This window comes from Pseudomonas sp. JV449 (assembly GCF_032424295.1).
GTDB lineage: Bacteria > Pseudomonadota > Gammaproteobacteria > Pseudomonadales > Pseudomonadaceae > Aquipseudomonas > Aquipseudomonas marginalis.
In genome coordinates this window covers 287641-518326 of record NZ_VYKD01000003.1, presented here as the reverse complement: position 1 = coordinate 518326, position 230686 = coordinate 287641, and the positions used below count along the sequence as shown (strand labels likewise).

Below are 230686 nucleotides of genomic sequence, written 5' to 3'. Positions count from 1 at the left end.
ACAACGACGGCCAGCAATGGATCCTCGGTGAACCGCGCTCGTTCTTCGTCACGGCGGACTACACCTTCTAACTGACCAAAACACCGTTAGATCCCTGCAGGCCTTGAGAGACTTGATGACTTCACTCACCCTCACCCGCATCAACTGGGCCCCGGCGAACCACAGCCAACACCCGTTCCAACTGCGTGACGCCGGCCTTCAAGTCGCTGCGGGGGAGTTCGTCGGGCTGATCGGCCCCAACGGCAGCGGCAAGACCAGCCTGTTGCGCTGCGCCTATCGGTTCACCCAGCCGGAACGCGGCGACGTATTGCTCGCCCATCGGAACCTGTGGAAGCAAGGCGCCAAGTGGTGTGCGCAACGTATCGCCGTGGTGTTGCAGGAGTTCCCGGATGCCTTTGGCCTGAGAGTCGATGAAGTGGTCGCCATGGGCCGCACGCCCCACAAGGGCCTGTTCGACAGCGACACCCTGGAGGATCGGCAGCTGGTGCAACAGGCGCTGGTATCGGTGGGCATGCAGGGCTTTGAAGCGCATGTCTTCGCCACCCTCTCGGGCGGTGAAAAACAGCGCGTCATCCTCGCCCGCGCCCTGGCCCAGCAACCGCAATTGCTGATCCTCGACGAGCCGACCAACCACCTCGATCCACGCTACCAGCTTGAGCTGTTGAGGCTGGTCAAGCGCCTGGGTATCGGCACCCTGGCCAGCATCCACGACCTCAACCTGGCCGCCGCTTTTTGTGATCGGCTCTACGTGATCGACCACGGGCGCATCGTCGCCAGCGGCACGCCTCACCAGGTGCTGACCACTGAACTGCTGCGCGATGTGTTCGGCGTCGAGGCGCTGATCGACACTCATCCCCTGGCCGACTATCCCCGCATCACCTGGATAACCCAACCATGATCCTGCGCGCCTTCGCCCTTGTGGCCCTGCTGTTCGGTGCTTCACCAGCCTTCGCTGAAGCCACCCATTACCCGGTCACCGTCAAAAGCTGCAACCGCGACGTGACCTTCCAGGAGGCGCCGAAGCATGCGGTGAGCCATGACATCAATATGACCCAGATGATGCTTGCCCTGGGCCTCAAACCGCGGATGGCCGGCTATAGCGGCATCACCGGCTGGAAGTCGGTCACCCCGGACATGGCCCGGACCCTCGATGGCCTGCCGGAGCTGGCGAGCAAGTACCCGTCGGTGGAAACCCTGCTCAATGCCAATGTGGATTTCTTCTTTGCCGGCTGGGACTACGGCATGCGCGTGGGCGGCGACCTGACGCCGAACACCCTGCAGCCGCTGGGGATCAACGTCTACGAGCTGACCGAGTCGTGCGCCTTCGTGATGAAGCGCCCGGCCGCGACCCTGGACGACACCTATAACGACCTGCGCAACCTGGGCAGGATCTTCGACGTGCAGGACCGCGCCAATGCCTTGATCGCACAGATGCAGGCACAGGTCGCCGAGGTGCAGACAGACCTGCCCGCCGACAAGCCGCGCGTGTTCCTCTACGACAGCGGTGAAGACCGCGCCATGACCTCCGGCCGCCTCGGTATGCCCCAGGCGCTGATCGACGCAGCCGGCGGGCGCAACATCCTCGATGACGTCGACGCCAGTTGGACCCGCGTCAACTGGGAGACCGTGGTCGAGCGCAATCCACAGGTGATCGTGATCGTCGACTACAGCGAAGTCACCGCCGATCAAAAACAGCAGTTCCTGCTCAACAACCCGGCGCTGCAAGGGGTGGACGCGATCAGGAACCAGCGCTTTATCGTGATCCCGTATGTACAAGCCACGCCGGGCATCGATAACGTGCTGGCGGTGGAAACCCTGGCCAAGGGGTTCCACGGCGAATGATCACCCGTCGTTACACCCTGCTGCTTGCCGCCCTGGGCGCATTGCTGCTGGTGTCCTGCGTGATATCCCTGGGCTTCGGCCCGGCGCGGGTACCAGCGGACGTGGTGTGGCGCATCCTGCTGTACAAGGTCTTCGGCATCGGCGAAGTGAGTTGGTCGGCCGGGCAGGTACCTATCGTCTGGCTGATCCGCGTGCCGCGCATGCTGCTGGGGGCGTTGGTGGGGGCCGGGCTGGCGTTGATCGGTGCGGTGTTGCAGGCGGTCACGCGTAATCCGCTGGCCGATCCGCACCTGCTGGGTGTCACTTCCGGCGCGACCCTGGGCGCGGTGATCGTGGTGCTGCATGTAGGTGAAATCATCGGCTTGCTGACCTTGCCCATCGCCGCCTTTATCGGCGCCCTGTCGAGCATGATCGTGGTGCTCGCGGTAGCCAGTCGCAATGGCCGGCTGGAGAGTGATCGCCTGTTGCTGTGCGGCGTGGCAGTGTCGTTCGTGATGATGGCGGCGGCCAATCTGCTGCTGTTCATGGGCGACCATCGCGCCGCCTCGGCGGTGATGTTCTGGATGCTCGGCGGCCTCGGCCTGGCACGCTGGGAACTGCTGGCGATTCCGGGCGCCAGCGTAGTGCTCGGGCTGCTGGTGCTGGTGGGCATGGCCCGCCCGTTGAACGCGCTGATGGCCGGCGAACAGACCGCCGTGACCCTTGGCCTGAACGCCCGCAATGTACGGCTGAAGGTGTTCCTGGTCGCCTCGTTGATGACCGGCGTGCTGGTGTCCATCAGCGGCTCCATCGGCTTTGTCGGGCTGATGGTGCCGCACATCGCCCGGCGCCTGGTGGGCGCCGAGCATCGTCGGTTGCTGCCAGTGTGTGCATTGCTGGGCAGCCTGTTCCTGGTCTGGGTCGATGTGGCGGCGCGCACCTTGATCGCCCCCGAAGACCTGCCGATTGGCGTGGCCACGGCGGCGATCGGCGGCCTGTTCTTCATCGGCCTGATGCGCAAGCGCTGACGCTTACAGCTCGTCGCGGTCGCGCAGGCTCAGCGGTTCGTCGACCTCGGGCACGGCGATTTCCAGGCCATTGGAGCGCTCCACTTGCTGTTCGGACAGTAGCCCCTCGTTCATCCAGAAGCCGTCCTTGTCCAGCACAAACAGCTTCCCGGTCCTGGCCACGCCCTTCAGGAACACGGTGGGATACACGTCGGGGCCGCCCACCAGGACCAGGCTTTCCTGCGCCGAATAACTGGGCAGGTACTTCAACAGCGCACCGGCCTGGCTCGACAGATAAAGACCCGGCGACGGCCGCGACAGCCCGCGCAACACCCTGATGAAATAACTCAGGAAGGTCGGCGCCACGAAATGACGCGTCAGGGCGATATCCTTCGGCGCCCGGCTGTCGGTGGCCGGCATGCTGTTGTAGAGCAGATGGACACCCGCAACCGCATATGGCTGCGGAAAATCCGGCAGGGGCGCTGGCGGCACCACCGGTTGTACAGGGCCCAGCGGCCCGCTGTAGAACAGGCGCAGAATCAGCGATTGGTCGGCCCCGGCCGCTACCGGCAAGGTAGCCAGGAACGACGTGCCCGCTGCGTTGGCGAGTATCGCCGAAAGATACTGTTTGCCCCGATATGGCGAAAGCTGGCGCCGGAGATAGCGCGCGGCATCATCCCCAGCGGAAAAAACCGGACCGCAGGCCGCACGCCAAGGCGGCACAAACACCTCATCGACACCGGGCTGCCAGAACGTATCGACACGATTGCGCGTGGTCCAGACCTCGCCTCGGACCAGCGTATCCAGGACCCCTTTGTCGAGCAGGCGATGGACGTAACTGAGCAGGGTCATCCGGCCCGCGCGCAACTGCTGCCGTGTTTCAAGCAGCGAGCCCCACGAATCCAGCTGCGCATCCGTGCCCAGGTATTGATACCTGAGCAGGGCACCGTCCGCGCATGACAGGTAAAACGTGAGTTGCTTGCCCCTGATGCCGTGAATCGAGAAGCGGATGCCGATGTCCATGTCCGTGGGCGAAAAAAATGCCTGGTGCAACGGATCCGTGGCCGGCGTGACGCTGTCGCTGCTGGCACACAGGTAGAAGCCTTCCAGCCCATAACCCTGGGGGAAAAGACCGTCGGGAAAGACTTGCGCAAAGTCACGATAGCTCTGGCGCACCAGCGGCATGCTGACCATGTAGTGCCCGTTTTTCTGCGATTTGAACACGTAGCCGAACTGCAGGTGTTCGCCATGCCGACGATGCTGATGGGCATACCGCACCGCGTCCTGCTCCTGGGTGAACAGCGGACTGAACGCCGGGTCTGCCAGTGCGTTCCGGATCGCCAATGGCGCGGGACGGTCGCTATTGACGATGAAGGCGCCAGTGATCCGGCGTGGCGTGCCCCACGTCGGGCTGCCCTCTACCACTCGCAAGATACCCGCATTGGCCAGGCGCGTGACAAATTCGCCAGGCGCCAGCACGGCATTGCGAATCTGACGCTCGAGCAGGTTTTCCAGGCGATCGAGTCGTGTCTCGTCGAGGGGCAAAAGCTGTTTTCTCAGCGCTTCTTCCAGCGCGGAGCGGCTGCGTGTGTAGCTCACCACACAGCCATCGGAACCCAGCAGGTACTCGCGGTTCAGGCGGGCGTCCTGGCCTGCGAGGGCCGATGAAATCACGCGGGTGGACAGCATGTTGCGATAGAGGCCGGCCTGCGCCAGTTCAAGTACGAAGGGCAACTCCCGCGCCGGGCTGGAACGGTAACGTGCAACCACCGTATGGGCCGCCGGGAAGCCACCGGTACTGACCACCTCATCCGGGAAAATCCACTTGGGGTCGAAGTCTTCCTGGGGCACCTTGAGCGGCTCGGTGGCGACAAACAGGCCATCGGGACGCTGCAGAATCAACCCGCCCAGCAGACCATTGCCCTGCAGCAGCGAACGGGCGTGCCGGGCCGCATCGTCCTGGGAATGAAAGGCCGGGCCCAGGCGACGGCGGATGAAGTTGGCGTAGGGTCGCCAGGCCACGCCACCCTGGCCCACCGCTCCCCGGCGGTCCCAGCACTGGCTGGTGTAGAGCACCCGCAGGTCCGCAGGCCGGGCGACCTGTGACACATAGCGCTGGACGTCCAGCGTCCCGTTGTGCAGGTTCATCCCGGCGATGATCACGCCCGTGCCGTCGGTGGCCTCCTTGAGCAGGGAGGATGCCGGAGGTTGGCAGCGCAACAAGGCGCCATCGTGTGTCGACACATACACCGGCAGTATCGCAGTGGCTGCCGGACGCGGCAGATGCCGGGCATCCTGTTCGGCGCGCAGCAGCACCTCGGGGGTGATGAAGAACCGCGCCAGCCAGGCCTCGGGGGTGGGCAATCCCGCCGGCACCCATTGCTGCGAAAACAGCAGGCCGGCCAGCTCGAACCCCTTGGCGAATTCGCCACCGGCCAGATAACCGACGCCCCTGGAGGAGTCACTCAACCAACGCCCGCCGGAGGTGATCGCCAGCAGTTCACTGACCACAAACTCATCACGCTGCGGATGCTTAAGGATGTACGCCGTACAGCGTTGTGCATCCAGGTTCCTGCCGTACCAGCGCACATGGGCATTGAGTGCCGCGGCATCGAGACTGTCGAAGATCGCGCCGAACGCCGGTGCCTGCAGATCGACTTCGGCGTAGTTGAAGTTGGGCGTCCAGTCGCTGTAGACCCTGCCACGCGGCCCCCACAGCGCGCTGCGCACCAGCACGCTCAGGGTGCCGGCATCGGCCAGCCGGGCGACGATGTCCACCGGTTTGAGCTGGCCGCTCTCCAGCCGTTCGAAATAGCCATGCTGGCCGGGCTCGCGCTGGGTATTGCTCAGTACCAGCAGCTCATTGGCAGAACCACTGGGGCGATAGCTGATCAGGTTATTCGGCGAACCGCTCAGATAGGCCGGCAGCCGCGATTCGATCACCGAACGGATCTCCACATCGGAGAACAGCGTGGCGTTGACTTCCAGGTCGGCCAGCGTCCAGCCAAGACGCCGTTGACGCTCCAGGTCAGCCACGGATAACGCGGTATGCGAACTGTAGCGCGCATAGAGCTGATGGCCCGCAGGCGGCACCAGATAAGCGCTGCCGTTGGCAGGGCGCAGCAGGTCGGAGGCAAAGCCGTCGCCGGAAATGGCCACCGGCTCAGTGAACACAAATCGCCCATCGTCCCGCTTGAGGACATACCCGGCATAGGCATTGCTGCGGCGAACGCCGATGCGTTCATGGGCATGCCGCGCAGCGTCGTCCGCGGTCAGGAACATCCCGCTCAAGGGCCGCTCGCCGGAGCCAAGCGGCAAGTGCTCGCTGTCATACAACGGCCCGAGGGTGTTCCACAGGCCACCTTGCTGGACCACCGACAACTCCCCCGCGCGCATCACGCGGCGCACGAAATCCCGCGGCGACAATGTGCCGTCGAGCAAGGCCGCTTCATTGCCGTTGTCGGTCACGGTTTGTCCGTCGACGACAAACAGCTCGTTGGCAGACGAGGCACTCGGCACCTGCCAGTGCAGCAAAGCGTTATCAGCGGTGCGCAGATACAGCTTGAGACCGAGCGCGGCGATCTGCATACCGGCGCTGGCGATCGACTGTCTCATGGCATCCACCAGCACCGCCGGCGTAGCGAAACGCTTATAGAGCCATGCGTCCATGGGTGGCAGCCTCTGCGGCGCCTGTGCTGATTGGGCGTGATAGAGACCCACCAGGCGATAATTCGGCACCAGCCTTGGCTCACCGCGGTCCCCCACGGGAAACAGACTGTCCAGGGTCGTCCCCAACGGCGCCGGCAGCGTAGCGATGTAATTCGAGGTGGTACGGTGTTTCAGCACCACGCCCACCGCCGCCTGCCCCAGCAAGTCGACGCTGCTCAGGGCGACCAGCACCGCACTGTGCCCCATCGACAGCAGCGGGGTAAAAAACGGCAGGTCCTGCACCGAGGTGGCAGGACTGCCCAGGGTCCAGCCGTGCAGCACACGCCCCCGCACCCCACCCCAGACCTTGCTGCCCACCACGACCCTCAAGTCCCCGGCCTGCGCCAGGTTCCACACCGCCCCCTCGAACCCGGTGAGAGGCTGCGCCGGCTCGATCCCCGTCAACTGCCGCAACAGGGATTGTTCGGCCTGGGAACCGCTGCTCGTGTACTTGAGCAATGTGCCGTCAGGACCGGACAGATAATGCACCGGGGTGAAATCACGGTGGGACAGGGCAAACACCTGATCGGCATTCGAGAAGAAGCTGCCGGTCAGCTCGACCTGGTCCGGGTTGAAGCCCGGGTTGTAGCGCTCCACCTCGCCAGGCTCGGCCGGGTAGGAACGGTAGAAGCCCTGGCATTCATAAGAGGGCGGAGCAATGAACTGGGCGCGATCATCCGTGGCCAGGAGGGTGAGGAAGTCGAACCGCGCGCCGGTGCTGACTTGCGGCTCGGTGGCAAAGAAATGCCCGCCAGGCTTTTTCAGGATGACCCCACCGAACTCACGCTCGCGTCGCGTCCCGATACGCCGGTGAGCCCAGAGCGCCGCATCATCCGCGGACACAAACGCCGGGCTCAAGGCCGGCAGAGTGGCCACGGCGGTCGCGCCGCTTGGCAGGGACGGCGCAGCGGCAAACGCTCGCCAGTGCCGGCCAATCACGCTAGGCGGCCCCCATAGCGCATTGCCCAGGACCACCCGCAGGCGACTGACCCCAGCCAACTTGCGCACGCCTTCGGCAGGCGTATAGGTACCGTCCGCCAGGTCTCTGGCAATCAGGCTGCCGCCCGGCGCCGGCGCGAACAATCGCGTGAATGCGGCCTGGTCCGCCCCTTCCGGCTCCAGCACAAGCAGGCAGTCTGCCGCGCCAGAGAGGTAGCCCGGCACGCGCAGTTGATGAATCCTGTGGGCCTCGACATCAGTAAAGCCCTGGAAGTAGACACTGGCATCGTCACGGGTCCACTTCGTCTTGAAGTCGGCATCGAGGTTCCCCCATGACAACGCCATGTGCGAGCCGAACCAGGCGTGCAGTTGATAACCACCGGGCAACGCCAACTGTTTGCTGTAAGCGTCCCACGGATAGAACCCCTGGAACCCATAAGGGTTGGTGCCCGCCTGCAGCAATTGCGTCAGTACAAAGTGCTGGTCGGGGTGCTTCAGAATCAGCGCCACATAGGCGCGGTCACGGCGCTCGCCCACCTGCGCATGGGCAAACTGTGCGGCCTTGTCGGCCGACGAAAACGCCTGGCCGAGGCTGGCCTGCTTGAACGGGAAGCGTGCATAGGGCGTCCAGTTGTTCTCGACCACGCCTTCCACGTCCCACAGCGGGCTGGTCTGTTCGACGCTCAACTCACCGGCTTCGGCCACCTGCTTCACAAACTGGCGCGGGGTCAGGGTTCCCGCCGCGAGGGCCAGGTGAAGGCCGGGCTCATCGGTGGTGAACAATCGCGTTTCCGCCGGTGAGCCGCTGAACCGGTAGCGCAGCAAGGCATTGTCCTTGGTGCGCAGGTACAGCGAGATGCCCAGCACGGAGGGCGCCGTATGCATGTAGCGGCGGGCCGTGGCGATGTAGGCCGCCAGCTCCCGAGGGCTGAAGAACTGCTGGTACAGCCACGGTTCCACCGTCGGAAACTGCGCCGGTACCGGCCGCGACAGATAGAAGAAGCCCTGCAGGTGAAAGCCTTCCGGCAAGGGTGGCCCGCCCGCCAGCAAAGGCAGGTGGTTGTCGGTGGGCAACTGCTCGGCACTGCTGAGTACGAAGGGTTGGGTGGCGGCGAATTCATCGCGCAGCTCATGCTTGAGCAGCAGGGCCATCTGGCTGACATTCGGCATGCGCCGCATGCGCGCCTGCACGGCGTTGAGCGCCTGGGTGGCCTCGGGATACACCGCCCCACAGGCGATGGTGGGCTGGCCGCTGTTCAGTGGCAGATAGGGCCGCCAGCGCTGATCGATGACACCGGGCACCCCGCCCCAGTCATCGCTGGCGACCAGCAACGACAAGCGGCCTACCGACGCCACTTTCTTGATAAAGCCTTCGAGCGTGCCATCGTGACCATCGGCGGGCACGGCCGTGCTGACGTCGTCGATCCAGTCGACAAACTTGCGTTCGGCCTCGGAAAAACCCGGCTGGTACTTGAGCAATACACCCTGGGGGCCCGACAAGTAGGCGGTGCCGAACGCACGCCCTTCGTAGTGGTTGAAGACCACATCGCGGGTGGAAAAAAAGCTGTTGAAGATACGCACCTGGCGATCCCGATAATCGGGATTGAGGGCCTTGAGCTGGGCAAACTGGTCAGGGTGAGAATGCACCCCGCCCACCAGTTTGTAGCCCGCAGGATCGAGGAACTCGTTCTGCGCCCCGCGCTCCAGCAACAGCGAAAAGTCGAACGTCGCCGCCTTGCCGGGAATCGGCTCGGTGGCAAACACTTTGCTATCGGCCAGGCGCTGGAGAATGACACTGCCGTACTCGCGATCGCGCTTGTCGCCAATGCGCTCGTGCACATAGCGTGCAGCATCGTCGGCACTGATAAACCCAGGGCTGAAGGTGTATCGAAGGCCCCTCGCTGCCGCGCGCTCCTCTCTGGATAAATGCTCTTGCATGACACTCCCTTGATCATGTTCGTCGTCGGTGCCCATGGGCACCGGGCTCGCACAACGCTTGCCATGCAGAAGCGTCCTCGCTTGAACCGCCAGCAGGGCGCTGCATAGTTATCGAGGCCCCCAGGCACTCTTTAGGCGCATCCCCTGCACCGCCAACGCCTGCACGCTCCGCATTGGTGCGCCAGCGCCAGGCGCCGGGCTCCAGCCCCCGCAAAACCGGGCGTTTGGCCATCGGGCACAGCCCTTGCTAGTACCCCTTCAGCGTTCACATCGGCCTATCAAAAAAAACTAAACGTTTACGGAGACCGCACCATGAAGCGTCGCAGCTTGATCAAGGCTTTCACCCTGTCCGCCTCCATTGTCGCCATGGGCCTGACCTGGACCGTGCAGGCCGCCGAGACCATTAAGGTCGGCATCCTGCACTCGCTCTCCGGGACCATGGCCATCTCCGAAACGTCCCTCAAAGACATGGCGCTGATGACCATCGACGAGATCAACGCCAAGGGCGGGGTGAACGGCAAGATGCTTGAGCCGGTGGTGGTGGACCCGGCGTCGAACTGGCCGCTGTTCGCGGAAAAGGGCCGGCAGCTGCTGACCCAGGACAAGGTCGCCGTGGTGTTTGGCTGCTGGACCTCGGTGTCGCGCAAGTCGGTATTGCCGGTGTTCGAAGAGCTCAACGGCCTGCTGTTCTACCCGGTGCAATACGAGGGTGAAGAGATGTCGCCGAACGTGTTCTACACCGGTGCGGCGCCGAACCAGCAGGCGATTCCGGCGGTGGAATACCTGATGAGCGAAGAAGGCGGCAGCGCCAAGCGTTTCTTCCTGCTCGGCACCGACTATGTGTACCCGCGCACCACCAACAAGATCCTGCGCTCGTTCCTGCATTCCAAAGGCGTGGCGGACAAGGACATCGAAGAGGTCTACACCCCGTTCGGCCATGCCGATTACCAGACCATCGTCGCCAACATCAAGAAGTTCTCCGCCGGTGGCAAGACGGCGGTGATTTCCACCGTGAACGGCGACTCCAACGTGCCGTTCTACAAGGAGCTGGCCAACCAGGGTTTGAAGGCGACCGACGTACCGGTGGTGGCCTTCTCCGTGGGTGAAGAAGAACTGCGCGGCATCGACACCAAGCCGCTGGTGGGCAACCTCGCGGCCTGGAACTACTTCCAGTCAGTGGAGAACCCGGTGAACAAGAAGTTTGTCGCCGACTGGAAAGCCTACGCGAAGAAACACAACCTGCCGGGCGCGGACAAAGCGGTGACCAACGACCCGATGGAAGCCACCTACGTGGGCATCCACATGTGGGCGCAGGCAGCCGAGAAAGCCAAGTCCACCGACGTCGACAAAGTGCGCGAAGCCCTGGCTGGCCAGACCTTTGCCGCGCCGTCGGGCTTTACCCTGACCATGGACAAGACCAACCACCACTTGCACAAGCCGGTGATGATCGGCGAGATCCAGTCTGACGGGCAGTTCTCGGTGGTATGGCAGACCCAGGAGCCGATCCGGGCGCAGCCGTGGAGCCCGTACATTCCTGGCAATGACAAAAAGCCGGACTACGCGGTGAAGAGCAACTAAAGCCCGACCACAGGTCAACTGTGGGAGGGGGCTTGCCCCCGATAGCGGTGTGTCAGGCAATGCACTTGTCACTGACCCACTGCTATCGGGGGCAAGCCCCCTCCCACACTGTTCGCGCATGACTAGGACATTTGTTTATGCCCGCTGCCCTCAATCGCTATTTCCTGGCATGGCTGCTGTTACTGCCTTTGGCGGTACATGCCGGCGACGCCGAAGACTTCCTGGCCGCCAACCCGACGCAACAAGCCAAGCTCCTCCAGGACTGGGCCGCCCAGCCCGACCCGGCGCGCATCGAGTTGGTGGACGCCCTGCAACAAGGTCAGCTCACGCTCAACGGCGAGACCAAGACCGTGCGCCTGAACAACCGCCTGCGCGGCTTGATCGACAACGTGCAGGCCAGCCAGCAACTGCTCGCCGCCGACCCCAAGGTGCGCCTGGCCGCGGCACGCACCCTGCAAAAAAGCGCGCAACCTGCGCAACTCAAGTTTCTTGACCAGCAGGTCGCCGCCGAGACCAATGAGGACGTGCACACCGCCCTCAGCCTGGCCCTGGCCAACCTGCAACTGGTCGACACCGACCCGGCCGTGCGCCTCGCCGCCGTGCGTTTGCTCGGCAGTACCGGCGACCCGCTGGCCCGCACGCGCCTCGAAGCGCTGCTGGCGCCCGGGGTGGAAACCGACGCCGCCGTGCACACCGCCGCCGAGACCAGCCTGGCACAGGTCAAACGAAAACTGATGATGGGTGAGATCCTCGGCCAGGCCTTCAGCGGCATGTCCCTGGGCTCGATCCTGCTGCTGGCGGCCCTGGGCCTGGCGATCACCTTCGGCCTGCTCGGTGTGATCAACATGGCCCACGGCGAGATGCTGATGCTCGGCGCCTACTCCACCTATGTGGTGCAGCTGCTGATGCAGCGCTACGTGCCGGCGGCCATCGAGTTCTACCCGCTGATCGCGCTGCCGGTGGCGTTCTTCGTCACCGCCGCCATCGGCATGGCCCTGGAACGTACGGTGATTCGTCACCTGTACGGGCGCCCGCTGGAAACCCTGCTCGCCACCTGGGGCATCAGCCTGATGCTGATCCAACTGGTGCGCCTGGTGTTTGGTGCGCAGAACGTCGAGGTGGCCAACCCGCAGTGGCTGTCGGGTGGCATTCAAGTGCTGCCCAACCTGGTGCTGCCGTACAACCGCATCGTGATCATCGCCTTCGCACTGTTTGTGGTGGTGCTGACGTGGCTGCTGCTGAACAAGACCCGCCTGGGCCTCAACGTGCGCGCCGTCACCCAGAACCGCAACATGGCCGCCTGCTGCGGCGTGCCCACCGGGCGTGTGGACATGCTCGCCTTTGGCCTGGGCTCCGGCATCGCCGGGCTTGGCGGGGTGGCGCTGAGCCAGATCGGCAACGTCGGTCCGGACCTGGGCCAGAGCTATATCATCGACTCGTTCCTGGTGGTGGTGCTCGGCGGTGTCGGCCAGTTGGCCGGTAGCGTCATGGCGGCGTTTGGCTTGGGTATCGCCAACAAGATCCTGGAACCACAGATCGGTGCCGTGCTCGGCAAGATCCTGATCCTCGCGCTGATCATTCTGTTTATCCAGAAACGCCCGCAGGGACTCTTCGCACTGAAAGGACGGGTGATCGACTGATGAACCAGCCATTGATGCTTACGGCCACGCAAAAGGCCGGCCCCCAGGTGACGATTGCAGTCGGCGCGGTGGTGCTGTTGCTGCTGCTGGCCCTGCCGTTGTGTTCGCTGCTGTCGCCGGAAAACCCGCTGCATGTATCGGCCTACACCCTGACACTGGTGGGCAAGATCCTCTGCTACGCCATTGTCGCCCTGGCCCTGGACCTGGTGTGGGGCTACGCGGGGATGTTGTCCCTGGGTCACGGCCTGTTCTTTGCCCTCGGCGGCTATGCCATGGGCATGTACCTGATGCGCCAGGCTTCCGGCGATGAGCTGCCGGCGTTCATGACGTTTTTGTCGTGGACCGAATTGCCCTGGTATTGGGTCGGCACCGAGCACTTCCTCTGGGCCCTGTGCCTGGTGGTGTTGGCGCCGGGCGTGCTGGCGCTGGTGTTCGGTTTTTTCGCCTTTCGCTCGCGGATCAAGGGCGTGTATTTCTCGATCATGACCCAGGCGCTGACCTTTGCCGGGATGCTGTTGTTCTTTCGCAACGAGACCGGGTTCGGCGGCAATAACGGCTTCACCAACTTCCGCAGCATCCTCGGTTTCGGCATCACCGAACCGGGCACGCGGGCGGTGCTGTTCGTGGCCACGGTGGTGCTGCTGGTGGCGAGCCTGTACATCGGCTGGCGCCTGGCCCGGAGCAAGTTCGGCCGGGTGCTGACCGCCCTGCGCGATGCCGAGAACCGCCTGATGTTCTGCGGCTACGACCCGCGCGGCTTCAAGCTGTTCGTGTGGGTGCTGAGCGCGGTGCTGTGCGGCCTGGCAGGCGCCTTGTACGTGCCGCAGGTGGGCATCATCAACCCGAGTGAAATGTCGCCGACCAACTCCATCGAAGCCGCCGTGTGGGTGGCCCTGGGCGGGCGTGGCACGCTGATCGGGCCGTTGCTTGGCGCCGGCGTGGTCAACGGCATGAAGAGCTGGTTCACCGTGGCCTTCCCGGAGTACTGGCTGTTCTTCCTCGGGGCGCTGTTCATCATCGTCACCCTGTACCTGCCCAAGGGCGTTATCGGGCTGTTGAAGAAATGAGGAACGTCATGCTCGAACCTATTTTCGATGCGGGCAGCGGCCGCGATGCCATCGGCATCGGCCAGGCCGCAGGCACCGGCCTGAACACCCGCCACGGCACCATCCTGACCCTGGAAGATATCAGCGTCAGCTTCGATGGGTTCAAGGCGCTCAACGACTTGAACCTGTACATCGGCGTCGGTGAATTGCGCTGCATCATCGGCCCCAACGGCGCGGGCAAGACCACCCTGATGGACGTGATCACCGGCAAGACCCGGCCCAGCCACGGCAAGGCCTGGTTTGGCGAAACCCTCGACTTGACCAGCATGAGCGAAGTGCAGATCGCCCAGGCCGGCATCGGCCGCAAGTTCCAGAAACCCACGGTGTTCGAAGCCCTGAGCGTGTTCGAAAACCTGGAGCTGGCGCAGAAGACCGACAAGTCGGTGTGGGCCAGCCTGCGTGCGCGCCTGAGCGGCGAGCAAAAGGATGGAATCGACGAAGTGCTCGACACCATCCGCCTCACCGCCTCCGTGCATCGGCCCGCCGGGCTGCTCTCCCACGGGCAAAAACAGTTCCTGGAAATCGGCATGCTGCTGATGCAAGACCCGCAACTGTTGCTGCTGGACGAACCGGTGGCGGGCATGACCGACGCCGAGACCGAATTCACCGCCGAACTGTTCAAGCGCCTGGCGGGCAAGCATTCGTTGATGGTGGTGGAACACGACATGGGGTTTGTCGGCTCGATTGCCGACCACGTGACCGTGTTGCACCAGGGCAGCGTGCTGGCCGAAGGGTCGCTGGAACAGGTGCAGGAAAATGAGCGGGTGATCGAGGTGTACCTCGGTCGCTAAGGAGAACTGAACATGCTGCAAGTCGACAAGCTGCACCAGTACTACGGCGGTAGCCACATCCTGCGCGGGCTGTCCTTCGACGTGAAGATCGGCGAGGTCACCTGCCTGCTCGGGCGTAACGGCGTGGGCAAGACCACCCTGCTCAAATGCCTGATGGGTTTGCTGCCGGCCAAGGAAGGCGCGGTGAACTGGGAGGGCAAGGCCATCACCGGCTTCAAGCCGCACCAGCGGGTGCACGCAGGGATCGCCTATGTGCCCCAGGGCCGGGAGATTTTCGGGCGGCTGACGGTGGAAGAAAACCTGCTGATGGGCCTGTCGCGTTTTCCCGGTTCCGAAGCCAAGGAAGTGCCGGCGTTTATCTATGAACTGTTCCCGGTTTTGCTGCAAATGAAGCACCGGCGCGGCGGCGATTTGTCCGGCGGCCAGCAGCAACAGTTGGCCATCGGCCGCGCCCTGGCCAGCCGCCCGCGCCTGTTGATCCTCGATGAGCCCACCGAAGGCATCCAGCCCTCGGTGATCAAGGAGATCGGCGCCGTGATCAAGAAGCTCGCGGCGCGCGGCGATATGGCGATCCTGTTGGTTGAGCAGTTCTACGACTTTGCCGCCGAGCTGGCCGACCAATACCTGGTGATGTCGCGCGGTGAAATCGTGCAGCAGGGCCGTGGTGAAAATATGGAGAGTGAGGGTGTGCGCGGTTTGGTTACCATCTAACCTGTAGCGTCCTGACGATAAGCACAAGAAACCATGAACCTGCCCGTTTCCCCTGCCCTGTTCACCCCCAGCTGGCACGCCGAGCTGGACCTCGGCTACGCGCGTTTCGGCGACACCACGCGCCCGGTGATGCGCCGTCACCTTGGCCCGCTGCGGGTGCAAAAGCACCTGTACGCCGAAGGCCCCGAGGTGTGCCAGCACATCATCGTGCACCCGCCTGGCGGGATTGCTGGCGGTGACCGCCTGGACATCCGCGCCCATGTCGCCGAGGGTGCGTGGGCGCAATTGACCAGCCCCGGCGCGGCGAAGTGGTATCGCGCCAGCGGCCCGGCGTATCAGCAACTTGATCTCACCGTGGAGGCCGGCGCGACCCTGGAATGGCTGCCCCAGGAAACCATTGTGTTCAGCGCCGCCCAGGCCGAACTCAGCACCCGCATCGACCTGCACGGCGATGCCCGGCTGTTCTACTGGGACGTGATCGCCCTGGGGCGTCCGGCCAGTGGCGAGCGATTCGACCTGGGCCACTTTCAATCGCACCTGGATATCCGCCGCGACGGCCAGTTGCTCTGGCACGAGCGCCAGCGCATTGTGGGCGCCGATGGCCTGCTCGACTCGCCCATCGGCCTGGACGGCCAACCGGTGTTCGCCACCCTGCTGGTGACCGGCGATATCGAGCCCGAATTACTCGAACACTGCCGCGCCCTGCCCCACGCCGTGCGCGGCGACCTGACCCAACTGCCCGGCTTGCTGGTCGCCCGCTGCCTGGCCAGCGAAGCGCTGCTGGCGCGGGAATGGTTGATTGATTTATGGAAATTGTTACGCCCCGCCATGTTTGGGCGAGAGGCGGTTGCACCACGAATCTGGAGCACATGAAGATCAACAGGTGGGAGGGGGCTTGCTCCCGATGGCGGTGGGTCAGTGACAGCTGTATTGCCTGATACTGCCCTATCGGGGGCAAGCCCCCTCCCACACTTGATCTCTGTTGTATTTAAGAATGCATTCTTTGAAGGACCTTGAACCATGGACCTGACCCCACGGGAAAAAGACAAACTGCTGATCTTCACCGCAGGCCTAGTGGCCGAACGGCGCCTGGCGCGCGGTGTGAAGCTCAACTACCCGGAAACCATAGCCTATATCTCCGCCGCCTTGATGGAAGGCGCCCGCGATGGCCGCACCGTGGCCGACCTGATGCACTACGGCACCACCCTGCTCAGCCGTGAACAGGTGATGGAAGGCATCCCGGAAATGATCCCGGATATCCAGGTGGAAGCCACCTTCCCCGACGGCACCAAGCTGGTGACCGTCCACCAACCCATCGCGTGAGGCACGGCCATGATTCGTGATGCAACCGAGCAAGACCTGCCGGCGATCCGCGACATCTACAACGACGCGGTACTCAACACCACGGCGATCTGGAACGAACAACTGGTGGATCTCGGCAACCGCCAGGCCTGGCTCAGTGCACGCCAGGCCCAGGGCTATCCGATTCTGGTGGCGACCGAAAATGAGCAAGTGATCGGCTATGCCTCGTTCGGCGATTGGCGCGCGTTCGAAGGCTACCGCTACAGCGTCGAACACTCGGTGTATGTACGCAACGACCAGCGCGGCAAGGGCCTTGGCCCACGGCTGATGCAGGCCCTGATCGAACGCGCCAGAACCTGTGGCAAGCATGTGATGGTGGCGGCCATCGAAAGCGGCAACCTGGCCTCGATCCGCCTGCATGAACGCCTGGGGTTCGTCACCACCGGGCAAATGCCCCAAGTGGGCATCAAGTTCGGCCGCTGGCTGGACCTGACCTTTATGCAACTGACATTGAATCCGGGCGCGCAACCGCCCAAGGAGTGAGTTCGATGAACGCCGCGCAACTGCGTCGAGTCAATGCTGAAAGTTTTGCCCACTACCGTCGGGGCCTGATCGAGCTGTTGCTGGATGCGGTCAAGCACGGTGCGTCGGTGGGTTTCATGGCCGACTTCGATGAAGCCCAGGCCCGTGCCTATCTGGACGGGGTACAGGCGAGCATTGAAGACGCCAGCCTGTTGCTGTGGGTGGTGGTGCGCGATGAGCAGGTGATCGCCAGCGTGCAGTTGGCGCTGTGCCAGAAAGCCAACGGCCTGAACCGCGCCGAAGTGCAAAAGCTGCTGGTGCACAGCAACGCGCGGCGCCACGGCCTGGGCCAACAATTGATGAACACCCTGGAACTCGCCGCGCGCCAGCACAAGCGCGGCCTGCTGTACCTGGACACCGAAGCCGGCTCGCCTGCCGAAGCCTTCTACCAGTCGCTGCGCTACACCAAGATCGGTGAACTGCCCGACTACTGCCAAAGCCCGGACGGGCGCTATAGCCCGACCGCCATCTACTTCAAGACCCTGGGGCAACCTGCATGATTCCTGGCGAATATCAGATCCAGCCTGGCGAGATCGAACTCAACGTCGGCCGACGCACCGTCACCCTCAGTGTGGCCAACAGCGGCGACCGGCCGATCCAGGTGGGTTCGCACTACCATTTTTTCGAGACCAATGATGCGCTGACATTTGACCGTGCCTTGAGCCGTGGCATGCGCCTGAATATTCCGGCGGGCACGGCGGTGCGGTTCGAGCCGGGGCAGAGCCGTGAGGTCGAGCTGGTGGATTTGAGCGGCGGGCGGCGGGTGTTCGGGTTTGCCGGGCGGATCATGGGCGACCTTTAGGGCCTCATCGGGGGCAAGCCCCCTCCCACAGGGGAACGCATTCCAAAGGTGGGAGGGGGCTTGCCCCCGATAGCGATTTCACATTCAACACAAATATTTCAGGGCACACACATGAAAATCAGCCGCCAAGCCTACGCCGACATGTACGGCCCCACCGTCGGTGACAAGGTCCGCCTGGCCGACACCGAGCTGTTCGTCGAAGTCGAGCAGGACTTCACCGTCTACGGCGAAGAAGTGAAATTCGGCGGCGGCAAAGTGATCCGCGACGGCCAGGGCCAGAGCCAATTGCTCGCCCATGAAGTCGTCGACACCCTGATCACCAACGCGCTGATCATCGACCACTGGGGCATCGTCAAGGCCGACGTCGGCTTGAAGAACGGCCGCATCCACGCGATCGGCAAGGCAGGTAACCCGGATATCCAGCCCGGCGTGACCATGGCCATCGGCGCCAGCACCGAAGTGATCGCCGGCGAAGGCATGATCCTCACCGCCGGCGGCATCGACTCCCATGTGCATTTCATCTGTCCGCAGCAGATCGAAGAGGCGCTGACCAGCGGTGTCACCACCATGATCGGCGGCGGTACCGGGCCGGCCACCGGCACCAACGCCACCACCTGCACCTCCGGGCCCTGGCACCTGGCGCGCATGCTGCAGGCCAGCGACTCGTTCCCGATGAACATCGGGTTTACCGGCAAGGGCAACGCCAGCTTGCCCGAGCCGTTGATCGAACAGGTCAAGGCCGGCGCCATCGGCTTGAAGCTGCACGAAGACTGGGGCACCACGCCCGCCAGCATCGACAACTGCCTGAGCGTCGCCGACCAGTACGACGTACAGGTGGCGATCCACAGCGACACCCTCAACGAATCCGGCTTTGTCGAAACCACCCTGGCCGCGCTCAAGGGCCGCACCATCCACACCTACCACACCGAAGGTGCCGGCGGCGGCCACGCGCCGGACATCATCAAGGCCTGCGGCTTTCCCAACGTGCTGCCCAGCTCCACCAACCCGACGCGGCCGTTCACGCGCAACACCATCGACGAGCACCTGGACATGCTGATGGTCTGCCATCACCTGGACCCGAGCATTGCCGAAGACGTGGCCTTCGCCGAAAGCCGCATCCGCCGCGAGACCATCGCCGCCGAAGACATCCTGCACGACCTCGGCGCGTTCTCGATGATCAGCTCCGACAGCCAGGCCATGGGCCGCGTCGGTGAAGTGATCACGCGCACCTGGCAGACCGCCGACAAGATGAAGAAACAGCGCGGCGCCCTGCCCGGTGACGGCCCGGGCAACGACAACTTCCGCGCCAAGCGCTACATCGCCAAGTACACCATCAACCCGGCGATTACCCATGGCATCAGCCATATCGTCGGCTCCATCGAAGTGGGCAAGTGGGCTGACCTGGTGCTGTGGCGCCCGGCGTTCTTCGGCATCAAGCCGACCCTGATCCTCAAGGGCGGTGCGATTGCTTCCAGCCTGATGGGCGATGCCAATGCGTCGATCCCCACCCCGCAGCCGGTGCACTACCGCCCGATGTTCGCCAGTTTCGGCAGCTCATTGCATGCCACCAGCCTGACGTTTATCAGCCAGGCGGCGCTGGACGCAGGCTTGCCGCAAGCCCTGGGCCTGAAGAAACAGATTGGGGTGGTGAAGGGCTGTCGCGACGTGCAGAAAACCGACCTGATCCACAACGATTACCTGCCGGACATCGAGGTGGACCCCCAGACCTATCAGGTCAAGGCCGACGGGGTGCTGCTGTGGTGTGAACCGGCGGATGTGTTGCCGATGGCGCAGCGGTATTTCCTGTTCTGACTTGAAACCTGTGGTGAGGGAGCTTGTGCCCTCACCACAAATCCCCTTAGAACTGCTCGCGCGGATTGAACGCGGCTTTTTTGGCCAGCTCCTGCCACAACGCTTTCACGTCGTCATCGCCTGCCGGTGGCATCACCGCCTTGAGCTGCACGTACAGGAAGCCACGCTGCCCGGCCTTGTTCAGCAAACCATGGCCCTTGGCGCGCATGCGCTGGCCGTTCTGGCTGCCGGCCGGCACCTTGAGGTTGATCTTGCCGGTCAGGGTCGGCACGGCCACTTCCGCGCCCAACGCCAACTCCCACGGCGCCAGCGGCAGGTTGATGATCAGGTTTTCGCCATCCACTTCGAACTTGGGGTGCGGCGCAAACTTGACGATCAGGTACAGGTCACCGTTGGCCCCGCCGCCAACACCCGGTGCGCCCTGGCCTTTGAGGCGAATACGCTCACCGTCGGCGACACCGGCGGGGATCTTCACGTTCAGGCTCTTGGTGGTGTTGCTGACATGCCGGCCCGAGGCGTCGTATTGCGGCACCTGGAAGCTGATCTGCTTGGACTCGGTGGACAGTGTCTCTTCGAGGAACACCGACAGCTGCATCTCCACGTCCTGGCCTTTACGCCCGGTTGGACGACGCTGGCCGCCACCGAAGGCATCGCCACGCCCGCCAAAGATCGAGCTGAAGAAGTCGGAAAAATCCTCGGTGCCCTGGCCACCGCCAAACCCGCCACGGCTCTGCCAGCCTGGCGGGCCCTGGAACGGCTGGCCATGCTGGCCGTATTTGCGCAACTCGTCATATTCGGCACGCTTGTCGGCGCTTTTAAGCGCTTCATAGGCTTCGGACGCGTCCTTGAACTTGGCTTCGGCGTCTTTTTCCTTGCTTACGTCCGGGTGATATTTGCGCGCGAGCTTGCGATAGGCAGCCTTGATTTCCTTGTCATCGGCGCTCGGCTCGACACCCAGAATCTTGTAGTAGTCTTTGAAATCCATCGGCGGTTCACCATCCTTAATCGAGATCGCACAGCCCGGGGCACAACGTGCGCTGGTTTGCACCTGTTGAGTCTTGTGGCCTGGGGGTGCGTCAAAGTGTTATCGGCGCTTGCCGTATGCACCAGATGTGGGGGCGAATGCCGAACTTTCAAGCACGATTTAACGGATGGTCGGCCTACGCATCCGCCCTCGACTGGCATACACTGCGCGGCCGTTTTTCAACCGGAACCCGATAGACATGAAAAACCCATCCCCAGCCCGTGCCTGCGGTATCGACTTCGGCACGTCCAACTCCACCGTCGGCTGGATCCGCCCCGGCATGGAAACGCTTATCGCGCTGGAGGACGACAAGATCACCCTGCCGTCGGTGGTGTTCTTCAACTTCGAGGAGCGCCGCCCGGTCTACGGTCGCCTGGCCCTGCACGAATACCTGGAGAACTACGAAGGCCGGCTGATGCGCTCGCTCAAGAGCCTGCTGGGTTCCAAGTTGATCAAGCACGACACCAGCGTCTTGGGCACGGCGATGCCGTTCACCGACCTGCTGGCGCTGTTTATCGGCCAACTCAAGAGCCGCGCCGAAGCCACCGCCGGCCGCGAGTTCGAAGAGGTGGTGCTGGGGCGCCCGGTGTTTTTCGTCGATGACGACCCGATGGCCGACCAGGAGGCCGAAAACACCCTGGTCGACGTGGCGCGCAAGATCGGTTTCAAGGACATCTCGTTCCAGTACGAACCGATTGCCGCCGCGTTCGACTACGAATCCACCATCGAGAAGGAAGAGCTGGTACTGATCGTCGACATCGGCGGGGGTACGTCCGACTTCTCGCTGGTGCGCCTGTCCCCGGACCGCCGCCACAACGACAACCGCCAGGACGACATCCTCGCCACCGGCGGCGTGCACATCGGTGGGACCGACTTCGACAAGCAACTGTCCCTGGCCGGCATCATGCCGCTGTTCGGCTACGGCAGCCGCATGAAAAGCGGCGCCTACATGCCCACCAGCCACCACATGAACCTGGCGACCTGGCACACCATCAACTCGGTGTACTCGCAGAAATCCCAGCTGGCCCTGGGCAGCATGCGCTATGACATCGAAGACACCGGCGGCATCGACCGCCTGTTCAAGCTGATCGAACAGCGCGCCGGGCACTGGCTGGCCATGGAAGTGGAAGAGACCAAGATCCAGCTCACCCACGAAGACAACCGCCACGTGCTGCTGGACCGCGTTGAGCCGGGGTTGAGCGTGGACCTGAGCCGCGCACTGTTCGAGTCGGCCATCGATGGCTTGCTGGAGCGCGTGCGCAACAGCGTGACGCAGTTGCTCACCGATGCTTCGGTGGCGGTGGCCCAGGTGGACACGGTGTTCTTTACCGGCGGTTCCAGCGGCATCCCGGCGCTGCGCCACAGCATCTCGGCCATGCTGCCGAATGCGCGGCATGTGGAGGGGAATATCTTCGGCAGTATCGGCAGTGGTTTGGCAATTGAGGCGAGTAAGCGCTACGGCTGCTGAGTTTCACCTGAAATACCGTGGTGACTTCATCGGGGGCAAGCCCCCGATAGGCATAAGTATCTACACATCTTGAGCCGAGCCCCCTGCGTAGCAGCTGTCGAGCCTAGGCGAGGCTGCGTCGGCGGTGTGTCAGACGCGCCGCAAACGCAGCCTCGCCTAGGCTCGACAGCTGCTACGCGTTATCCTACTGAAGTTGTGTAGATACTTATGCCCCGATAGGGCCCGCCCAGGCAAAACACGCCTTAAACCATCCCGCCGAGCTTCAGCTCACTCTTCAGATACGCATAGTAAATCGGCCCCGCCACCACCCCCGGCAAACCAAACGCCGCTTCAAACACCAGCATCGCCAGGAGCAATTCCCACGATTTTGCACTGATCTGCCCGCCGACGATGCGCGCGTTGAGGAAGTACTCGACCTTGTGGATCACGATCAGATACCCCAGCGCCGCCACCGCCACCCAGATCGACAGCGACAGCGCGACGATGGTGATCAGGGTGTTGGACATCAGGTTGCCGATCACCGGCAACAGGCCGAGCAGGAAGGTCAGCACGATCAGGGTCTTGGTCAGCGGCAGGTGAATGCCGCACAACGGCAGCACCACAGCCAGGAAGATTGCGGTAAAGACGGTGTTGAGCGCGGCGATCTTGATTTGCGCGAAGACGATGTTGCGAAAGGCCTGGACCAGCAGGTGCAGGCGGTCGAACAGTGCGGCGGCCAGGGGCTTGCGTTTGGTCAGGTCAGGCACCCGCTGCAGGGCGATGATCGCGCCGAGCACCATGCCGATCAGCAGGGTGACGAACATGTGGGCGGCGTCTTTGCCGACCAGTTGCAGTTCGCTCAGGTGCTTGCTGAGCCAATCGCCGATGGCCACGCGAAATTCGGCCGCGCTGGCGGGCAGGTAGGCATCGAGGAACGGCGGCAACTGGCCGCGCGCGCGGTCGACCACGCCCATGAATTTATCCAGGGAGGCGCCGGGGTTTTCCGCTTCGTGAAGCAGGAAGCTGATGGCGCCGGCGAAGATCAGGGCGAGCACGCTGACGATCAGGGTGCCGAGCAAGGCCACCGCCAACCAGCGCGCGCGGCGCCCTTCGATCAACCGTTGCAGTTGGGGGGTGAGCATGTTGACCAGTTCATAGACCAACAGGCCGGCCAGCAGGCTGGGCAGCAACTTCAGCGGCAATACCAGCAGCAACCCGCCGAAAATGATGATGTAGCTGGCCAGCAATAACACGTGACGCTGAGAAAACGTTGGCATACAGCCTCAAAACGAACGGCGTTAAAGGATGTGTAGGAGCGAGGGGGACGCCTAGTTCTTGCTCGCGAAGGTCGCCAACGATAACGCGTTTATTCTGAATAAACGCGGGGTAATTGCGTTCTTCGCGAGCAAGCTCGCTCCTACAGGGGGGCTGTGTACGAGTGTCGCAGCCTTCTATGGCCCGGGGCTATTATTTCTTCAGACAAGTGCTCATAAAGGTCTTGCGCGCATCGCCGGTCAGCGCCTTGGTTTTGGCGTCGGCATTGCAGTCCTTCATCTTCTGCTGCTGCGGCGTGAGCGTCTTCGCATCATTGGCCGCCGGGGCCGACAGGCAGGTTTTCATGAAAGCCTTGCGCTCGTCGCCTTTGAGCGTCTTGGTGGTGGCTTCGGCATTGCAGGTGGTCATCTTGTTTTGCTGGGCGGTGGCGGCAAAGCCCTGGGAACACAGCAGCAGGCCCATCATCAACAACGGAATACGCAGCATCTTCATGGAGTTTTCTCCCTGTTACCGTGCCGGGAGGCACGGCCTACCCAGCAGTGTAGCCAAACCTTGTTACATCTTCATCGGCTGCGAATATTCGTCCGCCGGTACTGCTCCGGGGTGCAGCCGGCCTGGCGCTGGAACATCGCGATAAACGCCGAGGCGCTGCTGTAGCCGAGGTCAAACGCCACATTTTGCACACTGCGCTCGCTGTCGAGGGCTTCGATGGCGGCAAGGTAGCGCAAGCGTTGGCGCCATTCGCCGAAGCTCATGCCCAGCTCGCGCACAAATTGTCGCGCCAGGGTGCGCTCGCTGACATGCACCTGCTCGGCCCAGTGCGCCAGGGGGCGGTTGTCAGCGGGGTCGGCCTGCATGCCTTCCAACACGCCGAGCAGCCCGGGGTGGCGGGCGTAGGGCAAAAAACCCTCGTGGATCGGCGCCTGCCTGAGCTGATCGACCAGCACCTGGGCCAGGCGAATATCGGCGTCGGAGTGCGGGATGTTGACGTCACGCTGGGCGAAGTCGCTGAGGATGGCCTTGAGGATGTCGCTGATCGCCAGGGTGCAGGGCTGCTGGGGCAATTGCTCGCAGAGCGGCGGCGAAAGGCCCACCGAACGGTAGACAATCGCCTCGGCGTTGTAGGAACTGTGTTCGGTATTGGGTGGGATCCACACCGCGTATTGCGGTGGCGACATAAAGCGGTTGCCGGCCACTTCCATGCGCATTACGCCACTGGCGGAGTAGTCCAGCGAACCCCAGACATGCTGGTGCGGGGTGCACTCAGTGTCGGGGGCAAAGTCGGAGTAACGGAAGTACACGGGGCTTGGCAGGCTGCCAAAATCCGCAAGGCGTACGGTGTGTCGGGCCATATTGTCTGGATACAGAGGTCGTTTGTCTGGATCGCAGTATAGGCTTCGATCCAGACAAGGGATAATCCTGGCTCATCAACACATCTGGTTTCTTTCGATGCAATACGCGTATCCCCTGCTGGCCATTTTTATCTGGGCCGGCAATACCGTGGTCAACAAACTGGCCGTGGGTTCGATCTTCCCCGCTGAAATCGGCTTTTACCGCTGGTTACTGGCTGCATTGCTGTTTACACCGTTCATGCTCAAGCCGGTCATCGCCCACTGGCCGCTGATTCGCCCGAACCTGGGCAAAATCTGCATCCTCGGCGTGCTGGGCATGGCGGTGTACCAGAGCCTGGCGTACTACGCTGCCTCGCTGACCAGCGCCACCAACATGGGCATCATCCTGTCGTTGATGCCGTTGATGGCGTTGACGGCGGCCATCATCAGCCTGGGCCAGCGCCTGACCTTTGGCGCACTGACGGGTGCGGTGCTGTCGTTCGCCGGGGTGGTGGTGGTGGTGTCGGCCGGCAGCCTCGGCGCGCTGCTGCAGCACGGCGTGAACCTGGGCGATGCGATGATGCTGGTCGCGACCCTGGCGTACGCGGTCTACAGCACCCTGTTGAAAAAATGGCAACTGCGCCTGCCGCCGCTGGTGCTCCTGTATTTGCAGGTGCTGGTGGCGGTGGTGGTGCTGTTTCCGCTGTTTCTGTTCTCGGCAAAAGCCGGCCTGGGCTGGACGAATATTCCGCTGGTGCTCTATGCGTGCTTGCTGGCTTCGATGCTCGCGCCACTGGCGTGGATGCATTCGGTGAAGACCCTGGGACCCAGCCGCACCACGTTGTTTTTCAACCTGCTGCCGTTGATTACCGCATTGATTGCGGCCGTGGTGCTCAGGGAAGAATTGGCGTTGTATCACCTGGTGGGCGGTTTGCTGACGTTGGGCGGGGTGATTTTGTCGGAGCGCTGGACCACACCGGTCCGCCGCCAGGCTTAAACCCCGGCCGCCTTCAGGCGCTGGGCATGCTCGACGAACAGGCGGATAGGCTCGGCGCCCTTGCCGACCAGGCCCATGGATTGGTTGACGATATCGAAGTGGTCCAGGGCGTAGTCATCGCCGATCACCCGCCCCAGGTGCGAGCTGCAGCGCCCGACCATACCGTCGCACTGGCCCTTCTCGCGCACGAAGCTGCGGGCAAACAATCGGCAACTGCGATTCGTCCCGTCCAGCAGGTTGCGTCCGCGATCGGTCTTGCCCGGTTGCAAGGTGCCGGACCATGAGTAGTAGCGCACGCCATTGACCACCTCCGCCCCGTGCCCGCCCCAGGTGTGCGGCAACCCTTGGGGATACTTGCGGTTGAACAGCGCCACACCTGCGCTGGTCAGGGAATGGTGGGACGCCTGCAAGTCCGCCTTGAAGCGCGGGCCGCGATAACCGGTTTCCAGCAGGCTCATCAGCGTTGCAACCAGATGAAACAGTGCGCTCATCAGCCGCCCCTTCACGCTGTCGGCCGGATAATGGGCGTGGATATGGTCCGCCAGTTCCGAACCGTGGTTGGGCCCGGCCACCGACGTCACCGACGCCACCCACTCCGGGCGCGTGGCCGCCGCATAACGGGCGGTCAGCGCGCCCTGGCTATGGCCGATCAGGTTGACCTTGTCGGCGCCGGTCTCAAGGCGAATCCGCTCGATCTGCGCCAGCAGCTGCTCGCCACGCACTTCGCTGGAGTCCAGCGGCGCCACCTGGATGGGAAACACCTGCGCCCCACCCGCCCGCAATGCCGGGACAATGCCGTACCAGTAAGGGAAAAACCCCAGGCGCACGAACCCGAGCATGCCGGGCACCAGCACCAAGGGATAACGCGTGGCTAACGACTGCGACATGAAGCGAACGTCCTTGATCAAGAAAGGATGATGGCAGGCTAGCCCAATTCCGGCGACGCGCTGATGACACGCCTGGCAAATCCAATAAAACTTTTTGCCGCGCCCGTGACTCACAACTGGGAGCGATCACGCCGACAGAGCGTGGCGTAAAACCGGATTAGCCCCAGGAGATTGAGATGACTGAAGCAAACTTGACTGACGTTGCGACCCTGCGCAGCCGCGCCCGCCAGAACGTCGAAAACGGTGCCGTGACCGAGGGCTATGACGCCGACCGCGAAGAGATCATCCGCCTGCTCAACGGCTCCCTGGCCACTGAACTGGTGTGTGTGCTGCGCTACAAGCGCCACTACTTCATGGCCAGCGGCGTCAAAGCTGCCGTCGCAGCGCAGGAATTCCTCGAACACGCCACCCAGGAAGCCGAGCACGCCGACAAACTCGCCGAACGCATCGTGCAACTGGGCGGCGAGCCGGAGTTCAACCCGGACCTGCTGTCGAAGAACTCCCATGCCCAATACGTGGCCGGTAACAGCTTGAAGGAAATGGTCTACGAAGACCTGGTGGCCGAGCGGATCGCGGTGGACAGCTATCGTGAAATCATCCAGTACATCGGCGATAAGGATCCAACCACGCGCCGTCTGTTTGAAGAGATCCTGGCTCAGGAAGAAGAGCATGCGGACGATATGGCCGACATCCTCGAAAGTCTGTAAATAGCGGCGCAAAAAGAGGGGGGAGCCGGTTAACCGGCTCCCCCCATTTTTTTTGCCTGACCGTCATCCAATCAGAAGCCACGATAACGCCATTCCGACGAAGGAAGACATAGTGAGCAGGTAGGGAACTACTATCCAAAGTTTGAGACGTCTTGGGATACGCTTCACATCCTCAACGAGTACAAGGTGCCGCCATTGAAAAAAAATCGGAATTAGGATGACAAGGGCGATCACGAAGAAACGTTTCAACTTGCCACCAAACGGGCCGACGCCGAACCTGTATTTGAACGTCACAATGAATGAGCTGAATTTTAGATAGTCTTCGGCCTCTTCAAGCTTTGTATAGATAACATAAAAATTTAATGGAAAACTCAGCAGCATCAACACACCCGACCATATGCCGATGGACTCCGACATCATTTTCCAACTCCTGAAATTTCATAAAGGCGGGTTCCTATTTGCTCACCAGCGTGGCTTCCCAAACTACCCACGGCGACGCTCCCAATGGCCGCCCCCACAATGGCACAGCCCAGCGCACTCGCTCCGGCGGTAGGTATAGCAAAGACAGCGGCACATACGGCGACCCCAACCCCCAAGCCTGCGTATCCCCCGTAAGCGGCGCCACCGACTCCTAACACCAGCTTCCCTCCCTCCACAAACTTAGCCCGATTACATTCATCCTCACGTCCGGCTGAACACGCCTCCGTTATTTCCAACGCAGTCACTCCAACATCCAGTGCTATACCGATATAGGTGCCCTTCTTCAATATCTGCGAAGCCTTGGCGATGCGTTTGACTGTCTGTTCGTACTCGCGAATTTCACCGTGATGCCAATAGCTTTTAGTAGAAATACCCAACATCTTTTTTATCGACCCTTCATTTTTCAGGCCCGTACCAAAACGAGCCATACCCGAGAGCTGCTCCTCCAGCTTTGCAAACAACATCCTGCGTTTAGCCAGAAACTCATCCCTCGCGGCCGTTGTGCCCTTGCTCAAGTACTGCTTATGTAAAACGTCGATTTCTTGAAGTGTCCTCTCGATAGCCACAAGATGCTTACTCCAGGCACTGCTGGCACTCCCGACACCGATCGAAGCGTTGGTCATGATGAGCTGGAGTAGATCGTAGTTTTTGATCAAAAAATGATCGACTGCGGAATGCGCCAGCAACGCATGTTTTATGTTCTGCGCAGCGCGCATCAGTTGCGCTTCTTCAGCGGTGCAAGACGCCGTACGCGCATCAGGAATGATCACCAACTGCCCCGGCAAGACCACCACATTGCGGATGTGTTGGTTGACGATGTCGAACTTTGTTTGCGTATAAGGGCTAAGAGAAAGACTGAGCTTGAGCAGTGGATACGGCTGTGGTCGCTCATTGATAAATGCGTAGGCTCCCTGCATGGATTACACCTCCAAGTGACTGTGGCGGTCGACTATAGGAAGGCAACCCAGGAGGTGTAAGGGGAAACAGGGGCGGTTTTAACGCTTCAGAAATGAGCTACACAAGACAAGGATCATACTTACGGCGCCCCGATAAAAAAGGCGACCAAAGGGTCTAATGCCAGTCAGTTAAAGCTTTTTGTAGGAGCGAGCTTGCTCGCGAAAAACTCACAGGCGCCGCGTTCATTCAGGAAGCGCGCGTTATCGTTGACGTTTTTCGCGAGCAAGCTCGCTCCTACAGGAGGCGATGTACGCTTAACTGACTGGCATTAACCAAAGGGTCGCCCTTTCTGACAATTTCGACGATCAGCCTTTAACCGTCTTCGGCGCCTTTCCTTCCTTCATCTGCTGCAACAACGGCGCACACTGGTTCGGCGCATCGGCGCTCGGTGCCACCAGCGCCAACAGACCCGCTGCCGGGCCGGCGATCACACCCAGTGCCACCATGCCCGCGCCCCGCAGGGCCAGGGGAATGGCTTTTACACCCGCATTGGGCTTGATGAACGGGCCATTGACGTACAACGGCGAACGCAGGGAAAACAGGCGGAAGCCCTTCGATTCCGGTGTGACGGTCAAGTCCAACTGCTCGGTGGCCATGTTGGCGGTGCCATCGATATAGATGATCGCGTTCTCGGTATCGAACACAAACAAGCGCGTGGTTGCCAGGCCGGTCTTGATCCCGAAATCCGCCGCCGCGCAGTTGATCTTCACTTCCTTGTCGCCGAACAGGCGCCCCACCACATAGTTGCCGACGTTGAGCCCGGCAATTTCCATCAGGCCACGGCTGATGGCGCCGTCGTTGATCAGCATCTTCAGGTCACCGTTGGAGCTGCCCAGCAGCGCCGCAACGGAGTTACCGCGCCCGGAAAGATCGGCATCGCCGTTGAGTTCACCGAAGCTGGTTTTCATCGGTTCGAAGGTCGGGAACAACTGCTTGAGCTTGAAGTTGCGTGCAGTCAGTTTGGCGCGGCCTTCCATCGGTGTGGTGCGGCCATTCAAGCGGATCTGCGCATCCAGCTTGCCGCCGGCGACGCCGAATCGCAGCGGTTCCAGGCTCAGTTCGCCGTCGTTGAGCACCAGGTGGGTGTACAGGTCGTTGAAGGGCAATTCGGCACTGTGCACGATGCGTTTGCCGGTGAATTCCACATCGGCATCCATGTCGCGCCAGCGCTCGGTGCGGAACTCTTCCACCGGCAGCACTTTGGTCGCCGGCTGTTTGCTCTCACCGCCACGCGCTTTTTGCTTGGCGTTGGAGTCGGCACCGATCAGGGGGGCGAGGTCGCTCATCAGCAATTGGTTGGACACCAACGCACCGCTGAGCTTGGGACGTGGCTGGCTGGCGACATAGGCGAGGTTGCCGTGAATATCGCTGTTGCCGATCTTGCCGTTGAAGTTTTCGTAGCTGAATGACGCGCCGCTGGCCTCGTGCAACTTGGCGATCAAGTGGCCGTCAGTGGAGTAGGCCGGCGAATCCGGCAAGGTGACGCCGGTCAGCGGGTAGAGGTTACCCAGGCTGCTGCCGGACAGTTTCAGGCGAAGGTCCAGGGCGCCGAGGTTCAACGGGTCGGTCAAGGTGCCCGCCAATGCGATGCTGGTATCGGCAATCTTGACCTGGGCTTGCAGCGGAAACGGCTTGGCCGCGTCCTGCAAGGCCAGCAGGCCGCCGATCTTGCCGCTGCCGTCGAGCCTCTGGCCGTGGTACTGGCCCTTGACCTTGAGGGCGAACGCATAGTCCTGGGGCGCGGAGCCTTTTTCCAGGGCCTTCCTGGCATCGGCGTCTCCGACGATTTCGCCGAACGGGATCGGCTTGCCCAGGGGGTCGATGATCACGTCCAACTGAGTCTTGAGGGTCTGGTCGTCGAGGGTCACGTGGCCCTTGTCGAACCCAATGGCGCCGATGTCCACCACCCAGTTGGAAGGTTCGGCGTCGGGGTCCTTGGGGTCGAACGTGAACGTCCAGTTGGCGCGGCCATCGGCCAGGCGCTGCAACTCGGCACTCGGTTCGGTGAGGTCGATACGGGGGATCACCACGCGCTGCACCAGCAACGCCAGCGGCGAAATACGCAGCTCGACCTTTTTCAGCGTGACCATCTGCGGTTTTTTTGACCAGTCGGGATTGCCCAGGGTCAGGTCCTCGGCAATCACATGGGGCCACGGCACCCAGGCGCGCCAGCCGCCTTCGTCCGGCTCACGTGCCCACACCACCGCCAGGTTGCCGTTGATGGCAAACGGGCGATGCAGTTCTTCGGAGACTTTGGCATTGAGGGGCGGTTTGATGCGGTTCCAGTCAAAGAACACCAGGACCAGTACCACCACAGCGATTAACACAACGAAGCTGGCGCAGCTCCACATGACGATTTTACGAGTGCGCGTCATTGCACAGGACTCCTGAATACGACCGGCTGAACCAACACCTGTAGGACAGCTTATAAAACTACGACTGGCAAACCGCTCGTGGGTTTAACCCAATCTCCGATTTACCCTTGAAAACCTGCTTTCCTGACCGTTTCGACAGATTCGATCATCCACGGCGCACCATTGTTACCCGCGTTCGTGTCGAAAATACCCACCTCGGTGCAAAACCGCGTGCTTGAGAGGCCCGATCTAGAGCCTCCCTGACGAACAATCAATTCTGTTGATTATTACCATTGTGTTTATGAACTTTTATATCGACTTATCGAGAGTAGCATTAGCCCTGTACCCACTTTATCGCCCTCCCAAGGAGCAACCCATCATGAAACGCCAAGTACTCGCTACCGTCCTGTTATCCATCCTGGCTTCCAGCGCCTTTGCCCTGCCAGCCGCCGAACAGGTTACCCCACAAGCCAAGGCTGACGCCGTTCACTTCAACCAGACCCTGGCCCGCAGCGGTTCGCAAGAAGACGAGAACCGTGACTACGCCAAAGGTGCTGTCGCTGAAAACGGTTCGGAACACGCCAACAAGCGTGCCTACACTGAAGGTGTTGCCGAAGGTGGCCGTGATCGCCTGGAACAGAAAGGCCTGGTTGAAGGTGGTGCGGAACAAGCCAACGAACGTGCCTACACCGAAGGTGTTGCCGAAGGTGGTGCTGATCGCCTGCAAGAACTGCATCAAGCTCAGAGCTGACCCTGTGGTGGCCCAGAAAAAAGCCCGATCTGCCGACCGGGCTTTTGACTTTTTGTAGCGCCTGTCACGCAACACTCCCCACCTATTCCCCGCCAAGTTCGACGTCAATGAAGCTGTTTTGCTAGAGTGCGTCGCTGTACTTGCCGACAAAGCCCGCCCGCCCATGCTGCCCCGTGCCGAACAGAAGCAACAGACCCGCCTCGCCCTGATGGACGCTGCCCGCCATCTGATGGAGTGTGGCCGTGGGTTTGGCAGCCTGAGCCTGCGTGAAGTGGCCAAGACCGCAGGCATTGTCCCCACCGGCTTCTATCGCCACTTTGCCGATATGGACCAGCTTGGACTTGTATTGGTGAGTGAGGTGGGCCAGACCTTTCGCGCCACCATTCGCCTGGTGCGCCACAACGAATTCGTGATGGGCGGCATTATCGATGCCTCAGTGCGGATTTTTCTCGATGTGGTCTCGGCCAACCGCTCGCAATTCCTGTTCCTGGCCCGCGAGCAATACGGCGGTTGCCTGGCGGTGCGCCAAGCCATCGGTGCCCTGCGTGAAGACATCACCCGCGACCTGGCGGCCGACCTGACCCTGATGCCCAAGTTGCAGCACCTGGACGCCGATGGCCTGCATGTAATGGCCGACCTGATCGTCAAGAGCGTGTTCGCCACCCTTCCCGACATCATTGACCCACCGGCCCAGGCCTTGCCTGCCCACCTCACGCCCCAGGCGAAAATCACCCAGCAGCTGCGCTTTATCTTTATCGGCCTCAAGCATTGGCAAGGCCTGGGCAGTACGGAGTAAGCCGGCTAGCCCGCCGAGTGAAAGCGCTTGGCGGTACTGTAGTTCTTGTTCCAGTAGCGATTGTTCAGCGAGTCGATTCGCACCGTCTTGCCGGCGCGCGGCGAATGAATGAATTTGCCCTCGCCTATATAAAGGCCGACATGGCTGACCTGACTGCGCCCATTACCTTTGAAGAACACCGCATCCCCAGGTTTGAGCGCGTTACGCTTGATCGTCATGGCGTTTGAACGGTGCATCGCCGCCGTGGTGCGGGGTATACGGATATTGGCTTCGGTCCTGAACAGGTAGACCAGCAAGCTGCTGCAGTCGAAGCCCTGCTCCACCGTGTTCCCGCCCCATTTATACGAGGTACCCAGCAATTGATGGGCGCGGTCGATCACATTGTCGATGGCTGGGCGTTTTTGCAGCGACTGCAGGGGCGTCGCGATCTCGAGAGGGGCTACCCCGCGCGGCTTGATATTGGCCGAGGACGAGGGAGTGACCAGGTAAAGACTGAAAATGAATAAACACACAATTGATTTGAACATACTGGAACTCGCCGTGGATGTTTAGCACGGCGCAAATCCTAACGGTCTGGCGCGTAAGCAGATGAACGCCGAATCCTTACATCCAGTAGGACAAATCCGAAAATTCCACATACGAAAAAAACGGAAGGAACTTGATGTGATAAACACCACTCGCCAACAAAAAACGCCCCATTTAAGTGCTCGATATCCGACAGAGCACCAACATTAAGCACTCGCAGTACTCAGCCCCGCCCTATTCAGTGGCATCTCCTCGCGCACCGACAGAGAATTCCTACATCAATACCTGATTGGCAAGCCCCTTGCTCTAGCACTTCCATCGCTCATAGCTGGAAGCTTCCTGATGCTGGTGATCCACCGCCGAATCGCCCCCCAAGCCCTCTGGGCCGCTGAGCTGCTGCTGAATTTCGAAGCACGCAGCAAGAGCCGCCTGCGCTGTTTCAGTGCCGACGGTGAAGACGTCGGCCTGTTTCTGGAGCGCGGCCAGCCGCCGTTGCACGATGGCGAATTCCTGCAAGCCGAAGACGGACGTGTCGTACGCGTGTGCGCCCGCCCTGAACACCTGTTGCATGTCACCTGCAGCAACGCCTTTGAACTGACCCGCGCCGCCTACCACCTCGGCAACCGCCATGTGGCCTTGCAAGTGGGGGATGGCTGGTTGCGCCTGCTCGACGACTACGTGCTCAAGGCCATGCTTGAGCAACTGGGCGCCCACACCGAAACCATCGAGGCGCCGTTCCAACCGGAACACGGCGCCTATGGCGGCGGCCACCACCACTCCCGGCATGGCGATGAAGATTTCAACTACCCGCCCAAGCTGCATCAGTTCGGCGTACGTCTATGAACCCAGCCTGGGCGCTGTTGCGTCTGGCCAGTCCGCAATTGCCGATTGGCGGCTACAGCTATTCCCAAGGCCTGGAAATGGCCGTGGAGAACGGCCACGTCAACGATGCCGCCAGCGCTCGGCGCTGGATCAGCGACCAATTGCTGCTCAACCTCGCGCGCTTCGAAGCCCCGCTGTTGCTCGCCCATTGCCGCGCCGCTGCAGAGCAGGACTGGCCAGCGTTGGCGCAGCTGTGCGAAGCGCATCAAGCCAGCCGCGAAACCCGGGAGCTGTATCAGGAAAGTCGGCAGATGGGTTATTCCCTGCAGCAGTTGCTCAATGGCCTGCCGGAACTGGACAGCGACGCCCGCAGCTTCCTGGAGCAACGCCGCGAACCGCACTTGGCCCTGGGCTGGGCACTGGCCGCGCGCGCCTGGGCGATCAGCGCCGACGACGCCCTCGCCGCCTGGCTCTGGAGCTGGCTGGAAAACCAATTGGCCGTGCTGATGAAAACCCTGCCCCTGGGCCAGCAAGCCGCGCAGCGCCTGACCAGCGAGCTGCTGCCCCTACTGCAACAGGCCCAGCACGACGCCGTCCGCATCGACCCCCACCATTTCGGCAGCGCCGCCTTCGGCCTGTCCCTGGCGAGCATGGCCCACGAGCGCCAGTACAGCCGCCTGTTCCGTTCCTAAGGTTTTTTTGGAGAATCAGACATGAACACACACCCCCTGCGTGTCGGTATCGGTGGCCCGGTCGGCTCCGGCAAGACCGCCCTGACCCTGGCCCTGTGCCTCGCGCTGCGCGATCGCTACAACCTGGCGGTGGTCACCAACGACATCTACACCCGCGAAGACGCCGACTTCCTGGTGCGCAACCAGGCCCTGGCGCCGGAGCGCATCATCGGCGTGGAAACCGGCGGCTGCCCGCACACGGCGATTCGCGAGGACGCCTCGATCAATCTGGAAGCGGTGGACCAACTCAACCGCCGCTTTCCCGGCCTGGACCTGATCCTGGTGGAGTCCGGCGGCGATAATCTGTCGGCCACCTTCAGCCCGGAGCTGTCGGACCTGACCATCTATGTGATCGATGTGTCCGCCGGCGACAAGCTGCCGCGCAAGGGCGGGCCTGGTATTTGCAAATCCGACCTGCTGGTGATCAACAAGATCGACCTGGCGCCGCTGGTGGGCGCGTCGCTGGAGCTGATGAACAGCGACACCCAGCGCATGCGCAACGGCAAACCCTTTGTGTTCAGCAACCAGAAAACCGGGGTAGGCCTGGAAGAAATCGTCGCCTTCATCGAACGCCAAGGCCTGCTGACCGCCGCCTGATCAACCCATAAGGAACCTGTTTATGAACCTCAATAAATTCCTCGCAGCCGCCGCCCTGCTGCTCGCGCCCGCCCTGGCCTTCGCTCACCCTGGCCACGGCGACAACGGCCTGGTGGCCGGTATCAGCCACCCGCTGGGCGGCCTCGACCACCTGCTGGCCATGGTCGCGGTCGGCCTGTGGGCCGCGCAACAAAAGGGTGCCGCGCGCTGGGCCCTGCCGTGCACCTTTGTCGGCACCATGCTGATGGGCGGCGTGCTGGGTTTCGAAGGGCTGCAATTGCCCGCACTGGAAAGCGGGATCGCCGCCTCGGTGCTGGCCCTGGGCCTGGCGGTGGCACTGGCGGTGCGTCCGCCGTTGTTCATGGCCATGGGTGCGACGGCGTTGTTTGCGTTGTTCCATGGTGTGGCCCATGGCTTGGAGCTGCCGGACATGTCGAGCCCTTGGGCGTATGCCGCCGGCTTTGTCGGCGCGACCGCTGCACTGCACGCGGCCGGGTATGCGCTGGTGCGCTGGTTGCCGGCCGCAGCGGCACCGTTGGTGCGGATTGCCGGAGCGGCTTCGGCGGCGACTGGGGTGTGGCTGCTCGCCAGCTAAACGTCGCAAGCTGCAAGTAAAAGCCGAACCGCTCTTACTTGCAGCTTGCAGCTTGCAGCTCACAACTTAAAGCTGCCCCTCTGCTACCATGCGCGCCTACACCCCTGCCGTGACGACGCCAGCCGATGCCCATCGCTCCAAGCTCCGCCCCCCAGCCTTCGTTGAATGCCGTGCTCACGCACTTCCACACCCTGATCGTGCCGCTCTGGCAGGGCCCGGGCTGGAATGCCGAATTGGCGCTGCCCTATGAGGCGCTGGACGCCGATCACCGCCCACTGCCCCCGCAACGCTACCGCGCCATGGCCTGCGCGCGGCAGTTGTACCTGTTCGCCAGCCTGATCGGCGAGCCAGGGGCGGCCTTCGCTGAAGAGCGCGCGGCGGTGCTGTTCCGCTCCCTGCAACGGCATTTCCACGATGCCGAACACGGCGGCTGGTTCTACAGCGTCGACCCCGCCGGCCAGCCGCTGGACAAGCGAAAAGACCTCTACACCCACGCCTTCATCATCTTTGCCTGCGCCCATTACTGGGCCAAGGTGCGTGAACCGCTGGTGGAATCGGTGCTGAACGCCGCCCTCGAAGTCGTGGCCCAGCGCTTCGCCACCGAAGACGGCCTGTACGAGGCGGTGCTGGAACGCAACTGGTCGTCCCTCCAGTCCGGCCCGCTGCAAAACCCGTTGATGCACCTGGCCGAAGGTTTCCTCGCCACACTTGCGGTGCGCGAGGATGCCCCTGTGCAAGCGGCCCTGCTGGCCTTGGCGACGGCCATGCAGCAGCGGTTCATCGACCGCCGGCACGGCGTGATGATGGAAAAGCCGCTGGGCGCTGTGGATAACTGGTTTGAGCCGGGGCACCAGTTCGAGTGGTTCTTTTTGCTCGAATCGTCGCCCGTGCTGCGCGGCACCCCGCTGCATGCGTCACTGACGCGGGCGTTTGCCTACGCTGAGCACAAGGGTGTGGACGGCGCGACCGGAGCGGTTAGCGGCATGTTGGCGCTCGACGGCAGCGTGCGCGACGGCACCCAGCGTATCTGGGCCCAGGCCGAGTACCTGCGGGCACTGACCTTGCGCCCTGGCAGTGAGGCGGTGCTGCAGCGCCAACTGCTGGCGCTGCAACAGCATTTCCTGCATGAGAAAGGCTGGCATGAATGCCTGGATGCCAACGGCGCGGTGAGCCGACGGGATATGCCATCGACCACACCGTATCATTTGGCAACCTGCTACCAGGGGCTGATCCAGCATCTCGGGTGACCTGCTGGGCCTCATCGGGAGCAACGTGGTCTAGAGCCTTACTTGGCCCCCCGCTCAATCGCAAACCCAGCCCAGGTCTGGCTCACCGGCATCAGTTCCAGGCGGTTGATGTTGACGTGCGCCGGCGTGTTCAGCACCCAGAAGATGGTGTCGGCAATGTCCTGCGGCTGGATCGGCTCGGCACCGGCGTAGGTGGCGTCGTAGCGCGCCTGGTCACCGCCGAAGCGCACCAGGGAGAACTCGCTTTCGCACAGGCCCGGCTCGATGTTGGTCACACGCACGCCGGTGCCCTGCAGGTCACAGCGCAGGTTCAAGGAGAACTGCTTCACGAACGCCTTGGAACCGCCATACACATGGCTGCCCGGGTACGGGTAGCTGCCGGCGATGGAGCCCAGGTTGATGATCCCGGCGCCACGACCATGGGCGATCAGGCGCGGCAGCAGCAGGCTGGTGGTGGTCAGCAGGCCTTTGATGTTGGTATCGACCATGGTTTCCCAGTCGTCGAGGTCGCACTTGGGCGCCGGGTCAGTGCCCACGGCCAGGCCGGCGTTGTTGATCAGCCCGCGCAGGGTGGCGAACGATGGCGGCAGGTTGGCGATCGCGTCTTCCATGCCTTTGCGATCCCGTACATCCACCACCAGGCCGTGCACTTCGGTCTGCTTGGAAAGCTCCTCGACCAGCGCATTCAAACGCTCGGCACGACGACCGGTAAGCACCAGTTTCCAGCCGGCCTCGGCAAACCGACGGGCGCAGGCTTCGCCAAAACCTGAGGTGGCGCCAGTAATAAACAGCGTGTTGGACATGGTGTTCTCCTTGCGGGCATCGGGAAAAAAATCAGCCAGCAGAATGCCCTTACGCCGCAGTTGCGGCAACCGCCATGCACAGAACTTCATGCACGACTGGTCATTTTTTAATCATTCAGACCAAAGCCTTATGAACCGTGGCTTGCAGCCATATGCGCGCAGGTTATCCACAGCTGCGCCCACAGTCTCTGGGGGCAAGTGCAAAACGCTTCAGGCCGCTGTGTACAAGGCTTCCAGGCGATTTTAGAAAGTTTTTTGCTTGACCTGGACGAAGGCGTATGTAGGCCCAGGGGCAGCGGGACAAATCGAGCGATGGCTCCAGGCCAGTCATTCCGGCCTCTGCGGCCGTCTTTCCAGAGTTTAGTCACAGACTTATCCACAGGCGGGCGGGACATATTTCAGTCATATACCTGTGTCTTTAAACAGGTTGACAAACCCCTCGATCGGCCGCGAAAAAGCCACTGATCAAAAAACAACCACACAGCTGAAAGCCACGGTTTTAAAGGGGTTCAGCCAGCTACTCCCACGTTACCCACAGCCGGTTCCACAGTGAATGGGGACAAGTCAAAAGTGTGACAAAACAGGGATTTGCGGCGGCTATATGTCGCGCTTTGGAGGGGGGCTGGATTTGTTTTCCACAATTTGGGATCGGCCTTGCAGGCGACACAAAACAAATGTGAGAGGGGGCTTGCCCCCGATGGCGGTGTGTCAGTTTCAGGTGTGCTGACTGATACAACGCCATCGGGGCAAGCCCCCTCCCACAGGGGTACTGCGTCGTTATTTAGATCAGTGGCCACCGAGGTAAGCGTTGCGCACTTCCTCGTTCACCAGCAGCTCCTTGCCGGTGCCTGTGAGGCGAATCTCACCGTTGACCATCACGTACGCCCGATCCGACAAACGCAGTGCATGGTTGGCGTTCTGCTCCACCAGGAAGATGGTCATCCCGGTGGAGGCCAGCTCGCGCAGGGTGGAAAAGATCTGCTTCACCACAATCGGCGCCAGGCCCAGGCTCGGTTCGTCCAGCAGCAACAGCTTGGGTCGGCTCATCAGCGCGCGGGCGATGGCGAGCATTTGCTGCTCGCCACCGGACATGGTCATGGCGCGCTGGTTACGTCGCTCCTTGAGCCGTGGGAACAGCTCGAACATGCGTTGCATATCTTCCTGGGCGAACTTGTCGCCAATGGGGATGGTGCCCATCAGCAGGTTTTCCTCGACGGTCATGTCGGGGAACACCCGCCGCCCTTCCGGCGACTGTGCAATGCCGTTGGAGGCAATGTAGTGGGACGACTTGTGGGTAATGTCGACGCCGTTGTAGAGGATCTGCCCCGACTCGGCCCGTGGCTGGCCGAAGATCGACATCAGCAGCGTGGATTTACCCGCGCCGTTGGAGCCGATCAAGCTGACGGTTTCGCCTTCGTTGATGTGCAGCGAGACTTTTTTCAGGGCCTGGATCGGGCCGTAGAACACGTCCAGGTCCTTCATTTCGAGGATAGGTGCACTCATACCAGCTCCTCTTCGTCAGCGCCCAGGTAGGCGGCAATCACTTTCGGGTCGTTGCGGATCGCTTCCGGCCCGCCTTCGGCAATCACGTTGCCGTGGTCCAGCACCACAATGTGGTCGGAAATACTCATCACCATGCCCATGTCGTGTTCGATCAGCACCACCGTCAGGTCGTGTTCGTCGCGCAACAGGCGAATCATCGCGCTGAGGGCTTCGGTTTCCTGGGGGTTGAGGCCCGCTGCCGGTTCGTCCAGGCAGATGATCTGCGGCCGGGTGCACATGGCGCGGGCGATTTCCAGGCGGCGCTGTTGGCCGTAGGAAAGCTCACCGGCCAGGCGGTTGGCGCAGTCCACCAGGTCCACCACTTCGAGCCAGTAGAACGCATGGTCGAGGGCATCGCTTTCGGCCTTGCGGTAGCCCTTGGTGTTGAGGATGCCCGCCAGCATGTTGCGGTTGACCCACATGTGCTGGGCCACCAGCAGGTTTTCCAGCACCGACATTTCCTTGAACAGGCGAATGTTCTGGAAGGTCCGGGCCAGGCCGGCGCGGTTGACCAGGTGGGTGCCACCGAACATCTTGTAGTACACCCGGCTCAAGAAGCTTTTTGGCGACACAAAGTCGACCGCCTTGAAGCGCTCGCCGAGCAGCTGGATCACATTGGTCTGCTTGCCGCGGATGTTCAGTTCGATCTTGCCGCCGCTGGCTTTGTAGAAGCCGGTGAGGCAGTTGAACACGGTGGTCTTGCCGGCTCCATTGGGGCCGATCAGGGCGAAGATCGAGTTGCGTTCGACCTTGAGGCTCACATCGCTCAAGGCCTTGATGCCACCGAAGTGCATCATCAGGTGTTCCACGGAGAGGACGACTTCCTTGCTCATGGCGCTACCCCCTTGCGCGGTGTCACACCGGTGCGGCTGATCCGGATCAGGCCGCGCGGTCGCCAGATCATCATCACCACCATCAGCACGCCAAACAGCAGCACGCGGTATTCGCTGAAGCTGCGCAGCAGTTCAGGCGCGACGGTCAACACGAACGCGGCAATCACCACGCCGACCGTCGAGCCCATGCCGCCCAGTACCACGATGGCCAGGATCAGCGCCGACTCGAAGAAGGTGAACGACGACGGGTTGACGAAGCCTTGGTAGCTGGCGAAGAACACCCCGGCCAAACCGGCAGTGGACGCGCCAATGGTGAAGGCCGAGAGCTTGACCAGCACGTGGTTCAGGCCCATGGAGCGGCAGGCGATCTCATCTTCGCGCAAGGCTTCCCAGGCGCGGCCGACCGGCATGCGGGTCAGGCGGTGCTTGATGTACAGCACGGCCAGCACCACCAGGAACAGCACGATGTAGATGAACATGAACTTGATATTGGGGTTGTAGTCGATGCCGAAGAACTCGTGGAACGGAACCCCGCCCTCCTTGGCCTTGCGCCCGAACTCCAGGCCCAGGAAGGTCGGCGAAGGCACCGGCATACCGTTGGGGCCGCCGGTGAACGAGAGCCAGTTGTTGAGCACCAGGCGAATGATTTCACCGAAGCCCAGGGTCACGATGGCCAGGTAGTCACCGTGCATTCGCAGCACCGGAAAGCCGAGTATGCACCCCGCTAAAGCCGCTGCGATGGCTGCCAGCGGCAACACGCTCCAGAAGCCCAGGCCGAGGTATTGATAACCCAGCGCCAGGCCGTAGGCGCCGATGGCGTAGAACGCCACGTAACCCAGGTCGAGCAGCCCGGCCAGGCCGACCACGATGTTCAGGCCCAGGCCCAGCAACACGTAGATCAGCCCGAGGATCACCACGGTCAGCAGGTACTTGTTGGCGAAGATCGGGAACACGATGGCGATCACGATCAGCGCCGGGATGATCCAGCGCAGCCGCGACTTGTAGTCCGGTGGCAGTACATGCACGCCGGAGCCGCTGCTTTCGAAGCCCTGCAGAATCTTCAGGCCCTTGGGGGTTTGCAGGAACAGGCTGAGGGCAAAGCGCCCGGCCATCACGATGGCGACCAGGGTAGCCACACGGGCCGGTTCCAGGTTGAAGCTGTAGCCGTCGAGGACCACGCCGACGATCGGACCGAACACGATCAACGAAATCAGCCCGGCAAGGACCGTATCGACCACACTTTTCTTGATATCGATGGGTTTGGCAGCAGACATGTTTATACCTTAGCCACGAGTGGGCGACCAAGCAGGCCCTGGGGACGGAAAATCAGAATCACCACCAGCAGGGAGAAACTGAACACGTCTTTGTAGTCGGAGTTGATCAACCCCGAGAACAACGACTCGGAAATACCCAGGATGATCCCGCCCAGCATCGCCCCAGGCAGGGAACCGATGCCGCCGAGTACCGCTGCGGTAAACGCCTTGATGCCGATGATGAAGCCGGCGTAGAAGTCGAACGTGCCGTAGTTGAGGGTGATCAGCACGCCGGCCAGGGCCGCCATGGCGGCACCGATGACAAACACGTAGGAGATCACGCGGTCGGTGTTGATCCCCAGGATCGAGGCCATCTTGCGGTCTTGCTGGGTGGCGCGGCACATGCGGCCGAGCTTGGTGTACTTGATGATGTAGGTGAGCAACGCCATGCCGGCAAACGCCGCCACGAGGATGAAGACCTTGGTGTACGTGAGTTGGACGAACCCACTGCCGATGTCGACGCGCCAGGCGCCGGCCAGCAGGGTTGGAATGCCTTGTTGTTTCGCACCCTGGGCGATCTGCGCGTAGTTCTGCAGGATCAGGGAGATGCCGATGGCGCTGATCAGCGGAGCCAGGCGGGTGGAGTTGCGCAGCGGTTTGTAGGCGACCCGTTCGATGACCCAACCGTACACGCCGGTGACGACCACGGTGAAGATCAGGGTGCCGAGAATGAGCAGCGGGAAGGATTCGATGCCGAAGTAAGCCAGCAGTGCCAGACTGATCGCCGCGAGGTAAGCGGAAATCATATAAACCTCGCCGTGGGCGAAGTTGATCATGCCAATGATGCCATAGACCATTGTGTAGCCGATGGCGATCAGGCCATAGACCGACCCGAGGGTCAGGCCGTTGACCAGTTGCTGCAGGAAAATACCATCCATAACGCAATCTCACGCGGTGAGCACCTGCACACCAGTCGGTGTGCGGCGCTTCTGGAGGAAAAGACAGATCTCAATAACAACGCTGTCCCAATGTGGGAGGGGGCTTGCCCCCGATGCGGTGGGTCAGCTGAACAACTGTTGACTGACCCACCGCTTCGGGGACAAGCCCCCTCCCACATGGATTACTTCTGCTTTTCCAGCTGGTGGTATTTGCCGTCTTTATCCCACTGGTAAACCACGTAGTCGGAGACTTTCAGGTCGCCCTTCGCGTCCCAGGTCTTCTCGCCCATCACGGTTTTGACCGGGTGCGCTTTCAGCCATTTGGCCGCGTCTTCGCCCTTGTTGGACTTGGCGCCGTTGAAGCCGGCGGCCAGGGCCTGCAGCGAGGCGTAGGCGTACAGGGTGTAGCCCTCAGGCTCGTAGCCGGCCTTGCGGAACTCTTCCACCACGGCCTTGCTGTCCGGCAGCAGGCGCGGGTCGGCGCCAAAGGTCATGTACACGCCATCGACGTATTGTGCGCCGCCAGCGGTGGCCACCAGTTCATCGGTCACTACGCCGTCATCGGACATGAACTTGACGTCCTTCAGGCCCGCTTCACGAATCTGGCGAACCAATGGACCGGCTTCCGGGTGCAGGCCACCGAAGTACACGACGTCGGCGCCCAGGGAGCGGATTTTGGTGACCAGCGCACTGAAGTCCTTCTCGCCACGGGTCAGGCCTTCTTCCAGCACCGGCTTGACGCCGCGCTTGGTCAACTGGGCAGCGGTGGCGTCGGCCAGGCCTTTGCCGTAGGTGTCCTTGTCGTTGATGACGGCGACTTTCTTGCCCTTGAGCACGTCGACGATGTAGTCGCCGGCGACGATGCCTTGCTGGTCGTCACGCCCGCACATACGGAACATGGCGCCCAGGCCGCGCTCGGTCACTTGTGGGTTGGTAGAGCCTGGGGTGATCGCGATGATGCCCGCTTCGTCGTAGACCTCGGAGGCCGGAATGGTGTTCGACGAGCAGAAGTGCCCGACTACGCCAATCACTTTGTCCTGGTCAGCCAGGCGGTTGGCCACGGCAACGGCCTGTTTCGGCTCACAGGCATCGTCGCCTGCCACCAGCACGACTTTCTCGCCATTGATGCCACCGGCCTTGTTGATCACCTCGGCTGCCGCCTGGGCACCCTTCATGTACTGCTCACCGAACGAGGCGTTGGCGCCGGTCATCGGCCCCGCAACGCCAATCTTCACATCAGCTTGAACAAACGTAGAAACACCCAGCGCCGCTGCAACGGCGAGGGCCAGAAAACCTTTCTTGTAAAACGTCTGGGACATGAGTGGTGCTCCGATATTTTTGATTTTTGGCACGACAACTTGCGTTCAAACTTTTCACTGAAAGCCCAGAGCAAGCCTCGTGCCATTACGTTTTTATTCTTCAAAAAGACACGGTGTCATTGTTATTGCAGGCGTTTCGGCTCCGCTCGCCAGGACGTGCAACCCTCTAGCATCGATAGGTGCAACCCATGGGCCGAAAAAGTACAACCCTGACGGGTCGCACCTGCAACCAAAGCAATAAACGACAGTTCCTACAGCTGTAACAGCCTGCGTAACGGAACTGCACATTTACAGTGCGCAACTGCTACGACCTGCACCAATACAGATTAGTAGCCGGCTAAGAAAATGCAGGCTTCTGAGCGGTATTTCGCTGATCAGATCACGATCCTCAGGCATTGCCCGGCGTGATACAGCGAGAATCCGGCTTCATACAGGCAACTGCGCAGCCCAACCCCGGCCAGCGGTTGCATGGGTGCAAACGGAATCGGCAAGGCTTGGGGATTCTGGTGACATAGATAGTCGGCGAACGCCTTGCCGACCACGCTGCCGGTGGTCACGCCGCGCCCGTTATAGCCGGTTACCGCCACCAGGCCGGGAGCTGGCTCGAACAGGCGCATCAGGTGATCGGGGGTGAAGGCGATGCAGCCGGTCCAGGTGAATTCCCATTGCACCGATTTGAGGTACGGGAAGTAATGTTGCTGCACCCGATCAGCCCACGCCTTGAGGAACCAGGCCGGTTTCTGGTTACCGTTGCCCAGGCTGCCGAGCAACAGGCGGCCATCGGCATCGCGGCGGATGCTGCTCAGTACCTGGCGCGTGTCCCATGACCCTTGGCCGCCGGGCAGAATCTGCTCGGCGGCGGCGTCGGTCAGCGGCGCGGAGGCGACCTGGTAGTAGTAGCCGGGGAAAAAATTGCGTCGCAGCTCGGTCCACTCACCTTCGGTGTAGGCGTTGGAGGCGATGACCACTTGTGCAGCCTGCACCGAACCGCTGGCGGTCTGAACGGACCAACTCGCACCTTGGCGCTCCAACCGGGCGACCGGAGAATGGTCGAACAACTGCCCGCCAAGCCCCACGGCGGCATTCGCCAGGCCACTGGTGTAGGCCATCGGGTTCAAGGTGCCAGCACGCCGATCCAGCAAGGCGGCGGCGATTTTTTTCGTGCCGGTGGCGTGCTCGCAGGCCTGGCCGGTGAGCAATTCCACCGGCGCGCCACGGCGCTTCCATTGCTCCTCACGACTGCGCAAATCCGCCTCGCCACGGGCGTTATGCGCCATGTGCAAGGTGCCCTCGCGGCGCAATTGGCAATCGATGTTGTATTTGTCGATCAGGCTGAACACCAGCGACGGTGCCGCGCCGAGCATGCGGTTGAGCTGGCTGCCCACCGCTTCGCCGAAACCGGCTTCGATCTCGTCCGGAGGGATCCACAGGCCGGCATTCACCAACCCGACGTTGCGCCCCGAACCACCGTGGCCGGTGCGATGAGCCTCCAGCACGGCGACGCTTTTACCCTGCTCCAGCAAGTGAATGGCGGCCGACAAACCGGTGATGCCGGCGCCGATCACGCACACATCCACCTTGACCTCGCCCTTGAGCGCGGCACGATCCGGCCGGCCAGGGGTGAGGTGTTCCCACAAACATGCTTCGCGTAGTGCCATTGCCAGACTCCGGTGAGACCCAACAAGCGTTTTTCTTGTTCAGCACCATCACTGTAGGAGCGAGCTTGCTCGCGAAAAACGCGAGAGCGGCGCGGGCATTCAGGATGCCCGCGTGATCGTTGACGATCTTCGCGAGCAAGCTCGCTCCTACAGAATCAGTCGAAGGTGATGCCCTGGGCCAGCGGCAACTCCAGCGAATAGTTCACGGTGTTGGTCTGGCGGCGCATGTACCCGCGCCATGCATCCGAACCTGACTCGCGACCGCCACCGGTCTCTTTCTCACCGCCAAACGCGCCGCCAATCTCCGCGCCGCTCGGGCCGATGTTGACGTTGGCGATCCCGCAGTCGCTGCCCACTGCCGACATGAATTGCTCGGCCTCGCGCACGTCAGTGGTGAAGATGCACGACGACAGGCCTTGGGGCACGGCGTTGTTGAGGCGCAGGGCTTCGGCGAAGTCCTTGTAGCCGACGACATACAAAATCGGCGCGAAGGTTTCGGTGCACACCACATCGCTCTGCTCAGGCATTTCGACAATGGCCGGCGACACGTAGTAGGCGTTGGGGAACTTGTCTTCCAACTGGCGCTTGCCGCCGAACACCTTGCCGCCTTCACTCAAGGCCTGCTCCAGGGCGTCCTGCATAGCGTCGAAGCCATGCTTGTCGATCAGCGGGCCAATCAGGTTGCCCTCCAGCGGGTGGCCGATGCGCACTTTGGAATAGGCGGCCTTGAGGCGGGTGACGATTTCTTCCTTGACCGACTCGTGGGTGATCAGGCGGCGCAGGGTGGTGCAGCGCTGGCCGGCGGTGCCGACGGCGCTGAACAGGATGGCGCGCACGGCCATGTCCAGGTCGGCGCTCGGGCCGAGGATCATGGCGTTGTTGCCGCCCAGCTCGAGGATGCTGCGGGCAAACCGCGCGGCAACTTTCGGCGCCACTTCGCGGCCCATGCGGGTGCTGCCGGTGGCGCTGATCAGGGCCACGCGTGGGTCATCCACCAGCGCAGCGCCGGCATCGCGGCCGCCGATGATGACCTGGCTCAGGTATTGCGGCGCGTCCTTGAAATTCTTCAGCACACGCTCGAACAGCGCCTGGCACGCCAGGGCGGTGAGCGGGGTCTTTTCCGACGGTTTCCAGATCACTGCGTTACCGCACACCAGCGCCAGTGTGGTGTTCCACGCCCACACGGCTACCGGGAAGTTGAAGGCGCTGATCACCCCGACCACGCCCAGCGGGTGCCAGGTTTCACGCATATGGTGGCCTGGGCGCTCGGAGGCGATGGTCAAGCCGTACAACTGGCGGGACAGGCCCACGGCGAAGTCGCAGATGTCGATCATTTCCTGCACTTCACCCAGGCCTTCCTGGGTGATCTTGCCGGCCTCCCAGGACACCAGCTCGCCCAGATCGGCCTTGTATTCGCGCAGTACATCGCCGAACTGGCGCACCAACTCGCCGCGACGGGGGGCCGGCACGTTGCGCCAGGCCTCGAATGCATGCTCGGCGCGACTGACCTGTTGCTCCACCTCGGCGGCACCTTCCCAGTGCACACTGCCGATACGGCTGCCATCAATGGGCGAATGCACGGGTTGTTTACCCGCCTGGTACAGCGCCGGGTTTACCCCGAGACGATCAAGCAATGCGGCAACCATGGGTCACTCCTTTAATCTTCGAACAAAAAATCGCACCGCGGCACGCACGGCGATCCAGGCCTTATTTGTAGCTGGCCCAAGACTTGCCAACAAACGACGATTAGGCGAGATATCATTCCGTTTATTCATGCAAAGAATAAAAAGAGGCATGCCGTGCTGAACAAAAGACATTTGCCCTCGATCACCGCCCTGCAGTGTTTCGAGGCCGCCACCCGCCACCTGAGCTTCACCCGCGCCGCCGAGGAGCTGAACCTCACGCAAAGCGCAGTGAGCAAACAGGTCGCGCAGTTGGAAGAATTGCTCCAGCACCTGCTGTTTCGCCGCGTGCGTCGCCGCTTGCAGATGACTCCGGCAGGCGACCTGTACCTGGTGGAAGTGCGCAAGATCCTCACGCAGGTGGAGATGTCCACCCACTACCTGCGCTCCTATGGCGGCGAGACCGAAGTGTTGCGCGTGTCCACCCCCTACACCTTCGGCGCGCGCTGGCTGGTGCCGCGCCTCAAGGGCTGGCGCCTGCGCCACCCGCAGATCCACTTGGACCTGTGCAACGAACAGGAGCCGGACGAACTGCTGCAAGGCAAGGCCGACATGGCCTTCTACTTCGGCCAGGGCTCGCGCCCCGGCACCGAGAGCCTGAAACTGTTCAGCGAAGAGCTGGTACCGGTGTGCGCCCCGGAAAGCCTGCCGGCGCAGCCCTTCACCGATCCCACGCAACTGAGCGACCTGGTGCTGCTGCAAAACGCCTCGCGCCCCCAGGGCTGGCATGACTGGTTTGCCGATCAGGGGTATCACACCGAGCACAGCTACCACGGGCCGCGTTTCGACACCTTTTATATGTGCATTCGTGCGGCGCAGGTCGGTTGCGGCGTGGCGTTGTTGCCGCGCTTTCTGGTGGAAGAAGAACTGGCCGACGGCAAGCTGGTGATCCCCTGGCAGCATGCAATGCCCAGCCAGGACGCTTATTACCTGGCCTTCCCGGAACACGCGGCGGAGGTGCCCAAGGTGCGGGAGTTTGTGAAGTGGATGATGGAGCAGGTTGTTTAATGCCTGGAATATCGCCATCGGCGGCAAGTGGCCTTGGCAAAAAAAATCACTGGCAAACCTACCCGCGTCTATGCGCCACTAGCCCCCTTCCTTAATTGTGCGTAAAGGTCGGCGCCCATCGCCCGACCTGTCTGGAGATTCCCGTTATGAGCGAGAGTGTGTTTGCCGATCGCATCGTGCAGAACTTGCTCGACACCGACTTCTACAAGCTGACCATGATGCAGGCGGTGCTGCACAACTACCCCAACGTGGAAGTTGAATGGGAGTTTCGTTGCCGCAACAGCGAAGACCTGCGCCCGTACCTGGCGGAGATCCGCTACCAGATCGAGCGCCTCGCCGAGCTGAGCTTGAGCCCCGACCAATTGGGGTTCCTGGAACGCATCAGCTTTATGAAGCCGGATTTTTTGCGTTTTCTCGGGCTGTTTCGCTTCAACCTGCGCTATGTGCAGACCGGCATCGAGAACGGCGAGTTGTTTATCCGCCTGCGCGGGCCGTGGCTGCATGTGATTCTGTTTGAAGTGCCGATGCTGGCGATCGTCAGCGAAGTGCGTAACCGCTACCGCTACCAGACGGTGATCCTCGAACAGGCCCGCGAGCAGCTGTACCGCAAGTTCGACTGGCTGACGGCCAACGCCAGCAGCGACGAGCTGGCCGAATTGCAAGTGGCCGACTTCGGCACGCGCCGACGCTTCTCATACCGCGTGCAGGAAGAGGTGGTCAGCGTGCTCAAGCATGACTTCCCCGGGCGTTTTGTCGGCACCAGCAACGTACACCTGGCCCGCGAGTTCGATATGAAGCCGTTGGGCACCATGGCCCATGAATGGATCATGGCCCACCAGCAACTCGGCCCGCGCCTGATCGACAGCCAGATCGCCGCCCTCGACTGTTGGGTCCGCGAATACCGGGGCCTGCTGGGTATCGCCCTGACCGATTGCATCACCACCGACGCCTTCCTTGGCGACTTCGACTTGTACTTCGCCAAGCTGTTCGATGGCCTGCGCCATGACTCCGGCGACCCGGTGCAGTGGGCCGAAAAAGCCATTGCCCACTACCACAAGCTGGGCATCGAGCCGATGAGCAAGACCCTGGTGTTCTCCGACAGCCTGTCGTTGCCCAAGGCCCTGGAGATATTCCGCGCGTTGCGTGGTCGCATTAATGTGAGCTTCGGCATCGGCACCAACCTGACCTGCGATATTCCAGGGGTGGAACCGATGAGCATCGTGCTTAAAATGACCGCCTGCAATGGCCAGCCCGTCGCGAAGATCTCCGATGAAGCGGGCAAGACCCACTGCACCGACCCGAATTTTGTCGCCTATTTGCGTCATGTTTTCAAAGTACCTGCCATCTCTAGCAAGGAGTGAATCATGCAAGCCGTACAGCGTGAGATTGCTGAACAGCTCAAGGTCCAAGCGCCGTTCAAGGACCAGACCGCCCTCGAGGCCGAAGTTGCCCGGCGCGTAGCGTTTATCCAGGACTGCCTGCGCAATTCCGGGCTCAAGACACTGGTGCTGGGCATCAGCGGCGGCGTCGACTCCCTGACTGCCGGCCTCTTGGCCCAACGCGCGATGCAGGAACTGCGCTCCCGCACCGGTGACGAGGCCTACCGCTTTATCGCCGTGCGCCTGCCCTACGAAACCCAGTTCGATGAAATCGATGCCCAGGCCTCGGTGGACTTTATCGACCCGGACGAGCGCCACACCGTGAACATCGGCCCGGCGGTGAAAGCCCTGGCCAATGAAGTGGCGGCGTTTGAAGGCAAGGCGGCGGTGTCCCGCGACTTCGTGCTCGGCAATACCAAGGCGCGCATGCGCATGGTGGCGCAGTACACCATCGCCGGCGCGGCCAGCGGCCTGGTGATCGGTACCGACCATGCGGCGGAAGCGGTGATGGGCTTTTTCACCAAGTTCGGCGATGGCGCCTGCGACCTGGCGCCGTTGAGCGGCCTGGTGAAAAACCAGGTACGCGCGATTGCACGGTTCTTTGGTGCGCCGGAGTCGTTGGTGGAGAAGGTGCCGACGGCCGACCTTGAAGACCTGTCGCCAGGTAAGCCGGATGAAGCGTCACATGGCGTGACCTATGCCGAGATCGATGCGTTCCTGCACGGTGAGCCGGTGCGTGAGGAAGCGTTCCGGATTATTTGCGAGACGTACCGCAAGACCGAGCACAAGCGGGTGATGCCGTTTGCGCCTTGAGGTGAGCCAGATAGTGGTGTGTTGATTGGCAGGCAGTCATCGGGGGCAAGCCCCCGATGAACGATAACGCGGTCTTACTTCAGGACCACAGTGCCTTTCATCATCGAGATGTGGCCCGGGAACGAGCAGAAGAACGCGTAATCCGTACCGGCCGCCAGTTTCGAGACATCGAAGGTCACCGAATCTTTCTCGCCGGCACCAATGATCTTGGTGTGGGCGATGATGCGATCGTCACCCTCTTTCAGGTAGTTCTTGTCGATGCCAGCAGCCATGCCATCAGTGGCAACCGGCTGCATGTTGGCGGCGCTGGTCAGCACCCAGTTATGACCCATGACGTTTTTCGGCAGGCTGCCGGAGTGAGTCAGCTCGACAGTGAACGTCTTGCAGCTCTTGTCGATCGTGATTTCCTTGGTGTTGAAGGACATCTGGTCAGTGGAGTCGACGGTGACCTTGCACTCTGCAGCAAGCAACTGGCCGCTGGCCAGAGTCAGCAGGGAAACAGCAACGAGTTTGGCAAACATGTGAATCTCCAAGGCAGGGTTTAAACAACGCGTAATGCGACAAGGGTGCCTGAGGCAGGCAAAAATTCTTATGACCTGAATCAACAGATTGTATACAACTTTAGGCTATCAGACTTATCGACACAATCAACCAGCCAAAGTGCCGCAGGCTGTCTATGATCGGCCCATCACCCACTGGAGCCCGAGCCATGCACCTCAACCAACTGTTCAATGGCCTCCTGGCCGCGTACGCCTGCGGTAAGTGAAGGCCAAGCGCCCCTTGAAGCTGCTACCATGTCGTCCCAAGGCAGCTGCGCGCCGCCACCCTCACCTTCGACCCTAGAGGATCGCCCATGGCCAAACCTAATTACTCCTTCGCCAAACGTCAGAGAGACTTGGCCAAGGAACAGAAGAAAGAGGAAAAACTGCAACGCAAGAAAGCCGCTGTCGATGAAGAAGCGGGCGCACTGAACCCGGACGCGGAAGGTGAAGTGGCAGCAGACGAGACTGAAACCCCGAAAGACCCGGCTGAATAATTATTTACTGTAGGAGCGAGCTTGCTCGCGAAGAACGTCAACGATAACGCGGGAAGCCAAGATCAACGCGGCGCCCTCAGGTTCTTCGCGAGCAAGCTCGCTCCTACATCAGCGGCATCACCGTCACCCGCACCTCCGGGTCATGGGTCCCTCCCCCCAGAATCACCCCACGCAACGGCGACACATCGGAGAAATCCCGGCCCCAGGCCAGGGTGATGTGCTCCAGCGCCGGCTGCACATTGTTCGTCGGATCGAAATCCACCCAGCCCGATACCGGGCAATACACCGAGACCCACGCGTGGGAGGCATCGGCGCCGATCAGCCGTGGCTGGCCGGGCGGTGGCTGGGTGAGCAGGTAGCCGCTGATATAACGCGCCGCCAGGCCGCGCGAGCGCAGGCAGGCGAGCATCAGGTGGGCGAAGTCCTGGCACACGCCGCGTCGGCGCTCCAGCACCTCCACCAGCGGCGTGGCGACCTGGGTAGCTTCGGCATCGAAGGTGAATTCGCTGAAGATCTTTTCCATCAAGGCCTGCACCCCCAATAGCAAGGGCGCACCAGGAGGGAAGCAGCTCTCGGAGAACTCGACGAAGGTCTTCTTCAGGTGTACGTAGGGCGATTCGAAGCGATAACGGCAGGCTTCGATCAACTCGGGCGACAGTGGCTGGCTGCTGTAGGTCAGGCTGTCGCGGGTCTGGTCCCAGGCGGGCGAGTGCTGGAAATCCAGCACCGGCCGCGCCAGCACTTCCACAGTCAGCCCAGCGTTCACCAGTAATTCATCATGGGGCCGCTCGAACGCCAGGCGGGTGATCGGGTTGCCGAACACGTCCAGCTCATCCCGGCGTGACGACGGCTGCGGGCTGATATCCAATTGCTGGTCGCTGCAACGCTGCCAGGCGCACGGCCTCGGCCATAAATGCGCGAGCTGCTGGGCCAGGGACACCGGGCTGTCGTAGTGGTAATGGGTATCGTGGAAAATCTGGTAGCGCGCACTCATCACACCGACACCGTTTGCTGACTGACATCATCCACATGGGCAAAGTGGCGCAAAGCCAGACGATCCGACACTTGCCCACTCTCATCGGCGACCGCCTGCAGCAGGTCGGCCAGGCCTTCCAGTGCGGCACGCACGCTGGATTCGCCAAACAACGGGTTCTCCAGGCACGCCAGGTCGAAACGCGCCAGGCGCTCCACCAACGGCGCCAACCCGGTCTCCCGTGGCACACCGAAATCATCATTAAGACGGCGCAGGGTACGGCTCACCAGTTTCAGCTGGAACAGCACCGCGTGGGGGTTCTGTTCATCCAGCAACAACAAATCCAGGACCGGAATCAGCTGCGGCACCGCCAGGTAGCGCGAGCGGTAGGTGATGCTGCTGTTGCCGAGTTCCAGCAACCACTCCAGGCCCGCTTGATCGAACACCGCCACGCCGCGCAGGAATGCCGCCAGGCTGCTGCTGAGAAATTGCAGGCGCTCGATGCGCCGGCCCATCATCAGGAAGCGCCAGCCTTCGTCGCGGGTCATGTCGTCGAGGGCAAACCCGGACAGCGCCGCCAGGGACATTACCAGGCGGTTGAGAAAGTCCAGCAACTCACCAAAATCCGGGCTTTCGCTCTCCAGCTCCAGGGCTTCGCGCTGCAACTCCACCAGGGCCTGCCAGTTCTCACGGGACAACTTGCCGCGCACCTGGGACGCCGCCCACTGCAAGCGTTGCAGGTTGGCGCGCAGGCTCGACGGCCAATCATCGCCGAGCAAGGCCGCCTGCAAACGCTCGGGCAGCTCGCCCTCCTCCGGCAGCAGGCGCAGGTTTTCACCCAACTCGACCGCCGCCTGCAAGGCCAAGGGGTCGTCGCCGTCGACATAGCGCGCCAGCACGATGCGCAGCCAGCGTGCGCTGTCGTCGCAGCGCTCGCAGTAACGGCCGAACCAGAACAGGTTTTCCACCACGCGGGACGGCAGATAAGGGTCGCGGCGCACCAGGTCGTGTGCACCAATCGCGCGCTGGGCGCGCCAATGCTCGCCACTGCTGGCGCGTTCGCCCAGCACCCAGGTGTCCTTGCTGGCGCCGCCGCGTTGCATCGACACCACTTCGGCATCGGCGTCCGCCGCCACACGGGTCAGGCCGCCGGGCAGTACGCGGTAGCCCTCCGCGCTGGCCACGGCATACACGCGCATGCCGATGGCGCGGTGTTGCAGGTGATCCTCCACGGTGTGCCACACCGGTGCCTGGGACAGTTGTGCCAGCTCCTGGGCGACGTAGGCGTAAGGCCGCGCGCGCATGCGTTCGGCCAAGGCCTGGCGTTGCTCGTCATTCAAGTCGCGACCGAATACCGGGGCAAAACTTTGCGACGGAAACGCCGGTTTGATCAGCAGTTCCGGCAGTTTCTCCAAGGCCTCGGCGAGCACCGGCGCCTCACCGCACCACCAGGTGGCGATGGAGGGCAAGAGCAATTCTTCGCCGAACAGGAACTGGTTGATCCTGGGCAGAAAGCCGAGCAAACCGGGGGACTCCAGCACGCCGCTGCCCAGGGCATTGGCCACCAGTACATTGCCCTGGCGCGCGGCGTCGAGCAGGCCGGGTACGCCGAGGGCGGAGTCGGTGCGCAGCTCCAGCGGGTCGCAGAAGTCATCGTCGAGGCGACGCATGATCGCGTGCACCCGGCGCAGGCCACTGAGGGTTTTCAGGAACACCGTGCTGTCGCGCACCGTGAGGTCGCCGCCTTCCACCAGCGGGTAGCCGAGCTGACGCGCGAGGTACAGGTGTTCAAAATAGCTTTCGTTGAAACGCCCAGGGGTGAGCAACACGATCAGCGGTGGCTGGTCATCGCTCGGCGCCTGGCGGGCCAGGGTTTCCTGGAGCGTGCGGAAGAAACCGGTGAGGTGCTGCACCTGCAGATCACGGTACAGGTCCGGAAAGGCGCGGGACACGATGGTGCGGTTTTCCAACGCATAACCGGCGCCCGAAGGCGCTTGCGTACGGTCGGCGGTGACCCACCAGCGGCCATCCGGGGTACGCGCCAGGTCCACGGCATACAGGTGCAGAAACGCACCGTCAGGCGGTTGGATGCCCTGGCACGGCCAGAGGAAATTGTTATGCCCGAACACCAGTTCGGCCGGCAGCAGGCCTTCCTTGATCAAGCGTTGCGGCCCGTAGAGGTCCGCCAGTACGGCGTTGAGCAGACGCGCACGCTGGGCGATACCGGCTGACAGCTGCTGCCATTCATCGGCCGCCAGCACATGGGGCAGCAGGTCCAGTTCCCAAGGGCGATCGGCGCCCTTGGGGTCGGCGTAGACGTTATAGGTGACGCCGTTTTCCTGGATCTGCCTTGTCAGCAGCGCCTGGCGCTGGGCCAGTTGCGCGGGTGTGCTGCGTTGCAGGTGATCGAGCAAGCGCTGCCAATGGGCGCGTACTGCGCCACTGTCGTCCAGCAGTTCGTGATAAGTACCCGCGGTCAGCGGGTATTGGTCGAGCAAGTCGGGCATGGAACGCTCGGCAGAGGCAAAGGGGCTCAGTTTAATTCAAATTCACTGCAATCTAATGTGGGAGGGCGCTTGCTCCCTCCCACATTGTGATCGCTTTTAGTCATTTTTATTGGGGTGACGCCGCAGATCCAGGGTCATCGGCAATTCGTCATTGATCACAACACTCGGCACGGTGAGCTTTCCTGGTGTATGGCCGAGACGGAAAAACCGCGCCATGCGCCGGCTCTCCGCCTCATTGGCGTTTACCGGCAGGCTGTCGTAGTTACGCCCGCCCGGATGCGCAACATGGTACTGGCAGCCGCCCAGGGAGCGCTGCATCCAGGTGTCCAGCAGGTCGAACACCAGCGGCGCATGCACCGGGATGGTCGGTTGCAGGCAATTGGCCGGTTGCCAGGCGCGGTAACGCACGCCGGCGACGAACTCGCCAATGCGCCCGGTCGGTTGCATCGGCACCGGGATGCCATTGCAGGTCAGCAGGTAGCGTTGCGGCGGCAGCCCACTCACCTTCACCTGCAAGCGCTCCAGGGACGAATCCACATAGCGCACCGTGCCGCCCACCGCGCCCTCTTCGCCCAGTACATGCCAAGGCTCCAGGGCCTGGCGCAGTTCCAGTTCGATCCCGCTGACGGCGTAATCGCCCACCTTGGGGAAGCGGAACTCCAGGTGCGCGGCGAACCATTCGGCGCGTAACGGGTAACCGGCGGCGTTCAACTCGACGATCACGTCGGCAAAATCCTGCTCGATAAAGTGCGGCAACAGGAAGCGGTCATGCAATTCGGTGCCCCAACGCGCCAGTTTCGGCGGCGCATAGGGTTCACGCCAGAAGCGCGCCACCAAGGCCCGCAGCAGCAATTGCTGGGTCAGGCTCATGCGTGCGTGGGGCGGCATTTCAAAGGCCCGCAACTCGAGAAGGCCCAGGCGGCCCGTGGCACCGTCGGGCGAGTAGAGTTTGTCGATACAGAATTCGGCGCGGTGGGTATTGCCCGTTACGTCGATCAACAGGTTGCGCAGCAGGCGATCCACCAACCAGGGCGGGCATTCTTCACCCGGCTGCGGCATTTGCGCAAAGGCGATTTCCAGCTCATACAGCGCGTCGTTGCGGGCTTCGTCGACCCGCGGTGCCTGGGAGGTCGGGCCGATAAACAGGCCGGAAAACAGGTACGACAGCGAGGGGTGGTTATGCCAATAGCTGATCAGGCTGCGCAGCAGATCGGGCCGGCGCAGGAACGGCGAATCCTTGGGCGTCGCGCCCCCCAGCACAAAGTGGTTACCGCCGCCGGTGCCGGTATGGCGGCCGTCGATCATGAACTTCTCGGTGGTCAGCCGGGTCTGCCGCGCCTCCTCGTAGAGGAATTCGGTGCGTTCCACCAACTCGTCCCAGGTCGCGGACGGCTGCACGTTGACCTCGATCACACCCGGATCCGGCGTGACGCGGAAGTTGCTCAGGCGCATATCGAACGGTGGTTCGTAGCCTTCCAGCAGCACCGGGCAATGCAATTCCTCGGCGGTGGCTTCGATGGCGGCCACCAGTTCCAGGTAATCCTCGACGCGTTCCAGGGGCGGCATAAACAAGTACAGGCGCCCTTCCCGCGCTTCGGCACACAGGGCGGTGCGGGTCAGCCAGTCGGCGGACTCGTCGACCTCGGGCACTCGCTCGTCGCTCGGCGCGGGTTCGCCATGGCTTTGCAGTTGCGCACTGGTCGGCAGTTCCGGCTGATCCTGGTTAGGGTCGGTGGGGTGCACGAACGGATACTCCGCCGCCGTCACCCACGGCTGCGAGGCCAACGGCAGGCGATAGCCCAGCGGCGAATCCCCCGGCACCAGACGGCAATGGTTATCGCGCAGGTACCAGCGCCCGCTCTGCCAGCGGTCATTGGCCGCCGTACGCGCCAGCGGCAGTACCTGGCCGATGACTTTATCCAGACCCTGGCTGAACACCTTGCGCAAGCGTTCGCGCTCCAGTTCGTCGCTCAAGCGCGGGTCCTGGGCCGTGACGTTTTGCGGCAACGCACCTTCGCGCCACAGGTAGTAGAAGTTGTCTTCGAAGGCCGGGAATACAAAGCGCGCCGGCAACTTCAGGCGCTCGGCGACGCTGGCCAGGAAGCGCCCGGCCATTACGCCATCGGCGCCGTAGTCCTGTTGTTCATCGGCGATCAGCGCGCTGTTGTGCCAGATGGGCACGCCGTCACGGCGCCAGTAGCAGTTAAGCGACCAGCGCGGCAATTGCTCGCCGGGGTACCACTTGCCCTGGCCGAAGTGCACCAGGCCCTTGGGCGCGTAATGCTTGCGCATGCGCTGGAACAGTTCGGCGGACAAGCGCCGCTTATCCGGCCCGAGGGCTGCGGTGTTCCACTCGGCGCCGTCGGGGTCGTCGATGGAGACGAAGGTCGGCTCGCCGCCCATGGTCAGGCGTACATCATCCTTGAGCAGGTCGCCATCGATCTGCCGGCCCAGGGCCTGGATCGCCAGCCATTGCTCTTCGGTGTAGGGCTTGGTGACCCGTGGCGCTTCCCAGATGCGCTCCACCGACATCTCGTGGGTAAATTCGCACTCGCAGGGTTCCACCAGCCCACTGATCGGCGCGGCGGACGATGGATCGGGACTACAGGCCAACGGGATGTGCCCTTCACCGGCGAACAACCCGGAGGTGGCATCCAGGCCGATCCAGCCGGCACCGGGCAAATACACTTCGCACCAGGCGTGCAGGTCGGTGAAGTCGACTTCGGTGCCGGAGGGGCCGTCGAGGGCTTTGACGTCGGCGGTCAGCTGGATCAGATAACCGGACACAAACCGCGCCGCCAACCCGAGGTTGCGCAGCAATTGCACCAGCAGCCAGGCCGAATCACGGCAGGAGCCGGAAGCGTTTTCCAGGGTGAATTCCGGGGTTTGCACCCCCGGTTCCATGCGGATCAGGTAGCCGATGTCGGCGGCCAGGCGCTGGTTGAGGCCCACCAGGAAGTCCACGGCCGGCAACGGCGTGCGGTCGATACCCGCCAGGTAGGCGGCAAACCTCGGCGTCAGCGGCAGGGTTTCCAAGTACGGCGCCAGCTCGCGCTGTTCATCGGCGGCGTAGCTGAAGGGGATTTTTTCGGCGTAGGGCTCAAGGAAAAAATCGAACGGGTTGAACACCGCCATCTCGGCGACCAGGTCAACCTCGATGCGCAATTCATCGGTCTTTTCCGGGAACACCAGACGCGCCAGGTAATTGCCCTGGGGGTCCTGCTGCCAATTGATGAAGTGCTGCTCGGGCAGCACTTTGAGTGCATAGGACAAAATCCGCGTGCGGCTATGGGCCGCCGGGCGCAGACGCACGATCTGTGGGCCAAGTTCGACCGCGCGGTCGTAGCGGTAATGCGTAACATGGTGCAACGCGACATGAATCGACACGGCGGCCTCCTGCGAGCCAGGGCATGGACACAAAGCGCGCAAGACTTATGCCAGAGCGGCGGTCATTGCGCTTTATCGTAAGACCCGGTGCAGTACAGCACCAAAACGGCGCCGACGGTGGTGTCGTGGTGCAGGCGCCGCACATATTTGTGGCGTTAATGTGAGGATGGGTGGCGAATCTACCCAATCAACGGGTTTTGCGCTTTGCGATTACGGCTTGGCGCAGGTGGCGTATCTCGGACAGTTTTTTGCGCATTTCGCGGTGGCGTTTGCTATTGAGCAGCAGTAAACCCAACAGCGGGAAATAGCGCGCGAGAAAACCGTTTATCGAAGGCGGCTCCTTCACATGCGACTACTCGATCTGACGGTTGATTTGACCGCCTGCCGAATGCGACGGATTCCCACGAGTTTCGTGCGCATCTCTCGTTGAACCTTGCTGTTAAGTGTCAATAATCCGAGCAATGGGAATAACAGCGCCAACCCATAAAGGACTTTGTGGGGCTGGAATTGAACCATCGGAACTACAAACAGTAGACAGGCGACATAGATACCGACCATTACCCACACCCAGGAGGGTCGGCCCCGCAAAATCATAAAGTTGCTATGGACCGTCAACAGAATGAGCAGCGCCCCGGCAGACATGATCTTGAGCCCCACTTGAGCCATCGGCGCATCACGAAAATAGGTGATGAACGCCAGCGCCACAGCCAACGCCAAAGAAAAACACGCAGCAAATACGCCGCCCATAAACGTCAGAAAGTACTGTCTGAAAAAGTCGCGTAGCGTCATCAATTCGCTCATTCGCTTACCTCCTCGTACAGTCCAATCGCGATGGTGTTGACGTTTCCGGAGTAGGCGCTCCCGCCAAACCCAACGCTTGCGCCCAGGACGTCTTTGATCTGGGTAGTGGTGCTGTGCTTGAGCTGCGTAGGGGTGAAACGCTTGGTGAGTTCGCCCGACGCCTGCCTCAATTTGATCATCTTCGCGGTCAAGCTGGGATGGTTGATGCTCAGCAGCTCTTTCGTCAGCTTGGCTCTTTCCTGGCGATTCAAACCGCGAAGCACATCACGCAGGCTCTTGCCCGTCGATGCTTTGGCGGCCCTGACCAGCTTGACCGTCGTCAGGGCCGAAGCGCCCACGCCTACCAGTGATACGGCGTCCAGCACGATGGACGCATTCTGGTACCAGCCTTCACTGTCGAGCGAATCCTTGACCTCAGGTTTGGCGACTTCCAGCGCTGTTCGGGCAATGCCGTTGAAACACTGAAGCGTACTTGCGCCGGCAGCCGCATACCCCACTACAACGATGACGGAACTGGCGCCAGCGCTGAAAGGCACCAGAATTGTTCCACTGGCGATCGCAGCCCAACTGATGACCGCCCCCAAGCAGGAGATTCCGGTATTCACGGCTTCGCCAATCAGTCGCGATTCTCGAGGATTGCTCACGACATGTTGAGCAAACTGTGTTGGCGCAATGTACTTCTGCGCTTCACGCAAAATGATGCGCTTGGGCTTGATGCTGCAGATGGGCTTGAATTCGCGCAGGGTAATGACATTGAAGTCAGCGTCGATATACACCACCCCCGCGCCGACGATGCTGGGGTCGGCGTCGATGGCCACGAACAGCCGTGGCAGGTTGATCTGGCTTTCGATGCGCTGGCGCGCCATGAACTGGGAGCGGTTGGAGTCCATGCCGATGCCGGCCAGGGGGTTGCCCATGGGGTGTTCTTCCTTGAAGGGGTGGAGACTGGACTGACGCTATCGGGGGCAAGCCCCCGATGGCAATTTAATGGGCGCCACCTTAACAAACAGACTCCCCACCGCCTAGAAAGCAAAACGCCAGCACAAGGCTGGCGTTTGCATTTTCAAGCGACGATCAACGCGGCACGACCGGCTTGCGGGCCGGCTTGCCGCCCTTGCCCTTGGCCGCATCGCTGCGTTCCTTGGCCGCCTGCTTGTTACGCGCCTGGGCCGCCGCCTTGGCTTGCTCACGCTTGTCCCACGGGTTGCTGCCGTCACTGCCACGGGGCGGCAAGCCGGTGTGCTGGGTGAGGATCCTGGTGGTGGTTTCCTTGGCGACCTTGTGGCTGCCGGCCGGCGTCGAGTTCTTGCGACGGGCGCTCTGGTAGCTGTCGGTGCTCGGCTGGTGCAGCGGGATCAGTTGGTCCTTGCCCGGCCCGATCAGGTCGGCACGGCCCATGCGGGTCAACGCTTCACGCAGCATCGGCCAGCCCTTCGGGTCGTGATAGCGCAGGAACGCCTTGTGCAGGCGGCGCTGCTCCTCGCTCTTGACGATGGTCACCGCGTCGCTCTTGTAGGTGACCTTGCGCAGCGGGTTCTTGCCCGAGTGGTACATCGCGGTGGCGGTGGCCATCGGCGACGGGTAGAACGCCTGCACCTGGTCGGCGCGGAAGCCGTTGCCCTTGAGCCACAGGGCCAGGTTCATCATGTCTTCATCGGTGGTGCCCGGGTGAGCCGCGATGAAGTAAGGGATCAGGTACTGCTCCTTGCCCGCTTCCTTGGTGTACTTCTCGAACATGCGCTTGAACTTGTCATAGCTGCCAATGCCCGGCTTCATCATCTGGTTGAGCGGACCTTCCTCGGTGTGTTCCGGGGCGATCTTGAGGTAGCCACCGACGTGGTGGGTGACCAGCTCCTTGACGTATTCCGGCGACTCGACCGCGAGGTCGTAGCGCAGGCCGGAAGCGATCAGGATCTTCTTCACACCCGGCAATGCACGGGCGCTTCGATACAGCTGGATCAACGACGAGTGGTCGGTGTTCAGGTTCGGGCAGATACCGGGGAACACGCACGACGGCTTGCGGCACGCGGATTCGATTTCCGGGCTCTTGCAGGCAATGCGGTACATGTTCGCAGTCGGGCCGCCGAGGTCGGAGATCACACCGGTGAAGCCCGGCACCTTGTCGCGGATCTCTTCGATTTCGCGAATGATCGACTCTTCGGAACGGTTCTGGATGATCCGCCCTTCGTGCTCGGTGATCGAGCAGAAAGTGCAGCCGCCGAAGCAGCCACGCATGATGTTCACCGAGAAACGGATCATGTCGTAGGCCGGGATCTTCTCCTTGCCGTACGCCGGGTGCGGGACACGGGCGTACGGCATGCCGAACACGTAGTCCATTTCTTCGGTGGTCATCGGAATGGGCGGCGGGTTGAACCACACGTCCACTTCGCCGTGCTTCTGCACCAGGGCGCGGGCGTTGCCTGGGTTGGTTTCCAGGTGCAGCACGCGGTTGGCGTGGGCATAGAGCACGGCGTCGCCACGGACTTTTTCCACCGAGGGCAGGCGGATCACGGTCTTGTCGCGGGTCATGCGCGGGCTGGCCAGGATCTGCACGACCTTGGCTTCTTCCGGATCATCGACCGGCCCCTTTTCCTGCTCGATGGCGCAGGCCTGGGTGTCCTGGGTGTTGACGTACGGGTTGATGATCTTGTCGACCTTGCCCGGGCGATCGATACGCGTGGAATCCACTTCGTACCAGCCGGCTGGGGTATCGCGACGGATGAACGCGGTGCCGCGCACATCGGTAATGTCTTCGATCTTGTGGCCCCACGACAGGCGCTGGGCGACTTCGACGATAGCCCGCTCGGCGTTGCCGTACAGCAGGATATCGGCGGTGGCGTCGATCAGGATCGAGTTGCGCACGCGGTCCTGCCAGTAGTCGTAGTGGGCGATGCGGCGCAGGGATGCTTCGATGCCGCCGAGTACGATCGGCACGTTCTTGTAGGCTTCCTTGCAACGCTGGCTGTACACCAGGCTGGCGCGGTCCGGGCGTTTGCCGGCCATGCCGCCTGGGGTGTAGGCGTCGTCGGAACGGATTTTCTTGTCGGCGGTGTAGCGGTTGATCATCGAGTCCATGTTGCCGGCCGCGACGCCGAAGAACAGGTTCGGCTCGCCCAGTTTCATGAAGTCGTCTTTGGACTGCCAGTTCGGCTGCGCAATGATCCCGACGCGGAAGCCCTGGGACTCCAGCAGCCGGCCGATGATGGCCATGCCGAACGACGGGTGGTCCACGTAGGCATCACCGGTGACGATGATGATGTCGCACGAATCCCAGCCAAGCTGATCCATCTCCTCCCTGCTCATCGGCAGGAATGGCGCAGGGCCGAAACATTCGGCCCAGTACTTGGGATAGTCAAATAACGGCTTGGCTGTTTGCATGACGGTGACCGGTGTTGAGATGAAAAATCGCGGGCGCGGAATATAGCACAAATTTTGACCAATTCCGACGGTAATGGTCGGAATTGAGCAGACGGGTTATTCGTCGTCGTCGAAGTTGTAGCTGCCCGGCGCCAGGTTCTCGAAGCGCGTGTATTTACCGATGAACGCCAGGCGGATAAAGCCGATCGGGCCGTTACGCTGCTTGCCGATAATGATCTCGGCAATGCCTTTGTGCTCGGTCTCGGGGTGATACACCTCGTCGCGGTACACGAACATGATCACGTCGGCATCCTGCTCGATCGCTCCGGATTCCCGCAAGTCGGAGTTCACCGGGCGCTTGTTGGGGCGTTGTTCCAGGGAACGGTTGAGCTGGGACAGTGCCACCACCGGGCAGTTGAATTCCTTGGCCAGGGCCTTGAGTGACCGGGAGATTTCGGAAATTTCGTTGGTCCGGTTATCGCCGCTGGAACCCGGGATCTGCATCAACTGCAGGTAGTCGATCATGATCAGGGCGATGTCGCCGTGCTCACGCACCAGGCGGCGGGTACGTGCACGCATCTCGGACGGGCTGATACCGGCGGTGTCATCGATAAACAGCTTGCGGTCGTTGAGCAGGTTGACCGCCGAGGTCAGGCGCGGCCAGTCGTCGTCTTCCAGGCGACCGGCACGCACCTTGGTCTGGTCGATACGGCCGAGGGACGACAGCATACGCATGATCAGCGATTCGCCTGGCATCTCGAGAGAGTACACCAGTACGGTCTTGTCGCTGCGCAACACGGCGTTTTCCACCAGGTTCATCGCAAAGGTGGTCTTACCCATGGATGGACGACCGGCGACGATGATCAGGTCGGACGGCTGCAGGCCGCTGGTCTTCTCGTCGAGGTCGGTGTAGCCGGTGGAAATACCGGTGATGGCGTTGTCGGTGTTGAACAAGGTGTCGATGCGGTCGATGGCCTTGGTCAACAGGTCATTGACGCTGACCGGGCCGCCGGTTTTCGGGCGCGCTTCGGCGATCTGGAAGATCTGGCGCTCGGCTTCGTCAAGGATTTCGGCGGCGGTGCGACCTTCGGGGTTGAAGGCGCTGTCGGCGATTTCGGTGCTGATGCCGATCAACTGGCGCAGGGTGGCGCGCTCGCGAACGATCTGGGCATAGGCCTTGATGTTGGCGACGGACGGCGTGTTTTTTGCCAGTTCACCCAGGTAGCCCAGGCCACCGACCTGGGAGGTCTGGCCTTCCTTGTCCAACTGCTCGGCCAGGGTCACCACGTCGATTGGGGAGTTCTGGTCGGCCAGCTTGGCGATGGCACGGAAGATCAGGCGGTGGTCATGACGATAGAAATCGCCGTCCGAGACTTGATCCAGCACGCGTTCCCAGGCGTTGTTGTCCAGCATCAGGCCACCGAGCACGGCCTGTTCGGCCTCGATGGAATGCGGCGGCACCTTCAGGGCAGCGGTTTGCAGATCGTATTGCTCAGGAGCTGAAATATCGTTCATGGCCACTTGGAATTAGGGGATTGTAGAAAAACAAAAGGCACGACCTGTAAACAGGATCGTGCCCGATGTTAACTGCCCGACACACGAGGTGCCAGTCAGTTAGGTGCGACTTAAGCTGCTACCACGACAACGCGTACGGTGGCTTCAACTTCGGCGTGCAGGTGCACGGCTACGTCGAATTCGCCTACGTTGCGGATGGTGCCGTTCGGCAGACGAACTTCGCTCTTCTGCACTTCAACGCCAGAGGCGGTCAGTGCATCAGCGATGTCGTGGGTGCCGATCGAACCGAACAGCTTGCCTTCGTCACCGGCGGTGGCAGTGATAGTCACTTCCAGCTCAGCCAGTTGGGCAGCGCGAGTTTCAGCCGAAGCTTTCTTGTCTGCTGCTGCTTTTTCCAGCTCAGCGCGACGCTCTTCAAACGCAGCCAGATTGGCAGCGGTTGCAGCGGTGGCTTTGCCGTATGGCAGCAGGTAGTTACGACCGTAGCCGGCCTTAACGTTCACTTTGTCGCCCAGGTTGCCCAGGTTGGCGACTTTTTCCAGAAGGATCAGTTGCATGTGAAAATCCTCTAACTTTTAACCTTCACCGTTCGCGTTATCGGCGTCTTTCGGCGCAGAACGTCCGCGAAAATCAATCAGGCTGTCGACAATGGCCAAGACCACGAGTAACGGACCGATCAAGTGCATGAGCGGCAGGACGGTGACGTAGATCCCCACCAGCCAGAAACTGGCCAGTCTTTTCTGCGCGACAAGCCCGTGAATCAGGGACAAGCCAGCGAAGAACAGCGGCACACCGCACAACGGCAACAGGATCAAGGTGTGCCACCCGATAAACGGGGCAACGCACATGACGGCCAGCAGTGACAGCGCAACGCGCTTGGGGATCCGGATTGCGCGAAACTCGCTTCCGAAACCGCCGGGGTTATACAACAACGCCTGCCAATAGCGCCCAAGAATCAGGCACAACACACTAAAGACCTGCACCGAAACCGCTGTCGAAATGATCAACATCGGAACTGCCAGTGAAGCGAGTGCTGCTTTCTGGTCTGCCGAGAACTTCTCGTAAGACTCACCCATCACCAGCGGCAAGACGTGTTGAAACGTCTGCGCCAACGACTCGATGAAGGAACCGAAGACGGTCCCCAGGCTCACCGCACACAACAACCCCACGGCCGTGCTGACCAGCAGCACGCGATTCCAGGAATGCCCGGCGCGCAAAACCAACGCCAGACTGCAACTCCCCAACAGCACCAGAAGCGCTGTCGGGTCTTGCAGGAAATGCCAGCTCACCAACACTGACAACAACCCCAGACCCAGGACGCTCAAGGCGTCCGAACCGCGCCGCAGGAGCACAAGGCAACCCGCGGCGGCACCCAACCAGAACAACAACGGCAACACTGCACATCCAGCCACTACCAGAGTGGCCTGCACACGACCGCGCATGATGAACTCAGCTAAGGCGCGCATGCATTCAATCCCTTACTACTTGTCGACTGCCCGGTCTCAGCGGCCGTGGCTGTCGGTGTAGGCCAGCAGGGCCAGGAAGCGGGCGCGCTTGATAGCGGTAGCCAGCTGACGCTGATAACGTGCTTTGGTACCGGTGATACGGCTTGGAACGATTTTGCCGGTCTCGGATACGTAGGCTTTCAGAGTGTTGAGATCTTTGTAGTCGATCTCCTTCACTTCTTCAGCGGTGAAGCGGCAAAACTTACGACGACGGAAGAAACGTGCCATTTGATAGGCTCCTTAATAAGGTCCGTGGATTACTCGTCAGCGTTATCGCTGCTGTCGCTGTCATCACTATCAGCGCTATCAGCGCCTTCGTGCTCAGGACGGTCGCGACGCTCACGGCGCTCACTGCGGTTTTCTTCAGCCTTGAGCATCTCGGATTGGCCGGTAACGGCTTCTTCGCGACGGATGACCAGGTTACGGATCACTGCATCGTTGTAGCGGAAGTTGTCTTCCAGCTCGGCCAGGGCCTTGCCGGTGCACTCAACGTTCAGCATCACGTAGTGAGCCTTGTGAACATTGTTGATTGCGTAGGCCAGTTGACGACGACCCCAATCTTCCAGACGGTGGATTTTGCCGCCGTCTTCTTCGATCAGCTTGGTGTAACGCTCAACCATGCCGCCGACTTGCTCGCTTTGATCCGGGTGGACCAAAAAGATGATTTCGTAATGACGCATGAATGCTCCTTACGGGTTGTAGCCTGCCGCTCAAAAACGGTCAGACAAGGAGTGAATGACACTTATGGATCTTGCCGCAGGGAGGCACATCGGTGCCTGCCAGGAAGGCAAGGGGCGCAATAGTAGAGGAGCAGGGGGGAAGCTGCAAGCTACAAGCTACAAGTGGTCAACCACCGTGCTTTTAACTTGCAGCTTGAAGCTTACGACTTGCGCGAAGCGACTGGTTTCTTAGCCCCACGCTGACGCTGGGCCTCAAACAGGCACACGCCGGTCGCAACCGACACGTTCAGGCTGCTGACGCTACCGGCCATCGGCAGGTGCACCAGGTAATCGCAATGTTCACGGGTCAGGCGACGCATGCCCTTGCCTTCGGCCCCCATGATCAGGATGGTCGGGCCGGTGAGGTCCTGGTCATAAATGCTGACCTCGGCCTCTCCCGCCGTGCCCACGACCCACAGGCCGCGCTGCTGGAGTTTCTCCAGGGTGCGCGCCAGGTTGGTCACGGCCACCAGCGGAATCACTTCCGCCGCGCCACAGGCGACTTTACGCACCACCGGCGTCAAGGTAGCCGACTTGTCCTTAGGCACAATCACCGCCAGCGCACCCGCAGCATCGGCCGAGCGCAGGCACGCGCCGAGGTTGTGCGGGTCGGTCACGCCGTCCAGCACCAGCAGCAGCGGTGCACCTTCGGTACGGTCGAGCAGCTCATCGAGCATCGCTTCGCCCCAGACCTGGCTCGGACTGACGTCCGCCACCACACCCTGGTGGACGCCTTCGACCCACACGTCCATTTCACGACGCTCGGCCTGGCCGATGGCGACTTTGTTTTGGGTGGCCAACTCGACCAACGCCTGTACGCGCGGCTCGCTGCGACCTTCGGCCAGCCAGACTTGCTTGACGCGCTTAGGGTGGTGACGCAGCAGTGCTTCTACGGCGTGGACGCCGTAGATTTTTTCCAGACTCATGACTTGGCCTTAGGTTTGCGCGACCCGCCGCTTTTCGCGGGGGCCGAACCCGCTTTTGGCGGGCCTTTACGGTGTTTACTTGGCTTGCTCGACGGCTTTTCCGCCCCCTGGGACTTTCCCCCAGACGCCGCTTTACCACCGCTTTTGGCTTCGTTGAGCAACTGCTGCTTCAACTCACGGCTCTTGCGCAGTTCGGCGTTTTTCGCCGCCGCGTCGCTTGGGCGGTAGGCCTCGGGTGCTTTGTCCTTGGCTGCTGGACGGCGCCCGGCCTTGGCCGGAGCAGGCTCTGCAACTGCCGCTTTGGCGGGAGCGCCTTTGCCTTTGCTTGCAGGCGCGGTCGTCTCGCTGCCACGCTTTTTACGGCCCGGCGCTTCGGCGGGCTTGTCAGGCATGCCAAAGTCGATCTTGCGCTCGTCGAGATCGACGCGCATGACCTGCACTTCCACGGTATCGCCCAAACGGAAACTGCGACCGGTACGCTCACCCGCCAGGCGGTGGTGCACAGGGTCGAAGTGGTAGTAGTCACCCGGCAAGGCGGTGACGTGCACCAGGCCTTCGACGTAGATGTCGGTCAGCTCGACGAACAGGCCAAAGCCGGTCACGGCGGTGATCACACCTGGGAACGACTCGCCCACGCGGTCCTTCATGAACTCGCACTTGAGCCAGTTCACCACATCGCGGGTGGCTTCGTCGGCGCGGCGCTCGCTCATGGAGCACTGCTCGCCCAACTGTTCCAGGGCCGCTTCGTCGTACGGATAGATCCGCGCCTTCGGAATGGTCATGGCACCGGCGCGCTTGACGTGCGGGGTGTTCTGCTTGGAATGGATCACGCTGCGGATTGCGCGGTGCGTGAGCAAGTCCGGATAACGGCGAATCGGCGAGGTGAAGTGGGTATACGCCTCGTAATTCAGGCCGAAGTGGCCCTGGTTATCGGCGCTGTACACGGCCTGGCTCAGGGAGCGCAGCATCACGGTCTGGATCACGTGGTAATCCGGACGGTCCTTGATGCTGGCCAGCAGTGCCTGGTAGTCCTTCGGCGTCGGGCCGTCCTTGCCTTTGTGCAGGGACAGGCCCAGCTCGCCGAGGAACGCGCGCAGTTTTTCCAGGCGCTCCGGTGGCGGGCCATCGTGTACACGGTAGAGCGCAGGGATTTCGTGCTTTTTCAGGAATTCAGCGGTGGCCACGTTGGCCGCCAGCATGCATTCCTCGATCAGCTTGTGCGCATCGTTACGGGTGGTCGGGGTGATCGCGGCGATCTTGCGCTCGGAACCGAAGACAATCCGGGTTTCCTGGGTTTCAAAATCGATCGCGCCACGCACATGACGGGCACCCAGCAACACTTTGTACAACGCGTACAGCTGCTTGAGGTGCGGCACCACATGCCCGTACTCGCCACGCAACGCCTTGGCTTCGCTGGTTTTCGGCTGTTCCAGGATGGTGCTGACCTTGTTGTAGGTCAGGCGCGCCTGGGAGTGGATCACCGCTTCATAGAACTGGTAATCAGTCATTTCGCCGGTTTTCGAGATAGTCATCTCGCAAACCATGGCCAAACGGTCGACTTTCGGGTTCAGGGAGCACAGGCCGTTGGACAGTTGCTCAGGCAGCATCGGGATCACGCGCTCAGGGAAATACACGGAGTTGCCGCGTACCTGGGCCTCGTTATCCAGGGCCGAACCGATCTTCACATAGCTGGAAACGTCGGCAATCGCGACGAACAACTTCCAGCCGCCGGAGAACAGGCGCAGCTTGCCGGGCTTGGCTTCGCAGTAGACCGCATCGTCGAAGTCGCGGGCATCTTCACCGTCAATGGTGACGAACGGCAGATGGCGCAGGTCGATGCGTTTTTCCTTGTCCTTTTCTTCGACTTCCGGCTTGAGCTTGGCGGCTTCCTTGAGCACAGCCTCAGGCCAGACGTGAGGAATATCGTAGGTACGCAGCGCGACGTCGATTTCCATGCCCGGCGCCATGTAGTTGCCGACCACTTCTACAATATCGCCCTGGGGCTGGAAGCGCGCAGTCGGCCAGTGGGTGATTTTCACCTCGACGAACTGGCCGACCTTGGCAGCGCCATTGCGGCCCGGGGTGATCAGCACTTCCTGCTGGACCTTCGGGTTATCCGGCACAACAAAGCCGATACCGCCTTCTTCGAAGTAGCGGCCGACGATGGACTCGTGGGCACGGGACACCACTTCGACGATCACGCCTTCACGGCGACCACGACGGTCCAGTCCGGAAACCCGCGCCAGGGCACGGTCGCCATCGAACACCAGGCGCATTTGCGCCGGGCTCATGAACAGGTCATCACTGCCGTCATCCGGGATCAGGAAGCCGAAACCGTCACGGTGGCCGGCAATGCGGCCGAGGATCAGGTCGAGCTTATCCACGGGTGCATAGGTGCCACGGCGGGTGTAGATCAGTTGAGCATCGCGCTCCATGGCACGCAGGCGGCGGCGCAGGGCTTCGAGCTGGTCTTCGGTGGTCAGACCGAACTCTTCGACCAACTGCTCACGGCTAGCAGGCGAACCCCGATCGGCGAGGTGCGCCAGGATCAGTTCGCGGCTAGGAATAGGGTTTTCATATTTTTCCGCTTCACGAGCGGCCTCGGGATCGAGGGACTGCCAATCGGCCATTAGAGATTTTTCACCTTGTCTATATGCGGGTTAGTTTGGCATACGCGTATTGAAACGGGAAATTTCAGGCATCAACAAGCGTTTAAAAGCCTTTTACAGCCCTCGCCGCGCACCTTGCACGACCATTGGCGAAATTTTCCAGGTTTTTTTCATAGCAGGGGTTTACAGCTAAAAAACCGCTCCGTATAGTGCGCGCCATCGACGACGGCAACGTTGTTGATGTTGCCCAGGTGGTGAAATTGGTAGACACGCCAGCTTCAGGTGCTGGTGATCGCAAGGTCGTGGAAGTTCGAGTCTTCTCCTGGGCACCAAATTCAGATCAAACCCGCGAAAGCGGGTTTTTTCGTTTCAGGCTTCTGATTTTTAACGAGAAAATCGATTTATATTTTTCGAATCAGGGGTTTACAGATTAAAAAGCCCGCCGTATAGTTCGCCCCATCAACAGCGGCAACGTTGCTTGATAATGCCCAGGTGGTGAAATTGGTAGACACGCCAGCTTCAGGTGCTGGTGATCGCAAGGTCGTGGAAGTTCGAGTCTTCTCCTGGGCACCAAATTCAGATCAAACCCGCGAAAGCGGGTTTTTTCGTTTCCGGGGTTTGAAAACCTCCACCAGCAATTTCCCTCCTTCGGCGCACTTGAGAAGTTTTATCGTTTATCCTTGCAACGATTTGTTGCACTCAAGTGAGGAAAACCCCGGATGATGATCCGCGATACCCGTCTCAAGACATCCCTTCTGCGTGGCCTGACCATCACTCTGCTCGGCCTGACCCTACTCTCCCCCGCCGCCTATTCCGCCGACAAGGTCTCCCTGACCCTGTACAACGGCCAACACAAAGAAGTCGGCGATGAACTCGCCAAGGCCTTCGAAGCCAGGACCGGTATTCACGTCAACGTACGCAAGGGCAGCAGCAACCAACTGGCCAGCCAAGTCGTGGAGGAAGGCGACCGCTCCCCTGCCGACGTGATCTACACCGAGGAATCGCCGCCACTGAACAAACTTGGCGAGCAAAGCCTGCTGGCCAAGATCGATGCAGGCACGCTCGACGTCCTGCCCAAGGATTACGTGGGCCGTAACGGCGACTGGATGGGCGTGACCGCACGCACCCGCGTCGTAGCCTTCAACCCCAAACTGATTGCCGAGAAAGACCTGCCCAAGTCGGTATTGGATTTCGCCGGCCCCGAGTGGCAAGGCAAGGTCGGTTTCGTACCTACCAGCGGCGCCTTCCAGGAACAGGCCGTGGCGATCATCAAGCTGCACGGCCGTGAAGCCGCCGAAGAATGGCTGACCGGCCTGCGTGCCTTCGGCAAGGTGTACAGCAACAACATGGTCGCCCTGAAGGCCGTGGAAAACGGCGAAGTAGCCACCGTTCTGGTGAACAACTACTACTGGTTTGCCCTGAAGAAAGAAAAAACCAACCTCGACTCCCAACTGCACTACTTCACCGATGGTGATGCCGGCGGCCTGATCACCGTGTCTTCGGCGGCCGCGCTGAAGTCCAGCAAGCATCCCAAAGAAGCCCAGCAACTGCTGGCGTTCATGGCCAGCGAAGAAGGCCAGCGCGTGATTACCACTACCTCGGCCGAGTACCCGCTGCGCAAAGGCATGGAATCCAACCGCGGCCTCAAGCCTTTCAGCGAACTGCAGCCGCCGAAAGTCACGCCTGCCGACCTCGGCAACGCAGAAGAAGCCCTGGACCTGGAACGTGAGGTTGGCTTGAACTGATGAACCCATCGCTACCCACCCCCGCCCTGCGCGGGGGGTTCAGCCCACGCCGCAAGCGCCCTTCGATCTGGCTACTGCTCCCCGTCCTGCTACTGGTTGGCCTGAGCCTGCTGCCACTGGTGTACGTCGGTCTGAAGGCCTGGCAGGCGGGCTGGGCGCAGGCGGTACATCTGCTCTGGCGGCCCTATGTGTTCGGGCTGCTGCGCAACACCCTGGCGCTGATGGTCGGCGTGACGCTGGCGTGCGGCGTGATCGGCCTGTCCCTGGCCTGGCTGCTGGAACGCAGCAATCTGCCGGGACGCCGCCTCTGGGGCGTAGTCCTGTGCCTGCCGTTCGCGGTGCCGGCGTTTGTCAGCAGCTTCACCTGGGTATCCCTGAGCGCCCACTTCGAAGGGCTCGGCGGCGCGATTCTGGTGATGACCCTGTCCAAATACCCGCTGGTGTTTTTGCCAGTGGCCGCAACCTTGCGCAACCTGGACCCTTCCCTTGAAGAATCGGCCCGCACCCTGGGGCAGAATCGCTGGGGCGTATTCCTGCGCATCACCCTGCCCTTGCTGTGGCCGTCGCTGCTGGCTGGGGCACTGCTGATTGCCCTGCATATGCTGGTCGAGTTCGGCGCGCTGTCGATCATCGGCCTGCAAACCTTCACCACCGCGATCTACCAGCAATTCGAACTGGAGTTCAGCAATGCCAATGCCGCGATGCTTTCGGCGGTATTGCTGGTGATGTGCCTGACCCTGCTGTGGCTGGAACTGCGCGTGCGCGGCAAGGGCCGGCACGTGCGCATCGGCCAGGGCGCGGCGCGGCATGGGGAGCAGGTGCGACTGGGCAAGTGGGCGCCACTGGGCCAGGTGTATTGCCTTACGCTGGCGATCATCGGCAGCGGCATCCCCTTGGGCATGCTCGGCTATTGGCTGGCGGTAGGTTCATCGGCGGCATTTCCAATGGCCGAGATTGGTGAGGCATTGCTGTCCTCCCTGATGCTGTCGCTGGGTGGCGCGGCGCTGTGCCTGGCGCTGGCGGTACCGCTGGGGCTGCTGGTGGTGCGCTACAAGGGCCGACTGGCAATCTGGGCCGAGCGCCTGCCGTACCTGCTGCACGCCCTGCCCGGCCTGGTGATTGCGTTGACACTGGTGTATTTCGCCCTGCATTACGTGCCGGCGCTGTACCAGACGTCGGCGTTGCTGCTGATCGCCTATGGGTTGTTGTTTCTTCCATTGGCCCAGGCGCCGATCCGTACGGCCTTGAACAAGGCGGCGCCGCAGCTGGAAGAGGCTGCGCGCACGCTGGGGGCATCGTCGTTCAGTGCGTTTTGCCGAGTGACGCTGCCGATTATTTTTCCGGCATTGGGTGCGGCATTTGCGCTGGTGTTCCTGGACGCCATGAAGGAATTGACGGCGACGCTGCTGCTCAGCCCCACCGGGCTGAATACCTTGGCGACTGCCGTGTGGGCGCACACCTCGAATGTGGAGTTTGCGGCGGCGGCGCCTTATGCAGCGTTGTTGATAGTGGTGTCGGGGTTGCCGGTCTATCTGCTGACAACTCGGATGTACTTGAGCCGCTGAGATCGCTATCGGGGGCAAGCCCCCGATGAGGCCAGAACGGACGACGCTAAGCCCGGAACTGCCCCAGACTCGCCTTCAACTGCGCCGCCAACCCATCCAGCACCTTGCCACTGGCGGTAGTCTCCACCACCGCCTGCGCCGCACGCTCGGCCTGGGCATGGATCACCTCGACACGGCCTCGTACCGCATGGGCGCCCTGGGCCTGGTGCTCGGCGGCGCGGGTAGCCAGGCCAATCGCTGCATGCACCTGCTCCACCGAGGCCTGCACCGTCTGCTGCAAGCGCACGCTGTCGCGCAGCACCAGCAAACCTTCGTTGGCCTGGCGCCCGGCCTTGCCGATGGTTTCCACCGCCTCCCGCGCGCCCTGCTGCAACGCGACGATATGGGCCTGGATATCGCCGGTAGAGCTTTGGGTCTTGCTGGCCAACGCACGCACTTCGTCCGCCACCACCGCAAAGCCCCGCCCGGTCTCGCCCGCACGCGCGGCTTCAATGGCCGCGTTGAGCGCCAACAGGTTGGTCTGCTCGGCGATACCATGGATGACCGTCAGCACCACTTCGATCTGCTCGCTTTGCTGGGCCAGGCGCTCGATAACCTGGGACCCGGCCTGGACCTGCCCCGCCAACGCCTCGATCAAACTGCCGACTTCGGCCGACGTGCGCGAGTTCTCGTCCGTCGCCTGACGAATATCCACCACCTGCTGCAACGCCGCCTGCATGGCGTGGCTTTCGGCCTGGGCCTCGTCGGCCATTTGCGACAGTGCGCGCAAACTCTCCGCCACCTCATCACGCTGCAAGCCAGCGGCCGCATCGGCGCCGGCATTGCGCAAGGTCATGGCGCCGATTTCCACGCCGGTACGCTGGGCCACATCGCCCGCCTCGCGCACGATGGGTTGCAACTTATCCACAAAGCGATTGACCGCCGAGGCCATGTCGCCGATTTCGTCCTTGCTGTTGATCTGCACGCGCTTGGTGAGGTCGCCCTCGCCTGCTGCCAGGTCATCCATGGCCGCGATAAGCAGTTTCAGGCGATTGACCACACGGCGGCCGAGAACCACGGCGATCAGCAGCAATACGCCGAAACCGACCACCGCCAGCCCCATGCCGATGCGCCAACGCAAGGTGCCGGCAGCCTCCTGCACGGCGTCGGTGGTGTTGACGGTCATCTGGGTCGCAGTGGCTTGTGCCGACTGCAGGCGAGCGCCCATGGCCGCCGCGCTATCCGCCGCGGCACCTTTGAGGCTGTCGCCGACCAACTGATCACCGCTGGCTATCAGTGCGGCAAAACGCTTGTCCAGCGCTTGCAGATCGGCCTCGACCGACGCGGTCGACACCCCCATGAGCACCTTGCCAATCTCCACGCCGTTAGGGCTGATGGACGCCTCGACGTAGAACACCGAAGGATCGTTCTTCGCGGCGTTCAGGACTTTGTCCAGGGCGCGATCGCCCTGGCCTTTTTCCAGCAACGCCTTGTTGATCGGATTTTCGCGATTCAGATAACGAGTCAGGTGCTCACCCGCCGCGTCGTCATAAACCACGAACAGCACGTTGGGATTGCGCTGGGCGCGTCGGGCAAACTCGGACAGCGTTGGCACATCGCTGTCCCACATGGCGCGGGGCGCCACCGAGGCCAGCAGTTGCGCCATATCGTTGGCGGAGTCTTGCAGGTCTTTTTCCAGGGTCGCACGCAACTGTTTCTGCTCTGCCTGCAGGCGCTCGGAAAGCCCGGCGGTCAGGCGCTGACGGGTACTGGTGGACAAGCTGTCCAGGCTCGACGTGACTTCCTTGCCGGCCTGGGCCAGTTCACCGGACAGCTTCTGGCTGTCGACGCCCAGGCGACTGCCCAAATCGGCCTCCAGCGCCGTGACCGTGCTCCGGGTGAGAGCGACCGCCACCAGCACTTGCACCAAAAGAGCGATACCTAGGGTAACGAACACCGGCCGCAACAGACGGCTTTGTAACAATGAGAGAACGGCAGACATCGGGAATCCCTCCACCACGGGTGCCACTAATTTGATAGCACCGCGAAAGAGAGAAACACAGCAAGGGTCGTGCCGCTTGGCATGCAGATACGACAAAGGGCTCCCGAAGGAGCCCTTTGCTTTTTACATCAATAGCTTATTAAGCGAACGGGTGACGCAGAACGATGGTCTCGTTGCGATCCGGGCCCGTCGAAATAATGTCAATCGGCGCACCGATCAGCTCTTCAACGCGCTTGATGTAGGCACGGGCATTGGCTGGCAACTCTTCCAGGGTCTTGGCACCCACGGTCGATTCGCTCCAGCCCGGCACTTCTTCGTACACAGGCTGCAGGCCCACGTAGCTGTCGGCGTCAACCGGGGCAACGTCCTTGCCTTCGGCATCTTTGTAGCCGACGCAGATGTTGATGGTTTCCAGACCGTCGAGTACATCCAGCTTGGTGAAGCAGATGCCCGAGATGCTGTTCACATCGATCGCGCGACGCAGGATAACGGCGTCGAACCAGCCACAGCGACGAGCACGGCCGGTGGTCGCGCCGAATTCGTGACCTTGCTTGGCCAGGTGCGCACCGACTTCGTCGAACAGTTCAGTCGGGAACGGGCCCGAACCCACACGGGTGGTGTAGGCCTTGGTGATGCCGAGGATGTAGTCCAGGAACATAGGACCAACGCCCGAACCGGTAGCGACGCCGCCAGCAGTGGTGTTGGAGCTGGTCACGTACGGGTAGGTACCGTGGTCGATGTCCAGCAACGAACCCTGGGCGCCTTCGAACATGATGTCCTTGCCGGCGCGACGCAGGTCGTGCAGCTCGGCGGTCACATCCAGCATCAGCGGCTTGAGCAGCTCAGCGTATTCCTTGCACTCGGCCAGGGTCTTGTCGAATTCGATGGCGGGCTCTTTGTAGTAACCCACCAGCATGAAGTTGTGGTAATCCACCAGTTCACGCAGCTTGTCTTCAAAGCGCGGCATGTTGAGCAGGTCGCCCACACGCAGGCCACGACGCGCGACCTTGTCTTCGTAGGCCGGGCCGATGCCGCGACCGGTGGTGCCGATCTTCAGCTCGCCACGGGCCTTTTCACGGGCCTGGTCCAGCGCAACGTGGAAGGACAGGATCAGCGGGCAGGACGGGCTGATACGCAGGCGCTCGCGCACCGGTACGCCTTTCTCTTCCAGCTTGGTGATCTCGCGCAGCAGGGCATCCGGTGCAACCACGACGCCGTTACCGATCAGGCACTGCACGCCTTCGCGCAGGACACCCGACGGGATCAGGTGCAAGACGGTTTTTTCGCCGTCGATGACCAGGGTGTGGCCAGCGTTGTGACCGCCTTGGTAGCGCACTACGGCGGCAGCATGTTCGGTCAGCAGATCAACGATCTTGCCTTTGCCCTCATCACCCCATTGGGTGCCCAGGACTACGACATTCTTACCCATAACACTTGTCCTCATTCGCGCAAACTTGGTGCCGGCGATGGCCGGCAGGAAAACTCAAGAAGCCAGTGGCGATACTTGCCAAAGCCCGTTCTGCAGAATCAATTGCCGGTCGCAGTCCGCTTCACGGGCGGCGGCCAATGGCTGCCCAGGCAATGCCTGGACAACACGCTGACCCTCACTGCGCAACTGGCAAACCTGCTGCCAGAGTGCTGCGTCCGTACTGTCGGGCATCCAGATGCCGCCAGACGGCAGCTCGACCTCAGCACGCCCCAGGGTCACCAGGGTTTTCAAATCGGTGGAAAAGCCGGTGGCCGGACGCGCACGACCGAAGTCGGCGCCGATGTCGTCGTAACGTCCACCTTGGGCGATGGCCTGACCAACACCCGGTACAAACACCGCGAACACCACACCGGTGTGGTAGTGGTAACCGCGCAACTCGCCCAGATCAAAATACAGCGGCAACTGCGGGAACCGCGCCGACAACCGCTCAGCAATCGCCAGCACGTCATCCAGTGCAGCCAATACCGGCGCCGGCGCCTTGGCCAGGCGTTCACGTGCAGCCACCAGCACTTCACGGCCACCACACAGGTTGACCAGTGCACGCAGCATCTCGGCCAGATCCGCAGGCACGCCAGCGGTCAAGGCGATGACTTCATCGATCGCCTTGCGCTGCAGGGCATCGAACAGCTGTTGCTCGGCCTCACCGGACAAACCGGCCGCACGGGCCAGGCCACGGTAGATCCCCACGTGACCGAGGTCCATGTGGACATCTGGTACATCAGCCAGTTGCAGCATGGCCAGCATCAGGCTGATCACTTCAACGTCGCTGCTCGGGCTGGCATCACCGTACAACTCCGCGCCCAACTGGATCGGGCTGCGGGAAGACGACAAGGCACGCGGTTGAGCATGCAGCACGCTGCCGGCGTAGCACAGGCGGCTCGGGCCTTCGCGGCGCAGGGTGTGTGCATCGATGCGCGCCACTTGCGGCGTGATGTCGGCACGGAACCCCATTTGCCGGCCCGATTGCGGGTCGATGACCTTGAAGGTGCGCAGATCCAGGTCCTGGCCCGCGCCGGTCAGCAGGGATTCCAGGTACTCGATATGGGGGGTCACGACAAACTCGTAACCCCAGCTCTGGAACAGATCCAACACCTGGCGACGCGCTACTTCAATGCGCGCAGCTTCTGGTGGCAGTACTTCTTCGATGCCATCTGGCAGCAGCCAGCGGTCTACCGTTGCCATTACGCCATTCCCCTATGATCCGGGCGGCCAGCCCTCGGCCGAGCCTTGAGTGAAGCAGAAAATACCCGCCCCCTGCATAAACCACGCGCAAGAGCGACGTGACGAACGACCTGTTAACGGCCTCGTCGGGCACTTTCCTCGAAAAACCTGTCACGCCTGCCGAATCAAACATGCAGACGCAAAAAAGCCGGGAATTTCCCGGCTGCCGCATCATACACCCGTTTTCTGAAAGGATCACCCCGCCAGGCGTTTTAGCCGCCCGACGGAGTGCGCCCTACAAAATCACGGGCTGGTTACTTGGACTTTTCCAGGTAGCGGAAGAAGTCGCTGCTTGGGTCCAGCACCATGACGTCGGTTTTGTTCGCGAAGCTTTCACGGTAGGCACGCAGGCTACGGTAGAACGCGTAGAACTCCTGGTCCTGTCCGTAAGCCTTGGCGTAGATCGCCGCGGCTTGAGCATCACCATCACCACGGGCCTCTTCAGACTCGCGATAGGCTTCTGCCAGCAGTACACGGCGCTGACGGTCGGCATCCGCACGGATACCTTCAGCCAGCTCGTTACCCTTGGCACGGTGCTCACGGGCCTCACGCTCACGCTCGGTGCTCATGCGCTCGAACACGCTGCGGTTCACTTCCTTCGGCAAATCGATGGCCTTGACCCGAACATCGACAACTTCGATGCCCAGCTCTTTTTCCGCCATCGTGTTCAACGAACGGGTGATATCCGCCATCAGCGCATCACGTTCACCGGACACCACCTCGTGCAGGGTGCGCTTACCAAACTGGTCACGCAGGCCCGATTCCAGACGACGCGACAAACGCTCGTCGGCAATCTGCTTGAGGCCGGAGGTCGCAGTGTAGAAGCGCTCGGCGTCCTTGACGCGCCACTTGGCGTAGGCGTCAACCATCACGGCTTTCTTTTCCAGGGTCAGGAAGCGCTGTGTCGGTGCATCCAGGGTCATCAGGCGGGCGTCGAACTTGCGCACCTGGTTGACGTAAGGGACTTTCACATGCAGGCCCGGCTGGACATCCGCCTGGACCACGCGACCGAATTGCAGCAGCACCGCTCGCTCGGTCTGAGCCACGATGTAGAAGCAGTTCCAGGCAGCGATGACCACGACGACGCCCACAATCAGGGCGGTCAGCGATTTATTGCTCATCAACGACTCTCCCTGGTACGTGTTTGCTGTTGCAGCAAGTCAGCGGCCGCACGGGCGCTCGCTTCATTGGCAGCGGCATTGGAACCGGTGGACGGTGCACTGGAGCTGCTGCGACCACCTTCGATCATCTTGTCCAGCGGCAGGTACAGCAGGTTGTTCTGCCCACCCTTGCTGCCGGTCACGAGGACCTTGCTGGTATTGCTGAAGACTTCCTGCATGGTGTCCAGGTACAGACGCTCACGCGTCACTTCAGGCGCCTTGCGATACTCGGCGACCAGCTTGGTAAAGCGATCCGCTTCACCCTTGGCACGGGAGACCACTTCGTCACGGTAACCATTGGCATCCTCAAGGATACGCTGGGCCTGGCCACGGGCTTCCGGCACGACGCCGTTGGCGTAGGTTTCAGCCTGGTTGCGCGAACGCTGTTCGTCTTCACGGGCGCGGATCACGTCGTCGAACGCTTCCTGCACTTCACGCGGTGCCGCTGCGCTCTGTACGTTCACCTGGGTGACGGTGATACCGGTGCGATAGGTATCGAGGAACCGTTGCAGGCGCTCCTTGATTTCGCTGGCCATCAGTTCACGGCCTTCGGTCAGCACCTGGTCCATGGCGGTGGAACCCACCACGTGGCGCAGGGCGCTTTCGGTTGCGTGTTGCAGGCTGATTTCCGGCTGATCGACATTCAGCACGAAGTCCTGCAGGTTGCTGATCTTGTACTGCACGGTCAGCGGCACTTCGACGATATTCTCGTCTTCGGTCAGCATCTGGCCCTGCTTGGTGTAGGCACGCTCACGCGTGACGTTCTCCATGTACTTCTTGTCGATCGGCGGGAAATAGATATTCAGGCCAGGACCGACAGTCTCGTAGTACTTGCCGAAGCGCAGCACCACGGCTTGCTCCTGCTCGTCCACGACGTATACGGCGCTGTACAGCCATACGGCCGCCAGCACGACAAGACCCAGGACCAGCAGGCCGTAGCCGCCGCCCTTGCTGGTGCGACCACCTTCATCACCACCCCGTTTTTTTCCACCACCGAACAACCCATTCAGGCTTTCCTGCAGCTTTCGGAAGGCCTCGTCGAGATCTGGTGGCCCCTTGCGGTCGCCATTATTGCGGCGCTTACCACCCCAAGGATCCTGATTATTCGAGTTGCCACCCGGCTCATTCCAAGCCATAGCGCTCTCCATCTGATAAAGCAAAGACGCACCCACGGCGCGCCGACCAATGCTACAGAATGCCTGCTACTGCGGCACAACCGCTTTCTGAGGCTTTTATTGCAAAGTGTGTTGTTCGATGAACTCTGTCGGTACTACGCCTTCACGGCTGACCAGCCGATTGAGCTCCGAGCGCGGCAATCGAACGGCCAGCAAGCTGACACCTTCTTCGTCGTGTTCTTCTTTCTGTACCGCGCCCAGCTCGAAAAACTGTGCACGCAGTCGAGCAAAACGCTGAGGCAAGCGCAAGGTGCCGACGAACAAATCGCTGCCGAGCAATTCGGCAATGGCTTGTTCAAGCAGCTCCAAACCACTGCCATCGCGCGCCGACAGCCAGACCCGCTGGGGCTTGCCGTTCTCGTCGCGCTGGATTTGTGGCTCAACGCCTTCAAGCAAATCGAGTTTGTTATAGACCTCGAGGATCGGCAAGTCCTGGGCACCAATCTCACCCAGCACGACCATCACCTGTTCAATCTGCAACATGCGATCCGGTTCGGCCGCATCGATCACGTGCAACAACAGGTCGGAATTGCTCGACTCTTCGAGCGTAGACCGAAATGCCTCGACCAGCTTGTGGGGCAGGTGCCGAATGAAACCCACGGTGTCGGCCAGGACAATCGGCCCCAGGTCGTCAATATCCAGACGGCGCAAGGTCGGGTCGAGGGTAGCGAACAGTTGGTCAGCCGCGTACACGTCCGATTTGGTCACGTTGTTGAACAGCGTGGACTTGCCGGCGTTGGTGTAGCCCACCAGCGATACGGTAGGAATATCGGCACGTGAACGGCCACGTCGCGATTGCTCGCGCTGGCTGCGCACCTTCTCCAGTCGGCCCTTGATCTGACGCAGGCGAACCCGCAGCAGGCGTCGGTCGGTTTCCAGCTGGGTTTCACCCGGGCCCCGCATGCCGATACCGCCACCCTGACGCTCAAGGTGAGTCCAACCGCGAACCAGCCGGGTGCTCATGTGGTCAAGCTGGGCCAGTTCTACCTGGAGCTTGCCCTCATGGGTACGGGCGCGCTGGGCGAAAATATCGAGAATCAGGCCGGTGCGGTCGATCACGCGACACTCGAATACACGTTCGAGGTTACGTTCCTGACTGGGCGTGAGGGTGTGATTGAAGATCACCAGATCGGCTTCTTCGGCATGGACCAGGTCGCGCAATTCCTCGACCTTGCCGCTGCCAATCAGGAATTTGGCGGTTGGCCGATGACGCGGCACGTTAAAAAACGCAACGGTCTCGGCGCCGGCCGAATTTGCCAACTCCTGAAACTCCTGCGGATCTTCGCGCGCCTCAGGGTCCTGTCCATCCAAGTGAACGAGGATGACTCGCTCACCACCACCGTGGCGCTCAAAGAACAAAGGAGACTCCTATCAGGCGTTACCTGGCTCAGCGTCAGCTGCATCATCACCGGCGGCGCTAGGCAGACGGATTGGACGAACTGGAACCACTGTCGAGATAGCGTGCTTGTAGACCATCTGGCTGACGGTGTTTTTCAGCAGGATCACGAACTGGTCGAACGACTCGATCGTGCCTTGCAGCTTGATACCGTTGACCAGATAGATGGAAACCCCCACTTTCTCTTTACGTAAAGTATTCAAGTAAGGGTCTTGTAGCGAATGCCCTTTTGACATGTGCCGCACTCCTTTAAGGATCAATAATAAAAAATCGGAAAATAGATAGCTTATGGCCGTCACACCCCCAAGGATAGACGGCAATTGCAAGGACTCAGCTCAATATGGAGACCGTTCCCAAGTATTTCAAGGCGCGTGACAGATTGTCGCTGTCCAGGCTGTCCAACCAGTGCAAATCGCTCCAGCTGCGCAGCCAGGTGAACTGGCGCTTCGCTAATTGGCGCGTGGCAATGATGCCGCGCTCCTGCATTTCGGCTGACGTCAGCTTGCCATCCAGATGATCCCAGACTTGGCGGTAGCCTACAGCACGTATCGAAGGTAACCCTGGATGCAGGTCACCTCTTGACCGCAGTGCTACGACCTCGTCCACAAACCCCTGTTCCAACATAATTGTGAATCTTTGTGCAATTCGTTCATGCAGCACCTGGCGATTTGCCGGAGCGATGGCCAGATTCGCCACAGTATAGGGCAATTGTGACTGTCCAGATGCGCCTGCATCAGCACTTTGCGCAGTTTGTTTCAGCCGCAGTTCAGTCATGGTCTGCCCGCTGACCCGCCAGACTTCCAGAGCGCGGCTGAGGCGCTGGGGATCATTGGGGTGAATACGCGCGGCAGATACCGGATCAACCACTGCCAACTGGTCGTGCAGGGCTTGCCAGCCAAGGCGTGCAGCCTCTTCTTCGAGTTCAGCGCGCACCTGGGCATCGGCGGGCGGCATGTCGGCCAGCCCTTCCTGCAAAGCCTTGTAGTAGAGCATCGTGCCACCCACCAGCAAGGGGATGTTGCCCCGCGCGGTGATTTGCGCCATGGCGGCCAGGGCGTCAGTGCGGAAATCCGCTGCGGAATAGCTCTCGGCCGGGTCGATGATGTCGATCAACCGGTGCGGATGCTGCGCCAGCAGCGCTTTGGAAGGCTTGGCGGTGCCGATGTCCATGTCCCGGTAAACCAGGGCTGAGTCGACACTGATGAGCTCGCACGGCAGCACCTTGGTGAGCTCGATGGCCAGGTCGGTCTTGCCGGCGGCCGTGGGGCCCATCAGGAAGATTGCGGGGGGCAAGGCACTCATCAACGGCCGCGCAAGAACAGTTTGTCCAGATCGTCCAGGCCCATCTGGGTCCAGGTCGGACGGCCATGGTTACACTGGCCGCTGCGTTCGGTGTTTTCCATGTCGCGCAGCAGGCCGTTCATTTCCGGCAAGGCCAGGCGGCGATTGGCGCGGATGGCGCCGTGGCAGGCCATGGTGCCGAGCAGTTCGTTGATGTGTGCCTGGATACGGTCACTGGTGCCGTACTCCATCAGGTCAGCCAATACATCGGCCACCAGCCGGTTGGCTTCGGCCTGCTTGAGCAGCGCGGGAATCTGGCGAATCGCCAGGGTCTCAGGGCCCAGGCGCTGCAACTCGAAGCCCAGTTTCTGGAACACACCATGATGTTCTTCAGCGCAATCGGCCTCACGCTGGCTGACGGCCAGGGATTCCGGCACCAGCAACGGCTGGCCACTCAGGCCTTCGCTGGCCATGGCGATCTTCAGGCGCTCGTACATGATCCGCTCGTGAGCGGCATGCATGTCCACCAGCACCAGGCCATGGGCATTTTCCGCGAGGATGTAGATGCCCTTGAGCTGCGCCAACGCGTAGCCCAGGGGTGGGATATCACCGCCACCTTCCGGCAAGGCCACGGCGCCCGGCTCGGCACCTGGCAGCGGCGCAAAGAACTCACGATAGGCAGCCTGCGCTTCGGCGACCGGCACGGCCGATTGCGGACGCGGTGTGTATTGGTACTGATAACCCGCTCCCGAGCCAGAGCCCGGCGCCGTATAGCTCGGCTGGGGTTGCGGCGATTGCAGCAGGTTTGCCGCCAGGCTCATTTCGCCCTGAGGGCCAAACTCGCCCGCTTCGGGGCCGCTCGGCCGCACCACCGCCGTCACGATGGGCGCAGACAACTGGTCATCCGGGCGCACATCGCCCAGGGCACGGTGCAAGGTGCCATAGAGGAAGTCATGCACCATGCGCCCGTCACGGAAGCGCACTTCGTGCTTGGTCGGGTGCACATTGACGTCGACCACCGAAGGGTCGACCTCGAAAAACAGCACAAAGGTCGGATGCCGGCCGTTGAACAACACATCGCGATAAGCCTGGCGCACCGCGTGGGCCACCAGTTTGTCGCGTACCGCCCGGCCATTCACAAAGAAATACTGCAAGTCCGCCTGGCTACGGGAAAACGTCGGCAAACCGACCCAACCCCACAGCCGCAGGCCATTGCGTTCGACTTCAATCGGCAGCGCCTGCTCCAGGAACCCCGCACCGCACACTGCCGCGACACGGCGAGCACGCGCGGCGTCGTCGTTGGCTTCGTGCAGGCTGAGGATGGTCTTGCCGTTGTGGCGCAGGTGAAACGCCACATCGAAACGCGCCAGGGCCAGGCGCTTGATGACTTCTTGCAGGTGATCGAATTCGGTTTTTTCGGCCTTGAGGAATTTGCGCCGCGCCGGGGTGTTGAAGAACAAGTCGCGCACTTCCACAGAGGTGCCCACCGGGTGGGCAGCCGGCTGGACCCGAGGCGCCATGTCGCGGCCTTCGGTCTCCACCTGCCACGCTTGCTCGGCATCACGGGTGCGCGACGTCAGGGTCAGACGGGCCACGGAACTGATGGAAGCCAATGCCTCACCGCGAAAGCCCAGGCTCATCACCCGCTCCAGGTCTTCCAGGTCGCGGATCTTGCTGGTGGCGTGACGGGCCAGGGCCAGCGGCAGGTCATCGGAGGAGATCCCGCTGCCATCGTCGCGGACACGCAGCAGCTTGACGCCGCCCTGCTCCACATCGACATCGATGCGTCGGGCGCCGGAGTCGATGCTGTTCTCCAGCAATTCCTTGATCACCGATGCCGGCCGCTCAACGACCTCGCCCGCCGCAATCTGGTTGGCGAGGCGCGGGCTGAGCAATTCAATGCGCGACCCGCTGTTCAAGACTGATTCGCTCATTACTGTGCCGCCAATTCAGTGCCGGGGATGGTCAATACCTGGCCGATTTTCAACTCATCGCTCTTCAGGTTGTTGGCGCTGCGCAGGGACGCGGCCGAGACCTGGAAACGCACGGCCAGCATGGCCACGGTGTCGCCGGGCTGCACGCGATGGTCGCGCGGGCCCTGGGCGATTTTGCCGGAGTCGCGCAGCCAGGCAATGTAGGTGCCCGGCGGCGGGTTCTGCTGGAAGAACTGGCGCACGCCAGCACTGATGGAGCGCGCCAAGGCCTGCTGGTGGCTGGCACTGGCCAGCTTCGAGGCTTCGTTGGCGTTGGAGATAAACCCGGTTTCCACCAGGATCGATGGGATGTCCGGCGATTTCAACACCATGAACCCGGCCTGCTCCACGCGCTGCTTATGCAACGAGGTCACCCGGCCGATGTTGCTCAACACCTTCTGGCCGACGTTCAAGCTGGAGGTCAGCGAGGCCGTCATCGACAGGTCAAGCAGTACCCCGGCGAGCATCTTGTCCTTGTCATCGAGGGACACGTTGCCGGCCCCGCCGATCAAGTCGGAACGGTTTTCGCTGTCGGCCAGCCAGCGCGCGGTCTCGGACGTGGCGCCGCGATCCGACAGGGCAAACACCGAAGCACCGAAGGCCGCCGTCGAAGGCGCGGCGTCCGCATGGATCGAGACGAACAGGTCGGCGCCCTTCTTACGGGCGATTTCGGTACGGCCGCGCAACGGAATGAAGTAGTCGCCGGTACGGGTCAGTTCGGCGCGGTAGCCTTTCATGCCGTTGACCTGGCGCTGCAGCTCACGGGCGATGGCCAGCACCACGTCTTTCTCATGCTGGCCGCGCGAACCGGAGGCGCCCGGGTCTTCACCGCCGTGGCCGGCATCGATCACCACGATAATGTCGCGCTTGCCGGCCGGCGCTGGCGGCGGCGGTGGCAGCTTGACCTGAGGCTGGGACGGGTTGACCGGTACGGCCGGCACTGTCGCCACGGCCGGGGTTGGCGCCGGCGGCGGCGCGGCATCGGCGGCGTTGTCGAACAGATCGACCACCAGCCGGTTGCCGTATTGGGCGTTTGGCGCCAGGGAGAAGCTTTTCGGGGTCACGACCTTTTTCAGGTCGATTACCACCCGCAGGTCGGTCGGCGTGCGCTGCGCCGAGCGCATGGCGGTAATCGGCGTGTTGGCGGTGGACACGTTCAACGGCGCGGCCAGGGTCGCACCATTGATGTCGATCACCAGGCGATCGGGCGCCGTGAGGGTAAAGACACTGTGCTGGACCGGGCCAGACAGGTCGAACACCAGTCGCGTGTTATCCGGCGCTCGCCACAGGCGAACACTCTTCACCTGTGAAGCAGCCAGAGCATTGACAGTCATTGCCGCAAGCAACACCCCTACGACAGCAACCAACGCGCGAAAGCGCATACCTAACCCCACCAATTATTTGAATTCCAAAGCCAGAGCGGCGCACCACGACTCACCGCGCGCGCCCTGGGGCAACAACTTCAGCTGACGTCCGTGATCATGCGGCGTAATGGTAATGGTCAGGTCCGGCTTTGGCAAAAAGCCTGTGCCTTTATCTGGCCACTCAATCAGGCACAGCGCGGCTTCATCGAAGTAATCACGGATGCCCATGAATTCGAGTTCTTCGGGATCCACCAGGCGGTAGAGGTCGAAATGGAAAGCCCGCACTGCGCCGATCTCGTAGGGTTCAACCAGGGTGAACGTGGGACTCTTGACCGCCCCGGTGTGGCCCAGACCGCGAATGATCCCCCGGGACAGCGTGGTCTTGCCCGCCCCCAGGTCGCCTTCAAGAAAGATCAGGCCTGACCCGGCCGTGACCTGGGCAATACGCTGACCTAACGCCACCATGGCCTCTTCATCGGCCAGGAAAAGAATTACTTCAGACACGGCGACTGTTCCTCCAGCAATTGACGAATGGCGGGTATCAGGTCGCTGGCGGCCAGCCCGCGACCAAAGCTGCCCTGGCGATCCCCTGCCGTGGCGTGCAACCAGACGGCCAGGCAGCTGGCTTCATAAGCCGGCATGCCCTGGGCCAGCAGCGCACCTACCAGGCCGGCCAAAACGTCACCGAGGCCCGCCGTCGCCATCGCCGGATGGCCTTGATCACAGCGTGAAACGCGCCCGTCCGGGCTGGCAATCAAACTGCCAGCACCCTTGAGGATAGCCACTGCATTGAATTTCTGGCTCAACGCGCGCGCCACCTTAAGACGGTCGGCCTGAACCTCGGCTGTCGAAATACCCAACAAGCGCGCCGCCTCCCCAGGATGCGGAGTGATCACGCAATGGGCCGGCAGGCTCACACTGCCAGTCGCCAGTTGATTGAGCGCATCGGCATCCCAGACCTGCGGCTGCCGTGCATTGGCTGCGACAGACAACAGGCTTTTACCCCAGGCGGCTTCGCCCAGGCCGGGGCCAATGACGATTACCGAGATTTTTTCCAGCAAGCCCATCAACTGGTTGGCCGAACTCACGCCGACGCTCATGACTTCCGGCAAACGGGCCAGCGCGGCCGGCACATGCTCAAGTCGAGTGGCCAGGGACACCATGCCCGCTCCACTGCGCAGGGCACTTTCGGCACTCAACAGCGCGGCACCGCCAAAGCCCCGGTCGCCGCCAATCATCAACAGGTGGCCGAACTGGCCTTTATGGGCGTCCGGGGAACGCGCAGCCAGTTGCGGCAAATGGCCGTGCAACAAAGGCTGAACGTCGGTTATTTCGTGTTTTGTCTGCGGCATGCGTCTTCAAGCTCCGATGTCTGGCAGAATTATACGCATCTAACCTGTGGTTTCCCGTGTCTCATGCCCGCTATTACCTCCGATCTGCCCGCCCTCGCCCAATCGATCAAGGACTGGGGCCGCGAGCTGGGCTTTCAACAAGTCGGCATCAGCGGCCTGGACCTGGCCGAGCATGAACAACATCTGCAACGCTGGCTCGACGCGGGCTACCACGGCGAGATGGACTACATGGGCGCCCATGGCAGCAAACGCTCGCACCCGGACGAACTGGTGCCGGGTACCCTGCGCGTGGTGTCGCTGCGCATGGATTACCTGCCCGGCGACACGCAGATGGCGCAACTGCTGGCAAAACCGGAAAAAGCCTACATCTCCCGTTATGCCCTGGGCCGCGACTACCACAAGCTGATCCGCAAGCGCGTGCAGCAGTTGGCCGACCGCATCCAGGCGCAGATCGGCCCTTTCGGCTTTCGCGCCTTTGTCGACAGCGCGCCCGTGCTGGAAAAGGCCATTGCCGAACAAGCGGGCCTTGGCTGGATCGGTAAAAACACCCTGGTGCTCAATCGCAAGGCCGGCAGTTATTTCTTCCTCAGCGAACTGTTTGTCGATTTGCCGCTGCCCGTGGATCCACCCCACGCCACGGAGCACTGCGGCCGCTGCACCGCCTGCCTGGATATCTGCCCCACCAACGCGTTTGTCGGCCCCTATGTGCTGGACGCCCGGCGCTGCATTTCCTACCTGACCATCGAACTCAAGAGCGCCATCCCTGAAGACCTGCGCCCGCTGATCGGCAATCGGGTATTCGGCTGCGATGACTGTCAGATCGTTTGTCCGTGGAATCGTTTCGCGCGACCCACTGCCGAGAGCGATTTCACGCCACGGCACAACCTGGATAACGCAGAACTGGCGGAGCTGTTCATGTGGGATGAGGATAAATTCCTCAGCAGTACCGAAGGCTCACCGTTGCGCCGTGCCGGTTACGAGCGCTGGCTGCGCAACCTGGCGGTGGGCCTGGGCAATGCGCCGTCGAGCATTCCGGTGCTGGAAGCCTTGAAGGCACGCCGGGATTACCCGTCGGAGCTGGTGCGCGAGCATGTGGAATGGGCGCTGAACCAGCACGCATCGCGCTAGTGCACGTCGTCGTTGTAGACGAACTTGGGCATTTCCCAGTGAAACCGGATCGCCAGCAGGCGCAATAGAAAGCCGCTGAACAGGGTCAGTAGAATCGCCTGCTCGCTGGGCAGTTCCAGGTAGAGGCACAGCAGGTAAAACCAGGCGGCGAGGAATGACACGCTGGCGTACAGTTCACGGCGGAAGATCAGCGGAATGTCGTTGCAGAAGATATCCCGCAGAATGCCGCCGAAGACGCCGGTGATCACCCCGCTGACCGAGGCCACCAGCATGCCGTGGCCCATTTCCAGGGCGGTCATGCAGCCGATCAAGGTGAAAGCAACCAGGCCCACGGCATCCAGCGCGAGGAACAGCGAGCGCAGGCGACGCATCAAGGGTGCGATAAAGATCGTCACCAGCGCCGCGATGGAGGTCAGCACCAGGTATTCCGGATGCTTGACCCACGTCAGCGGGTAGTGGCCGAGCAATACATCACGTACCGAGCCGCCGCCCAACGCCGTCACGCAGGCGATCAGCACCACACCAAACCAGTCCATGCCGCGCCGGCCGGCGGACAACGCGCCGGTCATGGCTTCGGCGGTGATGGCGATGAGGTAGAGCATCAGCAGCATGATGGCGATCCTTGTAGTGAGCGGGCTTGCCCCGCGCTGGGCTGCGCAGCAGCCCCAAATACTTGGCGATGATATCTATAGGGAGAAATGCGGCAACGGCAGTGGGGCCGCTACGCAGCCCAGCGCGGGGCAAGCCCGCTCACCACAGGAAGCCCGGACACGGTAAGAAACCGTTTCAAGCCTTGATGAAATGCTTGCGGTAATGCTGCAGCTCGGCGATCGACTCGCGAATATCATCCAGCGCCAAGTGCGTGCTGCCTTTATGGAAGCTGTCCTTGACCTCCGGCGCCCAGCGCGCAGCCAGTTCCTTGAGCGTGGACACATCCAGGTTGCGGTAGTGGAAGTAGCTTTCCAGCGCTTTCATATGGGTATAAAGGAAGCGACGGTCCTGACAGATGCTGTTGCCGCAGATCGGCGACTTGCCCTTGGGCACCCACTTCTCCAGGAAGGCAATGGTTTCGGCTTCGGCTTCGGCCATGCTGATGCGGCTGTCACGCACACGCTGGGTCAGGCCGGAGTTGCCGTGGGTGCGGGTGTTCCACTCGTCCATGGTGGCAAGCACGGCGTCGCTGTGGTGGATGGCGATCACCGGACCTTCGGCCAAGGTGTTGAGGTTGCTGTCGGTGACAATGGTCGCCATCTCGATGATGACGTCGGTGTCAGGGTTCAGACCGGTCATTTCCAGATCGATCCAAATCAGGTTCTGTGGGTTTTGCATGGCTTGATTCTCTTGGCACCTTGGCGTAGCTGCGCAGTTTAGCAGGCGGGGCCGTGCTAGACTCGCGACCGTTTTACCCAACCTTTGCATTATCGACACGGAACACCAATGGCCAAACGCCAGCTCAATCGTCGCCAAAACTGGCGCATCGAAAAGATTCAAGGTGAACGCGCCGCCCGCGCCGCCAAACGTGAATCCTCCGCCGTGGAAGCGCTCGAGGGCGGCGACCTGGGCCCCGAACAGACGGGCCTGGTAATTGCGCACTTCGGTGTGCAGGTCGAAGTCGAGGCGCTGGAAGGCGAACTCGCGGGCCTGGTGTTCCGCTGCCACTTGCGCGCCAACCTGCCTGCGCTGGTCACCGGCGACAAGGTGGTCTGGCGCGCCGGCAACCAGGGCATCGGCGTGATCGTCGCCCAACTGCCGCGCAGCACCGAACTGCGCCGCCCCGACAGCCGTGGCCAGCTCAAGCCGGTAGCGGCCAACGTCGACATGATCGTGATCGTGTTTGCACCACTGCCCGAGCCCCATGCCAACCTGATCGACCGCTACCTGGTGGCAGCCGAGCATGCCGGCATTCGCCCGTTGTTGCTGCTGAACAAATTCGACCTGATCGACGAGCAGAATGCCCCCGCGCTCAACGCGCTGCTGGCGGTCTACCGCACCCTGGGCTACCCGGTGCTGGAAGTCTCGGCCCATCACGGCAATGGCATGGAACAGCTGCAACAGCAGTTGGACGGACGTATCAGCGTCTTTGTCGGCCAGTCGGGCGTGGGCAAATCCTCGCTGGTCAATAGCCTGCTGCCGGAAGTCGATACCCGCGTGGGCCCGCTGTCGGAACTGTCCGGCCAGGGCACCCACACCACTACCACGGCGCGGCTGTTCCACTTCCCGGGCGGCGGTGAGTTGATCGACTCCCCAGGCATCCGTGAATTCGGCCTCGGCCACGTCAGCCGCAGCGACGTGGAAGCTGGCTTTATCGAATTCAACGACCTGATCGGCACCTGCCGCTTCCGCGATTGCAAACACGATCGCGAGCCGGGCTGCGCCCTGCTCAAGGCCCTGGAAGACGGCCGCGTGCAGCAGCAGCGGATGAACAGCTATCGGTCGATTATTGCGAGCTTGCCGGAAAGCAGTTATTGAGCAGGCATTTCCTGATACATATAAATGGAGACGTAAAGCACCCTGCTCCATTGATTTAGCGGGAGCTGGCATCAAGAATTCGGCACAACTGGGTGGCTCACCGACGCAAGCCAGCTTGAATTCGACATTCCTGATGCCCATAATCGCTCCGTCACCAGCGCAGGCTGGCAGGAGTCTGGATCCTTTTCGGGGTTGATCCAGCGGCGCAGAAGGGGCGATGCAAGCTCCACTGCGTGTCGAATGAAGCCGCCTTCGGGCGGCTTTGCTTTTTGTGGGGAATTGACGATTGACTCTCTACTATCATCCCAAACAAGGCGATGTGCTGCTTTGTGACTTCACCCGCGGCTTTGTGGCCCCGGAGATGCTCAAGATCCGCAAGGTGGTGGTGATATCCCCTACAGCCACCCACAAGCGCAAACTCTGTACCGTTGTACCGATCTCCTCTACCGCGCCGGAGATCCAGTACGACTGGCATCACCTGCTTCGTACAAATCCACTTCAATCCGATGGCTACAAAGAGCTGTGGGTGAAGTGCGACATGATTTATACCGTCAGCTTCGAGCGCCTCGACAAGCTGCATAGAAAGACCCGATCCAAAGGACGAGAATACTTCGTGCCACGCTTGGGCACCGACGACATGCAAGGCGTGATCAGCGGGGTCAAGGCCTATCTACCACTCTGAGTAGAAATGAAAACGCCCCGATCAGTCGGGGCGTTTTCATTGGTAGACACGCTGTATATGGCTTAGGACCCCGTCGCCGGCGCCGTAGGGTCTTTCACGCCGCCATCATCAAACAGGTTCAGCTTCTGCCGCAGCTCATGGGCCGGCAATGGCTCCTGGCCGGGCGGGATGGCATGTGGGTCGGCCGGCACTTCACCCGGCGCACCTGCTCCCGGGGTCGGTTGTGGTGGCGGCTGATCGCCTTCAATCGCACGCTGGGCCTTTTTGGTCAGCACCACGATATCGATGCGGCGGTTGATCGGGTTGAACGGATCCTTCGCATCAAACAGTTGCGAGGACGCAAACCCCACCACCCGCGCCACTTGCGGGTCGGGATAGCTGCCGGCCACCAGCGCACGACGCGCGGCGTTGGCACGGTTGGCGGAAAGCTCCCAGTTGCCGAAGTCACCCTGGCCCGCGTAAGGCTTGGCATCGGTGTGGCCGCTGATGCTGATCTTGTTCGGCACCGCCTTGATAGTGTCGGCCATGGCCAGCAGGATGTCTTCAAAGTACGGTTTCAAGCGTGCGCTGCCAGAGTCGAACATCGGCCGGTTGGCGGCGTCGGTGATCTGGATACGCAAGCCATCCGGGGTGATCTCGAACGAAATCTGATCCTTGAACTTCAGCAGTTGCGGGTTTTCCTCCACCTTGTTCTGCAACTCTTGCAGTAACAGCTCAAGACGTTCCTGCTCGACCTGCTCGGCCATGGCTTCGACGGTATCGCGCTCGATCGGGATTTTTTCCTGCGGTGCTTCGGTCTTGACTTCCGGGTTGATGGTGCGCTCAGGCGCCAATTGCGGCGAACCGCCCAGGTCGATCACAAAGGGCGTGCCGCTTTCCGAGAAGCCAATCGGGTCTTTGAAGTAGCCGGCAATGGCGATCTTCTGTTCGGGCGTGGCGGTGGACATCAGCCACAGCACCAGGAAGAACGCCATCATCGCCGTGGCAAAGTCGGCGAAAGCGATTTTCCAGGCGCCGCCATGGTGCCCCGCAGCGAAGCGCTTGACGCGCTTGATGATTATCGGCTGGTTGTTTTCCATGGCTTAGCGACCGCGAACCGCTTGTTCCAGCTCGGCGAAGCTTGGGCGATGCTTCGGGTACAGCACCTTGCGACCGAACTCCACCGCCAACGAAGGCGGCATGCCGGAAGCGGACGCCACCAGGCTGGCCTTGATCGATTCGTACAGGTTGATTTCTTCCTTGGCATCGTGGGCCAGGGAGGTCGCCAGCGGGCCGAAGAAGCCGTAGGCCGCGAGAATACCGAAGAAGGTACCCACCAGCGCCGCACCTACGTGCATGCCGATAGCCGCCTGGTCACCTTCCCCCAGGGAAGCCATGGTTACCACGATACCCAGCACCGCGGCGACGATACCGAAGCCGGGCATGCCGTCGGCTACACCGGTCACGGCATGGGAAGGATGCTCCAATTCTTCCTTGAGGCTGAACAATTCCATGTCGAACAGGCCCTCAAGCTCATGGGGAGCCATGTTGCCGGAGGACATGATGCGCAGGTAGTCACAGATGTAGGCGGTCATGCGCTCATCTTTGAGCACGGCCGGGTACTTGGCGAAAATCGGGCTGGCCGCGGCGTCCTCGATGTCGGCCTCGATGGCCATCATGCCTTCGCGGCGGCTCTTGTTGAGGATCTCGTAAACCAGGCCCAACACTTCCAGATAGAACGTGTGGGTGAAACGCGAACCGAACATGCCCAGCGACTTCTTGATCACGTGCATGGTCATGTAGCCGGGGTTCGCCTGCAGGAAGGCACCCAGTGCCGCACCACCGATAATCATCACCTCGAAAGGCTGAATCAGTGCCGCAATTTTACCGTGGGACAGGACGTAGCCGCCGAGCACGCTCGCGAAGACGACGATAATGCCGATAATTTTAGCCATAGGAGATGAGTACTTGCGCCGTCGGGTTCATGGACATATTTGGGGGAACTGGAAAACTCTTGTTCTACTTATCGGCAAAACTGCGCCAGACTATAGCCCGTTAAGGCGAAAAGCCAGTTCGGCCCGCTCCGGGTGTGTTGACCGCAAGTGATGATCGCGCCCCAATCATGGCTAATGAAACGACAGTCCCAACTGCAAAACCTGCTTCTCTAGCCGCTTGGATCAAGCGCCTGGACGAAGTGCTGCTGCCTGTTCCACAGGCCAGCCATGACCGCGTGTGCAAAGCCATCCGCGATAGCCGCAGTTCGTTGCGAGATATTGCCGAGCTGATGCAAAACAGCCCGGCCCTCGTACTCAGCGTCATGCGCGAGGCCAACAGCCACACCCATGGCAGCCTGACGGCGCCGGCGGAAAACCTCGAAGTGGCGCTTAACCGCCTGGGCCTCAAACGCGCCGAGGAACTGCTGGCACGCCTGCCGTCAGTGCCGGCCCATGAAATTCCCGTAGCGCTGCGCCAGTTGCTGCTGGTCAGCCAGCACGCCTCGCAACAAGCCAATGGATTGTTCGGCAGTCGCCTGGCGCGGCTGTGGCAGGACATTCATTGGGGCAGCCTGCTGTTTCTTTCACCGCTGTGGCCGATGGCCGTTGCCTACCCCAAGCTCCTGGAAGAATGGGAACTGCGGGTCATCCACAAGGGCGAGTCGGCACGCAAGGTCGAACAGGCATTGTTCGGCGTGCGCCTGCTGGACCTGTGCCTCGGCCTGACCGAGACCTGGCACCTGCCGATCTGGGTTTCCCAGGGGTATACCTTGCTGCGGACCGAGCAGCGCTTGCTGGTCAAGGCCCTGCACATCGCCCGCGAAGACGACCCTCTTCGTCACCAGCAATTGCTCGACGCCGATCCCAACCTGCGCCGCTGGTTGAATCAGCCGGCCAATACGGTACTGCTGGCCAACGGCCTGGCGATGTCGGCCCAGGAGTCCTGGACCTGCCCGCACACCCAGCGCTGGCAATACCTCACCGCGTTGTACCTGCAACAGCCCCTGGGCGAAGTGCAGCAACAGGTCCACCAGCAAGCCGTCACCAGTGCCCGCGACACCTTGATGCCCGATCTCTGGCACCCGGCGCTGTCGCTGATCTGGCCGTGGCATGTACACAAGATTCATCGCGGCCTGTTACCGGCACCACCGCCCACCGCCGAAGCCCTGGCCGTCTGGCGCAAGCGTTGTACCGAACTGCTGGTGGAGCCGAGCCGTTTTGCCAACGCCATGCATTTGACCACGTGCGCCAAGGAAGCCCTGGTGGCCAGCGGCATGCAGCGCGTCCTGTTATTTATGGCCGATCGAGCCCTGAGCACCTTGCGTGTGCATCAGGCCGACGGCCTGCCGAAGGACGCCGCCAACCTGAGCCTGGATGTGGTCAACAGCACGCTGCTGCAGCGCCTGCTGGAAAAGTCCGCCCAGGTGCGCCTCACACCGGAAAACCACGCCCAGTTCTCGGCACTGCTGCCGCCGATCCTGCGCCGCCTGTTCACCGGCGAGCACCTGTTGTTGCGCTCCATGAGCTGCAACGGTCGGGTGGTGATGGTGATGGTCGCCGACCAGGGCGGCGGGCCATTCTCGGAAACCACCGTGCAGGCCTTCGGTAAAACTGCCCAATGCATCGAGAAAGCCCTGCACAGCTTTACCAACCGCAGCGCTTGATGCTTGCGCTACAATCGCCGTCCTTTAATCGCCAACATTTGTGCCCAGGAGACCTCACATGCCTGACTTCTCTGGCTTGCCGCTGGTGATCGAGTCCAGTGACCTGCTCGCTCAACTGGATGCCGAACACCTGATTCTGGTGGACCTCACCAGTGCCGCCCGCTACGCCGAAGGGCACATCCCCGGCGCGCATTTCGTTGACCCCAAGCGCACCCAGCTGGGCCAGGCGCCGGCACCCGGCCTGCTGCCCGGCAAGGCCGAGCTTGAGAAACTGTTCGGCGAACTGGGCCACACGCCCGACGCCACCTACGTGGTCTATGACGACGAAGGCGGTGGCTGGGCCGGGCGTTTCATCTGGATGCTCGATGTGATCGGCCACCAGAAATACCACTACCTGGATGGCGGCCTGCTGGCGTGGCTGGAGGGCAAGCACCCGCTCTCCACCGACGTGCCCGTCCCGGCCGGCGGCCCGGTCAGTCTTACGCTGCACGATGGCCCCACCGCCACCCGCGAATACCTGCAAAGCCGTCTTGGGGCTGCCGACCTGGGCATCTGGGATGCGCGTGGCCCGCTGGAATACTCCGGCGAGAAAGTCCTCGCGGCCAAAGGCGGCCACATCCCCGGCGCGGTGAATTTCGAGTGGACTGCCGGCATGGACAAGGCGCGCAACCTGCGCATTCGCCGCGACATGCCGCAGATCCTCGAAGACCTCGGGCTGACCAAAGACAAAGAAATCATCACCCACTGCCAGACTCATCATCGCTCTGGCTTCACCTACCTGGTGGCCAAGGCGCTCGGTTATCCGCGAGTCAAAGGTTATGCCGGTTCCTGGGGCGAATGGGGCAACCACCCCGACACCCCCGTCGAGATTTAAGGTTTAAGGACAGTCAATGAAAAAGCAGTTGTTTATCCTCAGCCAGTACCTGCTGCCGCACCACCTGCTGTCGCGGTTGGCCGGTTGCGTCGCCGAGTGCCGCGTGCGCTGGTTCAAGAATGCCTTCACCACGTGGTTCGCCAAGCGCTATCAAGTGGACATGTCCCAAGCCCTGGTAGAAGACGTGACCGCTTACGAGCACTTCAACGCCTTCTTCACCCGCGCCCTGAAAGACGGTGCTCGCCCACTGGACCAGACCCCTGGCGCAGTATTGAGCCCAGCCGATGGCGCAGTCAGCCAGCTTGGCCCCATCGAGCACGGTCGTGTGTTCCAGGCCAAAGGCCACAGCTTCAGCGTGCTGGAACTGCTGGGCGGCGATGCAGCGGTCGCTGCGCCGTTCATGGGCGGCGATTTCGCCACCATCTACCTGTCGCCGAAAGACTACCACCGTGTGCATATGCCTCTGGCCGGTACCCTGCGTGAAATGGTCTACGTGCCTGGGCGGATTTTCTCGGTGAACCAGACCACCGCCGAAAACGTGCCGGAGTTGTTCGCGCGTAACGAGCGCGTTGTCTGCCTGTTCGACACCGAACGCGGCCCGATGGCCGTGGTATTGGTCGGTGCGATGATTGTGGCGTCGATTGAAACCGTATGGGCCGGCCTGGTGACTCCGCCGAAGCGCGAGCTGAAAACCTTCCGCTATGACGAAGCTGCCCGCGCACCGATTCACCTGGAGAAGGGTGCGGAATTGGGTCGCTTCAAGTTGGGCTCCACTGCGATCGCGCTGTTCGGGCCGGATCAGGTGAAGTGGGCCGAAGAACTGGTGGCGGGTTCGCCGGTGCAGATGGGCCAAGGCATCGCCTTACCTAAAGCCTGACGCCGAACCCAATGTGGGAGGGGTTTGCCCCCTCCCACATTTAGTCAGTTACAACTGACCGTCGCGGTCGCGAAAACCCAGCAGATACAGCACGCCATCCAACCCCAGGGTAGAAATCGCCTGCTTGGCCGATTGCTTGACCAATGGCTTGGCGCGGAATGCCACACCCAAACCGGCAATTGCCAGCATCGGCAGGTCGTTGGCGCCGTCACCGACCGCAATGGTCTGCTCCAGACGCAAACCTTCCTTGTGGGCCAATTCCTTCAGCAGGTCCGCCTTGCGCTGCGCATCGACAATCGGCTCGACCGCGACGCCGGTCACTTTGCCATCCACCACTTCCAATTCGTTGGCGAACACATAGTCGATGCCCAGCTTGGCCTGCAATTGCTTGGCGAAGTAGGTGAAGCCACCCGACAGGATTGCCGTCTTGTAGCCCAGGCGCTTGAGTTCGGCAAACAGGGTTTCGGCGCCTTCGGTCAGGCGCAGCGACGCGCCGATGGAGTCCAGCACGTTCACGTCCAGGCCCTTGAGCAAAGCCAGGCGCTCCTTGAAGCTGGCGCGGAAATCCAATTCCCCGGCCATGGCGCGCTCGGTGATTTCGGAAACCTGCTCACCCACGCCGGCCGCCTTGGCCAACTCGTCGATAACTTCGGCTTCGATCAGCGTGGAGTCCATGTCGAACACCGCCAGGCGGCGATTGCGACGGAAGAGAGAGTCTTCCTGGAAGGCGATATCGACATTCAGCTCCTGGGCCACGCTGAGGAATTCGGCGCGCAGGGCTTGCGGGTCGGCAGGCTCACCGCGCACGGAGAACTCGATGCAGCCCTTGCCCTTGTCGGCCGGGGTGTCCAATGGCATGCGCCCCGACAGACGGTCGATATGGTCGATGTTCAAACCATACTGCGCGGTAATAGAGCTGACGCGCTGCAGCTGTTCGGCGGTGACCTTGCGGGTCAGCAGCGTCACGATATGGCGCTTCTTGCCCTGGCCGGCCACCCACTGCTGGTAATCCGCTTCGGACACCGGGGTGAAACGCACCTGCTGATCGAGCTTATACGCCGTAAACAGGATGTCCTTGAGCACCGATGAGGCCTGCTCGGTGCTGGGGATTTCCACCAGGATGCCGAACGACAGCGTGTCGTGGATCACCGCCTGGCCGATGTCGAGAATGTTCACACCACCTTGGGCCAGAACGCCGGTAATGGCTGCGGTAAGACCTGGGCGGTCTTCACCAGTGATGTTAATCAGGACAATTTCGCGCAAGGCGCACCCCCAGGCTGGAAAAAAACCGCATTCTACCCACTTTCAGTGACCATCGGGCACAGCCAGCGCTTTGCCGGTCTTGGGCCTGTCGCTATACTGCGCGTCAACTTCACGGACCAAGAGCCGAGCTCAAGTGAACCGGCCCACGCCAGTAAAAACCGACAACTTCTTCCTGCTGATCTTCCGGGCACTGCGCCACCGCCGTGTACCGATCGCATTACGCATCGCCAGCCATAACGTGATCCTGGTCGCATTGGCCCTGGTGATCTACGCCTGCGTGATGGGTTTGCAATTCAAGCAGGCCATGCACGAGCAGGCCGACGCCCTGGGCGAGAGCCTGACCACGCAGACCGCCACTTCGGCGACTGAGCTGCTGGTGTCCAACGACATCCTCAGCCTCAACGTGCTGCTCAACAACCTGACCAAGAACCCGCTGGTGGCCCATGCTGCCATCTACAGCGTGGACAACCGCATCATGGCCGAAGCCGGGCAGCGCCCGAAAAACGGCCTGTTGGGCGAAGCCGAAGGCCTGTACCAGAGCAATATCACGTTTCAGGATGTGAAGGCCGGCCAACTGCGTATCAGCCTCGACATGCAGCAGTTCCAGCAGCCGATGACCATCAGCCTGCAAAGCATGGGCATCCTCAGCGCCATCCTGCTGGCATTGGCCCTGGCCCTGAGCCTGCGCCTGGGGCGGCATATCTCCACGCCGCTCATGCAACTGCGCATCTGGCTGCGGGACATCGACGAGCACACCCCGGCAACCGACCGCCAGGATGAAATCGGCGACCTTGCCCGCCAGCTGCACGCCAGCTTCGCCCCGGAACCGGTGGTGCCCGAGGTCGAGCCAGAGCCTGAATACGACGACACCGATTACGACGAAGAGCCCGAGTTCGAAGTGCGCAACCTGCGTGACCCGGGCTTCGACGAGCGTCCGCCGGTGGCGGGCCTCAAGCCGGCACCGCGCCATCCCTTCAAGGCCGAAGAAGACGAGCTGGACGATGAAGACCCCTTCGCCGACCTGCGCGATACGTCAGCCGACAGCCCCGCAATCGCCCCCAAGGCGGCGCCGGTACGCAGCAGCGAGCCGCAGTACAGCGCTGTGCTCGCCGTGCAATTGGGTGCCCAGGACCAATTGCGTCGCCTGCCCCGCGCACGCCTGACCGAACTGCTGGAGCGCTACCGCGACTGCCTCGACCAGGCCGCCTCGCTGTACCAGAGCGAACTGCACACCCTGAACGACGGCAGCACGCTGATGCTGTTCCACAGCGAAGACAGCGGCGAAGATTACCTGACCAATGCGATTTGCTGCGGTGAGTTGCTGCGCGCCCTGGGCCATGAATTGCAGATCGAAGTCGCCGACAGCGGGATCACCCTGCAACTGCAACTGGGCCTCACCGTGGGCGACGACCTGTTCGGCATGAGCCAGATCGACCTGCTGCTGACTGAAAACGCCCAGGACGCACTGGCCTTGTCCCAACACAGCCGCAACCTGCTGCTGGTGGAGCGCAAGATCAGTGAAGACACGCTGATCCGCCAGCGCGCGCGTATCCGCCCGATTGCCAGCCCTGAGGGGGCAAGCTGCGTGGAGCGGTTGATGGAGCCGTATCCATCGATGCTGGAGCGGCAGTTGGCACGGATGCATGAGACCCGCTCCAAGCCCTGAAGCACACCGCCGGACTAATGTCTCCTGTAGGAGCGAGCTTGCTCGCGAAAAACGTCAACGATAACGCGTTGTTCCTGAATGAACGCGGCGCCTGTGAGTTTTTCGCGAGCAAGCTCGCTCCTACAAAAAGCATTAGGGGTTGCCCCCTCCCATATTTGGATCTCCACAAACCTCAAGTAAATCGCACACAAACAAAAGGCCCGCTGATTCAGCGGGCCTTTTGTTTGTGTGGCATTCAGATCAGAACCTGAACACTTCCATATCCGTACGGATCGGCGTAGCCATCGGCATCTTCGGCTTTTGCGGCTCTGCCGGCTTGGCCTGTACCGGGGCCGACTTACGGGGCGCCTCGGCGATGGGGGGCTGGTTGGCCAGGGGCTTGAGGGCCACCGACAACTGCTGCGCCAATTGCTGCAGCAGCACGCCCTGGGCCTGAACCTGGGACGCGGTGGTGCCGGCATGTTCTTCCTGCAGGTGCACGATGCGGTTATCACGCACCTGGCCGCGACGGTCGATCAAGCGCCATTGCGCATCGAGGATCGCCGGTTGCGATTTACCGGAGTCGAGCCGGGTAATGGTCAGCAAGACCTGCACATCCGGGCTGAAGCCGGTTGGTGCGGGCGCCAGGACCACACGCTGGCTGTCCAACTGACCGGCCACCTGACGCAACATCAACTGGTTGATGTCAGACGATAAACTGCCTGCCCAACGACCATCGGTGGAACCTTGCAGGCTTCCATCGTTCTGACGTTGCAGCAGGGTTTCGCGTTGCAGGTAGTCGGCGACGACCACCGGCCCGAGCAAAACGGCCATGCCAGCGGTCTGGGCTGGCTGAGCTGGACTTCCGCTGTCCAGCTGGTACAGCGACACAGGCTGGTGTGTGCTGCAACCCGCCAACCCCAAAAGGCCAGCGAGCATCAAAAATAGAGGAACGCGTGGAGCAGTCATCATCCCATCCAGGTGGCTGCCACAAGGCGAACCACAATGTAATACTAAAAATAACCTAAACACGCTCGGCCACGCCGGCGCTGGAAAGGCCATATCATCCGTGAATATGCGCCATGACTCCAGCGCCAAAGCGTCGATCTACGCTTTAAATCGTAGATCGAGGGCTCTAATACGCCTTAAACCGGCGTTTCCACCAGCAAAGCATCCACACGCTGGAAGCCGCGAGGCAGTTTATTACCGCGACGACCACGCTCGCCCTTGTAGTGTTCGAGGTCGTCGGGGCGCAATGACAACGTGCGCTTGCCGGCCTGGAGCACCAGGGTGGCACCTTCCGGGATCACCGCGATGTCGGTCACGTACTCTTCGCGACTGGCCACCCGCTCGCCGGGAATACCAATAATCTTGTTGCCCTTGCCTTTGCCCAACTGCGGCAGATCGCTGATCTTGAACACCAGCAAGCGCCCTTCGGTGGTCACCGACGCCAGCCAGTTGCCTTCGCGGTCTTCCACCGGACGCGGCAGGATGACCTTGGCGTTGTTCGGCAGGCTCAACAACGCCTTGCCCGCCTTGTTCTTGGCCTGCAGGTCTTCACCCTTGACCACGAACCCGTAACCCGCGTCGGAAGCGATCACATACAGAGAATCGTCATCCGGCAGCAGCACACATTCAAAATTCGCCCCAGGTGGCGGCGTCAGGCGACCGGTCAACGGCTCGCCCTGCCCCCGCGCCGATGGCAAGGTATGGGCCGGCACCGAATAACTGCGCCCGGTGGAGTCAATAAACACCGCAAACTGGTTGGAGCGCCCGGCGGCGGCAGTCTTGAAGCCATCACCGGCCTTGTACGACAAGCCAGTGGCGTCAATATCATGCCCTTTGGCTGAGCGAACCCAACCCTTTTCCGACAGAACGACGGTAATTTTCTCGTTCGGCAGCAGTTCGGTCTCTGTCAGCGCCTTGGCTTCGGCACGTTGCACGATTGGCGAACGGCGGTCGTCGCCATAGGTTTCGGCGTCCTTGATCAACTCGCTGCGCACCAGCTTCTTCAGCTTGGCTTCGCTGCCCAGCAGGGCTTGCAGCTTGGCTTGCTCCTTGAGCAGCGCGTCCTGTTCGTCGCGCAGCTTCATCTCTTCCAGGCGTGCCAACTGACGCAAGCGGGTGTCGAGGATGTAGTCGGCCTGGATCTCGCTCAGCTCGAAGCGCGCGATCAGCTCAGCTTTCGGGTGCTCCGCGGTACGGATGATGTGGATCACTTCATCCAGGTTGAGGTAGGCAATCAGCAAGCCGTCCAACAGGTGCAGGCGCCGTTCGACCTTGTCGAGGCGGAACTGCAGGCGGCGGCGTACGGTTTGTATCCGGAACTCCAGCCACTCGACCAGCAGGTTGCGCAGGTTTTTCAACTGCGGCTTGCCGTCCAGGCCGATGATATTGACGTTGACCCGGTAGCTGGACTCCAGCTCAGTGCTGGCAAACAGATGCTGCATCAGCACTTCGTGGTCGACCCGGCTGTTGGTCGGGATGATCACAATACGGCATGGGTTTTCGTGGTCGGACTCGTCACGCAAGTCAGCGACCTGGGGCAATTTCGACGGCTTGGCCTGCATCAGCGCGGCAATCTGTTCCAGCACCTTGGCACCGGACACCTGGTGCGGCAGGGCGGTGACGATAATGTCGCCGTCTTCGATGTGATACACGGCGCGCATGCGCACCGAGCCCTTGCCGGTTTCGTACATCTTCAGCAGGTCGGCGCGCGGCGTGATGATTTCCGCTTCGGTCGGGTAATCCGGGCCCTGGATATGCTCGCACAGCTGCTCGACCGTGGCCTTGGGCTCATCCAGCAAGCGTACGCAGGCGGTGGCGACTTCGCGCAGGTTATGTGGCGGTACGTCGGTGGCCATGCCGACCGCGATACCGGTGGTGCCATTGAGCAGGATATTCGGCAAACGTGCGGGCAACACCAGGGGTTCGTCGAGAGTACCGTCAAAGTTCGGTCCCCAGTTCGCGGTACCCTGGCCCAGTTCGCTGAGCAACACTTCCGAATAGCGCGACAGGCGCGCCTCGGTGTAACGCATGGCCGCGAAGGACTTGGGATCATCCGGCGCACCCCAGTTACCCTGGCCGTCGACGAGGGTGTAGCGGTAGCTGAACGGCTGGGCCATCAGCACCATGGCTTCGTAGCACGCCGAATCGCCGTGGGGGTGGAACTTACCGAGCACGTCACCGACGGTACGCGCCGACTTCTTGTGCTTGGAATCGGCGTCCAGGCCCAACTCACTCATGGCGTAGATGATGCGCCGCTGTACGGGCTTGAGGCCGTCGCCGATATGCGGCAATGCACGGTCCATGATCACGTACATGGAGTAGTTGAGGTAGGCATTTTCGGTGAAGTCAGCCAGCGACCGGCGTTCTACGCCATCTAAGCTGTCTGCGAGGATGTCACTCATGCGGGCCTCATCATTGTTTGGTAAGGCGCAGCGGAAATGCCGCCGCGCCGATCGATTCAAAAAAGTAGCGGCTCATGGCTGGGCGCTCCAGCCGCCAGCGGGGGCGGCAAAACGATAGACCATGGGGCGTTTTTCACCATCGGCGCGGGGGCCGAAATTATTGTCGATGCCCAGCCAGGCACCGTCTGCGTCCAGCACCAGGGCTTCGGCCAGGCCATAGGGCTGGGCGTAACGCCGCTCGGGCGTCAGGGTTTCGTCGGCGAACGACCAGCACAGCTCGACCTTGGCCGTGACCGTATCGCGCCGGCAGATCTGGAACGCATTGCGCTCCAGGGTAAACAGCTTGCCGTTGAACAGTGACAGATCGGCGAAATCCTTGGACACCGCCTTGGCACCGACGAACTTGGCCGGCTGCATCTCCTGGCCGGCCTCGCTCAGCAACACGCAAGGGCCGTCGCAATCCCACAGGCTTTGCGGGCGCTTGATGGAGATGAGGCCGCGCCGCTCACGCTCCGCAGCCAGCCAGATCTGATTGCCCTCGGGGTTGATTGCCAGGCCTTCGAACAACGCATTGAAGTGCAGCAACATGCCACTGGCCCGGGCTTCACGCACCATGCCCGGGGCGATCTTCAACCATTCAGGCGCACCGCTCACCGGTACTTGCAGCACCGCCGCATGGGCTTCGCTGACAATGTAGCGATTGCCGGCGGCATCGCAGGTGATGCCTTCGAAATCCAGGTCGCCGCCGCGAATGAACGACGCAGCCTTGGTGCGCGAACGCAGCCCCCAGGGCAGCCCGGATTCCGGCACCGGCGGCACATCGATGCTTACCGCTTCGGCTTGCCAGGTCGGCGCACGGGTATCGAGACGGTAGATCTGGTCGTCATCACGATCGGAAACCGTCCACAGCTCCTTGCCACACAGCGCCAGGCCCGACAGGTTCCCGCCGCGCATGCCGTCCACCGGGTGTTCGGACACCAGCTTGAGCTCAGCCACGGGCGCGGCAACTACCGAAGTGGCCACCAGCCCGCTCAACATCAGGATCGCCAGGGCGACACCTGTGCGCATCAGCCCAGGACCTCAGCCAGGTTGCCCTTGGATTCCAGCCAGGACTTGCGGTCCGGCGCGCGTTTCTTCGCCAGCAGCATGTCCATCATTTCCGAGGTGGCGGCGAAGTCTTCCAGGGTCAACTGCACCAGGCGCCGGGTGTTGGGGTCCATGGTGGTCTCACGCAGTTGCGGCGGGTTCATTTCACCCAGGCCCTTGAATCGGGTGACCTGCGGCTTGCCACGCTTCTTCTCGGCCACCAGGCGGTCGAGAATGCCATCGCGCTCGGCTTCGTCCAGGGCGTAGAAAATCTCCTTTCCCAGGTCGATCCGGTACAGCGGCGGCATGGCGACGTAGACGTGACCGGCATCCACCAACGGACGGAAGTGCTGCACGAACAACGCGCACAGCAGGGTCGCGATGTGCAGGCCGTCGGAGTCGGCGTCGGCGAGGATGCAGATCTTGCCGTAGCGCAGCTGGCTCATGTCGGCTGCGCCTGGGTCGACGCCGATGGCCACGGCAATGTTGTGCACTTCCTGGCTGGCAAGGACTTCGCTGCCATCGACTTCCCAGGTATTGAGGATCTTGCCGCGCAACGGCAGGATCGCCTGGAATTCCTTGTCCCGCGCTTGCTTGGCGGAACCACCGGCGGAGTCACCTTCGACCAGGAACAGCTCGGAGCGCATCGGGTCCTGCCCGGCGCAATCGGCCAACTTACCCGGCAATGCCGGGCCCTGGGTAATGCGCTTGCGCTCGACCTTCTTGCTGGCCTTGAGGCGACGGCCGGCGTTGTTGATCGCCAGTTCCGCCAGGGCCAGGCCCAGTTCCGGGTGCTCGTTGAGCCACAGGCTGAAAGCATCCTTGACCACACCGGAGACAAACGCCGCCGCTTCGCGGGACGACAGGCGTTCCTTGGTCTGGCCGGAGAACTGCGGCTCTTGCATTTTCATCGACAGCACGAACGCAATGCGCTCCCACACGTCTTCCGGCGCCAGCTTCACGCCACGCGGCAGCAGGCTGCGGTATTCGCAGAATTCGCGCATGGCGTCCAGCAGGCCCTGGCGCAGGCCGTTGACGTGGGTGCCGCCCTGGGCGGTGGGGATCAGGTTGACATAGCTTTCCTGCACGCTGTCGCCGCCTTCGGGCAGCCACAGCAGCGCCCAGTCGACGGCTTCCTTGTTGCCGGCCAGGCTGCCGCAGAACGGCTCGTTGGGCAGGCGTTCGAAATCACTGACGGAGTCTTCCAGGTAGGAACGCAGGCCGTCTTCGTAGTGCCACTCGACTTTCTCGCCAGTGCCTTTGTCTTCAAAGGTCACCAGCAGGCCCGGGCACAATACGGCCTTGGCCTTGAGCACGTGCTTGAGGCGGCTGATGGAGAATTTCGGCGAATCGAAGTACTTAGGGTCCGGCGCGAAGTACACGCTGGTGCCGGTATTGCGCTTGCCGACGGTACCGATGACCTGCAGGTCGGTGGCTTTGTAGCCATCGGCGAAGGTCATCTCGTACTCGTTGCCGTCGCGCTTGACCTTGACCCGCACCAACGTGGACAGGGCGTTGACCACGGAAATACCCACACCGTGCAAGCCACCGGAGAACTGGTAGTTCTTGTTGGAGAACTTACCGCCGGCGTGCAGCTTGGTGAGGATCAGCTCGACGCCCGACACACCCTCTTCCGGGTGAATGTCCACCGGCATGCCGCGACCATCGTCGGACACTTCCAGGGAGTGGTCGGCGTGAAGAATGACGTGCACCGACTTGGCGTGCCCGGCCAAGGCTTCGTCGACGCTGTTGTCGATGACTTCCTGGGCAAGGTGGTTCGGCCGACTGGTGTCGGTGTACATGCCGGGGCGTTTGCGCACCGGGTCGAGGCCCGAGAGGACTTCGATGGCGTCGGCGTTATAAGAGCTAGCGCTGGGAGTGGCCATGGGGTCTCGTCGTGAGTCGTTCGATTAAAAAGTAACCTGCAATTTCCAAGGCAATTACAGTGCCGAGAAATCGAAGGATTGATACTGATCTGCGCCAATGCCGGCAAAACTCAACAATGCCGGTAATTGCTGGGCAAACCCCTGGTAACCATGGTCGCCACCGGCCTGGATGCGCAAGGCACAGGCCCGGTAATACTGCTGGGCGAGGCGATAATCCAGTGTTTCATCGCCGGTCTGCAACCACACCTGGTAACGCGCGGCGTCCTGGGGCGCCGGTACTTCCAGCTCGGCCAGCGCCGTGACATGGTCGTGGGTCAGTTCCCAGGTTTCATCGGTGTAGAGGTTCTTCTGGGTGCCCAGGTAACCGTCGAACATCCGATGGGGGCTGACCGCCGGGTTGACCAGGAGTGCCTTGAGGCCATGGCGCTCGGCAAGATGGGTTGCATAGTAGCCGCCGAGCGAGCTGCCGACCAGCAGCGGCCGCCCCAGCTGGGCAATGGCTTCCTCCAATTGAGGAATTGCCTGACGGGGATGGTGATGCAGGGCCGGCACGCGCAATTGATCAGCCAGGCCCAGGGTGTCCATCACGGTAACCAGCTGGCAGGCCTTGTTGGACGCGGGCGCACTGTTGAAACCGTGGATATACAGGATCGAAGCGGACATGCCGGGGCCTCGCTGGGGCTGCCAAAGAGGCGCAGTTTACAGGGAACAGGGGGCTTGTGGGTGCAGCCGATCGCCGCTGACGGTACTATCTGCGGCCCGGGAACCCGGATATATGGCCGGAGGCCAGTGGCCCGACTTCAAGCGGGGAAACACCATGCAACTTGAATGGCTTGAGGATTTTGTCGAACTGGCGCGCACTCGCAGCCTGTCGCGTGCCGCCGAAAATCGCTGTGTCACGCATCCAGCGTTCGGTCGACGTATCCGGGCGCTGGAAGAATGGGTCGGCACGCCATTGATCGAGCGCAAGCAACCCCTGTCACTGACACCCTGCGGCCTGCTGTTCCTTGATGCCGCCACTCAATCGCTGGAATTGCTGGGCACTGTCAGAGCGCAGTTCAAAAATGACACCCTCAGCCGCGACGAACCGGTGCGCATCGCCACCGGCCGGACCCTGGCCTGTGACTTTTTCCCCGATTGGTACGAGTCATTGCACCCGAAACTGGGCAGCTTTGCGGTGTCATTGCTCACCAGCGGTGCGCAAGAAGCGATCAGCCGGTTGTCCGCCGGCGAGGTTGATCTGCTGCTGAGTTTTTCCAGCCCGCTGACCCAGACGCTGTTGGACCCGGAGCATTTCGACTCCCGAGTACTGGCCAAGGAGGAACTGCTACCGGTCAGCGCCCCGAGCGCCCCTGGGCAGCCGCAACTGCAGATACTCGCCGACAGCAACGCCCTGCCCATCCCTTGGCTGGCCTTCTCACCCACTCTGACACTGCGCAGCGTACTGGCCCGGCATTTGGATCGACTGCCGCAGCGCCTGGCGCTGCGAATGGTTTACCAAGCGGACTCCTATGACGCCATTCTGGAAATGGCCAAGCGTGGCCGGGGGCTGGCGTGGTTGCCGCGCATGGTCGTCAACGACGCGCTGGCATCGGGCGAGCTGCTGATGGCGGGGGGCGCCGAATTTTGCGTCAGTTTCGACGTTTCGCTGCATCGCCTGCGCGCCAACCGGAGCGAGATGGTGATGAGGATATGGACAGCCTTGACCCCCTCCACCACCCAGTAGCCGGATTTACGCGCTCTATCACCGCTGCCGGCAACAACCTGCCGGGTCGTGCCGAAACAGCTCAAATCTGTGCCGAAAGAGCAATTGCCGTTCTGCCGCCTTTGGTTCACTTTCATCCGGGCTTTCACCCATAACAATTAACGCCTTCGATGTCGCCAGGCCGCGCTGCGGTTCGGAGAGTCCGTAGGCCAATAGTGAAACAAACCCGGTGCACACTCATGACAACTCAATCATCCGCCTTATCATCGGCCCAAGCTCCCACCCGGCGCGGCCCATGGAAAGAGATCATCGCTGCCAGCGTCGGCAACGCGCTGGAGTTCTATGACTTACTGATCTATGGCTATTTTGCAGTCGTCATCGGCAAACAGTTTTTTCCGTCCGATAACGAAACCACCTCATTGCTGCTGGCCGTAGGCTCGTTCGGCATTTCCTTTTTGATGCGCCCGCTGGGCGCCATTGTGCTCGGTTCATACACCGACAGAGCCGGACGAAAGGCGTCATTGACGCTGTCGATCATGATCATGCTGGTCGGCACCGCAATGATTACGTTCGCCCCGACCTATGAGCAGATCGGCCTGGCGGCGCCGCTGCTGATCATCGTTGCCCGCATGCTCCAGGGGTTTTCCACGGGCGGCGAATTTGGCGCGGCGACCGCGTTCATGGTCGAACACGCCGACGCCGGGCGACGGGGTTTCTTTGCCAGCTGGCAATTGTCTACCCAGGGGCTGGCAACTGTGCTGGCGGCGGGTGTCAGTGCGATCCTCAGCTATGCGCTGTCGGATGTGCAGTTGAACGATTGGGGCTGGCGTGTAGCCTTCGGCTTCGGCCTGCTGATCGGGCCGGTAGGCTTTTACATTCGCAGACAAATCGATGAAACGCCGGACTTCAAGAAAAACGTAGCCAACGTAGCGGTCAAGACCCCACTGCGGGATGTCCTGATCAAAGGGCACGTCAGCCTGTTGCTGGCTATCGGCGTGGTGGCGGGCGCGACCGCATTCAATTACGTGCATAAGCTGTACATGCCGATCTACGCCTTTAAACAACTGAGCATCACTGCCACGTCGTCCTACCTGGGGGCCCTGATGACCGGCATTACGTTGATGCTCATGGCCCCGATTTTCGGTGGGCTTTCCGATCGCCACGGGCGATTCCGAGTGTTGACCATCGCCTTGTCGATTACCGGACTGTCGTCTTATCCGATGTTCCTGCTGCTCAATATCTTCCCCAGTTTCTCCACGCTGCTGGTCGTGCAAGCGCTTGTCGGCGTATTGATTGCGGCCTGCCTGGGGCCAATCCCGGCAATGCTTGCCGACATCTTCCCAACCAGCATTCGCGGTACTGGGCTGGCGCTGAGCTACAACTTTTCCGTGACCCTGTTTGGTGGTTTCGCCCCGTTGATCGTGACCTGGATGATCGAGGCAAGCGGCAGCAAACTGGCGCCGAGCTTTTATGTGATGGCAACCATTTTGATCAGCGTACTGGCGATCGCCTGCCTGGGCCGGCGCATGCGCAGCGCCCATCCCTGCGCCAGTTAAGGGCCGCGAGTCCCCCCTGCTTGTCGCGGCTCGCCCCCGCGACAAGGTACCCACCTTGAGCCCTCGGAGGCAGACATGAAAACCCTTGAGCAGGTTCGTGCATCACTGACACCGTACCCTGTGGAAGTCGAGTTCCCCGATCTCAGCCAATGGAAAGCCGGCAACTGCGGGATCGACTATGTCCACAGTTTTGACAGCGGCACGCCTGGGCCACATGTGCTGGTCATGGCACTGACCCATGGCAATGAAGTCAGCGGAGCAATCGCAGTAGACGCCTTGCTGCGCAGCGGCGTGCGCCCTCGCAAAGGCCGTTTGTCACTGGCGTTCGGCAATATCGAGGCCTATCACCGCTTCGACCCACACGACATTGACGCCACCCGTTTTGTCGACGAGGACATGAACCGTGTCTGGCTACCATCAACACTGGACGGCGACCGAGACTCCGTGGAACTGCGTCGCGCACGTGAGCTGCGACCGCTGATCGACAGTGTCGACTTGCTGCTCGATATCCATTCGATGCACGAAGAATCCCCACCACTGATGATGTGTGGGGCCTGCGCCAAAGGCCTGAAATTCGCAAAATCGTTAGGCGTACCGGCAACCGTGGTGGTCGACGCCGGCCACGCCAATGGCCGGCGTATGCGTGACTATGGTGGGTTTGGCGATCCCGCCAGCCAAAAAAACGCACTGCTGATCGAGACCGGCCAACATTTTTCTAAAAAAAGCCAACACGTCGCCCTCGATATTGCCGCACGCTTCCTGATGGCGACTGATGCAGTCGCCGAGGCCGACGTCTTGAAGCTCCTGAGCCAGGAAAAGCCGGGGCCCCAGCAATGCCTGCAAGTCACTGAACCGGTGATCGCCCACAGCATGGACTTCCGTTTTACCGATGACTTCCGCGGCCTTGAGCGCATAGCCCAGGCTGGAACAGTGATCGCTCGGGACGACCGGCGCGAGATCGTCACACCCCATGACGACTGCGTGTTGATCCAGCCCTCGCTGCGGCAGTTGGGTCCAGGGGTTACGGTAGTGAGGCTGGCGAAGGTTCTGGATATTTAGCCGCCGAGACGTCAATAGCCGTCACTGCCGTAGTCCACCTGGAAGGCGAAGCCTTCGACCCGCTCCACCCCGGTCTCCAACCGTCCGTCGGCATACAGGCGCAACCAACGATAACCCGGCGCTTGCTCGCTGACCTTGAAATCCTCGCTGCCCGGCGCGAACTGGATGCAGGTGGACGGCGAAGCCAGCAGGCGCACGCCGTTGCGCTCGCGGTCGATCTCCTGGTGCACGTGGCCCCAGAGCACTGCCCTCACCTGCGGAAAACGGTCCAGCACGGCAAACAACGCATCGGGGTTGCGCAAGCCGATAGGTTCCATCCACGCACAGCCGATGGGCACCGGGTGATGGTGGAAACACACCAGATGATGGCGGTTCGGGGCTTCGCTCAAGGCTTGAGCCAGCAATTGCAGCTGCGAATCCTGCAGGTAGCCCGGCACCGAGCCCGGCACGGCGGAGTCGAGCAGGGTGATACGCCAGTTGCCGACGTCCACTACGGGCTCCAGCAGGTCACTGTGCGCGGCGGCGTGCACCATAATCTGCGGTTCGTCGTGATTACCGGGAATCCAGCGCGCCGGGGCCTTGATCTGCTGAGTCAGGTCACGAAATGCCTGGTAAGACGCCAGCGTACCGTCCTGGGACAAGTCCCCCGTGGCCACTACCAGGTCGATGTGCGGCTGTTGCTGGCGCACCAATCCAATCACCCGCTGCAGGCTCTCACGGGTGTTCATGCCCAACAGCAGGCTGTCGGCCTCGGCAAACAGGTGGCTGTCGGACAGCTGCACCAGCAGCGCAGCATCGGGGTTCAAGGTGGATACGCTCGGCAAGGCGCTCTCCCAAGGCAATCACAGGAATATAGAGTTGGAGCGATTATGCTGGGGCAGGACGCAAAGAGGAAACCCAGGAAGCAGACGCAGTTCACATCTACCGCACGACTTCGAACTCGTGGCCCAGGGCCAGGCAGTGGCTCAACCATTCACCGAGGAACACATTGAGCTGTGCTTTCTCATCGGGCTGGTGCATGAACACATTCGGGTAAGGATAAATGCTGCGAAAGCGCCGCGCATGTTCGGCGCTGATCACTTCGGCCATCCGCGCATCGTGGTACACCTGCACTTCCAGCTGCGGCACCGGCAGCCACGGCAGGCTGTGTTCCTGGCGCACCCGCAGGGTGGTGGTGTACGGGCAATTGACGATGACTTCCAGGGCCAGCACGCCCAGCATCTGGTCGCCATGGGTCACGCCGATGCGGCGCGCCTCCGGGGTGTGGCGCATGTCGGGCAACAGACGCATCAGCCGCGCATAGTTGGCCTCGCAGGCGGCTTGCAGCCCGATCAGGTCGACTCGATAACGTTCCCGTGCCTTTACTGCCATAACCCCCTCACTTCCGCGCGATTAAGCGCAAGCCATTGCAGGGCGATAATGCTGGCTGCGTTGGAAATCCTGCCGTCGCGCACGGCTTGCAGGGCGTCTTCAAAAGCCCAGACCGTGACGCGGATGTCTTCTGCCTCTTCTTCCAGTCCATGGACACCACCGGCCCCCGAGCTGTCGCAGCGACCCAGGTACAAGTGGACAAATTCGGTACTGCCACCGGGCGACGGGAAATACTTGGTGATCGGCCACAGTGCGGAGAACGTCAGCCCAGCTTCCTCCTCGGCCTCGCGGTGTGCAACCTCCTCCGGCTGCTCATCCCTGTCGATCAGGCCGGCGACCATCTCGATCAACCATGGATTGTCGGTACGGCCCATGGCACCCACGCGAAACTGCTCGTTGAGCACCACTTCATCACGCTGCGGATCGTAGGGCAGAACACACACGGCGTCGTGACGGACGAAGACTTCGCGATTGATCACTCGGCTCATGCCGCCAGCGAATTTTTCGTGGCGCAATTGCACGCGATCGAGCTGGTAGAAGCCCTTGTAGGCATTGTCGCGCTGAACAATCTCGATCGTGCTCGGCGTCGATTTCGCAATGTCTGTCATACCCTTCCTCATCATGTCCGGTGCAATTCGCGCCATCCTAACGCGCTCGTGCCCCTTGGTGCAGCCCCTTTGCGGTTGCCGGGCCAGACGGAGGAGGTCAAACTCACGCTCAATCAGCTTAGTGGCGAACTGACTGCCTTGCTGGTAGTCGAAGCTGCACAATTTCGCTCTTATCGATAGACGAAGGACATCCATGTCGCTTTTAAAAATCGCCTCCGTGGCCTGCATCGCCCTGACCCTCGGCGCCTGCCAAAGCCTGTTCCAACCCAGCTATCGCACACCGCTGGAAGCCACCCGCGACGCCAGCGAGCAGAGCAAGCCGGGCTGCGCCGCCAGCGATTGCCCGCTGGTGAATATCGACACCGTGCACTTTGCCAAGGAACCCAAGCTGGATGCCTTGATCGAGCAACGCCTGCTGGAAATGACCCGTACCAACGCGGGCGACCCGCTGCCGTCTAGCCTGGAGTCCTATCGCGAGCAATTCCTCGGCACCGCCGCCCCACGCAACAGCATGTACTTGCAGGCCAAGGTACGGGAGCAGCATGACGGTTTGGTAATCATCGAGCTGTCCAGCTACCTGGACCAGGGCGCCACCCACGGCGAGCCTGGCCGCGCGTTCATCAACTATTCGCGTCAGCAGCAAAAGGCCCTGTGGCTGAGCGATATGCTGCTGCCAGGCAAGGAAGACGCGTTCTGGAAAGCCGCCCAGGTGGCCCACAACAGCTGGCTGATCAGCACCCGCCTGAGCCTGGAACCGGAGTTCGTGAAAACCTACCCGTTCCAGAAAACCCCGAACGTGGCGCTGACCTACGGGGGCGTGATCCTCAAGTACCCCACCAGCACCATCGCGCCGTACGCCCTGGGCCATGTCGAGTTGCAGATCCCCTACTCGCGCCTGGAAGGCATCCTCAAGCCTGAGCTGGTGCCCGCGCGCCGCTGAAGGCCCGTCCCAGGATGAACTGCAACAACCCTGCCAGCACCAGCGCCGGCAGGGTTGCGCCAATGTCCGGGTACAGGTTGGCCAACAGGTGATACGTGCCGATGCCACCCAGCCAGGCCAACAGTGCCGGCCAACGCAGGCTGGCGAACGTGCCATGAGCACGACGGCGCAGGATGAAATGATCCACCAGCACCACGCCGAACAACGGCGCAAACACTGAGCCGATCAGCAACAGGAAGTTCTGGTATTGCGCCAACGGGGCAAAACAGGCGATCAGGGTGCAGATCACACCAATGGCCAGGGCCAGGTGCTCGACCTTCACGCGCAACAGCATCCCACTGGACACCGCCGCCGAGTGAATATCGGCAAAGGCGTTTTCCGACTCGTCCAACAGGATCAGCAACAGCGGAATCCCCAGGCCAGCCCCGGCCAGCGCCAGCAACAGCGCATTCACTTCACCACTGGGCGCAAACGCCAGGGTGTAGGCCACGCCCAGGCTCATCAGCCAGAAATTGCCGATAAAGAAGCCCAGCGCCGTGCCGCCAAACACACTCTTGGCGCGCTTGCCGAAGCGTGAGTAATCGGCAATCAGCGGCAACCACGACAGCGGCATGGCGATGGCGATATCAAAGCCGACTGCAAAGGGCATCGAACCGTCACCGGCCTGGGCCCAGAGTGCGGCGAGATCGGCCTTGGCGAACAGATTCCAGGTCAGCCACAGGCAGGCCGCCAGCAGCAGCCAGATCCCCCATTTGCGCAGGATCTGGCGTACGAACGTCAATGGCCCGCTGACCGCCAGCAAGGTCGCCAAACCACCGAAGAACAGTGTCCACAGCAACGGGCTGGCCAACAGGCTGCCGTCGCTGAACGTGCGTGCGCCCAACAGGCTGGCGGCATCGCGCATCACAATGATCTCGAACGAGCCCCAGCCAATCAGTTGCAACAGGTTCAGCAACGCCGGCAGGCTCGCGCCCTTGGTACCGAGGCTGAGCTTGAGGGCGGCCATGGCGGACAGGCCGGTGTCGCTGCCGATCACACCGACGGCAGCCAGCAACAGCACGCCGACCAGGGTGCCGAGGAAAATCGCCAGCAAGGAGCCAGACAAGCCCAGGCCCGGCGCGAGCAAGGCACCGGTCTGCAGGACCATCAGGCCGATGCCGAGGGAAAACCACAGGGAGAACAGGTCGCGGGCGCCGAAGACACGCTTGTCGGAGGTGACCGCGATGTCAGGGGAATAAGTGTTCAAATCAGAAGTCTCAAGAGAACATGGTTACGAGCCGCAAGCCGCAAGAAAAAGCAGATTCAGCTTTTAACTTGTAGCTTGCCGCTTGCCGCTTAAACTTTCTTGTACAACTGACTGCCTTCCTGCTTGAACCGCTCCGCCTGCTCCGCCAAGCCCTTGGCCACGTCCACATCCACATCCACCGCGTCAATGCGCTGGTTGGCCGCGTACTCGCGCACTTCCTGGGTGATTTTCATCGAGCAGAACTTCGGCCCGCACATGGAGCAGAAGTGCGCGACCTTGGCCGAGTCCTTCGGCAGGGTTTCGTCGTGGTACGAACGCGCGGTGTCCGGGTCCAGGCCGAGGTTGAACTGGTCTTCCCAGCGGAACTCGAAGCGTGCCTTGCTCAAGGCGTTATCGCGGATCTGCGCGCCCGGATGCCCCTTGGCCAAGTCCGCCGCATGGGCGGCGATCTTGTAGGTGATGATCCCGGTCTTCACGTCATCCTTGTTCGGCAGGCCCAGGTGTTCCTTGGGCGTGACGTAGCAGAGCATGGCGCAACCGAACCAGCCGATCATCGCCGCACCGATGCCGGAGGTGATGTGGTCATAGCCCGGCGCGATGTCGGTGGTCAGTGGGCCGAGGGTGTAGAACGGCGCTTCGTCGCAGCATTCGAGCTGCTTGTCCATGTTCTCCTTGATCAACTGCATCGGCACGTGGCCGGGGCCTTCGATCATGGTTTGCACGTCGTGCTTCCAGGCGATCTTGGTCAGCTCGCCAAGGGTTTCCAGTTCGCCGAACTGCGCGGCGTCGTTGGCGTCGGCAATCGAGCCTGGGCGCAGGCCGTCGCCGAGGGAGAAGCTGACGTCATAGGCCTTCATGATTTCGCAGATTTCGTCGAAATGCGTGTAGGTGAAGTTCTCTTTGTGGTGCGCCAGGCACCACTTGGCCATGATCGAACCGCCACGGGACACGATGCCGGTGACGCGCTTGGCGGTCAGCGGCACGTAGCGCAGCAGCACGCCCGCATGGATGGTGAAGTAATCGACGCCCTGCTCGGCCTGTTCGATCAGGGTGTCGCGGAACAGCTCCCAGGTCAGGTCTTCGGCCGCGCCGCCGACTTTTTCCAGGGCCTGGTAGATCGGCACGGTACCGATCGGCACCGGCGAGTTGCGGATGATCCACTCACGGGTTTCGTGGATGTGCTTGCCGGTGGACAGGTCCATCACGGTGTCCGAGCCCCAGCGAATGCCCCAGGTGAGTTTCGCCACTTCTTCTTCGATGGACGAACCCAGGGCGCTGTTGCCGATGTTGCCGTTGATCTTCACCAGGAAGTTACGGCCGATGATCATCGGTTCCAGTTCGGTGTGGTTGATGTTGGCCGGGATGATTGCGCGGCCACGGGCGATTTCTTCACGCACGAATTCAGGGGTGATGATTTTCGGCACGCTGGCGCCGAAGCTGTGGCCGGCGTGTTGCTGGTCGAGCAGGCCACTGGCACGGGCCTCTTCCAGCTTCATGTTTTCGCGGATGGCGACGTATTCCATCTCCGCAGTAATGATGCCTTTGCGCGCGTAGTGCATCTGCGTGACGTTGGCCCCGGCCTTGGCGCGGCGCGGGTTTTTCACGTGGGCGAAACGCAGCGCAGTCAGCTCCGCGTCGCTCAGGCGCTGTTGGCCAAAGTGCGAACTCAAGCCCGACAGGCGCTCGGTGTCGCCACGCGCTTCGATCCACGGCGAGCGCACATCGCCCAGGCCTTTGCGCACATCGATGATCACATTCGGGTCGGTGTACGGGCCGGAGGTGTCGTAGACCACCACGGGCGCATTGATTTCGCCGCCGAAGTCGGTGGGGGTCACGTCCAGGCTGACTTCGCGCATGGGTACGCGAATGTCCGGGCGAGTGCCCTGCACGTAGATTTTTTGCGAGCGGGTAAACGGCTGCACGGAGCCGGAGTCGACCTTGGCCGATTCACTCAAATGCACGGTGTTTTTCAGTTTTGTACTTTTTATTTCTGTGCTCATCACGGGCTCTCCAACTATCCAGGCGGTGGATTTTTTGTCGGAGCGAACCTGTGACGGACGGATGCACTGAAACCAGTGCTGTGCTTGGTGCACGAGGGTTGTTCGAAGGTCGAACAACATCCCGGACGAAGCACAAGAGGACTCGCCGGGGGACGAGAAATCTTGTTCCCTACGCAGGCGTTAACCTGATCAGGTTCAACGGGATCCGGTATTTACCGATCTCAGCCTTCCAACAAGGCACCCCGACAAGAACTCGGCCAGTCTAGACCATGCCGTGGGCAAATTGCCAATAGCGGTGCATTCAGCGTGATGAATGGCGTGATTGCGGGATTGTTGCGCCGAGTCAGCGCCACTACACTCGATTGCCGCCACAATGCTTGACGCCAGGAATGGCCCGTCTTAGCCTTGGGCGTTAAATTATCGCCGTAATATTCACACTAGGGATCGCCTCATGCTGCGCAAACTCTCACTGGCTCTCGCCGTGTCTTGTGCGACCAACGGAATGGTCTGGGCAGCTGAAGCGCCCTTGTCCGCCAAAACTGACCTGGTCAGCGTCTATCAGGAAGCGGTGGATAACAACGCCGACCTCGCTGCCGCCCGCGCCCAATACGGCGCGCAGAAAGAAGTCGTGCCCCAGGCCCGCGCGGGGTTGCTGCCGAACCTGTCGGGCGGTGCCGACATCAATAACGTGCGCACCCAGATCGACACACCCGCCGCCACGGCCAACCGCGACGCCCACTCCTGGCGCGCGACCCTGAGCCAGCCGCTGTTCCGCGCCGATCGCTGGTTCCAACTGCAAGCCGCCGAAGCCACCAACGAACAGGCGGCGCTGCAACTCTCGGCCACCGAACAGAACCTGATCCTGCAAAGCGCCGAGAGCTACTTCGCCGTGCTGCGCGCCCAGGACAACCTGGCCTCGACCAAGGCCGAGGAAAATGCCTTCAAGCGCCAGCTGGATCAATCCAACGAGCGCTTCGACGTGGGCCTGTCGGACAAGACCGATGTGCTGCAATCCCAGGCCAGCTATGACACTGCACGGGCCAACCGGATCCTGGCCCAGCGCCAGGTGGACGATGCCTTTGAAGCGCTGATTACCCTGACCAACCGCCAGTACAACTCGATCCAGGGCATTGTCCACACGCTGCCGGTGTTGCCACCGCTGCCCAACGACGCCAAGGCCTGGGTCGAGACCGCCGGTCGCCAGAACCTGAACCTGCTGGCCAGCAACTACGCCGTCACGGCCGCCGAAGAAACCCTCAAGCAGCGCAAGGCCGGCCACGCGCCGACCCTGGACGCCGTCGCACAGTATGAAAAAGGTGACAACGACGCCCTTGGCTTCAGCAACCCGAATGCCTTCGGCACGCCGTACCGTGGCGATGTGGAGCAGCGCACCATCGGCCTGCGCCTGAACATCCCGATCTACAGCGGCGGCCTGACCAGCTCGCAGGTGCGGGAGTCGTACTCGCGCCTGGGCCAGACCGAGCAGCAACGCGAAGGCCTGCGTCGCCAGGTGGTGGAAAACACGCGCAACCTGCACCGCGCGGTGAACACCGATGTGGAACAGGTCCAGGCACGCCGCCAGTCGATCATCTCCAACCAGAGCGCCGTGGAGGCCACGGAAATCGGTTACCAGGTGGGTACGCGCAATATCGTCGATGTGCTGGACTCACAGCGCCAGCTCTACGCGTCGGTGCGCAACTACAACAACAGCCGCTACGACTACATCCTCGACAACCTGCGCTTGAAACAGGCGGCGGGCACCTTGAACCCAGGGGACCTGCAGGACCTGACGCGCTACCTCAAGGCCGACTACAACCCGGATCGCGACTTCCTGCCGCCGGACCTGGCCAAGGCCGCCGCCGAGCAGCTCAAGGCCCGCCCGGGCTACTGAGCACACCACAAAACCAATGTGGGAGGGTTCTACACCCTCCCACATTGGTAACGGTGTTAAGTCAGTGAGCTATCAGTCTATCCAAACCATCCAGCAAGCGCTTAAGCGCCCCCTGATTAGCCTGCATCACCTTGAGCCCCGCCTGCGCCATGCGGCGTGCATCCTGCGGCAGTTCGAACAGCTGGCGTACGGCCTCGGCCAGCCCTTCTGCGTCCTCCACCTCTCGCAACGCCCCCGCTTCGCGCATCATCGCGGTGATTTCGAGGAAGTTGAACACATGGGGGCCCATGATCACCGGCTTGGCCAGCGCCGCCGGTTCCAGCGGGTTGTGCCCGCCGGTCGCGACCAGGCTGCCGCCGACAAAGGCGCTGTCGGCCAGGGCATAGAGAAACAACAGCTCGCCCATGGTATCGCCGAGCAGTACCGAGGTTTGCGCGGTCACCGGCTCGCCGCTGGAGCGACGCACCGTGGCAAACCCTTGTTGCGCGCACAACTCGAACATCGGGCCGAAGCGCTCCTGATGACGCGGCACCAGGATCAGCAGCGCGTTGGGATAGCTCTCGAGCAGTTGCCGGTGGGCCGCCAGCACCACGTCATCTTCGCCTTCGTGGGTACTGGCAGCGATCCAAACCGGGCGCTCAGCGGCGCCCCATTGCTCGCGCAGGACGGCGGCACGCAGCGGCAGCTCGGGGTCGATGGTCAGGTCGAACTTGATCGAGCCGGTGACTTCGACGGTTTCCGCGCGCGCGCCCAGGCTCAGGAAACGCTGGGCCTCAGTCTCGGTCTGTACCGCGAACAGGCTCATTTCCGATAGCATCGGCGCCGTCAGCCTGGCAAAACGCGCATAGCCCTTGGCCGAACGCGCCGACAGCCGCGCATTGGCCAAGGCCACCGGAATACCGCGCCGGGCGCAGGCGTGGATATGGTTGGGCCACAACTCGGTCTCCATGATCACCGCCAGCCGGGGCTGTACACGATCGAGAAAACGCTTGGCTGCACAGGGCAAATCGTAAGGCAGGTAGCAATGCTGGATGCGCGGCTCGTTGGCGAACAACGCCTGGATGCGCTCGGAACCGGTGGGCGTCATGCAGGTGACGGTGACCGGCAGCTGTGGATAACGCGCCAACAAGCCGCGGATCATCGGCGCCGCGGCAATGCTTTCGCCCACCGACACCGCATGCACCCAGATCCCGCCCGGCTGCATCGCCGGCAAGCCATAGGAAAACCGCTCGCCGACGCGCCGGGCATAGGCCGGCGCCTTGCGTGCACGCAACCAGAGACGTAAGGCCACCAACGGCAGCGCCAGGTAAAACAGACAGCTGTAGAGAGTTCTATTCATGGCGGCGGAGTTTATCGGCTTTTTCAGTCGATCGCCTGCAAGCACTCGGCAAAACGTTTGGCGAGAAAGCGCGCGGCGGGGCCCAGGTGCTCGTCGCGCCGCCAGACCAGCTCCACCACCAGGGCCGGTGGCGTCCATTCGCTGTCCAATTCCACCATCTGCTGCTGATAGGTCGGGTATTGCACGATATGCCGTGGCAGCCACGCCCAGCCCAGGCCGCTCATCAGCCATTCGGCCAGTACGTAGAAACTGTCGGCACGCCACACCAGCGGGCTGGCCGCTTCGCTGCCGGGGTAGACACTGGTCTGGGTCGACATCAACAACTGGCGAAACTGGGCCAGGTGCTGGCACGTCACGTAGGGCTCCTTGGCCAACGGGTGGTTCACGCCGCACACCGTGACCATCTCCACGCTGCCTACCACCCGCCGCTCCAAGGCTTCGGGGATCTGGTCGTGATAGAACAGCAGGCCCAGGTCGGCCTGGCGCTCCACCAACTTGCGCGCCACATCGCCCTGGGCGGCGCTGGACAGTTGTACTTCCAGCAACGGGTATCGCCCCGCCAATGCCTCAAGGCTGTCGAGTACCGGCTGGAACAACATCGCTTCATCCTGGGCCAGGCGCAGGCAGGCTTCTTCACCGCGGGTCAGTGACAGTGCCCGGCCATTGAGGCGCTCACATTGGCGCAGCACTTCGCGGGCCTCCTCCAGCAACACACTGCCGGCTTCGGTGAGGCTGGGCTGGCGGCCGCTGCTACGCTCGAACAGGCTCACGCCAAGGTCGGTCTCCAGCATCGCAATCGCGTTGCTGACTGCCGATTGCGCCTTGCGCTGCCCGCGCGCCACCGCTGAAAACGAACGCTGCTCGGCGACGCTGACAAACAAACGCATCTGTTCCAGGTTCCATTGCATGCTCACCCCACAACCCATCTGAATTTCGGATAGGTAATGACTTTACCCCATCTGATAAAACTCTAGAATGCCGGCCTTATCAGATTGCTTTACACCGAGGACTCACCCATGAACGCCGCCTACTGCTACCTGGCTATTGCCATCTGCTCGGAAGTGATCGCTACCGTTTCCATGAAAGCCATCAAGGGCTGGAGTACTCCCATCCCGCTGTTGCTGGTGATCGTCGGCTACGGCGTGGCGTTCTGGATGCTGACCCTGGTGGTGCGTACCGTGCCCGTCGGCGTGGCCTATGCGGTATGGGCCGGGATGGGCATCGTGATGGTGAGCATTGCCGCGCTGTTTATCTATGGGCAGAAGCTGGACCTCCCGGCAATGTTGGGGATGGGCCTGATTGTGCTGGGCGTGGTGGTCATCCAGTTGTTCTCGAAAACCGCAGGGCACTGACCGCTGCTCAACAGCCTGTATACTGCGCCTCTTGTCTTGAACACTGAGGTCGCCCATGCCATCCGTTATTTCCACCGACGTGCTGATTGTCGGCGCCGGAGTTGCCGGCCTCTGGCTGAACGCGCGCCTGCGCCACCAGGGGTTTTCCACGGTACTGGTGGAAAGCGCCACGTTAGGTGGCGGGCAAAGCGTGAAATCCCAGGGGATTATCCACGGCGGTGCCAAATACGCCCTGCACGGCGCCCTCACCGGCGCCTCCGAAGCGATTGCCGATATGCCGCGCCGCTGGCGTGAAGCCCTGGCCGGTGACGGCGAGCTGGACCTGTCCGGCGTGCGCGTGCTCTCGCAAGCCCATTACCTGTGGTCCCCAGGCACGATCGCCGGCAACCTCACCAGCTTTTTTGCCAGCAAGGCCGTGCGCGGCCGTGTCGATCAGGTCAAGGGCGACGACCTGCCGCCAGCCCTGCAAGACCGTGGCTTCAAGGGCAAGGTCTATCGCCTGGCCGAACTGGTGGTGGACGTACCCAGCGTGATCGAACGCCTGGCGCAACTGGCCGGTGACGGCTTGCTCGCCGGGCAGCATATCGCCCCCCTTTACGAAGGCGACACCTTGGTGGGCTTGAACGTCGATGGCCGCGAAATCCGCGCCCAGCGCATCGTCCTGAGCGCCGGTGGCGGTACCGCCGAACTGCTCGCCGCCCTGGGCCTGAGCCAGCCGGCCATGCAGAAACGCCCGTTGCATATGATCATCGCCAAGGGCCCAGGCCTGAAGCCGCTGTACGCCCACTGCCTGGGCGGCGGTACCAAGCCGCGCATCACTGTCACCACGCACCCGGCTGCCGATGGCAATTGGGTGTGGTACATGGGCGGCGACATTGCCGAGGCCGACGGCGTGGCACGCACACCCGAAGAACAGATCGCCACCGCCCGGAAAGAGTTGGCGCACCTGCTGCCCTGGATCGATATGAGCCAGACCCACTGGGCCACGCTACGGGTCGATCGCGCAGAACCCCTGCAATCGGGCCTGAGCCGGCCTGACAACGCCTTCGTCGCCGAAGAGGGCCGCCTGCTGGTGGGCTGGCCGACCAAGCTGGCGCTGGCGCCGGATTTCGCCGATCGCGTGATCAACAGCCTCGAACGCGACGGCATCCGCCCAAGCGCATCGGAGCCTTTGCCCGACCTGCCAAAACCCGCCATCGGCGTACCAGCCTGGGAGCAACTGTTGCCATGAGCCTGCCGACCCTGCACGACCTGCACCGCCCCTTGGGCAGCACCGGCCTGCTGGTGTCGCCGCTCGGCCTCGGCACCGTCAAGCTGGGCCGCGACCAGGGTGTGAAGTACCCCAGCGGCTTCACCATTCCCGATGACGACGAAGCACGGATGTTGCTGCGCCAGGCCCGCCAGCTGGGCATCAACCTGATCGATACCGCACCCGCCTACGGGCGTAGCGAAGAACGCCTGGGGCCACTGCTGCGCGGCCAGCGCCAGGACTGGGTGATTGTCAGCAAGGTCGGCGAAGAGTTCGAAGAAGGCCTGTCCCGCCATGATTTCAGCGCTGCCCATACACGGATGTCGATCGAACGCAGCTTGAAACGACTTGAAACGGATTTTATCGATCTGGTGCTGGTGCACTCCGATGGCAACGACCTGCACATCCTCAACGACTGTGAGGTGTACCAGACCCTCGCGCAGCTGAAACAAGAGGGCAAGATTCGCGGTTTCGGTTTCTCCGGCAAAACCGTCGAAGGTGGCGTGAAGGCTCTGGAACAAGGTGATTGCGCGATGGTCACCTACAATCTGAACGAACAGGCGGAAAAAGCCGTCATTGAGTATGCGGCGGCCCATGGCAAGGGCATCCTGGTCAAAAAGGCGCTGGCCAGCGGCCACGTCTGCCTGGAACCGGGAATGGATCCAATACACGCCAGTTTCATGCTGTTGTTTGCGCAAACGGGCGTCGCCAGTGCTATTGTCGGGACCATCAATCCGCTGCACCTGGCCCATAACGTGGCGACCGCTGCCAAGGTCATTCGTCAACTCTGATGCCGCCGACGCGGCCGACCCCGTCGCAAGAAGGAGCCGACATGCCGCGAACGCTCATAAGAAAAAACCCCAGCAACTTCAAGACACTGCCCCTGCACGTCGAAGCCACCCCCGAAGGCCTGATCTACCAGGGCGTGGGTATGCCGCTCAACTTCGCCCAGACCCTGCAACGGCGCAAGCCGGTAGAGGTGCCGGATGCCGAACGCTTCGCCCTGGAACTGGCCAACCTCGGCGTATCGGTGCGCCTGACCCTGCACTGGCAAAACAAGGATTACTGGGTGTTGGTGCGCCAGCGTCGCCAGGACCGTGGCGATGTGGTGCTCAAGCTGATCTCCGGCTACGTGCCCGCCCATGAACTGAACCTGCCGCTGCACACCGCCATCCAGGAGATTGCCGAGGAATGCCTGTTGGAGACCCCGGAAGGCTGGCTCGGCGGGCGCTTCAACGACACCTGGTTGCCGGCCCCCTACTCCGCCGCGCTGCATTACCGTGAAGCCTTGCCGTTTCGCTTGAGCCCTTTGTCAGGCGCCGCACGCCCGGTACGTTGCGCAACCACCCAACTGATCGAGCGCCCGCGGGCCTATGTGCATGTGCCGACCGCGTCGCTGCAACTGATTTATGACTTGCGCCTGGAAGTGCCGAAGGAAGCCAAATCCCTGAGCCTGTTCCATGTGGATGAACGGCTTGAAGGCGACCAACTGGTGGCACGCCTGGACCGCCAGCGCCCGGACCTGTACCTGATGCCACTGAAAGACGGCCAACCGCTCGCCGAGCTCTACACCGTCAAGAAAGACCAGCTCTATCCAGCCAGCACCCGCGGTCTATACCTGGCGGAAAGCTTCGCCCAGCAGGAAGGTTGGCTGGTGCGCGACGAGCGCATTCGCTGGAAGGACTGGCTTCGCCAGCAAGGCCTGGCAGAGCCTGAGAAAGAATCGAAATTGAAGCGCCTGACCGGCAAGGCACGCCAGATGCTGCGCAAGATCGTGCCAAATAAAAAAACCAGCCGCTGAGGGCTGGCTTCGATAACTGTAGGAGCGAGCTTGCTCGCGAAAAACTCAAGGGCGCCGCTTTTAATCAGGATACCCGCGTTATCGTTGACGAGCTTCGCGAGCAAGCTCGCTCCTACAGGTGAACAGTCAGCCTCTGAGCAACCGCGCCAGGCCAACCGTCAGCGGGGTCGGCTCAGGTAGCTTGAAGCTGGCCAGCAAACGCTGGTTATTCGCCCGCGAATGCCGAATGTCTCCCGAGCGTGCCGGGCCGTAAGTCACGGCAGGCAACGTACCAATGGCCTCTTCCAGTGCCTGCAGCACCTGCTTGAGGGTAGTCGTGCGGTTCCAGCCGACGTTGATCGCCCCCAACGGCGCGTCCGGGGCTTCGATGGCCTGCACCAGCACGTCCACCAGGTCTTCCACGTACATGAAGTCGCGGGTCTGCTCGCCATCGCCGAACACGGCAATCGGCAGGCCTTGCTGAGCCCGTTCGCTGAAGATGCTGATCACGCCGGAGTACGGCGATGACGGATCCTGGCGCGGGCCGAAGATATTGAAGAAGCGGAAAATCACCGGCTCCAGGCCATGCTGGCGCCGGTAGAAGTCGAAGTAATGCTCGCCGGCCAACTTGTCCGAGGCATAGGGCGTCAACGGCGCCTTGGTGGTCTCTTCGTCAATGGAAGCGCCTTCGCCGTTGTTGCCATACACCGCCGCGCTGGAAGCGAATACCACCCGCTTCACACCGGCTTTGCGCATGGCTTCGCAGACATTCAGGGTACCGACGAAATTGCTCTGGTGCGTGCTGACCGGGTCATCCACCGAAGCCTGCACCGAAGCGACCGCCGCCAGGTGCACCACCGCCGTCGCGCCGACAGCGGCACGCGCCACCAGCCCGGCATCGGCGACATCCCCCTCGAGCAGCTCGACGCGCGGGTTGTCCAGCGGCAGGTTGCTGCGTTTGCCCGTGGACAAGTTATCCAGCACTCGCACTGCGTAGCCCTTGGCAAGCAGCGCGTCGACCAGGTGCGAGCCAATAAAGCCCGCGCCACCGGTGATCAGGACCAACGGATCAGCCTTACTCATTGTTGCGGATCTTCTCGACAATGGCGGTGGTCGAGCTGTTCTCAACCAGGCCCAGCACTTTGACCTTGCCGCCGTAGGCACTGACGATGTCGGCACCGACCACCTGGTCGACGGAGTAGTCGCCGCCCTTGACCAGCACGTCCGGCTTGACCTGGGCCAGCAGGTTTTCCGGGGTGGCTTCAGGGAAGCTGATCACCCAATCCACCGCGCCCAACCCGGCCAATACCGCCATGCGTCGGTCGACGCTGTTGATCGGACGGCCAGGGCCTTTCAGGCGGCTGACCGACGCGTCATCGTTGACCGCGACGATCAGCCGATCACCTTGGGCGCGAGCCTGCTCCAGGTAGGTCACATGGCCGGCGTGCAGGATGTCGAAACAGCCATTGGTGAACACAATGCTTTCGTTGTGGGCACGGGCATCGTCAATCGCCAGCAGCAATTGCTCGATGCTCAGCACACCACGTTCCGAACCTTCGGAGCGCTGGATCGCACGGCGCAGTTCAGGCGCGCTGATCGCGGCCGTCCCCAGCTTGCCGACTACAATGCCCGCCGCCAGGTTGGCCAGGGCCACGGCGTGGGGCAACTCTTCGCCGGCCGCAATGGAGGCCGCCAGGGTGGAAATCACGGTGTCACCGGCACCGGTGACGTCAAACACTTCACGGGCACGCGCCGGCAGGTGCATCGCCGGGTGACCGGGACGCAGCAGGGTCATGCCGTGCTCGCCACGGGTCACCAGCAAGGCGCCGAGGTCAAGGTCGGCCATAAGTGCCGCGCCTTTGCTCACCAGGTCGTGCTCATCGGCGCAACCGCCGACGATGGCTTCGAACTCGCTGAGGTTCGGTGTGATCAGGCTGGCACCTCGATAAATCGAGAAGTCCTTGCCCTTGGGATCGGCCAGTACCGGAATGTTCCGCGCCTTGGCGGCCTGGATCAGTTCCTGGTGGTTCTTCAGGGCGCCTTTGCCGTAGTCGGACAACACCAGCACCTTGATACCTTCGAGCAACGCGTCGACCTGGCCACTGAGAGCCAGGGCGTCGGTGGCGAAGGGTTCTTCGAAATCGATACGCAGCAATTGCTGGTGACGGCTCATCACCCTCAGCTTGACGATGGTCGGCTGATGGGCAATGCGCTGGAACAGCGCGCGCACGCCGGCGCCGCGCAGGCTGTTGGCCAGGCTGTCGGCGGCTTCGTCGTCGCCGGTCACACCGACCAGGGAGGCCGGGGCGCCGAGGGCGGCAATATTGAGGGCAACGTTGGCAGCGCCACCTGGACGGTCTTCGATTTGCTCGACCTTGACTACCGGTACCGGCGCCTCAGGGGAAATCCGTGAGGTACCGCCATGCCAGTAACGGTCGAGCATGACATCGCCGACCACCAAGACAGGGGCTTGATCGAATCGCGGCATGGACAACTTCATGGAGCAACCCACATACAAAATGAACAGGGGCGCGATATTAGCACAGGGTGAGCGCCGCCTAGTTCGAGAGCTTTATCCGCGATGCATCAGGCACTGAAACTGATCACTTTTTAAACAGTGCCGCCAGGATCTGCTCCACGGCTTCGGCCAACTCAACCTCATCGGTATTGATTTCGCAGTCGGCCGCAAGCGGTGCCTCATAGGGGCTGTCCAACCCGGTGAAGGCCTTGATGCGCCCCTCCAGTGCGGCGCGGTACAAGCCCTTGGGATCGCGCCGGGCACATACGTCAAAGGGCGTGCTGACATAAATCTCAAAGAACTGCTCCGGCCCGAACAGCGCCCTGGCGCGCGCCCGATCGACGCTGAACGGCGAGATCGCCGACACAATGACAATCAAGCCGGCGTCCACCATCAGGCGCGCCACTTCGCCGATACGCCGGATATTTTCCTTGCGCGCCGCGTCGCTCATGCCCAGGTCATTGCACAGCCCCGCGCGCAAGTTATCGCCATCAAGCACGAAGGTGTGCCGCCCCTGCTCGTTGAGTTGCACCTCCAGGGCATTGGCCAGGGTCGACTTGCCGGACCCGGACAGCCCCGTCAGCCATACGCAGCAGGGCTGCTGATGCTTGAGCGCCGCCCGTGCGGCCACGGACAGCGATAGGGAAAAGGGACGGATGGCAGCGCCACCGCCGGTCAGCAACTGGCTATTCATAACCCAACACCTCGTAGTCACGTTGATAGGCACGCCTGACCAATCGGCGCGTGCGCGAGGAGCAAAAGTCCCTGACCGCCTCGTGGCGACGCCCCAGTGAAACATTCAGATGTGGCAGGGATGAGTCCACGCCGAGGCGTTCGCACAGGTGCAGGAAGTCTTGCTGCAAAGACTCCTGGCGCCCGAGGAAGTCCATGGCCATCTGACCCATGTGATCGACCAGGAAGTCGGTCTGGGGAGCAAAGTGCAATTGACGTCGCAGGTTATCCGGGTGCAGCCAGCCGGCAATGAAATGGTCGAAGTCGCGGTAGCTGGAAACGAGCGACTGGGCTTGCAGGTCGCGAGCGCCCATAGGGTTGCCGCGCAAGTAGGTATAGGCCGAGTAAGCGCGCTCCAGCGGGTCGCGTACGAAAGCGAATTTGAAGCTGCGCTCGCAGTGTTGGGGAAATTGCTGCTCATACCAGTAATACGGCAGATGCCCCGGCCAGCGCCCCTCGAGAAGTGCCGAGCACACGCTGCTGCCGGCGCATTTGGGCACATGGATAAACACGCACTGGTGTCGTTCGAAAGCCGGGTTAAGCGTTGCTACCCCAGACAGGGATTTGTTCACCGCCTGGCGATCCACCACCGACAAACGCCCCAGCAGAAACACCCTCTGGTGTTTGGGAAGCAGCTTCCACAGTAGACGTTGCAACATTCCAATACCCACGCAAGAAGGTTAGCCCTCTCGTTCGTCATTCGAATCGAGAAGGCCAACATAACAAACGACAAGCGCTGGATTATTTGGCTTTGGTCAAGCCCTGTAACGGGCCTGATACAAACACCGGGGCGCATTGCGCGCCCCGGCTGGTCAGGTGATGTTTGCCGTGGCCGGCTCGTCCAGCCCCATGGCGTGCAGGCGCGAGTAATAGCCGCCCATGGCCAGCAGTTCGAGATGTGTCCCGCGCTCGACAATTTCGCCGTGGTCCATCACCAGAATCAGGTCGGCTTTCTCGATGGTGGACAAACGGTGCGCAATCACCAGGGTGGTGCGACCTTTCATGACCTTGTCCAGTGCAGCCTGGATATGCCGCTCGGACTCGGTATCCAGGGCCGAAGTGGCCTCATCGAGGATCAGCAGCGGGGCATTTTTCAGCAGGGCCCGGGCGATCGCCAGGCGCTGACGTTGACCACCGGAAAGCAGCACGCCATTTTCACCGACTTCGGTGTCCAGGCCTTTTGGCAGCTCGGAGATGAAGTCCATGGCGTAGGCGTCGGCGGCGGCTTTCTCGATGTCGGCACGGGGTGCATCGGCCAGGTCGCCGTAGGCGATGTTGTTGGCCACGGTGTCGTTGAACAAGGTCACATGCTGGGTCACCTGGGCCACGTGACGACGCAGGTTACGCAGGCGGTAGTCTTCGATCTCGACCTCGTCCAGCAGGATTTCCCCGGTTTCATGATGGTAGAAACGCGGGATCAGGCTGGCCAGGGTCGACTTGCCGCTGCCCGAGCGGCCGACCAGGGCGATCATCTGCCCAGGGGCTGCGCTGAAGCTGATGTTCTTGAGCACCTCACGCTCCGTACCCGGGTAGGTGAAACTCAGGTTGCGCACGTCCAGGCGACCGCTGACGCGATCACGCTCCACAGTGCCGCTGTCGACTTCGGGCTCTTCATCCAGTTGTTCGAAGATGCTCTCGGCACCGGCCACGCCTTTCTGGATCGTCGAGCTGACTTCCGACAGCTGGCGAATCGGCTTGGGCAGCAGGCCCGCCGCAGTAATGTAGGCCACCAGGTCACCCGCCGTGGCTTCACCGCGCAACAGCAGCACCAGGAACATCAACGCGGCCATGGCCGTGTAGATCACCAGTTGCAGCATCGGCGTATAGACCGCACCGGTCTTGTTCATGCGCAGCTGCTTGTCGGTATTGCCCTGGCTGGCGGCGGCAAAGCGACGCTCCTCGTAGCTTTCGCCACCGAAGCTGCGCACCACGCGGTAACCCTGGATGGTTTCCGAAGCGACGTGCGTCACATCGCCCATTGCCACCTGGATCTTCTTGCTCTGCTTGCGGAATTTCTTGCTGGTGCTGCCGACCATGATCGCGATCAGCGGCAGGATCGCCAGCATCACGAGGGTCAGCTTCCAGTTCATCCACAGCAGGTAGCCGAACAGGAACACCACCGTCAGGCCTTCGCGGATCACCACCTTGATTGCATCGGTGGCCGCACCGGTGACCATGGTCACGTTGAAGGTGATACGGGAAATCAGGTGCCCGGAGTTGTGGGTATCGAAATAGCGGTTAGGCAACACCAGCAGCTTGTTGAACAACTGGACCCGCAGGTCATGCACCAGCCCCAGGGAAACCTTGGCCAGGTAGTAGTTGCCCAGGAACGACCCCAGCCCCTGCCACGCGGCGATCAGGATGATCAGCAGCGGCACGGCCATCAGCAACTTCAGGTCCTTGAACAACGGGATATTGGGCAGGAACACCACATCGGGGTTGCTCAAGCCATCGACGAAGTACTTGAGAATCCCGGCGAGCATTGGCTGGGTCGAAGCGAAGATCACGAAGCCCACGATACTCAGCAGGAACATGCCGAGGTACGGTTTCACATAGCCCAGCAGCCGGAAATAGATTTTCAGGCTGGATTCCTGGTCCGCTTTGGGCGGTGCGTCACTCATGTGTCGAGCTCACTGATTGGGTAGGACGCGAACTTTATCACACGCATCGGGTTTGGCCCGAGCCCAGACCAAAACACTGGCCAGGGCAATCGGCAGCCAGGAGATAAACCACTCGGCCCGCGGCGTGCCGGTCAGGCTGGCGGCATCGAATTGCATGGCCAGGAACGAAAACACCCACATGCCGATGATGCCCTTGCCATAGAGCGTGTCGCGGGCCTTCCAGGCCTGCCACAGCACACCGAACCACAGGCCGCACCACAGCAGCAGGCCCGGCAGGCCCAACTCGATGCTCACGTGGGTGAACAGGTTGTGGGAGTGATCGAAAAAGAGGTTATCGGCAAATACCTTGTAGTCCCCGCCCAGCCCCAGGCCGGTCCACGGGCGCTCGCTGATCATCTGCACGGCGGCCATGAAGATCTGCGGACGGTAAGACACACCCCGGGCCAGCACCAGGGACTGCATGGCGAAGAACACCGCCAGCGCCGCGATGACCGCACCAATGGCAATCACCGTGCTACGGCGGTCACGGCACCAGGCCGGCATTGCCACGACAGTCAGCAACAACGCCAGTGCGGCGCCGCGGCTTTGACTCAGCACCACGAACAACCCAAGCAACGCGATGGACACTGCCCATGCCACCTGCATCCAGCGACCGCGCGGCAGCCAGTGCAGCAACCACACGGCGGCCAGGCCGATCACATAGGCACCCAGGATCGGATGGCTCAACTGGCCCAGGCCTTCGAGGCGCGCATACCAGTCGTTATGCTCAAAGCCATAGAATTTGATGATCGCCAGGAGCGACGACAGGGCCAGGCCGAAACCACCCCATTGCATCACGCGGATCACCTGCTCGGTCCGGCCACAGGCGAGTACCGGGAAAAACAGCAGGAACACGCCGATGTACAGCAGACGCTTGGCTTCGCGCGAAGGGTCCTCGGCATTGGTCCACGTCAGGCTGATCGCCCCCCAAGCTGCCAGCAACCCGACCATCACGCAGAGCCAGCGCTGTTCGCGCCAGACCTCCATGAGACGCTCACGGGCCGACCAGGCAAACACCATCGCCGGCAACCACAGGAACAGCGTCAAACCCTGTTGATAAATCTTATTGGTCGGGGCAAAAGCAATCGCCAGCAAAAACCAAAGTAACCCGAAAATCATCCATACCTGCGCCCAACGACTTGCTTGCATCACCCGCTCCTGAATACGTTCAACCCGCCAACCCGGCATGGTTAAAACCCAAAACTTTCGGCATTATTACCGATCACTGTGCCCGCGACTCCCACAAGGCTTTCCGACGATGCAATGTTCAAGGCTTTCCCAAGCCGATTTAACCGCGATGATTGAAGGTGCCAGAATCCTGGAACAGGACAGCTACGGGCCCAAAGTCTACCTGCTGACCAACGGGAACATCCTCAAGCTGTTTCGCCGCAAGCGCCTGCTGTCGTCCGCGCTGTTCCGCCCGTACTCCAAGCGTTTCATCGACAACGTGGCGCAGTTGCAACAACGGGGCATCCCGACCCTGACCGTGCTCGCGTTCTTTCAACTGACGGCGCCCGGCATGACCGCCGTACTCTACCGCCCCTTGCCGGGCGAAACGCTGCGCCAGATTTCCAACCGTGAAGGCTTTGACTGGCACACCAACCTCGACCCGCTGGTGGCCCTTATTCGCCGCCTGCATGGCGCGGGCATCTACTTCCGTTCGTTGCACCTGGGCAATATTGTCGTGACACCGGACAATGAAATGGGCCTGATCGACGTGGCCGACATGCGTTTCCTGCGCGCGCCCCTGAACCCGGAACTGGCGAGGCGCAACCTGCAACACTTCGCCCGCTATATTGCGCGCGAGAAGCTGAACGAACACTTTCCAATGCAAGCACTGGAGCAAGCGCTGCTAGCGGCATGAGAACAGCCGCCGGGTGGTTTCAGTGAAATCGTTCCAGGCCTGCTCCGGCGCCAACGCCCGCGATTGAGCCTCGACAACCTGCACGCCGGAACTCACGAACGCGCGTGCCAGGAGTTGCCCCCAGGACGTGGCGCTGTCTACGGGCGCGTACCAGCCGGCATCACCCAGTTGTTCGCGGAACACTGCCAGCTCGCTGGTCAGTACAGGCACGCCGGCCATCACCGCCTCTTGCAGGATCAACCCCAGGCCCTCTTCCGTCGACGGAATGGCGACCCAGTCAAACGCCCGATAAAGGGTCGCCGCCTCAGGAAGATGCCCCGGCAGGTACACCTTGTCGCGCAAGCCAAGCGCCTCGATACGCGCCTCAAGCCTGGGCCTCGCCGGCCCCTCGCCGATGATCACCAGGCGCGCATCCGGCCGATCGGCCGTCGCACTGGCAAAGGCCTCCAGCAAACAGCCAAACCCCTTGCCGTCGACCAGTCTACCTACCGCCCCCACTGCCGGCGAGCCATCCAACGGCAGCCCCAGGCGGGATCGAGCCGGCTCACGGGCAAGCGCGGCGGCACGAAACACCGCAGGATCGAAGGCACTGCGCAGCACCGCCACGGGCCGTTGCAGGTAACGCTCAAGGGAGCCGGCGAGGGTTTGCGACACGGCCGCCAGCGTCAGTTGCGACGCCGGGAGTTGCTCGAAGAGCTTGCGATCAGCTTTGCGCAAGCGCGTGACGCCATGAAAAATCACCACGGCCCGCACCTGCGGCAGGTGCTTGAGCACCGGTAAAAGCACTCGCGCGACACCGATGCCATCTAGCAGTACAACCTGCACATCCTCAGGCAGGGCCTTCTGGAAGCGCGCACGCATCCAGGGCATCAGCCACTTCCACAGGTGCCGCCCCTTGAGCCTGGCGGATGAGAGGTTCCACTCGACGGCCTGTTCGACCAGGCCATCGCTGCCAGCGGCGCTGCCCTGAAGCAACCAGGTGTGCACCGGTACATCGCTGTCGGCCTGGGCCAGTATTTGCTGATGAACCTTCTGCACCGAAGCGAATGCAGAGCCACCAGCCCACATGATGTTGAGAATACTCATCGAAAAAACCTTATGCGGCGTTGGTGTGGCTCGTCGTATTTACTGGCGGATCAACCAACCGATGCCGACCCCCAGGATCAGCATGAGCACCAGCTTGACCCGCTCTCGCCGCTTGCGCCGCGCCTTGGTCAAGCGCTCTTCCGCCGTCGCCACATGCAAACCGAAACCGGTGTGCAAGACCGCATCGCCCTCCAGGGTGACGGCGCCCAGGTTCAGCTGCGCGTAACGCCTGGAAAGCCCTTTCTCACCCTCGAACCCGGCATAGGGCGCACATAACCGGTATTCCTTGATACGTCGCAGCCCCGGGTTCAGCGAGAACCCTTGCCACTCAGGCTTGTCGGACAGCAAGGAATAACAAGGTACCCCGCCAATCACCTCGCGCGGCCCCAGATGAATATAGGGGCTGTGCACCTGCAAGTCGTAAACGTAATTGCGCAACCAGACTTGGAGAATATCGGGACGCTGCTCCAGCACTGTCTTCGAATCCTCGACAAAACCGGGTCGATAAAACGCCCAGTCATCTTCGCAATGGAATATGTACGGGGTCTTGACCGACCCGTAGGCCAAGTCGATGGATGCCAATTGCCCCAGCTTCGGGCGGTTGATCAGGAACGTGCAATGGCCGAGCCAATGCTCGGGAATCGCCAGGCGTACCGCGTCATCGCCAGAGTCTTCGGTAATGAAGACTTCGCGGATGGCCGCTGTATTGAACAGATCGAAGCTCGCGAGCGTGCGCTTCAGCAAATCGAAGCGACCACAACTGGTCACGACGAGCGTTATATCGCTTTGAGCGGAGAATTGCATTCAAGCCTCGATAATATCATAAGGCCACCAAGCGCGGCCACCTGGCAGATATCAAACGCCTAGTTTCAAGCGCAGCGTTTCCAGCAAACTCAACGGTGCCCGGGGCCGCAGCGGCGGCTTCAGCACCTCGACAATGCGCTGGCCGATGCGCGCAAAGCTGAACTGGCTGACCGCGAGGTCCTGCCCGTTGCGCGCAATCTCGGCCGCCAGTTGAGGATTGGATCGCAATGCAGCGAGTTTTTCCTGCAACTGGGGAATGTCTTTATAGAACACCACATTGACCATGTCCTTGAAGCCAAGGGCCTGGTTTTCCCCGGCACCCTGGTCAAACGCCAGCAGCACACAACCACAGGCCATGGCTTCGAAGTTCTTGATCATATACTCGCCCATGCCCACGTCGGCACTGACGAAAAAACGAATCCGGTTGAGGGTTGCGCAGTATTCCTCACCGGATTTGGTGCGCGTAACCACCAAAGGTTCAACGCGGGCCAACTCATCGAGCAATGCCTTGCGACCACTGTAGGCCACGCTGTTGGTGCTGCCGACAAATGCCAGCTCAATGTCGCGCTCCAATCCCTGGGCCTGCAACAGCGCCTGATCGTAGCCCTTGGGCACGAACACCGCATCGAAGCCTTCGGCGCGCAGGCGCTCGGTCACCATATGCCCCGAACTGATGACCCGCACCCACGGCAAGCGACGGTAATGGGCACTGAACTTGCCCGTGTACTTGCAGGGAATGTAGTTCTGGTAGGCATCGTGTTCGAGGATCACCAGGTTCGGGATCGTACGGATAAAGCCGGCCTGGCGAATCTCCTGCTTGAACCGCAGGAAGAACACGATGCGGTCATAACGGCTCACGTCGACTTCACGCTTGAAGTAACCGCGCAGGTTGCGCTGCTCAGCACTGCTCAGCCAGCGGGTATCACACTCGCAGTGCTCGGCAATGCCTTCGTACAGGCGATCGAGAATCGCGCGCTGTTCTTTCTGTACCAGAAACAAAACTTTCATGACCTTCCCTTTCACAACTGCCGTCACAAACGCCAGAACAACTCATGCCGTCGTACGGCCTTGCGGAAAAACTCGTTCTCACCATAAGGCGACCGCGCCCGTCCCGCCAAGACCCGTTGCAGCCAGCGCCGCACACGACGCTTGAACGGCGGGGCGGGTTGCAGGTCATGCATCATGCCCAGCGCCATGGCCTTGTCGCGCTGCCGGGCCAGCGACAGCGACAGGCTGCACGGCCACAGTTCCAGCGCGTCATCGAACAGCGGCGGCAAGGCAATACCGGTGCCCGCGTCGCCCATGGGCCAGCGGTCGTTGTCATGCAGGTGGTTGGCGTAGCCGAGCACGGTGGTCGGCTGCCACTCCAAACCTTGCAAGGCTTCGATCACCGCTTGCTGCGCACAGATGTGGTCCGGATGAGGATCCAGGACCGGATGGGGCAAGACGATCACTTCAGGGCGTGCGGTCAGCAGCAACTGACGCAGATCGGCGAGCAGGTTTTGCCAGGTCGGCAGGCCATCGGCATCCGCCGGCAACGGGAAAGGGTTGAATTGGCGGAACAGGCGGGTATCCGACAGGTCGGCCTCGCGCGAAGCGATCGGCTGATCAGGCGCAGCGCGCATCGCCGGCAGTTGCAGGCAGAAGTAACCCAGCTGCACACAGTGTGCCTGTGGTACGCCGGCCCAAAGCGGCACGGCAATGCTGTCCCAGGCACGCAGGCGCCCTTTGGTCCGCGCGGCCTCGACCGGATCCAGGCCCATGCGTTGATAGTGCTCGGCTTCGATTTCACCGGCGGTAAGGGTCACGATCCACGGCTTGTCGGCCTGGCTGTAAAGACCGAAGGCAGCCAATTCGGCATCGTCGGCATGAGGCGCGATAACCATGACCCGCTGCGCCGAATAATCCGGCGTACCCCAGGCCCACAGCCGAGGAGCGCCCTGCAGGCTGCAAAAGCGCCCGCGTAAACGCAACTCACCGGACATCAGGGCCGGCGCCCAGCCACTGAGGTTCAGGTAGCGAACGCCATTCACCCCGCGCTCGAAGGCCTGTCGGTCAGTGCTCCCGCCGCCCAGAATCTCAATGGCCGGATCCAGGAAACGTCCCAACCAACCACTCTTGACCTTGATAGCCAATACCAGGGTCGCCTCGGCTTGCAGCGGCGAATCCACCCGCAGCCGGTCACCGTCGAAGCGAACCCCGGCCACCTCGGCATCCGTCGAAAACCGGTATTGGTAGTCTTCGTGGGGCGCATAAAACAGATGGTCGGCAAACCATGCCTCGTGGGCGATCCAGGCCAGCACACCGAGCGCCAACGGCAGCCACCACGCCACCCAGATACCAATCACCACCAGCAGCAGCAAGCCGATCAGCAAGCCGACCCGTTTGTTGCGCCGATGGCGCTTGAGCAATTGCTGTTTGCGGCTCATACGGTCAGCACCGGCACAGCGTTGCACCAACGGTCCTTGTACTCGCGGTCGGCACGCCCGAAGGAGAAACGCAGCGGCTTGCCGACTTCACGTGCCTGTTCCCAGGCGCCCTGGGTATTGAGGAAGCTCAGGACACTGCCCGGGCTGAACGCCCGGGTTTCAGGGTCGACGCCACCGTTGACGTACTCCACGCTGATCCACTCCGGCGACTCGACCCGGTACACCAACTGGACAGCGATGGGCGCATCATTGAGGAAGATCACCGAACCGATCAGCCATTCGCGCAGCAGCTCGATCACCTCGGCCATGCGTTCGGCGCCGGTGGCGACAAAGCCCCAGCGGCGCAGGAACAGGTCGCAGTAGATCGCCGCCAGCTCCTCGCTGGAAAACTCGCTCACCGGTCGCACCACCCCACCGGCCTCTTCGAGCAAGCGCAGTTCGCGACGCTGGTTGTAGCGAAATTTCTTCGACAGTTCTTCCGGGGTGCGGGCCATGGCCAACTGTTCGGCCTGGGGCTTGAGGCCGCTGAAACGGCCTTCATTCAGGGCCGACAAATAGCGTGCACGGTGCCGCAAGGGCGCCTGGGCTGCAGGCGCGGCGGGCAGGATCAACTCGGCGTTGCCCAGGTCGAACAGGCCTTTTTTGCCGCGCTGCTTGAGCACATCCTTGGACAAGGCCAGGTCGCGCCCCCAGGTCGCGATGCAGGCTTGAAGCTCGCCGCCCTGCTCCCAGGCCAGGTAACGCACCGGGATGTCGGCCAGCCCGGCCAGACGTTCGATCACTTGTGGGTGGGTCGCGACACTGCCGCCAAAACGCTGCCAGGCATCGCTGTAGACCGGCGCATCGACGACGGACCAGCCACGCTCGCGCCAGCCTTGGAATCGATTGAGCATCAAGCCCCCGCGGTCAGTTCAATAACGTGTGGCAATTGCCAGAAGGTATCGCGTACCGCCTGATCCGAGAAACGCTCGCGCAGGCGCTCCAGCATCATTTCGGCGCACTGCCGTTGCTGGTGTTGATCCATTGCTGCCAGATGCCGCAGCCCCTGGGCAAGGTGTTCGGCATCGCCGAAGGGAAACAGGATACCCACGCCCTCGACCACCTCCTTCGCACCGCCACAGGCCGTGGCCAGCAACGGGACGCCGGCCGCCATGGCTTCCAGCAGCACCATGCCAAAGGGTTCATGGTCGGAGCTCAGGGCAAACACATCGAATGCCCGGAAGTACCGACGCGCATCCGGCACCTGGCCGAGGAACAGCACCTTGTCGGCAATGCCCAGCTCGCGTGCGAGGGCCTTGAGGTCCTGCTCCAGGCGCCCGCTGCCGAGGATCGCCAGGCGGCTTTCGGCCGGCAAGTGCGCCAGCGCCTGGGCAAAGCCCTTGAGCAGTGTGGCCTGGTCCTTGTCCGGGTGCAGGCGGCCGACATTGCCGACCACCCATTCGTCCGGCGACAACCCCAACGCGTCGCGCGCCTCATGTGCAGGCACCTGTGTGGCCTGCAAGGCGTCGACGTCGATGCGGTTGTACAACGTCTGGATGCGTGCCGCCGGCCAGGTCGGCAGGCAACGGCGCATATCGTCACGCACCGCGTCGGAAACCCCCAGCAGGCTCAGGCGCTTGCGGAAGATCCCGGCAAACAGCCTGCGACTGCGACGCTGATAGTCACCAAAGGCGTGATGCACGCCAATCACCGGCAGCCGTGTGCCGAGCAAGGCGATGTAGATCGGCTTGAAACGGTGCGCGATACAAAAACTGAAGTTGCGCGACGCGGCGATCTTGCGCAGTTCACGAATGGCACCCAGCTTCAGGCCACGAATGGCCTTGGAGCTGAATTCCATGAACAACACTTCATCGGACGCACAACCGGCGGCCACGTGCGGGTCGGCGACCCCCGTGAGAAACACCGTGGTCACCTTGTAGCCGGAGCCTGCGAACAAACTGGCGTACTGCCGCGCGCAGTCCAGGAATGGCCCGTCATAGCCATGGCAGAACTGCAGGACGTGGCGTTCAGCCGAGCGCGTCATAAGGGTCCACGCCGTCCTTGACGACCAGGATGTCTTCCATGATCAGGTACTGCAGGTCAGAGCCGAAGAACATGTTCAGCGCGTCGGTCGGCGAGCAGATCATCGCTTCGCCACGACGGTTGAGCGAGGTGTTCAGGGACACGCCGTTGCCGGTCAGTACTTCCAGCTCTTTCATCATGTCGTAGTAGCGCGGGTTGTATTCGCGCTTGAGCACCTGGGCGCGGGAGGTGCCGTCTTCATGCACCACTTCCGGCACGCGGGTCTTCCACTCTTCCGACACTTCAAAGGTGAAGGTCATGAACGGCGCCGGGTGATCGACCTTGATCATCTGCGGGGCCACGGTGTCGAGCATCGACGGGCAGAAAGGCCTCCAGCGCTCGCGGAACTTGATCTGGTGGTTGATACGGTCGGCCACGCCGGTCGCACTTGGGCAACCGATGATCGAACGACCGCCCAAGGCACGCGGGCCAAACTCCATGCGGCCCTGGAACCAGGCCACCGGGTTGCCGTCGACCATGATCTTGGCAATGCGCTTGGGCATGTTCTCGATCTTGCGCCAGTTCGGCTTGCTCTCGTGCTTGGCGCAGGCGGCGATCACGTCTTCGTTGCTGTAGGACGGGCCGAGGTAGACGTGTTCCATCTTCTCCACCGGTACACCACGGGCGTGGGACACGTAGGCGGCGGCACCGACGGCGGTGCCGGCATCGCCGGACGCCGGCTGCACGAACAGCTCTTTCACGTCGTCACGGGCAATGATCTTCTGGTTCAGCTTGACGTTCAGCGCGCAGCCGCCGGCGAAGGCCAGCTTGCCGGTGTCCTTGAGGATATCGCCCAGGTAATGGTCGATCATCTGCAAGGCCAGCTTTTCAAACAGCGCCTGCATGCTGGCGGCGTAGTGAATGTACGGCTCGTCGGCGATGTCGCCTTCGCGCTTGGGGCCCAGCCACTCGATCAGTTTCGGCGAGAAGTAGAAGCCCTTGCCCTTCTCTTTATAACGGCGCAGGCCAATGACGTTGGCGTAGTCGGTGTTGATCACCAGCTCGCCGTTTTCAAACGAGGCCAGGCGCGAGAAGTCGTACTTGCTGGCATCGCCGTACGGCGCCATGCCCATGACCTTGAACTCGCCGTCGAGCATCTCGAAACCGAGGAACTCGGTGATCGCGCCGTACAGGCCGCCGAGGGAGTCCGGATCGTAGAATTCCTTGATCTTGTGGATCTTGCCGTTTTCGCCGTAGCCGAAGAACGTGGTGGCGTACTCACCCTTGCCGTCGATGCCGAGGATCGCGGTCTTCTCCTGGAAGCCGGAGCAGTGGTAGGCGCTGGACGCGTGGGCCAGGTGGTGTTCAACCGGTTCGATCTTGATTTTCTTCGGGTCGAAGCCCAGTTGCTCCAGGCACCAGACGATCTTGTTGCGATAGCGCTTGTAGCGACGGTTGCCCATCAGGATCGCGTCAAGTGCGCGGTCCGGGGCGTACCAGTAACGCTTGGCGTAGTGCCAGCGCGCCTCGCCGAACAGGCTGATCGGGGCGAACGGGATCGCCACCACATCAACGTCGGAAGGCTTGATGCCGGCCTGTTCCAGGCAGAACTTCGCCGACTCGTAGGGCATGCGGTTCTTTGCATGTTTGTCGCGTACGAAGCGCTCTTCTTCGGCGGCCGCGATCAGCTTGCCGTCGATATACAAGGCTGCGGAAGGATCATGGCTAAGGGCGCCGGACAGGCCAAGAATCGTCAATGCCACAGGGGTCTAGCCTCTTTTAGTCTGCATGCAGGCGGGTTGCGCCTGAAAAAAGTGTGCTTCCCGCCTGGGCAGGAAACAGCTAAAGGGCGGGATTATAGCTCAAAAGCAGTGGGAAGCTGTTAGCGGCAAGAGTCGCCTGCACCATCGCCATGTGTGCAGTGCGAGCGCGCTGATGGGTCGCGTAGCCGAATTCCTGAATGATAAAAATCTTCCCAGTCACTAAACTCGCGCCCTTTTGCGCGTTTACACCCTAAGCGCCACGGATTCCGGCTGACTCATGACCCCTCTCGCTCGCTTCAACCTGTTGCTGCCCGGCCTGCTCGCCCTGTGCGGCGTCGCCCAGGCTGATGACCCCGCGCTGATCCTCGACCCCAGCGTCGTCACCGGCTCGCGCAGCGCCAGCCCGACCTTCGACCTGCCCTACTCGGTGGACGGCATCAGTCGCGAGCAGATCAGCGACGGCCAATTGGGCATCAACGCCTCCGAAGCCCTGGCCCGCGTGCCCGGCCTGGTGGTGCAGAACCGCCAGAACTATGCCCAGGACCTGCAGATTTCCTCCCGTGGCTTCGGCGCCCGCTCGGCCTTCGGTGTGCGCGGCATCAAGCTGATCGCCGACGGCATCCCCGCCAGCACCCCGGACGGCCAGGGCCAGGCCGCCACGTTCAACCTCGACACCGCCGAGCGTATCGAAGTGCTGCGCGGCCCGGCCGCCACCCTGTATGGCAGCAATGCCGGCGGCGTGATCCAGATGTTTTCCCGCGATGGCGAAGGCCCGCCACGCATCGGCGCCGAAACCCTGGTGGGCAGCGACGGCCTGAACAAGAACCACCTGAGCGCCGAAGGCGCGGCGAACGGCGCAGGCTTTGTACTCGACGCCTCGCGCATGGATACCAACGGCTACCGCGACCACAGCAGCGCCCGTCGCGACCAGACCTTCGCCAAGCTCAATGTCCAACCGGATGACGACAGCAAGCTGGCGCTGATCTACAGCAACCTGGAGCAGAACGGTACCCAGGATCCACTGGGGCAGACCTGGGACGCCTACAAGGCCGACCCGCGTTCGGTGAGCAGCAATGCGCTGACGTACAACACGCGCAAAAGTATCGATCATCAGCAATTGGGCATGAATTATGAACGGTACTTCGGCGATGCGACGCTGCAGGTGAACGGGTATACCGGGCGGCGTAGTGTGGTTCAGTATCTGTCGATCCCGGACAGGTTCGGCAGTGGCGCCGCCAATCCGGCTAACGCTCGCGGCGGTGTGGTAGCTTTCGACCGCAAGTTCTATGGCGGCTCCCTCCATTGGTTGCAACCTATCACCAGCGCACCCGGCGAGCTGACCCTGATCACCGGCCTCGACTACGACCGCAGCCAGGATGATCGCCAAGGTTATTCCAACACCGTCAATGGGGTGCATGGTGTCAAAGGGGCCTTGGGCCGCGATGAAATCGATACCGCCACCAGCCTCGACCCGTTCGTGCAAGCCAACTGGCTGCTGGGTGACTGGACCCTGCAAGCCGGCCTGCGCCACAGCACCATGGAAATGGACGTAGACGATCACTTCCTCAGCGACGGCAACGACAGCGGCAGCAAGACCTACCAGAAGAACACGCCGTCGATCAGCGTCATGTACGCCTTCACACCTGACTTGCACGGTTATGTAAGCGCGGGCAAAGGTTTCGAAACCCCAACCCAGGCCGAGTCCGCGTATTCCAGCACGGCGAACGGCTTCAACTTTGCGCTCAAGCCATCGGTCAGCCAACAGTATGAAGTTGGCCTGAAAGCTCGCATTGGCCAGGACACCCGCGTGAATGCGGCCCTCTTTCAGATCACCACCGAGGACGAACTGGTAGTGCAGCAATCCAGCGGAGGGCGCACCACTTACCAAAACGCCGGCCGCACCCTGCGTCGCGGCTTCGAACTGGGCATCGAAAGCCAACTCGCCGAACACTGGAGCACTAACCTCGCCTACACGCGCCTGCAAGCCACCTATGACAGCGACTTCACCAGCGGCACAACTGCCGTCGACAAAGGCAACTACCTCCCCGGAGTGCCGCAAACCACGCTGTTCGCCGAGCTGAACTGGAAACCCCGGGACTGGGTCAGTACCGCAGTCGAAGGCCTGTACCGCAGCAAGGTCTACGTCGAAGACACCAACAGCCAACACGCCGCGCCGGGCTACAGCGTGTTCAACTGGCGCGCACGGTTCGAGCAGAAGGTCGAACACTGGACCTTCCACCAGACCCTGCGCCTGGATAACCTGCTGGACCGCCAGTACGTCGGTTCGGTGATCGTCGGCGACGGCAATGGCCGCTACTACGAAGCGGCGCCTGGGCGCTCCTGGTATGCCGGGGCGGGTGCCGAATATCAATTCTGAACGCACCACACCTTCAATGTGGGAGGCCCCGCGCTGTCGCGCAGCAAACCGGAACCCCTGTGGCAAGCCCGCTCACCACCGGAATGCGGTCGCCTGAAATTGTTTATGCCCTAAGGGGAGTTTGCTCATGCCCCCAAGCGTCGGATGGAGTCCAGCTTTGGGGTGCAACACTAGACGCGCTCCAGCATCCGCCGACTGGCGAAACTGAAGCTCAGCACGATAAAGATCAGCACCCCGGTCGCCACCTGCTGCCAGTAGAAATTCCAGCCGATCAGCAGCAGCCCGTTGGCGATCACGTTGATAAACAACACGCCCAGCAGGGTCCCCGGAACATTCGCCCGTCCCTGTCGACTCAAGGTGGTGCCGATAAACACCGCGCCAATCGCATTGAGCAAAAACGCGTTACCGGACAGCGGCACATAGGCGCTGACTGTCGAGCTGAGCAACACGCCGGCCACCCCACAGGCCAGGGCGGTTGCCAGGGCCACGATGGTGACGATGCGCCGCACCGATAACCCCGAGTAATACGCCAGCAGCGGCTGGGTGCCCTGGGCCAGCAACTCACGGCCCAGGCGTCCGCGCGCCAGGGCCAGGCCGTAGAACAGCGCCAGCCCCGCTACCACCAGCAGCGGTGTCAGCCCCATGAGTTCAGGCTTCAAGCCTTGGCTGATATAGATCGGCTGGCCGCCGTCCGAGAGCAGTTGCTGGGCGCTGGTGCCGATAAACAACGTGCCAAGGGTGGCCAGGAACGGACTGATGCGCAGCCCGGCAATCAGGCCGGCATTGACCAGCCCCACCAGCAGCGCCGCCGCCAGCGCGCCCGTGGCCGCCACCGCCCAGCCATGGCCGCCATTGAGCAGCACCACAAAGCTGAAACTGGCGAAGTCCAGCGCCGTACCCACCGACAGGTCGATACCACCGGCCGCCACCGCGTAGGTCATGCCGATGGCGACAATCGCCAGCAGCACGAAGTTGTTCAGCACCAGGCTTTGCAGGTTGCCTGCGCTGAGGAAGCCCGGCGCTTGCAGCGCAAACACCACGACAATCAGCGTGAATACCAGTGGCAATGTCAGCGGCAATACTGCGCGTGCGCTCATGCCGTCGCCCCTCGGTTCAATGCACTGGACGCCGCGACGACCAGCAAGATCAACATGCCCTGCACACCATTGACCCAGAAGCTGGAGAGGTTAAGCAGTTGAAAGCCATTGATCAGAAAACCAATCAACAGCGCCGCCAGCAACGTCCCCGGAATGCTCGCCACCAACCGGCGGGAAAACACCACGCCGAGAAAGGCGATCGCCACCACCGACAGCAGCATGTCGCCGGAGCCGGTGGTGCTGCCGCTGAAGAACGCAGCCGAACACAGCGCAGCCACGGCGGCGCACAGACCGGACAGCAGATAGCTCGACAACACGTAGACGGGCACTCCAATGCCCGCCGCTTCGGCCGCCTGGGGGTATTCGCCCACCGCATGCAGGCGCAGCCCATAGGCCGAGTGCTGAATCAGCAGCGTCAGCACGCCCGCCGTCACCAGCAGCACCCAGGCCAGGGCCGGTACGCCCAACCAGGCGCCGCCACTGAGCAGGTCCAACAGCGGCGAGTCCGTGGAGACCACCGTGTTCTCCGTCAGCACCAACTCCAGCCCGGCCAGTACATTCATGCTCGCCAGGGTCGCCAGCAACGGCGGCAAACGCAGCACCACCACGGCCAGCCCATTCAGCAAGCCGACCGCCAAACCGCAGCCCAGGGTCAGCAGCAACGTCAACCCGAGATCCAGGCCGGCATTATTGAGGCGGCTGAATACCGCCGCGCACAACCCCAGGTTGGCCGCCAGCGACAGGTCCAGCCCTCCAGCCACCACGTTCGAACCGCCGCCGATAATCACGCAGGTGAGCCCGAAGGCCAGCACGCCGAGGATCGCCGACTGGCTGAACACATTGGCCAGATTACCCACCGACAGAAAATTCGGCGCAGCCACGGCAAACCCCAGCAGGATCGCCACAAAAACCCCCACCGACCCACGGCGCAGCACCAGCACCCACAATCGCTGCGATAACCCAGGCGTCGCCGCTTCAAGCATGTTCCACCTCTCGAGCGCTTAAAGCCGCAGCAGCCACGGCTCCCGTCGCACAGGCCAGCAACTGATCGCTGTCCGCCTCCCCCGCACGGAACTCACCGGCGATCTCACCCCGATGCAGCACCAGGATTCGGTCACTGATCCCCAACAACTCCGGCAAATCCGACGACAACACCAGCACCGCCGCGCCCTCTTCCACCAAGCGTCCGATCAAGCGATATATCTCTACTTTGGCACCCACATCCACGCCCACACAGGGCTCATCCAACAGGTACACCGCCGAGCGGCGGCTCAGCCATTTCCCCAGGGCGACCTTCTGCTGGTTGCCACCACTGAGCTGGCTGACCGCCACTTGGGGCCCAGGCGCCTTGATCGCCAATTCGTCGATCAGCCGCAGGCTTTCCGCCTGCTCCTTGCGGCGGCTCAACAAGCCCCAGCGGCTGAACCGCCCGAGCCCCGCCAGCGTCAGGTTTTCCAGCACCGAAAGCACTGGCGAAATCCCCTGGCTGCGCCGCTCTTCCGGCACCAGCGCAATGCCCTCGGCAATCGCCTGGGCCGGCGAACGCAGGCGCAGCAAACGCCCGTCCAGATGCACACTGCCGCTGTCGGCGCGCTCGACACCAAAAAGTGTCTTGAACAACTCCTTGGCTCCCGAGCCGACCAGCCCGGTCAGGCCGACGATTTCTCCGCGCCGCACGTCCAGATCGATCTGCCGATAGCGCCGCGCCAGGCTCAACCCGCGTACCTGCAACAGCGGCGCTCCCAGTGCGACCTTGGCCTTGGGGTACATCTCCTGCACCTCGCGATTGACCATCAGCCGCGCAATCTCGGCGCTGGACGTATGCCGGGGCTGCACCACCGCCACGTCCCGACCATTGCGCAGCACCGTGACTTCATCGCACAGACTGTCGATTTCCTGCAGGTAATGGGAGATGTACAAGATGGATAAACCCTGGTCGCGCAGGCGCTTGACGATGCGCAGCAACTGGTCGACCTCGCGCTTGACCAACGCTACGCTGGGTTCGTCGAACACCAGGATCTTGGGCTGACGAATCAACGCACGGGTGATTTGCAGCACCTGGCGCTCGGCACTGCTCAGCTCACTCACCAGCGCGCCGGCGGGCAATTGCAGATCAAAATATTCCGCCAGCAAGCGCTCGGCTTCACGTTGCTGCCGATGTCGATCCACAAAGGGCCCGCGCCGCAATTCATGCCCGAAAAACAGCGCCTCGCCCACGGTAAAACTGGCGGGCAACAGACGCTCCTGATGGATGAACTGCACGCCCAGCGCATCCACCTGACGCGGTGACAAGGCGGCGTACGACTGGCCATCGATACTCACCTGCCCCGCGTCCGCCTTGTGGATGCCGGCCAGGATCTTGATCAAGGTCGACTTGCCCGCACCGTTCTCCCCCACCAGGCCGTGGATGCTGCCGCGTTCGACTTTAAGGCTTGCGTCATCCAGCGCCAGGGTGGCGCCAAAGCGTTTATGCAAGTGTTGCAGGTGCAATGCCGGCATCAGTCACCCCGCAGTTGCTGAACCTGCCCCAGGTTGCCGGCAGTGGTCAGCAGCGTGGCCACATGGGTTTCCTTGGGCAGGTCACGTTGCCCGGCCAGGTAACGCGCCACGTTCTGCACAGCGGTCTTGCCGATCAACGCCGGTTGCTGCGCCACGACCGCCCCCACCGGCGAATTCGCCTGGCCGAGCAGCGCCAGCACTTCCGGCGTACCGTCGACGCCGTAAGTCTTGATCTCGGTGCGCTTGGCATCGATCAGCGCCTTGCTCGCGCCCAACTGCGGAATATCCCACGCCGACCAGATCGCCGAGACGCTGCCCGCCGGGTATTTGTTGAGCAGCGCCGACACTTGGGAATAAGCATCCTGCACGGTGTTGGGGATCACGTCGCGAAGCTCCGGCTGGATGATTTCCAGCTGTGGGTAATCCTTGAGCGCCAGCTTCAACTGGTCATAACGGATCGCACACACCGGCACGCCGTAGAAACCGTTGAACACCAGGATCTTGCCTTTGCCACCGGCGTCCTTGATCAATTGATCGGCCAACGCCTTGCCGGTGGCGACGTTGTCGGAGGTGGTGTTGTTGAGGCTGTACTGGGACGGTGCATCGATGGTGAACAGCGGGATGCCGGCCTTGCTGATGCGCTTGAGCCAGGGATCGATCACGCTGAGGGTGCCCAGGGTCTGGATCACGGCGTCGGGTTTCTGGGTGACCACGGTTTGCAGCTGGGTCACCAAGTTCTTGTCATTACGCCCGGCATCGAGGGTGATCGGCGTGCCGCCCAGGCGCTTGATCTCATCGACCTGAGCCTGGAACGCCTTGATATCGAAATAGTGACTGGTGCCGGTCATGCTCACTGCAATGCGCTTGCCGGCCAGGGACGGCACGGCCTCATCGCCCTCGGCGGCCTGGACACTGACGACATGGCCCAGCAACAGCACGGCGCCAAGGCAGATCAAACGGGAAAGCGAGGAAAGGCTGGAAGGCATACAGGGCTCCGCTGCGACGGGTGAAAGGGTTCACCAAGAGGCATTGCAGAGCCCGTGCCAGGTTTTTTATTACATCAAATCAAGGGGATAACGTTTGCGGGTTAAGGCGGGCTGTCGTTCTGGGCCAACAACTGTCTGATAACTGTTGCTCAGGCAACAGCTCTTGATCGGTCACCCTGCGCGGGAACGGTCAGGTCGGTTGCTTCGGCAAACGCTGATCAATCAACTGATACAACGCACTACTCTCAGGCCAGTTCCGCATAAACCGCGCACGGTCCCTGGCATACGCCGGGGCGAAGCTGGCGGCAGAGCTGTGCTGGCACATCGCGTCGAGGTCGATCAGCGACCAGCGATCCTTATCCCAGAACAGGTTATGGCCCTTGAAGTCGCCATGGCTGATGCGCTCGCGAATCAGCTCGGCGAACAACTGGTCCAGCGCCAACAGTTCGTTTTCCGGCGCGTCACCGTGTTCGATATAGGGCGCGAACCGCTCGATGATGTCCGGGCCCGGCAGGTATTCGGTGACCAGGTAAGCGCGGCTGCGCAGCCAGAAAAAACGCTTTTCCAGGACGGCCAGCGGCTTGGGCGTGGCGATGCCGAGGAAGGCCAGGCGATTGCCTTCGCGCCAGGAATGCCAGGCGCGGCTCGGGCGCCAGAAGCGCTTGAGCCAATGGGCAACGCCCTTGATGTTGTAGCGCTTGATCACCAAGGGCCGGCCGGCTACGTCGACCTTGGCCACGCTGGCCGCACCACCGGTCTTGTACAGGTGGCCCTGGTCGAGCAACGCATCCGCCTGCTCCAGCACCGGCAGCATCGCCGGTTCTTCCTCGCGACGGATCGCACGCAAGGCAAAGGCGCCACGCACCACACTGAACAGCGTGCAGTCGCGGCCCACCTTGTTCAACAAGTCCTTCAGGCGCCAGGCGCTGACCTTGCGCACCTGTTTTTCCAGGGCTTGCAGGGGCAAGGCGTGCTCGCCGTTGCCCAGCAGGTAGTACACCAGCAGTTCTTCGGTAAACGGCTCGAGGTTTTTCGGCAACTGGGCGAAAAACACCCCGAGGTTTTCCAGCACGCGGTTGCGCGACAGTGGCTTGCCCGCCTCCTCCACACGAATGCCGGCGCCATCGATCAAGTACAGCTTGCCGTCCTGGCGCAGCAGGTTGTCCAGGTGCAGGTCTTCCTGCCACAGGCCCTTAGCATGCATCTGGCCGATCGCACCCAGGGCCTCGGCCAGCACGGCGGTTTGCTCCTCGGCCAGTGGCGGTAGCGCTTCAACGGCGTGCCAGGCATCGGCCAGGCTCTCGGCACCTTCGATAAACTCGAACAGCAGCCAGCCGCCCTCGCCGTCCTGCAAGCCATCGGCGAGCAACAGCGGGGTGGTCAGGCCTTGCTCGGCCAGCAGGCGTACGCCGCTGAGTTCACGCTGGAAATGCCGTGCGGCCTTGCCGCCCACCAATAACTTGGCCAGCACCGGACGCCCGCGCCATACCGCCGCGCCCACGTAACGCTCACCCGGCAATACCCGCAACAGGCTCAGCAGTTGCAGTTGGCCCGGGCCGGCGGCATCCGCCAGGTCGATGGTGAGGGGCAGGCTCGGCCTGCGACCGGCGCTTTTCAACTCGGACAGGCGCATCAGCGGTTCTCCTTGTGGCTACGCCGCTTCGTCAGGCGTTGCAGCCAGGTGGTGACGAGCGCGCTGCCCTCGGGCTGATCGAGGTAAGCCGCCAGCAATTGACGCACCTGTGCGTCCGACCACTGCGGTGCCCGGCGCAACAACGGCTCCAGGTCCTTGACCCGGTCACGCCAGCCGAACAGCAGCGGGCGGGTTTTCTCCAGGTCGATCAACTGCGCGGCGTAGCCGTCACCGGTGGCCTGCAGGAAAATATGCTTGGGGTAGAAACAGCCATGCACCTGGCCGACGCTGTGCAGGCGGCGCGCCAGTTGACCGCAGGCCAGCAGGATCGCGCAGTGCTGGGCATCGCTGAGTTGCGCCCATTGCTCCAGCAATGAATCCAGGTCATTCCAGCCGTCCAGGGCACGGGTCAGCAGCATCGCGCGGTGCTCACCGGCGACTTTGCGCTCGCCGTAGAACGCCGCCTGCAGCGCCGGGATCCCGAGCTTGCGGTAACGGCTGATATTGCGGAACTCGCGGGAGAAACTGGGCTCGCCCAAAGGCCGGTGCAAGCTGCGCGTGAGGTAGTTGCTCTGGCGCTTGAGGTAATAGCCGTGGCCGTCGAGTTCCAGGCGAAATACGCTGCTCCAGCCGCCACGGCTGGTGTTCGGCTCGTCCACCGCGTCCAGTTGCCGGGCCCACAGGGCGTCGAATGTCGCGAGGCCGTGGCGCTCCAGCAGGGCGCGATCTTCAGCCGCCAGGAAATCACTCATTCACGTCCCTCGAAAAACTTCACTACGTGGCGAATCCGCCGTTTGTCCGACTCACTCAGGTGCCGACACCCACGGTACTGCATGTAGAAGCGCAGGCGCTGAGTGGCCGACAAGTGATACTTGGCCACCTTGTCCAGGCAGGCCAGGTCCTTGGTGATGCGGTACTTGAGCCAGAAACCGCGCCAGAAATCACCGTTGGGGCAATCGATCAGGTACAGGGTGGCCTGGTCGTCGATCAGCAGGTTGCGCCACTTCAAGTCGTTATGGGTAAAGCGATGATCGTGCATGGTGCGCGTGTATTCGGCGAGCTGGCGACTGACCGCGCTGACCCACTTGGGGTCGCGCAGGCGCGCATCCTTACGTTCGGCCAGGACCGAGAGGTCTTCGGTCCTCGGCAACTCGCGGGTGATCATTGCGCCACGATCATAGGCCAGGCCACTGCGCTCCAGGCCCCAGGCGACCACATCGGCGGTGGGAATGCCCCACTTGGCGAAGCGCTTGAGGTTCTGCCATTCGGACTTGACCCGCGGCTTGCCCAGGTAACGCCGCAGGCCCTTGCCGGCACCGGTATAGCGCTTGACGTAGTAATTGACCCCGCCACGCTCCACCCGGATCACCTCCGACAGCGGGTCGCGGGTCAGCCGCTCGCCTTGCAGGGCAAACACCGCTTCGAGGCTTCCAAAATCATCCGCCAGGGCGGCGTAGGCAGGCTCCAGGTTCCAACCCGCCATCAGATCGCATCCCCATAACGTTGCTTGCGCGCGTAGAGCTTGTCGGCCTTGCGCTGCATCAGGCCCAGGGACGCCGACTGCTCGGCCAGGACCTGGCGCAACGGCTGGCGGAAGTAGCCCTTGAGGAAGCGCAGTTTATCGCGCCGGGTCAGGCCGATGTCCAACGCCGAGTAATACAGCGCGGAGAGGTCCTTGTCGCGCCAGCGCAGCGGCAGATGGGCGCGCATTTGCGCCCGGTGCAGGTCGATCACCGAGAGCTTGATGTTGCGTGGGTCGATCGGCTTGGACGTGTCCAGCAGGAAGTGGCACAGGTAGCAGTCGCGGTGATTCACGCCGCCCCGGTGCATGTCGCCGACCATGCGCGCCAGTTCGGCCGTGAGTGCATGGCGCAGTGCAGGTGTGGGCGGTTCGGCGACCCAGTTGACGGTCAGGTCTTCAAGGCTGATGGTCGGCGCCAGCTCTTCGGTGATGATGAACGAGTGCTGGTCCGCCGGGTTGCTGCCCTTTTCGCCGAAGGCCACGCCGGTCATGGTCGGTACGCCGATCGCCTGCAAGCGGTGAATGGCATCCCATTCCAGGCCTGCGCCGAGCACCGGCAGCTTGGCGGTGATCAGGTTCTTGAAGATTTCCGCCCAGCCGATGCCGCGGTGGATTTTGACGAAATACGGGCGGCCATCCACCTCGGTGCGCAGCGTGCGACGCGCCGCCAGTTCACGGAATACCTGGCCTTGCAGTTTCTCGACTTCGGCGAAGGCATCACGCCCGGCCCATAACGTCTTGAACGGTTCGGCAAGAATCAACTTCATCGTTTTGGCTCCGCCAGAATCACATCCGCAGCGTGCTGCGGCATGCTGTAGAGGTCGGCCGTCTCGGCGAAGGCCAACCCATTGCGGCCCCAGGCCGCGCGCTGTGCAGAATCGGTCAACATCTGCGCCAGGTACTGGTTCAACTGAGCCTGTTCAAACGGCTCGTCCAGCACCAGGCCGCTGTCGGCTTCGGCGATGTAATGGGCATAACCACACACGGCCGAGACCAGCACCGGCAACCCGGCCACCAGGGCTTCGAGCAACACGGTGCCGGTGTTTTCGTTGTACGCCGGGTGGATCAACAGGTCGGCGCCCAGCAGGAAGCGCGGAATATCGCTGCGCCCCTTGAGGAACTGCACGTTATCGCCCAGCCCGAGGGTGGCGCTTTGCAGTTGGAATACCTTGGGGTCGTCCTGGCCAATTACAAACAGGCGCGTGCGTTTTTTCAGCTCGGCCGGCAACGCGGCGACGGCCTTGAGGCTGCGGTCGACGCCCTTGGTCTTGAAGCCGGAACCGATTTGCACCAGCAGCAGGTCGTCATCACCCAGGTTGAACTCCTTGCGGAACCCCTCACGAATCTCGGCCGCATTCGGCGGCGCGCGGCGGTCCTGGGCAATACCCGGTGGCAGCAGGTGGAAGCGCTCCAGCGGCGTGTCGTAATGCTTGATGAACAGCGGCTGCTGCACTTCGGAAATCATCAAGACTTCGGTCTTGGCGTCCTTGGCAAACACCGCGCGCTCGTACTCGGCAAAGTGGCGATAGCGGCCAAAACTGCGGTACAGCGAATGGCGCAGGTTTTGCGCCTTGTCTTCAAAGCAGCCGTCGGCGGCGTAGTACACGTCGAGGCCGGGCATCTTGTTGAAGCCGATCAGGCGGTCCACCGGGCGCTTGGCCAGGTCGGCCTCCATCCAGGCGCTGAGCTTCTCGTTGCGCCGATGGTTGAAGAACGCCTTGACCGGCGCCACCAGCACTTCGAAGCCGGGCGGAATGTCGCCCTCCCAGATCAGCGTGTAGACACGAATCTGATGGCCGCGCCGCTGGCACTCCAGGGCGATGCGCATGAAGTCGCGCTGCAGGCCGCCGAAGGGGAAATATTTGTACAGAACAAAAGCCAGTTGCATCAGTGCAGCTCCTCAGCCAGTAACAACGTGCTCAGCCGGGTTGCCACACGCTCAGGGTTCAAGCGCGTGAAACACAGGGGCGACTCGCGCTTGATGTCGAACCGACGCAGGTCGTCGGCCGTCGGTTGATAGGTACATTGTTTTTGCAGGCACGGCGCACAGGCAAAGTCGCTGGCCAGGTGAATCTGGCCCTTGCCGTAGGCGCCGGTCAGGCCGGGGTTGGTGGGGCCGAACAGGGAAATGGTCGGCACATCCAGCGCCGCCGCCAAATGCCCCAGCCCGGTGTCCACCGCCACACAGGCGCGGGCGCCGGCCAATACCCGGGCCACGCCGGCCAGGTTCAGCTTGGGCAGCACTTCGGCGTTGTTCAGGCCTTGGGCCAGGCGCTCCGCACGGGCCTTTTCGGCGGCGTTGCCCCAGGGCAACTTCACGTCCACGCCCAGGCGGCCCATACGTTCAGCCAACTCGCGCCAGTAGGCCTCGGGCCAATGCTTGGTGTCCCAGGTAGTACCGTGCAGCAGCAGGACGAAGGGCTTTTTCGGCGGCAGGCCGAGCAGTTTTTCGGTACTGAGGCCGTAGTCGCCCAGGCCTTTGGGCAAGTCATAGCCGAGGGCCACGGCGAACAGTTGGCGCAAACGCTCCACCGCATGCTGCCCACGGGCCACGGCCAGGCGCCGCGAGTAGAAGCGCGCCGCAATCGGCTCACGGGCCGAGTGTTTGTCGAATCCGGCCACCGGAGCCCGCACGTAGCGGGTCAGCCAGGCGCTTTTGAACAGGCCCTGGGCATCGATCACGAGGTCGTATTTGGTCGACTGGACTTGCTGCTTGAAGCGCCGCCACTCGCCGCTCTTGAAGGTTTGCCAGAGGTTCTTGCGCCAGCGGCGGATCGCCACCGGGATGACCTTGTCCACCGCCGGGTGCCAGGTGGGGATTTCAGCAAAGCCTTCTTCCACCACCCAGTCGAAGCGAATGCCGGGGATCGCCCGTGCCGCGTCAGTCAGTGCCGGCAAGGCATGGATCACGTCGCCCAGGGATGAGGTCTTGATTACCAGTACCCGCAACTCAGTGAACCTCGACCACGTCGCCCTGCAATCGCTGCAAGGCATCGGTTACCGGCTGCGGCAGCAATTGGCGCAGGCAGTTGTAATGGCCGAAGCGGCAGGTGCGATCAAAGCACGGGCTGCACTCCAGCCCCAGGCGCACCACTTCGACCTGGTCGGCCAGCGGCGGGGTAAAGCCCGGCGAGGTGGAGCCGTACACCGCCACCAACGGGCGGTTCAGCGCAGCGGCCACATGCATCAGGCCGGAGTCGTTGGAGACCACGGCGTCAGCACAGGAGAGCAAGTCGATGGCCTCGGCCAGGGACGTGTCGCCACTGAGGTTGACGGCCTCTTCGCGCAGGCCCGGGATCAGGCGCTGGCGAATGTCTTCACCCACCGAGTGATCGTTTTTCGAACCGAACAACCACACCTGCCAGCCTTCGCGAATCTTCATCTCGGCGACTTTGGCGTAGTGGTCCGACGGCCAGCGCTTGGACTCGCCAAACTCCGCACCGGGGCACAGGGCCAACACCGGACGATCCAGGACCAGGCCGAACTTGGCGAGTGCCGCATCGCGGGTGACCGGGTCGATCTGCAGGCTGGGCCGCGGGTACGGCTTGGGCAACTCGACGCCCGGCGCATAGGCCAGGGCCATGAAGCGTTCGATCATCAGCGGGTAACGCGCCTTGTCCAGCGTGCGTACATCATTAAGCAGCACATAACGAAACTCGCCGCGCCAGCCGGTGCGCTTGGGGATACCGGCAAAATACGGCACCAGCGCCGACTTCAGCGAGTTGGGCAGCAGGATCGCCTGGTCGTACTGGCCCGCCAGGGATTTGCCGATGCGGCGGCGGGTCGCCAGTTCCAGGGCACCGTGGCCGAGCGGAAAGCTCAAGGCCTTGCGCACTTCGGGCATGCGCTCAAGGATCGGCCGGCTCCACTCGGGGGCAAGCACGTCGATCTGGCAGTCCGGGTAGCGCATACGCAGGCTCTGGAACAGAGTCTGCGCCATCACCATGTCACCGACCCAACTGGGCCCAACGATCAGAATATTCATGTAGTTTCCACAAACGATGCGGGGAGGCTTATGCCTCCCCGCCCTAATAGTGTTTCAACCCAACCCCAGCGCCTGCCAGATTCGCATCACCTGGCGCCGTTCGTCAGCGAACTGATCACCGGGTACCGTACCGGCCTCGTTCTGCAAGGCCTGGCGATGCGCGGCGGAACGGTAGGCCTTATACACCTCGCGCAGCAGATGGGCATCGGCGGCGGGCATCAAACCCACCTGCTCCAGGCCTTCCAGAATGCGGATATTGTCGGTATAGCGCAGCAACGACGGATGTTGCGCAGACCACGCCAAAGCCGCGTATTGCACCATAAATTCAATATCGACGATACCTCCGGCGTCCTGCTTGAGGTCGAACAGCACCGTGGCGTCGAAGGCATTGGCGCCGGTGCCGGCCGCCGTGGCCTTGGTACCCAGGTTGTCACGCATCTTGGCGCGCATCTCACTGACCTCCTGGCGCAACTTCGCCAAGTCGCGCTCACGCCCCAGCACTTTAGCCCGTACCTGCTCGAATGCCTGGCCCACATCCTGGCTGCCCACCAGCACCCGCGCGCGGATCAGGGCCTGATGTTCCCAGGTCCATGCTTCATTTTGTTGATAGCGGTCAAACGCCCCGAGGGAACTGACCAGCAACCCGGATGCGCCGGATGGGCGCAGGCGCATGTCCACTTCATACAACTGGCCGGAGTTGGTCTGGGTGGTCAGCAGATGGATGATCCGCTGGCCCAGGCGCGTGAAGAACTGCGCGCCGTCGATCGGCTTGGCGCCGTCGGTCTCGGCCTGCGGGTCGCCATCGTGGATAAACACCAGGTCCAGGTCCGAACCATGCCCCAGTTCGATGCCGCCGACTTTCCCATAACCGACAATGATGAACCCAGGATCGCACAAGGTGCCGTCCAAACGCTGCGGCGAGCCGTGGCGGGCCACCGTCTGGCGCCAGGCCAGGGCCAGCACTTGTTCGAGGATGGCTTCGGCGAGCCAGGTCAGGTAGTCGCTGACTTTCATCAACGGCAGGCTGCCGGCGATTTCCGAAGCGGCCACGCGCAGGCGGTGGGCCAGCTTGAAGTGCCGCAGGGCTTCCATCTGCTGTTCAAGGTCATCCTCGGGGATGCGCGTAAGGCGCTCGCGCAACTCGGCGGCAAGTTCCGGCGCCAGCGGTGGCTTGAACAGGCGGCCTTCGTTGAGCAACTCATCCAGCAGCAGCGGGAAGCGCGTGATCTGCTCGGCGATCCACGGGCTGGCGGCGCACAGGGTCAGCAGGCGGCGCAGGGCGTCGGGATTTTCCGTCAGCAGCACCAGATAGGCGGAACGCCGGGCGACGGCCTCCACCAGCGGCAGTACACGCTCCAGCACCAGGTCCGGGTTGGCGTGCTCGACGGCCTGGGCCAGCAAGCGCGGGATAAAGGCATCCAGGCGTTCACGTCCCAGGCGCTGCATGGCCCGCAGTTGCGGGCTGTTGCGCAGGCTGGCCAAGGCTTTAAGGGCCTTGGTGGCGTCGGTGAAGCCGCCTTCAGCCAATTGACGGCAGGCGGCCTCTTCATCCTGGGACTCTTCCCACAGCGGCAGCCATTCTCCGCCCACGACCAACTCGCTTTCCGCCCCTTCTTCTTCATCAGGATCCGCAATCACCTGGCGGAAGTGCCAGTCCACACGGCCACGCCAATGCATCAGGCGCTCATGAAAGGCCGCCCAGTCGGCAAACCCGAGCATAAAGGCAATGCGCGCCTGGTCTTCAGGGCTGTCCGGAAGCATTTGGGTCTGGCGGTCGGCAATCGCCTGGATCGCATGTTCGGTGTAACGCAGGAATTCATAGCCATTACGCAACTCGGCGATCACCGCCGGCGGCAGGTAGCCCTGGCCTTCCAGGGTGCCGAGCACCTTGAGCAGCGGCCGCTGCTGCAGGCTGAGGTCGCGGCCGCCATGGATCAGCTGGAACGCCTGGGCGATAAATTCCACTTCGCGGATGCCGCCCGAGCCCAGCTTGATATTGTCGGCCATGCCTTTACGTCGGACTTCCTGCTGGATCAGCTGCTTCATGGTGCGCAGCGCCTCGATGGCGGAAAAGTCCAGGTAACGGCGGTACACGAACGGCCGCAGCATATCGAGCAGTTGCGCACCGGCCATTTGGTCACCGGCGACCACGCGCGCCTTGATCATGGCATAGCGTTCCCAGTCGCGACCCTGGTCCTGGTAGTACTGCTCCAGCGCGTTGAAGCTGAGCACCAGGGCGCCGGCCGAACCGTAGGGACGCAGGCGCATGTCGACACGGAACACAAAGCCGTCGACGGTCATCGGGTCGAGGGCCTTGATCAATTTTTGACCAAGACGAATAAAGAACTCCTGGTTATCCAGGGAGCGCTTCACGCCCACGGTTTCGCCGCCCTCGGGGTAGGCGAAGATCAGGTCTATATCCGACGACAGGTTCAGCTCCACCGCACCGAGCTTGCCCATGCCGAGGATGACCATATGCTGCGGCTCGCCGCTGCGCCGCCCGGTCGGTGTGCCGAACTGCACGCAGTGGCGCTGGTACAGCCATTGGTAGGCCTGGTCGATGCTGGCGTCGGCCATGTCGGAGAGGTCACGACAGGTTTGCACCAGGTCGGCCTGACGGGTCAGGTCGCGCCAGATGATGCGCACTTGCTGGCGCGTACGCTGACGACGCAGTACGCGGCCCAGCTCATCTTCTGTTTCGGCCTGTTGCACGGCACCGGCAATCTGCCCGCACAGCTCGCCCGGCGCAAAGCCGCGGTCCAGCTCGCCCCAGGCCGCCAGCTCGAGCAACATCAAAGGGTCACGAACACTCTGTTCAATGACGAAATCACTGGCGGCGCACACCCGGGCGAAGTCGGCCCACCGTTGCGGCGTCCACGAAGAAAGGCCATGATCGTCGTCCAGCGCGGCCACGGCGTCACGAAATGACTGCTCGGCCCGCTGGGCCTTTGGCAACAGAATGGCCGGCAGTTCGGCCAGCGTTGGAAGGCTCATGGTCTATCCTTGGTCGGCGTGTAAATGGCTTGCTGCTGTGAAGGCAAGCACCGCGCTCGATGAAGGACTGTCGAACAAAGGTGATAAATAGCTGAAAATATGTAATTTTTGGCAGGCAACATTAAACTTCTACCTTTTCTTGTTCGCAAAAGATCAACAATAACGATTATGCTCACCAGCCAGACCGAGCAATCCGCTCGGTCTTGTGTAGTTTTACTACTCGTATATACATTCGAAAGGCTGAAATGGCCGACGATTTGTAGTAAAACTACAGGACGCCGAAGCAACCTTCGGCCATCCAAGAATTTATGTCGTCTGCCCACAAGGCCAGTCGCAAACTTCAGGCAACCGATTCTGGTAGCCTTTCCGCCCTGGAGCAAGCCATGCAAGACCTCGATCCCGTCGAAACCCAGGAATGGCTGGACGCCCTGGAATCGGTTCTCGACAAAGAAGGCGAAGACCGTGCTCACTACCTGATGACCCGTATGGGCGAACTCGCGACCCGCAGCGGCTCGCAACTGCCCTACGCCATCACCACGCCATACCGCAACACCATCCCCGTCACCCACGAAGCACGCATGCCTGGCGACCTGTTCATGGAACGCCGCATTCGCTCGCTGGTACGTTGGAACGCCATGGCGATGGTAATGCGCACGAACTTGAAAGATTCTGACCTGGGCGGTCACATCTCCAGCTTCGCTTCCAGCGCAACCCTGTATGACATCGGCTTCAACTACTTCTTCCAGGCCCCGACCGAAGAACATGGCGGCGACCTGATCTACTTCCAGGGCCACACCTCGCCAGGCGTCTACGCCCGTGCGTTCATGGAAGGTCGCATCAGCGAAGAGCAAATGAACAACTTCCGCCAGGAAGTCGACGGCCAGGGCCTGTCGTCCTACCCGCACCCTTGGCTGATGCCTGATTTCTGGCAGTTCCCGACGGTATCCATGGGCCTGGGCCCGATCCAGGCGATCTACCAGGCACGCTTCATGAAGTACCTGGAAGCCCGTGGCTTCATCCCGGAAGGCAAGCAGAAAGTCTGGTGCTTCCTGGGCGACGGCGAGTGCGACGAGCCGGAATCCCTGGGTGCCATCTCCCTGGCCGGCCGCGAGAAGCTGGACAACCTGATCTTCGTCATCAACTGCAACCTGCAGCGCCTCGACGGCCCGGTTCGCGGCAACGGCAAGATCATCCAGGAACTCGAAGGCGTGTTCCGCGGTGCCCAGTGGAACGTGACCAAGGTCATCTGGGGCCGTTTCTGGGACCCACTGCTGGCCAAGGACGTCGACGGTATCCTGCAACGTCGCATGGACGAAGTCATCGACGGCGAGTACCAGAACTACAAGGCCAAAGACGGCGCGTTCGTACGTGAACATTTCTTCAACACGCCTGAACTCAAGGCGATGGTTGCCGACCTGTCCGACGACGAGATCTGGAAACTCAACCGTGGCGGCCACGACCCGTACAAGGTCTATGCGGCGTACCACGAAGCGGTCAACCACAAAGAACAACCGACCGTCATCCTGGCCAAGACCATCAAGGGTTATGGCACCGGTGCCGGCGAAGCGAAAAACACTGCGCACAACACCAAGAAGGTTGATGTTGAAAGCCTGAAGCTGTTCCGCGACCGCTTCGACATCCCGGTCAAGGACGAAGAGCTGGAGAACCTGCCGTTCTTCAAGCCGGAGCCGAACAGCGCCGAAGCCCGCTACCTGAGCGAGCGTCGTACCGCACTGGGCGGTTTCGTGCCACAGCGCCGCGCCAAGAGCTTCAACATCCCTACACCTCCGCTGGATACCCTCAAGGCAATCCTGGACGGCTCGGGCGACCGTGAAATCTCCACCACCATGGCCTTCGTGCGGATCCTCGCGCAGCTGGTCAAGGACAAGGAAATCGGCTCGCGTATCGTCCCGATCATCCCGGACGAAGCCCGTACCTTCGGTATGGAAGGCATGTTCCGCCAGTTGGGCATCTACTCCTCCGTCGGCCAGCTCTACGAGCCAGTCGATAAAGACCAGGTGATGTTCTACAAGGAAGACAAGAAGGGCCAGATCCTCGAAGAAGGCATCAACGAAGCGGGCGCCATGAGCTCCTTCATCGCTGCCGGCACTTCGTACTCCAGCCACAACCAGCCGATGCTGCCGTTCTACATCTTCTACTCGATGTTCGGCTTCCAGCGTATCGGCGACCTGGCTTGGGCAGCGGGCGACAGCCGTACCCGTGGTTTCCTGATCGGCGGTACCGCCGGCCGTACCACACTGAACGGCGAAGGCCTGCAACACGAAGACGGTCACAGCCACATCCTGGCTGCCACCATCCCGAACTGCCGCACCTTTGATCCAACCTACGGCTATGAGCTGGCGGTGATCATCCAGGACGGCATGAAGAAGATGACCGAAGAGCAGCAGGACGTTTTCTACTACATCACCGTGATGAACGAGTCCTACCAGCAGCCAGCCATGCCGGCCGGCGTGGAAGAAGGCATCATCAAGGGCATGTACCTGCTCGAAGAAGACACCAAGGAAGCGGCGCACCACGTGCAGCTGATGGGCTCCGGCACCATCCTGCGTGAAGTCCGTGAAGCGGCGAAGATCCTGCGTGAAGAGTTCAACGTCGGCGCCGACGTCTGGAGCGTTACCAGCTTCAACGAACTGCGTCGCGACGGCCTGGCCGTAGAGCGCAACAACCGCCTGCACCCGGGCCAGAAGCCTGCGCAGAGCTATGTCGAAGAGTGCCTGGCCGGCCGTAAAGGTCCAGTCATTGCCTCTACCGACTACATGAAACTGTTTGCTGAACAAATTCGCCAGTGGGTCCCGTCCAAGGAATTCAAAGTCCTGGGCACCGACGGTTTCGGTCGCAGTGACAGCCGCAAGAAGCTGCGTCACTTCTTCGAAGTCGACCGTCACTTCGTGGTGTTGGCAGCCCTGGAAGCCTTGGCTGACCGCGGTGAGATCGAACCCAAGGTGGTAGCTGACGCTATCGTCAAGTTCGGGATCAACCCGGAAAAACGCAACCCACTGGACTGCTGAGGAGATTTTTTGTGAGCGAACTCATTCGCGTACCTGACATCGGCAGCGGTGAAGGTGAAGTAATCGAGCTGTTTGTGAAGGTCGGCGACACCGTCGAAGCCGACCAGAGCATCCTGACCCTGGAATCGGACAAGGCGAGCATGGAAATCCCTGCTCCCAAGGCCGGCGTGGTCAAGAGCCTGAAAGTGAAGCTGGGCGACCGCCTGAAAGAAGGCGACGAACTGCTGGAACTGGAAATCGAAGGTGCCGCTGATGCGGCCCCTGCGGCGGCACCTGCTGCCGCTGCTGCACCGGCGCCTGCCGCGGAAAAACCTGCCGCTGCTGCCGAGGCTCCTGCAGCCCCGGCTGCTGCTCCAGCCGCAGCGACTGTCCAGGACATTCATGTTCCGGACATCGGTTCGTCGGGCAAGGCCAAGATCATCGAGCTGCTGGTCAAGGTCGGCGACACCGTCGAAGCCGACCAGTCGCTGATCACCCTGGAGTCCGACAAGGCCTCCATGGAAATCCCATCGCCGGCTGCCGGCATTGTGGAAAGCATCGCGGTCAAGCTGGAAGACGAAGTCGGCACTGGCGACTTCATCCTCAAGCTGAAAGTACAAGGCGCTGCACCTGCTGCTGCTCCAGCACCGGCTGCTGCTCCGGCGGCCAAGGCTGAAGCCGCTCCGGCCGCTGCCGCCCCTGCGCCTGCTGCAAAAGCCGAGGCCGCTCCGGCCCCTGCTGCTGCACCTGCGCCAAGCGGTGCCAAGGTTCACGCTGGCCCGGCGGTACGTCAACTGGCCCGTGAGTTCGGCGTCGAGCTGAACGCTGTGTCGGCCACTGGCCCACACGGTCGCGTGCTGAAGGAAGACGTGCAGGTCTACGTCAAAGCCATGATGCACAAAGCCAAGGAAGCTCCGGCTGCCGGCACTGCTACTGGCGGCGCGGGCATTCCACCGATCCCGGTGGTGGACTTCAGCCGCTTCGGCGAGACCGAAGAAGTGCCGATGACCCGCCTGATGCAAATCGGCGCGTCGAGCCTGCATCGCAGCTGGCTGAACATTCCGCACGTGACCCAGTTCGACCAGGCCGACATCACCGACCTGGAAGCTTTCCGCGTTGCGCAGAAAGCCGTGGCCGAGAAGGCCGGCGTGAAACTGACCGTGCTGCCGCTGCTGCTCAAGGCCTGTGCGCACCTGCTCAAGGAGCTGCCGGACTTCAACAGTTCGCTGGCGCCAAGCGGCAAGGCGATCATTCGCAAGAAGTACGTGCACATTGGTTTTGCCGTCGACACGCCGGATGGCCTGCTGGTACCGGTCATCAAGAACGTCGACCAGAAGAGCCTGCTGCAACTCGCTGCCGAAGCGGCTGCACTGGCTGCCAAGGCCCGTGACAAGAAGCTCACCGCAGACGACATGCAAGGCGCGTGCTTCACCATCTCCAGCCTCGGTCACATTGGCGGTACGGGCTTCACGCCAATCGTCAACGCGCCGGAAGTGGCGATCCTGGGTGTTTCCAAGGCCACCATCCAGCCAGTCTGGGACGGTAAAGCGTTCCAGCCGAAGCTGATGCTGCCACTGTCGTTGTCCTACGATCACCGTGTGATCAACGGCGCGGCTGCTGCACGCTTCACCCAGCGCCTGAGCCAGTTGCTGAACGACATCCGCACCATCCTGCTGTAAGCCACAGCGGCCTCCCTTTCATCGGGGAGGCCTGGTTGCAACGATTTCCGAGCGCCACGCTCGTACCTCAACCCCGTCAATTTGGCGGGGCTTTTTTTGCTTTTCTCTACAGACAGAACAGGGTTGTACACCTTCTGTCATCCTGACTGAAGAATTCCTCCGCCTGGCCGATAACCCCCTTATAGCACTTAGCCTTCATCCTCTCTTGTCAGCCCGCGCCGCATGATGCAACCTTGCCGCAGGCAACAGTAAAGAGGGCGTGAGCCCGGCGCCGTGCGCGTTATTTGAAGTGAGTTCCCCCCCCATGAAAAGCCAACCCGATGTCGCCCGTATGGCGGCCGAGGTAGTGACGCAGTTACCGGTGCCTTCGCGCCTCGGTATGCTGCGTTTCGAGCGGCTTAATGAGGCAAGCTGGGCCCTTCTGTACCTCGACCCTAACTGCGAGCGCCAATTCGGCCTGTCGGCGGTCGAGCTGTGTGCGCTGCTCGGCACCCCCTTCGCCAGCCTGATGGAGCCTCAGGCGCGCTATCAACTGCACGACACCATCCAACAGCAACTGAGCGACAGCCCTCACTATCTGGTGCGCTACACCCTGCACACCAACGATGGCCCCCTGAGCCTGCTGGAAATGGGCGAAGCCTACAAACAACACAATCGCCATCTGCTGCGCGGCTACCTGATGGTGGTCGACGGCCTGTTCAACGAAGTCTCCCTGCCCGCCCCGACGGAGGACCTGGAAAGCCAGAACAGCCGCCTGCAGATCGCCCTGGAGCTCAACCAGCGCGCCCAGCAGGAACAACTGCAGCACCTGGAGCGGGTGCGCGCCCAGCAGGAGCTGATCCTGTTGCTGGCCCGCCAGCGCTACACCGCCAACAATTCGCTGCAGGAAGCCGCAGAGCTGATCACCCGCAGCGCCTGTGACATCTACCAGATCGACTGCGCAAGCATCTGGAACCTCGAAGGCCAGCGCCTGGTACCGATCTCGGCCTACCACCGCGATGACCAGCAGCACCACCTGCCTGAGCCCATCGACGCCAGTTGCTTTCCGGATTACCTGGAAGCCCTGCACACCAGCCGGGCAATCGACGCAACCAACGCGATGCGCGACCCGCGCACCCGGGAAATGGTCGAAAACCTGCGCGCCAGGGACGTCCACGCCATGCTCGATGCGAGTATCCGCGTCGACGGCCAGGTGGTGGGCGTATTGTGCCTGGAACAGGGAGGCAGCCCGCGTGCCTGGCAGGCCGATGAGATTGCCTTTGCCGGCGAACTGGCCGACCAGTTCGCGCAAGTGATCAACAACCACAACCGCCGTACCGCCACCAGCGCCCTGCACCTGTTCCAGCGTGCCGTGGAGCAAAGTGCCAATGCCTTTTTGCTGGTCAACTGCGACGGCGTGGTGGAGTACGTCAACCCAAGCTTTACCGCGATTACCCAATACAGCGCCGAAGAAGTCCACGGCCACCGCCTGGCCCAGCTGCCGGCCCTGGAAAACCTCAGCGAACTGCTGTTCGACGCACCGTCGAGCCTGGCCAAGAGCAACAGCTGGCAGGGCGAGTTCAAGAGCCGACGTAAAAACCTCGAGCCCTACTGGGGCCAGCTGTCGATTTCCAAGGTATATGGCGACAACCGTGAGCTGACCCACTACATCGGCATCTACGAAGACATCACCCAGAACAAGCTGGCCCAGCAGCGCATCGAACGCCTGGCCTACACCGATAACCTGACCAACCTGGGCAACCGTCCGGCATTTATCCGCAACCTTGATGAGCGCTTTGCCCGCGACAGCGACAGCCCGATCAGCCTGTTGCTGGTGGACATCGACAACTTCAAGCGCATCAACGACAGCCTCGGCCACCAGACCGGCGACAAGCTGCTGATCAGCCTGGCCCGCCGCCTGCGCAACAGCCTGAGTGCCGGCGGCAGCCTGGCGCGTTTTGCCAGTAACGAATTCGCGGTGCTGCTGGACGACACTGACCTGGAAAGCGGCCAACAGGTGGCCAGCCAACTGCTGGCGACCCTCGACAAACCGATGTTCGTCGACAACCAACTGATCAGCGTCACCGGCTCCGTGGGCCTGGCCTGTGCACCGCTGCATGGCCGTGACCCGCAGACCCTGATGCGCAACGCCGGCTTGGCCCTGCACAAGGCCAAGGCCAACGGCAAACACCAGGTACAGGTGTTCACCGAAGCCTTGAACGCCGAGGCCAGCTACAAGCTGTTCGTGGAGAACAACCTGCGTCGTGCCCTGACCCAGAACGAACTGGACGTGTTCTACCAGCCCAAGCTGTGCCTGCGCAGCGGCCGCTTGCTGGGCATGGAAGCGCTGCTGCGCTGGAACCATCCGGAAAAGGGCATGATCCGCCCCGATCAGTTCATCAGCGTCGCCGAAGAGACCGGTTTGATCATCCCGATCGGCAAATGGATCGCGCGCCAGGCCTGCCGCATGAGCAGGCAACTGAGCGCCGCTGGCATGGGCAATTTGCAGGTAGCAATCAACCTGTCGCCCAAACAGTTTTCCGACCCGGACCTGGTCGCCTCGATCGCCACGATCCTCAAGGAAGAACAGCTGCCGGCCAACCTGCTGGAACTGGAGCTGACCGAAGGCCTGCTGCTGGAAGCGACCGAAGACACGCGCCTGCAACTGGACCAGCTCAAGAGCTTCGGCCTGACCCTGGCCATGGACGACTTCGGCACCGGTTACTCGTCGCTGAGCTACCTGAAAAAATTTCCCATCGACATCATCAAGATCGACCGCAGCTTTATCCACGAAATCCCGGACAACCAGGACGACATGGAAATCACCTCGGCCGTGATCGCCATGGCCCACAACCTCAAGCTCAAGGTGGTGGCCGAAGGCATCGAGACCCCCGAGCAACTGGCGTTCCTGCGTCGGCACCGTTGCGACGTTGGCCAGGGCTACCTGTTCGACCGGCCGATCCCCGGTGCAGAGCTGCTCGAGAAGCTTAGACGCTATCCGCGCGGGCCAATCGCCTGACAGCGCTGTAACACTCGGGCACACTGGCTGTCTGAAATTTACCGCTAACTCAACCTGACGAGAGGACTGCTCATGGTCTTGCGCTCGGAAATTCTGGTGAACAAAAACGTGCTGCCTACTCAAGAACAAGCGTTGCCTGGTCGTGAAACCCCGATGAACCTGCCGCAGACGCACTTCGTCAACGGCAACCCGCTGCTGGGCCCATTCGTCGACGACGTCGGCTTCGCGATCTTCGGCCTGGGTTGTTTCTGGGGCGCCGAGCGCAAGTTCTGGCAGCGCGATGGCGTGGTCAGCACCGTGGTCGGCTATGCCGGTGGTTTCACGCCGAACCCGACGTATGAAGAAGTCTGCTCGGGCCTGACCGGCCACAGCGAAGTGGTGCTGGTGGTGTATGACCAAGCCAAGGTGAACTACGAAGACCTGCTGAAGATGTTCTGGGAACTGCACAACCCGACCCAGGGCATGCGCCAGGGCAACGACATCGGCACCCAGTACCGCTCGGTGATCTATGCGACCACGCCTGAGCAACTGGCGGCGGCAAAGGCCAGTGCCGATGCCTATCAAGCAGAATTGACCAAGGCCGGCCTGGGCACCATCACCACCGAAATCGAAGAGGCGCCGACGGTGTACTTCGCCGAGGCGTATCACCAGCAGTACCTGGCGAAGAACCCGCAGGGCTACTGTGGGATCGGCGGTACCGGCGTGACTTGCCTGATCTGAAGATCGGAGCTGCAAGTTTCAAGCTGCAAGCTGCAAGTGGTGTTTTCTGCTCTCACTTGCAGCTTGAAGCTTGAAGCTTGCAACTTACAACTACTCAGCTATGAGCCAATCCATCTGCCACCCACCCTGGGTCTGGCCAAGCTTCCTGGACAGCCACGGCAGCAGCTCACGCAACTCCTCTTCCAGGCCCCACGGCGGGTTGGCAATCGCCAGGCCCGAGCCGGTCAGGGTGTTGGGCGTGTCCAGCGGATGCACCAGCAATTCCACGCGCAGCAACTTCGGCGCACCGGTGCCGGCCAGGTCCTGGTAGAAGCGACGCAGCATGCGCTGGTCCTTCACCGGGTACCAGATCGCCGCGACGGTCTGGCGCATACGGCTGACGGCTTCCTTGAGGGCGGCGGCGCAGCGCTGCATTTCGTCGAGCTGTTCAAACGGCGGATCAATCAGCATCAACGCACGTTTTTCCGGCACCGGTAACAGGGCGCGCGGCACATGCCAGCCTTCGCCCAAATGAACCTTGACCCGACGATCGCCCTTCATGTTGTCCTTGAGCAACACGCCGTCTTCCGGGTGTTTTTCATTGAGCAGCACGCGGTCCTGGGGGCGCGTAAGGCGGCGCGCCAGCTCCGGCGAGCCCGGGTAGTAGCGCAACTGGCCATCGGGGTTCATCTCGTGCAGCACACGCATGTAATCGGCGCTCAGCGGCGGTAGATCGTCGGCGCCCCACAAACGCGCGATACCTTCCAGGTACTCACCCGTGCGATTGGCCTGATCACCTTGCAGGTCGTACAGACCAATCCCGGCATGGGTGTCGAGGTAGGCGAACGGCTGCTCCTTGCGCGACATCAGGGCGATGAGGCGGGTCAAGGTCAGGTGTTTGAAGACATCGGCGTGGTTGCCGGCGTGAAAGGCGTGACGATAATTCATGGTTGCTCCTGCGCAGGGGGCGAAGTTTACCTTCTAAGGGCGCAAAGGTGCAGGGCCGCATGCCGGGCGGTGCTTATGCCGCAAACGCAGGCAGCCCGTTGAAAAAAATCTAAATGCCGACGGCAAGGCGGATTTATTGTGGCCTTCCACCACTCCAGGGAGGTCAATAACAATCATGAAAGACGCCACCATCGCGCTGCACCACGGTTTCAAGTCGGACCCGACCACCAAGGCCGTCGCCGTGCCGATCTACCAGAACGTCGCCTTCGAATTCGATAACGCCCAACACGGCGCCGACCTGTTCAACCTGGACGTACCCGGCAATATCTACACGCGCATCATGAACCCCACCAACGATGTGCTGGAGCAGCGCATCGCCGCCCTTGAAGGCGGTATCGCAGCGCTGGCAGTCTCGGCCGGCAGCGCGGCGATCCACTACGCAATCCAAACCTTGACCCGTGCGGGTGACAATATCGTCACCACTCCGCAGCTTTATGGTGGCACCTACACCCTCTTCGCCCACCTGCTGCCGAGCTTTGGCGTGGAGGTGCGTTTCGCCCGGGACGATTGCGCTGCAGCCATCGCCGAACTGATCGATGACAACACCAAGCTGGTGTACTGCGAAAGTATCGGCAACCCCGCGGGCAATATCATCGACATCGAAGCCCTGGCCGACGTTGCCCATGCCCGTGGCGTGCCGCTGGTGGTGGACAACACCGTGGCCACGCCGATCCTGTGCAAGCCGATCCAGTTCGGCGCCGACATCGTGGTGCACTCGGTGACCAAATACGTCGGCGGCCATGGCAACTCCCTGGGCGGTGTAATTGTCGACAGTGGCACGTTCCCGTGGACGAAATACGCGGATAAATTCCCCGGCCTCAACCAGCCCGAGCCGGCCTATCACGGCGTGGTCTATACCGAAAAATTCGGCCCCGCCGCCTTCATCGCCCGTGCTCGTACCGTGCCACTGCGCAACACCGGTGCAGCGTTGGCGCCGATGAATGCCTTCCTGTTGCTTCAAGGTCTGGAAACACTGGCATTGCGCATGGAGCGCCACACCGAAAACGCCCTGAAAATCGCGCAATTCCTGCAAGGCCATGCCCAGGTGGAATGGGTCAGCTACGCCGGCCTGCCGGACCACCCGCACCACGCATTGGCGCAGAAATACATGCAGGGCAAACCGTCGGCGATCCTGTCCTTCGGCTTGAAGGGCGGCTTTGATGCCGGTGTGCGCTTCTACGACGCCCTGCAAATCTTCAAGCGCCTGGTCAACATCGGCGACGCCAAGTCCCTGGCCTGCCACCCGGCTTCCACCACTCACCGACAGATGAACGAGCAGGAACAGGCCAAGGCCGGCGTAAAACCGGAAATGATTCGCCTGTCGGTGGGTATCGAAGCGGTCGAAGACCTGATCGACGACCTGCAACAGGCGCTGGCCTCAACTCAACTCTGAGTCCAGGTAGCCCGCCAGCGCTTCAGCGCTGATGTCCGTACTGCGCGCGAAGTAGGCGACCTTGTGCTGCAAGGTCGCCGGTGTGAACGCGGCATACAGGTCGGGGCGCTGCTCTTCAAGCCACTGCAGCAGGTTGTCGATCAGGGTCTGTGGCGACTGCGCGGCCAAGTGTTCCAATAACGATTCAGGCACTCGCCACCAGGGACTGGCTTTGGCCGCCGTTACCGACGCCGTCGCAACGCCCAGCGACTGGCCATTGATCAGATACCGCTGGAACACCGGCAACACCGCGCCGATTTCATCGCCCAGCTTCTGCACGATCGGCAGGAACTGAGCGCCATCCCAGAAGCGCAGGAACACACTCCGCTCATCGGGAAGCAGTATCTTGGTCAGGCTTTGCAGATGAGCCACTACCACTTCCAACGGACTGGACGAAACCGCCAGCCAACCCCAATCCGTCGCTTCAGTGGTTGCAATCCAATCGAGGAAGGCACTGTCGGATTCGACAATCCCTACGCAGGGCATCACCTCACCCCACTCGGCATAGGCCGTGCCTGCCCAGATCGCTTGAGGCGGCATCCCGGCTGCCGAGACTTTCCAGGCAGCCAGCGGTTTCGCATCACTGGCACTGCTCAGCACCACATAGAGCCGCTCGCCGGGGAGTAGAGGGCATTGCCCTAGCCAGTCATCGGGGGTCAGGGATTGAGGCATCAGGGAAAATTCCTTTTAAGGTTGAATGGGGTGGGGTGGGGGCACCGCACTGACGGTCACTGCAGCGTTGGCACTCTTCGCAAAACGGAGCACTACGTTTGAGGCTGGCCACTTGCATCCGGCTCAGCGGTGCGGGAATAACCGCCAGCAACGCCGCCTTCACCCCAGGCATCAATGGCGAAGCCGCCGGAGCAGGCGCGCCTCCCAGCTGAATCGGCGCGCTGCTGAAGATCCCGTCTGCCGACAGCGTAATCGACTGCCCACCGGCCTGAATTGTCACGCTTGCGCCCGCCTCTATAACGACGCTCTGCCCGGCGCCAATCTGGATGGCCCGCCCGGCCCGCATCTGCTGCGAACCACCGACCACCAGATGATCGTCCTGCTTGAGTTCGGTCAAACGATTGCCATGGGTGATGCGCTGCTCTTCGCCATGCAGTTCATGGTGCGACTCACCGCCCACCCTGATGCGGCATTGATTGTCGATCTGCACCTGCTGGTCGTGCAGCACATGTTGGGTCCAGTCCCGCTGGGCGCGCAGGTAGATCTCCTCGGCGCCCTTGCGGTCTTCGATGCGCAGTTCGTTGTAGCCACCGCCACCGGGGCTGCTTTGGCTACGGAAGATGCTGCGGGTCTTGTCTGCCGGCAGGTCGAGAGGGACCGGCGTCGCCGCGTTGGGCAGGCAGCCCATCACCAGCGGCATGTCCATATCTCCATTGACGAACCCCACCAGCACTTCCATGCCCACGCGCGGGATAAGCACCGAACCATAGCGGTCATGGGCCCAACCGCTGGCCACCCGCAGCCAGCAACTGGAATGATCGTTATGCTCGCCAACGCGATCCCAGGCCAGTTGCACCTTGACCCGGCCGTATTCGTCGCAATGGATTTCACTGTCGACGGGGCCGGTGACCACGGCGTTCTGGTAACCCGACAAAGTCGGCCTCGAGTGCTCAGGTGAGGGCGGGCGGAAGATCACGTCCCACGGAGTCGCCACACATTCATTGCGATACCCCTGAAGAAAATCTCCACCGCCAACCTCGGTGACAGCCTCCTCCAGAACCTGGGGCTGCCTGCCTTCGTGGGTAACTTGCGTCACCAGCCACACGTCATTCCATTCGTCCCGCGGATGCCCAGTCAACTTGAGGAACCGGCCGCTGCTCAATGCAGGGTCATCGCCGCTGGCACGAGCTATTCGATAGTCGCTACGGTGCCGCTCCAGGCCACGTTGCGCGAGGTATTTGCCGTGGGGGCGATCGGAAAAATGACCGGGGTAGGCCTGCGCCTCAAACCGTGGAAGCTGTTCGCCGACCACGCCACTCTCCAGCACCAGGCTCGGCTTGAGAAAGTCGTAGTCACGCAGGTTGACCGCGGTGGTGCGGGTTTCCAACCGCAGCGCAAAGCGCTTGATGGCCGGCGTATCCGCCACCATCCCGGAGCCCGGCATGTAGGGCGTAGGCTGATCGGGCGGGGCGAAAACGGTCTGGTCATCGCCAAACACCAGCAGGTGTCCTTCGGGCGAATGCTGGAAGTGATAGTGAATCCCCTGTTCGGCACACAGGCGCTGAATGAAGGCCAGGTCGCTCTCGCCAAACTGCACGCAATACTCGCGCTCGGGATAGGCGCCACTGAGGTGAAATTCGAATTGGTCGGCATGGAGCTGCTGCTCCGCCAGCACCTGCGCAATGATCTGCGGCACCGTCTTGTGCTGGAAGATCCGCTGGTGACTGCTGTGCGCGAGATAGGCCAACTGCGGCACAAGGCTGATCTGGTAACGCGTCAGCCGCCGCCCGGAATCGCCCTGCGCCACCCGATAAACCAGGCCGTGGACGCCATGACCGTGAGCGTCGAAGCCCAGGTATGCCGGACGATGCAGCAGGCTTTCCAGGTCCAGGTCGGGCTGTTCGCTGATCAGTTCAAGATCAAAACGATACGGCTGGCTGATGGCTTCATTGCCATGGAACTCGAACACCTTGAGTTCACTCGGCACACCGTCGAGGGTCAGGGTAAAGGCACTTTGATTGGCAGGAGCGAACATCCGGTGTTTCTCTGCGAGGGGTAGGCGGGAGATTCTGTACCAGTCACTTATCGAACCGACCGCAGCGCGAACAAATCAGTAAATCCTTACGCGCCGGGTTTCCAATTCCTAGCTTCACTCTTTCATGGCTTTTCGGCAGGTAATTGCACACCGAGCCTCAGTAAAAACACACGCGTCTGACAGAACTCAGACGCAGCTCAGTAGCCCTTTTCCCAAAAACAAAAAACCACCCGAAATTCATCCGCCATAACCAAGACACCCTCCAGGTGGCTATTTAAATTGCGCAGCCATGTTCATTCAAAAAGGAATGCTTTCATGGCAGGCAATCACCTCGCTTCGAGCCAATCTGCATCGCGGGGGAGTGTGTAATGCCTCCCCCCTATGCATTCATCAATGAGCATCGACAAACCTCAGTGGAGCTCAAGGCAAAACTACGATTGAGCAAACACGCCGAAGCGAAGTTTGATGCCCTCAATACTCATATTCGCAATGTTGTTGTACTGCCAGGGCAGTTAGTCATCATCGGGGACGAAACCACAGCGAGCTGTACCTTGGAAGAGTCACGCTTGATGCGCGCCGCCTGGGACATTCGTCATAGCGTAATGGCCGAAGGCGCAGATACCTTCGCCCTGCACAACTACGACCTGCTACAAAAACTGCTGGGTTACGCATCACTAGGGATAGGTACTGCAGGCGACGCTTGGAGCCGACACTTACAAGAAATAGTGAACACGCTCGATGAAATTGATGCACTGCACAAACAATCATTGCGTCTTGGAGGAGGTGCTGCAAGAGATGACTTCCTGGCTCGACGCCAAGTTCTATTTGCCAAGCTGGAAGCACAGATGCGCAGCTTTGCGCGTTATGGAACAGGCCTGAGGAATGAAGGCTCGATCAAGAAAATGCTGGGAATTTCAACCAAGAGCTACTTGCATAGTGGGGAGATAAATCAGTACAGCAAAACTATTGCGCGGGTCTCCAAAACAGCAAAATTTCTTAAAAACGGTACACCATTGGGAATAGCACTGAGTACGACAGCGACGGCGCTGGAGATCAAGGAGGCGTGCTCCACTGGGAGAGATCAGCAATGCAGAAAAGCGAAGTATGTGGAGGCAGGTAAATTAACGTTCGGGGTGGCTGGGGGAATCATCGGAGGCCAGATGGGAATGGGTTTGTGTATAGCCGTAATGGCCCCGACAGCCGGGCCGTTTGCCTTGGGCTGCCTTCTGATAGCTGGGGGAGCAATGGGCTTTGCTCTAGGTAACTTGGGAAGCGAGGTCGGCGCAGCCGCCGGAGAAGTCCTGTATGAGTATTGAGTACGTCCTCAGCCTCCCCGCAAAAGATCAAGTAGCGCTGGTCTCGGCGGGCTCAATGCTTACAGCGGTCATTCTCGATTTTTTCCTGGCCTATCGAAAATTGAAAAAGATGGAAGATTTGTTGGACCAGTGCAGCCTGATAAACAACTACAGGCGTATTTTTAGTGACAACCTACCAGGAAGATTAGGCAGACTATGTGTCGTCTATATAGCAATCGCGCTGCCGAAGTGGAACGCAAAACGTGGCGTTATTAACGCAAAACAGGTCAAGGAGTTTCCGCGCAATCTGAAACTCGCACTTCACGGAACGGCCCTCACAGGTCTAGTCGGAGCTGTCGGTGCGATAATCTTTCATTTCAGCAATCAGCTGAGCCTGTGATCCGCGTTGTTTGACCTCAAAACCTTAAAAAAACGGCCCCCATCCAAAGGACGCAGGCCGTTTTTTCATCTCGACAGGCGCTCAGCGCCCGGCGAATCACTTATTGAGGTTGTAGTCTTTTTCCGCCGCATCAAAGCGCTCGACCATACCGGCTGTCGGTGCGCCCAGCTTGCTTACGAAATAGATGGCCAGGCTGGCGAAGATGAAGCCAGGGATGATTTCGTAAAGGCCCAGCAGTTCGAAGTGCTTCCACACGATCACGGTGGTCGCGCCGACCAGGATGCCGGCCAGTGCGCCGTTGCGGGTCATGTTTTTCCAGATCACCGAGATCAGCACCACAGGGCCGAACGCAGCGCCGAAACCGGCCCAGGCGTAGCTCACCAGCCCCAGGACGCGGTTGTTCGGGTTGGCGGCCATGGCGATGGCGATCAGGGCAACCACCAGCACCATCACGCGACCGATCCACACCAGCTCAAGCTGGGAGGCGTTCTTGCGCAGGAACGCTTTGTAGAAATCTTCGGTCAGGGCGCTGGAGCACACCAGTAGTTGGCAGCTCAAGGTGCTCATCACGGCGGCGAGGATGGCCGACAGCAGGACACCGGCAACCCATGGGTTGAACAGGATTTTTGCCAGTTCGATGAACACACGCTCAGGGTTTTCGGTGACGGGACCGGCGACCTCAGGGTGCGCCGAGAAGTAAGCGATACCGAAGAAGCCCACCGCCACGGTACCGGCCAGGCACAGGATCATCCAGGTCATGGAGATGCGACGCGCCTTGGCGATCGACTTCACCGAATCCGCCGCCATGAAGCGCGCGAGGATGTGCGGTTGACCGAAGTAACCCAGGCCCCAGCCCATCAACGAGATAACACCGATGAAAGTGGTGTTTTTCAGCATGTCGAAACTGGTCGGGTCCTTGGCTTCAATCGCCAGGAACGTAGTGTCCACACCGCCGGTGGCCAGCAGCACAATGATCGGCGTCAGGATCAGCGCGAAGATCATCAGCGTGGCTTGCACGGTATCGGTCCAGCTCACGGCCAGGAAACCACCGATAAAGGTGTAGGCAATAGTCGCTGCAGCACCGGCCCACAGCGCGGTCTCGTAGGACATGCCGAAGGTGCTTTCGAACAGACGGGCACCGGCCACGATGCCGGAAGCGCAGTAGATGGTGAAGAACACCAGGATCACCACCGCAGAGATGATCCGCAGCAGACCGCTTTTATCTTCGAAACGGCTGGAGAAGTAATCCGGCAGCGTCAGGGCGTCACCGTTGTGCTCGGTCTGTACCCGCAGGCGACCGGCCACGAACAGCCAGTTGAGGTAGGCACCGACGATCAGGCCGATGGCGATCCAGCTTTCCGACAGGCCGGACATGTAGATCGCGCCCGGCAAACCCATCAACAACCAGCCGCTCATGTCGGAAGCACCGGCGGACAAGGCTGTCACCACGCTACCGAGGCTGCGACCGCCCAGGATGTAATCGGAAAGGTTGTTGGTGGAGCGATAGGCCATCAGGCCGATCAGCACCATTGCTGCGATGTAGATCACGAATGTGATCAGGGTTGGATTACTTACGCTCATATGAGTGACGCCCTGGCTTTGTTTTTATGTAGCGGCGGTCTGTCAGACGGCCACCCACTGGTCAGTGAGTAAACGTACCTGCGTGCCGCGCATTTATGACTGACGTTTCCCCAGGAAAGCCGCCAGCCGATGAACCAAACCCTAAAGTCGGTTGCACCTTGGGCGCGAATGCTATTCAACAAAGTAAATAAGGTGCAACCAGTTTCTTGGGAATAAGTTGCACCCAGGTGTAAAACACAAAAAACACTGGTTTTTTGCTCCTTTTCGGAGCAAGAACAGCCGATCTCAGAAGTAAATGCACCAAGCCGAAGCAGATTCCGTCGACGGCCGATTTTTTCCGATCATGCGTCGAAAAATTCATCAACAAAATGGGTTGCACCCGGTTGCACCTCTCCCTGAGCAAAGCTAATCTTGCCGCCAGCTGATGCCACTCGGTAGTGGCACCCATGAGGATAAGAAAATGGCTACGACCACCCTTGGGGTCAAACTCGACGACCCGACCCGCGAACGCCTCAAGGCGGCCGCGACCTCCATTGATCGCACGCCGCACTGGCTGATCAAGCAGGCGATTTTCAATTACCTGGAAAAACTCGAGGGTGGTGCAACCCTGACCGAGCTCAACGGCTTGAGCAGCAAGGACGCTGACGACGCAGGCGAAGTCCAGAGCGACCACGCCCACCAGTGCTTCCTTGAGTTCGCCGAGAGCATCCTGCCGCAATCCGTACTGCGCGCTTCGATCACCGCCGCTTACCGCCGCCCCGAGCCGGAAGTGGTGCCGATGTTGATCGAACAGGCCCGCCTGCCGGTGCAAATGGCCGAAGCCACCAACAAGCTCGCCGCTTCGATTGCGGAAAAACTGCGCAATCAGAAGAGTGCCGGCGGCCGTGCCGGGATTGTTCAGGGCCTGCTGCAGGAATTCTCGCTGTCGTCCCAAGAAGGCGTAGCCCTGATGTGCCTGGCCGAAGCACTGCTGCGGATCCCGGACAAAGGCACCCGCGACGCGCTGATCCGCGACAAGATCAGCACCGGCAACTGGCATCCGCACCTGGGCAACAGCCCGTCGCTGTTCGTCAACGCCGCCACCTGGGGCCTGCTGCTGACCGGCAAACTGGTCGCCACCCATAACGAAGCCGGCCTCACCTCATCCCTGAGCCGCATCATCGGCAAGAGCGGCGAGCCGATGATCCGCAAGGGCGTCGACATGGCCATGCGCCTGATGGGCGAGCAGTTCGTGACCGGCGAAACCATCGCCGAAGCCCTGGCCAACGCGAGCAAATTCGAAGCCAAGGGTTTCCGCTATTCCTACGACATGCTTGGTGAAGCCGCCCTCACCGAACACGACGCGCAGAAATACCTGGCCTCGTACGAACAAGCCATTCACTCCATCGGCAAAGCCTCCCACGGCCGTGGGATTTATGAAGGCCCGGGTATCTCCATCAAGCTGTCGGCCCTGCACCCGCGTTACAGCCGTGCGCAGTACGAGCGCGTGATGGATGAGCTGTACCCGCGCCTGCTGTCCCTGACCCTGCTGGCCAAGCAATACGACATCGGCCTGAACATCGACGCCGAAGAAGCCGACCGCCTGGAGCTGTCGCTGGATCTGCTCGAGCGCCTGTGCTTCGAACCGCAGCTGACCGGCTGGAACGGCATTGGCTTCGTGATCCAGGCCTACCAGAAGCGTTGCCCGTATGTGATCGACTACGTCATCGACCTGGCACGCCGCAGCCGCCATCGCCTGATGATCCGCCTGGTAAAAGGCGCGTACTGGGACAGCGAGATCAAACGCGCCCAGGTCGAAGGCCTGGAAGGCTATCCGGTGTATACCCGCAAGGTGTACACCGATGTTTCCTACATTGCCTGTGCACGCAAGCTGCTGTCGGTACCGGAAGTCATCTACCCGCAGTTCGCTACGCACAACGCCCATACCTTGTCGGCGATTTACCATATCGCCGGTCAGAACTATTACCCCGGCCAGTACGAGTTCCAATGCCTGCACGGCATGGGTGAACCGTTGTACGAGCAGGTAGTAGGCAAGGTTTCCGAAGGCAAGCTGAACCGTCCGTGCCGCGTGTACGCACCGGTCGGCACTCACGAAACACTGCTGGCCTACCTGGTGCGTCGGCTGCTGGAAAACGGCGCCAACACCTCGTTCGTCAACCGCATCGCCGACCAGTCCATCTCGATCCAGGAGCTGGTGGCCGACCCAGTGGCCAGCATCGAGCAGATGGCGACGCTGGAAGGCGGCTTCGGCCTGCCGCACCCGCGTATCCCGCTGCCCCGTGACCTGTACGGCAGCGACCGTGCCAACTCGGCCGGTATCGACCTGGCCAACGAACACCGCCTGGCATCGCTGTCCTGCGCCCTGCTGGCCACTGCCCACAACAACTGGAAGGCCGCGCCGATGCTCGGTTGCGCCGCCAGCGATCAAGCGGCGGCACCGGTATTGAATCCGTCCGACCTGCGTGACGTGGTCGGTCACGTGCAAGAAGCCACCGTCGAAGACGTCGACAACGCGATCCAGTGCGCCATCAGCGCCGGCCCGATCTGGCAGGCCACCCCGCCCGCCGAACGCGCCGCGATCCTGGAACGTGCCGCCGACCTGATGGAAGGCGAGATCCAGCCGCTGATGGGCCTGCTGGCCCGCGAAGCCGGCAAGACCTTCGCCAACGCCATCGCCGAAGTGCGTGAGGCCGTGGACTTCCTGCGCTACTACGCGGTACAGGCTCGCAACGACTTCACCAATGACGCCCACCGCCCATTGGGCCCAGTGGTGTGCATCAGCCCGTGGAACTTCCCGCTGGCGATTTTCAGTGGGCAAGTGGCTGCCGCACTGGCCGCCGGTAACCCGGTCTTGGCCAAGCCAGCCGAACAAACCCCGCTGGTGGCTGCACAAGCCGTGCGCATCCTGCTCGAAGCCGGTATTCCCCAAGGCGTACTGCAATTGCTGCCGGGCCAGGGTGAAAGCGTCGGTGCGCGCCTGGTGGGTGATGATCGCGTCAAGGGCGTGATGTTCACCGGTTCCACCGAAGTCGCGCGCCTGCTGCAACGCAATGTCGCCGGGCGCCTGGATGCCCAGGGCCGTCCGATCCCGCTGATCGCCGAGACCGGCGGCCAGAACGCGATGATCGTCGATTCCTCGGCGCTCACCGAGCAGGTGGTCATCGACGTGGTGTCCTCGGCCTTCGACAGCGCCGGTCAACGTTGCTCGGCCCTGCGCGTGTTGTGCCTGCAGGAAGATTCGGCAGACCGCGTGATCGAAATGCTCAAGGGCGCCATGGCTGAATGCCGCCTGGGCAACCCGGAACGCCTGTCGGTGGACATCGGCCCGGTGATCGACGCCGAAGCCAAGGCCGGCATCGAGAAACACATCCAGGCCATGCGCGACAAAGGCCGCAATGTGTACCAGGTGGCGATTGCCGACGGTGAAGAAATCAAGCGCGGCACCTTCGTGATGCCCACCCTGATCGAGCTGGAAAGCTTCGACGAACTGCAACGGGAGATCTTCGGCCCGGTGCTGCACGTGGTGCGCTACAAGCGCAAGGAGATCGACCAGCTTATCGGCCAGATCAACGCGTCCGGCTATGGCCTGACCCTGGGCGTACACACCCGTATCGACGAGACCATCGCCAAGGTGATCGACAACGTCAATGCCGGTAACGTCTATGTAAACCGCAACATCGTCGGTGCCGTGGTCGGCGTGCAGCCGTTCGGCGGCGAAGGCCTGTCGGGCACAGGCCCGAAAGCCGGTGGTCCGCTGTACCTGTACCGCTTGCTGTCAACCCGTCCTACCGATGCGATCGAGCAATCCTTCGTACGTGGCGACAAGCTGGCGGCACCGGACGTACGTCTGCGCGATGCCATGAGCCAACCGCTGACCGCCCTGAAAACCTGGGCCGACACCAATAAGTTCAGCGAGCTGAGCGCGCTGTGCAGCCAGTTCGCCGCGCAATCCCAAAGCGGTATCACCCGTCAATTGGCCGGCCCGACCGGCGAGCGCAACAGCTACGCCATCCTGCCTCGCGAGCACGTACTGTGCCTGGCGGACGTGGAAGGCGATCTGTTGACTCAACTGGCGGCGGTATTGGCGGTCGGCGGTTCGGCGGTATGGCCGGAAACCGACTTGACCAAGGCCGTGTTCCCACGGTTGCCGAAGGAGATTCAGGCGAAAATCAAGCGCGTGGCCGACTGGAGCAAGGACGAGGTGGTGTTTGACGCCGTCCTGCACCACGGCGATTCCGACCAACTGCGTGGGGTGTGCCAGCAAGTGGCGCAGCGTGGCGGGGCGATTGTTGGGGTACATGGTTTGTCTCAGGGCGAGACCACGATTGCCTTGGAGCGCCTGGTGATCGAACGTGCGTTGAGCGTTAACACCGCTGCTGCCGGCGGTAATGCCAGCCTGATGACCATCGGCTAACTGAATGTGGGAGGGGGCTTGCCCTCTCCCACATTTGATCGCATTTCAATTCCCCTCCCCGCGTTCTGCCTCTTCATCACCTAGATCAATCTTGCTATCCAGTCTTTATTCGCGCACTTAGACTCAGGCCAATTCCCCAAAGGTAATCCGCCATGTCCGAGACGCTGCTCAGTTCCCGCAATCTGGCTTTCGAGCTGTACGAAGTCCTCGATGCCGAGGGCCTGACCCAGCGCGAGCGGTTTGCCGAGCACAACCGCGAAACCTTCGATGCGGCCATCAGCACGGCCCGCAACATTGCCGAGAAGTACTTCGCGCCACACAACCGCAAGAACGACGAGAACGAACCGCGTTTTGAGGACGGCAAGGCGATTCTGATTCCGGAAGTGAAACCGGCGGTGGATGCGTTCCTTGAAGCCGGTTTCCTCAATGCGGCCCGCAGCTTCGAAGCCGGTGGCATGCAGTTGCCGACCCTGCTGTCCCAGGCCTGCTTCGCTCACTTCCAATCCGCCAACGCGGCCTCGACGTCCTACCCGTTCCTGACCATGGGCGCCGCCAACCTGATCGAAAGCTTCGGCACCGAGGAGCAAAAACAGCGCTTCCTGCAACCAATGATCGAAGGCCGTTTCTTCGGCACCATGGCCCTGACCGAGCCCCACGCCGGCTCATCGCTGTCGGATATTCGTACCCGCGCCGAGCCCGCGGCTGACGGCAGCTATCGCCTCAAAGGCAACAAGATCTTCATCTCCGGCGGCGACCACCCGCTGTCGGAAAACATCGTGCACATGGTGCTGGCCAAGCTGCCGGACGCGCCCGCCGGGGTGAAGGGCATTTCGCTGTTTATCGTGCCCAAATTCCTGGTCAACGACGACGGCAGCCTCGGCGCGCGCAACGACGTGCTGCTGGCCGGGCTGTTTCATAAGATGGGCTGGCGTGGCACCACGTCCACGGCACTGAATTTCGGCGATAACGGCAACTGCGTCGGCTATCTGGTGGGTAAACCGCACCAAGGCCTGAGCTGCATGTTCCAGATGATGAACGAGGCGCGCATCGGTGTCGGCATGGGCGCGGTGATGCTCGGTTACGCCGGTTATCTCTATTCGCTGGAATACGCCCGCGAACGCCCGCAAGGCCGCTTGCCCGACAGCAAGGACCCAGGCACCGCGCCGGTCTCGATCATCCAGCACGCCGATATCAAGCGCATGCTGCTGACGCAAAAAGCCTACGTCGAAGGTGCCTTTGACCTGGGCCTGTACGCCGCGCGGCTGTTCGATGACACCACCACACTGGAGACCGAGGCCGAACGCAAACAGGCCCATGAACTGCTGGACCTGCTCACCCCCATCGTCAAATCCTGGCCATCGGAGTTCTGCCTCAAGGCCAACGAACTGGCGATCCAGATCCTCGGCGGCCATGGTTATACCCGCGAATACCCGGTGGAGCAGTACTACCGCGACAACCGCCTGAACCCGATCCACGAGGGCACCCATGGCATCCAGTCCCTGGACCTGCTGGGGCGCAAGCTGGCGCAGAACGGCGGCGCGGGCCTGAAGCAACTGATCCGGCTGATCGCCGACACGGGCGCGCGGGCACAGGAATATCCAGGCCTGACGGCATTGAGAGAGCCGCTGGAGCACCTGGTCAGCCGCCTGCAAAGCGTGACCATCGGCCTGCTGACGGATCTCGCCCAGGGCAAGGTCAACAGCAGCCTGGCGAACTCGGCGCTGTACCTGAAGGTATTCGGGCATACGGTGATTGGCTGGCGCTGGCTGGAACAGGCGATTCGCGCCGAAGAAGGGCTGGCCAAGGGCAATGTGGCCGATGTCGCCTTCTATCAAGGCAAGCTCCAGGCCGCCCGGTACTTCCTGACTTGGGAGATTCCGGGCTGCCATCATGAACTGGTGATTCTGGAGGCACGGGATGATACGTGCCTGGGGATGCAGGATGAGTGGTTCTAGGGCTGGATCGCCTTGGAAATCACCTCGACCGTGGCGCTGACTTGCTCTTGGTAACGGTCGAGTTCCTGCTGGTGAGCCTGCTGCATTTCGATCTGCTCGGCGCACAGGTTCAGCGCCGCCAGCACCAGTAGCTTGTCACCGATCAGGGTCGGGTACTTTTTCTTGGTGGTGGCCAGGGAGGCCTTGAGCATGGTCACGGCGTGCATCAGGGTTTTATCTTCCCCCGCCGGGGCCTTGATCGAGTAATCCTCTCCGAGAATCGAAACGACCTTTATCCCTTCATTCATGCGCTGACAGGGCCTGCGCTCACGCGCTCAACCAGCGCCTGGATACGTGCTGCGGTGGCGCCGTGCTTTTCTTCCTGCTCCATCAGGTTCAGTTGCAGGCTGTCGTTCTCATCCTTGGCGCGAGCCAGTTCGGCCTTGAGGGATTCGTTGCTGCCCAGTAGCTCCTGATTCTGCTGTACCAGGTCGCTGACCAGTTGTTCCAGTTGGCTGAGGGATGCTTCTAACATTTTGATTTCTCGGGCTTTTTCAAAGGGCGGTGACGATAAAGAAAATTCACCTCGGATGCCAGGGTTATCCCTGGCGCGCAGCCCGTTTTTTAAGGGCCGGGCCACGCTTTCGAGCCTTAGTGACTGCATTTCCCCCATCTGGTTCCTGAATCCGCGCAACCCCTCGTCAGATGCGACAAAAACGCACAGCCCCCTTTAGACTTTAGTCGTATGCCCGATAGAGAGGCACACCCCGTCTCATGACCGCACGGATTGCGCCTCTCCCAGGATTTCCGCATGTCGCTTCGTAATATGAATATCGCTCCGAGGGCCTTCCTCGGCTTCGCGTTTATTGGCGCGTTGATGTTGTTTCTAGGCGTGTTCGCCCTGAACCAGATGAGCAAGATCCGTGGCGCCACTGAAGACATTACCTTGTCCAGCGTGCCAAGCATCCGCGCCCTGGACGAGTTCACCCAACTGACCCTGCGCCTGCGCGTGCTGTCTTACCGCTTGCTGACCAACCGCGAGCCGGATGTGCAGCAAAAGACCCTGGAAGCCTTCGAACTGCGCAACCAGCAGATCCGCACCGCCCAGGGCGTCTACGAGAAACTGATTGAAAGCAGCGAAGAACGTAGCACCTACAACGAATATGTAAGCCTGCTGGGCCAGTACCATCAGATTGAAGAGCGCATGAAGAGCCTGTCACGGGCCAACCAGATGGATGAGCTGCGCAGCCTGCTTAACACCGAATTGCTGAGGAACTCCGAGCAGGTCAACGCCGTGCTGACGCGCCTGCTGGACCTCAATAACAAGATGGCCCTGGCCACCAATCAGGAGGCCGAAGACCAATACAACACGGCCTTCAACCTGGTCGTGGGCCTGCTGGTGATCGCCACGCTGCTGACCCTGCTGTTTGCCTGGCTGCTGACCCGCAGCATCACCCTGCCGATTTCACAGGCACTGGAAGCGGCGGAAGAAGTCGCCGAAGGCAACCTGACACGGCCGATCAAAGTCGACGGCAACGATGAGGCCGGGCGCCTGCTCGCCGCCATGGCCAAGATGCAGGACAAACTGCGCGACACCCTGCAACGCATCGCCGGCTCCGCCACCCAACTGGCTTCCGCCGCCGAGGAACTGAACGCCGTCACCGACGAAAGTGCCCGTGGCCTGACCCGGCAAAACAACGAAATCGAGCAAGCCGCCACCGCCGTCAACGAGATGACCAGCGCCGTTGAAGAAGTCGCACGCAATGCGGTGAGCACCTCGGAAGCCTCGCGCAACGCCACCACGTCTGCTGGCGACGGCCGCGACCTGGTGCAGGAAACCGTCAGCGCCATCGAGCGCATGAGCGGCGATGTGCAAGCAACCGCCACCCTGATCGGCGAACTGGCCAATGAGTCGCGCGATATCGGCAAAGTGCTGGACGTGATTCGCGGCCTGGCCGACCAGACCAATTTGCTGGCCCTGAACGCGGCGATTGAAGCCGCGCGCGCCGGTGAAGCCGGTCGCGGGTTCGCGGTGGTCGCCGATGAAGTGCGGGCCCTGGCCCATCGTACCCAGCAGTCCACCAGCGAGATCGAGCGGATGATCGGCAGTATCCAGGCCGGTACCGAGCACGCGGTGGACTCGATGCGCAACAGCACCGAGCGGGCGGAGTCGACGCTGAACATCGCCAAAGGCGCAGGGATGTCGCTGGACACCATCAACACGGCGATTGTCGAGATCAACGAGCGCAACCTGGTGATCGCCAGCGCTGCGGAAGAACAGGCGCAGGTGGCGCGGGAAGTGGACCGCAACCTGGTGAACATTCGTGATCTGTCGGTGCAATCCGCTACGGGCGCCAGCCAGACCAGCGCCGCGAGCAGCGAATTGTCACGCCTGGCGGTAGACCTGAACGGGATGGTAGGCCGCTTCCGCCTCTAACGCCCTGCACTGGCTGAAATGTGGGAGGGGGCTTGCCCTAATGCCGGTCAGTTAAGGCTTTTTGTAGGAGCGAGCTTGCTCGCGAAAAACGCCCAGGCAACGCGTTCATTCTCGATAAGCGCGGTGGCCCTGAGTTCTTCGCGAGCAAGCTCGCTCCTACAGTGAATCACTTTCGCTTAACTGAACGGCATTAGGGCTTGCCCCTCCCAAATTTAGTTATGCGTGAATCAGAAAAAGCTTTTTGACAGCACCGCAATTCAACAGGTTAGAATCCCTGGCACGCAGACTGCATGGTCAGTTTGCGTCCCGTCTTGTTTGCCCATGGAGTACTGCCTTTGAATGCGACGACCATCAACAGCCTGTTCTTGATCGGCGCGTTGCTGGTGAGTGCGAGCATTCTGGTGAGTTCTCTTTCCTCGCGCCTGGGTATCCCGATCCTGGTGATCATCCTGGCCGTGGGCATGGTGGCCGGCGTCGATGGCGGCGGCATCATTTTCGACAATTACCCGACTGCCTACCTGGTGGGCAACCTCGCGCTGGCAGTGATCCTGCTCGACGGCGGCTTGCGTACACGGGTGGCGAGTTTCCGCGTGGCACTCTGGCCGGCATTGTCCCTGGCCACGGTGGGGGTGTTGATTACCACCGGCCTCACCGGCATGGCGGCGGCCTGGCTGTTTGACCTGAATATTATCCAGGGCCTGCTGATCGGTGCGATTGTCGGCTCGACCGACGCCGCAGCGGTGTTCTCGCTGCTGGGCGGCAAGGGCCTGAACGAACGGGTGACCGCCAGCCTCGAGATCGAATCCGGCAGTAACGACCCGATGGCGGTGTTCCTCACCGTCACCCTGATCGACATGCTCGCCAGCGGCCAGACCGGCCTGCACTGGAGCCTGCTGACCCACCTGGTGCGCGAGTTCGGCATCGGTGGCATCGTCGGCCTCGGCGGCGGCTGGCTGATGCTGCAAATGGTCAACCGCATCAACCTGGCCACCGGCCTGTACCCGATCCTGGTGATCGCCGGCGGCCTGTTCGTGTTCGCCCTGACCAACGCCTTCCATGGCAGCGGCTTCCTCGCCGTGTACCTGTGCGGCCTGGTGATCGGCAATCGCCCGGTGCGTAGCCGCCATGGCATTTTGCATATGCTCGACGGCATGGCCTGGCTCGCGCAGATCGGTATGTTCCTGGTGCTGGGCCTGCTGGTCACGCCCCATGATTTGCTGCCGATTGCCCTGCCGGCCCTGGGCCTGGCGCTGTGGATGATCCTGTTTGCGCGGCCGCTGTCGGTGATGGTCGGCCTGCTGCCATTCAAAGCCTTCCATGGCCGTGAAAAGGCTTTTATCGCCTGGGTCGGCCTGCGCGGCGCGGTGCCGATCATCCTGGCGGTGTTCCCGTTGATGGCCGGCCTGCCCCATGCGCAGCTGTACTTCAACCTGGCGTTCTTTATCGTGCTGGTGTCGCTGCTGGTACAGGGCACCAGCCTGCCGTGGGTGGCCAAGCTGCTCAAAGTGACCGTTCCGCCGGACCCGGCGCCGATCTCCCGCGCAGCCCTGGAAGTGCACGTCACCAGCGAGTGGGAGCTGTTCGTCTACCGCCTGGGCGCAGAAAAATGGTGCATCGGCGCGGCCCTGCGCGAGCTGAAAATGCCCGAAGGCACGCGCATCGCGGCCCTGTTCCGTGGCCAGCAACTGCTCCATCCGTCGGGTAGTACGGTGCTGGAAGTCGGCGATCTGCTCTGTGTGATCGGCCATGAACACAACCTGCCGGCCCTGGGCAAACTGTTCAGCCAGGCACCGCAACGCGGCCTCGATTTGCGCTTCTTCGGCGACTTCGTCCTCGAAGGCGACGCCCAGCTGGGCGCGGTTTCAGCGCTGTATGGCCTCAAGCTCGAAGGGATCGATCCGGACATGCCGCTGAGCCGCTTCATCACCCAGAAAGTCGGCGGCGCGCCGGTAGTGGGCGACCAGGTGGAGTGGAACAACACCATCTGGACCGTCGCGGTCATGGACGGGAACAAGATTGGCAAAGTCGGCGTCAGATTCCCCGAAGGAAGTCGCCCGGGCCCCGGACTCTTCCTCTAAACTGCGGGGCGACAGCACGCCCCCGATTCTTCACCTTGCTCGATCGGTCTCTATGCCAACCCTGCGCACTTTTCTCGCCACTGCCCTGCTGGGCCTGACCCTTTGTGTCGGCAGCGTCTACGCCGCCGACCCGCCCAGCGCCGACGCCATCCAGCAAACCCTGGACAAGCTGCCTGATCGCAAACTGCCCGACGCCGACATGAAGGCGCTGCAGTCGATCCTGCAACAGACCCTGACCTACCTGGACAACAAGCAGGATTACGAGCAGCGCCTGGTCGACCTCAAGCGCCAGCTGGAAGACGCGCCGCGCCAGACCAGCGAGAACCAGCGCGAACTGACCCGGCTCAAGGCCACCAAGGTCATTCCGGTAGCCCAACGCTACGCCACCCTGCCGGTGCCGCAGCTTGAGCAATTGCTGGTGCAGCGCAGCACCCAGCAAGGCGACCTGCAAAAGGAACTGGCCGACGCCAACAGCCTGACCATCGCCGCCCAGACCCGTCCCGAGCGCGCCCAGACCGAAATCAGCAGCAGCCAGACGCGCATCCAGCAGATCAATGCCACCCTCAAGGCCGGCAAGGACAATGGCAAAGCCCTCAGCAGCGACCAGCGCAACCAACTGAATGCCGAACTGGCCTCCCTGAATGCCCTGATCCCCCTGCGTCGCCAGGAACTGGCCGGCAATAGCCAGCTGCAGGACCTGGGCAACAGCCAGCACGACTTGATCCAGGAAAAAACCGCGCGCCTGGAACAAGAGATCCAGGACCTGCAAACCCTGATCAACCAGAAACGCCTGGCCCAGTCCCAGCAGACCGTCACCCAACAGTCCATCGAAGCGCAAAAGGCCGGCGGCAGCAGCCTGCTGGCCACGGAAAGCGCGGCCAACCTGAAGCTGTCCGACTACCTGCTCAAGAGTACCGACCGCCTCAACGACCTGACCCAGAAGAACCTGCAGACCAAGCAACAGCTGGACACCGTGACCCAGAGCGATTCGGCCCTGGACGAGCAGATCAATGTGCTCAAGGGCAGCCTGCTCCTCTCGAAGATTCTGTATAAGCAGAAACAAGCGTTGCCCCGCCTGACGGTGGACCGCGACCTGGCGGACGATATCGCCAACATTCGCCTGTACCAGTTCGAGGTCAACCAACAGCGCGAGCTGATCAGCTCCCCCAGCACCTATGTGGATAACCTGCTGGCCAACCAGCCGCCGGCCGACGTCACCCCGCAACTGCGGCGCACCCTGCTGGAACTGGCGATCACCCGCAGCGACTTGCTGGAGCGCCTGAGCCGCGAGCTGAGCGCGCTGCTCAACGAATCCATCACCCTGCAACTGAACCAGAAACAACTGCTCAGCACCGCCACCACCCTGCGCGCGACGCTCGATGAACAGATGTTCTGGATCCCCAGCAACAAGCCGCTGGACACCGAGTGGCTGGAAACCGTGCCGGCGCACCTGAGCAAGCAGGTCACCACCCTGCCATGGGCCTCCAGCGTCAGCGAGCTGTACGACGGCCTGACCCAGCGTCCGCTGCTGTTTTTGCCGTTGCTGCTGTTGATCGGTGCCCTGTTGTGGCGCCGCAACGCGTTGTACGCGCGCCTGAAAAGAGTCCACCTGGACATCGGCCACTTCAAACGCGACAGCCAATGGCACACGCCCCAGGCGATCCTGGTAAATATCCTGTTGGCGATGCCGGTAGCACTGGGCCTGGCGCTGTGCGGCTACGCGCTGCAGATCGACGCACGTGGGCAGAACGCCAACCTGGGTGCAGCGCTGTTGCAGATCGCCCAGGCATGGCTGGTGTTCTACACCGCCTACCGCATCCTGGCGCCGGGCGGCGTGGCCGAGTTGCACTTCCGCTGGGAAAAGCCCCAGGTCGAATTCCTCCAGGGCTGGGTACGCAAGCTCGGGCTGGTGGTGCTGGCCCTGGTGGCCGTGGTGGCGATTGCCGAGCATCAACCGGCGGCGCTGGCCGACGACGTGCTGGGCATTGGTGTGGTCCTGACCTGCTACGCCCTGATGGCCTGGCTGCTGGGACGCCTGCTGCTGCACAGCCCGACCCACGAAAAAGCCTCGCTGTTCCGCAAAGCCGTGGGCCTGCTGTTTACCGCCCTGCCTGTCGCGCTGTTCATTGCCGTGTGCTTTGGCTACTACTACACCGCACTCAAGCTCAGCGACCGGCTGATCAACACCCTGTACCTGCTGATGTTCTGGCTGGTCATCGAAGCCACCTTCGTCCGCGGCCTGGGCGTTGCCGCCCGACGCCTGGCCTATTCCCGCGCCCTGGCCAAACGCCAGGCCGCCAAGGAAGCCGGCGAAGGCGAAGCGGTGATCGAAGAGCCGACCCTGGATATCGAACAGGTCAACGAACAATCGATGCGCCTGATCCGCCTGGCGCTGCTCGGCGGCTTTATCGCGGCGCTGTACTGGGTATGGTCGGACCTGATCTCGGTATTTTCCTACCTGGACAACGTCACCCTGTACGAATACACCAGCGGCACCGGTGCCAATATCAGCATGGTGCCGATCAGCATCGGCGACCTGCTCGGCGCGCTGATCATCATCGGCATCACCTTCGCCCTGGCGCGCAACCTGCCCGGCCTGCTGGAAGTGCTGGTGCTGTCCAAGCTGGACCTGGCCCAGGGCAGTGCCTACGCCACGACCACCTTGCTGTCCTACATCATTGCCGGCGTGGGCTTTGTCTCGACCCTGTCCACCCTCGGCGTGAGCTGGGACAAGTTGCAATGGCTGGTGGCCGCGCTGTCGGTGGGGTTGGGCTTCGGCATGCAGGAGATCTTCGCCAACTTTATCTCCGGCATCATGATCCTGTTCGAGCGCCCGGTGCGCATCGGCGACACCATCACCATCGGCAACCTGTCGGGCACGGTGAGCAAGATCCGCATCCGCGCCACCACCATCACCGACTTCGACCGCAAGGACATCATTGTCCCGAACAAGACGTTCATTACCGGGCAACTGATCAACTGGTCGCTGACCGACACCATCACCCGTGTGACCCTCAAGCTGGGCGTTGACTACGGCTCCGACCTGGACCTGGTGAAGGAATTGTTGCTCAAGGCTGCGCGAGAAAACCCAAGGGTGTTGAAGGAACCGGAACCCCATGTGTACTTCCTCAACTTCGGCGAAAGCACCCTCGACCACGAACTGCGCATGCACGTGCGCGACCTCGGCGACCGCAACCCGGTGATCGACGAAGTGAACCGCTTTATCAACCGCGAGTTCAAGAACCACCACATCAACATCTCGTTCCGGCAGATGGAGGTGTACCTGAAAAACCTCCACGGCCAGGAGTACAAGCTGGTGCCGGTGGAAGACGAGAAGAGAACCATCGTCGGACCGGCCGACGCGCAAGATGTGCCGGAGCCACCGCCCAGCAAACTCGACTAAACGCCCTATCCCCAGCAGAATGCTCGGACATTCTGCTGGAGATGGCCGGTGAAAGCCCTCGACGAACTGACCTTCGACAACCGCTTCGCACGCCTGGGCGACGCGTTCTCAACCCACGTATTGCCCGAGCCCCTCGACGAACCGCGCCTGGTGGTGGCAAGCAATGCCGCCATGGCCCTGCTCGACCTCGACCCGACAGTGGCCGAAACACCGGTGTTTGCCGAGCTGTTCAGCGGCCACAAGTTGTGGGCCGAGGCCGAGCCGCGGGCGATGGTCTACTCCGGGCACCAGTTTGGCGGCTACACCCCACAACTGGGCGATGGTCGCGGGTTGCTGCTCGGCGAGGTGTACAACGAGGCCGGCGAACATTGGGACCTGCACCTCAAGGGTGCCGGGATGACGCCCTACTCGCGCATGGGCGATGGCCGCGCGGTGCTGCGCTCGTCGATTAGGGAGTTCCTGGCCTCCGAAGCGCTGCATGCACTGGGCATCCCCAGCAGCCGCGCGTTATGCGTGATCGGCTCCAGCACCCCGGTCTGGCGTGAGAAGCAGGAACGTGGGGCGATGGTGCTGCGCCTGGCGCCGAGCCATATCCGCTTCGGGCATTTCGAATATTTCTACTACACCAAGAAACCAGAGCAGCAGGCGGAACTGGCCGAGCACGTGCTTTCACTGCACTACCCCGAGTGCAAGGAACAGCCTGAACCTTACCTCGCTATGTTCCGCGAAATCGTCGAACGCAATGCCGAGATGATCGCCAAATGGCAGGCCTATGGCTTCTGCCACGGGGTGATGAACACCGACAACATGTCGATCCTCGGCATTACCTTCGACTTCGGGCCGTTTGCGTTTCTGGATGACTTTGATGCGCACTTCATCTGCAACCACTCGGACCATGAGGGGCGTTACTCCTTCAGCAACCAGGTGCCGATCGGGCAATGGAACCTCAGCGCATTGGCCCAGGCGCTCACGCCGTTTATCAGCGTCGATGCCTTGAAGGAAGCCCTTGGCCTGTACCTGCCGCTTTACCAGGCGCACTACCTGGATTTGATGCGTCGCCGTTTGGGGCTGACCACGGCCGAAGACGACGACCAGAAGCTGGTGGAGCGCTTGTTGAAGCTGATGCAGAACAGCGGCGTGGATTACACGCTGTTCTTCCGGCGCCTGGGGGATGAATCGGCGGCGCTGGCGGTGGCGAAGCTACGCGATGATTTTGTCGACCTGGCCGGGTTTGATGCCTGGGCCGAGCTGTACACCGCCCGTGTTGCGCGGGATGGAGATGACACCGAAGAACAGCGCCGTGGGCGGATGCACGCAGTGAACCCGCTGTACATCCTGCGTAACTACCTCGCACAGAACGCTATCGCTGCCGCCGAATCAGGCGATTACAGCGAAGTGCGGCGGTTGCATGAGGTACTGAGCAAGCCGTTCGAGGAGCAGGCGGGGATGGAACAGTACGCGCAACGACCGCCGGATTGGGGCAAGCATTTGGAGATCAGTTGTTCGTCGTGATACACGCCATGCTAGCGATTAGATGAACAGGTCGACCGGCACCTTGAAAAAATCCGCCAGCCAACGAATCTGTCGCACGTTCAGCTGGCGTTTTCCACTGAGGATCTCCGAGACCACCGATTGAGCACCCACACCCGGCAAATCACTCTGAGTCAGGCCATGCTCCTGCATCATTGATCTCAATACGTCGACACCGCTCGCTTCAGGCATTGGCCAATGCTCCAGGTCATAAGCCTCGACCCAGTCACCGATGATATCGACCACGCCCATCAACGGATGGGCTTCGTCGTCCCCTACGATATCCAGTAATTCGTCGAGCGCCTCCACCAGCACATCGTAGTCAGCCTCGGTTTTGGGCTTGCGCAGCAGCGGTGATACGAATTGCCAATGCTCGGCCACCTGCTCAATCAGCACACTCATTTTCAGTCACTCCTTCCATTTACCCTTGTCGTATTCCCGATGGTCCAGCACATGTCGAATATAGAGCCGCTGCATTCGGTAGCGCACAATCGCAATGAGTCGTAGCTTGTTACCACCGATGTTGAAGACGTGTAACGCTCCCACTTTATCCACGGTAGGAAAAATCGATTTCAACGCCGCGAAGTCCTCAGGATTGAGAACTTTGACTTTCCGATACCACTCATCCAAAGCGCTGGCTGAATGAGGCCACTTCAACTTGGCATTTCGGATTTGTTTCGCACTGATTACACGCATGCAACATCCCTATCGCATATTGCTATGAAGGTTAAACCCGAACGCCGGCTATCGCAATTTGCTATGGCGTCGAACGGACCGATGGTGCTATTTCGAACAAGTACTTCCAGCCTAGATAGGCATGCGCCAATCGACATTTGCGAATCTGTTAGCCCATGCGTCGTCGCCCCCGAGCTTGATAAAGCTGATACCTGACTCCAGATAGGGTGCATTGGCCACATCCACGGAGCCCACCATGTCCGACCCTCTCGTTATCCCCTGCCCCCATTGCAACGGCCTCAACCGCATCCCCGGCGAACGCTTGGGTGATACGCCCAAGTGCGGGCGCTGCAAACAACCGGTTCTACTGAGCAAGCCTTTCGAGCTGAAACAAGGCGACTACGCCAGCCAGATCAAGGGCGATTTGCCGTTATTGGTCGACGTGTGGGCCGATTGGTGTGGGCCGTGCAAGTCGTTTGCGCCGGTGTTTGAACAGGCGGCCGGCCAGTTGGAGGGCAAGTGCAGGCTGGCCAAGCTGGACAGCGAGGCCAATCAGCAGCTGTCGGCGCAACTGGGGATTCGTTCGATCCCCAGTTTGATTCTGTTCAAGAACGGCCGCGAAGTGGCGCGCCAGAGTGGGGCGTTTCCGTTGCCGCAACTGATGAGCTGGTTGCGTAGCCAGGGGGTGTAACCGGACCTTGAGGACAATGCAATTCAAATGTGGGAGGGGGCAAGCCCGCTCCCACAGGTCAGGCATTTTCCAGCAGGTTATGCAGCTCCACAAATTGCAGAGTGAGCTTGTGCCGTGGGTCCAGGTGGATCAGCGGCTTGTTCTCCTGGTGCGATTCGCGCATGCGCACCGAGCTGGCCAGGTACACCGGCAGCACCGGTAAGCCCTCGGCAATCAACTCATCGAGCATCTGCTGCGGCAGGCTCGCCCGCGCTTGGAACTGGTTGACCACGATGCCTTCCACTTCCAGGCCTTCGTTGTGGTCTTCCTTCAATTCTTCGATTTCAGCCAGTAGCCCGTACAGAGCCTGGCGCGAGAAGCTGTCGCAATCGAAGGGGATCAGCACACGATCAGCGGCAATCAGCGCCGAAACCGCATAAAAGTTCAGGGCTGGCGGGGTATCCAGGTAGATCCGGTCGTAATCTTCGCTCAACTCATCGAGTAGCTTTCGCAGCTTATTGATCTTGTGCTTGGCCTCCAGCTTGGGCTGCAGATCGGCCAACTCGGCGGTTGCGGTGATGACGTGCAGGTTGTCGAAGGGTGTTTCGTAGATATCGACTTTGTTTTTCTTCGAAAACGGCCCGGAAGACAGAGTTTGCTTGAAAAAGTCCGCGATCCCCATGGGGATATCGTCGCCAGTCAGCCCGGTAAGGTATTGGGTTGAATTGGCCTGTGCATCGAGGTCCACCAACAGGGTTCGATAGCCTTCGCTGGCGCTGACCGCCGCCAGGTTGCAGGCGATGCTCGACTTGCCAACACCGCCTTTTTGATTGAACACCACGCGCCGCATGGAAAAACCTCCGTGTATCAATGAATGTCCGAGTGTAGAGGGCAAAAGCGCCTGTTAGCTACCTCGTTCATCGATGCATTGCTGCATTGCTGCATTGCTGCATTGCATCGGGTCTGTCATAGGTCACGTACAAATGAAAAGGAAGTGTCCGACGATCCAAGTTACCCCTCGTTGAAGGACAATCTGTAAACCTTCCCGTCTTATTTGTAATCGGCCTTGCACAATTCTTTACCAAAGTTTGCTAGAACCCCGCAGCACCGGGATAATGCGCGCCACTCGGCGATTGCTCCTTGTCCCGGTATTCGGGGCCAAAAGCCGCACATGGAAGCCCGCAGGGGCGGGATAACTTCTCAGTGATCAACTTCAACATCGCCCAATGGCGCGCCTGGGCCCCCGGCTTGGAAAGCGCGGACGACTGGCACGCCTGGTGCCAGGCCCCGGTGTTGCTGCCTGCCAGCGCTGCCTCGCCCGACGTGTCGTTCCTGCCGGCCATGCAGCGCCGCCGCCTGAGCCGCCTGGCGCGCATGGCGTTCAGCGTAGGCTGGCCCCTGGCCGACGGCCTGCAAGACTTGCCGCTGGTGTTTATTTCCCGGCATGGCGAAACCCCGCGCACCCTCGACATCCTCAGCGACCTGGCCAACGACCAGCCGCTGTCGCCGACCCAATTCAGCCTGTCGGTGCACAACGCGGTGATTGGCCTGTGGTCGATCCTGCGCAATGAAACCAGCGAAATGACAGCCCTCGCCGCCGCCGGCGATGGCCTGGAGCACGGCATGCTCGAAGCCGCGGCCCTGCTCAACGAAGGCGCTCCGGCGGTATTGCTGGTCATCACCGAAGAACAGCCGCCCGAGGCCTACGCCAGTTGGATCGTTGACGTGCCGTTTCCCTACGCCCTCGGCCTGCTGCTGACACCAGGCGACGAGTGGCAACTGGAACTCAGCGCCGGCACTGTCCAACCCACTCAAACCCAGTGGCCCCACGCCCTGAACCTGCTGCGCACCCTGCTTACCGAACAGGGCGCCTGCCAACATGCCTGGAAGAACCGTGTATGGAACTGGCAACGCAAGTCGTGAACGATAAGCCACGGGATGCCTACTACTGGCGCCTGTTCGCCACTGCCGCGAGCTTCTTCGTGTTCGGCGTCGGCGGGTTGTGCCTGCGCTTGCTGGTCTTTCCCCTGCTCAGCTGCCTGCCGGGCAACGTAGAAAGGCACCAGCGCCGCGCCCGCCATACCATCAGCAAGCTGTTCTGGTTCTTTATCCGCCTGATGCAGCGCGCCGGCGTGCTGACCTACAGCGTCGAAGGCGCCGAACGGCTCGGCCAGCCAGGCCAGATGATCATCGCCAACCATCCGTCGTTGATCGACGTGGTGTTCCTGATCGGCCTGATGCGCCAGACCAATTGCGTGATCAAGCAGAGCCTGTTTCAAAACCCGTTCACCCGTGGCCCGGTGCGCGACGCGGGTTACATAAGCAACGACGGCAGTGCAGACATGCTCGACGCCGCCGCTGACGCCCTGCGCAACGGCCAGACGCTGATCATCTTTCCCGAAGGCACCCGCACCACACCCGGCGTGGCGCCCGCCTTTCATCGCGGGGCCGCCGCCATTGCCCTGCGCGGTGCGACAATCATCACCCCGGTAGTGATCAAGGTCAGCCCCACCACCCTGACCAAGGCCGAACCCTGGTATCGCATCCCTAAATGCCGTTTTCACTTCAGTTTGCGCGTGGGGGCCGATATAGAACCACAGGCGTTCGCAACACTGGGGCCCGCGCCCCAGGCCTCACGCAAGCTCAACGATTACCTGCACCACTATTTCATTAAGGAGCTCGCCGAAGATGAGCGACCAACACCGCCTTGAGCACGACATAAAGCTGTTGATCATCGAGGCCCTGGGCCTGGAAGACATCAGCGCCGACGACATCGGCAGCGACCAAACCCTGTTCGGCGAAGGCCTGGGCCTGGATTCGGTAGACGCCCTGGAATTGGGCCTGGCGATCCAGAAAACGTACGGCATCAAGATCGATGCCGACGCCAAGGACACCCGCAATCACTTCACCAACGTGGCCAGCCTTGCGGCGTTCGTCACGGCCAGACAGGCAGCTTGAGACCGGACCATGCAAACTCGTGACGATATTTTCAACACCCTGCGCGATGCCTTGGTGGAACTGTTTGAACTGCCCCCGGAGCGCGTCACCCTCGACGCCAACCTGTATCAGGACCTGGAGATCGACAGCATCGATGCCGTGGACCTGATCGACCATATCAAGCGCCAGACCGGCAAGAAGATCGCCGCCGAAGAGTTCAAGGCCGTGCGCACCGTCAACGACGTGGTTGAGGCGGTGTACCGTCTGGTCCAGCCTGCCGCATGAGCCGGCTGATCGGCCTTGGCCTGTTATTGGCGGGGCTGCTGTACCCGTTTGCGGTGTATTACGGCACCGAGCACTTTGCGCCCTGGCAATTCGGCCTGCTGCTGGGCAGCCTGTGGCTGCTGCGCGCGGTCACGGGTGCGGCGCGCCCCGGCAGCCGCTGGATGGCGTTGGCGGTGGTCGTGTTTTGCCTGGCCCTGGCCTGGTTCGACAACCCGCACCTGTTGCGCTGGTACCCGAGCCTGGTCAGTGCGTTCATGTTGGCGCTGTTCGGCCTGAGCCTGAAATACGGCCCGCCGATGGTGGAGCGTCTGGCGCGCATGACCGACCCGGTGCTGCCGCCTCACGCGATTGTGTATACGCGCCAGGTCACCGTGGTGTGGTGCGTGTTTTTTCTGTGTAATGGCCTGTTCGCCGCCGCCCTCACCCTATGGGCGCCGTTGAGCTGGTGGACGTTGTACAACGGCTTGATCGCCTACGGGCTGATGGGGCTGTTGTTTGCCGTGGAATGGCTGGTACGACAAAGGGTTCGAGGCCGCGTATGAATGGGTTGAATCTTGAGCATCTGTTGCTCGAGCCGCTGGAACAGCGTTTGGTGACTACCGAACCTGCGATGAATCACGCCCAGCTGTGGGAACACTCCCTGAGCCTGGCCGCCGGGTTGCAAGCCCGTGGCATACAGCGCCTGGCCCTGCACCTGGAAGACGCCGGCCTGCTGGCGATTGCACTGCTGGGCGCCTGGCGCGCCGGGGCCAGCGTGCTGCTGCCCGCCGATCTGCAACCCCAGACCCGCCAACGCTGGGACGCGGTTGTCGACGCCTGGCTGACTGAAGCGGCAGACCTGGACGCGCTGTATCAAGCACCGTTGAGCCCGGCCGCCCTCGACCTGGACACCTGCCAACTGAGCCTGTGCACCTCCGGCTCCAGCGGCGAACCCAAGCGTATCGACAAGACCCTGCGCCAGCTCGCCAATGAAGTCCAGGCCCTGGAAGCCCTGTGGGGCGCCGACCTGAAAGACGCCTGCATCATCGGCAGTGTCGCCACCCAGCACATCTACGGTTTGCTGTTCCGTGTGCTGTGGCCGCTGTGCGCCGGTCGCAGCTTTGTGCGCCGCCAGCTGGCGTTTCCGGAAGACATGCAACGCGCCAGCCGCGAACACCCGCAATTCGCCTGGGTCGCCAGCCCGGCGCTGCTCAAGCGCATGGGCGACAACCTCGATTGGCCGGCGCTGAGCCAGGTATCGCGGGTATTTTCGTCGGGTGGCGCCCTGCCCATCGAGGCGGCCGGCAGTCTTTACGAGCGCTTGCAGCAATGGCCGACCGAGATCCTCGGCAGCTCGGAAACCGGCGGCATCGCCTGGCGCCAGGGTGCGCAACCCTGGCAGCCGTTCGCCGATGTACACCTGAGCCAGGACGCCGACGGTGCCCTGCGCATCGCCTCGCCGTACTTGCCCGTCGGGCACATAGAACAAACCGCTGACGCGGCGCGCATCCATGCCGATGGTCGCTTCGAGCTGCTCGGGCGCCTGGACCGTATCGTCAAGCTGGAAGAAAAACGCATCTCGCTGCCCATGCTCGAGCAGGCGCTGATGGCCCACCCGTGGGTCGCCGAAACGCGCCTGGGGGTGGTGCAGGAAAACCGCGCATCACTCGGCGCGCTGGTGGTGCTCAGTGCCGACGGCCTGCACGCCTTGCGCAACCAGGGCCGACGGACTGTCACCCAGACCCTGCGCCACCATTTGAGCCAGCATTGCGAAGCCCTGGCGCTGCCACGTCGCTGGCGGCTGCTGCGCCAGCTGCCGCTGAATGCCCAGGGCAAACTGCCCCAGGCCGATGTGGCCGCGCTGCTGCTGGCGCCCCGGCCCAAGGCGTCGGAAGTGCTGGAGCAAGTCGAAGTCGATGGCGAATGGACCTTGCAACTGAGCGTGCCGCCGGACCTGGCCTATTTCAGCGGCCACTTCCCGGTCACTCCGGTATTGCCCGGGGTGGTCCAGGTGGAGTGGGCGTTCAACCTCGGCCAACAACTGCTCGATCTGCCGTCGACCTTTGCCGGCATGGAAGTGCTCAAGTTTCAGCAACTGGTGCGCCCCGGCGACCGTATCGAACTGCACCTGCGCTTCGACCAGGAACGCGGCAAGTTGTATTTCGCCTACCGCAACGGCGTCGCGGCCTGTTCCAGCGGCCGCATCCAATTGGAAGCCGCCCATGCATAAGCTTCTGTGGCGAGCGGGCTTGGTATGGTTAACGGGCATCCTGTGGCGAGCGGGCTTGCCCCGCGTTGGGCCGCGTAGCGGCCCCAAAACCTGCGCCGGAGGTCTGTCTGACACGCCTCGGTTACCTTACTGGGGCCGCTCCGCGGCCCAACGCGGGGCAAGCCCGCTCACCACAACAAGCCCGCTCACCACAACAAGCCGGCTCACTACAACAAGCCGGCTCGCCACAGGTTATTTACCAGACGGTGAGGGACACCATGCATAACCCCTGCGCCCTGATCCCGGTCTACAACCACGAAGCCGCCGTGCCCGCCGTGGTTCACAGCCTGTTGAACAGTGGCCTGCCGTGCCTGTTGGTGGACGATGGCAGCAGCCCGGCCTGCGCAGCGGTGTTGGCGCAACTGGCGCGGCTGGACAATGTCACCCTGCTCACCCTGCCGACCAATCAGGGCAAGGGCGGCGCAGTGATGGCAGGCTTTCGCGAAGCGGCGCGCCTGGGCTTCAGCCACGCCTTGCAGGTCGACGCCGACGGCCAGCACGACCTGCGCGAAGTCGAGACGTTTATCGACGCGTCCCGCAGGCAGCCCAACGCAATCATCTGCGGCTATCCCGAATACGACGAAAGCGTGCCCAAGGGCCGTTTGTATGCGCGTTACCTGACCCACGTGTGGGTGTGGATCAACACCCTGTCGCTGCAGATCCGCGACTCGATGTGCGGCTTTCGCGTGTACCCGCTGGCACCGGTGCTGGCGCTGATGGACTCGGCCTATATCGGCACGCACATGGACTTCGACTCCGACATCCTGGTGCGCCTGGCCTGGCGTAACCTGCCGATGCGCTGGCTGCCGACCCAGGTGCATTACCCCGCCGACGGCCTGTCGCACTTCCGCCTGTTCCGCGACAACGTACGCATCAGCGCCATGCACACCCGACTGTTCTTCGGCATGTTGGTGCGTGCACCGCTGATCCTGTGGCGACGGTGGCAGGCATGAGCGACAGCACCAAGCATTGGGCTGACCGCGAAGAGCGCGGCAGCTACTGGCTGATGAAATTCACCGCCCTCGCCGCCAAGGTCCTCGGCCGCCGCCTGCTGAGCCCGGTGCTGTACGGCATCGTGTTGTACTTCTTCCTGTTCGGCCGCACCGCGCGCCAGAGCGCCTGGCAATACCAGCAGCGCCTGGCCGACTGGAGCGGGCGCGATGAACTGCGCCCCAGCCAGCGCAGAGTCTTCGCCCAGTTCATGGCCTTTGCCGATGCCCTGCTCGACAAACTCGACGTGTGGAACGGCAAGCTGCGCCTGGAACAGATCGAGATCAACGACCCGGCGAAACTGCGCGGGCAACTGCGTGGTGGGCGCGGGCAGATGCTGGTGGGCGCTCACCTGGGCAACCTCGAAGTGTGCCGCGCGCTGGCGGAAATCGGCGAACAGGTCACCATGAACGTGCTGGTGCATACCAAGCACGCCGAACGTTTCAACCGTCTGCTGGGCGAAGCCGGTGCCACCCACTTGCGCCTGATCCAGGTCAGCGAGCTGGACCCGGCCACCATGCTGCTGCTCAGCCAGCGCCTGGACGACGGCGAGTGGCTGGCGATTGCCGGCGACCGCGTGCCCTTGCATGGCGGGCGCACGGTGCGCGTGGACTTCCTCGGCCATGACGCTGCCTTCCCCCAAGGCCCGTGGCTGCTGGCGGGCCTGCTGAAATGCCCGGTCAACCTGCTGATGTGCCTGAAACACCAGGGCCGCTATCGCCTGAGCATCGAGCCCTTCGCAGAACTGATCGAATGGAAACGCAGCACCCGCGAGCAGGTCATCGCCCTGTGGACCGCGCGCTACGCCGCACGCCTGGGCCAGTTCTGCCTGGAAGCGCCCCAACAATGGTTCAACTTTTACCCTTTCTGGAAGACCGATGACGACGCATCTTGAGCCGGTAACCTTTGGCGAATGCCCCCTGCGCATCGAAGACGTGCTGGCCCTGGCCAACCGTCAGGTGCCGACCCAGCTGCAAGGCGATGCCGCCTATCGCCAACGCATTGCCAAGGGCGCGCAGTTCCTCGACTCGCTGCTGGACAAGGAAGGCGTGATCTACGGCGTAACCACCGGCTACGGTGACTCCTGCGTGGTCGCGGTGCCGTTGCAACACGTCGAGGCCCTGCCCCGTCACCTGTACACCTTCCACGGTTGCGGCCTGGGCAAGTTGCTCGACGCCCAAGCCACCCGTGCGGTGCTGGCGGCGCGCTTGCAGTCGCTGTGCCACGGTGTCTCCGGGGTGCGCGTGGAACTGCTGGAGCGCCTGCATGGGTTCCTCGAACACGACGTGCTGCCACTGATCCCGGAAGAAGGCTCGGTGGGCGCCAGCGGTGACCTGACGCCGCTGTCCTACGTGGCCGCGACCCTGTCCGGCGAGCGCGAAGTGCTGTTCCGTGGCGAGCGTCGCCAGGCAGCCGACGTGCACCGCGAACTCGGCTGGGAGCCGCTGGTCCTGCGCCCCAAAGAGGCCCTGGCGCTGATGAACGGCACCGCGGTGATGACCGGCATCGCTTGCCTGGCCTTCGCCCGTGCCGACTACCTGCTGCAACTGGCCACGCGCATCACGGCGCTGAACGTGGTGGCGCTGCAAGGCAACCCGGAACACTTCGACGAGCGTCTGTTCGCCGCCAAGCCACATCCGGGGCAGATGCGAGTCGCCGCCTGGCTGCGCGAGGACCTGGCGATCGACGCGCCGACCGCGCCACTGCATCGCCTGCAGGATCGCTACTCGCTGCGCTGCGCGCCCCATGTCCTCGGCGTGCTCGCGGACAGCCTGAACTGGCTGCGTTCGTTTATCGAGATCGAGCTGAACAGCGCCAACGACAACCCGATCATCGACGCCGAAGAAGAACGCGTGCTGCACGGCGGACATTTCTACGGTGGGCATATCGCCTTTGCCATGGACAGCCTCAAGACCCTGGTGGCCAACGTCGCCGACCTGCTCGACCGCCAGCTCGCCCTGCTGGTGGACGTGCGCTACAACCACGGCCTGCCGAGCAACCTGTCCGGTGCACCGGCGGACCGCGCGATGATCAACCACGGCTTCAAGGCGGTGCAGATCGGCACCAGCGCCTGGACCGCCGAAGCACTGAAAAACACCATGCCGGCCAGCGTGTTCTCGCGCTCCACCGAGTGCCACAACCAGGACAAGGTGAGCATGGGCACCATCGCCGCCCGCGATGCGATCCGCGTGCTGGAGCTGACCGAACAGGTCGCCGCCGCCACCCTGCTCGCCGCCAACCAGGGCGTGTGGCTGCGCGCCCAGGCCGACGACGCACGCCCGTTGCCCCCGGCGCTGGCGGCCATGCATGCAGAGCTGGCCCAGGACTTCCCGCCGGTCATCGAAGACCGTGCCCTCGAAGGCGAACTGCGCCTGTGCCTGCAACGCATCGCCGAGCAACACTGGAGGCTGCATGCGTAGCCCTGGCGTACTGCACAGCGACACCGAAATCCTGGTGCCGTTTTTTGACGTCGACACGATGAACGTCGTCTGGCACGGGCATTACGTGAAGTACCTGGAAATCGCACGCTGCGCGCTGCTGGACAAGATCGGCCACAACTACACGGCCATGCTCGAAGCCGGCTACGCCTGGCCGGTGATCGACATGCAACTGCGCTATGTGCGCGGTGCGGTGTTCGGCCAGACGATCAACGTGCGCGCCAGCCTGGTGGAATGGGAGAACCGCTTGAAGGTCAATTACCTGATCACCGACCTGGCCAGCGGCGAGCGCCTGACCCGCGCCAGCACCGTGCAGGTGGCGGTGGAAATCGCCAGCCGCGAGATGCAGCTGGCCTCGCCCAAAGTATTCACCGACGCCGTCGAAAGGGCCCTGAAATGCTGACCCCGTTCTCTGCAGGAGCGAGCTTGCTCGCGAAGATCGTCAACGATAACGCGGGTTTCCTGATACCCCGCGGCGCTCTCGGGTTTTTCGCGAGCAAGCTCGCTCCTACAGTGTTGGTGTTGTTTGGTTTTTCTGGGGCGGCACACGCCTTCGACCTGCAACAACTCAGCGACCAGTTGGCCAAACCCTCAGTGATCCACGGCAGCTTCACCCAGGAAAAACACCTGCGTGCGCTGCCGCAGCCATTGGTCAGCAAGGGCACCTTCGTCCTGGCCAAGGACCACGGCCTGCTGTGGCTGCTGAAAACCCCGCTGCAACAGGACTACCGCATCAGCGCCCAGGGTATCGCCCGGCGTGACGCCAACGGCTGGCAACTGCTGCCGAACAAGAGCGCCGGTGCCGAACAGAACCGTCTGTTCCTCGCCGTGCTCCAGGGCGACAGCAGCGGCTTGCAGCGCGACTTCGAGCTGCAACTGCAAGGCGAAGCCCGGCAATGGAAGCTCACGCTGCTCCCGCGTTCACTGCTGCTCAAGCAGGTATTCACCCAGATCAATATCGATGGTGGTGAGTTGGTGCAGAAGATCGAACTGCTGGAAACCCAGGGCGACAGCACCGTGCTGCGCATGCAGGACAGCAGCGCCGGCCAGCCATTGAGCGACGCGGAGCAACACGACTTTGCCCAGTGAGCGCCTGCTGCCCCGACTCTTCCTGATCCTGCTGGTGGCCGTGCTGGCCCTGGCCGGCTGGCAGTGGCGCCACGGTGCACCGCTGTCGGCCAACCTGATGGAGCTGGTGCCGGGCAGTACGCCGGACGCCCTGGAACTGCAAGCCGAACAGCGTATGCAGGAGCCGCTCAACCGCGAAATGCTGGTGTTGGTGGGACACGCCGATCGCCAGCAAGCGGTGGCCGTGGCCCAGCAATTGGGCGAGCGCTGGCAAGCCAGCGGCTTGTTCGAAAAGGTGCAATGGAACCTGCAAGCCGACCTGCCGGCGCTGCGTGAGCAGTTGCTGCGCGGACGCCTGGCGATGCTCTCGGCCAAGGACCGCGAACAACTGATCGACCACCCGGACGCGTTCATCCAGCAACGGGTGCAGTCGCTGTTCGACCCCTTCACCGGCTTCAGCCTGGTGCCGAGCCAGGACGACTGGCTGGGCCTGACCGGGCGCATCCAGAACAGCCAGCCGCAACGCGGCTCGGTGCAACTGGACATCGGCAGCGGCGCCTTGATCGCCGATGCCGACGACAAGAGCTGGGTGCTGCTGCGCGCACGCACCACCGGCAATGCCTTCGACATGAAACTGCCGCTGCAGGTGGCGGATCTGCTCCAGGCCAGCCGCACGCAGGCCGGCGAACACGGCGCGCAATTGCTCGCCGCCAGCGGTTTGCTTTACGCCGCCAATGGCCAGCAGCAGGCCACGCGGGAAATCACCTGGGTCGGCGGCGGCGCCACCGTCGGCATTCTGCTGTTGCTGTTGCTGGCGTTCCGCCGCGGGCGAGTGCTGCTGGCGTTTGTACCGGTGCTGGTGGGCATGCTGTTTGGTGCCGTCGCTTGTGTGGCGCTGTTCGGCCATATGCATGTGATGACCCTGGTGCTCGGCTCCAGCCTGATCGGCGTCGCGGTGGATTACCCGCTGCACTACCTGTCGAAAAGCTGGAGCATGAACCCCTGGCGCAGTTGGCCGGCATTGCGCCTGACGCTGCCAGGGCTGAGCCTGAGCCTGGCCACCAGTTGCATCGGCTACCTGGCGCTGGCCTGGACGCCCTTCCCGGCCTTGACGCAAATCGCGGTGTTCTCCGCCGCGGGCCTGGTCGGCGCCTACCTGTCAGCGGTGTGCCTGCTGCCGGCACTGCTCAAGGGTGTCGAACTGCGCCCGGCACAATGGCCGCTGCGCGTCGCCGAATGCCTGTGGCAGGTGCGGGCCGCCTTGCTCAAGCGTGTGCCCAGTCCGGTGCTGCTGGTGTGGGTGCTGCTGTTCTGCGCCGGCGGCCTTTGGCAGCTGAACAGCAAAAACGATATCCGCCAGTGGATCGGCGCGCCGCCGCAGTTGCTGCAAGAGGCACAGGCCGTGGCGCGCATTACCGGTTTCCAGCCCACCAGCCAGTTTTTCCTGATACGGGCCGACAACCAGCCGCAGTTGCTGGAGCGCCAAGCCGCCCTGGGCCAACGCCTGGACCAGTTGGTGAATATGGACAAGCTCCAGGGTTACCTGGCGCTCAACCAACTGGTCAGCCTGCCCGCCGAACAGCAGCAACTGCGCGATGCCCTGAGCACACTCCCACAACACTGGCAGCCTCTGTTGGACCTCGGCGTGCCCGCCAACGCCCTGCACGCCGAAATCGCGCAACTGCAAGCGCTGCCCACCGAAGACATCGACGCTGCGCTGGTGGGCCCCTTGGCCGAACCCTGGCGCACGCTGTGGCTGGGCCCGGTGGACGGCGGCGTGGCGGCCATGGTCAGCCTGCAGGGCTTGAACAACCCGGCGCTGCTGCGGGTGCAGGCCGTGGACCTGCCCGGCGTACAGTTGGTGGATCGCCTCGGGGATTTGAACCGTGTATTCGCCGACACGCAGATCAGCGCCGCCGAACTGAAGTTGATGTCGTGCGTGCTGATCGTGCTGTTACTGATCCTGCCGTTCGGCTTCGGCGGGGCCTTGCGCATTGTCGCCCTGCCGTTGCTGGCTGCACTGTGCAGCCTGGCCAGCCTGGGTTGGCTGGGCCAGCCGCTGACCCTGTTCAGCCTGTTCGGGTTGCTGCTGGTCACGGCCATCAGTGTCGACTATGCGATTTTGATGCGCGAACAGATCGGCGGCCCCGCGGTCAGCCTTTTAGGGACGCTGCTGGCAGCGCTGACGACCTGGTTGTCGTTCGGCCTGCTGGCGGTGTCCAGTACCCCGGCAGTGAGTAATTTCGGCCTGTCGGTCAGCCTGGGCCTGGCATTCAGCTTTATGCTGGCCCCCTGGGCCGGCCAACGGAAACACGCCTCATGAATGTAGTTATCGCCAAAGCGGCAAGGAGCCCTCGTGCCCATAGTTGAAATGGAACGTCGCCAGGTCGTGGTAATTGGTGCCGGGCCATCCGGCGCGATTGCCGCCGCACTGCTCAAACGCAAAGGGCATGATGTATTGATCATCGAACGCCAGCATTTCCCGCGCTTCTCGATTGGCGAAAGCCTGCTGTCGCACTGCATCGATTTTATCGAGGAAGCCGGCATGCTCGACGCCGTGCAGGCGGCGGGATTCCAGGTAAAAACCGGTGCCGCGTTTGCCTGGGGCGAGCGTTACAGCGCGTTCGATTTCGGTGACACCTTCAGCAACGGCAAGCCCACCACCTTCCAGGTGCAGCGCGGCGAGTTCGACAAGTTGCTGGCCGATCAGGCCGCCCACCAAGGCGTCGACATCCGCTACGGCGAAACCATCGTCGGCGTGGATTTCTCCGGTGAGTGCCGCTACCTGCATGTGCGCCGTGAGAACGGCAGCGAGTACCACATCAAGGCCAAGTTCGTGCTTGATGCCAGCGGCTACGGCCGCGTGCTGCCGCGCCTGCTCGACCTGGAGGCGCCGTCGCATTTCCCGCTGCGCCAGGCGGTGTTCACCCACGTTGAAGACCGCATCGAACACCCAGGCTTCGATCGCACCAAGATCCTGGTCACCACGCACCCTACGAAGCGCGACATCTGGTTCTGGACCATCCCGTTCAGCAACGGTCGCTGCTCGGTGGGCGTGGTCGCGGCCAAGGAGCATTTCGACGGCCGCGACAGCGATCTCGACGCTTGCCTGCGGGGTTTTATCGATGAAACCCCAAGCCTGTCCGGTGTACTGCGTCACGCTGTGTGGGATACCCCCGCGCGCACCATCGGCGGCTACTCGGCCAACGTCAAAACCCTGCACGGCCCCGGCTTTGCGCTGCTGGGCAATGCGGCGGAATTCCTCGACCCGGTGTTCTCCTCCGGCGTGACCATCGCCATGCGCTCGGCGAGCATGGCCGCCGGCGTGCTGCATCGTCAGCTCAAAGGCGAAACGGTGGACTGGCAAACCGAGTTTGCCGAGCCGCTCAAGCGCGGTGTCGACACCTTCCGCTGCTACGTCGAGGGCTGGTATGCAGGCACCTTCCAGGATGTGATTTTCCACCCCGGCAGCTCACCGGACATTCGCCGGATGATCAGTTCGATCCTCGCAGGTTACGCGTGGGACGAACGCAACCCGTTTGTCAGCGAGCCCAAGCGGCGCTTGCGGATGTTGTCGGAAATTTGTGCGAGTGAACCGGTATGACGTCTCAATACCTGAGTAAAAACTACGTCGAAGAAACCCGCTTCGGCTTCTGGTTCCTGCGCAGCCATACCTGGCAGCACCATGTATTGCGCGTGGCAATCAACGACCTGCGCAGCCTGTTCACCGACCCGTTGCCCGAGGCGCCGGTGCTGCTGGACGCCGGTTGCGGCCAGGGCAAGTCATTCCAGTACTTGCAGCAGGCGTTTGCCCCCGCGCGCCTGATCGGCCTGGATGCCGACCCCCACAGCCTGGAACTGAGCAAGGCCGAAGCCGCGCGCCAGGGCTTGGCCATCGAATTGATCGGCAGTGACTGCGCCACCCTCGATGTGCCGGACGCCAGCGTCGACATCCTGTTCTGCCACCAGACCTTCCATCACTTGGTTGAACAGCATCGCGCACTCAAGGAGTTCTACCGGGTGCTCAAGCCGGGCGGTTACTTGCTGTTTGCCGAATCCACCGAAGCCTATATCGACACCTGGGTCATTCGCTGGCTGTTCCGCCATCCCATGCATGTGCAGAAAAGCGCCGAAGAGTACCTGCAGATGCTCCGCGAGCAGGGCTTTGAGTTCGACCCGCAGAACGTTTCGTACCCCTACCTGTGGTGGAGCCGTTCCCGCGACTTCGGCCTGCTGGAGCGCTGGGGCCTGCGTAACCCGCCGCCGGTGGGCCAGCGTGAGGAAACCCTGGTCAACTGCGTGGCGCGCAAACCCCTGGCGAGCGCCGCACCATGATGCGCAGCCTATTGATCGGTTGCCTGTTGCTGCTGAGCGCCTGCGCCAGCCAGCCGCCGCTGCCTGAAAAAACCCCGGCCTTGGCCTTGCCGCTACAGCTGCATGTGCAGCGCCTGGCAGACGGCCAGAGCCAGGACTGGCTGCTGGTGATCCAACGCGAAGGCAGCGCAATCCGCTGGTCGATGATGGACCCCCTGGGCATTCCCCAGGCCCGGCAAAAACTGATCGATGGCCAGTGGCAGGCCGACGGTCTGCTGCCGCCCAATCCCCAGGCACGCGAGCTGTTTGCCGCACTGTTGTTTGCCTTGGCCTCGGCCGATGACGTGCGCGCTCTCTACCCTGGCGCCCAGGCGATGGACCTCACGCGCACCCTGCCGGGCCATTGGCAGATCGTCTACCAATCGTCAGAAGTCTTCAGTGTGAACATGAGCGGCCAGCCCTTGAGCTACCGCATCACGCCGCTCGGTGCCGCCCGATGAGCGCCTACCTCAATGCCCTCGGCGTGATTTGCGCCCTTGGCCGTGGCCAGGCCGCCGTCAGTCGCAGCCTGTTTGCCGGCGACTGCTCGGGGATGCGCGCCGAAAGCGGCTGGGTGCCGGAGCGCACGCTGCCGGTAGGCAGTGTGCACGGCGAGCTGGCGACCATCCCGGTGGAACTCGGCCAGCAAAGCAGCCGCAATAACCAACTGCTGCTGGAGGCGGCGTTGCAAATCGAGGGCGAGATTCGCCAGGCGATCCACCGCTATGGCGCCTCGCGGGTCGGGGTGGTGCTCGGCACCAGCACCTCGGGCATCGACGAAGCCAGCCGCGGTATCGCCCAGTACCTGCGCGATCAGCACTTCCCCAGCGACTATGACTACCAGCAACAGGAACTCAGCGCCCCGGCGAATTTTCTCGCCGACTGGCTACAACTGAGCGGCCCGGCCTATGTGATTTCCACCGCCTGCACCTCCAGCGCCCGGGCCTTGATGAGCGCACAACGCCTGCTCGACCTGGGAGTGTGCGACGCGGTGCTCTGCGGCGGCGTCGACAGCCTGTGCAAGCTGACCCTCAATGGGTTCGGCGCGTTGGAAGCGGTGTCCAACGAACGCTGCAACCCGTTTTCGGTGAACCGCAACGGCATCAATATCGGCGAAGCGGCGGTGCTGTTCCTGATGACTAAAGCGCCTGCGGCGATCGCCCTGCTGGGCAGCGGTGCGAGTTGCGATGCGCACCATATCTCCGCGCCGGAACCCACCGGCAAAGGCGCGTTGCAGGCGATGCGCAAGGCACTGGCCAGCGCAAAAGTGCAGCCCGGGCAGATCGGCTACCTGAACCTGCACGGCACCGCCACCCAACACAACGACGCCATGGAGAGCCTCGCCGTCGCCAGCCTGTTCCCCGACGGCGTGGCCTGCTCGTCGACCAAACCCATGAGCGGCCACACCCTGGGCGCGGCCGGCGCGCTGGAAGCAGCGTTCTGCTGGCTGAGCCTGGCCCACGGCCGGGTGCCGCCGCACGTTTGGGATGGTCAGGCCGACCCCGCGCTGCCCGCCCTGCAATGGGCGCAGGCGGGGGACACCTTGGAAAAACCCCGACTGATGAGCAACTCGTTTGCCTTCGGCGGCAACAATGTCAGCCTGATAATCGGAGAGGCCCCATGACCGATTGGCCACTCGCCGAACTGCTGCCCCACGCGGGCGACATGATCCTGATCGACCAGGTACTGTCGTTCGATGAAGAGCAGATTCACACCCGCCTCACCGTCAAGCCCGGCGGCCTGTTCAACCGCCCTGACGGCAGCCTGCCGGCCTGGGTCGGCATCGAGTTGATGGCGCAGAGCGTCGCCGCCTACGCCGGCTGCCGCGCCCGTCAAAAGGGTGAAGCGGTGGAACTGGGCTTCCTGCTCGGCACACGCAAGTTCGAGTGCAACGTGGAACACTTCCCGGCCGGCGCCGAGTTGAACATCCACGGCCTGCGTTCCCTGGAAGACGACAACGGCATGGGTGTGTTCGAATGCCACCTCACCGGTAGCGGTATCCAGGCCAGCGCCCGCTTGAATGTATTTCGACCGCCCCAGGCGGCCAACTATTTAGATGAATCGAAGGACGAAACGCCATGACTGAACCCGTACTGGTCACCGGCTCCAGCCGTGGCATCGGCCGCGCCATTGCCCTGCGCCTGGCCCAGGCCGGGCATGACATCGTGCTGCATTGCCGCAGCGGTCGGGCCGAAGCCTGCGCGGTACAGGTCGAGATCGAGGCCCTGGGCCGCCAGGCGCGGGTGCTGCAATTCGATGTGGCTGACCGCGCCGCGTGCAAGCAGATCCTTGAAGCCGATGTTGAGCAACACGGTGCTTATTACGGCGTGGTGCTCAACGCCGGCCTGACCCGCGACGGCGCCTTCCCGGCCCTGTCCGAAGACGATTGGGACGTGGTGATGCGCACCAACCTGGATGGTTTCTACAACGTGCTGCACCCGGTGATGATGCCGATGATTCGTCGTCGCGCAGCCGGGCGTATCGTGTGCATCACCTCGGTCTCCGGGTTGATCGGCAACCGTGGCCAGGTCAACTACAGCGCCTCCAAGGCCGGCCTGATCGGTGCGGCCAAGGCCCTCGCCATCGAACTGGGCAAGCGCAGGATCACCGTCAACTGCGTCGCCCCCGGCCTGATCGACACCGCCATGCTGGATGAAAACGTACCGGTGGAAGAGCTGATGAAGATGATCCCGGCGCAACGCATGGGCACCCCGGAAGAAGTCGCCGGTGCAGTGAATTTCCTCATGTCGGCCGAAGCCGGCTATATCACGCGCCAGGTCCTGGCCGTGAATGGAGGCCTGTGCTGATGAAACGCGTCGTCGTCACCGGCATGGCCGGCGTGACCTCCCTGGGCAGCGACTGGGACACCATCGCCGCCAACTTCCGCGCCAACCGCAGCGGCATCCGACGCATGGACGAGTGGGAGCGTTTTACCGAATTGAACACGCGCCTGGCCGGGCCGGTCGATGATTTCGTCGTGCCCGCCCATTGGACGCGCAAGCAGCTGCGCAGCATGGGCCGCGTCTCGCGCCTGGCGGTGTGGGCCGCGGAACAGGCGTTGCAGGACGCGGGCTTGCTCGGTGACGAGTCGATCAAGGACGGGCGCATGGGCGTGGCCTGTGGCTCGTCCACCGGCAGTACCGATGAGATCAAGGCCTTCGGCAATATGTTGCTGAACTCGGTGGCCGAGGGGCTGAACGCCAACTCCTACGTGCGCATGATGCCCCACACCACGGCGGCGAATATCAGCATCTTCTTTGGCCTCACCGGGCGGCTGATCCCCACGTCCAGCGCGTGCACCAGCGGCAGCCAGGGCATCGGCTATGCCTATGAAGCGATCAAGTTCGGCCGCCTGCCGTTGATGCTCGCCGGCGGCGCCGAGGAGCTGTGCCCCACCGAAGCCATGGTGTTCGACGCGCTGTATGCCACCAGCCTGAAGAACGATGCGCCGCAGACCAGCCCACGTCCCTACGACAGCGGCCGCGACGGCCTGGTGATCGGCGAAGGCGGCGGCATGCTGGTGCTCGAAGAACTGGAACACGCACTGGCGCGGGGTGCGCATATCCATGCCGAGATCGTCGGCTTCGGCAGCAATGCCGACGGCCAGCACACCACGCGCCCGGAACAGAAAACCATGCGCCGCGCCATGGAGCTGGCCCTGGAAGATGCGGGCCTGGAGCCTGCCGCCATCGGCTACGTCAACGGCCACGGCACCGCCACCGACCAGGGCGACATCGCCGAGACCCAGGCCACCAGCAGCCTGTTCGGCAGCCGCATGCCCATCAGCTCGCAGAAAAGCTTCCTCGGCCACACCTTGGGCGCCTGCGGTGCGCTGGAATCGTGGTTCAGCATCGAGATGATGAACCGCGACCAATACGTGCACACCTTCAACCTGGACTCCGTCGACCCGCACTGCGGCGAGCTGGATTACCTGCAGGGTGAATTTCGCGAGATGCATCACGACTACGTGATGAACAACAACTTTGCCTTTGGCGGCGTCAATACGTCGCTGATCTTCCGCCGCTGGTCCTGACTTTTAATCGATTGGAGAATACGGAATGTCTTCCTTGCTACGCGCTACGCTGATCACCCTGGCCCTGCTGACCACCGCCGGCTGTACCAGCAAACCGATCCTCAACACCCAGCACGACCTGCCGGCCGACGCTCAGGTCAGTGAAGAGAAAATGAAAACGGTGATCGCCAACGCCCTGCAAAAACGCGAATGGACGGTGCAACGCCTGAGCCCGCAGCTGGTGCAGGCCGAGATCACCGTGCGCAACCAGTACTATGCGGCCATCGACATCCGCTACACCCGCAGCAGCTACGCCATCACCTACCGCGACAGCCGCCAACTGGGCTACAAGGACGGCAAGATCCATCGCAACTACAACCGTTGGGTGAACAACCTGGACAGCGACATCATGGCGGGATTGCGCAGCAATGGCGTGAGTGGTGAGGCAGGGTCGGCAGCGCAGTTGTTTGAGCAGACGGGAACGTCGAAGTAAAACCAAGGCCGGGCACAACCTCTGTGGCGAGCGGGCTTGTCGAATCGTCGCACCGCCAGCGTTGGGCTGCGTAGCAGCCCCATTAAGATCACCGCGTTTTTTCAGGCAGATCACAGCGTCAGATTTGGGGCTAGCCCGGTCACCACCAACAACTCCACAAACGCCTTCGCCATCGGCGTTTGTGCGCCTTTGCGCTGCACCAGCCATACCGCCGTCACCGCCTCCTGATCCAGCAAGGTGCGATAGACCACGCCATCGATGCGTATCCGTTGGTACGACGCCGGCAGCACCGACACGCCCAAGCCCGCCGCCACCAACCCGATGATGGTCATCGCCTCCCCCGCTTCCTGGGCGAAGTGCGGGCTGAAGCCGGCATCACGGGCCAGGTTGAGCAGTTGGGCGTACAGGCCACTGCCGTAGGTGCGAGGGAAAAATACAAAGGGTTCCTCCGCCAGTTGCGCAAGGTACAGGCCACGCTCACTGCCCTCCACTAAGGGGTGGTCAGCGTTTAATACGGCAACCAGCGGTTCGCGCATCAGCTCGATCACACTCAATGAGTCCGGCAGCGGCAGCGGACGCATCAGCCCAACCTGGATCGACTCATCCACCAGCGACTCGGCCACTTCGGTGCTGCTCATTTCCTGCAGGTTCAGGTGCACCGCCGGGAAGGCTTGGCGAAACGCGAAGATCGCCTGCGGAATCGTGGAGTTGAACGGCGCCGACGAGGTGAAGCCAATCTTCAATTCGCCCAGTTCCCCCAACTGCGCACGGCGGGCCACGTCTGCCGCTTTGTCGACCTGGGCCAGCACCAGCCGCGCCTCGTGCAGGAACAAGCGCCCGGCCTCGCTCAGCTCGACCCGACGATTGGTACGCTCAAACAAGCGCGCGCCCACCTCCTGCTCCAGCGCCTGGATCTGCTGGCTCAATGGCGGTTGCGAAATCCCCAGCACCTGCGCGGCGCGGCCAAAGTGCAGCTCCTCGGCGACAGCGATGAAGTACCGCAGGTGACGTAGTTCCATGCCAGCCTCATTAGGTCGTAAAAGCTATCAAACGGGTCGAACAATATATTGGAAAGAATCATTAGCCAGCTATATTCTTTTTTGCATTGCCAGTCCTGGCAGGCTTTTCCTCCCCGAGGTCTCCGTGAAATCTGCTGTCGCTCCATTCGCCCAAGAAGTCCCGCCCACCGCCCTGGATGAGGTGGTGGCGCAGCTCAATGACGCGTACATCGAAAAAGGCACGCCGATGTTCATGCGCACGGTGCTGGCGCTGTTCTCCGGCGGCTTCGCCACGTTCGCCCTGCTGTATTGCGTGCAGCCGATGATGCCGGCGCTGTCCCACGAGTTCTCCATCAATGCGGCACAAAGCAGCCTGATCCTCTCAGTGGCGACGGCGATGCTGGCGCTGGGTTTGCTGATTACCGGGCCGATTTCCGACACCCTGGGCCGCAAGCCGGTGATGGTCGCCGCGTTGTTTTGCGCAGCGCTGGCGACCATCGCCAGCGGCTTGATGCCGTCCTGGGAAGGGATTTTGCTGATGCGTGCGCTGGTGGGCCTGTCCTTGAGCGGCCTGGCTGCCGTGGCGATGACGTACCTGAGCGAAGAGATCCACCCCCAGCACATCGGCCTGGCCATGGGCCTGTACATCGGCGGCAATGCCATCGGGGGCATGAGCGGGCGCCTGATCATCGGTGTACTGATCGACTTCGTCAGCTGGCACACCGCAATGCTGATCATCGGCGCCCTGGCGTTGATTGCCGCCACGGTGTTCTGGAAGATCCTCCCCGAATCGCGCAACTTCCGCGCCAGCAGCCTAAAGCCCCGCAGCCTGGTGGATGGCTTCGTCATGCATTTCAAGGATGCCGGCCTGCCGTGGCTGTTCCTTGAAGCCTTCCTGCTGATGGGCGCGTTCGTGACGATGTTCAACTACATCGGCTATCGCCTGCTGGCCGACCCGTATGACCTGAGCCAGGCCGTGGTGGGCCTGCTGTCGCTGGTGTACCTCTCGGGCATCTACAGCTCGGCGAAAATCGGCTCCCTGGCCGACCGCCTCGGCCGCCGCCGCGTGCTCTGGGCCACCATCGTGCTGATGCTCGCCGGCATGGCCCTGACCCTGTTCACCCCACTGTGGCTGGTGGTGCCGGGCATGCTGATCTTCACCTTCGGCTTCTTTGGCGCCCACTCGGTGGCCAGCAGCTGGATCGGGCGCCGCGCGGTGAAAGCCAAGGGGCAGGCGTCGTCGCTGTATCTGTTTTGCTATTACGTAGGCTCAAGCATCGCCGGGACAGCGGGCGGATTCTTCTGGCACTTCGGCGGATGGAACGGCATCGGCGCGTTTATCGTGGCGCTGTTGATGGGTGCGTTGCTGGTGGCGTTGAAGTTGGCGAAGTTGCCGCCGTTGGGGAGCGCAAAAAGCGCGTAACGCCTGCACCTCTGGCGGTTCCGGCGGGCCAAGGTACACTGTCGGCATTCGTCAGTCTTGGTAAAGGAAAGCCAGAATGCGCCTGGACCAGCTTCATATTCAGAATTTTCGTTGCTACGAAGATGCCACTTTTGACTTTCAGCCGGGTTTTAACCTGGTGGTGGGGGTTAATGGGAGTGGCAAGACTTCGTTGTTGCAGGCGGTGGCGGCAAGCCTGTATTCGTTTTCATCGTCATTGGGGGGAGCGGCTCTTCAGATCTCAAACCAAGATGCAAGGTTCGAAATCCAAGAGTTCGAGGGTCGCTATAGGTTTGAACGTATATATCCCGTGACACTGGATGCTGTCGGCTCCGCTTTCGGCCGCGCGGCTTGGAATGAATCGTTGGTACGTGAAGGTCAACTCAAGGTCTTTGATATCCCAGTACTCAACAGTTCAATTGATATCCTCAACCCATCATCAAAAAAAATTGTTGATCTCCCGCTCATGGCTTTTTATCGAGCTGACCGCCGATGGAATTCGTCTGATATATCTGTTGAATTCGCAGCACGCCAACAACCCTCAAGACTAGACGCCTACAAAGACTGGTTTGATGCCTCTGCAAATCTAGAAACATTTGAAAGCTGGCTTATTGGAAAAACCTTAGAACGCCTTCAGAAAATGTCTCGTTCCACAGCATCACCCAAGTTCAATGACGAGCTCCAACTGATAAATTCAGCACTGACCCACGCTCTACCTGACGCAAAAGGGATTGAGTACGACCTTGGTATTCGCAGCTTACTGGTGCATTTTGAAAACAATAGAAGCTTAACTTTTAACAGTTTGAGCGATGGACAGCGCGGCATGCTGGCAATGGTTTCTGACATAGCCCGGCGAATGTGCCTACTCAATCCACACTTAAAAAATAAAGTTTTAGAAGAGACAACTGGAATTGTCATAATCGACGAACTGGACATCCACTTGCACCCTGGATGGCAGCGGACAATAGCTTCGACTTTGAAAAAACTATTCCCTAAAATCCAATTCATCGCAGCCAGTCACTCGCCTCAAATTATTGGTAGTCTCAGGCCAGGAGAAGTCATTCTCTTAACTAATGAATCCCCCTCTCATCCCCGCGTTACTTATGGATTAGACTCCAGCCGAATCCTTGAAGAAGTCATGGGTGTCTCCGAGCGCGAGCCAAAAGTAGAAGTACTTCTAAGCGAACTATTCAGCACCATCGAAGATAACGAACTGGAAAAGGCCAAAACCCAGCTCCAAGCACTTAAAAAACTAGCGCCAGACCTACCCGAATTTGCTGGTGCCCAAGCGCTGATTCGCCGCAAGGAGATACTCGGAAAATGAAACAAGTGTTCAAAGGAACTGAACCTGCTTCTTTTAGTCAGTGGAAAGCTTCAATCAACGACGAATGGGTACCCACATACTCTACGCTGCAGAATCCCGAAAAACGTGAACTGCATGTCAGCTTATTGCTGGAACAAGGTGGCTTTTGTTGTTACTGCGGCAGAGATATTGATGCTGCATCCAGCCACATCGAACACTTCCGTCCCCAGGAGCATTTCGAAGAGCTGGCGCTTGAATACCAAAACCTTCATGCCTCCTGCATCAGGGAAACCAAGCCCGGTTCGCCTTTGCATTGCGGGCACGTCAAAGGCAATTGGTTTGATGAAGCTGAACATATCTCGCCCACCGAGGACGGTTGTGAACTGCGCTTCCGCTATCTATTGACGGGGCAAATCCAAGCGACACATACCAATGACTCGCCAGCAACAAAAATGATCGAAGTCCTAGCCTTGGATATCGCCTATCTGAACAACCGCCGCCAAGATGCCTTAGAGCGCGTATTCGATCCGGCATTTGTTGCCCAGGCCACTGACGAGGACTTCAAAACCATTACGACTGCATTACGCGCGATAGAACTCGGTAATCAGCAAGCCTTCGATCATGTGGTTGCACGATTTGCAGAACAAATTCTGACACCCTGATCCCCGAGCACAGCACCGGATGTCTTCTCAAAAGACATCCGCGCCATCACCCGCTTGCCTCGGCGCTCATGCATGACCACGGCGCCGATATGCAGGACCAGCATCAGCAGCAACCCCACACACGAGAGCACATGCACACGGGTATACAGGGCGATGCGGGCCGGGTCGTTGTCGAGGGGGGCGATGGAGAGCAGGTTAAAGATATTGATAGGGCGATCCATCATCAGCACGCCGGTCGCCAACACCACGGCGAGCACCAGGTACATGGCCTTGTGAACCAGCAACGCCAGGTATTCCTGCAGTGTTCGCTTGACGGAAAAGTCCAGGCCGTGGGCAAAGGAACAATAGACCCGCAAGACAAACACCGGAATATAGACAGTGGTCAGCGACACATTGAAGAACGCCACCCACGCCTTGACCGAGGCGGGCACGCTGAATACAGCCACGAAAAAACCCGACAATAACGCCCACACAATAATGACAGCCGAAACCCAATGCAGCAGTTTCTGGCTCGTTGAATACGCTGAAGTGTTCATCCTGATATCACCTGACAATAAACGCCATGCACTGGCGAGAGGAAGAGTCGGGTAGGATTTTTACCGAGGCAAGTTACCGGAGGCTGTAGGAGAAATCCCAAAGCACCCACACTACCAAGGCAGGACTTAACGAACGCTGAAACGCAACGAATCCCCCTTCGCCAGGCAAAGGGGGATCCGATTCAGGCGGGAATATTACGGGTGGTATTGCGCTGACAGCTCGTGCACGGCCTGCAGGAACGCACCCGCATGGTCCGGGTTCACTTCCGGAGTGATGCCATGGCCGAGGTTGAACACGTGGCCGCTGCCTGTGCCGTAGCTGGCCAGGATGCGACCGACTTCGGTGCGGATCGCTTCCGGCTTGGCGTACAGCACAGTCGGGTCCATGTTGCCTTGCAGCGCGACCTTGTCACCGACACGACGACGGGCATCGCCGATATCGCAGGTCCAATCCAGGCCCAGTGCATCCGCGCCAGCGTCGGCGATGCTCTCAAGCCACAGGCCACCGCCCTTGGTGAACAGGATGACCGGCACTTTGCGGCCTTCGTGTTCACGGATCAGGCCGCTGACGATCTTGCGCATGTAGGCCAGGGAGAATTCCTGGTACGCCGCCGCGGACAGGTTGCCGCCCCAGGTATCGAAGATCTGCACGGCTTGCGCACCGGCCATGATCTGGCCGTTGAGGTAGGAGGTGACCGACTGGGCCAGCTTGTCCAGCAGCAGGTGCATGGCTTGCGGGTTGTCGTAGAGCATGGCCTTGGTCTTGCGGAAGTCTTTCGACGAGCCGCCTTCGACCATATAGGTGGCCAGGGTCCATGGGCTGCCGGAGAAGCCGATCAGCGGCACGCGGCCGTTCAGCTCGCGGCGGATGGTGCTGACGGCGTCCATCACGTAGCCAAGGTCTTTGTGCGGGTCGGGGATCGGCAGGGCTTCGATATCGGCCAGGGTGCTGATGACTTTCTTGAAACGCGGGCCTTCGCCGGTCTCGAAGTACAGGCCTTGGCCCATGGCGTCAGGGATGGTGAGGATATCGGAGAAGAGGATGGCCGCGTCCAGTTGCGGGTAGCGATCCAGTGGCTGCAGCGTGACTTCGCAGGCGAACTCCGGGTTCATGCACAGGCTCATGAAGTCGCCGGCGTGGGCGCGACTGGCGCGGTATTCCGGCAGGTAGCGACCGGCCTGGCGCATCATCCACACAGGGGTGACGTCCACGGGTTGCTTGAGCAGGGCACGAAGGAAACGGTCGTTCTTGAGGGCAGTCATGTCGGCATCCGCAAAAAAAGTGCGGGCATTTTCTCAGAGCGAGACGCAAAAGGCACGGCAAGAGCGGTGCCTTTTGTCTATCGGGTCAATTTGTCGCGGTAGCTAGCTGTGGTGAGGGGGCTTGCCCCCCGGGTTCACCGCAGATCAAAGGGGCTGCTTCGCAGCCCGGCGCGGGACAAGCCCGCTCACCACAGCAAGCCCCTCCCACAGTTTGATCCCCTTTCAACCTGGGATCAGGGTCAGACTTGCAGGTAGTCCAGGATCCCTTCGGCGGCATTGCGGCCTTCGAAGATCGCCGTCACCACCAGGTCAGAGCCGCGCACCATGTCGCCACCGGCGAAGATTTTCGGGTTGCTGGTCTGGTGCTTGTACTGGCCTTGTTCCGGGGCGACAACGCGGCCCTGGCTGTCGGTCTGGATCTCGAACTGCTCGAACCACGGCGCCGGGCTTGGACGGAAGCCGAAGGCGATGACCACGGCGTCGGCCGGGATGATCTCTTCGGAGCCCGGGATCGGCTCGGGGCTGCGGCGGCCACGGGCGTCCGGTTCGCCGAGACGGGTCTCGACCACCTTCACGCCTTCGACGCGGTCTTCACCGACGATGGCGATCGGCTGGCGGTTGTAGAGGAATTTCACGCCTTCTTCCTTGGCGTTCTTCACCTCTTTGCGCGAGCCGGGCATGTTGGCTTCGTCACGACGATACGCACAGGTCACCGACTTGGCGCCCTGGCGGATCGAGGTACGGTTGCAGTCCATCGCGGTGTCGCCGCCGCCGAGGACCACGACCTTCTTGCCTTTCATGTCGACGAAATCTTCCGGCGACTTTTCAAAGCCCAGATTGCGGTTGACGTTGGCGATCAGGAAGTCCAACGCGTCGTAAACGCCCGGCAGGTCCTCACCGGCAAAGCCGCCCTTCATGTAGGTGTAGGTGCCCATGCCCATGAACACGGCATCGTATTCTTCGAGCAGTTGCTCCATGGTCACGTCTTTGCCGATCTCCGTGTTCAGGCGGAACTCGATGCCCATGCCGGTGAAGACTTCGCGGCGATTGCTCAACACGGTCTTTTCCAGCTTGAACTCGGGGATGCCGAAGGTCAGCAGGCCGCCGATTTCCGGGTTCTTGTCGAACACCACCGGGGTCACGCCGCCGCGCACCAGCACGTCGGCACAGCCCAGGCCCGCCGGGCCCGCACCGATGATCGCGACACGCTTGCCGGTCGGTTTTACCTTGGACATGTCCGGACGCCAGCCCATGGCGAACGCGGTATCGGTGATGTACTTCTCCACCGAACCGATGGTCACCGCGCCGAAGCCGTCGTTCAGGGTGCAGGCACCCTCGCACAGGCGGTCCTGCGGGCACACCCGGCCGCAAACTTCCGGCAGGGTGTTGGTCTGGTGGGACAGCTCGGCGGCGGCGAGGATGTTGCCCTCGGCCACCAGCTTGAGCCAGTTGGGAATGAAGTTGTGCACCGGGCACTTCCATTCGCAATACGGGTTACCGCAACCCAGGCAGCGGTGGGCCTGATCGGCCGAATGCTGGGGTTTGAAGGGCTCGTAGATTTCCACGAACTCTTTCTTGCGTTGACGCAACAGTTTCTTCTTCGGATCTTTGCGCCCGACATCGATGAACTGGAAGTCGTTATTCAGACGTTCAGCCATGTTAAAACCTCATCAAACTCTTCAGGCGCATATCACTGCGGGTTGGCACGGATGCTGGAAAGCAACGATTTCAGGTTGGCAGCCTTGGGCTTGACCAGCCAGAAACGACGCAGGTAATCATCGAGGTTTTCGGCGAGGTTACGCCCCCATTCGCTGCCGGTCTCCTCGACGTACTCGTCCAGCACGTGCTGCAAGTGGTTCCGGTAGGATTCCATGGCTTCGCCGCTGATCCGCTGGATCTCGACCAACTCGTGGTTGACCTTGTCGACGAAGGTGTTGTCCTGGTCGAGCACGTAGGCGAAACCGCCGGTCATGCCCGAACCGAAGTTGTAACCGGTCTTGCCCAATACCGCGACAAAGCCCCCGGTCATGTACTCGCAGCAGTGATCGCCAGTGCCTTCCACCACGGTGTGGGCACCGGAGTTACGCACGGCGAAACGCTCACCGGCCGTACCGGCGGCGAACAGCTTGCCACCGGTGGCACCGTACAGGCAGGTGTTGCCGATGATGGCACTGTCCTGGGTCTTGTAGACGCTGCCTTTAGGCGGAACGATGACCAGCTTGCCGCCGGTCATGCCCTTGCCTACGTAGTCGTTGGCGTCGCCTTCCAGGTACATGTGCAGGCCGCCGGCGTTCCAGACGCCGAAGCTCTGGCCCGCAGTGCCCTTGAAGCGGAAGGTGATTGGCGCTTTCGCCATGCCCTGGTTGCCATGCTTGCGTGCGATTTCGCCGGAGATGCGTGCGCCGATGGAACGGTCGCAGTTGCAGATATCCAGGGCGAATTCGCCACCACTGGCGTCGTTGATCGAGGAACCGGCCATTTCGACCATCTTCTCGGCCAGCAGGCCTTTGTCGAACGGCGGGTTGCGATCCACCTGGCAGAATTGTGGCTTGTCTGCCGGGATGTGATCGCTGCCCAACAAAGGCGTCAGGTCCAGGTGCTGTTGCTTGGCGGTCTGGCCTTCGAGGATGTCCAGCAGATCGGTGCGACCGATCAGCTCTTCCAGGGAACGTACGCCGAGCTTGGCCAGCCACTCACGGGTTTCTTCGGCGACGTAGGTGAAGAAGTTCACCACCATGTCGACGGTGCCGATGTAGTGATCCTTGCGCAGCTTTTCGTTTTGAGTGGCGACGCCGGTGGCGCAGTTGTTCAGGTGGCAGATGCGCAGGTATTTACAGCCCAAGGCGATCATCGGCGCGGTGCCGAAGCCGAAGCTCTCGGCGCCGAGGATCGCGGCCTTGATCACGTCGAGGCCGGTCTTCAGGCCACCGTCGGTCTGCACCCGCACTTTGCCGCGCAGATCGTTGCCGCGCAGGGTCTGGTGGGTTTCCGCCAGGCCGAGTTCCCACGGCGCGCCGGCGTACTTGATCGAGGTCAGCGGCGATGCGCCGGTGCCGCCGTCGTAGCCGGAGATGGTGATCAGGTCGGCATAGGCCTTGGCCACGCCGGCGGCGATGGTACCGACGCCCGCCTCTGCGACCAGTTTCACCGAGACCAGGGCCTGCGGGTTGACTTGCTTCAGGTCGAAAATCAGCTGCGACAAGTCTTCAATCGAGTAGATGTCGTGGTGCGGCGGCGGCGAGATCAGGGTCACGCCCGGTACCGCATAACGCAGCTTGGCGATCAGGCCATTGACCTTGCCGCCCGGCAGTTGGCCGCCCTCACCGGGCTTGGCGCCCTGGGCCACCTTGATCTGCAGCACTTCGGCGTTGACCAGGTATTCCGGGGTCACACCGAAACGGCCAGTGGCAACCTGCTTGATTTTCGAGCTCTTGATGGTGCCGTAGCGCGCCGGGTCTTCACCGCCTTCACCGGAGTTGGAACGCGCGCCCAGGCGGTTCATGGCTTCGGCCAGGGCTTCGTGGGCCTCAGGCGACAAGGCGCCCAGGGAAATACCGGCAGAGTCGAAGCGCTTGAGGATCGATTCCAGCGGTTCGATTTCGCTGATGGCCAGCGGCGTATCCAGGGTCTTCACCTTGAACAGGTCGCGGATCATCGACACCGGGCGGTTATCCACCAGCGCGGTGTATTCCTTGAACTTGGCGTAGTCGCCCTGCTGCACGGCGGCTTGCAGGGTACTCACCACGTCCGGGTTGTAGGCGTGGTATTCGCCACCGTGCACGAACTTGAGCAGGCCACCTTGCTGGATCGGCTTGCGCGCGCTCCAGGCTTCGGCGGCCAGGGCTTTCTGTTCGGCTTCGATGTCGACGAAACGCGCACCCTTGATGCGGCTCGGCACGCCACGGAAGCTCAGCTCGCAAACTTCTTCCGACAGGCCGATGGCTTCGAACAGCTGCGCGCCACGGTAGGAGGTGACGGTGGAGATGCCCATCTTCGACAGGATCTTCAGCAGGCCCTTGGTGATGCCCTTGCGGTAGTTCTTGAACACCTCGTAGAGGTCGCCCAGTACTTCACCGGTACGGATCAGGTCACCCAGCACTTCATAAGCGAGGAAAGGGTACACCGCCGAGGCGCCGAAGCCGATCAACACCGCAAAGTGGTGCGGGTCGCGGGCGGTGGCGGTTTCCACGAGGATGTTGGAGTCGCAGCGCAGGCCTTTTTCGGTCAGGCGGTGGTGCACCGCGCCGGTGGCCAGAGACGCGTGGATCGGCAATTTGCCTGGAGCGATATGACGGTCGGTCAGCACGATCTGGGTACGCCCGGCGCGCACGGCTTCTTCGGCCTGGTCGGCGACGTTGCGCACAGCGGCTTCAAGGCCGAGGCTCTCGTCGTAGTTCAGGTCGATGATCTGGCGGTCGAAACCCGGCCGCTCCAGGGTCATCAGCGAACGCCACTTGGCCGGGGAAACGACCGGCGAGCTGAGGATCACGCGGGAGGCGTGCTCAGGCGACTCCTGGAAGATGTTGCGCTCGGCACCGAGGCACACTTCCAGGGACATCACGATGGCTTCGCGCAGCGGGTCGATCGGTGGGTTGGTCACCTGGGCGAACTGCTGGCGGAAATAGTCATACGGCGTGCGCACGCGCTGGGACAGCACGGCCATCGGCGTGTCATCGCCCATGGAGCCGACCGCCTCGTAGCCCTGCTCGCCGAGCGGGCGCAGGACCTGGTCGCGCTCTTCGAACGTGACCTGGTACATCTTCATGTACTGCTTGAGCTGGTCGATGTCGTAGAACGCCGAACCGTGGTCGTTGTCCTCCATGGTCGCCTGGATGCGCAGGGCGTTCTTGCGCAGCCATTGCTTGTACGGGTGACGGGACTTCAAGCGGTTGTCGATGGCATCGGTGTCGAGGATCTGGCCGGTTTCGGTGTCCACGGCGAGGATCTGGCCAGGGCCTACACGGCCCTTGGCGATAACGTCTTGCGGCTTGTAGTTCCACACGCCGATTTCCGACGCCAGGGTGATGAAACCGTTGGTGGTCGTGACCCAGCGGGCCGGGCGCAGACCGTTACGGTCGAGCAGGCACACCGCGTAGCGACCGTCGGTCATGACCACGCCGGCCGGGCCGTCCCACGGCTCCATGTGCATCGAGTTGTACTCGTAGAATGCACGCAGATCCGGGTCCATGGTCTCGACGTTCTGCCACGCAGGCGGAATGATCATACGCACGCCACGGAACAGGTCGATGCCGCCGGTGACCATCAGCTCGAGCATGTTGTCCATGCTGGAGGAGTCGGAGCCCACGCGGTTGACCAGTGGGCCGAGCTCTTCCAGGTCCATCAAATCGTTGGCGAACTTGGTGCGACGGGCCACGGCCCAGTTGCGGTTGCCGGTGATGGTGTTGATCTCGCCGTTGTGGGCGAGGAAGCGGAATGGCTGGGCCAGCGGCCATTTCGGCAGGGTGTTGGTGGAGAAGCGCTGGTGGAACACGCAAATGGCGGTTTGCAGGCGCTCATCGCTCAGGTCTGGATAGAAGGCGGTCAAGTCCGCCGGCATCATCAGGCCTTTATAAATGATGGTCTTGTGGGAAAAGCTGCAGATGTAGTGGTCGACATCGGCGGCGTTGGCCACGGACGAGCGACGACGGGAGGTGAACAGCTTGATCGCCATATCCTGGTCGCTCAGGCCGTCGCCTGCGATGAACACTTGTTCGATCTGCGGCAGGCGCTCCAGGGCCAGGCGGCCGAGCACGCTGGTGTCGATCGGCACTTTACGCCAGCCCACCAGCTGCAGGCCGGCAGCGATGATCTCGCGGTTCATGTTCTCGCGAGCGGCTTCGGCTTTGACCGGGTCCTGGTTGAAAAATACCATGCCCACGGCGTACTGCTTGGGCAGGTCGACCGCGAAATGCTCCTTGGCGACCGCGCGCAGGAACTGGTCGGGCTTTTGAATCAGCAAGCCGCAACCGTCACCGGTCTTGCCGTCGGCGTTGATCCCACCGCGGTGGGTCATGCAGGTCAGGGCCTCGATGGCCGTTTGCAAAAGGGTATGACTGGGCTCGCCCTGCATATGGGCTATCAGGCCGAAACCGCAGTTATCCTTGAATTCATCGGGTTGGTACAGACCTGCTTTCATAGACACTTTCTCACCAGGCTGCCTCTTATATCGAGGCAAATTTCTTTTCAATTCAACCGGTTACCTTCCACGCCGAACGTACGCCGGCTTAGCGGGGGCAAAAGGGAGGTCATTGTACACACCGACACGAACGCTCACAAATTTAGCGACGAAATGTCGCAAATCTATGTCGCATTTATGAAAGGTTTAAAGCGATATGCTGTGCTAGTCAAAACTTTTTTAATTCTGACCGCTACGACTCAAAAGCTACTGTAACGCAGACACCACAAAGCGCGCGGCCTGGAGGGGCTGCACGCCTTGCGATCTTTTTTGAGGTGCCGGGAGGGCGGCCTGGGTAAGGCCGCCGGATCTTCAGCGAGTTGCTGCCAGTTCTTGTTGAACGCTGGCGACAGTGCGAGGCCAAGGTTTACCAGCCTGAACCTTCGCTGGCAAGGCTTTGATGGCGGAATCAGCTGCGGCACGACTTGGGAAACTGCCGTAGGTGATCACGTAGAGAGGCTTGCCGTTGAGCACTTTCTTGAAATAACGGTATTCGCCGCCCTGCTCTTTCACGAACGCCTGGGCGTTCGCTTCGGAGCTGGTGCCGAGGATCTGCACGACGAAGTTGCCGGTGGGCTGGCTGCTGTACCAACTGCTGCCGGCCTTGGCGACGGTGGCTGCCGGCTTTTCAGCCGGTTTGGCGGCTGGCGCCGGAGCCGGCTTCGCCACTGGCGCCGCGGGCTTGGCAGTGGCAACGGTCGGTGCCGGGGTCGGCTTGGCGGCTGGCGCCACAGGGGTCGCTGGCGTACCTGCGGGAACGCCCGCAGGTGGCGCAGTAGTGGTCACGGTCGGCGGTGTGGCGCTGGAGCCTTCCACCGGCACACCGTCGTCGCCTTCGGAGATACCACCGGCTTCTTCCGCGAGCGGGCCACGCATCACCGGCTGGCCCACCATCGGCAGGTTGGTCGGCTGACCGGAATTGGCGAACTCGACATTCGGCGTGGGCTTGCCCAGTGGCAACTGCGCCTGTTCGGTTGGCGCACCGGCGGTGGTCGGCGCCTTGCTGCGACCCGGAATCAACCAGGCGGCGGCAACAGCAACCACGACAACGGCGGAAATTGCCAATACGTGCTTCTTAGGCATAGTGAACCCCATCTTTGGACGCTTGACCGCAGAGCGGCTGGCAATCATGGCTTCGATCATGGCATCGCGGGCGACCTGGTTGATGGTGCCAGGCCAGCCGTCGGAGCTTTCGTGAATATCAGAGATCTGCGCAGCGGAGAAAAGTTCGATGCCCTGCCCTGCGCCTTCGAGGCGTTGAGCCAGGTATTCCCGGGTTTCGTCCTCTTCGTACGGTTGCAGTTCGATAACGTGGAACAGCTCCTGATCACCGCTGATCTGCTCCAGATCGGCGATCAACGACGATTCACCGAACAGGAACACATGGGGGCGACCTTCCGGCGTGCCCGCCGCCAGCGCCAACAGCGCTTCCAGGGCGGACTCGTCGAGCTGCTCGGCGTCATCCACCAGCAGGTAGACTTCCTGGCCGGTCAGACCCAGTTGCACCACCTGCTTGAGGATCGCATTCGGCTCGGCAGTGGCCACATCCAGCGCCTGGGCTACCTGACGCAGCACGCCCGCCGCATCACCGGCGCCACGGGCAGACACCACCACGCTCTGTACGGACTGTTTGTTGGTACTGGCCACCAGGGCCTGGCGCAGCAAGGTCTTGCCGCTGCCCAACGGGCCCGTGACAACCAGCAGCAGCTGGCTGTAGCGCGCGAGATGGTGCAGTTGCCCCAGCACCGGCTTGCGCTGGGCCGGGAAAAATTTGAAACCAGGCACCCGTGGAGCAAAAGGGTCGTGGCTTAACTGGTAATGGCCGAGGAACGCCTCGTCGGCATGCAAACTAGTCATCGGGATCTTATTAACCTTTCAGCTGAGCCAGGGCGCGGTAATCCGCTCCCAGCGTGGCCTGTAAAATCTCTTTCGGATAATCGTCGGTCACTACCGCTTCGCCCATATGGCGCAACAGCACCAGTCGCAGGCGACCGTCGATCACTTTCTTGTCTATCGCCATATGTTCGAGGAAGTCCGCCTCAGTCATCTCTTCCGGCGGGATAACCGGCAAACCGGCACGCTGGAACAGGCGGATGCCGCGATCCCGCTCCTGGGCGCTGATCCAGCCCAGACGTTGCGACATTTCCAATGCCATCACTGTGCCAGCCGCTACGGCCTCCCCATGCAACCACACACCATAGCCCATGTGCGTTTCGATCGCATGGCCGAAGGTGTGGCCCAGGTTCAAGGTGGCCCGCACACCGGACTCCCGCTCGTCGGCATTCACCACCAGCGCCTTGGCGGCGCAGGAGCGGGAAATCGCCTCGGTGAGCGCCACCTGGTCGAGTGCGCGCAGGGCGTCCACATGTTCTTCCAGCCAGGCCAGGAAGGGTTCGTCGCAGATCAACCCGTACTTGATGACTTCCGCCAGGCCCGCCGACAGTTCCCGCGGTGGCAAGGTGTTGAGGGTCGCGGTGTCGATCAGCACGGCCTGGGGTTGGTAGAACGCGCCAACCATATTTTTGCCCAGGGGGTGGTTGATACCGGTCTTGCCGCCCACCGACGAATCGACCTGGGACAACAGGGTGGTCGGCACCTGGATAAAGTCCACGCCGCGCTGGTAGCAGGCCGCCGCAAAGCCGGCCATGTCGCCGATCACACCGCCGCCCAGGGCAATCACGGTGGTTCGGCGGTCATGGCGTGCGGTCAGCAGGCCATCAAAGATCAGTTGCAGGGTTTCCCAGTTCTTGTGGGCTTCGCCATCGGGCAGAATCACGGAGATCACTGAGTACGCCGCCAGGCTGCGGCTCAGACGCTCAAGATACAGCGGCGCGACCGTCTCGTTGGAGATGATTGCCACCTGCCGCCCGGCAATGTGCGGGGCCAGCAATTCGGGCTGGTCCAGCAGACCTTCGCCAATATGGATCGGGTAGCTGCGCTCGCCTAGATCGACCTTAAGTGTCTGCATGTGTCCCCGCGTTGAAGATGTATTGACGACCGGTAACGTCGAGATCTGACGTTGCCTGATGGCTCTACGCCACACCCCGCAGGGTGATAGCGCGCCGCCGAGAATAGCGCATTTCGGGCCTGGCTTTAACGGGGTGGCAGCCGTTGCAGGCGCTCGAGAATGTCGAGAACCACCATCCTAGGCGGCCGCTCATCGGTTTCCACCACCAGATCGGCGATTTCCCGATACAGCGGATCGCGCAGCGCGAGCAGGTCGCGCAAGGTTTTTTCCGGGTTCGCCGTGCGCAGCAAAGGACGATTGCGATCACGGGCGGTACGCCCCACCTGCTGCTCCACCGACGCATGCAGATAGACCACCCGACCACCGGCATGCAGCGCCCGCCGATTTTCATCGCGCATCACCGCGCCGCCGCCGGTGGCCAATACCACGCCATCGCAGCCGCACAGCTCGGCAATCATCGCCTGCTCGCGGTCGCGAAAGCCCAGCTCGCCTTCCTTATCGAAGATCCATGGGATATTGGCACCCGTGCGCAATTCAATTTCCTTGTCGGAATCTTTGAATGGCAGGCGCAGCTCTTTGGCCAGCAATCGGCCGATGGTGCTTTTTCCAGCCCCCATCGGTCCTACAAGAATCAAATTTCGCACAGAATCAACGACTCACAGCAATCGCCTGGTTATTCATAATACGCGGAGTCAGGAATACCAGCAGCTCGGATTTTTTCTCCGCCAGCACATCGCGCCGGAAAAGGCGGCCAAGATACGGCACATCGCCCAAAAATGGCACTTTATCTACCACTTTGCTTTGGGTATTGGAGAAAACCCCGCCGATGACGATGGTCTCGCCATCCTTGACCAGCACCTTGGCATTCACCTCGTTTTTCTTGATCGGCGGTACGTCGTTGAGTTTGTTGAGATAGTCGGGCTCATCCTTGGTGACCTTGACCACCATGATCACATGGTCATCGGGGGTGATCTGCGGCGTGACCTCCAACGACAGGGACGCCTCCTTGAACGACACCGAGGTAGCACCTTGAGAGGTGGATTCCTGATAGGGAATTTCGGTGCCCTTCAGAATGCGCGCGGTTTCCTTGTCGGAAGTGACCACCTTGGGCTGCGAGACGATTTCGCCATTGCCGGTTTTCTCCATGGCGGTCAGTTCCAGGTCCAGCAGGAGGTTATCGGTGATAAAGGCGATGCCCAGGCCCGATGTACCCGTCAGTGAACCCAGGTCGACAAATGGCGAGCCGGGCACGTTTTCCGGCGCCTGGGCACCGTCCGGCAAAGGCTTCTGGATCCCCCCGGCAGCCCAATTCCCGCGATTGAGCCGCCCACCCCAGCGCGCGCCCAGGCTTTTGTCGTAGTCGACATTGGCCTCGACAATCCGCGCTTCGATCATCACCTGGCGCACCGGCACATCCAGTTGCGCCACGATCCGCCGCAACTCTTCCAGGCGCTCGCCGGTCTGGAAGGCAATGATGTTATTCGTGCGGTCATCCACTGCCACTGAACCACGCTCATCGGTCGTGCCTTCAAAGCCGCTCACCGACTGAAACAGCTTGGCCAGGTCTGCCGCCTTGGCGTGGTTGACTTGCAGTAGCTCACGGCGCAGCGGCGCCAGGTCAGCTATCTGCTTGCGCGATTCCAGCGCCAGCAGTTCCCGTGCAGCCAACTCCTCGGCCGGCGCCACCAGCAGGACACCAGCCTTTATCCGTTTATCCAAGCCTTTGGTTTGCAGCACCAGGTCCAGCGCCTGATCCCAGGGCACGCCTTTGAGCCGCAGGGTGATAGAGCCCTGTACGTCATCGCCGACCACCAGATTGAGGCCCGCCACGTCGGCGATTTGCTGCAAGGCAGCACGTAGTCCGATGTCCTGGAAGTTGAGGTTCAGCTTTTCACCGCTATAGGCGCCCGAACCCGCGCTGCCGGGAGGCGGTAGCTGGATCAGGTCCACACGATTGGGCACAGCAGCAGCCATCGGTGCCGTGAACGCTATCCATAGCGCCACACCGAAGGACGAGAAAGTCCTTTTCATTGTTTGATTCCGTTATGAGTTGACGTTTAGCACGAGGGTTCGCGGACGCTCCAGCCATCCCCCCTGTTCATCGGGAAATAACTCGACCAGTTCGATATGGCCGTCATGAATCGCTGTAACTCGACCATGGTCCGGACCCAGATAGTCGCCGACTGCCAGGCGGTGCACGGTTGAGGCCTGGCGCAGCAAGGCGAAGGTCTGCGCCCCACGGGACAACGTGCCGACCATCTCGAACTGATCCACTGGGTGGCCTTCCAAGGCTTCCCGCGGGCGAGCGAGGTCCGGCGCAGCGGCCGTCCGCCCTGGCGCGCGGTCGACTTGCAGGGCAATGGGCTGGAACGGATCGCGAATACCAGAAGCACCGTATACAAAGGGTTGCCTTTGCATGACAGCCGCGTCCCGCTTGATGCCTTGTCGCTCATGCCAATAAGTCTTGGCCAGCAGATCAAGGTGCAGCAGTTTGCCGTCACGTCGCATGGCAATATCATGCGCCGTGGCGATTCGCGAAAGGCCGCCCAGGGCACTCACAAACGTCGCCAGGTCGTGATAGGTACCGGTGGCGCCGATGCGAACGGGCTGTTCGTGATAGAACGGCCTAGACAGCTTATCCAGCGGAGTGACGCTCTCAATCACCAAACCGTTGGCCAGCGCCATCCTGGCGATGTCCTCAAGAAAGCCGGGCATTTCGGACTCTTCGGGCATTTGCTGCAAAAGCCTGCTGACCTTCTCCTGCATAAGCTGGACCTGGCGAGCCCGCTCTTCAAGATCGGCAGCCAGGACGGCCTTTTCCGCGAGTTGCTGCTGCAAGCCCACTTCCTGCACCTCGACCTCGCGCAAGCGCTCCCGCGACGGGCTGAGGTACACAAGGTCGCCCAACAGCATCACTACGCCGGCCAGCGCGCAGCCCAGCAAGATCCTGCCAGGTAAGGGCCATTTGGCAGCATTGTGAGTCAGCGCGGAAAATTCGAGCCAGGACCGGCTCATGGCTGGGCCTCGGAAGACTCTCCCTGGCCCACCATCAACTGGAATTCAGTGTTGCCGCGAGCGCCTTCGGTTCGTACATGCTGCAGGCGAGTGGCGTGGGCGCCTTCGGATACCTCCAGGCGACGCATCAGTTGGGCAATATCCTGGCTGGATTCAGCACTGCCGCTGATACTCACCGTATCGCCTTTCGCCACGACCTCATGCAAATGCACACCGTCGGGCACCGCACGAGCCAACTGATCCAGCAGCTGTGCACCGGCGGAGCGATTATCGTGCAGGTCCTGCACGACTTTCATCCGCTCCGCCAGTTGCTGGCTTTGCACCTGGAGGTCATCAATGGTCTCGATACGCGAGTCCAGGACGCCGACGTCCTTGCGCACATGATCGTTTCGCGTCACCTGCCGGTCGATCGCCTGGTCGATCACCTGGTCCGCCAGCCACACCGTCGCGAGCGCCACACAGGCAAACGCCACCAGCAGTATCAGGAAATATTTACGCCGCCGCTCAACCAGCGCCTGGCGCCAAGGCAAAAGATTGATTCGTGTCATCCAGCGAAACTCCTCAGGGCCAACCCGCAAGCGACTCCCATCCCAGGGGCATCCACGATCCACTGGGCACCATCTACTCGATGACCCGGCGTGAAGCTGGCGAAATCCTGACGGCAAGCGCGCGCCAATGCAAACCCTTCGACATCCACCACCCTGGGCACCAGCCCCGCCAGGGCCAACACGGCTTCACGAACCTCGACGTGCTCCTTCAGACACGCCGCCAGCAACACCTCGACCTGCGCGGAATCCTGCGTCGACGGCCCCTGGACCTGAAAGTCCAGCGCCACCTCGTCCAGTGGGTAGGGAATGTATTGCTCTGCCTCCACCTGGATCCTCCGGGCCATTTCGTCGTCGCCAAGCCCCGCCTGCATTTCGATGACCCGTGTAATGACCGAAGGACCGGAAACGGCGACTGCCGCCTGCCTGGCTGACGTGCGCAGCCGGGAGAGCGCCATGTACAGCGCATGGCCTATGCCTTCCAGGTCCAGCCAGACGCCGTCGACTACCGCCTGGGCCGGCAGCGCCTGTGTGGCGTAGCCCTGCACGGTGTAACGGTTGGCTGAACAGCTCAGCTCTACCAACTTGATCCCTGCCTCATTGATGTCGACGCCAAGGACGGTGTCGACTTTGCGCCTGAAAAATCCCTTTCCCATAAAACTCCCCAAAGCTTTGCCTGTCTTAACGCCTGATTGCCGCCGGAAGCCCTGCATTCGGTCGACTTGTTGAGCCGGCGCGAATGACGCCCCAAGGCGAAAAATGCTTTAATGCCCAGCGTTTTTCCCCGCTTTTTATCTGCAGCTCGGGTCGATCCATCGTTTGCCATGCATGCCCCGACGCGTAACCCATTCTTTTCTCTGGAAATCCAAAAGCCTTGATCCGTCTGCTGAAGTTTTTCGGGTACTCCATTGTCGCGATCGTCTGCGGGCTGCTGCTCGTACTCAGCGGGGCCTACCTCTACCTTAGTCCGGGTTTACCCTCCGTAGAGGCCCTCAGAAGTATCCAGTTGCAGATTCCTTTGCGGGTCTACAGCAGCGATGAAAAGCTGATCGCGGAGTTCGGCGAAATGCGCCGCACACCGATCCGTTTTGCCGACATTCCACCTAATTTCATCAGCGCATTGCTGTCGGCCGAAGACGATAATTTTGCCAACCACTATGGCGTCGACCCCAGCAGCCTGGTGCGTGCGGCCACGCAACTGGTAAAAAGCGGACACATTCAATCCGGCGGCAGCACCATCACCATGCAGGTGGCGAAGAACTTCTTCCTCACCAGCGAGCGCAGTTTTTCGCGCAAAGCCACTGAAATCCTGCTGGCATTGCAGATCGAACGTCAGCTGACCAAGGACGAGATCCTCGAGCTGTACGTCAACAAGATCTACCTGGGCAACCGTGCCTACGGGATCGAGGCGGCCTCGCAGGTCTACTACGGCAAGTCGATTCGTGACGCCAGCCTGGCGCAGATGGCCATGATTGCCGGC

General features: G+C 61.8%; 193 protein-coding genes, 2 tRNA genes, 2 pseudogenes and 1 riboswitch (2 of these 198 running past the window's edge). Of the genes and pseudogenes, 90 read left to right on the top strand and 107 right to left on the bottom strand.

Features of this window, described 5'->3' with window-relative positions:
- The 4 genes in view from F6S08_RS03710 to F6S08_RS03695 are tightly spaced (at most 44 nt apart) and all read left to right on the top strand, a layout consistent with a single transcriptional unit that may run on beyond the window.
- Positions 1-71: the end of a TonB-dependent receptor gene (locus F6S08_RS03710; protein WP_315871291.1), read on the top strand. 2038 nt of this gene lie to the left of the window's left edge; 71 of the gene's 2109 nt are visible here — the last part of the coding sequence; the start codon falls outside the window, past its left edge; it ends in the stop codon at positions 69-71.
- A gap of 44 nt (positions 72-115) precedes the next feature.
- Positions 116-898 (top strand): ABC transporter ATP-binding protein, encoded by a 783-nt coding sequence (locus F6S08_RS03705; RefSeq protein ID WP_315871290.1) that lies wholly within the window; start codon positions 116-118, stop codon positions 896-898.
- A complete protein-coding gene (locus F6S08_RS03700) occupies positions 895-1842 on the top strand; it encodes an ABC transporter substrate-binding protein (protein WP_074848626.1) in 948 nt (315 codons plus the stop codon). The genes F6S08_RS03705 and F6S08_RS03700 overlap by 4 nt, the downstream gene beginning before the upstream one ends.
- Complete coding sequence (locus F6S08_RS03695; protein ID WP_065940912.1) at positions 1839-2849, top strand: FecCD family ABC transporter permease; 1011 nt, start codon at positions 1839-1841, stop codon at positions 2847-2849. The genes F6S08_RS03700 and F6S08_RS03695 overlap by 4 nt, the downstream gene beginning before the upstream one ends.
- Positions 2850-2852: 3 nt before the next feature.
- On the opposite strand, the gene F6S08_RS03690 is transcribed toward F6S08_RS03695, so the two are convergent.
- Positions 2853-9413, bottom strand: coding sequence for a DUF4329 domain-containing protein (locus F6S08_RS03690; RefSeq protein WP_315871289.1), 6561 nt, complete (start codon positions 9411-9413; stop codon positions 2853-2855).
- A gap of 312 nt (positions 9414-9725) precedes the next feature.
- On the opposite strand from F6S08_RS03690, the gene urtA reads away from it, so the two are divergent.
- From urtA to ureC, 11 genes are all read left to right on the top strand, one after another.
- Entirely contained in the window at positions 9726-10991 is a 1266-nt protein-coding gene (gene urtA, locus F6S08_RS03685) for an urea ABC transporter substrate-binding protein (protein ID WP_027607732.1), read from the top strand.
- A 137-nt stretch (positions 10992-11128) separates the two neighbouring features.
- Positions 11129-12631: an urea ABC transporter permease subunit UrtB gene (gene urtB / locus F6S08_RS03680; protein WP_065947151.1), complete on the top strand. Its 1503-nt coding sequence runs from the start codon at positions 11129-11131 to the stop codon at positions 12629-12631.
- Positions 12631-13698, top strand: a complete 1068-nt coding sequence (gene urtC / locus F6S08_RS03675; protein ID WP_065925587.1) for an urea ABC transporter permease subunit UrtC — start codon at positions 12631-12633, stop codon at positions 13696-13698. The genes urtB and urtC overlap by 1 nt, the downstream gene beginning before the upstream one ends.
- The gene (urtD, locus tag F6S08_RS03670; protein WP_174562753.1) at positions 13695-14528 is read left to right on the top strand and encodes an urea ABC transporter ATP-binding protein UrtD; all 834 of its coding nucleotides are present in this window, start codon (positions 13695-13697) and stop codon (positions 14526-14528) included. Before urtC ends, urtD begins: the two co-directional genes overlap by 4 nt.
- A 12-nt stretch (positions 14529-14540) precedes the next feature.
- Positions 14541-15239 carry an urea ABC transporter ATP-binding subunit UrtE gene (gene urtE, locus F6S08_RS03665; RefSeq protein ID WP_027607728.1) on the top strand — a complete coding sequence of 233 codons (699 nt, stop codon included), beginning with the start codon at positions 14541-14543 and terminating at the stop codon, positions 15237-15239.
- Between the two features lie 33 nt (positions 15240-15272).
- Positions 15273-16112 carry an urease accessory protein UreD gene (locus F6S08_RS03660; protein WP_315871288.1) on the top strand — a complete coding sequence of 280 codons (840 nt, stop codon included), beginning with the start codon at positions 15273-15275 and terminating at the stop codon, positions 16110-16112.
- A gap of 147 nt (positions 16113-16259) precedes the next feature.
- Positions 16260-16562, top strand: a complete 303-nt coding sequence (gene ureA, locus F6S08_RS03655; RefSeq protein WP_003171437.1) for an urease subunit gamma — start codon at positions 16260-16262, stop codon at positions 16560-16562.
- Between the two features lie 9 nt (positions 16563-16571).
- A complete protein-coding gene (locus F6S08_RS03650; RefSeq protein WP_065925589.1) occupies positions 16572-17084 on the top strand; it encodes a GNAT family N-acetyltransferase in 513 nt (170 codons plus the stop codon).
- 5 nt (positions 17085-17089) lie between these two features.
- Complete coding sequence (locus F6S08_RS03645) at positions 17090-17623, top strand: GNAT family N-acetyltransferase (protein ID WP_027607725.1); 534 nt, start codon at positions 17090-17092, stop codon at positions 17621-17623.
- On the top strand, positions 17620-17925 hold the full coding sequence (locus tag F6S08_RS03640; RefSeq protein WP_065947146.1) for an urease subunit beta: 306 nt from the start codon (positions 17620-17622) through the stop codon (positions 17923-17925). The genes F6S08_RS03645 and F6S08_RS03640 overlap by 4 nt, the downstream gene beginning before the upstream one ends.
- Positions 17926-18036: 111 nt before the next feature.
- A complete protein-coding gene (gene ureC, locus F6S08_RS03635; protein WP_065925590.1) occupies positions 18037-19737 on the top strand; it encodes an urease subunit alpha in 1701 nt (566 codons plus the stop codon).
- A gap of 46 nt (positions 19738-19783) precedes the next feature.
- Here ureC and F6S08_RS03630 read toward each other — a convergent pair whose 3' ends face one another.
- A complete protein-coding gene (locus F6S08_RS03630) occupies positions 19784-20722 on the bottom strand; it encodes a DnaJ C-terminal domain-containing protein (RefSeq protein ID WP_027607722.1) in 939 nt (312 codons plus the stop codon).
- Positions 20723-20960: 238 nt separating this feature from the next.
- Here F6S08_RS03630 and F6S08_RS03625 point away from each other — a divergent pair, with 238 nt between their 5' ends.
- Positions 20961-22229: an Hsp70 family protein gene (locus F6S08_RS03625; protein WP_074848616.1), complete on the top strand. Its 1269-nt coding sequence runs from the start codon at positions 20961-20963 to the stop codon at positions 22227-22229.
- A 242-nt stretch (positions 22230-22471) separates the two neighbouring features.
- Here F6S08_RS03625 and F6S08_RS03620 read toward each other — a convergent pair whose 3' ends face one another.
- The 3 genes from F6S08_RS03620 to F6S08_RS03610 all read right to left on the bottom strand — a co-directional run bounded on the left by F6S08_RS03620 (position 22472) and on the right by F6S08_RS03610 (position 24835).
- Positions 22472-23485 (bottom strand): AI-2E family transporter, encoded by a 1014-nt coding sequence (locus F6S08_RS03620; protein WP_065925593.1) that lies wholly within the window; start codon positions 23483-23485, stop codon positions 22472-22474.
- 190 nt (positions 23486-23675) lie between these two features.
- On the bottom strand, positions 23676-23975 hold the full coding sequence (locus F6S08_RS03615) for a PsiF family protein (RefSeq protein WP_024073127.1): 300 nt from the start codon (positions 23973-23975) through the stop codon (positions 23676-23678).
- A gap of 71 nt (positions 23976-24046) precedes the next feature.
- A complete protein-coding gene (locus F6S08_RS03610) occupies positions 24047-24835 on the bottom strand; it encodes an AraC family transcriptional regulator (protein WP_065925595.1) in 789 nt (262 codons plus the stop codon).
- 97 nt (positions 24836-24932) lie between these two features.
- Here F6S08_RS03610 and F6S08_RS03605 point away from each other — a divergent pair, with 97 nt between their 5' ends.
- The gene (locus F6S08_RS03605) at positions 24933-25811 is read left to right on the top strand and encodes a DMT family transporter (RefSeq protein WP_065925596.1); all 879 of its coding nucleotides are present in this window, start codon (positions 24933-24935) and stop codon (positions 25809-25811) included.
- Here F6S08_RS03605 and F6S08_RS03600 read toward each other — a convergent pair.
- Positions 25808-26698, bottom strand: a complete 891-nt coding sequence (locus F6S08_RS03600; protein WP_065925597.1) for an esterase/lipase family protein — start codon at positions 26696-26698, stop codon at positions 25808-25810. The genes F6S08_RS03605 and F6S08_RS03600 overlap by 4 nt on opposite strands.
- A gap of 176 nt (positions 26699-26874) precedes the next feature.
- Between F6S08_RS03600 and F6S08_RS03595 the strand changes: the two genes are divergently transcribed.
- A complete protein-coding gene (locus F6S08_RS03595) occupies positions 26875-27405 on the top strand; it encodes a bacterioferritin (RefSeq protein WP_027607715.1) in 531 nt (176 codons plus the stop codon).
- Positions 27406-27468: 63 nt separating this feature from the next.
- Here F6S08_RS03595 and F6S08_RS03590 read toward each other — a convergent pair whose 3' ends face one another.
- The 3 genes from F6S08_RS03590 to F6S08_RS03580 form a co-directional block, all read right to left on the bottom strand.
- Positions 27469-27822, bottom strand: coding sequence for a hypothetical protein (locus tag F6S08_RS03590; RefSeq protein WP_235865640.1), 354 nt, complete (start codon positions 27820-27822; stop codon positions 27469-27471).
- Complete coding sequence (locus F6S08_RS03585) at positions 27822-28802, bottom strand: hypothetical protein (RefSeq protein ID WP_074848611.1); 981 nt, start codon at positions 28800-28802, stop codon at positions 27822-27824. The genes F6S08_RS03590 and F6S08_RS03585 overlap by 1 nt, the downstream gene beginning before the upstream one ends.
- Positions 28803-29147: 345 nt before the next feature.
- Positions 29148-31217 carry an AsmA family protein gene (locus F6S08_RS03580; RefSeq protein ID WP_315871287.1) on the bottom strand — a complete coding sequence of 690 codons (2070 nt, stop codon included), beginning with the start codon at positions 31215-31217 and terminating at the stop codon, positions 29148-29150.
- Positions 31218-31575: 358 nt separating this feature from the next.
- On the opposite strand from F6S08_RS03580, the gene F6S08_RS03575 reads away from it, so the two are divergent.
- Positions 31576-31947 carry a hypothetical protein gene (locus F6S08_RS03575; protein WP_065925601.1) on the top strand — a complete coding sequence of 124 codons (372 nt, stop codon included), beginning with the start codon at positions 31576-31578 and terminating at the stop codon, positions 31945-31947.
- 163 nt (positions 31948-32110) lie between these two features.
- On the top strand, positions 32111-32743 hold the full coding sequence (locus tag F6S08_RS03570; protein WP_017526383.1) for a TetR family transcriptional regulator: 633 nt from the start codon (positions 32111-32113) through the stop codon (positions 32741-32743).
- A gap of 5 nt (positions 32744-32748) precedes the next feature.
- Here F6S08_RS03570 and F6S08_RS03565 read toward each other — a convergent pair whose 3' ends face one another.
- On the bottom strand, positions 32749-33270 hold the full coding sequence (locus F6S08_RS03565; protein ID WP_065925603.1) for a C40 family peptidase: 522 nt from the start codon (positions 33268-33270) through the stop codon (positions 32749-32751).
- A gap of 340 nt (positions 33271-33610) precedes the next feature.
- Between F6S08_RS03565 and ureE the strand changes: the two genes are divergently transcribed.
- The 5 genes from ureE (at position 33611) to F6S08_RS03540 (ending at position 37260) form a co-directional block, all read left to right on the top strand.
- Positions 33611-34111, top strand: a complete 501-nt coding sequence (gene ureE / locus F6S08_RS03560; protein WP_065947138.1) for an urease accessory protein UreE — start codon at positions 33611-33613, stop codon at positions 34109-34111.
- Positions 34108-34782 (top strand): urease accessory protein UreF, encoded by a 675-nt coding sequence (locus F6S08_RS03555; RefSeq protein ID WP_065947137.1) that lies wholly within the window; start codon positions 34108-34110, stop codon positions 34780-34782. Before ureE ends, F6S08_RS03555 begins: the two co-directional genes overlap by 4 nt.
- A gap of 21 nt (positions 34783-34803) precedes the next feature.
- The gene (gene ureG / locus F6S08_RS03550) at positions 34804-35418 is read left to right on the top strand and encodes an urease accessory protein UreG (protein WP_315871286.1); all 615 of its coding nucleotides are present in this window, start codon (positions 34804-34806) and stop codon (positions 35416-35418) included.
- A 22-nt stretch (positions 35419-35440) separates the two neighbouring features.
- Complete coding sequence (locus F6S08_RS03545; protein WP_065947136.1) at positions 35441-36013, top strand: HupE/UreJ family protein; 573 nt, start codon at positions 35441-35443, stop codon at positions 36011-36013.
- Positions 36014-36138: 125 nt separating this feature from the next.
- Positions 36139-37260 (top strand): AGE family epimerase/isomerase, encoded by a 1122-nt coding sequence (locus F6S08_RS03540; protein WP_065925607.1) that lies wholly within the window; start codon positions 36139-36141, stop codon positions 37258-37260.
- Between the two features lie 38 nt (positions 37261-37298).
- Here the strand turns inward: F6S08_RS03540 and F6S08_RS03535 are convergent, their stop codons facing one another.
- From F6S08_RS03535 to F6S08_RS03500, 8 genes are all read right to left on the bottom strand, one after another.
- Positions 37299-38063 carry an SDR family oxidoreductase gene (locus tag F6S08_RS03535; protein WP_053134501.1) on the bottom strand — a complete coding sequence of 255 codons (765 nt, stop codon included), beginning with the start codon at positions 38061-38063 and terminating at the stop codon, positions 37299-37301.
- 786 nt (positions 38064-38849) lie between these two features.
- Positions 38850-39566 (bottom strand): ABC transporter ATP-binding protein, encoded by a 717-nt coding sequence (locus tag F6S08_RS03530; RefSeq protein ID WP_024073112.1) that lies wholly within the window; start codon positions 39564-39566, stop codon positions 38850-38852.
- The gene (locus F6S08_RS03525) at positions 39563-40438 is read right to left on the bottom strand and encodes an ABC transporter ATP-binding protein (RefSeq protein WP_027607703.1); all 876 of its coding nucleotides are present in this window, start codon (positions 40436-40438) and stop codon (positions 39563-39565) included. Before F6S08_RS03525 ends, F6S08_RS03530 begins: the two co-directional genes overlap by 4 nt.
- Positions 40435-41712, bottom strand: a complete 1278-nt coding sequence (gene livM / locus F6S08_RS03520; protein ID WP_027607702.1) for a high-affinity branched-chain amino acid ABC transporter permease LivM — start codon at positions 41710-41712, stop codon at positions 40435-40437. The genes F6S08_RS03525 and livM overlap by 4 nt, the downstream gene beginning before the upstream one ends.
- Positions 41713-41714: 2 nt before the next feature.
- On the bottom strand, positions 41715-42629 hold the full coding sequence (locus tag F6S08_RS03515) for an ABC transporter permease subunit (RefSeq protein WP_003236186.1): 915 nt from the start codon (positions 42627-42629) through the stop codon (positions 41715-41717).
- Positions 42630-42811: 182 nt separating this feature from the next.
- Complete coding sequence (locus F6S08_RS03510) at positions 42812-43948, bottom strand: branched-chain amino acid ABC transporter substrate-binding protein (RefSeq protein ID WP_027607701.1); 1137 nt, start codon at positions 43946-43948, stop codon at positions 42812-42814.
- Between the two features lie 374 nt (positions 43949-44322).
- Entirely contained in the window at positions 44323-45606 is a 1284-nt protein-coding gene (locus F6S08_RS03505; RefSeq protein WP_065925609.1) for an NAD(P)/FAD-dependent oxidoreductase, read from the bottom strand.
- Between the two features lie 155 nt (positions 45607-45761).
- The gene (locus tag F6S08_RS03500; protein WP_074848605.1) at positions 45762-47252 is read right to left on the bottom strand and encodes an aldehyde dehydrogenase family protein; all 1491 of its coding nucleotides are present in this window, start codon (positions 47250-47252) and stop codon (positions 45762-45764) included.
- Positions 47253-47405: 153 nt separating this feature from the next.
- Between F6S08_RS03500 and F6S08_RS03495 the strand changes: the two genes are divergently transcribed.
- The 3 genes from F6S08_RS03495 to nadE all read left to right on the top strand — a co-directional run bounded on the left by F6S08_RS03495 (position 47406) and on the right by nadE (position 50488).
- Entirely contained in the window at positions 47406-48296 is an 891-nt protein-coding gene (locus tag F6S08_RS03495; RefSeq protein WP_065925611.1) for a LysR family transcriptional regulator, read from the top strand.
- Positions 48297-48442: 146 nt separating this feature from the next.
- Complete coding sequence (pncB, locus tag F6S08_RS03490) at positions 48443-49657, top strand: nicotinate phosphoribosyltransferase (RefSeq protein WP_065947132.1); 1215 nt, start codon at positions 48443-48445, stop codon at positions 49655-49657.
- A 3-nt stretch (positions 49658-49660) separates the two neighbouring features.
- Positions 49661-50488, top strand: a complete 828-nt coding sequence (gene nadE, locus F6S08_RS03485) for an ammonia-dependent NAD(+) synthetase (protein WP_065947131.1) — start codon at positions 49661-49663, stop codon at positions 50486-50488.
- 74 nt (positions 50489-50562) lie between these two features.
- Here the strand turns inward: nadE and azu are convergent, their stop codons facing one another.
- Positions 50563-51009, bottom strand: a complete 447-nt coding sequence (gene azu / locus F6S08_RS03480) for an azurin (RefSeq protein WP_027607696.1) — start codon at positions 51007-51009, stop codon at positions 50563-50565.
- 332 nt (positions 51010-51341) lie between these two features.
- Between azu and F6S08_RS03475 the strand changes: the two genes are divergently transcribed.
- A complete protein-coding gene (locus tag F6S08_RS03475) occupies positions 51342-51524 on the top strand; it encodes a hypothetical protein (protein ID WP_032890516.1) in 183 nt (60 codons plus the stop codon).
- 103 nt (positions 51525-51627) lie between these two features.
- On the opposite strand, the gene F6S08_RS03470 is transcribed toward F6S08_RS03475, so the two are convergent.
- The 13 genes from F6S08_RS03470 to rnr form a co-directional block, all read right to left on the bottom strand.
- Entirely contained in the window at positions 51628-52518 is an 891-nt protein-coding gene (locus F6S08_RS03470; protein ID WP_065925613.1) for a transglutaminase N-terminal domain-containing protein, read from the bottom strand.
- A complete protein-coding gene (locus F6S08_RS03465) occupies positions 52518-55004 on the bottom strand; it encodes a circularly permuted type 2 ATP-grasp protein (RefSeq protein ID WP_065925614.1) in 2487 nt (828 codons plus the stop codon). Before F6S08_RS03465 ends, F6S08_RS03470 begins: the two co-directional genes overlap by 1 nt.
- Before the next feature lie 96 nt (positions 55005-55100).
- The gene (locus F6S08_RS03460; protein ID WP_315871285.1) at positions 55101-58391 is read right to left on the bottom strand and encodes a transglutaminase family protein; all 3291 of its coding nucleotides are present in this window, start codon (positions 58389-58391) and stop codon (positions 55101-55103) included.
- A gap of 342 nt (positions 58392-58733) precedes the next feature.
- Complete coding sequence (locus F6S08_RS03455; protein ID WP_024073094.1) at positions 58734-59192, bottom strand: hypothetical protein; 459 nt, start codon at positions 59190-59192, stop codon at positions 58734-58736.
- Entirely contained in the window at positions 59189-60109 is a 921-nt protein-coding gene (locus tag F6S08_RS03450) for an NAD synthetase (protein ID WP_315871284.1), read from the bottom strand. The genes F6S08_RS03455 and F6S08_RS03450 overlap by 4 nt, the downstream gene beginning before the upstream one ends.
- 157 nt (positions 60110-60266) lie before the next feature.
- Entirely contained in the window at positions 60267-62570 is a 2304-nt protein-coding gene (locus tag F6S08_RS03445; protein WP_027607690.1) for a YgiQ family radical SAM protein, read from the bottom strand.
- 96 nt (positions 62571-62666) lie between these two features.
- Positions 62667-64064: a replicative DNA helicase gene (gene dnaB / locus F6S08_RS03440; protein WP_017526410.1), complete on the bottom strand. Its 1398-nt coding sequence runs from the start codon at positions 64062-64064 to the stop codon at positions 62667-62669.
- Positions 64065-64174: 110 nt separating this feature from the next.
- Positions 64175-64621, bottom strand: a complete 447-nt coding sequence (rplI, locus tag F6S08_RS03435; RefSeq protein ID WP_003171376.1) for a 50S ribosomal protein L9 — start codon at positions 64619-64621, stop codon at positions 64175-64177.
- 18 nt (positions 64622-64639) lie between these two features.
- On the bottom strand, positions 64640-65530 hold the full coding sequence (locus F6S08_RS03430) for a hypothetical protein (RefSeq protein WP_065925619.1): 891 nt from the start codon (positions 65528-65530) through the stop codon (positions 64640-64642).
- A 36-nt stretch (positions 65531-65566) separates the two neighbouring features.
- Complete coding sequence (gene rpsR / locus F6S08_RS03425; RefSeq protein WP_003171373.1) at positions 65567-65797, bottom strand: 30S ribosomal protein S18; 231 nt, start codon at positions 65795-65797, stop codon at positions 65567-65569.
- Between the two features lie 29 nt (positions 65798-65826).
- The gene (gene rpsF, locus F6S08_RS03420; RefSeq protein WP_003171371.1) at positions 65827-66249 is read right to left on the bottom strand and encodes a 30S ribosomal protein S6; all 423 of its coding nucleotides are present in this window, start codon (positions 66247-66249) and stop codon (positions 65827-65829) included.
- A 200-nt stretch (positions 66250-66449) separates the two neighbouring features.
- A complete protein-coding gene (gene rlmB, locus F6S08_RS03415) occupies positions 66450-67214 on the bottom strand; it encodes a 23S rRNA (guanosine(2251)-2'-O)-methyltransferase RlmB (protein ID WP_315871283.1) in 765 nt (254 codons plus the stop codon).
- Positions 67211-69844, bottom strand: a complete 2634-nt coding sequence (rnr, locus tag F6S08_RS03410; RefSeq protein ID WP_065947127.1) for a ribonuclease R — start codon at positions 69842-69844, stop codon at positions 67211-67213. Before rnr ends, rlmB begins: the two co-directional genes overlap by 4 nt.
- Positions 69845-70068: 224 nt before the next feature.
- Here rnr and F6S08_RS03405 point away from each other — a divergent pair.
- The 4 genes from F6S08_RS03405 to F6S08_RS03390 all read left to right on the top strand — a co-directional run bounded on the left by F6S08_RS03405 (position 70069) and on the right by F6S08_RS03390 (position 73133).
- Positions 70069-70155, top strand: a tRNA-Leu gene (locus F6S08_RS03405).
- Positions 70156-70309: 154 nt separating this feature from the next.
- Positions 70310-70396 (top strand) — tRNA-Leu (locus F6S08_RS03400).
- A 146-nt stretch (positions 70397-70542) separates the two neighbouring features.
- The gene (locus F6S08_RS03395; RefSeq protein ID WP_315871282.1) at positions 70543-71568 is read left to right on the top strand and encodes an iron ABC transporter substrate-binding protein; all 1026 of its coding nucleotides are present in this window, start codon (positions 70543-70545) and stop codon (positions 71566-71568) included.
- Positions 71568-73133, top strand: a complete 1566-nt coding sequence (locus tag F6S08_RS03390) for an ABC transporter permease (protein WP_065947126.1) — start codon at positions 71568-71570, stop codon at positions 73131-73133. Before F6S08_RS03395 ends, F6S08_RS03390 begins: the two co-directional genes overlap by 1 nt.
- A 46-nt stretch (positions 73134-73179) precedes the next feature.
- On the opposite strand, the gene F6S08_RS03385 is transcribed toward F6S08_RS03390, so the two are convergent.
- The 12 genes from F6S08_RS03385 to F6S08_RS03330 form a co-directional block, all read right to left on the bottom strand.
- Positions 73180-75114 (bottom strand): methyl-accepting chemotaxis protein, encoded by a 1935-nt coding sequence (locus F6S08_RS03385; RefSeq protein WP_065925623.1) that lies wholly within the window; start codon positions 75112-75114, stop codon positions 73180-73182.
- 139 nt (positions 75115-75253) lie between these two features.
- Positions 75254-76543: an adenylosuccinate synthase gene (locus F6S08_RS03380; protein WP_027604896.1), complete on the bottom strand. Its 1290-nt coding sequence runs from the start codon at positions 76541-76543 to the stop codon at positions 75254-75256.
- Between the two features lie 54 nt (positions 76544-76597).
- Complete coding sequence (locus F6S08_RS03375; RefSeq protein WP_065940876.1) at positions 76598-77785, bottom strand: ATP phosphoribosyltransferase regulatory subunit; 1188 nt, start codon at positions 77783-77785, stop codon at positions 76598-76600.
- Positions 77786-78078: 293 nt separating this feature from the next.
- Positions 78079-78945: a protease modulator HflC gene (gene hflC / locus F6S08_RS03370; protein WP_010213607.1), complete on the bottom strand. Its 867-nt coding sequence runs from the start codon at positions 78943-78945 to the stop codon at positions 78079-78081.
- On the bottom strand, positions 78945-80120 hold the full coding sequence (hflK, locus tag F6S08_RS03365) for an FtsH protease activity modulator HflK (protein WP_315871281.1): 1176 nt from the start codon (positions 80118-80120) through the stop codon (positions 78945-78947). The genes hflC and hflK overlap by 1 nt, the downstream gene beginning before the upstream one ends.
- 96 nt (positions 80121-80216) lie before the next feature.
- A complete protein-coding gene (gene hflX / locus F6S08_RS03360) occupies positions 80217-81518 on the bottom strand; it encodes a ribosome rescue GTPase HflX (protein ID WP_027604899.1) in 1302 nt (433 codons plus the stop codon).
- Between the two features lie 12 nt (positions 81519-81530).
- The gene (gene hfq, locus F6S08_RS03355) at positions 81531-81791 is read right to left on the bottom strand and encodes an RNA chaperone Hfq (RefSeq protein ID WP_003171355.1); all 261 of its coding nucleotides are present in this window, start codon (positions 81789-81791) and stop codon (positions 81531-81533) included.
- 94 nt (positions 81792-81885) lie between these two features.
- On the bottom strand, positions 81886-82857 hold the full coding sequence (gene miaA / locus F6S08_RS03350; protein ID WP_074848585.1) for a tRNA (adenosine(37)-N6)-dimethylallyltransferase MiaA: 972 nt from the start codon (positions 82855-82857) through the stop codon (positions 81886-81888).
- A complete protein-coding gene (mutL, locus tag F6S08_RS03345; protein WP_065925627.1) occupies positions 82857-84770 on the bottom strand; it encodes a DNA mismatch repair endonuclease MutL in 1914 nt (637 codons plus the stop codon). The genes miaA and mutL overlap by 1 nt, the downstream gene beginning before the upstream one ends.
- Positions 84770-86191: an N-acetylmuramoyl-L-alanine amidase gene (locus F6S08_RS03340; RefSeq protein WP_027604902.1), complete on the bottom strand. Its 1422-nt coding sequence runs from the start codon at positions 86189-86191 to the stop codon at positions 84770-84772. Before F6S08_RS03340 ends, mutL begins: the two co-directional genes overlap by 1 nt.
- A gap of 15 nt (positions 86192-86206) precedes the next feature.
- A complete protein-coding gene (gene tsaE / locus F6S08_RS03335; RefSeq protein WP_065925628.1) occupies positions 86207-86677 on the bottom strand; it encodes a tRNA (adenosine(37)-N6)-threonylcarbamoyltransferase complex ATPase subunit type 1 TsaE in 471 nt (156 codons plus the stop codon).
- Positions 86665-87525, bottom strand: coding sequence for an NAD(P)H-hydrate dehydratase (locus F6S08_RS03330; protein WP_065925629.1), 861 nt, complete (start codon positions 87523-87525; stop codon positions 86665-86667). Before F6S08_RS03330 ends, tsaE begins: the two co-directional genes overlap by 13 nt.
- Positions 87526-87588: 63 nt before the next feature.
- Here F6S08_RS03330 and queG point away from each other — a divergent pair, with 63 nt between their 5' ends.
- Complete coding sequence (queG, locus tag F6S08_RS03325; protein WP_065946607.1) at positions 87589-88653, top strand: tRNA epoxyqueuosine(34) reductase QueG; 1065 nt, start codon at positions 87589-87591, stop codon at positions 88651-88653.
- On the opposite strand, the gene F6S08_RS03320 is transcribed toward queG, so the two are convergent.
- Positions 88650-89267 (bottom strand): trimeric intracellular cation channel family protein, encoded by a 618-nt coding sequence (locus F6S08_RS03320; protein ID WP_175403002.1) that lies wholly within the window; start codon positions 89265-89267, stop codon positions 88650-88652. The two genes, queG and F6S08_RS03320, sit on opposite strands and share 4 nt — an antisense overlap.
- Positions 89268-89439: 172 nt before the next feature.
- Complete coding sequence (orn, locus tag F6S08_RS03315; protein WP_010213620.1) at positions 89440-89982, bottom strand: oligoribonuclease; 543 nt, start codon at positions 89980-89982, stop codon at positions 89440-89442.
- 108 nt (positions 89983-90090) lie between these two features.
- Between orn and rsgA the strand changes: the two genes are divergently transcribed.
- A complete protein-coding gene (rsgA, locus tag F6S08_RS03310) occupies positions 90091-91122 on the top strand; it encodes a small ribosomal subunit biogenesis GTPase RsgA (RefSeq protein WP_065925631.1) in 1032 nt (343 codons plus the stop codon).
- A gap of 286 nt (positions 91123-91408) precedes the next feature.
- Positions 91409-91804: a type II toxin-antitoxin system PemK/MazF family toxin gene (locus F6S08_RS03305; protein WP_065925632.1), complete on the top strand. Its 396-nt coding sequence runs from the start codon at positions 91409-91411 to the stop codon at positions 91802-91804.
- Positions 91805-91866: 62 nt separating this feature from the next.
- Here F6S08_RS03305 and motB read toward each other — a convergent pair whose 3' ends face one another.
- Both motB and motA read right to left on the bottom strand, forming a co-directional pair.
- The gene (motB, locus tag F6S08_RS03300; protein ID WP_065925633.1) at positions 91867-92883 is read right to left on the bottom strand and encodes a flagellar motor protein MotB; all 1017 of its coding nucleotides are present in this window, start codon (positions 92881-92883) and stop codon (positions 91867-91869) included.
- Between the two features lie 3 nt (positions 92884-92886).
- Positions 92887-93738 carry a flagellar motor stator protein MotA gene (gene motA, locus F6S08_RS03295; RefSeq protein ID WP_053139364.1) on the bottom strand — a complete coding sequence of 284 codons (852 nt, stop codon included), beginning with the start codon at positions 93736-93738 and terminating at the stop codon, positions 92887-92889.
- Positions 93739-93905: 167 nt separating this feature from the next.
- Between motA and F6S08_RS03290 the strand changes: the two genes are divergently transcribed.
- The 3 genes from F6S08_RS03290 to asd are packed head-to-tail and all read left to right on the top strand — an operon-like array spanning position 93906 to position 97192.
- On the top strand, positions 93906-95441 hold the full coding sequence (locus tag F6S08_RS03290; RefSeq protein ID WP_315871280.1) for an HDOD domain-containing protein: 1536 nt from the start codon (positions 93906-93908) through the stop codon (positions 95439-95441).
- Positions 95442-95499: 58 nt separating this feature from the next.
- On the top strand, positions 95500-96315 hold the full coding sequence (locus F6S08_RS03285; protein ID WP_065946609.1) for a rhodanese-like domain-containing protein: 816 nt from the start codon (positions 95500-95502) through the stop codon (positions 96313-96315).
- Positions 96316-96331: 16 nt separating this feature from the next.
- On the top strand, positions 96332-97192 hold the full coding sequence (asd, locus tag F6S08_RS03280) for an archaetidylserine decarboxylase (RefSeq protein WP_315871279.1): 861 nt from the start codon (positions 96332-96334) through the stop codon (positions 97190-97192).
- Between the two features lie 48 nt (positions 97193-97240).
- Here asd and serB read toward each other — a convergent pair whose 3' ends face one another.
- A complete protein-coding gene (serB, locus tag F6S08_RS03275) occupies positions 97241-98455 on the bottom strand; it encodes a phosphoserine phosphatase SerB (RefSeq protein ID WP_065925636.1) in 1215 nt (404 codons plus the stop codon).
- A 133-nt stretch (positions 98456-98588) separates the two neighbouring features.
- On the opposite strand from serB, the gene F6S08_RS03270 reads away from it, so the two are divergent.
- Positions 98589-100121 (top strand): AhpA/YtjB family protein, encoded by a 1533-nt coding sequence (locus F6S08_RS03270; RefSeq protein ID WP_315871278.1) that lies wholly within the window; start codon positions 98589-98591, stop codon positions 100119-100121.
- Between the two features lie 240 nt (positions 100122-100361).
- Here the strand turns inward: F6S08_RS03270 and F6S08_RS03265 are convergent, their stop codons facing one another.
- From F6S08_RS03265 to F6S08_RS03245, 5 genes are all read right to left on the bottom strand, one after another.
- Complete coding sequence (locus F6S08_RS03265) at positions 100362-101072, bottom strand: membrane integrity-associated transporter subunit PqiC (RefSeq protein ID WP_027604914.1); 711 nt, start codon at positions 101070-101072, stop codon at positions 100362-100364.
- A 173-nt stretch (positions 101073-101245) separates the two neighbouring features.
- Entirely contained in the window at positions 101246-103510 is a 2265-nt protein-coding gene (parC, locus tag F6S08_RS03260; protein ID WP_065925637.1) for a DNA topoisomerase IV subunit A, read from the bottom strand.
- 72 nt (positions 103511-103582) lie between these two features.
- On the bottom strand, positions 103583-104578 hold the full coding sequence (locus tag F6S08_RS03255; protein ID WP_065925638.1) for an esterase-like activity of phytase family protein: 996 nt from the start codon (positions 104576-104578) through the stop codon (positions 103583-103585).
- Positions 104578-106482: a DNA topoisomerase IV subunit B gene (gene parE / locus F6S08_RS03250; protein ID WP_027604917.1), complete on the bottom strand. Its 1905-nt coding sequence runs from the start codon at positions 106480-106482 to the stop codon at positions 104578-104580. Before parE ends, F6S08_RS03255 begins: the two co-directional genes overlap by 1 nt.
- A gap of 54 nt (positions 106483-106536) precedes the next feature.
- Positions 106537-107145 (bottom strand): YqiA/YcfP family alpha/beta fold hydrolase, encoded by a 609-nt coding sequence (locus tag F6S08_RS03245; RefSeq protein WP_137211609.1) that lies wholly within the window; start codon positions 107143-107145, stop codon positions 106537-106539.
- 154 nt (positions 107146-107299) lie between these two features.
- On the opposite strand from F6S08_RS03245, the gene F6S08_RS03240 reads away from it, so the two are divergent.
- From F6S08_RS03240 to F6S08_RS03230, 3 genes are all read left to right on the top strand, one after another.
- Positions 107300-108208 carry a LysR family transcriptional regulator gene (locus tag F6S08_RS03240; RefSeq protein ID WP_065925844.1) on the top strand — a complete coding sequence of 303 codons (909 nt, stop codon included), beginning with the start codon at positions 107300-107302 and terminating at the stop codon, positions 108206-108208.
- A 218-nt stretch (positions 108209-108426) separates the two neighbouring features.
- Positions 108427-109743: an MFS transporter gene (locus F6S08_RS03235; RefSeq protein ID WP_065946613.1), complete on the top strand. Its 1317-nt coding sequence runs from the start codon at positions 108427-108429 to the stop codon at positions 109741-109743.
- Positions 109744-109818: 75 nt separating this feature from the next.
- The gene (locus F6S08_RS03230; protein ID WP_065925641.1) at positions 109819-110802 is read left to right on the top strand and encodes a M14 family metallopeptidase; all 984 of its coding nucleotides are present in this window, start codon (positions 109819-109821) and stop codon (positions 110800-110802) included.
- 11 nt (positions 110803-110813) lie between these two features.
- Here F6S08_RS03230 and cpdA read toward each other — a convergent pair whose 3' ends face one another.
- The 3 genes from cpdA to F6S08_RS03215 form a co-directional block, all read right to left on the bottom strand.
- Entirely contained in the window at positions 110814-111626 is an 813-nt protein-coding gene (gene cpdA, locus F6S08_RS03225) for a 3',5'-cyclic-AMP phosphodiesterase (RefSeq protein ID WP_065925642.1), read from the bottom strand.
- A gap of 97 nt (positions 111627-111723) precedes the next feature.
- Positions 111724-112173, bottom strand: a complete 450-nt coding sequence (locus tag F6S08_RS03220) for a DUF1249 domain-containing protein (RefSeq protein ID WP_017526444.1) — start codon at positions 112171-112173, stop codon at positions 111724-111726.
- The gene (locus F6S08_RS03215; RefSeq protein WP_027604920.1) at positions 112164-112781 is read right to left on the bottom strand and encodes an NUDIX domain-containing protein; all 618 of its coding nucleotides are present in this window, start codon (positions 112779-112781) and stop codon (positions 112164-112166) included. The genes F6S08_RS03220 and F6S08_RS03215 overlap by 10 nt, the downstream gene beginning before the upstream one ends.
- Before the next feature lie 193 nt (positions 112782-112974).
- Between F6S08_RS03215 and F6S08_RS03210 the strand changes: the two genes are divergently transcribed.
- Positions 112975-113721 (top strand): RsiV family protein, encoded by a 747-nt coding sequence (locus tag F6S08_RS03210; RefSeq protein ID WP_027604921.1) that lies wholly within the window; start codon positions 112975-112977, stop codon positions 113719-113721.
- On the opposite strand, the gene cytX is transcribed toward F6S08_RS03210, so the two are convergent.
- Both cytX and thiC read right to left on the bottom strand, forming a co-directional pair.
- Positions 113690-114967 carry a putative hydroxymethylpyrimidine transporter CytX gene (gene cytX, locus F6S08_RS03205; protein WP_315871277.1) on the bottom strand — a complete coding sequence of 426 codons (1278 nt, stop codon included), beginning with the start codon at positions 114965-114967 and terminating at the stop codon, positions 113690-113692. The genes F6S08_RS03210 and cytX overlap by 32 nt on opposite strands.
- Before the next feature lie 89 nt (positions 114968-115056).
- Positions 115057-116967 (bottom strand): phosphomethylpyrimidine synthase ThiC, encoded by a 1911-nt coding sequence (gene thiC, locus F6S08_RS03200; protein ID WP_315871276.1) that lies wholly within the window; start codon positions 116965-116967, stop codon positions 115057-115059.
- Positions 116968-117116: 149 nt separating this feature from the next.
- Positions 117117-117222: riboswitch (TPP riboswitch) on the bottom strand.
- Positions 117223-117418: 196 nt separating this feature from the next.
- Between thiC and F6S08_RS03195 the strand changes: the two genes are divergently transcribed.
- On the top strand, positions 117419-118858 hold the full coding sequence (locus F6S08_RS03195) for a TolC family outer membrane protein (protein WP_027604924.1): 1440 nt from the start codon (positions 117419-117421) through the stop codon (positions 118856-118858).
- Positions 118859-118919: 61 nt separating this feature from the next.
- On the opposite strand, the gene waaA is transcribed toward F6S08_RS03195, so the two are convergent.
- The gene (gene waaA, locus F6S08_RS03190; protein ID WP_315871275.1) at positions 118920-120197 is read right to left on the bottom strand and encodes a lipid IV(A) 3-deoxy-D-manno-octulosonic acid transferase; all 1278 of its coding nucleotides are present in this window, start codon (positions 120195-120197) and stop codon (positions 118920-118922) included.
- Between the two features lie 23 nt (positions 120198-120220).
- Positions 120221-121111 carry a LysR family transcriptional regulator gene (locus tag F6S08_RS03185; protein WP_065925646.1) on the bottom strand — a complete coding sequence of 297 codons (891 nt, stop codon included), beginning with the start codon at positions 121109-121111 and terminating at the stop codon, positions 120221-120223.
- A gap of 102 nt (positions 121112-121213) precedes the next feature.
- Here F6S08_RS03185 and F6S08_RS03180 point away from each other — a divergent pair, with 102 nt between their 5' ends.
- The 4 genes from F6S08_RS03180 to F6S08_RS03165 are packed head-to-tail and all read left to right on the top strand — an operon-like array spanning position 121214 to position 124599.
- Complete coding sequence (locus F6S08_RS03180) at positions 121214-121549, top strand: DMT family transporter (protein WP_074848568.1); 336 nt, start codon at positions 121214-121216, stop codon at positions 121547-121549.
- A gap of 55 nt (positions 121550-121604) precedes the next feature.
- The gene (locus tag F6S08_RS03175) at positions 121605-122780 is read left to right on the top strand and encodes an NAD(P)/FAD-dependent oxidoreductase (RefSeq protein ID WP_315871274.1); all 1176 of its coding nucleotides are present in this window, start codon (positions 121605-121607) and stop codon (positions 122778-122780) included.
- The gene (locus F6S08_RS03170) at positions 122777-123589 is read left to right on the top strand and encodes an aldo/keto reductase (RefSeq protein WP_065946617.1); all 813 of its coding nucleotides are present in this window, start codon (positions 122777-122779) and stop codon (positions 123587-123589) included. The genes F6S08_RS03175 and F6S08_RS03170 overlap by 4 nt, the downstream gene beginning before the upstream one ends.
- A 41-nt stretch (positions 123590-123630) precedes the next feature.
- Positions 123631-124599, top strand: a complete 969-nt coding sequence (locus tag F6S08_RS03165; RefSeq protein ID WP_065925649.1) for a metal ABC transporter ATPase — start codon at positions 123631-123633, stop codon at positions 124597-124599.
- Positions 124600-124725: 126 nt separating this feature from the next.
- On the opposite strand, the gene F6S08_RS03155 is transcribed toward F6S08_RS03165, so the two are convergent.
- The 6 genes from F6S08_RS03155 to F6S08_RS03130 all read right to left on the bottom strand — a co-directional run bounded on the left by F6S08_RS03155 (position 124726) and on the right by F6S08_RS03130 (position 131637).
- Positions 124726-125661 (bottom strand): NAD-dependent epimerase/dehydratase family protein, encoded by a 936-nt coding sequence (locus F6S08_RS03155; protein ID WP_065946618.1) that lies wholly within the window; start codon positions 125659-125661, stop codon positions 124726-124728.
- Positions 125654-127078 carry a bifunctional D-glycero-beta-D-manno-heptose-7-phosphate kinase/D-glycero-beta-D-manno-heptose 1-phosphate adenylyltransferase HldE gene (gene hldE, locus F6S08_RS03150; RefSeq protein WP_065925651.1) on the bottom strand — a complete coding sequence of 475 codons (1425 nt, stop codon included), beginning with the start codon at positions 127076-127078 and terminating at the stop codon, positions 125654-125656. Before hldE ends, F6S08_RS03155 begins: the two co-directional genes overlap by 8 nt.
- A gap of 103 nt (positions 127079-127181) precedes the next feature.
- On the bottom strand, positions 127182-127790 hold the full coding sequence (cysC, locus tag F6S08_RS03145; RefSeq protein WP_074848563.1) for an adenylyl-sulfate kinase: 609 nt from the start codon (positions 127788-127790) through the stop codon (positions 127182-127184).
- The gene (locus tag F6S08_RS03140) at positions 127783-128487 is read right to left on the bottom strand and encodes a sulfotransferase family 2 domain-containing protein (RefSeq protein WP_065925653.1); all 705 of its coding nucleotides are present in this window, start codon (positions 128485-128487) and stop codon (positions 127783-127785) included. Before F6S08_RS03140 ends, cysC begins: the two co-directional genes overlap by 8 nt.
- 153 nt (positions 128488-128640) lie before the next feature.
- Positions 128641-130449, bottom strand: coding sequence for a lipid A export permease/ATP-binding protein MsbA (gene msbA, locus F6S08_RS03135; RefSeq protein ID WP_065925654.1), 1809 nt, complete (start codon positions 130447-130449; stop codon positions 128641-128643).
- Between the two features lie 9 nt (positions 130450-130458).
- Positions 130459-131637 carry an O-antigen ligase family protein gene (locus tag F6S08_RS03130; RefSeq protein WP_027604936.1) on the bottom strand — a complete coding sequence of 393 codons (1179 nt, stop codon included), beginning with the start codon at positions 131635-131637 and terminating at the stop codon, positions 130459-130461.
- 148 nt (positions 131638-131785) lie between these two features.
- On the opposite strand from F6S08_RS03130, the gene F6S08_RS03125 reads away from it, so the two are divergent.
- A complete protein-coding gene (locus tag F6S08_RS03125; protein ID WP_178084537.1) occupies positions 131786-132352 on the top strand; it encodes a toluene tolerance protein in 567 nt (188 codons plus the stop codon).
- On the opposite strand, the gene F6S08_RS03120 is transcribed toward F6S08_RS03125, so the two are convergent.
- The 7 genes from F6S08_RS03120 to F6S08_RS03090 are packed head-to-tail and all read right to left on the bottom strand — an operon-like array spanning position 132341 to position 140435.
- Positions 132341-133438, bottom strand: coding sequence for a glycosyltransferase (locus tag F6S08_RS03120; protein WP_065925655.1), 1098 nt, complete (start codon positions 133436-133438; stop codon positions 132341-132343). The genes F6S08_RS03125 and F6S08_RS03120 overlap by 12 nt on opposite strands.
- A gap of 39 nt (positions 133439-133477) precedes the next feature.
- Entirely contained in the window at positions 133478-134242 is a 765-nt protein-coding gene (locus F6S08_RS03115) for a hypothetical protein (RefSeq protein WP_027604939.1), read from the bottom strand.
- A gap of 51 nt (positions 134243-134293) precedes the next feature.
- Complete coding sequence (locus F6S08_RS03110) at positions 134294-135250, bottom strand: glycosyltransferase (RefSeq protein WP_315871273.1); 957 nt, start codon at positions 135248-135250, stop codon at positions 134294-134296.
- Positions 135251-135273: 23 nt separating this feature from the next.
- Complete coding sequence (locus tag F6S08_RS03105) at positions 135274-136671, bottom strand: PIG-L deacetylase family protein (protein ID WP_065946620.1); 1398 nt, start codon at positions 136669-136671, stop codon at positions 135274-135276.
- Positions 136668-137564: a GNAT family N-acetyltransferase gene (locus tag F6S08_RS03100; RefSeq protein WP_065946621.1), complete on the bottom strand. Its 897-nt coding sequence runs from the start codon at positions 137562-137564 to the stop codon at positions 136668-136670. Before F6S08_RS03100 ends, F6S08_RS03105 begins: the two co-directional genes overlap by 4 nt.
- Entirely contained in the window at positions 137564-138694 is a 1131-nt protein-coding gene (locus F6S08_RS03095; RefSeq protein ID WP_074848550.1) for a glycosyltransferase, read from the bottom strand. Before F6S08_RS03095 ends, F6S08_RS03100 begins: the two co-directional genes overlap by 1 nt.
- Positions 138678-140435: a carbamoyltransferase gene (locus tag F6S08_RS03090; protein WP_057702547.1), complete on the bottom strand. Its 1758-nt coding sequence runs from the start codon at positions 140433-140435 to the stop codon at positions 138678-138680. The genes F6S08_RS03095 and F6S08_RS03090 overlap by 17 nt, the downstream gene beginning before the upstream one ends.
- Positions 140436-140712: 277 nt before the next feature.
- On the opposite strand from F6S08_RS03090, the gene F6S08_RS03085 reads away from it, so the two are divergent.
- Positions 140713-142812 carry a TonB-dependent receptor gene (locus tag F6S08_RS03085; RefSeq protein WP_315871272.1) on the top strand — a complete coding sequence of 700 codons (2100 nt, stop codon included), beginning with the start codon at positions 140713-140715 and terminating at the stop codon, positions 142810-142812.
- A gap of 170 nt (positions 142813-142982) precedes the next feature.
- Here F6S08_RS03085 and F6S08_RS03080 read toward each other — a convergent pair whose 3' ends face one another.
- From F6S08_RS03080 to glnE, 12 genes are all read right to left on the bottom strand, one after another.
- A complete protein-coding gene (locus tag F6S08_RS03080) occupies positions 142983-143909 on the bottom strand; it encodes an ABC transporter permease (RefSeq protein WP_315871271.1) in 927 nt (308 codons plus the stop codon).
- Positions 143906-144892 carry an ABC transporter permease gene (locus F6S08_RS03075; RefSeq protein WP_315871270.1) on the bottom strand — a complete coding sequence of 329 codons (987 nt, stop codon included), beginning with the start codon at positions 144890-144892 and terminating at the stop codon, positions 143906-143908. Before F6S08_RS03075 ends, F6S08_RS03080 begins: the two co-directional genes overlap by 4 nt.
- On the bottom strand, positions 144885-146408 hold the full coding sequence (locus F6S08_RS03070) for a sugar ABC transporter ATP-binding protein (RefSeq protein WP_315871269.1): 1524 nt from the start codon (positions 146406-146408) through the stop codon (positions 144885-144887). Before F6S08_RS03070 ends, F6S08_RS03075 begins: the two co-directional genes overlap by 8 nt.
- On the bottom strand, positions 146408-147394 hold the full coding sequence (locus F6S08_RS03065) for a sugar ABC transporter substrate-binding protein (protein ID WP_315871268.1): 987 nt from the start codon (positions 147392-147394) through the stop codon (positions 146408-146410). The genes F6S08_RS03070 and F6S08_RS03065 overlap by 1 nt, the downstream gene beginning before the upstream one ends.
- A gap of 190 nt (positions 147395-147584) precedes the next feature.
- Positions 147585-149027 (bottom strand): lipopolysaccharide kinase InaA family protein, encoded by a 1443-nt coding sequence (locus F6S08_RS03060; RefSeq protein ID WP_315871267.1) that lies wholly within the window; start codon positions 149025-149027, stop codon positions 147585-147587.
- Positions 149027-149779, bottom strand: a complete 753-nt coding sequence (locus F6S08_RS03055; RefSeq protein WP_065925666.1) for a lipopolysaccharide kinase InaA family protein — start codon at positions 149777-149779, stop codon at positions 149027-149029. Before F6S08_RS03055 ends, F6S08_RS03060 begins: the two co-directional genes overlap by 1 nt.
- Positions 149776-150510: a lipopolysaccharide kinase InaA family protein gene (locus F6S08_RS03050; RefSeq protein ID WP_065925667.1), complete on the bottom strand. Its 735-nt coding sequence runs from the start codon at positions 150508-150510 to the stop codon at positions 149776-149778. The genes F6S08_RS03055 and F6S08_RS03050 overlap by 4 nt, the downstream gene beginning before the upstream one ends.
- Positions 150510-151316, bottom strand: a complete 807-nt coding sequence (gene rfaP / locus F6S08_RS03045) for a lipopolysaccharide core heptose(I) kinase RfaP (protein ID WP_065925668.1) — start codon at positions 151314-151316, stop codon at positions 150510-150512. The genes F6S08_RS03050 and rfaP overlap by 1 nt, the downstream gene beginning before the upstream one ends.
- Complete coding sequence (locus F6S08_RS03040; protein ID WP_065925669.1) at positions 151313-152437, bottom strand: glycosyltransferase family 4 protein; 1125 nt, start codon at positions 152435-152437, stop codon at positions 151313-151315. Before F6S08_RS03040 ends, rfaP begins: the two co-directional genes overlap by 4 nt.
- The gene (waaC, locus tag F6S08_RS03035) at positions 152437-153498 is read right to left on the bottom strand and encodes a lipopolysaccharide heptosyltransferase I (protein ID WP_027604955.1); all 1062 of its coding nucleotides are present in this window, start codon (positions 153496-153498) and stop codon (positions 152437-152439) included. The genes F6S08_RS03040 and waaC overlap by 1 nt, the downstream gene beginning before the upstream one ends.
- A gap of 1 nt (position 153499) precedes the next feature.
- Entirely contained in the window at positions 153500-154534 is a 1035-nt protein-coding gene (gene waaF, locus F6S08_RS03030) for a lipopolysaccharide heptosyltransferase II (protein WP_065946630.1), read from the bottom strand.
- Positions 154535-154588: 54 nt separating this feature from the next.
- Positions 154589-157528, bottom strand: coding sequence for a bifunctional [glutamate--ammonia ligase]-adenylyl-L-tyrosine phosphorylase/[glutamate--ammonia-ligase] adenylyltransferase (gene glnE / locus F6S08_RS03025; RefSeq protein WP_315871266.1), 2940 nt, complete (start codon positions 157526-157528; stop codon positions 154589-154591).
- 383 nt (positions 157529-157911) lie between these two features.
- Between glnE and aceE the strand changes: the two genes are divergently transcribed.
- The 4 genes from aceE to msrA all read left to right on the top strand — a co-directional run bounded on the left by aceE (position 157912) and on the right by msrA (position 165933).
- A complete protein-coding gene (gene aceE / locus F6S08_RS03020) occupies positions 157912-160557 on the top strand; it encodes a pyruvate dehydrogenase (acetyl-transferring), homodimeric type (RefSeq protein WP_065925672.1) in 2646 nt (881 codons plus the stop codon).
- Positions 160558-160568: 11 nt separating this feature from the next.
- Positions 160569-162215: a dihydrolipoyllysine-residue acetyltransferase gene (gene aceF, locus F6S08_RS03015; RefSeq protein ID WP_315871265.1), complete on the top strand. Its 1647-nt coding sequence runs from the start codon at positions 160569-160571 to the stop codon at positions 162213-162215.
- Between the two features lie 304 nt (positions 162216-162519).
- Positions 162520-165213 carry a putative bifunctional diguanylate cyclase/phosphodiesterase gene (locus F6S08_RS03010; protein WP_065925674.1) on the top strand — a complete coding sequence of 898 codons (2694 nt, stop codon included), beginning with the start codon at positions 162520-162522 and terminating at the stop codon, positions 165211-165213.
- A 72-nt stretch (positions 165214-165285) separates the two neighbouring features.
- Positions 165286-165933: a peptide-methionine (S)-S-oxide reductase MsrA gene (gene msrA / locus F6S08_RS03005; RefSeq protein ID WP_315871264.1), complete on the top strand. Its 648-nt coding sequence runs from the start codon at positions 165286-165288 to the stop codon at positions 165931-165933.
- Between the two features lie 90 nt (positions 165934-166023).
- On the opposite strand, the gene F6S08_RS03000 is transcribed toward msrA, so the two are convergent.
- On the bottom strand, positions 166024-166860 hold the full coding sequence (locus F6S08_RS03000; RefSeq protein WP_065946632.1) for a 23S rRNA (adenine(2030)-N(6))-methyltransferase RlmJ: 837 nt from the start codon (positions 166858-166860) through the stop codon (positions 166024-166026).
- A gap of 175 nt (positions 166861-167035) precedes the next feature.
- On the opposite strand from F6S08_RS03000, the gene F6S08_RS02995 reads away from it, so the two are divergent.
- The gene (locus F6S08_RS02995; RefSeq protein WP_065946633.1) at positions 167036-168313 is read left to right on the top strand and encodes an O-acetylhomoserine aminocarboxypropyltransferase/cysteine synthase family protein; all 1278 of its coding nucleotides are present in this window, start codon (positions 167036-167038) and stop codon (positions 168311-168313) included.
- On the opposite strand, the gene F6S08_RS02990 is transcribed toward F6S08_RS02995, so the two are convergent.
- Both F6S08_RS02990 and F6S08_RS02985 read right to left on the bottom strand, forming a co-directional pair.
- The gene (locus tag F6S08_RS02990) at positions 168299-169024 is read right to left on the bottom strand and encodes a DUF4123 domain-containing protein (RefSeq protein ID WP_315871263.1); all 726 of its coding nucleotides are present in this window, start codon (positions 169022-169024) and stop codon (positions 168299-168301) included. The genes F6S08_RS02995 and F6S08_RS02990 overlap by 15 nt on opposite strands.
- Positions 168999-171059 (bottom strand): type VI secretion system tip protein VgrG, encoded by a 2061-nt coding sequence (locus tag F6S08_RS02985; RefSeq protein ID WP_315871262.1) that lies wholly within the window; start codon positions 171057-171059, stop codon positions 168999-169001. Before F6S08_RS02985 ends, F6S08_RS02990 begins: the two co-directional genes overlap by 26 nt.
- 368 nt (positions 171060-171427) lie before the next feature.
- Between F6S08_RS02985 and F6S08_RS02980 the strand changes: the two genes are divergently transcribed.
- Together F6S08_RS02980 and F6S08_RS02975 are read left to right on the top strand one after the other, a co-directional pair.
- Complete coding sequence (locus F6S08_RS02980) at positions 171428-172375, top strand: hypothetical protein (RefSeq protein WP_074848525.1); 948 nt, start codon at positions 171428-171430, stop codon at positions 172373-172375.
- On the top strand, positions 172365-172754 hold the full coding sequence (locus F6S08_RS02975) for a hypothetical protein (protein ID WP_315871261.1): 390 nt from the start codon (positions 172365-172367) through the stop codon (positions 172752-172754). Before F6S08_RS02980 ends, F6S08_RS02975 begins: the two co-directional genes overlap by 11 nt.
- 96 nt (positions 172755-172850) lie before the next feature.
- Here the strand turns inward: F6S08_RS02975 and putP are convergent, their stop codons facing one another.
- Positions 172851-174335 (bottom strand): sodium/proline symporter PutP, encoded by a 1485-nt coding sequence (gene putP / locus F6S08_RS02970; protein ID WP_074848521.1) that lies wholly within the window; start codon positions 174333-174335, stop codon positions 172851-172853.
- Positions 174336-174795: 460 nt separating this feature from the next.
- Between putP and putA the strand changes: the two genes are divergently transcribed.
- Both putA and F6S08_RS02960 read left to right on the top strand, forming a co-directional pair.
- Positions 174796-178749: a trifunctional transcriptional regulator/proline dehydrogenase/L-glutamate gamma-semialdehyde dehydrogenase gene (putA, locus tag F6S08_RS02965; protein WP_315871260.1), complete on the top strand. Its 3954-nt coding sequence runs from the start codon at positions 174796-174798 to the stop codon at positions 178747-178749.
- A 152-nt stretch (positions 178750-178901) separates the two neighbouring features.
- Positions 178902-180704: an acyl-CoA dehydrogenase gene (locus F6S08_RS02960; protein ID WP_065925682.1), complete on the top strand. Its 1803-nt coding sequence runs from the start codon at positions 178902-178904 to the stop codon at positions 180702-180704.
- Here the strand turns inward: F6S08_RS02960 and F6S08_RS02955 are convergent.
- On the bottom strand, positions 180701-180991 hold the full coding sequence (locus F6S08_RS02955; RefSeq protein WP_017526490.1) for a cell division protein ZapA: 291 nt from the start codon (positions 180989-180991) through the stop codon (positions 180701-180703). The genes F6S08_RS02960 and F6S08_RS02955 overlap by 4 nt on opposite strands.
- Positions 180988-181218: a hypothetical protein gene (locus tag F6S08_RS02950; protein ID WP_003187970.1), complete on the bottom strand. Its 231-nt coding sequence runs from the start codon at positions 181216-181218 to the stop codon at positions 180988-180990. The genes F6S08_RS02955 and F6S08_RS02950 overlap by 4 nt, the downstream gene beginning before the upstream one ends.
- Positions 181219-181494: 276 nt before the next feature.
- On the opposite strand from F6S08_RS02950, the pseudogene F6S08_RS31330 reads away from it, so the two are divergent.
- The 5 genes and pseudogenes from F6S08_RS31330 to selO all read left to right on the top strand — a co-directional run.
- Positions 181495-182265: pseudogene (locus F6S08_RS31330) on the top strand (MCP four helix bundle domain-containing protein); the annotation flags it as partial.
- Complete coding sequence (locus F6S08_RS31325; protein ID WP_371914633.1) at positions 182248-183120, top strand: methyl-accepting chemotaxis protein; 873 nt, start codon at positions 182248-182250, stop codon at positions 183118-183120. The pseudogene F6S08_RS31330 and the gene F6S08_RS31325, both read left to right, overlap by 18 nt.
- A gap of 335 nt (positions 183121-183455) precedes the next feature.
- The gene (locus tag F6S08_RS02940) at positions 183456-185198 is read left to right on the top strand and encodes a potassium/proton antiporter (protein WP_027604969.1); all 1743 of its coding nucleotides are present in this window, start codon (positions 183456-183458) and stop codon (positions 185196-185198) included.
- A gap of 52 nt (positions 185199-185250) precedes the next feature.
- On the top strand, positions 185251-188601 hold the full coding sequence (gene mscK, locus F6S08_RS02935) for a mechanosensitive channel MscK (RefSeq protein WP_315871258.1): 3351 nt from the start codon (positions 185251-185253) through the stop codon (positions 188599-188601).
- 48 nt (positions 188602-188649) lie between these two features.
- Positions 188650-190113 carry a protein adenylyltransferase SelO gene (gene selO, locus F6S08_RS02930; RefSeq protein ID WP_065946638.1) on the top strand — a complete coding sequence of 488 codons (1464 nt, stop codon included), beginning with the start codon at positions 188650-188652 and terminating at the stop codon, positions 190111-190113.
- Positions 190114-190131: 18 nt separating this feature from the next.
- On the opposite strand, the gene F6S08_RS02925 is transcribed toward selO, so the two are convergent.
- Positions 190132-190533 carry a type II toxin-antitoxin system HigA family antitoxin gene (locus tag F6S08_RS02925; protein ID WP_027604972.1) on the bottom strand — a complete coding sequence of 134 codons (402 nt, stop codon included), beginning with the start codon at positions 190531-190533 and terminating at the stop codon, positions 190132-190134.
- 6 nt (positions 190534-190539) lie between these two features.
- The gene (locus F6S08_RS02920; protein ID WP_065946640.1) at positions 190540-190827 is read right to left on the bottom strand and encodes a type II toxin-antitoxin system HigB family toxin; all 288 of its coding nucleotides are present in this window, start codon (positions 190825-190827) and stop codon (positions 190540-190542) included.
- Between the two features lie 235 nt (positions 190828-191062).
- Between F6S08_RS02920 and trxC the strand changes: the two genes are divergently transcribed.
- On the top strand, positions 191063-191497 hold the full coding sequence (gene trxC, locus F6S08_RS02915) for a thioredoxin TrxC (RefSeq protein ID WP_065925687.1): 435 nt from the start codon (positions 191063-191065) through the stop codon (positions 191495-191497).
- A 58-nt stretch (positions 191498-191555) separates the two neighbouring features.
- Here the strand turns inward: trxC and F6S08_RS02910 are convergent, their stop codons facing one another.
- On the bottom strand, positions 191556-192326 hold the full coding sequence (locus tag F6S08_RS02910) for a ParA family protein (protein ID WP_053139210.1): 771 nt from the start codon (positions 192324-192326) through the stop codon (positions 191556-191558).
- A gap of 353 nt (positions 192327-192679) precedes the next feature.
- Between F6S08_RS02910 and F6S08_RS02905 the strand changes: the two genes are divergently transcribed.
- The 20 genes from F6S08_RS02905 to F6S08_RS02810 all read left to right on the top strand — a co-directional run bounded on the left by F6S08_RS02905 (position 192680) and on the right by F6S08_RS02810 (position 210300).
- The gene (locus F6S08_RS02905) at positions 192680-193399 is read left to right on the top strand and encodes a beta-ketoacyl synthase chain length factor (RefSeq protein ID WP_065925688.1); all 720 of its coding nucleotides are present in this window, start codon (positions 192680-192682) and stop codon (positions 193397-193399) included.
- Complete coding sequence (locus F6S08_RS02900) at positions 193375-194187, top strand: lysophospholipid acyltransferase family protein (RefSeq protein WP_027604977.1); 813 nt, start codon at positions 193375-193377, stop codon at positions 194185-194187. Before F6S08_RS02905 ends, F6S08_RS02900 begins: the two co-directional genes overlap by 25 nt.
- Complete coding sequence (locus tag F6S08_RS02895; RefSeq protein WP_027604978.1) at positions 194165-194434, top strand: phosphopantetheine-binding protein; 270 nt, start codon at positions 194165-194167, stop codon at positions 194432-194434. The genes F6S08_RS02900 and F6S08_RS02895 overlap by 23 nt, the downstream gene beginning before the upstream one ends.
- Positions 194435-194443: 9 nt before the next feature.
- On the top strand, positions 194444-194698 hold the full coding sequence (locus F6S08_RS02890) for an acyl carrier protein (RefSeq protein ID WP_003187949.1): 255 nt from the start codon (positions 194444-194446) through the stop codon (positions 194696-194698).
- Positions 194695-195240 (top strand): hypothetical protein, encoded by a 546-nt coding sequence (locus F6S08_RS02885; RefSeq protein WP_315871257.1) that lies wholly within the window; start codon positions 194695-194697, stop codon positions 195238-195240. Before F6S08_RS02890 ends, F6S08_RS02885 begins: the two co-directional genes overlap by 4 nt.
- The gene (locus tag F6S08_RS02880; RefSeq protein WP_315871256.1) at positions 195237-196907 is read left to right on the top strand and encodes an AMP-binding protein; all 1671 of its coding nucleotides are present in this window, start codon (positions 195237-195239) and stop codon (positions 196905-196907) included. The genes F6S08_RS02885 and F6S08_RS02880 overlap by 4 nt, the downstream gene beginning before the upstream one ends.
- Positions 196908-197164: 257 nt before the next feature.
- Positions 197165-197899 carry a glycosyltransferase family 2 protein gene (locus F6S08_RS02875; protein ID WP_315871255.1) on the top strand — a complete coding sequence of 245 codons (735 nt, stop codon included), beginning with the start codon at positions 197165-197167 and terminating at the stop codon, positions 197897-197899.
- Positions 197896-198831 (top strand): glycosyl transferase, encoded by a 936-nt coding sequence (locus tag F6S08_RS02870; RefSeq protein ID WP_065946643.1) that lies wholly within the window; start codon positions 197896-197898, stop codon positions 198829-198831. The genes F6S08_RS02875 and F6S08_RS02870 overlap by 4 nt, the downstream gene beginning before the upstream one ends.
- The gene (locus F6S08_RS02865) at positions 198815-200356 is read left to right on the top strand and encodes an aromatic amino acid ammonia-lyase (protein WP_315871254.1); all 1542 of its coding nucleotides are present in this window, start codon (positions 198815-198817) and stop codon (positions 200354-200356) included. Before F6S08_RS02870 ends, F6S08_RS02865 begins: the two co-directional genes overlap by 17 nt.
- Entirely contained in the window at positions 200349-200777 is a 429-nt protein-coding gene (locus tag F6S08_RS02860) for an acyl-CoA thioesterase (protein WP_065925694.1), read from the top strand. The genes F6S08_RS02865 and F6S08_RS02860 overlap by 8 nt, the downstream gene beginning before the upstream one ends.
- A complete protein-coding gene (locus F6S08_RS02855) occupies positions 200771-201463 on the top strand; it encodes an outer membrane lipoprotein carrier protein LolA (protein ID WP_315871253.1) in 693 nt (230 codons plus the stop codon). Before F6S08_RS02860 ends, F6S08_RS02855 begins: the two co-directional genes overlap by 7 nt.
- Entirely contained in the window at positions 201453-203765 is a 2313-nt protein-coding gene (locus tag F6S08_RS02850) for an MMPL family transporter (protein ID WP_315871252.1), read from the top strand. The genes F6S08_RS02855 and F6S08_RS02850 overlap by 11 nt, the downstream gene beginning before the upstream one ends.
- Positions 203766-203798: 33 nt before the next feature.
- On the top strand, positions 203799-205046 hold the full coding sequence (locus tag F6S08_RS02845) for an NAD(P)/FAD-dependent oxidoreductase (RefSeq protein ID WP_315871251.1): 1248 nt from the start codon (positions 203799-203801) through the stop codon (positions 205044-205046).
- Entirely contained in the window at positions 205043-205777 is a 735-nt protein-coding gene (locus F6S08_RS02840; protein ID WP_074848501.1) for a class I SAM-dependent methyltransferase, read from the top strand. The genes F6S08_RS02845 and F6S08_RS02840 overlap by 4 nt, the downstream gene beginning before the upstream one ends.
- Positions 205774-206256, top strand: a complete 483-nt coding sequence (locus F6S08_RS02835; RefSeq protein ID WP_074848499.1) for a hypothetical protein — start codon at positions 205774-205776, stop codon at positions 206254-206256. Before F6S08_RS02840 ends, F6S08_RS02835 begins: the two co-directional genes overlap by 4 nt.
- Entirely contained in the window at positions 206253-207419 is a 1167-nt protein-coding gene (locus F6S08_RS02830; RefSeq protein WP_065925700.1) for a beta-ketoacyl-[acyl-carrier-protein] synthase family protein, read from the top strand. The genes F6S08_RS02835 and F6S08_RS02830 overlap by 4 nt, the downstream gene beginning before the upstream one ends.
- Positions 207416-207877, top strand: coding sequence for a hotdog family protein (locus F6S08_RS02825; protein ID WP_065940800.1), 462 nt, complete (start codon positions 207416-207418; stop codon positions 207875-207877). The genes F6S08_RS02830 and F6S08_RS02825 overlap by 4 nt, the downstream gene beginning before the upstream one ends.
- Positions 207874-208602 carry a 3-oxoacyl-ACP reductase FabG gene (gene fabG, locus F6S08_RS02820; protein WP_065925701.1) on the top strand — a complete coding sequence of 243 codons (729 nt, stop codon included), beginning with the start codon at positions 207874-207876 and terminating at the stop codon, positions 208600-208602. Before F6S08_RS02825 ends, fabG begins: the two co-directional genes overlap by 4 nt.
- Positions 208602-209828 carry a beta-ketoacyl-ACP synthase gene (locus F6S08_RS02815; protein ID WP_065925702.1) on the top strand — a complete coding sequence of 409 codons (1227 nt, stop codon included), beginning with the start codon at positions 208602-208604 and terminating at the stop codon, positions 209826-209828. Before fabG ends, F6S08_RS02815 begins: the two co-directional genes overlap by 1 nt.
- A 25-nt stretch (positions 209829-209853) precedes the next feature.
- Entirely contained in the window at positions 209854-210300 is a 447-nt protein-coding gene (locus tag F6S08_RS02810) for a hypothetical protein (RefSeq protein WP_315871250.1), read from the top strand.
- A 110-nt stretch (positions 210301-210410) separates the two neighbouring features.
- Here the strand turns inward: F6S08_RS02810 and F6S08_RS02805 are convergent, their stop codons facing one another.
- Complete coding sequence (locus F6S08_RS02805) at positions 210411-211319, bottom strand: LysR family transcriptional regulator (RefSeq protein ID WP_074848497.1); 909 nt, start codon at positions 211317-211319, stop codon at positions 210411-210413.
- Positions 211320-211491: 172 nt separating this feature from the next.
- Here F6S08_RS02805 and F6S08_RS02800 point away from each other — a divergent pair, with 172 nt between their 5' ends.
- The 3 genes from F6S08_RS02800 (at position 211492) to F6S08_RS02790 (ending at position 214704) form a co-directional block, all read left to right on the top strand.
- Complete coding sequence (locus tag F6S08_RS02800) at positions 211492-212721, top strand: MFS transporter (RefSeq protein WP_409999752.1); 1230 nt, start codon at positions 211492-211494, stop codon at positions 212719-212721.
- 76 nt (positions 212722-212797) lie between these two features.
- Complete coding sequence (locus F6S08_RS02795; RefSeq protein WP_065946651.1) at positions 212798-214063, top strand: AAA family ATPase; 1266 nt, start codon at positions 212798-212800, stop codon at positions 214061-214063.
- On the top strand, positions 214060-214704 hold the full coding sequence (locus F6S08_RS02790; RefSeq protein ID WP_083221129.1) for a retron system putative HNH endonuclease: 645 nt from the start codon (positions 214060-214062) through the stop codon (positions 214702-214704). Before F6S08_RS02795 ends, F6S08_RS02790 begins: the two co-directional genes overlap by 4 nt.
- On the opposite strand, the gene F6S08_RS02785 is transcribed toward F6S08_RS02790, so the two are convergent.
- The 11 genes and pseudogenes from F6S08_RS02785 to pilM form a co-directional block, all read right to left on the bottom strand.
- Positions 214662-215240 (bottom strand): cytochrome b/b6 domain-containing protein, encoded by a 579-nt coding sequence (locus F6S08_RS02785; RefSeq protein ID WP_065946652.1) that lies wholly within the window; start codon positions 215238-215240, stop codon positions 214662-214664. The two genes, F6S08_RS02790 and F6S08_RS02785, sit on opposite strands and share 43 nt — an antisense overlap.
- Positions 215241-215435: 195 nt before the next feature.
- The gene (hemE, locus tag F6S08_RS02780; RefSeq protein ID WP_065925707.1) at positions 215436-216503 is read right to left on the bottom strand and encodes a uroporphyrinogen decarboxylase; all 1068 of its coding nucleotides are present in this window, start codon (positions 216501-216503) and stop codon (positions 215436-215438) included.
- 239 nt (positions 216504-216742) lie between these two features.
- Positions 216743-218161 carry an FAD-dependent oxidoreductase gene (locus tag F6S08_RS02775; RefSeq protein ID WP_053140574.1) on the bottom strand — a complete coding sequence of 473 codons (1419 nt, stop codon included), beginning with the start codon at positions 218159-218161 and terminating at the stop codon, positions 216743-216745.
- 32 nt (positions 218162-218193) lie between these two features.
- The gene (gene gltB / locus F6S08_RS02770; RefSeq protein WP_065946654.1) at positions 218194-222639 is read right to left on the bottom strand and encodes a glutamate synthase large subunit; all 4446 of its coding nucleotides are present in this window, start codon (positions 222637-222639) and stop codon (positions 218194-218196) included.
- A gap of 351 nt (positions 222640-222990) precedes the next feature.
- The gene (locus F6S08_RS02765) at positions 222991-224535 is read right to left on the bottom strand and encodes an SPOR domain-containing protein (RefSeq protein ID WP_027605003.1); all 1545 of its coding nucleotides are present in this window, start codon (positions 224533-224535) and stop codon (positions 222991-222993) included.
- A 10-nt stretch (positions 224536-224545) separates the two neighbouring features.
- A complete protein-coding gene (gene aroB, locus F6S08_RS02760; protein ID WP_027605004.1) occupies positions 224546-225646 on the bottom strand; it encodes a 3-dehydroquinate synthase in 1101 nt (366 codons plus the stop codon).
- 125 nt (positions 225647-225771) lie between these two features.
- The gene (gene aroK / locus F6S08_RS02755; protein ID WP_003171222.1) at positions 225772-226290 is read right to left on the bottom strand and encodes a shikimate kinase AroK; all 519 of its coding nucleotides are present in this window, start codon (positions 226288-226290) and stop codon (positions 225772-225774) included.
- Between the two features lie 4 nt (positions 226291-226294).
- Positions 226295-227551 (bottom strand): annotated as a pseudogene (locus F6S08_RS02750) (type IV pilus secretin PilQ); the annotation flags it as partial.
- 138 nt (positions 227552-227689) lie between these two features.
- Positions 227690-228661, bottom strand: coding sequence for a pilus assembly protein PilP (locus F6S08_RS02745; protein WP_315871249.1), 972 nt, complete (start codon positions 228659-228661; stop codon positions 227690-227692).
- Positions 228658-229209: a PilN domain-containing protein gene (locus tag F6S08_RS02740; protein WP_315871248.1), complete on the bottom strand. Its 552-nt coding sequence runs from the start codon at positions 229207-229209 to the stop codon at positions 228658-228660. The genes F6S08_RS02745 and F6S08_RS02740 overlap by 4 nt, the downstream gene beginning before the upstream one ends.
- A complete protein-coding gene (pilM, locus tag F6S08_RS02735) occupies positions 229206-229862 on the bottom strand; it encodes a type IV pilus biogenesis protein PilM (protein ID WP_065925845.1) in 657 nt (218 codons plus the stop codon). The genes F6S08_RS02740 and pilM overlap by 4 nt, the downstream gene beginning before the upstream one ends.
- Before the next feature lie 221 nt (positions 229863-230083).
- On the opposite strand from pilM, the gene F6S08_RS02730 reads away from it, so the two are divergent.
- Positions 230084-230686, top strand: the beginning of a protein-coding gene (locus F6S08_RS02730; protein ID WP_370671260.1) for a penicillin-binding protein 1A. 1857 nt of this gene lie beyond the right edge of the window; only the first 603 of its 2460 coding nucleotides appear in the window; it begins with the start codon at positions 230084-230086; its stop codon lies beyond the right edge, outside the window.

Excerpts from the sequence above, each read along its gene's own strand:
- F6S08_RS03705 (WP_315871290.1), top strand. The coding sequence starts at position 116 with ATGACTTCACTCACCCTCACCCGCATCAACTGGGCCCCGGCGAACCAC.
- F6S08_RS03700 (WP_074848626.1), top strand. The coding sequence starts at position 895 with ATGATCCTGCGCGCCTTCGCCCTTGTGGCCCTGCTGTTCGGTGCTTCA.
- F6S08_RS03695 (WP_065940912.1), top strand. The coding sequence starts at position 1,839 with ATGATCACCCGTCGTTACACCCTGCTGCTTGCCGCCCTGGGCGCATTG.
- F6S08_RS03690 (WP_315871289.1), bottom strand. The coding sequence starts at position 9,413 with ATGCAAGAGCATTTATCCAGAGAGGAGCGCGCGGCAGCGAGGGGCCTT.
- urtA (WP_027607732.1), top strand. The coding sequence starts at position 9,726 with ATGAAGCGTCGCAGCTTGATCAAGGCTTTCACCCTGTCCGCCTCCATT.
- urtB (WP_065947151.1), top strand. The coding sequence starts at position 11,129 with ATGCCCGCTGCCCTCAATCGCTATTTCCTGGCATGGCTGCTGTTACTG.
- urtC (WP_065925587.1), top strand. The coding sequence starts at position 12,631 with ATGAACCAGCCATTGATGCTTACGGCCACGCAAAAGGCCGGCCCCCAG.
- urtD (WP_174562753.1), top strand. The coding sequence starts at position 13,695 with ATGAGGAACGTCATGCTCGAACCTATTTTCGATGCGGGCAGCGGCCGC.
- urtE (WP_027607728.1), top strand. The coding sequence starts at position 14,541 with ATGCTGCAAGTCGACAAGCTGCACCAGTACTACGGCGGTAGCCACATC.
- F6S08_RS03660 (WP_315871288.1), top strand. The coding sequence starts at position 15,273 with ATGAACCTGCCCGTTTCCCCTGCCCTGTTCACCCCCAGCTGGCACGCC.
- ureA (WP_003171437.1), top strand. The coding sequence starts at position 16,260 with ATGGACCTGACCCCACGGGAAAAAGACAAACTGCTGATCTTCACCGCA.
- F6S08_RS03650 (WP_065925589.1), top strand. The coding sequence starts at position 16,572 with ATGATTCGTGATGCAACCGAGCAAGACCTGCCGGCGATCCGCGACATC.
- F6S08_RS03645 (WP_027607725.1), top strand. The coding sequence starts at position 17,090 with ATGAACGCCGCGCAACTGCGTCGAGTCAATGCTGAAAGTTTTGCCCAC.
- F6S08_RS03640 (WP_065947146.1), top strand. The coding sequence starts at position 17,620 with ATGATTCCTGGCGAATATCAGATCCAGCCTGGCGAGATCGAACTCAAC.
- ureC (WP_065925590.1), top strand. The coding sequence starts at position 18,037 with ATGAAAATCAGCCGCCAAGCCTACGCCGACATGTACGGCCCCACCGTC.
- F6S08_RS03630 (WP_027607722.1), bottom strand. The coding sequence starts at position 20,722 with ATGGATTTCAAAGACTACTACAAGATTCTGGGTGTCGAGCCGAGCGCC.
- F6S08_RS03625 (WP_074848616.1), top strand. The coding sequence starts at position 20,961 with ATGAAAAACCCATCCCCAGCCCGTGCCTGCGGTATCGACTTCGGCACG.
- F6S08_RS03620 (WP_065925593.1), bottom strand. The coding sequence starts at position 23,485 with ATGCCAACGTTTTCTCAGCGTCACGTGTTATTGCTGGCCAGCTACATC.
- F6S08_RS03615 (WP_024073127.1), bottom strand. The coding sequence starts at position 23,975 with ATGAAGATGCTGCGTATTCCGTTGTTGATGATGGGCCTGCTGCTGTGT.
- F6S08_RS03610 (WP_065925595.1), bottom strand. The coding sequence starts at position 24,835 with ATGGCCCGACACACCGTACGCCTTGCGGATTTTGGCAGCCTGCCAAGC.
- F6S08_RS03605 (WP_065925596.1), top strand. The coding sequence starts at position 24,933 with ATGCAATACGCGTATCCCCTGCTGGCCATTTTTATCTGGGCCGGCAAT.
- F6S08_RS03600 (WP_065925597.1), bottom strand. The coding sequence starts at position 26,698 with ATGTCGCAGTCGTTAGCCACGCGTTATCCCTTGGTGCTGGTGCCCGGC.
- F6S08_RS03595 (WP_027607715.1), top strand. The coding sequence starts at position 26,875 with ATGACTGAAGCAAACTTGACTGACGTTGCGACCCTGCGCAGCCGCGCC.
- F6S08_RS03590 (WP_235865640.1), bottom strand. The coding sequence starts at position 27,822 with ATGTCGGAGTCCATCGGCATATGGTCGGGTGTGTTGATGCTGCTGAGT.
- F6S08_RS03585 (WP_074848611.1), bottom strand. The coding sequence starts at position 28,802 with ATGCAGGGAGCCTACGCATTTATCAATGAGCGACCACAGCCGTATCCA.
- F6S08_RS03580 (WP_315871287.1), bottom strand. The coding sequence starts at position 31,217 with ATGACGCGCACTCGTAAAATCGTCATGTGGAGCTGCGCCAGCTTCGTT.
- F6S08_RS03575 (WP_065925601.1), top strand. The coding sequence starts at position 31,576 with ATGAAACGCCAAGTACTCGCTACCGTCCTGTTATCCATCCTGGCTTCC.
- F6S08_RS03570 (WP_017526383.1), top strand. The coding sequence starts at position 32,111 with ATGCTGCCCCGTGCCGAACAGAAGCAACAGACCCGCCTCGCCCTGATG.
- F6S08_RS03565 (WP_065925603.1), bottom strand. The coding sequence starts at position 33,270 with ATGTTCAAATCAATTGTGTGTTTATTCATTTTCAGTCTTTACCTGGTC.
- ureE (WP_065947138.1), top strand. The coding sequence starts at position 33,611 with ATGCTGGTGATCCACCGCCGAATCGCCCCCCAAGCCCTCTGGGCCGCT.
- F6S08_RS03555 (WP_065947137.1), top strand. The coding sequence starts at position 34,108 with ATGAACCCAGCCTGGGCGCTGTTGCGTCTGGCCAGTCCGCAATTGCCG.
- ureG (WP_315871286.1), top strand. The coding sequence starts at position 34,804 with ATGAACACACACCCCCTGCGTGTCGGTATCGGTGGCCCGGTCGGCTCC.
- F6S08_RS03545 (WP_065947136.1), top strand. The coding sequence starts at position 35,441 with ATGAACCTCAATAAATTCCTCGCAGCCGCCGCCCTGCTGCTCGCGCCC.
- F6S08_RS03540 (WP_065925607.1), top strand. The coding sequence starts at position 36,139 with ATGCCCATCGCTCCAAGCTCCGCCCCCCAGCCTTCGTTGAATGCCGTG.
- F6S08_RS03535 (WP_053134501.1), bottom strand. The coding sequence starts at position 38,063 with ATGTCCAACACGCTGTTTATTACTGGCGCCACCTCAGGTTTTGGCGAA.
- F6S08_RS03530 (WP_024073112.1), bottom strand. The coding sequence starts at position 39,566 with ATGAGTGCACCTATCCTCGAAATGAAGGACCTGGACGTGTTCTACGGC.
- F6S08_RS03525 (WP_027607703.1), bottom strand. The coding sequence starts at position 40,438 with ATGAGCAAGGAAGTCGTCCTCTCCGTGGAACACCTGATGATGCACTTC.
- livM (WP_027607702.1), bottom strand. The coding sequence starts at position 41,712 with ATGTCTGCTGCCAAACCCATCGATATCAAGAAAAGTGTGGTCGATACG.
- F6S08_RS03515 (WP_003236186.1), bottom strand. The coding sequence starts at position 42,629 with ATGGATGGTATTTTCCTGCAGCAACTGGTCAACGGCCTGACCCTCGGG.
- F6S08_RS03510 (WP_027607701.1), bottom strand. The coding sequence starts at position 43,948 with ATGTCCCAGACGTTTTACAAGAAAGGTTTTCTGGCCCTCGCCGTTGCA.
- F6S08_RS03505 (WP_065925609.1), bottom strand. The coding sequence starts at position 45,606 with ATGGCACTACGCGAAGCATGTTTGTGGGAACACCTCACCCCTGGCCGG.
- F6S08_RS03500 (WP_074848605.1), bottom strand. The coding sequence starts at position 47,252 with ATGGTTGCCGCATTGCTTGATCGTCTCGGGGTAAACCCGGCGCTGTAC.
- pncB (WP_065947132.1), top strand. The coding sequence starts at position 48,443 with ATGAGCGAGAGTGTGTTTGCCGATCGCATCGTGCAGAACTTGCTCGAC.
- nadE (WP_065947131.1), top strand. The coding sequence starts at position 49,661 with ATGCAAGCCGTACAGCGTGAGATTGCTGAACAGCTCAAGGTCCAAGCG.
- azu (WP_027607696.1), bottom strand. The coding sequence starts at position 51,009 with ATGTTTGCCAAACTCGTTGCTGTTTCCCTGCTGACTCTGGCCAGCGGC.
- F6S08_RS03475 (WP_032890516.1), top strand. The coding sequence starts at position 51,342 with ATGGCCAAACCTAATTACTCCTTCGCCAAACGTCAGAGAGACTTGGCC.
- F6S08_RS03470 (WP_065925613.1), bottom strand. The coding sequence starts at position 52,518 with ATGAGTGCGCGCTACCAGATTTTCCACGATACCCATTACCACTACGAC.
- F6S08_RS03465 (WP_065925614.1), bottom strand. The coding sequence starts at position 55,004 with ATGCCCGACTTGCTCGACCAATACCCGCTGACCGCGGGTACTTATCAC.
- F6S08_RS03455 (WP_024073094.1), bottom strand. The coding sequence starts at position 59,192 with ATGAGCGAATTGATGACGCTACGCGACTTTTTCAGACAGTACTTTCTG.
- F6S08_RS03450 (WP_315871284.1), bottom strand. The coding sequence starts at position 60,109 with ATGGGCAACCCCCTGGCCGGCATCGGCATGGACTCCAACCGCTCCCAG.
- F6S08_RS03445 (WP_027607690.1), bottom strand. The coding sequence starts at position 62,570 with ATGCAAACAGCCAAGCCGTTATTTGACTATCCCAAGTACTGGGCCGAA.
- dnaB (WP_017526410.1), bottom strand. The coding sequence starts at position 64,064 with ATGAACGATATTTCAGCTCCTGAGCAATACGATCTGCAAACCGCTGCC.
- rplI (WP_003171376.1), bottom strand. The coding sequence starts at position 64,621 with ATGCAACTGATCCTTCTGGAAAAAGTCGCCAACCTGGGCAACCTGGGC.
- F6S08_RS03430 (WP_065925619.1), bottom strand. The coding sequence starts at position 65,530 with ATGCGCGCCTTAGCTGAGTTCATCATGCGCGGTCGTGTGCAGGCCACT.
- rpsR (WP_003171373.1), bottom strand. The coding sequence starts at position 65,797 with ATGGCACGTTTCTTCCGTCGTCGTAAGTTTTGCCGCTTCACCGCTGAA.
- rpsF (WP_003171371.1), bottom strand. The coding sequence starts at position 66,249 with ATGCGTCATTACGAAATCATCTTTTTGGTCCACCCGGATCAAAGCGAG.
- rlmB (WP_315871283.1), bottom strand. The coding sequence starts at position 67,214 with ATGAGTCTGGAAAAAATCTACGGCGTCCACGCCGTAGAAGCACTGCTG.
- rnr (WP_065947127.1), bottom strand. The coding sequence starts at position 69,844 with ATGGCCGATTGGCAGTCCCTCGATCCCGAGGCCGCTCGTGAAGCGGAA.
- F6S08_RS03395 (WP_315871282.1), top strand. The coding sequence starts at position 70,543 with ATGATGATCCGCGATACCCGTCTCAAGACATCCCTTCTGCGTGGCCTG.
- F6S08_RS03390 (WP_065947126.1), top strand. The coding sequence starts at position 71,568 with ATGAACCCATCGCTACCCACCCCCGCCCTGCGCGGGGGGTTCAGCCCA.
- F6S08_RS03385 (WP_065925623.1), bottom strand. The coding sequence starts at position 75,114 with ATGTCTGCCGTTCTCTCATTGTTACAAAGCCGTCTGTTGCGGCCGGTG.
- F6S08_RS03380 (WP_027604896.1), bottom strand. The coding sequence starts at position 76,543 with ATGGGTAAGAATGTCGTAGTCCTGGGCACCCAATGGGGTGATGAGGGC.
- F6S08_RS03375 (WP_065940876.1), bottom strand. The coding sequence starts at position 77,785 with ATGGCAACGGTAGACCGCTGGCTGCTGCCAGATGGCATCGAAGAAGTA.
- hflC (WP_010213607.1), bottom strand. The coding sequence starts at position 78,945 with ATGAGCAATAAATCGCTGACCGCCCTGATTGTGGGCGTCGTCGTGGTC.
- hflK (WP_315871281.1), bottom strand. The coding sequence starts at position 80,120 with ATGGCTTGGAATGAGCCGGGTGGCAACTCGAATAATCAGGATCCTTGG.
- hfq (WP_003171355.1), bottom strand. The coding sequence starts at position 81,791 with ATGTCAAAAGGGCATTCGCTACAAGACCCTTACTTGAATACTTTACGT.
- miaA (WP_074848585.1), bottom strand. The coding sequence starts at position 82,857 with ATGAGTGCCTTGCCCCCCGCAATCTTCCTGATGGGCCCCACGGCCGCC.
- mutL (WP_065925627.1), bottom strand. The coding sequence starts at position 84,770 with ATGAGCGAATCAGTCTTGAACAGCGGGTCGCGCATTGAATTGCTCAGC.
- F6S08_RS03340 (WP_027604902.1), bottom strand. The coding sequence starts at position 86,191 with ATGCGCTTTCGCGCGTTGGTTGCTGTCGTAGGGGTGTTGCTTGCGGCA.
- F6S08_RS03330 (WP_065925629.1), bottom strand. The coding sequence starts at position 87,525 with ATGCCGCAGACAAAACACGAAATAACCGACGTTCAGCCTTTGTTGCAC.
- queG (WP_065946607.1), top strand. The coding sequence starts at position 87,589 with ATGCCCGCTATTACCTCCGATCTGCCCGCCCTCGCCCAATCGATCAAG.
- orn (WP_010213620.1), bottom strand. The coding sequence starts at position 89,982 with ATGCAAAACCCACAGAACCTGATTTGGATCGATCTGGAAATGACCGGT.
- rsgA (WP_065925631.1), top strand. The coding sequence starts at position 90,091 with ATGGCCAAACGCCAGCTCAATCGTCGCCAAAACTGGCGCATCGAAAAG.
- motB (WP_065925633.1), bottom strand. The coding sequence starts at position 92,883 with ATGGAAAACAACCAGCCGATAATCATCAAGCGCGTCAAGCGCTTCGCT.
- motA (WP_053139364.1), bottom strand. The coding sequence starts at position 93,738 with ATGGCTAAAATTATCGGCATTATCGTCGTCTTCGCGAGCGTGCTCGGC.
- F6S08_RS03290 (WP_315871280.1), top strand. The coding sequence starts at position 93,906 with ATGGCTAATGAAACGACAGTCCCAACTGCAAAACCTGCTTCTCTAGCC.
- F6S08_RS03285 (WP_065946609.1), top strand. The coding sequence starts at position 95,500 with ATGCCTGACTTCTCTGGCTTGCCGCTGGTGATCGAGTCCAGTGACCTG.
- asd (WP_315871279.1), top strand. The coding sequence starts at position 96,332 with ATGAAAAAGCAGTTGTTTATCCTCAGCCAGTACCTGCTGCCGCACCAC.
- F6S08_RS03265 (WP_027604914.1), bottom strand. The coding sequence starts at position 101,072 with ATGATGACTGCTCCACGCGTTCCTCTATTTTTGATGCTCGCTGGCCTT.
- parC (WP_065925637.1), bottom strand. The coding sequence starts at position 103,510 with ATGAGTGACATCCTCGCAGACAGCTTAGATGGCGTAGAACGCCGGTCG.
- F6S08_RS03255 (WP_065925638.1), bottom strand. The coding sequence starts at position 104,578 with ATGCGCACAGGTGTCGCCCTGGCGATCCTGATGTTGAGCGGGCTGGTG.
- parE (WP_027604917.1), bottom strand. The coding sequence starts at position 106,482 with ATGGCCACTCCCAGCGCTAGCTCTTATAACGCCGACGCCATCGAAGTC.
- F6S08_RS03245 (WP_137211609.1), bottom strand. The coding sequence starts at position 107,145 with ATGTCCGCTTCGATCCTGTATATCCACGGTTTCAACAGTGCGCCCGCG.
- F6S08_RS03240 (WP_065925844.1), top strand. The coding sequence starts at position 107,300 with ATGCAACTTGAATGGCTTGAGGATTTTGTCGAACTGGCGCGCACTCGC.
- F6S08_RS03235 (WP_065946613.1), top strand. The coding sequence starts at position 108,427 with ATGACAACTCAATCATCCGCCTTATCATCGGCCCAAGCTCCCACCCGG.
- F6S08_RS03230 (WP_065925641.1), top strand. The coding sequence starts at position 109,819 with ATGAAAACCCTTGAGCAGGTTCGTGCATCACTGACACCGTACCCTGTG.
- F6S08_RS03220 (WP_017526444.1), bottom strand. The coding sequence starts at position 112,173 with ATGGCAGTAAAGGCACGGGAACGTTATCGAGTCGACCTGATCGGGCTG.
- F6S08_RS03215 (WP_027604920.1), bottom strand. The coding sequence starts at position 112,781 with ATGACAGACATTGCGAAATCGACGCCGAGCACGATCGAGATTGTTCAG.
- F6S08_RS03210 (WP_027604921.1), top strand. The coding sequence starts at position 112,975 with ATGTCGCTTTTAAAAATCGCCTCCGTGGCCTGCATCGCCCTGACCCTC.
- thiC (WP_315871276.1), bottom strand. The coding sequence starts at position 116,967 with ATGAGCACAGAAATAAAAAGTACAAAACTGAAAAACACCGTGCATTTG.
- F6S08_RS03195 (WP_027604924.1), top strand. The coding sequence starts at position 117,419 with ATGCTGCGCAAACTCTCACTGGCTCTCGCCGTGTCTTGTGCGACCAAC.
- waaA (WP_315871275.1), bottom strand. The coding sequence starts at position 120,197 with ATGAATAGAACTCTCTACAGCTGTCTGTTTTACCTGGCGCTGCCGTTG.
- F6S08_RS03180 (WP_074848568.1), top strand. The coding sequence starts at position 121,214 with ATGAACGCCGCCTACTGCTACCTGGCTATTGCCATCTGCTCGGAAGTG.
- F6S08_RS03175 (WP_315871274.1), top strand. The coding sequence starts at position 121,605 with ATGCCATCCGTTATTTCCACCGACGTGCTGATTGTCGGCGCCGGAGTT.
- F6S08_RS03170 (WP_065946617.1), top strand. The coding sequence starts at position 122,777 with ATGAGCCTGCCGACCCTGCACGACCTGCACCGCCCCTTGGGCAGCACC.
- F6S08_RS03165 (WP_065925649.1), top strand. The coding sequence starts at position 123,631 with ATGCCGCGAACGCTCATAAGAAAAAACCCCAGCAACTTCAAGACACTG.
- F6S08_RS03155 (WP_065946618.1), bottom strand. The coding sequence starts at position 125,661 with ATGAGTAAGGCTGATCCGTTGGTCCTGATCACCGGTGGCGCGGGCTTT.
- hldE (WP_065925651.1), bottom strand. The coding sequence starts at position 127,078 with ATGAAGTTGTCCATGCCGCGATTCGATCAAGCCCCTGTCTTGGTGGTC.
- cysC (WP_074848563.1), bottom strand. The coding sequence starts at position 127,790 with ATGAATAGCCAGTTGCTGACCGGCGGTGGCGCTGCCATCCGTCCCTTT.
- F6S08_RS03140 (WP_065925653.1), bottom strand. The coding sequence starts at position 128,487 with ATGTTGCAACGTCTACTGTGGAAGCTGCTTCCCAAACACCAGAGGGTG.
- msbA (WP_065925654.1), bottom strand. The coding sequence starts at position 130,449 with ATGAGTGACGCACCGCCCAAAGCGGACCAGGAATCCAGCCTGAAAATC.
- F6S08_RS03130 (WP_027604936.1), bottom strand. The coding sequence starts at position 131,637 with ATGCAAGCAAGTCGTTGGGCGCAGGTATGGATGATTTTCGGGTTACTT.
- F6S08_RS03125 (WP_178084537.1), top strand. The coding sequence starts at position 131,786 with ATGATTGAAGGTGCCAGAATCCTGGAACAGGACAGCTACGGGCCCAAA.
- F6S08_RS03120 (WP_065925655.1), bottom strand. The coding sequence starts at position 133,438 with ATGAGTATTCTCAACATCATGTGGGCTGGTGGCTCTGCATTCGCTTCG.
- F6S08_RS03115 (WP_027604939.1), bottom strand. The coding sequence starts at position 134,242 with ATGCAATTCTCCGCTCAAAGCGATATAACGCTCGTCGTGACCAGTTGT.
- F6S08_RS03110 (WP_315871273.1), bottom strand. The coding sequence starts at position 135,250 with ATGAAAGTTTTGTTTCTGGTACAGAAAGAACAGCGCGCGATTCTCGAT.
- F6S08_RS03105 (WP_065946620.1), bottom strand. The coding sequence starts at position 136,671 with ATGAGCCGCAAACAGCAATTGCTCAAGCGCCATCGGCGCAACAAACGG.
- F6S08_RS03100 (WP_065946621.1), bottom strand. The coding sequence starts at position 137,564 with ATGCTCAATCGATTCCAAGGCTGGCGCGAGCGTGGCTGGTCCGTCGTC.
- F6S08_RS03095 (WP_074848550.1), bottom strand. The coding sequence starts at position 138,694 with ATGACGCGCTCGGCTGAACGCCACGTCCTGCAGTTCTGCCATGGCTAT.
- F6S08_RS03085 (WP_315871272.1), top strand. The coding sequence starts at position 140,713 with ATGACCCCTCTCGCTCGCTTCAACCTGTTGCTGCCCGGCCTGCTCGCC.
- F6S08_RS03080 (WP_315871271.1), bottom strand. The coding sequence starts at position 143,909 with ATGAGCGCACGCGCAGTATTGCCGCTGACATTGCCACTGGTATTCACG.
- F6S08_RS03075 (WP_315871270.1), bottom strand. The coding sequence starts at position 144,892 with ATGCTTGAAGCGGCGACGCCTGGGTTATCGCAGCGATTGTGGGTGCTG.
- F6S08_RS03070 (WP_315871269.1), bottom strand. The coding sequence starts at position 146,408 with ATGCCGGCATTGCACCTGCAACACTTGCATAAACGCTTTGGCGCCACC.
- F6S08_RS03065 (WP_315871268.1), bottom strand. The coding sequence starts at position 147,394 with ATGCCTTCCAGCCTTTCCTCGCTTTCCCGTTTGATCTGCCTTGGCGCC.
- F6S08_RS03060 (WP_315871267.1), bottom strand. The coding sequence starts at position 149,027 with ATGCGCCTGTCCGAGTTGAAAAGCGCCGGTCGCAGGCCGAGCCTGCCC.
- F6S08_RS03055 (WP_065925666.1), bottom strand. The coding sequence starts at position 149,779 with ATGAGTGATTTCCTGGCGGCTGAAGATCGCGCCCTGCTGGAGCGCCAC.
- F6S08_RS03050 (WP_065925667.1), bottom strand. The coding sequence starts at position 150,510 with ATGGCGGGTTGGAACCTGGAGCCTGCCTACGCCGCCCTGGCGGATGAT.
- rfaP (WP_065925668.1), bottom strand. The coding sequence starts at position 151,316 with ATGAAGTTGATTCTTGCCGAACCGTTCAAGACGTTATGGGCCGGGCGT.
- F6S08_RS03040 (WP_065925669.1), bottom strand. The coding sequence starts at position 152,437 with ATGCAACTGGCTTTTGTTCTGTACAAATATTTCCCCTTCGGCGGCCTG.
- waaF (WP_065946630.1), bottom strand. The coding sequence starts at position 154,534 with ATGAATATTCTGATCGTTGGGCCCAGTTGGGTCGGTGACATGGTGATG.
- glnE (WP_315871266.1), bottom strand. The coding sequence starts at position 157,528 with ATGAGCCTTCCAACGCTGGCCGAACTGCCGGCCATTCTGTTGCCAAAG.
- aceE (WP_065925672.1), top strand. The coding sequence starts at position 157,912 with ATGCAAGACCTCGATCCCGTCGAAACCCAGGAATGGCTGGACGCCCTG.
- F6S08_RS03010 (WP_065925674.1), top strand. The coding sequence starts at position 162,520 with ATGAAAAGCCAACCCGATGTCGCCCGTATGGCGGCCGAGGTAGTGACG.
- msrA (WP_315871264.1), top strand. The coding sequence starts at position 165,286 with ATGGTCTTGCGCTCGGAAATTCTGGTGAACAAAAACGTGCTGCCTACT.
- F6S08_RS03000 (WP_065946632.1), bottom strand. The coding sequence starts at position 166,860 with ATGAATTATCGTCACGCCTTTCACGCCGGCAACCACGCCGATGTCTTC.
- F6S08_RS02995 (WP_065946633.1), top strand. The coding sequence starts at position 167,036 with ATGAAAGACGCCACCATCGCGCTGCACCACGGTTTCAAGTCGGACCCG.
- F6S08_RS02990 (WP_315871263.1), bottom strand. The coding sequence starts at position 169,024 with ATGCCTCAATCCCTGACCCCCGATGACTGGCTAGGGCAATGCCCTCTA.
- F6S08_RS02985 (WP_315871262.1), bottom strand. The coding sequence starts at position 171,059 with ATGTTCGCTCCTGCCAATCAAAGTGCCTTTACCCTGACCCTCGACGGT.
- F6S08_RS02980 (WP_074848525.1), top strand. The coding sequence starts at position 171,428 with ATGCCTCCCCCCTATGCATTCATCAATGAGCATCGACAAACCTCAGTG.
- F6S08_RS02975 (WP_315871261.1), top strand. The coding sequence starts at position 172,365 with ATGAGTATTGAGTACGTCCTCAGCCTCCCCGCAAAAGATCAAGTAGCG.
- putP (WP_074848521.1), bottom strand. The coding sequence starts at position 174,335 with ATGAGCGTAAGTAATCCAACCCTGATCACATTCGTGATCTACATCGCA.
- putA (WP_315871260.1), top strand. The coding sequence starts at position 174,796 with ATGGCTACGACCACCCTTGGGGTCAAACTCGACGACCCGACCCGCGAA.
- F6S08_RS02960 (WP_065925682.1), top strand. The coding sequence starts at position 178,902 with ATGTCCGAGACGCTGCTCAGTTCCCGCAATCTGGCTTTCGAGCTGTAC.
- F6S08_RS02955 (WP_017526490.1), bottom strand. The coding sequence starts at position 180,991 with ATGAATGAAGGGATAAAGGTCGTTTCGATTCTCGGAGAGGATTACTCG.
- F6S08_RS02950 (WP_003187970.1), bottom strand. The coding sequence starts at position 181,218 with ATGTTAGAAGCATCCCTCAGCCAACTGGAACAACTGGTCAGCGACCTG.
- F6S08_RS31325 (WP_371914633.1), top strand. The coding sequence starts at position 182,248 with ATGGCCAAGATGCAGGACAAACTGCGCGACACCCTGCAACGCATCGCC.
- mscK (WP_315871258.1), top strand. The coding sequence starts at position 185,251 with ATGCCAACCCTGCGCACTTTTCTCGCCACTGCCCTGCTGGGCCTGACC.
- F6S08_RS02925 (WP_027604972.1), bottom strand. The coding sequence starts at position 190,533 with ATGAGTGTGCTGATTGAGCAGGTGGCCGAGCATTGGCAATTCGTATCA.
- F6S08_RS02920 (WP_065946640.1), bottom strand. The coding sequence starts at position 190,827 with ATGCGTGTAATCAGTGCGAAACAAATCCGAAATGCCAAGTTGAAGTGG.
- trxC (WP_065925687.1), top strand. The coding sequence starts at position 191,063 with ATGTCCGACCCTCTCGTTATCCCCTGCCCCCATTGCAACGGCCTCAAC.
- F6S08_RS02910 (WP_053139210.1), bottom strand. The coding sequence starts at position 192,326 with ATGCGGCGCGTGGTGTTCAATCAAAAAGGCGGTGTTGGCAAGTCGAGC.
- F6S08_RS02900 (WP_027604977.1), top strand. The coding sequence starts at position 193,375 with ATGGAACTGGCAACGCAAGTCGTGAACGATAAGCCACGGGATGCCTAC.
- F6S08_RS02895 (WP_027604978.1), top strand. The coding sequence starts at position 194,165 with ATGAGCGACCAACACCGCCTTGAGCACGACATAAAGCTGTTGATCATC.
- F6S08_RS02890 (WP_003187949.1), top strand. The coding sequence starts at position 194,444 with ATGCAAACTCGTGACGATATTTTCAACACCCTGCGCGATGCCTTGGTG.
- F6S08_RS02885 (WP_315871257.1), top strand. The coding sequence starts at position 194,695 with ATGAGCCGGCTGATCGGCCTTGGCCTGTTATTGGCGGGGCTGCTGTAC.
- F6S08_RS02880 (WP_315871256.1), top strand. The coding sequence starts at position 195,237 with ATGAATGGGTTGAATCTTGAGCATCTGTTGCTCGAGCCGCTGGAACAG.
- F6S08_RS02875 (WP_315871255.1), top strand. The coding sequence starts at position 197,165 with ATGCATAACCCCTGCGCCCTGATCCCGGTCTACAACCACGAAGCCGCC.
- F6S08_RS02870 (WP_065946643.1), top strand. The coding sequence starts at position 197,896 with ATGAGCGACAGCACCAAGCATTGGGCTGACCGCGAAGAGCGCGGCAGC.
- F6S08_RS02865 (WP_315871254.1), top strand. The coding sequence starts at position 198,815 with ATGACGACGCATCTTGAGCCGGTAACCTTTGGCGAATGCCCCCTGCGC.
- F6S08_RS02860 (WP_065925694.1), top strand. The coding sequence starts at position 200,349 with ATGCGTAGCCCTGGCGTACTGCACAGCGACACCGAAATCCTGGTGCCG.
- F6S08_RS02855 (WP_315871253.1), top strand. The coding sequence starts at position 200,771 with ATGCTGACCCCGTTCTCTGCAGGAGCGAGCTTGCTCGCGAAGATCGTC.
- F6S08_RS02840 (WP_074848501.1), top strand. The coding sequence starts at position 205,043 with ATGACGTCTCAATACCTGAGTAAAAACTACGTCGAAGAAACCCGCTTC.
- F6S08_RS02835 (WP_074848499.1), top strand. The coding sequence starts at position 205,774 with ATGATGCGCAGCCTATTGATCGGTTGCCTGTTGCTGCTGAGCGCCTGC.
- F6S08_RS02830 (WP_065925700.1), top strand. The coding sequence starts at position 206,253 with ATGAGCGCCTACCTCAATGCCCTCGGCGTGATTTGCGCCCTTGGCCGT.
- F6S08_RS02825 (WP_065940800.1), top strand. The coding sequence starts at position 207,416 with ATGACCGATTGGCCACTCGCCGAACTGCTGCCCCACGCGGGCGACATG.
- fabG (WP_065925701.1), top strand. The coding sequence starts at position 207,874 with ATGACTGAACCCGTACTGGTCACCGGCTCCAGCCGTGGCATCGGCCGC.
- F6S08_RS02815 (WP_065925702.1), top strand. The coding sequence starts at position 208,602 with ATGAAACGCGTCGTCGTCACCGGCATGGCCGGCGTGACCTCCCTGGGC.
- F6S08_RS02810 (WP_315871250.1), top strand. The coding sequence starts at position 209,854 with ATGTCTTCCTTGCTACGCGCTACGCTGATCACCCTGGCCCTGCTGACC.
- F6S08_RS02805 (WP_074848497.1), bottom strand. The coding sequence starts at position 211,319 with ATGGAACTACGTCACCTGCGGTACTTCATCGCTGTCGCCGAGGAGCTG.
- F6S08_RS02795 (WP_065946651.1), top strand. The coding sequence starts at position 212,798 with ATGCGCCTGGACCAGCTTCATATTCAGAATTTTCGTTGCTACGAAGAT.
- F6S08_RS02790 (WP_083221129.1), top strand. The coding sequence starts at position 214,060 with ATGAAACAAGTGTTCAAAGGAACTGAACCTGCTTCTTTTAGTCAGTGG.
- F6S08_RS02785 (WP_065946652.1), bottom strand. The coding sequence starts at position 215,240 with ATGAACACTTCAGCGTATTCAACGAGCCAGAAACTGCTGCATTGGGTT.
- hemE (WP_065925707.1), bottom strand. The coding sequence starts at position 216,503 with ATGACTGCCCTCAAGAACGACCGTTTCCTTCGTGCCCTGCTCAAGCAA.
- F6S08_RS02775 (WP_053140574.1), bottom strand. The coding sequence starts at position 218,161 with ATGGCTGAACGTCTGAATAACGACTTCCAGTTCATCGATGTCGGGCGC.
- gltB (WP_065946654.1), bottom strand. The coding sequence starts at position 222,639 with ATGAAAGCAGGTCTGTACCAACCCGATGAATTCAAGGATAACTGCGGT.
- F6S08_RS02765 (WP_027605003.1), bottom strand. The coding sequence starts at position 224,535 with ATGACTAGTTTGCATGCCGACGAGGCGTTCCTCGGCCATTACCAGTTA.
- aroB (WP_027605004.1), bottom strand. The coding sequence starts at position 225,646 with ATGCAGACACTTAAGGTCGATCTAGGCGAGCGCAGCTACCCGATCCAT.
- F6S08_RS02745 (WP_315871249.1), bottom strand. The coding sequence starts at position 228,661 with ATGAGCCGGTCCTGGCTCGAATTTTCCGCGCTGACTCACAATGCTGCC.
- F6S08_RS02740 (WP_315871248.1), bottom strand. The coding sequence starts at position 229,209 with ATGACACGAATCAATCTTTTGCCTTGGCGCCAGGCGCTGGTTGAGCGG.
- pilM (WP_065925845.1), bottom strand. The coding sequence starts at position 229,862 with ATGGGAAAGGGATTTTTCAGGCGCAAAGTCGACACCGTCCTTGGCGTC.